Raw genomic sequence first — 230686 nt, forward strand, 5'->3', positions numbered from 1 at the left:
CATGTAAATCACTGACAAAATGTTCAGTCCCCTTTGGTAGATTTAGTATAGCTTCGAGATTAATAATTTCTGTTACTACTTTTTCTGCACTATCATATTTTTGGGCCAATAAATCTAGATATTTTGCGTTCAAAGATATGTATCCCCTTTCAAAATTGACTGTGTATTCTCCTTTTAACCAATTTCATTCATCTATTATAAGGGATAAATAAAATTTTTTTATATCTTAATACATATTTTTATAGTCTTTATTTGTAACGAAGTTAACCGTACCTTGCGGAAAACCTATGTCATATGTGCTGTAGTTGTAATTTTTTTTAGGGCTTGCCTCACGAAAATACAGTCACGTTCTCCCTTCATTTCTAGCAAAGAATGCCAGTGATGCGCTGTGGGCTATGATGGTTTATTTTGGATTTCGCTTCCTACTTACAAGGAAACACATCCTTCTTAGCATCTTGTTCAGTTTATTGCTTAGCTTTGGCTAGTTCATTTATTTATTTCAGAACATATCTTTAATTTATTAATTAAGCAGTGTTAATCACTTTCCTTTAATGTGTAAAATGAATTCAAATCCTACCGGTTTCAACCTTTCACCTGCAAAACAAAAAACACTCACAAACGTTGATTAAACGGTGTTATGCGGTTTTATCTAATAACATTTACTGGATGTAAGAAGGAATCGATAACAATAACCTGGAACAAGGTACTCAAACAGTTTTAAAGTTTGCTTGCACCTGTTTTTATAGTATCTTCATGTATCCTCAAGTACTGATAAATCAAGCTTTCTTGCTTCCTAGTGTTTTCTTGTGATTTGTAATTTTTAAAATGTGGGCACCAAGCATGGCACCTTTATAAATGTAAGAAAAATTTGGTAACGGTAGTTCATAAACATAATTATTCGTGATATCAAATGTTTCACCACTACTTTTTTTAATACAAAAAAAATCCCACCTTCCATATAGAAAGTGAGCTTTTTACAATCCTTGATTTTATCATTGTTTCATCATACCTGAACTACTTCAGTTCCCTGGTAAATTCGAAATGCTGGAACAATTGTGTCCGAAACAATTTCTTTTCCTTTTTCGCGAATGAAGTCCAATTTATAATAGGCATCAAATCTTTGGCTAATTTCCGTTTTCACAAGTTCGGGCGGAGTGACGACGATGAATTGGAACTTCAGTTTTTCGGCAACAGAGAATATCGGGTCGAGGACGTGTGCCGACGCAGCTTGTCCGAACGGATTATCACAGACTAAAGGAACCCAGCTTTGATCTGTTTCGTTTTTAACTGATAATAACATCATCATCATAACCATTCGGGCTGATAGCTTTTGTCCTCCGCTTCCATCGGATTTTGTCTTTGAACCTTGATTAATTGTCTGCCAGGTTGAATAATGTTCTCTTTGCGGTTTCCCGTACATAAAGGCATTATCCGTTCGCATATTATAGACGAGCAACTCAGGATACCGATTTCGTAGCGATACAAACAAAATTTGCTCATCACTAATGAGTTGTTTTATTTCTTGGTCTACGGCTTGATTACTACTATCAATCACATCAAATTGTTTGGTAATTTTGTTAATGGCAGCGACAAAATGCTGCTTCAGCAGCGGCTCGATATCTTCAGCCTTTTTAGGCAAAATGTCTTCTTTTAGCTGGACAAGGGGAAAGTTTCCTCGTTCATTTTTTAGCTTCATTTTTGCAATCATGGAACGAATCGCCTCTGAAATACTCATGACCTTCATGCTGGCACGGCTTGCCCAAAAGTTTTGAGCCTTTTCTGCCCTTTCCTTGTCACGTTCTAATTGTTCCAATCCACTTTGAGAAAAACGCTTCATATTTTGAACGATGCTTTGAATATGCGAATAATGCCTTGTATCCATATGATCTAATGTTGTTAATACTTCATTTTTAAAACGAATCTCCCAATCTTTTCCTTCAATTGTTAGCTTTAAATTACGCAAGCATTGCTCGATTTTTGCATGTTTCTCTTGGCCATCTTCCTGTATCGCTTGATGCTCTTCACACCAGGATAAGATACAAGCTTTTCCTTGACTCTTAACTTTTTCTAAATCCGTATCCGTAAATACTGCCGCTTCCTCCTTAAGGATAACGGATAGTGTTAACAAATCCCCTTCATAACCAGTAATGTTCGATTCTGTTTCTTTTTGGCGCTTTTCAGCCTGCTTTATTTCCTCTATCGTTTTTTTCGTTCGGTCTTTTATTTCGACTTCCTTTACTTCTAAGTCAAAGTCTTCCCATTCTTCAGGCTGTTTTTCATGTTTTGCTACTTTTTTACCTGACTTGTCACGTTGGTCGGTCGCATGCTTTAGTGACGTTTCTGCCACTGTTACAGCCGTTCCTTGTTCCCGTTCTTCTTTTTCCGCTGCTTTCGCTTCCTTCTGTGCCGTTTGCAGCATATTTTCTAATATACTAATTGGTTCATCTGGTACCGGAGCTTTATTCCATTCGTTGTTATGCGTATCAAGTTTTTTCTGTAATTTCCTTTGCTGCTTTTGTTCTGTTTCTTTTCTTGCTTGGATAACCAGTAATTCTCTAGCCTGTTCTTCTTTTGATTTTTGAAGCTGTACTAACTCTATAATGCTTCCATTTATCTCTTCTAATAAATGTGGTGATAAACGTGGTATTTCTTCACATTGCTCCGCTTTTTCATCAGTAGGAAATGCCGCTGTTTCAATAAAGACGGCGATCTCCTTTATATTTTGTTCGTTTGTAAGCTTCCATTCTAAATATGTTTGATTCCATTGGTTTTGTAGTTCAACAATATTTTTGTGCTCTTTTTCTATTTCTAACTGTTTATTGACCAAAGCTTCCTTTTGTTTCTCTTTTTCTAGTTTCACCCGTTTATTCTCTAGATATAGTGTTTTTCCTTGGTCAAATTCCTCTAAGGTTTCCACATCTCTAGTAAGCTTTTCTATCTTTCGAATTGCCTTTTGCCGCTGCTCTTTTAGCTGAAGCTCCAATTCTTTCTCTTTTTCCTGTTGTATGGTGATTTCTTGTAATTCGGTTTTCTTAGAAATAAGAGCCTTCTGTTCCTGAATCAAAGCTTTCTCGAGATCAATACAAAGCTCACTTGATATAAACCGATCAATTTCTTTTAAAATAAGGCGTAAGGAAGTTTCTGTTTTTTCAATTTCAAAAAGAGTATCTTTCTTTTCTTCTATTTGTTTAGCAATCTTTATTTTCCAGTCGGTAAATAGATTTTTATCACTTAATAGCTCTTTCTCCGTTCCATTAATGATTACAAAGGATGGCAATTGATTTTCGCTGTTCATTTCTTCACGCATGAAAATCGGAACAGGACTTTTAAACATTCTTCCTGAAAGAACCTGCTGATTAATTTTTTGCCATTGCTGCCCGCTAACGACCACCCCATATGGGAGAAGTGGATTTGCCATAAGGTGGTTCGCCATTTCCTCTGCACGTAGAGATTGGAGAAATTGAGTTCCATAAAACACATCAATGCCTGTCTTTTCATCGATCCATTGCTTTAATTCTTTCACATCTTTATTAGGAATCCAGAAGTGCTCATCATTTAAGGAATGATCCAGTTGTATTTCCCAAAGGTCTTTTTTAATTTGTTCACCTTGTTCTCTATTACTTACTAGTATCTCTTCAATCTGTATGGCATATTTCGAAAGTAGTGCGTGTGTGAACGGTGCAGTGACATTATCTAATAATCCATGGAGCCTATCTAATAGTTTTGTTTCTTTTGGCTTTTGCTCTTCAATTGCAGCCTTTAACTCTTCGCATTTTTCTTCTGAAAACTGAATCGATTGACCGAGCGTACCATGTGACGTGGCAAGTTGATTTTGCCGACCATTAGATTCTTTCTCTTTTGCTTGAAGCTCTTCAAACAAGGCCTTTTTATCATCAATTTGCTTAGAAAGAAAGTCAATAAAGCCCTTTAAGTCATAGGTTATACGGTCGCCAAACTCTTTGATGAGCGCTTCTTCCTTAGAGTCAAATGTATGGATTTGAGTATATAAAAAATCAATTTCAGTACTAAGCTGAGCAATCTCTTTTGTCTTTTGTTTATCATGTTGCGACAGTTCGTTTCCTTTTTTCTTTAAAAACTTTTGATATCCCAAATACTGCTTTACAGCTTCTTGTATGGATAGATAAGAATGCTCCCATTGCATTTTAGCTTCTTTTTTGATTTCATCCATTCTTTGATTCACTTGCTCTAAGCCACTATTTTGTTCTAATGTCGCTATCTGCTGTGCAAGAGTGTTAATACTTTGTTCGTTTTCACTCCACTCTTTCAATAAAGTCTGAAAGGCTAGCTGTTCTTTTCTTTCCTGTTTCTCCTGAACGATTGCTTGAAAGGAAGTATGCTTATTCCTTTCTTCTACTAATTTCTTCTCCCAATCTAGTACCTCTCTATGAGCTATGGCGTAGTCTAAGTTGTCTTTTTGAAAGCGTAAATCTGCTTGTATAATCTTTAATTTTTCAATGTCTTTCTCTAAAGTAAGCAGCCTTTCCATTTCCGATTGCTTCAAATGCTCTAAAGCTCCAAGCAGTTGTCTTCCAACCTTAATACTGCCATTAACAATTTCTTTATGCTCTATACCTTTTGCTAGATTCTCTTCAAAAGGGACAATGTCTTCTAAAAATTCCTTATGTGCTTGCTCTCTTTTTAAGAGAACAGGCAAATCCTTCGCGATACTTGCCTGACTCTTGAAAATCTCCACAAGATCGTTCTTTTGATGTTCCGTCCGATTCAAGACTTGGCTAACAGTAGGAATGATTCGTTTTTGGAACAGGGAATGATCATCCTCAGCTCCCTCAAAGAATTTCCCAACGCCGCCTTCATCCTTGTTAATGTCCTTCATAATATCCCAGTCTTTACGGTTAATTCCGTATGTATCAAGAATGCGATAGTGCTTCTTCGTATCTCGGTAAACGTCATATCCATTCCATTTTAAATAGTCCTTCAAGCTTTCGGTGTCAGCAACCTCATCATTTTCATAGAGTGGAATATGCTCAAGCGATGCCTCTTCCTTTCGTTCAAACTCTCTTGTATAAAAGGTAATATTAGGGAGAATCTTCGCTTCCTGTTCCAAAGTTTTGCTTTCATTTCCACTTTCTTCACTCATTGAAATTCGCTGTTCGGCTGAAAACATTCCACCAGTCACCAGATGCCGGCGGTCAGAACCGTCCAATTCCCATTGAATGAGAACATGAAAGGTATATGGAATAAATTGCTCTTTATTATTAAAAAAGAACTGCTGATAATAACGATTGTTTTGTTTTCCCCATGAGGTACCAGGTTTAAGTATTTGAAAGATTGTTTGAAGGAATACACCTTTCCCACCCCCATTCATCATCGCAATGAGACCATTTGTTGATGTCTCCTCATTATGGAAGTTAAAAGTGGTATCTTTATATTGCTTTTGCATGCCATCATACTTTAGGCCAACAATTCTAATTCGATGGATTTTCGGCATGCTCATCCTCCTCTGTAGTCATTAATTTTTTAAATAATTCATAACGATCATAATCGTGATACAGGTATTCAATTCGCTCAAAAAGCTCAGTTTTGGGAATCACCTTTGGAATATCATCCCGATCAAGAATAACGATCAAGCCCTCAGTCTCTAATAAGCGCATAGCACTGGCAATTAAACCGATTCTGGTTCGTCTATTGGCTTTTTTAAACCCATAATCTTCCGTGTCTACCTCCATGTATTTCCATGTTGTCACAACTTCCTTCATATCGATTCGTTCTTCTTCTCCGAAGGCGGGTTTAGCTTTAAGTAAGCTATCCCAATTCATCATGAGATCGTTGACTTGCCGTTCTAATGCGTAGTAGCTAATCCCTTCCCGTTTCGTTCGGATTTTTGCAGCCTGGTTGCGGTCTATTGCTGCTAAAAAAGACATAATGACAACGCTAATAAGATGAAAGTGCTTTTTCGTTTCGATTTGCTTATGCTTCTCCTTCAAATGTGTAAAATTTGTAGCAAAGACCGAGCCGGTTGGCTGGACAACTAAATGGATCCGCTTTGGCGATTCAATGATATATGTACCTGATTCGTCTGCTAATAATAGGACAGTCTGTCTTACTTCCGGATCAAAATACGTTTGGAAGTGTTCGCTATTTTCGTCGATTACTTTATCTTTTAATAACGAAAAATAGACAGCTGATGCTTTTTTGATTGATTCTGCATTCATCATTTCTCCTCCTGTACACATATCTTAAAAGGGGTAATTTTCATTTGATACCATAGGAATGGCTCCGCTCGATGATCAAACATGGTAAAGATTTTCAATCCTTCAAACTCTTGAAATTGCGGATATTCCTTCATTAGTTTATAAAGAAGGATTTCCCTCTCGTCACTTAATGTTTCTTCCTTCCGATGCAGCACTTGAACCTTCAGCGGCTTTTTATCAAACATCATCCATAAATCAATCGTTTCAGATTCTTCAAACCATAAATCCTGCACATCTAATGGAAGCGTCGTTAAATCAGCTAACGAAAACTCTCCATATGTTTGTAAATATTGAAAAACATAACTCCATGCCTTAATTACAGAGTCCCAGTTCGTCACTCGCAGACGAGTAATGCTTTCTTCTGCCTCTTCTTCGATTACAGCATCTGTTAGTTGTTTTTCATCAAATTCTTGTTCACCCCAAATCCAATCCAGCGGTAAAATAAATTCATTTTCCGGTGAAAATAAAGGAGAAAGTACTCTTTCTATAGAATCGAAACGATGAAATCCTTCCTTCATTAACCAATTTTCATAAAGATGTTCTCGAAATGAAACCAGGCTGGTTTCCCAAAATAACGAAGGGTTTTCCGCTTTTAATTTCATCTCATATGAGATATTTTGAATAACAAGCTTGGCAAAACGGTCATGCAATTGCCTTGTATGGCCAATTTTTTCTTGGAGAAGAATCAATTCTTTCTGAATATAATCATCTTCTTCATTTCTACGTTTCGTTTTTTCTATCATGCTAGTAATAGTCCGGAAGTGGTTTTTTTCTTCTTCAAATTGCTTTTCAATTTCAACACGATTGTCGGCCCTTTGCCATTCTTCTTCAATTAATAAGATTTTAGGATTGTTAATCATTTCCTTTTGAAAGGTGAATTCTTTTGCCATTAAGCGGTTTACGCGTGAAATGAGGTGATCGAGGTTTCGAGTAGCTTTTCTAAAATTACCATTTTTAATCAGCTGCATACTATAGAGTTGTTCTATCGTTATTGAGAATTCCTCAGCCATTTCCCTGCTCATAAAAATCATTTCCTGAGAGACATCTGTGAGTTTATAAACAATCGATCCACCCATCTCTAAATTCGTATATAATTCATCCATCATGACATATCGGAATGTTTGCGTTTCCCATGATTGTCTTATTTCATCGTAATATAAGGCTTCAAACGGTTTACTATACTCTTCTTTTCCCTGATATAAAAGCCCGCTTGTAATCCGTTCAATTTGCTTATCGTCTGCTAAAAGCTTCATTTGCTTAATGGAATCCTCTACCATATACTTGATATCTGATTTGCGTCTAGTATCATCATCATTTAATTCTCTATAAAAGATTGTCAAGAGCACTTGCATGAGAATCGTTTGGATATGAGGCTTCAGCTCTCCTACTTCCATTCCCCTGCCAAGTTCAAACAATGGATTTAATCTTTGCATTCGCTGGGCGAAACCTTCCCATGATTCGTTCACATCCATCTCCTCCATGTTTCGATTGTTAAGACTTCTTGAGGGATTCGTTTATTTTCCTGCCATAATTGCTCTAATAACGCTTTCTCATCTTCAGTAAACCATTGCAAGAATAAATCACGGTATTTGAGGTTTTGTGTTTGACCCATTTTCTGGTCATTCCTTTGCTCTAGACATTCGAGCATTTTTCGATAAATTTTTAAGGCAGGCTGAATACAGCAATCCGGATATTTTTCTATAAGCCGTATGATGATACCGTATCCTGCGGCATCAATATCTCCTGCGTAGTAGAAAAGATAGGATTTTGGCGGAAACATCCGAAAGAAAAAGGAAAAGCTCCGTTCAATTTTTGTGCCTTCACCATAAATGATTAGTTCAGGTTCATAATCGAGTTTATTCGCTTCCAATAATTTAATGGAAGTATGAAAGAAAGATAGATTTTCGACGATTAGTACTCTCTGAATATCTTTCATTTCTTTCCCTTGTTTCATCCAAAATACAAAAGGCTCCCCATAGTTCACCATTTTTAGTTGGTCTTCTACTATTCCAATTCTAGCTAAAAAGCTTTTTCCATCAGGAAAGCTATCACTATCAATTAAAAATTTTTCATGGCCAAAGAGCTCCAGGCTTCTTTCTTCTATTGATACGATTTCCCGTTCCTGACTGGATTGGAGAAAATTATATAAATTCTGGATTCGATTCCATTCGTCTTTCGTTTGCCATTCGGGATGCCGTTCATAATAGGAAAAATCAAACTGATCACTTAATTTCATCATCTCGAGACGATCCCATTTGTCAGCCTGAACTTTTATATTTACCCAGTAATATAAGGCAAGCGCTGGTGTTCTACCATTGTATTGATTATTTTGAATAGGGATAAGTTGTCCTTCAGCTTGCAATGTTTCTATTGCACGAAAAAACAAAGAATAACCGTCCATTTCAAAATAATCATCCAATAACTTGCGTAACTGAAGTTCTAAATCATTAATATTTATTTTCTTTTTCTGTTTAGGGTGTTGAATATCTCCAATAAAACCTCTCACCCGTGTTTCAATGACATCGATTGTACTCACCTACTTAAATCTTCTTAGTATCATGAATAGACTCCTAATACCCATTTTGGGCATCCTTATATTATAAACTAGTTGTGTTATTGTTGGTAAATGAATTTTTCTTAAAAGAATTGTAGAATGCAAATGAACCAACACGATCGTCACGGAAGTTTGAAATTGCACTATACATAAACAAAAAAACCGCATCAGTGAAAAAATTCACCGTGCGGTAAGTAATGATTACGGTTGGCGGGACTGCGTGGGAATCGAACCCAACAGACCTGGCACGCAGGTCTCAAGCAGTTTTGAAGACTGCGGAACACCACACGTGACTTTTTATTTGAGAATTCCTCTTCACCCACCTATTATCCAATATAAATACTTTAATTTAAAAGCTTAATCAATTATTAAGCTCATGTATTTGCTGTTAGTTATCTAAAAAAGACTGTCAAGAATTTCTCAACAGTCCATTTGTTTATAATTGTTTTGTTTTTCTCATCTATTATCAGTGCTAAAACTAACATTAGTTATTCTTCATTTTTTACAAAAGTATATTTATTTACACCTGAATCCTCTGTTATAAAAAATCCTTTTTTAGATATGTTTAAAGAGTTATTTGTATTATTTGAATTTTTTCCCTGTATTTTTTCGGCATTTCGTCATTTATTTTGAAATGCACTTTCTTTCATTTCTATTAATATAGTATGTCCATTTGTGATTGGCTTACTTCTCTTGTAATCAGCGTTCCTTCTCTAACGCGTTTCGTTTTTTCCTAATCGCCATGGTAGCTATGGTTTGTTGTTTGGAAAACACTTGATGGATGATCAATTTTACCTCCCACCTTCAAAGTGCGATAGTTTCTATAAATTAAGGGAAAAATCCTTTAATAATTTCCACATGAATTGTCTCAATTTGTTCGCGAAGTTTATTCTATATAAAAAAAGTCCCAAGCGGAGTATAATCACTTGGAACCGATGAATTAAAAAGGTAAATCTTCATCATCTAAAAAGGAACGCATATTGTTTTGGTTTTTCAATTGCCTTGTTTTCTCCTCATTTTTCTCTTCCATTTGCTCTCTGGTAATTCCATATGGAAAACCATTTGAAGTATAACCCGCAACAAAATAAAAGGTTCCATCATCATCAAAAATTTCTTCTTGTACTTTTTCGCGTTTTCTTCTTTCTTTTTGTTTTTGCCTAGCTATCAGTGATTGATGCACCTGTTCTTTATAAGACTGTTTAAATTTGTATCCAAGCAGCTCCAACTCATTAATTGCACACTGTAGGTCTACACCAAACCAATTACTATAACCTTTTGCGATATTTTTTCCATTGTACTGCTCGGCCCATTTCTTGGCATTTTGAAGCCGCGCATTCCGATTATATCGTTTTCGTCTAGGTGTACTGCTCGACTTATTCTTACTTTTTGCCATCATTATTCCGCTCTTTTACTCAAATTTGATATTTTCATTCTAAAGTTATTTTACTATTTATTCTAGACCAAAAGCTTATTCATCTTCGTCTTCATCGTGGACCCATTCAATTGTGTAATAAGAATCCACTAACGCTTCATAAAACCCCCAGCCTGTTCCGTCTGCATTGGACAGAACGCTACTTAATCTACTAGAAAACTCTTTGTATAATTCTTCCTTCTTATCACATTCAATGGCTACTTGATCAAACATTTTCACCATACTGGAGTAAAAACCTTCATCTATATCGCCATATGAACAAGTAAATTTGACACCCTGTTCGACGTAGAAAAGCATAAGGTCAACCGTTCGTTTCTCATCATTTGTTGCCTTTTTGAAAGCAGTAATCTCTTTTTTTGCTTCTGCTAATCGAAGCTTCCCGTGTCCCCGATCAGGAAAAAATTCATTTTCTATTTTTTTTCGTGCCTGTTTAAAAAGAACTTCAATGGCTTCGTCACCTAGAAATTTACTGGATAAGTAGTTTTGAACCTCTTTGTTTGCCTTGAACATTTCTACAACCAGCTCGATCAAGTCCTTTTGCTCATATTCCTTTAACTGTTTTTTTAAATCGGTAATTTTGATTTTCACAGGAGTCCTCCTATATTATACTCTTTGAATTTACCATCGAATTTACGGTACAATTGAATTATACAAAATTATTTAGAGGTTATTAAATTGGATTATAATCTATTGTTAAAAGAATTAGAGCTTTTAAAAAAAGAAAATAAGTATTTAAAAAAGCTGTTATCCAATATGATGCATCAGCGAGAGGAAACAACGGAAATCTCCAATGGAGAAAAAATAATTAGTAATAGATCGTTACCTGAAGAAAAAATCAACCTTTTTAGAAGTTTATTTAAAGGTCGAATGGATGTATTTGCTTATCGATGGGAGTCTAAGGATGGGAGAAGCGGTTACACCCCGGCATGTGATTTGGAATGGCAAAAGCCGCTTTGTCAGAAACCATTGATTAAATGTTCCGCTTGCCAACATCGTAAATTATCATCTCTTACCAATCAAGTACTGTTTAATCATCTTAGTGGAGAAAAAACAGTAGGACTATACCCTTTACTTCAGGATGAAACGTGTTTTTTCCTTGCGTTCGATTTCGATAAACAAAACTGGCAACAGGACGTTTTAGCATTTGTCAGTGAATGCAAAAATGTAAAAATACCCGTTTATATTGAACGCTCAAGGTCCGGCAATGGTGCACATGTATGGATATTCTTTTCCGAGAAAATCCCAGCAGCTTTAGCAAGAAAACTCGGGATGCAGCTTCTAACGAAAACGCTTGAAAAACGGCATCAAATTGGGATTGACTCCTTTGATCGAATGTTTCCCAATCAGGATACTCTTCCGAAAGGAGGATTCGGAAACCTAATCGCTTTGCCGCTTCAGCTTCATTCCAAGAACGAAGGAAAAAGTGTATTTGTTGATGAAAACTTTCTTCCATTTGAAGATCAGTGGCTTTACTTATCTTCTATTGAAAAAATAAGTAAACAGGATGTTTTATCAGCTCTAAATAAACTGAAACAAACGAAAGTGAAAGATACTGGAATTACGGAAACTACTCCAAAGAAAATCAAGGTATTTATAAAAAACGGACTATTTATAAAAAAAGACGGAATTCCTTCCTCTATTTTTTCCAAGATGATTTTACTTGCTACGTTTAAAAATCCTGAATTCTATAAAGCACAGTCCAAGAGATTGTCAACCTATGGGATGCAAAGAGTAATTAGTTGCTATGACGAAGATTCTGAACATCTAATACTTCCCCGTGGCTGTTATGAAGAATTAGAAAAGCTATTAAAAGAAAACTTGATTGAACCGGAAATAGTTTGTGATTCATTTGAAGGAGAAACCATCCAAGCAAACTTTAATGGACAATTGACATCCCAGCAAGAAGAAGCTCTTTTAGCGTTATTAAAGTATGAAAATGGTACATTAGCAGCATCTACTGGTTTTGGAAAAACGGTTACAGCATCGGCACTTTTAGCCAAAAGAAAAACAAATACCTTAATTATTGTCGATCGAACCCAACTCCTTCAACAATGGGTGGAAAGTTTATCTGTTTTTCTCCAAAAGCAACCTCAAGAAATAGGACAAATTGGTGGTGGTAAAAAGAAAATAACAGGACAGATTGATGTAGCAACCAGACAAAGTCTAAATTCTAAAGGTGAGTTAAAATCCTTTATCACTCAGTATGGTCAGATAATTGTTGACGAATGTCATCATATCTCTGCTTATAGTTTTGAGAAAGTGTTAAAAAAAGTTCGTGCTAAGTATGTGTATGGCCTTACTGCTACACCTATTCGGAAGGATGGGCTGCATCCAATTATTTTTATGCAGTGCGGGCCAATACGCTATAAAACGGATGCAAAAACCCAAGCGAAAATTCGACCATTTTCGCATAAATTAATACCCAGATATACGAATTTCAGATCCAGTTCACCTGATATTCAAAATGTCTATCAGTCAATCTCTAAAGATGAACAACGAAATCAATTACTGTTTGATGATGTATTGAATGAATTAGAAAAGGGCCGCTCCCCTATTATTTTGACAGAAAGAATTGAACATCTAGATCATCTTCGTAACCAATTTAAAGGTTTTGCAAAAAACATTATTATTCTAACAGGGAATATGAGTAAAAAAGAGCGAAAGTTAGAAATGGAACGTCTGGAAAAAATACCTGATAACGAAGAACGGCTAGTAATTGCTACAGGAAAATACATTGGCGAAGGATTTGACGATCCTCGTTTAGATACCTTGTTTTTAGCCATACCAATATCATGGAAGGGCACCCTTCAGCAATATGTAGGTCGTTTACACCGTATTCATTCAAACAAGGAGGAGGTTAAAGTGTTTGATAATGTTGATGAGCACGTCCCTGTTTTAAAAACAATGTTTGAAAAGCGTCTTAGTGGATATAAGTCAATGGGCTATATCATGGAAGGAAAAAAAGAAAATATCAACAATGAACAAATGAAATTTTTTTAATGAGGGGTGCCTGTCACACCCCTCGATAATTCAAAAAAGCTTGAAACGTTATACATAAACGTTTCAAGCTTTTATTCTTGCTGTTGCCACACCTCGTTTTTGAAAATATGGGAACACTGCTAATCCTAAAACGCTTTGATGACCTCCAGACGCCGGATTTGCTTTTAGATCACTATATAAATCATCTGTAATGAATGCTTTTTCAATATCTGGTCCATTGACTAAACCCACAATCATACTATCCTCTTCTGCTACAAAAAAACTATCCGGAATAAATTGAATCCGTTTTTCAAATGCTTCTCTCGTCGCAGCCTCTTCTTTCGTAACCAGACCCATTCATCTAATTTGTTTTTTCTAATCCACGTTTACATGAAAGCTAATTTTAACCAATAAATATAATTATAACTAAATCATTAAACATTAATCTTTTTATACCAAATCAGATTAAAGTATTCGTTACATGTCATTTTGATGGGAGCAATGAAGAAAAACCTCCATTTCTAGAGGTTTCGGTTTCTCATTTATTAAATATTATAAATAAAATCCTCAGGTATGACCCGTCTTAAGAAATGCTGCGTTCTTTCTTCTTTTGGTCTTGAGAAAATCTCCTTTGGAGAATTCTCTTCTACGATCACACCGCCATCCATAAAGATGACTCGGTTGGCTACATCCTTGGCAAAAGACATTTCATGGGTCACCACTAACATGGTTGTTCCTTCTTTTGCAATATTTTTCATGACGGTTAAGACTTCACCGACTAATTCTGGATCCAGTGCAGACGTTGGTTCATCAAATAAAATAATATCTGGATTTAACGCAATCGCTCTTGCAATGCCAACCCGCTGCTGCTGCCCGCCAGACAGTTCACTAGGGTAGGAATTCAATTTATCTGCCAATCCGACCTTCGCCAAGGCCTGTTGCCCCAGCTCATTGGCTTCTGCTTTCGGAACCTTTCTTCCAATGATAAGACCTTCTGTCACATTCTCTAATACTGTTTTATTCGTAAATAGATTATAATTCTGAAACACAAAAGCAATCTTTTGCCTGATTTGATGTATTTGTTTTTTGGTTGCTGATTTAAGGTTTACATGAATATCACCAAAAATGGCTTTCCCCTGATCGGCTCGTTCAAGAAAGTTAATGCACCGAAGCAATGTGGTCTTACCAGAGCCACTCGGGCCAAGAATGACAACCACATCACCCCTATCAATCTGTAAATCTACTCCTTTTAAAATCTCATTCATACCAAAGGACTTGTGGATATTTTTAATCTCTAACATGACTTTGCCTCCAATCATGATCTTAGGCAGCGGCTGCTTTATACTTCCTTAACCGTTTTTCATACAGCTTAAATAAGGTTTCCACTAAGCTGCATAAAATGAGATAGACAAGAAAGATATCGATGTACGCTTCAATAAAATTGTAGCCAACATTGGCTGCCACTTGAGCTTTTAACGTAATCTCTCTCAATGACAAAGCATAACCCAAAGAGGTAGCTTTAATAAGATTGACCGTTGCTGTACAAATATTGGGCAATGCCACCACTAATATTTGTGGAATGAGTATTCTTCTAAACGCTTGCACATTGTTCAACCCAACGGAATAAGCTGCTTCCAGCTGCCCCTTACTGACCGTGCTAATAGCAGAACGAAATACTTCTATTAAAATAGCCGTTGTATTCAACGAGAAAACAATAAATGCGTACCAAATCGGATTGATATCGTAGATACTCGTTTTAACATGATACTTCTCGAATATGGGAGCCAATAGCAAAGGAACACTTGTAAAAATAATAAAAATTTGAACAATGACAGGAGTCCCTCTCACAAACGAAACATAGACACGTGCCAACTGGCTTATCACTGGAATTCGATTAATCCGCGATAAGGCGAGCAAAAATCCTGAAGGCAGAGCAATGAGTAAGGAGACAATCGTAATGAGTAAGGCTATAGGCACTCCAGATAATGCAACAAAAAAGGTTTTTACTAAAAATGAAACATCCAATCCGACCGACATGCTGTCACCCCCTATGTCGTTTTTATAACCAGTTTACCTTTACTAAAAATCTTTTCTAACTTTGAAAAGAACTGTTCAATCAAAATGGATAAAACCCAGTATATAAGAGATAGGGCAAGATAAATTTCTAACGAATGAGAATTATAGTTATTTGAAATAATAAGGCTTGCTTTCCCCATAATATCAACCAAACCAATGGTATACGCTAATGATCCTTCTTTCATTAATTCAAGGAGGCTGTTGCCGAAATTGGGCAATGCGACAACAAATGCTTGCGGCAACACAATTCTCCGAAATGCCTGGGCAGGACTAAGCCCGACACTAACTGCTGCCTCATATTGTCCCCGGTCGATCGCTTCATAGGCCGTCCTCATTACCTCAGACATGAAGGCCCCAAATTGCAGCGAAAAGGTAATCACAACATAAATCGAAGTGTGAAGATGATTCAGTTCTGTACCAAAGTTACTGGCTATTGCCGGAAGCCCGTAATACACTAAAAATAAAAGAACAATAGAGGGTGTACACCTTAAAATGGTGGTATACCCATTAGCGATTTTTCTGGCAGCCGTACTCGTTCCGAGTTTCATTACGGCTAAGATAAATCCTAGAATCGTACCGAACAAAACCGATAGACCTGCAACCATAAAGGTTACGTGTAAAAACGAAAGAAGTTGTGGCAATGCTCCCCAAATGTAGGTACTATCAAAATACGTTTGCATATTCCACCTCTTTTTAGATGGTTACCTTTTTACAGTATCCAATAGTTTAAATAAATCAGTATTATAGAACTTAACCATCAGTTTGTTTGTCTTCTTTTCCTCTTTTATTTTCTTGATGGCTTGATCATAGGCATCTGCAAATTCTTGTTCTTTTTTGTTGAATAATGGCCACGTTTTGACAACTGCAAACTCATTATAAACAAGGTCATTTGCTAAATTATGGTAAGGGCCATCCTTTGCAAGAACTTGCTTTTCATACGTTGCTCCCAAATAAATGCCTCCATCTACACGTCCTTCATTTACCCATTGAACGACATCCACTGAGAATGCATCTCCGGCTTTCAGTTTAACTTTATTGTCTGGATTGGCTTGGTTATATTCATCCACAATGGTATATTGAGCATTACTTGCCGCAATAGGTGCTAACGAAAGCTTAGCTTTAGCAAAGTCTGATAAGTCTTTTATATTTTCGTTTTTCTTTTTTAACAAAATGCCAACGCCACTGAGTCCGAGGAATTCTTTCGGAAAAATATAACTCTTTGTTCTTTCCTCTGTGAACCAGGCATTTTTTACCCCTACTTGATATTTGCCTTGCTGCACCCCTACCAATAAGTCTTCACTGGATGTTGGCACATATTCGAATTCATATTCTGGCAATGCCTTATCCACTAATTTCATGACTTCAATTTCATATCCGGTTGGGTTGCCCTTTTCATCTAGGTATCCGATTGGTTTACCGCCTTGATCAAACGCTACCTTTACTTTTCTGACTTCTTTCTTAGCAGCTCCCGCATCCGATTTTGCCCCAGTTGTTGCCGTTGAGCCGCAGCCTGCGATGAGGGTTACTAAAGCAATTCCTGAAGCGGCGATTTTAAAAAACTTATTCATTTTCATTGTCTTTTCCTCCCTTAGATTCATATTGTTGAATAGCTGTTTGAGCTAATTTTAAAATAGTTAGATCATCCATTGGCGGATTATGCAGTCCTGCCCGGACATCTCGGTAATAACGCTGCAGTGGATTGGTCAGCTGTAAGCTTTTTGCTCCGACTAATCGCATAGCTTTGTCGACCACGGTAATCGCGGAGTTGGTCACAATATGTTTGGCTACAAGTGCTTCATTTGTGATATCCCGTTGACGATCATCATCAATGTAAGCCTCTGCCGTACCATATAGGGCAAATCTTGCTTTGTATAATTCCAAGTCCATCTCGCCTAATAACGCCTGCACGTTCGGCAGCTGAGCGATTGGCCCCTTAATACTATTGGGCGAATGGGTATTGGCAAATTCGAGTGCATAGTCCCTGGCCGCCTGCGCGATCCCTAAATAGGTGGCAGGAATCAGCAGACCCCAGCCATTCAGTTTAAACCCCGTATGATAACTGGGCATTTCGACTAAGTCCGACTCATCCACTACCACGTTTTCTAATACTAGATCATGGCTGCCGGTACCACGCATCGCGATCACATTCCAATTTTCCTCGATGGTTAGTCCTTCCGCTTCTTTTGGAATCAGCAAAAAACCTACCGTCCCTTTTTCTTCGATCCAAGCAGAAGTTAAAAAATAATCCAGTTCCGGTGAGCAGGTTGTATAGCTCTTCCGCCCATTAATCACCCATTTGCCAGCTACACGCTTAGCACTTGTTTCGGGCCGGCCCCCGCGAATGGGACTGCCTGTAGCCATTTCGCTTACTGCTCGGTTAATGATGGCCCCATCGTTCACTTCTTCAGCAAAAAAGGCTAACTTTTCTGGATTCCAATACCGATTTTCAAATAATTCTCCAACGGTCATTAATGTCCATCCAATCGATAACGCGGTGCTGCCATCATAGCTTCCCAGTTTTTCTTGTAAGAGAATGGTATCGTATAGAGAAAATCCTGCCCCGCCAAATTCCTCTGGTAAGGTCAATTTGGTATAACCGATTTTTCTTAACGCCTGGATATTCTCTCTAGGAAAGCTGCCCTCCTTGTCGATTTGCGAGGCTTGTGCTTTAAAGTCCGCTTCTAATGGGTACAGCCGTTCAAGCCACTTACGCTGCTTGCTATTTTTTACAAATAAGTCCTGCATGCTCTTTGCTCCCTCCTAACACTTAATAAAAAAGACTGCTCCCATTTAGAATGGAAGCAGCCTTCAGTTGACTGATAAGCTAAGCTCAAAAGTTTATATACATTTTTGGAATATTATGTATCTATTACATTATGATAAGCATATTAATCCAATGTGTCAACTAGGAATTTAAATTTGTATTTCCATTAACTAATAAAGATTTTAGAGAAGTATTAGAAGACCTGTTAGAATGGAAAGAAATTTAAATAACTGAATTCAAAGTTCCTTTAATTTAAAATTTCTTAGCTGGTAGACAAAATCCTAACAGGACTATGCCTACCAGCTTTTTTATTAACCAAAAAGATAAAAGGTGAAGATGAAATTCAACTTGCACACTGTAATAAAGCCTGTTTATATTCGTCTAAATAAGTTCCAGCAACTCTATTTTTAACACTGGTAACTTCTACAACTTGCTTTGTATACCAACTGATTGCTTCAATAGTTGTCATTTCATTAATGTTTGGAAATTGGTGTTCCATCCTTTCATTCCCCCTATGCTTTCTTTTTAAACACCCTATCCCACGGTGAAAAGGTGTTATGTTGTCTTTTAACATCTGTATCTGCTACGCTGAATGGCTGGTTGCGGTGCTTTTCCACGTTTAATTTTTGCTGGTTGTGAGGCATCACTTTTGCAATTTTTACATTCATAGGCATGTTCGATATGCTGCACTTTCATCATTTTTGCAGGAATAAATTTAGCCTCCTCACGGACAACCGTACCACCTATCTCAACCATTTGATGTTGGCAACATTCACAGGTTATATTGGCCGGATAATGATGGACTGCTTCTACTGCTATATCATCACGCAATGAATCGTTTCTTTTTTTCTTCTGTATTTTACGAACAACAGTATAAGAAATAGTCTGTTGGCTTTGTTCTACTGTGTGCTCAGAATCGTTAAAAGACGGGTCATCTTCAAATAATGAACCTTGCCCATTGGGCGAATTGTATCTAGATTTCTCCGTTTTAGATCCATATAAAAGTTTCGTTAATTGGCGAACTTGTTGTGATAAAGACTCAATCTGTTTCATCAATTCTTGATTTTGTTGATTTGAGTGAGCCAGTTGTTCTTCGAGTAGTCGAATTAATTTTTCATTTGAAGAAGAATCTTTTCCCACAACATTCACCACTTTCCGTTCGATTTCGCTCTTCCTATGATAACGAGTTCAATCAGTGAGATAAAGAAAAAATGACAAATTTAAAAAGTTCCTTTTGCCGATGGTTGAATCGCCTTTGGCTGCTGAATGGATAATCCTTCAAGTAACCATCGAAGTTCCTGCTGGGACAGATTACGTACTGCTTGTTCATCTTTAGGCCATTGCAGTTTGCCGTTATCCAAACGCTTATAAAGCATGGCGAAGCCATCACCGTCGAAGTGCAAACATTTATAACGATCCTTACTCCATCCAGCAAATAAGAAAATTGAATCGCTATAGGGATCGAGTTCAAAAGAATCCTGAATCAAAGTGGCTAATCCATCAATGCCTTTTCGCATATCGGTCTTTCCACAAATGATGTAGATATTTTTCACGCTAGTATAATCGTGTCTCATAGATGTTTCAACTCCCTTATAACGGTTTGGATAGTGCGTTCATCTACACCATTGAAAAAGGAGATCTCAGCATTTGCCGTTTTGATCATGCAAATACTACTTGAAGGAGAGGTTGGGGAGACTGATGAACCTAAATCTTTATTTTCGACGTGAAGTGTAACGGGGACAATTTTTAGTTTTTGTTTTGGCATAAGAAAGCACCTCCTAAAATTGATACCTTGATCGTACCAGGAGGTGCTGCAGGTTTGTATGCGTTGTTTGAATGGGGGCTTACAAATCACCTCCCGAATCTCTAAGTTTTTGTGTTATTCTTGTCCATGGGTCCTCCTTGTAAAGTCATGGCAGAACAAACGGGGGCATTGTTAGATAGGAATTTTGAATAATTCATCAAGGTTCAAATAGAATTAAAAAACCTGAGTCCATCTATACAGGACTCAGGTTTTTTATCTCGGTCGATTCATATTATCTTAATGCATTGGTTTTTCCCAAGCGCCTCTGACCTCAACACCGGTTTCTTTTGCCGCAGCTTCAAGATCACGGATTTCCTGCGCTGTCAGACTGACCTCGGTCGCTTTTATAGCATCCTCAATATGGGATGTTTTCGTCACGCTGATAATCGGCACCGTGCCTTTCGCAATGGACCAAGCCGTTGCAATTTGTGCAGTGGACGCATTGTATTTTCTGCCGATATCTCTCATTACTTTGATTAAGGCTTCGAGCTTTGAAAGCACATTTGCGTTAAATGCCTCGCCTCTTCTGGTGCCACTTGGGAGAGGATGTTTAGCACTGTATTTGTCGGTTAACGCGCCTTGTTCCAAAAGGTGTACTCTACTGGAACAAACCGAAAAAAACATTCATAGTCTATTTTGACTATAAATGAAATGGGATGATATTTATGTATCACTACATATTTTGGCATCACTACCATCCGTGGCATGGACCAATGATGGTTCCAATCATAATCCCTCCACCACCTGCAGCTGTTACCTATAGGAATTTTTGGTTTACAATGCCCTAAGCAGTGTTGCTAGCGACGTCATACGCGAAATCAGAAACTCTTTCGTGTAATGGAGATATAGTTGTAAATTGCACCTATGCATATCTTTTTTCAAATAAAGCAAAAAAAAAGCTTCTCTCAGTCGAGAGGAGCTTTTTCTAATGCCTTCACATTTTCGGTAATATCTTCACCTTCGCAAATAATCTTTTCAAATTGTAATCGATTGTGAGGGGTATGATAGGAAGTTCAGTAAAGAAATGGGCCTGCCCTGACAACCTCATGTCCCCATCAGATTGCGAAATCCAATTTTTCATTTTCAAAAACCCTTCCTTAATTCATATAATCACCCGACAATTAAGTAAAACTCTTCACATTCTGCATCGTTCCGCTAGAAGTTTTACTATTGCCGATTACAATACCACAAAATATTAAAACAACACCTAACCATTGGTATTTGCTTATATGTTCACCTAAGATTAAGGAAGACAAAATAACTGCAACAGGTAGCTCTGAAGAGGTTAAAATGGTACCAAGCCCTGGTCCGATAAATGGCATTCCAACAGAAAATAAAAGAGGCGGTAAAGCTACCCCAAATAAACCAAGAAACAACCCATACGGTGCCACCCCAATTAAAACAGGTGACTTAAATAGATAAATGGGCGAATAAAGAACCATGACAACAATTAAACCACCAGTAGAAAGAAGCGCACTTTTTAATACTGGTGGGGTACCTTTTTCGACTGTGCTGCTAACAAAGATAAAAGCTGTATAAGACAAAGCCGAAAGCATCCCCCAAATTATCCCCTTCCAGAGTAGGATCTCTCCTCCTTTTAAAAACGTTCCGGCTGCAAGAATCGATCCTATAGCTAGAATTCCAATTGAAGCAACCTTTCCTTTACTAGGTTTATTTTTATAAATGATCCACTCCAAAATCGTGCCCATCCAAACAAATTGAAACAAAAAAACAATGGCCATGGATGCCTGAAGTGTTTGCAGAGATTGATAATAAAACACACCGGTTAAACCAAGAGGTATCCCCGATAATAGTAGTTTAAAAGTTTTAATTAGGTTTAACTTATTATTTTTTGTAAAAACTACGGCAGACCATATCAGTAAGGTGCCAAACAAAAATTGTCCTCCTGTAACTTCACGCGCCGAAAAGCCTGCTCCATACGCTAGCTTTACGAAAGTAGACAATACTCCAAAACAACAACCACCTAAAAATACAGGTAATACATATTTCCAAGATTTCATCATTTTAGCTCCCTTTGATAAAAATAAAAAAGCCACACAACTGTCGATTGACAGTTGTGTGGCGAAAATAGAGAAACCTCTAGAAAAATCCACTTACAAAAAGAATTTTAGCTGTTTTTATTACATTCAGACTAAAATAAATAGTGATATTTGTCAACTAGCCTTTCTAATTTGTCATCATGAAATATTTATCGAATTTTTTATTCACTTTCAAAAAATAATTATATTCAGATAAATTCTTGTCCATATTAGTTTTAAAGAATCATGGAGGTTACATCGAAATCAAAATGAAGAAATTAAAACTAATTAAGGTACTAGCAATTCTTAGTGTTATTGTATTACCGTTCCTCGTTGTTCTTTCTCAAAAGTATCAAATTAAATTCTCAATCAACCAAACTGGATGGATTACCAATGTTAACATTGAACAGACGAAGGTGAAATTTAAAACGAAAACTCACAAACGAGTTACTCCAAATGAAAATATAGAAGCAACCGTAGGAGTTAATGGTTTAAACGTTCGAGAACATCCAAGTTTGTCTAGCTTGGTTGTAGGAAAATTAAATTTGGGAACAAAAGTAACCGTCAATGATGAACAATCCGGATGGGCGAAAGTTGAAAATTCTTCTGGTGTCCATGGGTGGGTTTACGCAAATTACATTTCTAAAGACGCAGCTAGTAATAATATACAACCTGTTACTGGACCCACACTATCAACAGGGAGCATACAAAATTCTCAGGAGTGGCTTAAAGGGAAAACCATTGTGCTTGATCCAGGTCATGGAGGAAGTGATGATGGGACAACAAGCATTGTTGGAACTTACGAAAAGACATTGACGTTAGCGACAGCTAAAATTGTTGACCAAAAGCTTGAAAATGCAGGAGCCAAAGTCATTATGACTCGGACAAACGATACTTATGTTCCGTTACAACACCGTGCAGATGTCTCAAACAAAAATCATGCGGATGCTTTTATTAGTTTTCATTACAATTGGATTAATGATCCAGCGATAAATGGAGTGACTGATTTTTACTATCAAAAATCAAAAAATTACCTTCTAGCTTCGGATATTTTAAATGAGGTTGTTAAAACAACGGGATTAAATAATGATGGAACAAAATTCGATAACTTGGATGTTTTACGAAACAATTCACAACCAAGTACACTCATTGAACTTGGCTTCCTTTCAAATAAACAAGATGATTCGGTTGTGGAAAGCTCTTCTTACAATGATAACGTAGCTCAAGGGGTTTACCTAGGATTACTTGATTATTTTACAACGACAAACCAACAAACAAAGATCAAAGACACGAATCATTAATATAGTGTCTTTGATCCCTTTTGTTTTCTAAAGATTTATTTACTTATTCACTCATGGATGAAGGAAAAAAGTGAATATCTCTAAAATAATTTTAATTTCCCCTGCTAAAATTCCTAGTTGTCGAATAATATAGTGGCTATTAGCCAAAAAAATTATCGAAAAACACAGAAAATTGGGTCATTTAATGTATAATTGATGTAAATGAAATTAAATTGGAGGTACTGTTAATGGATCAAAACGAAAATATCTTCAAAAAAGCTTTTACAGGGGCACTATTATCTGCGGTAGGACTTGTAATAGCCTTATTCATTGTTTATTTTTTTATGAAGGAGTTCTTCCTAACCTATTAATAGTAGGACTCGCAGGTTGAGTGGAATTTTGTTCAATTGCTTTAAGAATATGAACACCTTTTAAAATTTCGATCTCTATATCAATTAATTTCTGATACTTTGGATCTGCTAACATAATGGTTTAAGAATTCCATACCATTTTTTCCGCAAAAATTCCTCTATTTATGATACGGTTCAACGGAACGCATCTAAATGAGGTTTTTTTATTTTATTAACGGATTCTCTTTTGGGGTGCAAAAATCAATTTCACAATACATTTTTAACGTGAATTCACACATGAATTCACGTTTTTTCTTTCCTTAAAATTACTACACTCTTTGATGTTTTTATTAAAATTCAAGCAGGATTTCGCACACCAATTCTCGAATATGGAAATAATTATTGTACAGTGTGAATTTAACTGTGAATTATGAAGGAGGAACAGATATGGAGTTTTTTAAACCCAAGAAAACCCAAAGTAGTGGAAATTCGCAGAAGAAACTATTTGGAAGTTTTGTAGAACAAGTTGTAAATTTAACATTTTAAAGTAAGAGCATTTCTTTATAATGAGAAATGCTTTTTATTTTTGTCAAAATTAAAAGGATATTTAAATAACGATAATAATATAATAAAATACGATATTAATTTATTGAGAAACGATAAATAATATGATAAAATCATGTTATCATTAAATAAGTGAGGTGTTTTAAATGAATGGTAAACGAGGCTCAACCACTTTCTTAAAGGTAATTATTTTTCTGGCTGGAATTGCAGTGCTTGCTTTATGTATATTTTTAGTGCCCCATATGGCGAATTTCGCAGCAAAAATGTATCCAAATATTGCCCCAATGAAATATCTCGTTTTCATCGTGATGTATGGAGCGGCTGTGCCTTTTTACTTTGCTCTCTATCAGGCTATCAATCTTTTACGGTATATTGACGAGAACACAGCGTTCTCGGAATTATCTGTAAAGGCGTTAAAGAACATAAAGTGCTGTGCGATTACAATCAGTGGTTTGTATGTATTAGGTTTGCCACTCTTTCGTTTTATAGCGAAGAAAGTTGACCCTCCTATTGGATTAATAGCACTCATCATCATTTTTTCTTCGTTGGTTATAGCTGTTTTTGCTGCTATCCTCCAACGGCTTCTACAAGAAGCGATTAACATAAAATCAGAAAATGATTTGACGGTCTGAGGTGGAGGAAATGGCAATTATTATTAATATTGATGTGATGTTAGCAAAACGAAAAATGAGCGTAACGGAGCTTTCGGAGAGGGTTGGAATTACTATGGCGAATCTTTCCATTCTGAAAAATGGGAAAGCAAAAGCGGTTCGTTTTTCAACATTAGAAGCGATATGTAAGACTTTGGATTGTCAGCCAGGTGATATTTTGGAGTACAAAAGCGACGAAGATACTCAATAAAAACAGACAACAAATTTATTTAACGGGAGTCGTTAGAGAATTGAAGGGATAGCCATTAAGCTATCCCTTCTTTGCGTTTATTGATGTTATTTACTCAGAGAATTTCATTGAGAATTGCATTGATTTTAGTGACAAAAAATATGATGTGATTTGCAATGTTTGCACCTCAAAAGGGAACCCGTTATTATTTTATACTATTTCTTTTTATTTAAATACGTATTTCCCAAAACTCCAATTAAAATAAGAGCTGCATTTATGAATACAGGTGTAAGGGTAACCTGTTTTCGATTTTTTCTCTGTATAGTTAGTATATTTATCGAAGGATTCGTTTTAGCAGGAGCTTCCTGATTTAGATTATGTGTGACGTTATGAGCTTTTTTGAAAAGGAGATCGTTATACCTCTTTCTTTTTTCAACATTTTTAAGAATTTCATATGCTTCTTTAACTCTTTTAAACTGTTCTGTGTTCCCTTTTTCTTTATCTGGATGTACTTCTTTTACTTTTTTTCGATAAGCTTCTTTAATTTCACTTAAAGTTGCATCATAGGGTACGTCTAAAATACGATAGTAATTTCCAATGGATCCCATGTATTTTCCACCCTCTTTTGGTTAAAATAGCTCCTGCTTTCCCGTTTTAATCCTTCCAAAATAGTATTCTGGATCTTTATAAAATATTCGTGTTTTAAGTATGCATTATATGCATTTTCCATTCATTATAAGTCATATATGTAAAAAAGAAATGAGTTTAATCTACTATATAGATAGAGATAAAAGGTATTGTTTTCTGTATAAAAAAGCCATATGTCACGATCTAATGCCCGTTTAGAATAGAAAAACAAAAAATCTCAAAAACAATCGTTTTTGAGATTTATAACGTATGTAGATTTAGGCGCCGACTACTTCGATAAGCAAAAACATCAATCTATAGTTCGACATTCACTACGAAGACTTGAAAATTTAGGATACACCGTTTTGCTACAAGAACTTGAAGCTTCTTGATCTAGTCAACTTAACTTTAATAGAACAATGAATTTGGCGCTCTCCCCTTTTTTAAAAAATGAATGAGCTGCATCTTCTTTAGTACTGCCATTTTCTTTAAGTTGCAGAATTTTATTTTCATGGTAAGTACATTATTTCACAATCTTCACTTTTATAATAAAAAAAGGTTACCGTAGCTGCATTAGCGATTAAGTTAACGTTAAAAATTACATTAAATTATCTTTGGGTCCCATTTCCGAAAGATTACCTGACCCTTGTCCTTTTTGATACTAGGAAGGTCTCCCATTATAATTAGGTTTAGAAGAAATTTTTATTAACATATAACGAATAATAAACCCAATTAATAATCCAGGAATCAATGACAACATTGGAAGCCAAATGGGACCAAATAATATACCGAAAAATTCATTAGGTGAATACATAAGGCCAATAGTAACAAAATAAGCTCCAAAAGCAAAAGGGACAAATGATAACCGTGGATTTTCCCCTTCCGCAAATTTATATGCATCATACATGGAATACATGTATACACAAGGATAAAACATAAGCCACTGGTAATTAACTACTTCATAAGCCTCCGTAATCTTCCCAAGAAAACTATACATAATAGCTTGGTTAAATGAACTGTTTACATTAATGGTGAATTCTAAAATGATAAAAATCATTCCTTTTAAAAGGTGACCATTTAAAAGTTGGCCAAAACCAGGAAAAGCAACGCTCCAAAGTATTGCTTCCAACTTAGTTGTCTTTTTCATTAAATATCAACCTTTATTATTCGGTTATTTTTTGATTACCCTTTAAATTATCCAATGTTTTTATTAATCCAACAAAACCTCTAATAGTAAACAAAGTAAAACTTACGCTTCCAAAGGTATGGAAGGCTGTCCAATTTTTCCATTTGAATAATCTGGAATTCTTTTCAAAATACCATTGAGCGATACTCATGGGAACACTAAAAATCAAACTTTTCAATAGGATTTTTCTCAAATTATCGTTATACGAAAGTTTAACCCAGATAACACTTAAAATCGGGAAAAACAATATGTCATAAATAATATTAGTTTTGAAAATTTTAGGAAAAGGACGAACTGGATATGCAACTTTTTTAGTTCCAACAACATAAGCATCAATCAAAGTTGCTAAAACTCCTTTTGAGAAAAAAATAACCAGATTTTCTCTCATTTTTGATCCCCTAAATAAGAATGGAAGAGAAGCAACACTCATTGCAAAAACCAAATTTAGCAACTTTTTTTCCATGTATTAACATCCCTTCATATATATAAGTGATACTAATACCATTACCTAAAACTTCTTTTTAATTCCACTTTTGTTTTAGTTAATTTTAATAAATTGAAACTAAGGATTTATCTTTCCACTCTTGGCTTTTTTAAAGGTTTGTAAGATGAGAAAAAACATAAACAATATTGGTATATAAATATATAGAAAGCTGGAGGTTACAAAAGTTAAGAAAGTCCCCATTTCCTCCACATCCATTTTACTTTTGACATTAATAACAATGAAATGAACAATACTAATTGACACCCATAATGACATTCTAGACTTAAATTTAAACGATTCTTTCAAAATTCGAATCCCCCCCCACAATGCCATACAACAAGGGGGTAGGATCACTAAGAGCCATAAAAAAATATAGATATATTCAAATCTTTCGGCAAATGGAAAGCGAATAATTTTTGACATGATAAGGGTTGGCCAGACCGTATGTTGAAGCTGCCCATGACTAAAATAAACAAATGATATGATTGTAATAAATAAATATAAAATGGTTGTATAGGCTTGTGAAATGTGTGCCCATTTCTGAGAAATTTGATTATTTTTAATAAAAGGAAAATAAATAAGTAAAAATTCAGGTCCTGAGTACATAAGGACACAATTTTTAGCTGAAATAAAAAAGTCACTTAAGCTGTGATTAAAAACGGGTAATAAATTCGTCCAGTAAGCATATTGGAATGGGAAATATAATGTGAACAGGAGAAGAGAAGGGATTAGCACCCCCCAAAAACAAATACCAGTAACAACCCTGAAGCCTCCAATAACTAAATATGAAATCACAAAAATCATAATAAGTGATAAAATCCAAACAGGGTTATAAGGAAAAACCCAAGAAACCAGAACTGCTAAATAGGACCTAATTATCGTTGAAACAATTAAAAGCATATATCCATAAAAAAAAATATTTAATACATTTCCTAGCCATTTCCCAAATAATTGTTGATGTAAGGACATAATATCTCCATTATTTGATTTATTTAATAATGAATACATTATCCAAATAATAAGATGAAAACTGATACCAACCAATACAACTGAAACCCATGCATCCTGTTCTGCTCCCTTTATTATTTTACTTTGAAAATTCAACAAGCCTACACCCGTTTGGGTACTGTGAATAAGAAAAAATAAAAAAAAAGGAGACACTGTTAAACTTTCATTTAATTGTTTACCCATTGTCAATCACCTTTTCTTTTTTATTCGCCAATCCCTGCTTGAAATAATTCTATTTTTAGATTTATATCGGATGCAATAAAGGGGTACACCTTTTCATAAAACTCCTTTTCGTTCCATTTTTTTGAATTGGCTCTTGCTAAATCGCCTATTCCTAAAGGATCGACTTGGTGTTTTTTGAATTTTTCCAATAGTTTTTCAAAATCATTTTTCATTTGTTTTTCCAATTGCTTTTTTAATAATGTGTTATTTTGTTCTTTCCTTAAATCTAGCCAATCTGGATAATCCTTTACTATCCCCTTAAGTGTTATGTTAAATGTCACCTTTGATTTCGAATCTTTGTTAATAATTGATTTTTTATTTTTTCCATATAAAATAGTTAATAATGCTGAATCCTCTAACTGCCCCTTATCTATTTTAAATGCTGTTTCCCCTCTAATAACTCTTCCTCTTAATATTTTATATAAAAAGGTTTCTTTTTGATTTAAGATAAGTCCAAGTCTGTCTTTTTTAAACACTGCCAGCCCGTTTACCTCAATGTTACCCTTTTGATTTATCCTTAAATAAGGTATGGATTGGTCTCTTCCCTCTCCATAGTAATCAAATAAAAAACTATGCAAAGTTGGAATTGGTACATTTTGATTTCTATAATTTTGTTCAATCAATTTATAAAGAAAGTCGCTGTTTTTATCTTTTGTTTTAATTAATAATTCTCCTGCTGGTTCTTCTGAAACAGCCAAAAACATATTGCTTCCAATCAAAGGATCCCTGCAAATGGTCTTAACAAAATAAGACACCCCATATTCCGCTAGATCTTTGCCAAATATTAAAAGGTTCAACTTTCCAATTTCTATCGGTTTTGGAGATTGTGAATTTATAGATTGTTTTATCATACGGGCTTCCTTTCCTTTTCCCTGTAAAATAGAGCTCCCACCTTTTTTTTCTTCACCAGTATAATCAGAATAAAGAGCAGTTCCGATATACTCATTATCAGCTTTGTCAAAACCTAATACTGTTTGGAGTTGCACATCATCTATAATTTTTTGCCGTGGAAAAGAGCAACCAGGAATAAACAAAATGAGAGGCAAAAGAGCACAAAAATACCATTTATTTTTTCGCTTTTGACTATTCATTATTAATATCATCCTTATCTTGATTTGGCGTATATCTTTTTAGTGAAAGAGGTCTTAAAAATCTACTTCGTGTACTCGTATACCGATATGATGACCGAATAAAACTGTCTCGAAAGTTCTTTATTCTAAAAGGAAATAGAGGGACCATATATGGATTGCCTAAGGATTTAAGCTTTAATAAATGACCTAACAGAAGAACAAATCCTATTACTATTCCAAAACCGCCTAAAAATGCTGCAAGTAAAATAAGCGGAAACCGTATAAGACGAATTGCATTTGACATTTTAAAGATAGGAGTTGTGAAAGAAGCAAGTGCAGATAATGAAACAATAATAAGTAAAACATTACTTGTTAGAGCAGCTTGGACAGATGCCTGCCCGATAACAATACCACCCACAATTCCCAGGGTTTGTCCAATTTTTGTTGGCAAGCGTGCCCCCGCCTCTCTCAACAATTCAATAGTAATTTCCAAAAAAATAACCTCCCATACCGGAGGAAACGGAACATGAGCTCTTGAGCTTATCAGGGGTTGCAATAAATCATCAGGTACAACTTCATAATGAAAGGTTAAAATTGCTACATAAATAGGCGTGGAAAACAACGAGAATATAACACCAAAAATGCGAATAATTCGAAAAAACGACCCTAGTACCCAATTAAGATAATAATCTTCTGGAGAAATGAAAAAATCTAATATTGTTGTTGGCCCTGTAATGATGTAGGGGGATCCATTCGATAAAATAGCAACTTGCCCTGATACCATCGCATATACAACCCTGTCAATCCGTTCAGTAGATAAAAAAATAGGAAAGGGGGTATTAGAGTCATCTGAAATAAGTTGATCGATTTGAGAATTATCAAAAATAACATCAAAATCAATATTTTTGAATCGCTGTCGAACTGTTTGAACATATTGGGGATTGGTTATTCCATCTAAATAAGCAATAACTACTTCCGTTTTAGACATTGAACCAATTTTTATTTCCTCAAAAACTAATTCTGTAACGGCCATTTGCTTTCTTAATAGATGAAGATTCGTACTAATGTTTTCTACAAAACCAACTTTTGGGCCAATAACACTAAATTCATTCTCTGTATCATTGTTTTCTCGATAACCAAGATTCGTATTTTCAATATTTATGGTCAAAAAATGTTCGTTGAAATCCTTTAATTGGACAATAACATATCCTTTGATTAACCTTTTTTCAACTTCTAAAGGGTTACTTGTAACAAGGACTTCTTCAAACGGAATAAACTTTTTTATATCATTAAATTTACTAATTTCCCTAAAATGTTCTTGAATTGAAGGAAGAAGAAGGTTATTTATTTTCTTTGGGTCCACCATACTTTTATAGTAACTAATAATAATATCCTGTTCATCAAATGGTGAAAATTGATGGAAATCACTTGATTTAGCAGCTTGTTGAAAAATCGTTTTTATTGATTTTGTCCCGTTCTCTGACTTCTGACTATTTTTAAATCTTTCTAAAAACTTGAAAGACATTTACATCACCTAAATGGATTTTTATATATTTTTTAAAATCGTCGTGTGAGAAACCATGAACACTTTAAAAAATAAAATATCACACCTTTTTATGAATTTCACAATAATTAATATGCCCGAGCATTAATATTAAATTCCCTATATTTCTCTCCACCACTATTATTTACCGACAAAAAACTAATCGGAATTTCCGATTAGTCAATTGTTTATTATTGATTTGTTTTCTTAACCAATTCTGCAACTGTAACTGTACGCTTTGCTTGATGTTTAACAGCCGCTTGGACATCTTCAATCATTTTTCCATCTTGACCAACAGTAACGCTTGTTCCATACGGATTACCGCCAGCTCCAAATGTAACTGGGTCAGTATAACCAGGAGCAGCAACGATTGCCCCCCAATGATACATGGTTGTGTATAGCGATAGAATAGTTGCCTCTTGACCACCGTGCGGGTTTTGAGCTGAAGACATGGCACTTACAACTTTATTTACAAGTTTCCCATTAAACCAAAGTCCTCCTGTTGTATCTAGGAATTGTTTCATTTGTGCAGGCATGTTACCAAATCGAGTAGGTACACTGAAAATAATGGCATCGGCCCATTCAAGGTCATCTAATTTTACCTCTGGCACATCTCTAGTAGCTTCAACATGTGCTTTCCATCCTGGATTTCCTTCGATAACTGATTGTGGAGCAAGTTCAGGAACTTTTAGAATCTTTACTTCAGCACCTGCTTCTTTTGCTCCTTCAGCAGCCCATTGTGATAATTGATAATTTGTTCCCCCCATGCTGTAATAAATCACTGCCAGTTTTACATTTGTCATTTTTTCTGTCTCCTTATCAGATGAATTTCCAAATAATTTGGATAAGAAACCCATTTTCACACACCACCTATTTTTTCTTTCAGTAGCACCATATATTCACTTTCTGTAAATCTAATTTTTATTTGATAATTTCCTTACGATACCATTCAGCCGCAGCTTCTACTTCCTCTAGTGTTAAATGGTGGCCACGATTCTCCCAATGAATTTCTACTTTCGCATGAGCATTTTCTAATAATGATTGTAATTCAGCAGATTCCATTGGCGAGCAGATTGGATCATTTGTTCCAGCCGCAATAAATACTGACTTACCAGATAAGTCTGGAAGATCAATTCCTTTTCTGGGCACCATCGGGTGATGAAGTATCGCACCCTTTAAAGCATTTTGATAGTGAAATAATAGACTCGCTGCTATATTCGCCCCATTTGAGTATCCAATGGAGATAATATTATCTCGGTCGAAACCATACTTTTCTGCTGCTTCGTCAAAAAACCCATTTAATTCTTTGGTTCGAAAAATAAGGTCTTCTTCATCAAATACTCCTTCAGCTAATCTTCTGAAGAATCGAGGCATTCCATTTTCTAATACATTTCCACGGACGCTTAAGACAGAAGCTTCATCATCCATTCTTCCCGCAAGAGGTAATAGGTCTAATTCATTGCCACCAGTACCATGAAGCAATAATAATGTTGGTTTTGTAGGATCTTGCCCTTTATTGTATAGATGTTTCATTACTTATCTCCCTCCAGAACACGAACCTCTACAGGAGGCAAGGTTGTTTCCAATTGTTCTCGTTTTGATTCTAACCAAGATGGTAACATAAGTTTTTTTCCAAGTTCTTGAACAGGTTCATCTACCGTAAAACCTGGTGGATCAGTCGCTATTTCGAAGAGGATACCACCTTCTTCATGAAAATAAAGAGCTTTGAAGTAGTTTCGGTCAAGAATCTCTGTCGGAAAATAGTCTTTTTCAAGGAGAAGGGATCTCCACCTTTGATGATCTTCTTCATCCTTAGCTCTCCATGCAATATGGTGAACGGTTCCTGCTCCCATTAGTCCTCGAACTGTAGGGTTAAGCTGAATATCAATGGTGTTTCCAATATTTCCTTCAGATTTAAATCTTAAAAATTCCTTTTCTTTACCAATGCATTCTAATCCCAAAACATTTTCTAGTACGTCCGTTGTTTTGTGTGGTTGTGCAGAAAACAGAACAGCACCACCAAATCCTTTAATGGCATTTTCTCCTTGAACACCTCCAAAGTTCCAAGTATTCATTGGCCCTTCATCACGTTCAATCAGTTCTAGTTGGAGTCCATCAGGATCGTTAAATTTTAAATTTTTTTCACCAAAGCGAACGGATAAAGTAAACTCAACTCCAAAATTTCGCAATCGATTCTCCCAAAAGGGAGCCGAACCCTTCGGTATAACATAACTGGTCACACCAACCTGACCCGTTCCAATTCGACCTTTTAGCTGTTTTGCCCATGGAAAAAAAGTAATAACAGTACCAGGTTGACCTGTTTCATTCCCAAAATAAAGATGGTACACTTCTGGACGATCAAAATTTATTGTTTTTTTGACGAGCCTTAACCCAAGTACACCTGCATAAAAATCAATATTTCTTTGTGCATCGTTTACCATCGCTGAAATATGATGAATACCAGCTGTTTTTTGCATAGTTTCCTCTCCATATCATTAATGGGATTGTGGAATTATTTAGGTCTTTCTATTTCAAAAATCTCACCAATTTTGGCGTAATTATTTCCGGCCAATCGACTTACAGCAGCTAAGCCCCTTGGATCGATTCTTCCATTTTCATAAATGTCGCTTTCGATATGAAATTGAACAACTTTTCCTATTATCAGATCACACCCTGGCGTATCCGAGCCTCCTAATTCCAAGGAATGCTCTAACGAACATTCCATTCTGATTTTTGCTTCTTTAACTCCAGGAACTGAAATTTTGACACTTTCTACTGGAGTTAAGTTAGCTAACTTAATTTCACTTTGATCAGGGGGAAGGTTTACTGCAGTCTTATTTATCTTTTCAACATTTTGTTCATCCACGATATGAACAACAAATTCTTTTGACTCGATGATGTTTCTTTCTGTATCCTTTTGTCTCCCCGATGAACGTTGGATAGATAAAGAAATCATCGGAGGATTGGATGACACGATATTAAAATAGCTAAATGGTGCCCCATTTAAAACGCCGTCATTTGAAATGGTTGTGACAAAAGCAATAGGTCTAGGTATAATGCTACCAATTAGAAATTTATAATTTTCTCTTTCAGACAATGATGCTGGATCGATTGAAAGCAAAGAAACCATTCCTTTCTTCTTGTCAATCTAATTCTCTTACTTCAAACGGTAGCAAAACTTCTACAATCTTCTCTCTATGAGGTTCATACTGTGAAGGCAACATTAACTTATCACCCATTGTCGCTACGGATTCATCATGAGCGAATCCTGGAGGATCAGTAGCAATTTCAAATAGGATTTCTCCATGCTCTCTAAAGTAAATAGCATTAAAGTAGTTTCTATCCTTAACAGGAGTGACACCATATCCATTTCGTTCTACAAACCGCTTCCAATCTAGTTGATCTTCATCATCTTTAGCACGCCATGCAATATGGTGTACAGTACCTACCCCCATTTGTCCACGTCCAATAGGAGTTAATTTAACATCGATAATATTTCCAATATCAGCAGTGGAACGATAACGAGCGAAATCTCCTTCCTTGCCGACAAATTCAAGTCCCATTACTTTTTCTAACAACTCAGCTGTCTTATTAGGCTGGGCTGATAATAGAGTTGCTCCGCCAAAACCTTTGATAGCAACTTCAGATGTTACCTCACCCAAAGTCCACGTATTCTTTTCCCCTTCTTCTCTTTCTACGATTTCAAGGTGGAGCCCATGAGGATCATCAAATTCCAAATATTGCTCTCCAAAGCGTTCCATTTTACTAAAAGGAACATTGAATTTTTCTAACCTTTTTTCCCAGAATTCCCTGGCACCTTTCGGAACTACATAAGAAGTAACCCCTACTTGACCATCTCCAATGATTCCCGAGCGGGCTCCTGCCCATGGAAAGAATGTAATAATGGTTCCTGGTTTTCCACCTTCATTACCGAAATAAAGGTGATAGGTGCCAGGATCATCAAAATTGACTGTTTGCTTAACCAAACGTAATCCCAAAACTCCTGCATAAAAATCTACATTTTCTTGAGGATGTCCTACGATTGCTGTTATATGGTGAATACCCATTATTTTCTTACTCATTTTTACACACTCCTTTTTATTTTGGCTATGTTAAATTTGCCTGTTGATTTCCGCTCCAGGCGCTCGCTTTCCGCGGGCGGTCCGGAAGCCTCCTCGGCGCATGCTGCGCCTGCGGGGTCTCCCTTGACCCGCTTTTCCCGCAGGACTTTGAATATACTTCCACGAATACTCACCGCACGAAGAAAATGCGATAGCATTTTCGAGGAGTCTCGCGCCTTCCACTCCAATCAACATAGTGCCAAAATCAACAATGTGCTTTAACATAGCCTTTATTTTAAAATCCAGTTATATAAAAGAACTCAATACTTTATTTTGTTCTAGTCCATTAATTAAAATCAAACGACGCTACTTTTAATTCGAGAATACTTAATTCGAGATATTTTAGAATAAAAATGAATCTAAAGCATATTGACCAGGACCAATCAAAGCTATACCAATAGCAACAGCAAGCAAAGTTAAGTTATATTCGTATCCATTTGCTGTTGCCCATAATCCGTTTGGAGCATGAACCTTTACAATCGCCATTGCCATAGTCCCTGCAATTAAAATACCTGCAAGTGGTGTTAAAAGTCCAAAAGCAAACAATATTCCGCCAATAAGTTCTGCTAACCCTGCGAAAAGAGCCATAGTTACTCCTGGTTTCATGCCAATGGATTCGAACCATCCACCAGTTCCTTTTAATCCGTAGCCACCGAACCAACCAAACAATTTTTGAGCACCGTGCCCGATAAACAATACTCCAATTACTAAACGAATTATTAATAAACCAATATTTATCATCTTAAAATCCTCCTAAATATTCTTATCTCGAATTCGAGATATTATTTTAAAAAAATGCAAGTTTAAACTTTATTCCTTACTTTTTTCAAAAGCAGCACCAATGTCTTGGTCTCATCGGAATCTAATGAGTCAAACATATGATAAATGAACTCATGATATTTCGGCATGATTTCGTTCATCAATTGATTTCCATCATCAGTTAAGGTCACATGTATCACTCGGCGGTCATCTGGACAGGCATTTCGGCTTAATAAACCTCTTTGTTCTAGCTTATCAATAACATAGGTCATAGAACCACTTGAGATCAATATGCAATTTCCAATTTGTTGAATCGTTTGTTTCCCTTTTTGATAAAGTACCTCTAAAACAGAAAATTCCGTAATACCCAGCTTGTTTTTTGCCATTTCTTCCTTTATTCGTTCATGAATTGCTTTAGATGTTTGCATTAATATTAGAAAGGGCAAATTCGTGCATTTCCTCTCCATTTAGTTCACCCCCTTAAAAAATCTTGAATTAAATTATCTTGAATCTGAGATAATAATAATACTTATAAATTTTTTTGTCAATAACCTTTTTATTTTAGGTTAAATATAAATTTTGTTTCTTTCCTTTTCGAACTCCAGTAAAGTGCAATCCTTCACAATATCCTATCCTTACCAATTTCCGTTAAATGTGTTATTCAACAATGAGGCCCTTTAATGTAATGATTATGGTTTTAAACTGTAAACCACTTAATTTTAAATTTAAGATCTTTATTTTAACTTATCAACAAGTGGTATCTTTCTGAACACAGAAATTTAAATTCATTTAACATCTATCATGCCGTTTTTGGACTTATCTCGGACTACCCCTACTCCCTAAATTCAAATGAATACATCGACAAAGGGCATAATTTGTGAAAGTGTGCAAAATATCTGTTCGGAGGTTATTCATTTGAATGAGTGTAGACAATGATTGATTGGGGAATTAAGTAACGGGCTTCGTGTGGTGCCGCAGCCCGTTACTTCCTCCTTCATACTCCCCATTTTCTTTATACAGACAAAAGCTCAAAAAGGACATGATCTCGAAAAATTTATGTTGTATTTATTTGGAAAGCTGCTCTTCGTTGCATATCGTTATTTCTTAACCCATATTTGACCGCCTAAACAATCTCCCATTTTAGTAGTCTATGAACCACAGTTATCCCTTCAGAATAAAATAACACTCTTTCACCTAGCTCTTTTGAAAAAAACAAAGATGTAAATACATGCTCTCCATTGTTTACAAAGATTTCAATAGATGAAACATCTAAAAAAATATTGAGGCTAATTGGTTTTAATAAATCAATCGTTTGACTTCTTAAGTAGTCATTTTTAGTTCCAAGACTGACAATAGGATAGTCTGAATCTCTACGATTTAAAATTATTTCATTACGATCTTTCATAAAGGTTAATGATAATTTTTCATTTGTACCTTTAAAAAATTCAATAATAAGTTCATTGCTATCTTTCATCTCAAATTCTACTTCAATTTGCTGACATATCCCATAAAGACTCCTATCTTCGTATTTTCCATTTATCTCAAAATAATTAAATTCAACTTTATTTTGTTGATACTTTTCAATTTTTTGATAAGGCTTTTGGACAAGCTTCCCATTTTCTAATGATAATTCTCTAGGAAGAGTCATAGAACCATTCCAGCCATGGCCTAACTCATGCAATGGATAATTTCTTTCCCACATATTCATCCAAGCAATTATGACTCTCTTCCCTTCATTAGTCATAATGGATTGAGGAGCGTAAAAGTCAAATCCCTGGTCAAGTTCTTGCTTATGCTCAATGATAAACTCACCCGTTCCATGATTAAACGAACCAATTAACGCCATTGATGAATGTACATTTTCATAACTATTTCCTACTCGAGGTTTATCCTGAGGTGAAAAAATCAATACATATTTTCCATCGAGTTCAAATAAGTCCGGACATTCCCATACAGTACCATAATCCTTACCCAGAGTGAATTGATTTAAGAATTCCCATTTTATTCCGTCGTTAGATACATAGAATATAATATTTCCAATACCGTCAATACTCCTTGCTCCGACTACAAGATAAAAATTTTTTTTGTACCTCCACACTTTTGGGTCCCTGAAATCTTCCATTCTAATTCCTTTTGGAATCTGCTCGGTTGATATGACTGGATTATTTTCATATTTTATATAATTCAAACCATCCGCTGATTTTGCAAGGCATTGAACTTGTCTAATATAGGAATCCGTTTCCTGACTATCAGAAATTGGTTTCTTTATAAAATCTTTATCATATAATTTGTCAAGAAACAGATCAACATGGCCGGTATAATATAACCAATGTTCATCACCTACTTGAATGGCTGATCCGGAAAAAACGCCATTTCGGTCATATTCCTTATCTGGTTTTAAGGCAATTTCTTTGTGAGTCCATTTAATAAGGTCAGAACTTACCGTATGTGCCCAATGCATAGGTCCCCAAACAGTATCATACGGATAATGTTGATAAAATAGATGGTACTCATTATTAAAAAATGAAAAACCATTTGGATCGTTCATCCAGCCATATTCTGGCATTAGGTGATACTTATGTCTGTATTTTGTGTTTATTTTTTTACCTCCTATTGTCATTACGTTCACTCGCTTCCCCTATTTTTCCAAATTGGTTTTAATTTATAGACTTGAATTGATCTGATAAAGATTGTTTCATCACCAATAAGAGATAAATAATCGCTGTTTTTTAGAGAAGGATAAGATCTGCTAGTAATCATTTTTTTGTTATTCAAGTAACATTCAATAGTAGAATGATCAATATAAATATGTGCGGTTAATCCCTTATCAATATCAAGTGAACCACCTTGTATATCTCCTTTGCATTCTATACAGCTCTTGCTTCGATCCAACCAAACTTGTTTTTGTTCTTTATCAAAGATTAGACTAGTTTTTTCCCGGTTCGTATAATGCTTTTTTAATTCCAAGCCAACTACTTTGTTCGTATCCTCAAATTCCACTATTATTTCGAGCATTTTATGATTTACTTCTTTAAGTATTTCATTGATATCAACTATTAACCTATTTTTTTCATTCACTAACGTTTTATCTCTCAAAGCTGCCAGATTTTCCAATGGTTTCATTCTAAGTTCATTGTTTTCCAGGTAAAGTTCAATGGGAAGTCCCGCATTATGTGCCCATCCGGCATCATGCTCTTCCCTCTCATTCCGATCCCCTTGAAGGATTGAAAAAAGAATAGATTTCTTTGTCTGTGGATCCACAAAACCGCTTGGCCCACTAAATTTAAAGCTGCCATAATCGATCTTTCGTGGTTCTTGGGAATCAGGGATAAATGTAAAGTTGTTTTTATCAAAATTCCCCAGAAAGTAATAGGTATCCACTTGACCTCTTGGTTCTGAATGAAAATGACTCATAAATATAAAAATATATTTTGTATTTCCTTTATCGTCAGACACTGGTAAAAAAACGGGAAGCTCCCAATTCGTTCCGAGTAAAGGGTATTTTTTATTGCCTATCGTGAAAAACTCCCCTTTAAATGTCCATTTTATACAATCATCCGATGAATAGATCCAGGCTGTAGGTCCTTTACCATCTATGCCTCCTCCAATGATTAAATACCATACCTCTTCTTGTTCGTCTTTCCAGACAAAGGGATCTCTAAATTGTGAAGGTATTCCTTGCTTATCCGTTTGAGTTATTGCCGGATGAGGGAACATTTCCCAATCAACCAAGTGTGGATCTTCTAAATTTTTAGGGCGAGCGATGGCTACACCTTGATTACATTCCTTATCCAAATTGGCAAATGTATAAAAAAGATATGGGATATCATCCGGACCAATTGTTGCAGAACCAGACCAGACACCCGAAGGCGTTAGGTCACCCTTTTGTGGGAACAATGCAATTTTATTATTTTCCCAAAAAACTAGATCATCACTTGTCCAATGTCCCCAATGTAAATTTGAGAAATAGGGTCCAGATGCATTTTTTTGATAAAATAAGTGGTATTTCTCCTTGTAGTAAAAGGGGGCATGAGGTTCATTCATCCAATGCTGTGGTGGGATGGCATGGTATTGTGGACGATGTTCGTCGTCCAATAGTTTACATTCATCAAGGTCTATTTCTTTTAAATCAAGTGACAGCTTATCAAACAAACCTTGAAAAACATTTTGGATCGTTTCAGCGGACAAAACTTGATCAAATATTTGGAGATAATCAATCAATCCGGAAAACATCCCACCTTTAAAAATTTCACTTATTTTAAATGGGCTATTATTTAATCCGATCGATAATGGGATGGTTGAAGGTTTCCATCCAGTAATGGAATCACACCTTAATTGAAGTTCTGAATTCAGATATAGTAGCATCTCGGCAGTTTCTTGGTTATATGTAACCGTGATGAGTGATTTTTTATAAAGTTCAATTTGTTTTTCACTTCTTAGCAGGTGTATTTGTTTTCCGTCCCCTATTTCAAATTGTATTTCACCATGTCGATATAGACTCAAAGCAAATCCTTTTTTACCCTTTTTATCCAATTGGTCAATGATCGTGGTTGAAACTTCTCCATGACAAGCTTCGAAACATCGAGGTGCAATTAATGCGGATATCGCAAATGATCCCACCAGCTCCAATGGTTTATCGATGATAAAGGTAGAATACCCATCAAAATCCAGCGCGTACCCCGATATGGGGGACTTAATCCATCTTGGTGAACAGTTTTTTTTATACTTGGCATCATTAAAAACATATTCGATTTTTAATAGATTTCCGCGGATCAGTTCTTTTGTTTGATTACCATTCCCTTCATTAAAATTAATGAAATATAGTAAACTCATACGCCGCCTCCAATCAATCTTATTTAATTCCAGAAGATGTATTTTGTGGCATGATGTATTTTTGTCCGAAAATATAAACCAATAAAATGGGAATCGTTGTTATGGTTAATCCTGCCATTACCAGATTTAAGTATACTGGCTTTGTCTCATTCATAATATTGATTGCAACTGATAATGGATATTTTGAAGTTTCAGTGAAAATCATAAGAGGCCAAACATAATCATTCCAGGATCCCACAAACACTAAAATCCCAATCGTCAGGAAAATTGGTTTGGAGTTTGGAATCGCAATTTTCGTGAATATTTTCCAGTCCGACGCCCCATCGATGTATGCTGATTCTCTTAATTCTTTAGGAATTTTCTTAAAAAATACCATAAATAAATAAATGTTAAATGCACTGCCAATATGGGGTAATGCCAGCCCCCAAACGGTATTCGTCAGATTCATTTCTTTTATGATGATGAATATTTGGATTAGAACGGATTGAAAAGGAAAAATAATTAAAATAAGCAAAGCTCCATTAATATACTTTTTAAATGGCATATCAAATGTCGCTAATGCATACCCCGCTAACGAATTGACAAATAAACTTCCTGCAACAATCACAAAACTATAAAAAACACTGTTAAAAAAATGAAGAGAAAAATTAAACCTATTAAAAATTTCTTTATAAGGTTCGAGCCAACTATTTATATGATTAAAATTAGGGACAAAACTTTTCATTGTACCGATTTCTGCAGAAATTTCGGCAACCGTTTTTGTGCTGCTCACAAACATCCAAACAGTTGGGAATAAAAACAAGAAAGCAAATGTCATTAACACAAAAATTTTTAAAGCTGAAATCACATTATATTTCTTCAATTTCTATTCCTCCTTAAATAATTTTCTTTGTGCAATTACAATGATGATTAATATCAATGCAAATACAACTGTTATGGCACTTGAATAGCCGATTTGACGATATCTTGTTCCCTGATCAAACATGTATAACAGGATACTGGCTGTACTGCCATCCGGTCCTCCATTCGTCAATACTAACGGTTCAATAATAATTTTAAATGTTCCTGTTGTTACAACAATGAGGACAAAAACGAGCTGCCCCTTTATACTGGGCAGTGTAATATATTTAAACTTTTGCCAACCATTTGCACCTTCTATATCCGCTGCTTCGTAAAGTGTTGTTGGAATATCCTGCAGTGCAGCCATTAGGATTAACATTTGGAAACTTATACCTTGCCAAAGAATAATAAAGGAAATTGTTGGGAGTGCCAGATCAGGATCGGTAAAAAAGCCTTGCTTGGAAAAGCCTAAATCAGCCAAGAAGACGTTAAAAATTCCTGCATTTGGATCTAGAATGTTTTTCCATAGTAAAGAAACAACGATAATGGATAATATATATGGTGAAAAGAATGCCGTTCTAAAAAAGGTATTCACTTTTGATTTTTTGGAAATTAAGATGGCCAAAAACAATGATAAAACGACTTGAAGAGGAACGATATAAATGGCATATTTGGCAGAGTTAAAAAAAGCGGAACGTGCATATTTGTCTTTTACTATTTCAATGTAATTATCAAATCCAATCCATGAGACATCATTTGGTTTCAGCAGGTAATAGTCTGTAAATGAATAGCCCACTGCAAGAATTAATGGATAGACGACAAACACAGCTATTAAAGCAAATGCTGGTAGTAAAAATAAAAATTTACTGCTAAAGAAGAAATTTAATACTCCGGATTTATTTATGTTTTTTCTTACTTTATCCATATAAAAAACCCCTTAATAATAGTAAGTATACGACTAGTCGTATACTTACTATTTATCTATCAAAATTATTTTTTCTTAAATCTTGAAGCTTCCCGTTCAGATTTATCTACTGCAGCCTGAACTAAATTCCCGACAGAATCTCTGTTTAAAGTAATCCCTTCCATAATATCTCCAAATACATCTTCAAGTACTGGGAAAATAGGTGATTTAGGTTTAAGATGTGCTGTTTGTACTAATTGATCTAACATTAGTTTTCTAGGATACTCACTATATAATTTTGAGGAAGCTAATAATTCTTTATGACCGGGAATTAGACCAGCAGCATCTTCCATTGCCTTGGCACTATCCTTATTTGTTAAGTGAGCCACTAGCTCCGCTGCAAGTTCAGGGTATTTTGTATGTTTCGTGGCAGCAACATACCAAGTGCCATGCGGTGCTGAGTTATGTCCCTTTTTCCCATATGGATATGGCATTAATGACCAATGCAAATTCGGATAATCTTTTTTAAGTGCGTCAATTAACCAAGGTCCTTCAAAACTTATTGCTGCTTTACCTGTAGCAAAAGCATTCTCCTTGGCAGTTGGTGAAACAATTCCTTCTCTAAATAGAGTATTGATAAAATTAAAAGCTTCTATCGTATTTTTACTATTTAAATAACCGTCTGTGTCTAAGCCATTTTTTCCAACTAATTGCGCATCATTGGAAAAAATGATTGGGGAGTGCGCATACATTTGCCATCCATTTTTGTCAGTGAACATATGCACTGGTGCTTGCCCCATGAACTTTTTAAGAATTCTAGTATTTTTCAAGAAGTCATCATAACTCCAAGCTAAATCTAATGTCCAATTTCCATTTTTATCTGCCGGAATCTCTATACCTGCAGCTTTAAATAAATCTACATTGTAGAATACAGGTGCTGATAATTCAAAGGATTGCAACGCATATAGATTATTTCCAACACTACCGGACTTTACGATTGTATCTAAATAAGAATTAATTACATCTTTTCCTAAATACTTATTTAAAGGTAAAAGAATATCGGAATCAACATATGATGCAGTGTGAACGCTTTCAAGAGTGATTACATCTGGTAAATCACCAGTTGTAATGGCAGCATTAAGTCTATCATTGTAACCACTTCCCTCACCCGTTTTTGCGATGTGTTCAACGGTTACCTTTACATTTTTATGTTGTTGTTCAAATTCTTTAGCCCTTAAATCATAATTTTTACCTTCTGGATCTTCTGCAGGAACATGTACCCATACTGTTAATTCTTTTGGCTTATCATTGCTTGATGAAACTGCACTTTTACTTGTAGAATCAGAACACGCAGTTAAACCCAATATAAGAGCTGGAATCATAAAAAAACTAGATAATTTTTTCAAACGTTTTCCCCCTCCTGTGTTTTGTGGAAATGTTTCCATAAAACTTTAAATTAATAGGGCTAAGCCCCTAATTTAAGATATGGAAACGCTTCCATCTTTACTTTTAATATAGTACAAATATCCATTTTTGTCAATCAGCATTTTATTACTTTTCTTTTTTGCTTACGATAATGTTGTATCACCCTGTAAAAAAACTACCGGGTGAATAGCAGGTTCGACAGGGATCCCATTTATTCTTTTAATGACTAATTCAACCAAACTTCTCCCCATTCGTTCAATTGGTTGTCTAATAGTTGAGAGTCTGGGTCTAAGTGCAGAATAGGTCTCTATTCCATCATATCCAATAATAGAAAGCTGTTCAGGTATATTTATATTAAGTTCAAGGGCAAGCTGTACGAATTTCAGTGCCATGACATCATTCTCCACAAATACCCCATTTACATCCTTATAATTTTTTAAAAAATTGGTTAAAAATGCAATTTCATCTTTAATGGGATCCTCTTCAATATAGAGAGTACATTGGGTTCCATTCTGTTTTGCTGCATCTTCAAAGCCTTTTCTTCTTTTTTCTACTTCCGTAATGATCGTTTTCGAAAAAGTTCCAATATAAGCGACATTTGTGCATCCGGTATCTTTCAACACTTGATAGGCTAATTGACCACCATCATAATTATCACTTGAAACATAAGGTATATTTTCTCCCATATGACGGTCCACTAAAACAATTGGCATAGAATTATTGATTTCATTTTCAATCGAATTATAGGTGATTCCAATAATACCTGATACTTTGTTTTGTTTGAGCATGTTGATATAGTTAAGTTCTTTTTCGATTTGTCCGTTAGAGTTACAAAGCATCATATTGTAACCATTTTTATTTAGCTCATCTTCAATATAAAAGGCAAGCTCTGAGAAAAACGGGTGATGTATTGAAGGTAAAAATAGTGCTACGATCTTACTATCTTGTGTCACAAATGCTCTTGCCGTTTCGTTTGGAACATATCCTAATTGTTCAATTGCTTTAAGTACCTTTTTTTTCGTTACTTCACTAACATATCCGGAATTATTGATTACGCGAGAAGCAGTTCCCAGCCCTACCCCTGCCAACTTTGCGACATCTTTTATGGTTGCCATGCTATCACCTCAGGTACAAGCATATCATATGTGGAAACGTTTCTCTATTTAATTTTATTAAGGATTTATTGGTACTTGACCATTGGTTTTTCTTGTAACTGGAATTTAAGTTTGGCGGGACTGCGGGGGAATCGCACCTAGCAGTGGCTATATGAGCCACTCATATAAAGTGCCAGGCACCATAAAAAGACAAATATGTTAAAATGTCTTTTTATGGTGCCTGGCACTAATATCTTAATGTACCAACTCCAATTCGATCAGCAAAAGATCAAAAAAATCATAATAAAGGTAGAAACCTTTTTTGTGTGAAGACGTCTACCTTTTTTTTCTTCTATTTTAATTATCTATTTAATTGTTTCTCTTTAATAGGCTTCGTTTCCTTGCTTACTTTGATGATTTCTCCGATAATACTGACTGCAATTTCTTGTGTTGTTTCCGAGCCAATTTCCAATCCGATGGGAGAATGAACCTGCTCCAACTGTTCTAGTGAAACGCCTTCACTTTTTAATTTTTCAAATATGGTTATGACCTTGCGCTTGCTGGCGACCATCCCAACATAGGCAATCGGAAATTGCAGTGCCGTTTTTAATACCATATCATCACGATCTTTTGTAACAATCACTACGTAAGACTTTTCATTTAGGTTAGCTGCAAGCATTGCCTTTCCAATATCCTCATTCACAAAAAGGTTGGTTGCATTCGGAAAGCGTTCCTTCGTACAATAACCCACCCGGTCATCTACAACGCAATATGGTATTTCCAGAAAATCGGCGAGCTTTGAGAGCGCATAGCCTAAATGACCGGCTCCGGCCAGAACAAGTTCAGGCCTGCTTGTATAGACTTCAATAAACACCCGCAACGTTCCGCCACAATTCATTTGAATTCCGTCTTTTGCATGTTTATTCAATTTGTATTCAACGATTTTCGATTGTCCCTTTTGAAGCGCCTGTACACTCTCTTCGATGATATAGTGTTCAGCCAATCCCCCGCCGACAGTCCCTTCAATCGTACCATCACGATAGACAATCATTTTTCCAACATGCCTGGGAGTCGAGCCTTTTGATTCAATAATCATGGCTAAAGCAAAGGTTTCGTTTTGACGCGTCAGCATGGCCACTTTTTCCATCAGCAGCATGAATCGCTCCCCCCTTTTTTAAACATTAAATCGGTTGATAGTGCGACGTGCTCAGAAAATAACGTAAAAGATTTAAGGCGACTGTTTTTCTGTATAAAGCAGTGGAGCGCTGATCGTCAATTGGCCGAATGATCTGATCGAAGGCTGCCACAACCTGAGCGATGTCTGCATCTGCTAATGGTATGGTATGCCCAAGCAACTTCTTCTCAATATCAATGGAACGAACCATCGTAGGTCCGACCGCTCCGAATGCAAAGCGAACATCATCGATTAGAGCACCATTTATCCTTATATAGCCTGCAAACGATACTTTGGCAATGGCATCTGCGTTGCGGTTGCCGACTTTCTCAAAAACGACATGAGAACCTTCTTCTACTATGGAGGGCAAGATAATTTCAGCCAAAATTTCATTATGATCCCGCCCGACCCTTCGTGGACCTTGAATAAAATTGCTAATCGCTACTACACGTTCACCATTAACAGAACGCAGCAAAAGCTTTGCGTTGTATACATATAATAATGGCAGTGTGTCACCAGCCGGAGAAGCGTTGCAAATATTTCCTCCCAATGTCCCTCTGTTTCGAATGGCCGGTGCCGCAATCGTTTTGATTGCGTCCTTTAATGGTAGTGGAATGAATGGATCTTCCAGTAATTCGCTATAGGTACAGCAGGCTCCGATGTGGAGATCCTTATGTTTTTGATACACCTGCTTTAGCTCAGAAAGATGATCAATAAAAACAATCGGTTTAGGGAATTTCGGTGGAACTCCCCTTCGACTTTTGTGAAGGACCATGACATCGGTGCCGCCGGCTATGATTGCACAGTCTTCTCTATTCAATTGGCTCAACGTTTGGTCTAAACGATCGAAGCGATAGGAGGTTATTTTCTCTGCCATAAGCCGTCCCCTTTTTTAGCTGCCTGATTTATCGCATCCACAATCATATTGTAGCCCGTACATCGGCACAGATTTCCGGAAATACCTTCACGAATTTCAGCCTCTGAAGGATGAGGATTGTTAGATAACAAAGCTGCACTTGCCATGACCATCCCGGGAATGCAGTAACCGCATTGCACTCCTCCGGCACTGGAATAGCACTCATCTAAAATCTTAAATTGTTCCGTTTCCATGATCCCTTCTATCGTTTGAATATCGGCTACCTCAATCGAGCCAATGGGAATCAGGCAGCTGTTTTGCAGTTGGTTATTCACAAACACACTGCAGGCTCCACATTCTCCTTCACCGCAGCCTTCCTTTGTTCCGATTAATTTAAACTCATCTCTTATTAAATCTAGTAATCTTACAGTGGCAGGGGCATCCGTTTCTACCGTTCTTCCATTAAGCGTAAATTTAATCATCCCTCTTCACCTTCTTTCATCCAAAGACTGTCAATAATGACTTCCGGTGTAATCGGAATTTGCTGAAAAGACGTTTGCAGTGCATCCTCGATCGCAGCTTGGACTGCTGGAGCGCCGCCGATTAACGTCAGTTCACCCGCGCCCTTCGCCCCGTATGGACCATCAGCATAGGGATTATCAAAGACACTGCTTGCAATTGGAACAACGTCCAATGAAGTCGGCGGTCCATAATCCGAGATGCTTTTTTGTTGGATCTTGCCTTGCTTTGACGTCATCTTTTCTAGATAACCGTACGCTAATCCTTGAGCTAAACCACCGTCAATTTGACCTTTCAAAATCCGTTCATCGATGACCTTCCCCACTTCATAATTGCCGTATACTTTTTCTAACTTTACAATCCCTGTTAACGTATCCACTTCTACTTCCACGATATTAACACCCCATGAATAAGCCGGGTAGGCATCGCCAGTGAAGGTCAACTCATTCCATGGAATCATTTCACGGTGAACATAATTCTCTATTACTTCCTGTTCCATCCCTGGTTGCCACTGAGCCTTCAGTTTTTTTGCAGCCCGTTCAAGCAATTTTCCCACAATCATCGTCGTCCTGGAGGCTACGGTCGGACCGGAGTCAGGAACCTCTTTTGTATCGGGATTAGGGTACAAAACTCTGTCAAACGGGAGGTCGAGTTCTTTGGCAACAATTTTACTCAGCGTCGTATAAATTCCTTGTCCCATATCAGAATTTGAGATTTTTAACATTACTTTGCCGTCCTTTGATTTAACCAGCTTCACCGTTGCTTTAATATGATCTCTTTCGCCACTGCCTGTAAAGCCACAACCGTGGAGGAATAGCGAAGTGCCTATGCCTTTTTTATAGCGCTGACTTTGTTGATTGAAACGTTGAATCTCCCCTTTTTTCGATTTGTATTGTGACGCGTTGAGTAAATCCTCAATCATATCTTCCATTAATATTGGGTCGCGGAATATACCTTTTGTGATGGTGGGGTCTCCTTGTCTGACGAGGTATTTTCGTTTATATTCAAGTGAGTCGATGTTTGCCAGTTTACTAAGATGTCCTATATGACTTTCGATTCCGGCAAAGCTTTGTGGAGCACCAAAGCCTCTGAAGGCTCCGTTCGGAACGGTATTGGTTTTTAAAACATAGCCTTTTGCATGAAAATGCGGAATTTTATAAACACCGGCACTGTTTATTAAGGCGCGCTGCAGCACGACAGAACTCAACCCCGCATTCGCTCCGCCATCAAGAAAAACGTCAACACACATGCTCAAAATATTTCCATCCTTATCAAGGGCCGTTCGATAGTTGAGTTTGGCCGGATGCCTTTTCGTCGTAACGACCATATCCTCAGAACGGTCAAACACGAGCATCACCGATTTTTTGACTGCTTTTGCAGCAACCGCTACGTGACACGCCATCATCGAAGGATAATCTTCTTTACCGCCAAAACCTCCGCCGGTAGGGCTTTGAACCACTCTGACTTCATCGTCGCCACAGGCTAAAGCGCTTAGCAACGCATTTTTTATATAATAAAGACATTGCATCGATCCCTGTACGACGATTTCATCATCCTTATAAATGCCGAGCATTCCTTGTGGCTCAAGGTAGACATGCTCCTGATAACCCGTATCATATTCTTCTTCGATTATTTTGTGGGCTCCCTGCTCGATTGCTGAAATGATCTCTAAGCTTTCCCCAAATTCATAGCTTGCCATTACCCCGGATGTGGATTTTTGTTTAATCGCTTCGTCCAAAGTATAGACAGCCTGATGCTCTTCCAATTCAACCTTCACATCATTGAGCAAACTATACAGGGTATCCAGGTCTTCTCCAACGAGCATAAGAATCGGCTCACCAATATAATTGACCCACTCATTGGCAAAAATGGGCTGATCTTCTTTGATAATTTTGACATAATTCGGGCCGGGGATATGCTCTGCTCCAACCGCTTCATAGCCTTCCGGAAGTTTTGGCAATTGAATGGATTTAATTTTTCCATAAGCGATTGGCGACCGAACCAAGACACCATAAACCATATTTTCCACTTTCACGTCACTAATATAGGGCAACTGGCCCGATACTTTACCTTTATGGTCCTTTTTGGGCACTGAGGTGCTTATCTCTTTGAGACTCATTGCTACAACACCCTTCGACTCATTTTTTTAATGGGGACATATTATTAATAGAAACCTCTTCCTACGATTTTATAAATAAGAAAGATATTTTATGAACAATTTTTTATGTTTGAACTGGTTGTTTTTAATTATATTTTTATTTGGGGAAACTTTAGCTATTTATGTAAGAATTTTTGACTATGTATTTTAATTTAACTTGTTTATTTCTGTCGAAGCTCGCGCTACGCGCTTCAATCAACCTGTAAAAAAATAACTACAATAAAAATGCAGCTTGATTCGACCTGGAAAGCTGATCGAATCAAGCTGCGTTGAAAACTATCGAGAAATTTACGTTTTATAATAATCCATGGCTTTTTGATAATCCTCCGGCGTATCAACATCCATTAATACACCCGGATCATCTACATTGATATATTTCTTTTCGAAACCGTTAAGGACCGCACGCAAATTACTTTTTGGATTGGTTTCAAGGATTTTCTGTTTTACTTCGCTTGATAATTTGATGGGGTGACCACCTTTATAATTGAAGCTGGGAATCACTACGTTCCCTTTTTGTTCTGCTAGTAGCTGAACGGTCTCTTTTTTAACAAGCGGACAATCTCCGGGTGTTATAAAGAAGGTTGGGGCATTTACTTCATTGCAGCCCTTTTGAATGGAACTAAACATTCCCTGGTTAAAGTTTTCATTATAAACAAACTTTAGCTGAAATGAATCGGTATTTTTACTGCTGATTTTTGCCATTTCCTCTTGGATGATTTCCGCTTGAAACCCAGCTACGATGATTACCCTTCTGCATAATCCTTCAAATTTAGATATCGTTTGCTCCAACACGGTCATTTGCCCTAATGGCAACGTCATTTTAAATGCATTCGCTCGGCTGGAATATCCTGCTGCTAAGATGATTGCTTCCAAGTTAGTCACCTCCAAGGGTAGATCTTGTCTGCCTTTTACTAATAAGAATACTATTTTACAAATTAAAAATGATGATATAATACAAAAAAAAATGAAAAAGTACAAAAAAACAACTCAAAACCTAAAAGCATTACTCATGTGGCTTGATCGTATATATAATTATCAAATCGATGCCGGCGAACACTACATTGATGAGTCCTGCGAAAAGATTCCCGAACCTTCATAGATTTATTTCCCAAATATAGATCTGCAGAAAGGGATGAGAAAATGATTATTCGTGAACGTGAGCATAGCTTTATTATGATCACTCAACATGATCATGCCAAAATATCAGGGGGAATTGCCCAAAATTGGAAAGATGAATATTTTTTAGGATTGGAAAGAAAAGAAGAAGTGGTTCTTGGCATTTATGAACATGATCGAGCATGGATCGAACCGGATGCCGCTCCTTTATGGAATAGCAACCAGGAAAAACCGTACTCCTTTGTGGATTTTCCCCTTGATTTAAAGGTGGCTTCTTACAAAAAGGGAATCGATGAAGTAGAAAAAATGAGCCACTATGCATGTCTTCTTTGCAGTTCACATTATGCTTCCTTTCTTCAATACGAAGAGAATCCAGTCGGAACGAAATTTGTGGAGGAAGAAATCACAAGAAGGCTGCACCTGTTAAAACAGTGTGGGATATTAGGTAAGATGGGGAAGGAAAAGCAGTTACTGTATCATCAAAGCATATTAAAATTCTGTGACAACCTCTCCCTCTATATTTGCTTAAACGAACCGGGAGTTAAAAAAGAAAAAGAGCATCGCTGGTATCAGGACGGCATCTCCCCCTCATTCACATTTGCCAATCATAAACCAATCCAGGTACAATGGGCTGATCAAGAAACGGTCTCGCTCTCAGTATCTCCTTTGGAGAAAGAAGTCCATGTGCAGTTACGATTTAAGGAAGTTAAAAAAGAGGATATAAAGGCGAACGGGCTAATATCAGCCTATACAAAAACTCCCTGTTCCCATCTAAATGCTACGATTAAATAAAACTAATAGAAGATAGGAAAAAGCGGGTGAACAGGTCTGTTGACATAAGGTTTGTCAACGGATCTATCCCCGCTTATTTATCATTTACTCTTTTTCTTCTCATCCATTGTGTTGCCGCCCACTTATCCCCAAGGATCACTGGTGCACCACCATGTAAAGTTAACTCGTTTAGAGTATGATTATTATAGAAATATTCGAAATAAACCGCCATACCCTTTTGTGGAGAGACTGAAAAATTAAGTTTTGGAAAATAAGTTTCTCCTCCATGCTCTACATCATTTAGGTACATGACGAGTGTGCTAATTCTGGGATTGTTAACTGCATTATTTGAAGGTGAAAAAAAATCAACATGAGCTTTATACTCTTGACCAATTTGATAATGAAGGACTTGAAGCCCTTCTCCATGTTCTACAGGGATATTCATGATAGAGGATATTCTTTTTTCAATTCTAGCAACAAGATCATTTTCGCCTTCTTGAAAAAACGTACTGCTACTTGTCCTGAGTTCATTTACTTCACGTGTATCCCCAATTTTTGAACGCTGAAGTCTATCTTTTGACAACGTAATTAATGCATCACACTCTTCATCACTTAAAACATTTCCTAAAACTACGATTAGTGGTTCTTCTAATCTAGCAATGATGTTAATTTCTCTATCTTCTGTTTTAATTTTATTTCCATTGTGATTAAAAATAGTTTGTTCTTTACTAGTTAATTCTTTAGCATCCATTGTCCACTTCAACCCTTTAATTATTTTAATCTTCAAAATAATTATATGAGGAGTCTATTGCTGAAAGTACCTTGAATTCGTGCATGAGCTTTGTTAGGGATGTTGGCAAAAAGCGTCTGGAGGACGCAATTCAGAAAATTGATCTTCCTGTTGAAGTAGTGTATCGCTGCTGCTTCGGCACTCAGGAGAGAATTGGAGCCTTTCCACTTGGTTTTTTACAACCGAAAACGCTGAACAAACAAAAAACAGTAGACTAATTCCGTTTTTCGGATTGGTCAACTGTTTTTCCTTAAATATTTTCAATCTCTATATTTTTAGAACAGTTATATTTTTACTTAAATACGCCCAATTCTGTGGTGCCGGCAAACTGATTTGCCAAAAAGTTGTCCCAACTAATTTGTAAATATCAATAAGATAATACTTTTCAATATAGCTTCGAATGTCTTCAAACCAGACAATATGCTGGTTTGTGCCGCTCCAATAACGATACCATGGTGATTTAGCTGTATTATCAAATTGAATCGGTGCTCCCTTTACTATTGCTTGATTTTGTACAGCGAGCACTGATAATGCCTGAGTTTCATTCGTCGTGACCACTTTATCATATCCATACAACGCCATAGCCATTAACAGTTTTTGTCGATTAACTTGAGTTAGCGCGTAGTTAATCACTTGTTCTACCCAGCCAATTGGTGAGATCGGATCGGGCGGGCCACCCGGATAGCCATAATCGATCGTCATTACCGCCATAAGATCAACCGCATTTCCAATTGCCGTATAATCATAAGCCCCGACAATCCGATTCGTCGGTAAATCAGCTGCTTTGGCGTGAACGTTAACATGTAATAGGAGTCCGCCTAATTGTTCCTTTAATTTTTCTAAGAACAAACTAAAATCGTTACGGTTTGCCGGAGGAATAAATTCAAGGTCAAGGCTTACACCGCCAAACCCTCCCTGTGTCGTCAGATTGACGATGCTTGCTACTAAATTCTCTTGATAGGTTGAATTTCCCAGAACCTTTCCTGCCAGCTCAGAACTAAACCCTTCGGTCGTAAAGTTTCGGATCATTAATAATGGTGTAATGTTTACTTGTTTGCACTTCGTAATAATGGCGGAATCATCTATTACTCTAAAAGCGTAACCCTTATCAGTAAATGAATAATTTACGATCGCTAAATAGGTTAACTGACTGGATAATGAATCTATTATAGAAAGTGTTGTCGTCTCTTCTGAAGGAACAATAAACCCGAGAGTCGTAATTTCCAACTTAATGGATGATGGAATGTAAATGACCTGGCCAATACGAAGGTGATTGATATCTATTCCCGGATTAGCAGCACTTATCAAGGAAAGATTAGAGTTAAATTGTTGGGCTAATTTCCAAACGTGATCACCCGTTTTTATCCGATAAGCACGGATTGGCAGCGAATTGTCTGGAATATAAAGGGCAAGACCAGGAACAATTGCTGTGGTAGATGATAACCCGTTTACACTAACAATTGAATGAATTGAAACATTATACAGCTTGGATATAGACCACAGATTTTCACCAGTACCAACGACATGAACAGCCATCCCATCACCCCTTTCATAAACATCTTATTGGCTAGTGGTGATAATATTCTTTAGAATGTGAAGTGTATGAAACCAAATCTATTGAAAGAGGGATTGAATATGAGTGAAATCAGAAATATTTATTGTGTTGGCCGAAATTATCTAGCTCATGCAAAAGAATTAAACAATGAGGTTCCAACTACCCCTTTTCTACTTTCGAAGCCTACTCATGCCCTTCCAGAAGGCGTTGGACAGGTTTTTGACGGAGATCATTTGTCATTAAAATGGGATAACAACATTTTTGGTGATTGTTTTATTAAATTGTCTTAATTCAGTTTTATATTTTTTTACTAATCGGCATTAGCTTTAACAGAGCCTTTTGTTTAAATCAAAATAAACTAAAGCACGGTTAATCTAATACCACTACTCCGACCACATCCTCGAAATGAATCCGATCAAATTCACCAGGTCTACCTTCCATTCTCAGCTGGTGCGTAATCGGATCAACGTAGTGAATATGGCCTGTAATTTCATACGTAAAACCATCTTCCCAGACCGTTATCTTTACCGGAAGATGGTACTCCATCGCATAACATATCCGCTGATCAAACTCTTCGAATTCATAAACATCAATTAACGGTTTAGGTTGGCGCTCCTGATCCTTCCAATAATCCCGTATCATCTTTATTTGCTCCGGCATTCCAAAGGCGAACTGCCACTTCTTCATGCCTCGATCACGATTTGCCATAACGATCACCTCGTTATTATTATACACGAACAAATGTTCTGTATGAGTAAAAATATAAAAGAGCGACTTTTTTTAGCCACTCTGATAAACAAATACAACCTGACCGGGTGAATCTTACGATTATTTCTCATTGGTTGCTTTTAACCATTGCTAAAGGCTTCTTTCATCTTATACCAGTTGTGTTCTATTCGCATAAGAACTCCGATAAAAGTTTATACCAATTACACAATAATAGTGTAGATAAAGATCATTAAAAGATATTCCAAAACGGTCTTCATAAAGAAAATACAGTATAAAAAGCATTTTTCTACAAAAAAACCCTATTGTATTAAATTACTTACCAATTTATAGTAATACATATATATGTAAAAATCACCTATAAACTTTCTATAACAGTATTTGAATCGAATTTAAAATAATAATAAATCTATGTTTTAGGTCGTGATAAAAATGAAAAAAGAGGTTCCTGTTAAACTGACACAGGATTTTTATCATCATGATCAATTAATACAATTGGTTCAAGAAGCAAATCGATTCAATAGTTATATCCTCTTTAAATACAAAAATCTTCAAATAAATGTAAAAAGTTCTCTCAGTATTAGGATATTAATGATTTCAAAAGGAGAAAAGCTGAATATTTATGCGGAGGGTAATGATGCTGAACAAGCAATAGATCACATAACTTCTTTATTGGCTTTAAAAAGAATATAATCTCAGGCGAATTCTATGCCTCTATAACTTACGAGTCTACTAATTGATGTAAATTAAAAATGATATATTTGGGTACATGTAGGAACCAGTAGATGTATTAGGGAAAAGGTAGTTTACGTTAAGGAGGTTGATTGAGTTGGGAGAATTTCTAGATTTTTCATATCAGGATTTTAGGTACAAACTTTATGTTCCGAGTGAATATCAAGCAGAAAAAGAGACTCCTTTGATGGTGATGCTTCATGGATGTCAACAAAATCCGGATGATTTTGCTGCTGGAACAAATATGAACGAGCTTGCTGAAAAGGAAAACTTTCTCGTCCTCTATCCTGATATGAATCACCTGTTGAATCCTTTGAATCCGGCTGGTTATAACCCTTTTGGCTGCTGGAACTGGTTTTTAGATAAAAATCAGCACCGTGGAGAGGGACATCCCAAGTTAATTAATGCGATCATTAATGAAGTTAAAAGTAAGCACCGCATTGATTCAAGAAAGGTGTATGCAGCTGGCTTATCTGCAGGTGCGGCACTTGCTTGCATTCTTGGAGTTACTTATCCAGATGTATTCAGTGGTATCGGAGTGTGTTCGGGACTTCCCTATGATGCTGCTAATGTATTTTTTCTAACTGATCCAATGGCTAAAGCAGCTAAAGAAAGCATGCAAAAAGGCGTTTCGGACCCCTATGCATGCGGTAATAGCGCCTTTCAGGAAATGGGAAAGTTCAAGAAGAAAATGCCTGTCATTGTTTTCCATGGTATCTGCGATACAATTGTACATCCCATAAATGGACAGCAAGTGATCATTCAGTGGGCCCAAACTAATTTTCTTATAGAAGGTGGTACAGGAAGAGCTGATATTACACCTCTCCAGGTAAAATCAGATCTTATCAACGGAAAAAGTTGTACTCAATCTGTATACAGTGATGGGGACGGTGAACGTTTAATGGAACTTTGGATAATCGATCAAATGGGACACGCATGGCCTGGTGGGAGTTCGAATGGATCACATACAGATCCATTAGGCCCAAATGCAACAGAAATTATCTGGAATTTCTTAACCAAACATCATCAGCGCCCTGTTGAAAATCTTGAAAATCTGGTCGAAACACCTAAAAAGAACTTTTTTCGTGGACTTATAGCGAAGCTTTTCAAAAGAATAAAACTATTCATCATATAATCTGTGTCAATGAATAAGCCGATATAACCTTTTAACGTGATAATTCGAACTTCTCATTGATTTTTTCCATTAGGTCCCGTATCAACCTAACGTCCGCCACAACATCCACACCATCAGTGAAGGAATTCATCCTTTTAATATGAAAATCTTCCTATTTTCATCATTAGTTTTTTCACGATTGAATGGTCAGCAGCATTCTGACTGAGAACCACTCTATATCAGTCGAAATAGTACGCCCCAATGGTTTGGCATTTTCATAAAAGTTCCCAAAATACATAAAAAAGCCACAATTTGAACAATTTAAATAAAAAGAGCAAGTCTTGACACCTTCACAGAAATTTTACAACTATGACTTGCTCTTTTTATGTTTCAAGGCATAATATGGATTAAATCACCTTCAACCAACATGCTTCTAAAAGACACCTAATGAGTGTCTTTTAATATGGAATGATATGGTTCATTCTCCTCTTATTAACAAAAGAAATTGTTATTATCATTAACTTTCTAAGTGACCCCCTTAGAAAATCATTCCTACATGCAAAGGACTACCAATGGAAGTCCTTTGCATTTTTTTGTCCAAAAAATTGGAAATATCTAGAAAATAAGATGGTGGGGAAGGAAATTGTCGAACATTCAGTTTTATAGAATGCCGTAAAGTCTTGATTTAATGAGTGTAATTCAAATGAAATATTCCTATTATTTATTTGACAAATGATGATGTTATACTTTTGAAAAACAGAACAAATTTCGCATGAAATTTACGGTTCGATGCTAATTCAGCTAGAATACATAAAAGAATGTTAAATAATATTAAATATTATCTTTATAAGATTAGTAGTTTGGCAAGGAGAAAGCAGGGGAAATTTTTGAAAAAGAAGCTTACAATTTTAAGTACGACCATCATGCTAGGCTTAGGTGGCGCAATTTCAATTCCAACGGTAAAAGCTGATACTCAACAAAGTACTTCTCAAGCCGATTTAAATATTTCACAAGCTAAAGTCGGACTTGCTGCTGTTAAACAACAAATGGATCGTGTTAATCAGGCTATTACTGAAAATAATAACAAAATAGCTGCCTCAGAGAAGGAAATAAGTGATAAAAGTAATGAAGCCAACCAGCTTCAGACACAAATTTCCGCTCTTCAAGTAAAAATTGAACAACGAAATGATGTGTTAAAAAAGAGGGCTCGGTCCATACAAGAGACTGGCGGCAATATCAGTTATATTGATGTCTTATTGGGTGCTTCTAGCTTTAGAGATTTTGTTGACCGGGTTGGGGCTGTCGCACAGTTGGTAGAAGCTGATAATAACCTGTTAACCCAACAGGAAACAGATAAACAAGCTTTAGAACAAAAACAGGCATCTGTGCAAAAAGTGCTTGCAGATCTTACTTCGTTGAAAGCAAATTTGGATGGAATGAAGGCAGTGCTTGCTGACCAAAAAGCCCAACAGGAGGCTAAACAGGCAACTCTTCAACAACAGCAACAGGATGGCTATAATCAGCTAGCAAATTTGATGGATCAAGAACAACATTCTGCAGCTGCAGCTTTAAGTTCGTCTACAAGCACTCCATCAAGCGGCAGTATCAGCACTGTAATTCAAGCAGGGTATAAATATATTGGCAGATCTGTCTACGTGTTTGGCGGAGGTAGAACAGCATCCGATATTGCAAACGGCATGTTCGATTGTTCTGGCTTTGTGCATTGGGCTTACTCTCAAGCAGGTATAAATTTAGGTTGGAATACAGGCGCAATGCTTGGAGATGGAGTACGTGTACCTGCAAGTCAAATGAGGCCTGGTGACCTTGTGTTCTTTGATACTTATGCATCAAATAGCCATGTCGGCATTTATATTGGCGGAGGAAACTTCATTGGTTCACAAAGCTCGACAGGTGTAGCAGTTGCAAGCTTGTCCAATGTATATTGGTCGCAGCATTTCAAAGGCGTGGTAGTACGAGTTATAAATTAATAGCTAAACAATTAAAGGACCGAATCTCGGTCCTTTTGTTATCATACTATGACAGTCATGACATACCCAATATGAATAAATTAATCTCTCATTCTGTTTTAATGATCTATGGTACATCCATTAAATCCCCAATTCGAAACATAGCCCTTCCTGCTCCAAATAGTTATTTTACTCCTTTTGGCTAGACTTTCATCTTCCCTATAGATTGTCAGATATTTAAATGGAGGATTGATAATATACGCTACTCGTGCAAGCCCTTCTTTTAACAGCATTTCTTGAACAGATTTTCCATCAACAAATACATAGGCAAGCAACCTGCCGTAGGAATCCCTAACAATTTAGAGCGCTTTTTTTAGGATCAATCAAAATATTAAAATATGGAAAGTCGTACATACATCATTGACAACTGTATTTGGCAGTTAAAATGCTGTTTATGGTGGAATGTTTTTTTGCTCCGTCAGAGAACATGAAAATCAAAATAAAAACGATTACTAGTTGTGATTTTTTCTCTTATTGCTTTTTAATAGGAATGACCACTGCAAATAAACTTTCGGCTGGATCAGATACATTGAATTCAATAATTTTATATCCATCGCCTCCATTTTTGCATTCGTTTTTCCTTGATGTTATTAATTGAGAGTTATTCATTGTTCTTTCTTCCTTCCTAACGAACTTCACAAAAGTAACTATATGACGGATGTTAAAATATGTGCCCGGGCATTTTTTAAAAGTAATCATATATTAAGATTTTAGGTTGGAAAACCAACAAAAAACGACCGGCAACTTGTCGACAGCCCGAAAATATAAGTTGATAGTTCTTTAGTCTTTCTAGGACCCCATTCAGATATCGTTAAATCGACCCCATAATCTTTACAAGCTCTTTTTCAAAATCAGCTGGTTCGTTTGCATAGTTATAGATTCCCAAAAACTTCTCGATTGCTGAAGGATGGACACTGATGAGCTTGTTTACCACATCTTGTTGTTCTGTGATTGGTTCATTCTTGGATAGCTCGCAGCCCATATAGAAACGAACCATAAACTCGGCTTCCATCGATTTTTGATAGTCCTCAGCCATTTTTTCTTGGTTGGTTTGACCATCATTTTTGATTAAGATATCTGCCAATATCTGAGCTCCCCTGATCGCATCATGGATCCCCTGGGCCATGGCAGGGTCCTTAAAGCAAAGTGCATCCCCTACCAAAGCCCAGCCTTTGTCCATCCCCTGGTACCAGTAATTATCATAGCCGATCAGTCCTTTGATTGGTTCAGCCAGTTTCGCATCCTTTAAACGCGCCCCTATCGTGGTGTTTGGAAAATCTACGGTTAAAAGTTGACGCAAACTGGTTTCAGGGTTTTCTTTGAAGCTGGCTAGTAAACTCTTATTTTCTAATGGGAAATTCGCAACCACGACATATAAATCATCATTCGTTGGAAAAAGAATCGCCATCGTATCCTTTCTTTTATACACCTCAAATTTCGGAGCAGAATCCTGAGGAAAACCGGCGAAGTACCCGAAATAGACCGCCACAGTGGAAGGGCTGCTGATTTTGAGTCGACTATTTACTAGTTTACGAATTGTCGAGTTTCTTCCGTCTGCCCCGACTACCAGTCGAGCAAGAAACTCATGTTCCCTTTTATTTCCATCTTCCCCTCTCACTCCCGCCACGGTTTCACCATCATAAACCACATCTGTGACACGAAATCCCTCTATTACGGTAATATTTTTATAGGATTTTGCCTGTTTAAGAAGTATATGATCAAGATAAGTTCTTCTAATGCAATATCCCGTATCCTCACCAACGACCACTGGAATGGGACCTTCAATCACTGTATCCTCAAACTGAAATTTGATTGTGCGAACAGGTGTAACATTTGTCTCAAGTAATTGATCCATAACACCGATTTCCCGAAGTAGGGCCACTGTGTTATTGAAAAACGTATTAGTCGATAACGTGTCGCATGGAAATATTGCCCGGTCCACGAGCAGTACTTGAAAACCTGCTTTGGCAAGATAAATCGCCAAACTTGACCCGGCACACCGCGCTCCTGTAATAATCACATCATACCTCTTATTCATGGCAATCATCACTCCATTTTTCATTATTAAGTAGTGCTTAAGATGTCCCTATACAAAATATGAAAATACAAACATTTTATTCTTAATCCTTATGCCACCACAAACCATGCAAAAAAGGGTCTTATCGTTTGGTTAAACGATAAGACCCTGATCATGCACTTCTCTAATAAAGATATTAAGATTAATCAATACGTTTATCCTAGTCAAGTTCCAAGTTCCAGAGGGACAGGCTTCTACTCATTTCGTTCCATTTTCGCCTCGTTGAACTGTTATAGTAACTTTATAGCTTTCAACGTTAATTTGATTTTTTCCGGGTTAATCATCTGACCTTTCGAGATTTCTCTCATTAACACTTCACAAATACGATCAAGATTATGATGGGAATCGAGTTCGACTTTCAAAAATCGTCCTAGCTCAGCTGCTTCAGATTGACGATTAAATAGAGGAACGTCACCGGATGGGAGTAATGACTGACCACTCTTGTTATCAAATTGTGAGTTGATCTTTAGAACGCTGTGTATAATGAGGGAAACGATTTTCGAGATTTTACCTAGATTCAGTTTTTCAAATGAATCTTCAGGAGTATGCATGTAGGCATAATGACCACAAGTAAAAAATAAGTTAGGAATTTTGCGTCTATCAAAGATGTAATTATCGGATAAATAAAATAATTCTCGGTTTCTCAAGCGATAGACTTGTAGATCCTTTACATTTCTTTGCGCAAATTTAATGGAATTTGAAAGAATTGGGCAAGTATTGGCTCCAATTACAAACAAGGCGTTTTCACGGTCTTTTACAGGGACATTATGACCACATAAATCTAAAATGAATGCTCCAAGAAATTTATCATAGTCCAATATTTTTTGAGACTGATGATAAAATTGAATACTCCCCATGCTATTGGTCATGAAGTATCTTGGCTCTTCCATATCAAAGATGGCTAAAACAATCGTAATAGTTAATTTAGTTGTTTTTAATGAATCAAGTACAGACATTAAAATACCAATGGAAGCGGCGTTATCATTTGCTCCTGGACAGCCCTGTACATGATCATAGTGTGCACCTAAAAGTAACCATTTTTCGCCGATCCCCTTTTTTCCGGCAATCAGGTTTCGGCCAATCTGTCCATTAAAAGCTGTGTAGGTTTGTTCCCATTCCTTATCGACTAATGGTGTTAGCGACAATCTTTCAAATTGTTCTACGATAAGTCTTCGAGCAGCATCATGGCCTTTTGTTCCGGGAACTCTCCCGTTAAGGCTTGGATTGGAAAGCTTCTGTATGAATTGTATATGCTCATTTTTCACCCAATAACCTCCTTATCTCGATTAGCAGCATCCATTATTTATCGATAATCTCATCATTATACTTACGGTACAAACGTACTTTACATACCCTGAACCAAAGTGGTAATCAATGTTTTTAATAAAAGGCTTTTTTCGCAAACTTTGTTGCTCTATCCGTACTAATTTGTCCTCACTAAGAGGCGACTTAGGACAGGCGTGGTGAAATCAATGAAAATCGAGTCCGAACCTGTGGTTACTTCGGACAAGTTTGGCAAATCCAAAGGCACTTTAGTCCGAACCTTCCGTGAATAAGCATGAATGTGAGGAAGTTTCCAAAACGATAAAAAACTTGGTGTTATCAACCAAGTTTTTAAGTACTTCTAAAAATATTTTTCGAAATAACTTACTATATTTCTCTATTTAGGGACGGTAAAACTTTCACTGTAATTTTACTCATGTTATACCAAATGGCTCCACCATGCTTTGAACTTGAAACACCGATGTTGAGGTATCCATGTTTTTCATAGAAGTGAATGAGGTTCTGTTTACAAGTGAGTGTAATCGTTTCACGTTTTTTCTCTCTTGCTTCTTTTTCAAGATGAGCAAGTAACGCTGTTGCCACACCTCGTTTTTGAAAATGTGGAGACACTGCTAATCCTAAAACGCTTTGATGACCTCCAGTCGCCGGGATTTGCTTTTAGATCGCTAAATAAATCATCTGTAATGAATGATTTATCAATAACTGGTCCATTGACTAAACCCACAATCACACCATCTTTTTCTGCTACAAAAAAACTATCCGGAATAAATTTAATTCGCTTTTCAAATGCTTCTCTCGTCGCAGCTTCTTCTTTCGTAAAACAAAGCTGTTCGATGACTACAAGTTCACGTAAATCTTCCATTTTTACATTTCGTATTTTCAACATTTCCATCATTCCTCCAAATTGAACCCTACACCTAAAACTATATAAGTTCATCCTAATTTATTGACATGAATTTGTATAATATCTTGATTTAGGCAATGAATAAGCAAGGTTCATGTCGAAAAATCAAGGGATTATTATAAGATTAGAACCATGAAAATGGTAAGTTACATTTGAATTTTTTTGAAAATGAGGTTAATTTTTCGGATAATTTGATTGGATCATTTTTAAAAGAGACCAAATCCATTGGTTTTGACTCGAACTATTCCCATCGCCAGCTCGACCGTTTATGTATAGAATAGGCATACTCCCTGAGTTTCGGATACGTGTAATACTACGTTAATCTAAGACAACAACTCCGGCTACATCCTCGAATGACACCCGCTCAAACACGCCAGGCTTAACTTCAATACGAAGCTGATGCGTAATAGGATCGATATAGTGTACGTGGCCCGATATATCCAACGTAAACCCATCGTCCCACACTGTTATCTTTACCTCCAGATTACATTCCATCGTACACCATATCCGTTGGTCAAACACCTCCATTTTATATTCGTCAATTAACGGTTTAGGCTGCCGCTCTTCATCCTTCCAATACTCTCGCATCATCTTGAATTGTTCAGGCATAAAAAAGGCGGTCTGCCATTTCTTAACGCCTCGATCGCGATTAGCCATAACGTTCATCTCCTTCGTTCTTATTATACGCGAACGAATGTTCCGTATGAATGAAAATAAAAAAAGAGCGACTTTTCAGCCACTCTCATTACAACTGCATAATTTAAGGGAATTACTGAGTGAATCTTACGGTAGCTGTTCTGACACAGCTTACAAAAGCTTCAATCCCAGGAACATTACAACGAAACGTAACTCTTACATGCAAATCAAAAGTTCCTGTTCCAGCGATTTCTATTCTGTTATCATCTACAATTCTTGGATTTCCTACTATTCTTGGATTTCCCGAAATCGGAGTCAAACTCCATTCATAAATAATATTTCGGTCCCTACCAGTACAGAAAATGGTAGCGCACTGGAGGTCAGCATCAGCAAAATATACTCCGGGAGCGTTTGTTCTTTTTATACCTTCGTCTCTTAGACGTGATCCCGAGCAACATCCTTCATTCGGTTGACCTACTCCATTACAGTTACAAATACGATCTCTTTGATCTGCCCAACCAGGTTCATTTCTTCTATCTAACATTTACATATCACCTCACTTTATAGCTAGTACTATTATTCTGGAATTAATAGAGTTCTTGGACAAACCTTGAAAAATAAAAAAAAGCCACCATGTAAGGTGACGTCATGTCTTTTGGTTCGTATGGTGATCGTATCTATTTCCGGAAGTTAGCAGAATAGCTTTATCGCACTCGTACTGTAAATGCGGATCAGTGCGTTAATTTTCAAATTTGTACTCAATGTCAGAATGCATCAATGCAGACCAAGAAGCGAGTATACCCATTTCTAAATCAAGAAAATGGCGTCTATTATATAAAAACTTGGTTAATTGTTAATTGTTGGTTCATAAAAAAATTTTTCGTGTAAACGATTTGCGCCAACTGATTAAACGACAGCCTGGCATCGTAGTCAAGCTGTTTTTTATCTGATTGGCCGAAAGCTTCCTCACTTCAAGTATCAAAATGGGTTGAATCCGCCCTATTTAGTAAAAAATCTGAAGAGTCTCTTCCATATAAATACAATCGATGCATCGGTCTTGTCATAGAGACGTACAACAATTTGATGTCCAAGTCTACTTCCCCGTATGGTTCTTCCAAGCATACTATCAAAACGGCATCAAACTCTAACCCTTTTGATAAATAAGAAGGTACAATCACCACATGTCCCTTCTTCATATCCTGTTTTTCTTCTACTAATTGAATGGGAAGATGACTTTTTTCTAGGATTTGATGGATTCTTTGACATTCTCTGTCGGTTCGTCCAATGATCGCAATGGAGTGAAGCTCTTCCTCTTTCAGTGAGGCAATATCTTGTTCTAGCTGAAGCTTAATATATTCCAGATTAGCAGGGTCAATCGTTTTAAACAATGGTTTTTGACCATGCCGAATGACGGGTTCGACCTTTGGCAAGTCTTGGTCGATCAGCTTCAGGATATCATTTGCCAAATTCATGATTTCAACGGTTGTTCTGTAGCTTTTTTGCAAGGCTTGATAATTCGCATTTGGGAAAATATCTTTCAATACAGGTCCCCAACTATTCAAGCCGCGATAGGAATGAATGCCTTGTGCTAAATCTCCGACAATGGTAAACAAGTCTGTTTCGCAGCCTTCCTTTAATGCGGCAAATTGAAAATAGCTGTAATCCTGCGCTTCATCAATGAAGATACTACGCATTTTATATTTTTCATCAATGCCTTCTAATTTGGCCTTCATATAAAATAACGGAGCTAAATCCTCCAGCTCGTATGCACCTCTAGCAAAAATCCGCTGACAATACTTACTTAGAACTCTGCATTCCTGATCAGAGAGTGTAGTTGAATGCTCTTTTATCCTTTCAGGAGAGGACATCAATTCCTTGTATAAGGTAAAAACATCTTTCATGACAAACGGTTCCATATATTTTTTTACCGCTGTCTTCGATTCCTTCTCCACCTTCGCTTTTCTTTGTTCTTTCATGTCCATGAGGTCAACCACTTTATGCTGTCTTTTTTCCGGTTGCAGCCTCCTGCTAAAAAGAATCTTTTCTAAAGCATCATCATATTTAGTATTGAGTTTTGATAGCATGATGGATTTCTTCTTTTTCAAATCATCTTCTAATAAGGTTTTTATTTTTCCGATCCTTTTATAGATTGGTAAGTAGGTATATTCTTGTAAAAATAGCTTTTTGAGCTTTTTTCCCTTCATGAGAATAGATTTTTCTACAATAAAATCCTCTTCAGGGGCGAGTTTTAATTCCAATTCTTTTATATAACTATAGATTACTTCCTTAAATTCGAGTGAACCCTTAAAACTTGAGACCCATTTCATCGAATTGGATTTTCCGTTTCCTTCAAGGAGCTTCATTAGCTTAGAATTAGCGGAAAATAGTTTTATTTTCTGCCCTAAGCAAGTTCTCATAAAATCAATAAAGGTGGTTTGATTAATTTTGTTGACCCCTAGTTCAGGTAATACGGCAGATATATAATCAATAAAAAGTCGGTTTGGTGCGAGTATCATTAATTTTTCTGAAGGAAATTTAAACCCTAAGGAATAGAGAAAGTAGGATATTCTATGGAGTGCGATTGTTGTCTTCCCGCTTCCCGCGGCCCCTTGAACGATGATGGGGTGTTTCAGTGATGCTCGGATCACTTCATTTTGCTCATTTTGAATGGTCGCAACGATTTCTGTTAAGCGATTGTCAGCTTTTCCTGACAATGATTTTTGCAAAAGTTCGTCGTGTGTGGTCAAATCGATGTCTCTGATTTCTTTTAATAAGCCATCGACGATTTCATACTGCCTCTTTAACGATAAGAACCCGGTTTGAGTCTCCCCATATGCTTCATAAGAAACATTTCCTAGTCTGCCGTCATAGTACACATTGGCAATCGGTGACCTCCAATCCACGATAATGGGCTGTTGGGTCACACGGTCAAACAGTGATACCTTGCCTATGTACAAAATTTCTTCACTTTTACTACTATCGTTTGTAAAATCGATTCTTGAAAAATATGGTTTGCCAATCACGCTTTCTAACCTTTTCAGTTCACTTTCAGCTAATTCAAGAAAGCTTGCATTCGCGAGGAGATCCGTGTAACTTGCACTACTATCCTGATTGTCTAAGTCAGCAAACGCTTGTTTCATATTTTCAACAAAAAATTCTTTATTCCCCTTAGAAATCTCTAAAACGGTCCGTATATATTCCTTGGTAAACTCTAAACGCTCCACTTCTCGTTGATAATCTTTATGGTCACGGACAGACACTTGATCTTTGGCACTCATCCTTTTAACTAGTCACCTCACTATTCAACTATGGAAACATGGGATATTAAGATTAACGAAAACTTTTATTCTAGTCAAGGTCCATTATTCCTGTTATGCTCTTCACGTTTTCTATTTCACCAGCAATAATTTGGTATGCTTTTTCAAATAATTATGAAGACTGATCCTCATGCGATCAGATCTGTATTCTCGAACCAGAATGAATGCTTTTGCTGCCAACACCTTTTTGTATTTTGTGTTTCATTAGAGATTTATTAATCCCATTTTACATAGAATATAAGAATAGGGACTAACCGTGAATGGTTAGTCCTTTATTAAACTTAATGTTGATTCCTAAATTGGCTGCCTATTTATTATTTTTTATCCATTCTATTAGTTCTGATACTGCATCTTCAAAATCTACTGCTGCCGTTCCGTCTTCTGGAATTTGCCCCATACTGTTTTCGAATTCGGTCAACCGAATTGAAAGCTTCTCCAAGTTTTCATCAGACTCCTGCTTCTTTGATTGATAATTTTTAGCTTTATTCAAAAGGTCGCTGAATTCATTATCTTCTTCTATTTCGTCAATCAGGCTCCAAACCTCTTGCAGTACCGTCTCTAATTTTTGCGCAGAAGTGTGAAGCTTTTGTAATTTTTCAATGGTGGATTGCATTCCTGTACTCCTTTCATACTCGAAATTCATGTTAAAAACGACTGTTTATACAACTTATAAAGTAACATTAGTTCATTTTTGCTAATGTTTCAATCATATTTACTATTGCTTGATTTATAGGATCATTGAACGGCTCTTCCATCTCTTTAAAGTTCAACCAAATTGAAATAAATTTTCTGTGTACCGATTTATTCATTAAATGAACTTGACTATAGGTATTCGTTTTCTAATAAGAGAATTGAATAATCAAAAAAGAAAGCACCATCCAATTTTTATGGATGATAGCTTTCAGTAAATGACCAGGGTTTGTGTTTATCATTATTAAACTTCAGATTCATTAAGGTTATTTTTTTGAATTTTTAATTTTGTAATTTTTATGATTAACAATGGTGATAAGAGGTTCATTTTTATCTTTTGAATAACCATATTGGACCATAACGGAATTTTCCCTTATGGCTGAAACCTCCCCTTCAAAGTTTTTTCCATCACGATTAAAGGAAATAACATCACCAATTTTTGCCGTGGCCATTCTCCATCACCTCGAATTTATAATATCCAAAAACAGGTGAAAAATACGTTTCTTCATCTGTTCAAAATTTAGCTCTCTCCCAAAGTTTTTTCTGCTCTTATTCTGTCCTTTCTTAAATAAAATGTGGTACAACTTGTAATCCGTTTATTAAAAAAGATATTTAATGGGGATAATAATGAAAAGGACTGGATAAATCAATTTGCAGAGATTTGTCTTCTTTCGGCCATTTACTATCAATGAAGGAGTAAAAAAATGAGCAAAAAAATATTAATCGCCATTATGGGAACACTATTAGTACTTATTTCTGCAGGCTGTGGCGATTCACTGAACAACAACAGTCAAAACAATATTCAAGCCCAAAAAATTACGTATGCTTCACGTTCTTTAACAGCACCCTTCTCAGATTTGCTTTATGGATTTGCAGCAATGGAGAAATATGTAGCAAATGGGGATTATAATTCTGCAAAAACTCTTTCACGTAACCTTTATGATGAATTTCACGACGCCATTCTGCCTTCATTAACGGCGAAAAAGGGTAAATCATATGCAGAACAGATTGATCGAAAATACGATGAGCTCGATGAGGCCCTTTCTAACAAGAATAAATCAAAAATTACAGAACTCATCAAGAAAAATCGAAGTAATCTCAAAACCATTGCTCCCATTTTGGGTGTTTCAGTCATTTCATCAGAATAATGATTACTCAGCCTTGAAGCAGTTAAGCAACAAAAATGAGAAAAAAACAGTTCGGGCATACATACTCTGACCCTACTAAAGGAGGAAATCGCATGGGGAGCTTAAGCGTAAAATTGACGATTTTGGAACTGGCCATCGGAGTTCTTATCCTAATTTATGAATTTGTAACAGGACATCCTTGGACAGTTGACGGAGTACCATGGACAATGGATGGAAATTTCCACCTCAACCTTGCCCTTGGATTTTTTACCGGCGCAGGATTCACATTTATAATAGGAGCCATTATTGGGTCCATCCAAAGTAGAGATCATTCCTACAAAAAATGATGTCTTTCCTTAAAGGGGGATAAAAATGGAGGAGTATTATTATACTGTTGTTTATATTGGGTTATTTGCAGCAGCGATGGGAATATCCTCATTTATGTATTATAAAATGATGCATGAATAATAACTCCATTGGGGTAACAACAAAAAAATGACTATCAATATAACAATTTGATAGTCATTTTCCATGTTGGTTATCAGTAACTGAATTATAATTGAAATGTTGATCTATTTTATGTATGATCTCCGCTTAACTGAACCTAGTCTTTCATCGATTTATTAAACATAATGGTCGTTATAATCAAAGTCAAACCAAACAATCCGCATATAAGAAAAAGTCCATAATCCATTTTTTCACCCCTTCATACCAAAATCCTTTATTTGATTCCAATTACCATCGCCGAAAACATTCCTAAAATATAGAACAAAGAGCAAATAAACGTCCGTTTTGCCCAAATAAATAAATGGTCTTCCTCTTTCCACATTCTCCATGTGCAATAAAGAAGAGCACTGTTAAAAATGATGGAACCGGCAAGATAAAAGGTATTAAAATTCCCGCTTATGTATAGGGCTATGGAACATAGAAATAAAAGAGCCATATAAATAAGACTTTGAATTTTTGTCGAACGAGGCCCTTTTACCACAGGCATCATCGGAATCCCTGCCTTTGTGTATTCGTCATTCTTGTATAAGGCAAGGGCCCAGGAATGAGGGGGAGTCCATAGAAAAATCACCATAAATATTAACAATGCCGTAACATTTAAACCATTGGTGACGGAAGCCCATCCAATTAAAACCGGGAACGCGCCGGCCCCTCCACCAATGACAATATTTTGAGGCGTACGGCGTTTTAACCACATCGTATAAACAACAGCATAATAAAAATACCCTGCAGCATTTAAAAAAGCTGTGAGAGGATTTACAAAGAAAAAAGCGATGACAACTGAAAGAACACCTAATAAAATACCAAACCTCAAAACAGATGAGGGATTGATCACCCCCGCTGGAATGGGACGCTTGGCTGTCCGCTCCATCAAAACATCAATATCCCGGTCATACCACATATTTATGGCCGCTGATCCACCGGCCGACAGCGAAGCACTCAAAAGCATGGCGAAAATTACAAACAAAGAGGGTATTCCTCTTTGGGCAACAAATGCAGAACATATGGAAGTAAAACAAAGCATAATTAATATTTTGGGTTTCGTTACTTCTTTATAACTAGAAATTGTTTGAGTCAACCGATTAAACCATGATTGCGTATCCTGATGAATTTCATGAACAACTGCCAAGGACTCCTCACTCCATTATGTTTAGTTTTCATCGCCCCTTGAGTAAACTCCACGCAGGGCGATGAAATTTTTCCTTACATTATTGAACCACATAGTTAAATGACATGATCCAAATCGCTCCGATCACGATCGTAAGAACGAATACGATACCTAAAATTAATGCTACTGCATTGTATCTCGGTCCCTCCCCATCACGAATATGCATGAAGAAAAACAGCTGAATGACAAATTGCAAAACTGCTGCAATCAAAATACTAACTGTAAGTGCAGTTTTTCCCATCATATGATTTAAGACAAAAACAAGCGGGATGATCGTTAAAATAATCGATAAAATAAAACCAATGATGTACGATTTGAAGGATCCGATGTGTTCAGCGTGTTCGTGATTTGACATTTACATCACCCCCATTAAATACACAACGGTAAAGATAAAGATCCAAACGGCATCTAAAAAGTGCCAGTACAAACTAATAATAGAGATTTTCCGTTTGGTAACTGTTGTAATCCCTTTGCGGGAAAGTTGAATCATCAATCCAATCATCCACAGAATACCAAATGAAACGTGCGCCCCGTGTGTACCCACAAGGCAGAAGAAGGAAGTAAGGAAGGCACTTCCGGAAATAGCAGCCCCTTCCCGAACCATACTGGTAAACTCATTGAGCTCAAGCCCAACGAACACTGCACCTAAAAGGGCCGTAACCATTAACCACCCAATCAGGGCTTTTTTGTTCCCTCTGTGCATGGCTAAAACCGCTATTCCACTCGTAAACGAACTAATTAATAAAATGAATGTTTCCATGATAAACCCGGGAACATCAAATTCCTTGGAGGTAAATCCACCATTTGTATGGGTATGCAAAACAGCATAAGCAGAGAAAAATGTAGCAAATAAGAGACAGTCAGTTACAAGGAAAATCCAAAAGCCTAAAACCTTTAATTCCTCCTGGTCTGCATGGCCATGGTCGTGACCATGGCCTGAAAGCTTTGCAGAAACGCTTTGTGACATACCTACATCCTCCCTATCGTTTCACCAATTGGTTTATCAACTGATGGCGCCCGATTCCTTAAAGCTTTTTCCGTCCATTCAATTTCATCAACTGGAATGTAATAATCCGTATCATATTGGAATGATCGTACGAATAAAGTGACAGCTACACCGATTAATCCCGCAAATCCCATCCAATTCCATTCGAATGTAAAGCCAAATCCGGCAACAAAGAAAAAGCATGACATGATAAACGGAATACCTGAATTTTTCGGCATATGAATCGGTTCATATTTTGGCGGTTCTTCTTTGTACCCAGCTTGCCGCATTTCTTCTTTTTTGTACCACCAAGCATCGCGGCCTTTTACTTCAGGTACAATGGCAAAGTTATACAGTGGCGCCGGAGATGGAATGGACCATTCTAAAGTACGACCATCCCAGGCGTCACCTGTTAGATCACGTTTTCCATATTTAATGCTATAAAGAATTTGCCACACCTGAATGATGAATGCGATCCCCATCACGAACGCACCAATCGAAGAAATGAAGTTAAGCGGAGCCCACCCCATATCCCATCCGGCAGATTGGTTGTACGTATAAATGCGCCGGGTCATCCCCATAAAGCCAAGTGCATATTGAGGCATGAAGCAGACATAGAAACCGATTTGCCATAACCAGAAACCCCATTTTCCTAGCGTTTCATTTAATTCAAAACCAAAAATTTTGGGGAACCAATAGTACATTCCTGCCAGATAACCGAACACAACACCACCGATTAACACTTGGTGGAAGTGGGCAATGAGGAAATAACTATTGTGATATTGATAGTCTGCAGGTGCAGCAGCAAGCATGACACCTGTCGCCCCGCCGAGTAGGAACGTGGGAACAAACGCAAACATCCAAAGCATTGGCTGCGAAAACATAACACGGCCGCGGTACATGGTAAACAGCCAGTTGAATACTTTAACACCAGTCGGAATCGCGATAATCATCGTACAAATGGCAAAGACAATATTCACGTCAACACCAGCGCCCATGGTAAAGAAGTGGTGAACCCATGTATAGTAAGAAACTACGGCGATTGCAATCATGGAATATACCATGGAACTGTATCCAAAAATCCGTTTTTTAGAGAATACTGCAACCACCTCAGAGAATACTCCGAAAGCAGGTAAGACAACAATATACACTTCAGGGTGACCCCACATCCAAATTAAGTTGACATACATCATCGGGTTACCGCCCGCAGTCATGCTAAAGAAGTGTCCGCCAAGTAAACGGTCGATTGTTAACATGACTAAAGCTACTGTAAGAATAGGGAATGCACCTAAAATGGCAATCGATGATGATAAAACTGACCATGTAAATAACGGCATATCCCTTAAACGCATGGATGGGGCACGCATTTTTAAAATGGTTACCACAAAATTAAGGCCTGTTGCCAAACTTCCGATACCGGAAATTTGGATACCCCAAATCCAAAAATTTTGCCCCGGACCCGGGCTAAACATTTTTTCCGATAAAGGCGGATAAGATAACCAGCCTGAGGCTGCAGATCCGCCAATAACGAACGAGATATTAAACAGCATGGCCCCAATAAAGAACAGCCAAAAACTGACAGCATTTAAAAATGGATAGGCAACGTCACGTGCTCCGATTTGCAGAGGAACGACGATATTAAATAACGCAAACATAAAAGGCATTGCCATAAATAAAATCATGATCGTTCCGTGCGTTGTAAAAATTTCATTATAGTGGTCAGAAGCCAAAAAATGACTATTTGGCACCGCCAGCTGGATACGCATTAAAATCGCATCCACCCCGCCGCGGAAGAGCATAAGTAATGCAGCTAAAAGGTACATAATCCCGATTTTCTTATGGTCAACTGTTGTAATCCATTCTCTCCAAAGCCATCCCCATTTTTTTAATAAGGTGAGGGACACGATGATAGCCACCGTAGCTAAAACAATGGAAACATCTGCACCATAAATCATGGGATCTCCGGTTACAAAAAAATTCGATGTATTCATGGAATCATTACCTCCTGTTTAATCATTTGCTGTGCATCGACATTGTCGACATGTCTTCACCCATATGGTGCATATGGTGGAAATAGGTTCCGCCATTTTTATTCACGATGTTTTCATATAAATTCTTAGGATAGGAAGAAAAGCTCAATTCCTTCACATTGTTTGGTTTCGACAATTCTTTGTACCCTGCGTCTGTAAGAGCAGGTGAATCTTTCTTCAAAGCAGAGGCCCATCTATTGAATTCAGCCTGGCTGACAGCTCTTACCCTAAATTGCATATGGGCAAATCCTGATCCGGTAAAGTTTGCACCGGAACCGAAATAATTCCCTGGTTTATCTGCCTGTAGCCACAATCCCATTGACATTCCAGGCATCGTATATTCCATGCCCCCAAGCTGCGGAACCCAGAATGAATTCATCGGCGCATCAGAGGTTAAAACGAATTGAATGGGAACCCCTGCAGGAATTTCCGCATAGTTTACCGTCGCGACCTTTTGATCAGGATACGTGAACAACCATTTCCAATCCAATGATGTTACTTGAACAACAACCGGTTTCACATCCTTAACAGGCGGCTTTGATACATTAATGGCGGTTTTAGCAGTATACACTCCAAGAATCGCAACAATCACAACCGGAATGGTCCACCAAACAACTTCCAATACTTTGCTATCATCCCATTCAGGTTGATAGGGTGCAGTGTTTCCAGGCCTATCTCTATACCGAATTAAAATATAAACAAAGATAGCCAAGACAGGAATGATAACAACTGCACATAAAACGGCAGATATAATAATCAAATGTAACTCTTGTTGACCAACAGGTCCTTTTGGGTCAAGAACAATATATTTACTACTGTCACAACCAGCCAAAAGCACGGTGCCCAACAAACCCAAGATAGTAATTTTACTATATCGAATCCATTTTCTCACTTTCATTTCCCCTTCAATCCAAGTTGTAGTTTTTAATAAAAACAATTTGTTAGTAGTAGTAAATATGGTAACCCAACTCCTATGGCATAATACCAAAACATGGAATATGATTTAAATTGTGCCAAAATATTGATCTTTTCCATTTAGTTCTTCCATTTAAAGTGAAAATTAGTAATTAAAGGGGTTCCAAATAAACAATTTAAGTCAAAAATAGCAGTTTCTGCTATGCAAGCGAATTATTATAAACGGAGGACGTTGGACAAAAAAATGCTAAAAAAATAGAAAAAAACCATGAGAACATACCCATGGTTTTCATTCCATTCTCCAATTGACTCGAATTGATTCCAAAGAGAGTATACCTTTTTAAAAACGGACTGAAGAATTTTTTTTTCTTATTTTTTCACGTACTCATAAAGCGTCATTGAAGAATTTCCAAATCCCGTCCAACTCCGGTCTTGACTTGGCTTAGATTGTGAGTCCTGCCACTTGTAAGCGGGTACGACTAGACAGTTGGTTTTGATCCAATTGAGGACTGCTGATTGTTGATTACCAAATGACCTTTCTTGCAGAAGGAAATAGCGGATTTGTCCTTCATTGATCAACTTTTGCAGCTTTTCCACTGTGAGTGCCGGATCATTACCCATAAATCCCCCCATTGCCATAACAGGAAGGCCGGTATCAAGAATAATAGGTGCAGCCGACGTGGCATTTAATGTTGCCACCAGGTAGGTTCCTTCTCGATAATTCGATTTTAAATAGTTTTCAAGTTTAGGATTGGATGTCATTCCATCTCGTCCATGTTGAGTTTTTAGCTCCGGACCTGCAAACGGTTTGGTTACGTTTCCGCCATATTCAATCGGAGTCATCGCCCAGGCTGTTGGAGCAGTTATTAAAGCCAGAACACCAGCCAGCATTACTATGATAGAAATGCCCTTCTTACCAGGAGCATTTATTTTTTTGACAAACATCAAACAAATCAAAGCAATGAATGTCAGAACCCCGATTGTAATCGTAAGCGGGTCCCGTAATGTTGGATATTTCCATACTACGGAAATTTCAAAGACAACGGTGCATACCAATGCAAGAGGTAAAAACCAGCTTTCTTTTTTTTCTTTTGCACACCATTGTTTCCACATCTCTATAAAACCGGCTCCAGCCAAAGCTGCAATCCCCGGAGCCATCATTACCATATAATAACTGCTGAACCTTTTTGCAATACTGAAGAAGACAAGCATGGTTAAAACCCATACTGTCCATAAAACAACCGTTCGGCGCTTACGTTCAAGAGGAACTCGAAATCGTATCCCCCACAAGAGTGAAATAACACTAATTAAGACACCCGGCAAAAGCCAACTAAGTTGACTATCCAATTCGGGAGTTGTAAACAGTCTGAAAATGCCCGAGTTACCTGTTTGTCCAAATCCGGAAAAAAAGTTCCCTTGATTCCGTGATGCATTTCTCATGAACTGAGGGTTATGACTGTTCATAGGCTGCCTCGTTGATGATTGGACATTCGGGCCTGCATTTCGATGTGCCCCTTTACTCCCGTTCCAATTACTGAACTGCCGGCATTGCAGTTGGCTCATATGGAAATTTCCTTGTTGTCCTCGCTGTTGACCAACCAACCGATTGATCCCGTTATAACCAATCGCTAATGTGACCATCGAATTATTTTGTGTACTTCCAACATATGGGCGCTGATCTGATGGCACCGAATCAACAATAATCGACCAAGATAAGGAAACAACCGTAAGAACGATTGTAGCTGCCAATAAGTGAACCAGTTTTTTAGTCCAAGTTAATTTGGGGGAGATCAAATAAAAAAGATAAAAAGCCGGTAGGACGAGGAACGCCTCCATCATCTTAATGTTAAATCCGACTCCAACTAGAATAAAGGCGAGCACCAACCATTTTAAATGACTTTGCTCTACCGCTTTGCTAATCGCCCAAGTCGCAATCAAAGTAACGAACATGAGCATACTATCCACTTCATTCGTCCGGTCCGCCGCCACAACAATCGGGGTTAGTGCCAAAAATAACGCCGCCAAAAGCCCGGCTCCACGTCCAAACACTCGTGCTACAAGATGGTAAAGTAAAGCGACCGAGAACACACCGGCCAATGCTTGAGGCAGAAATAAGCTCCATCCTTTAAATCCGAATATATATGCACTTAATGTTTGAAACCAAAAACCAACTGGTGGTTTATCAATGGTTATAAATCCTTTGGGGTCAAATGAATTATAGAAAAAGTTGTGCCAGCTATTCAGCATACTTTTTACTGCGGCAGAATAATAGGTATTTCCATATCCCTCCTGCCCTAACTTATAAAAATTAAGAATGATAGATAACAATAGAATTGCTGCCAACCCAAGATATTGCCACTTGAATTTTAATTTTCCTTGTTCCATAGAATCCTCATACACTTCATTTATTCATCATTAGTTTAATCTAAACATACGAAAGGAATATTGCGTGAATATGAAGTGAATATGAACAAAATGTGAACTTTCACGGGCATATAAAACTAAATATGATACCATAATACAGGTTAATGGGAAAATCTTTAAAAGCAGACCGTTAAAAAACTTTTAAAAAAATTGGAGCAATACTTCCTATTTACCAGCAAGGAAGAATAGGAAGTATTGCTCCAATTTGTATAATTTTTTTGTTATCCAACGTGCGTTTGGGACATATAGACCTATTGATATATATATAGCTATATTTTTAGGAACGGGTCTAAGTTCCCTTTTTTTTAGTAGGTCCTAAATATTGATAATCACTTGGAATAATCGGTTTAAAACCCTTCGGATGGTAAAAGCGAAGTAAATCTTGATTCACGATCATATCAGACATTTTCAGTTCATTTTTCACTTTGTCGCTAAAGCTATTGCAAGTTTTTTGATCAGTAGCGAGAGCCCCTGTTGCTACACTGTAGCATTTGTCCCCCGATTGAATCACATCCGTTGAGACAAAATCTCCATTTCTAAATGCAACCCAATTCCGGTGCTGTGGCGATAAGAGATCGGAACCAAATTCTATATAATCTTTTGTATCAATTCCCAGAAGATGAAGAAGAGTCGGACGAACGTCAACTTCCCCCCCCACTTGATGCTGCACTCCGCCTTTTACGCCTGGAACATGGATGAACAATGGAACCTGCTGAAGATTAGAGTCCATTACCGGTGTAATTTTGTCCACTCCGAACGCTTTTGCCATAGCAGTATAGTTGTTACTCGAAAGTCCGTAATGGTCTCCATAAAGAATAATCACCGTCTTATCGTACAATCCATCTTTTTTAAGGGCATTAAAGAATTGTTGCAGTGCCTGATCCATATAGTTTGCAGATTGGACATATTGATTCACAGCCCAGTCCCCATAATCTCCTTGTGGAAAATTAGTATCACCCGGATCGATTTCAAAAGGAAAATGGTTTGATAAGGTGATGAATTTCGTATAAAATGGTTGTTTTAAATTTTCGAGCATCGGCATGCTTTCAGCAAAAAATGGCTTGTCCTTCATTCCGAAATTCTTCATATTCGGCGGCGTCATGCTGTAATAGGAAGCGTCAAAAAACTGGTCGTATCCTAATGCCTTATACATGACATTCCGGTTCCAGAAGGTCTTATAGTTTCCATGGAAAACCGCCGAATTGTATCCGTATCCTTTTAAAATCGCAGGAGTCGCCTGATAGGTGTTTTGCGCTTTGTTGATAAACACAGCGCCCTGATTCAAAGGATAAAGCGAATTTTCCATTAAAAACTCCGCGTCGGACGTTTTCCCTTGTCCTGTTTGATGATAAAAATGATCAAAATAAAAGGTATTGCCATCATGAGCCAATGAATCCAAAAAAGGTGTGACAAGTTGTCCGTTCGGCATTTTAAAATCAATCATGAAATTTTGGAATGATTCCATTGAAACAAATATGACGTTCATCCCCTTCGCTTTCCCAAAGAGAGCCTGATTCGGAGGAGTATAGGTTGCTTTTCGGTAATTCTCCACATTTGTAAGATTGCTGCTGGATGCGAAAGCACGCTGGCTGGCTGTTTCAATATTTTGAAAGATGTCAAAGACTGTATAATTGTATGCGCCCAAATATTTAACAATATAATTCCGGTCAAAGGAAAGGGATAAAAGTTGCGGCCGGTCTTTTTCGGCGAGTCCTAAATTTAAGCAAAAAACGGTGATTGAAAACAAAAACACGATTTTGTACGTTTTCCGGTTTTGGACTTTCGCCTGTTTAAAAAAGGTGCAGGCAAGAACGATCAAGAGGATGGTATCAGTAAAATAAAATATATCAGTGAGTGACATCAAACCTGCAGCACTATCCCCTAATTGCCCGGCGTTGGATTTTGCCTGTAACAATACAGGGACAGTAATAAAATCGTTAAAGAAACGATAATAGACAATATTGGCATACAACAAAAAAGACAAGAAAAATTGGCTTCCAATCAGTACATGCTTAAAATACTTTTTGGAAAGAAAAGCTGTACCTAAAAAGAAAAGAGCAGAGCTTAAAGGATTAATAAATAATAAAAACTTTTGAAGATTATTGTCGGTTCCCAGTCTAAAATCAAGTTTATATGCAATATACGTTTTTATCCAGAACAACACAACAGCAATGACAAAAAAAACGAGATGGTTATGAGCTGTTTTTTTCATATTTTTCTCCTCTCTTGCTGACACCGTAACCACATCATGGTAGTTTTCAAAAAAATACGATTATCATTCGATATCTTCTTTTATCAAGGCTATTTTCGCATAGATTGTTGTTTTTCGTATAAGTTTATCACCCCGTATTATTAGAAGCTTCGTGGCATCTTTTCGTAAGAACATTTGCGAAAATTGCCTAGAAACTTAGTAAATGAACTTTATTAAGCTTAAAAGCAACAAAGTTTACGAAAAGAGCCTTTATCAAAAAATGATAGCTTGGCTTAAATGAAAATTAATAATCATTCATTCGAAATGAACCGCTATCCATAAGTCCTGAAATAATAGTTTCCTGGTAACCTACAAAAAAAACGAAGAGCAGTCTACTCTCCGTCAGCAAAAATTCCATATCCGAATGGCTTTAGTCGTCCTTGATGTAAAAAGTTGTATCGGCGACTTTAATTCATGCATTATCGGAAATCATCAACAGATTTAACTACTGTATGAGCAATTGGTTTCCATTCAATTTCCTTAAACAGGGCTACCAAAGAAATAGGTACGTAAGTAAACATAAAAAACGGAAAAGTGATGGTAAAAGCGATTTTTTTCCATCCGGAACAATGAATTTTTTTCCATTCCGTCAAGGTTGTAAGGAAGCCAAGTATAAACTGTAAAACATACGACCACCCAATCGAAGTTAACACTCCTGTAGTGATTGTTTGTTTAATCCAATTTTCATCAAATAATTCAAATGAACCTATTAAGTAAAATATTCCATTCCCTATAAAGCTAATACTAGAAACTAGTATGGCAGGCATAATCGTCATGGTCATATCGTAACATGAAAAGCTGTTATGCTTTCCTTGGAAAATACCACTAATCAATTCCCTGCCATAATTAGCAAAGACCTGGTAAAAACCCTTTGCCCAACGTAATCTTTGATGCCAGGACTGGCTGAAGGTGATTGGCTGCTCGTCATAGAATATCGCATTTCTGCAGTATCCAATCTTTTCACCTTTAAGGACCTGAGAAACGGAAAACTCGATGTCTTCAGTAAGAAGATGGTAATTCCAGCCACCATTCTCTTTGATCAAATCGGCATGTACCAGAAATCCTGTCCCGGAAATGGCACAACTGGAGTTTAGGATCATTCTTGGACGGTTGATATATTCAGCTTCATGCAGGAACCAGAGTGCATACCCTGCCGAAATCCAATTCTGGTCATAGTTCTTGGAGTTTCGATAACTTGTAATGACCCTGTATCCTTGATTGAAGGTTTTGTTCATCTCTGCAATATAATTCTCGTCAAGGAGATTGTCGGCATCAAACACAAAGTATCCATCATACTTTCCGGATGAATATTCCCTTTCGATGGTTTTTATCATATAGTCGAGTGCATACCCCTTTCCAACCTGCTCCCTATTGAAGCGCTCCTTAACAAAAGCCCCTGCTTCCTCTGCAATCCGGGCAGTATTGTCGGTACAGTTGTCAGCTATAACGAAAATATCAATCAATTCCTCGGGATATTTCTGGTTTTTTATGCTTTTGATCAGCTGCCCGATGACGAGTTCTTCATTTCGAGCTGCGATGATGACTGCGTATTTGCGAGGATGATCATTCTGCCCACCAGGATGATTGTCCTTTTTTGCCTTAAATGCAACAAACATGTATACAAACTTATACGAATACATCAATGCAAATAATAAAAAAATGAAAAAATTAAAATCCTTAATTAAAGTTGATATAGTTGAGCCCATTTAACACCTCGACCGATGAAAGTATTTAAACGTCAAATCCATGCAGCTTGGCCTAGCGAATCGAATGAAATTTAAAAAGTTGCTTCATCTATTTTTATCCTCTAAATAATAACTATATAATTTATATTTAAATCATAGATTAAAAAAAAGTTAAATCTAGGTTAAATTTTTTTAACATATTAAAATAATTGTACTCCAACCTGTTTTTTAAAATTTCACTTCTACAGCCTTGAATAGGAAAAAGTATTACCTATTCTCGCATTTAACATACTGACAAGAAGGATATATCGTAATCACTGTAAAATAATATAAAAACGAGTAACTGATAAAAGTTTCTCGTTATTGGTGAGTAATATAACTTATTTACTTAAAGATTCTTTAATTTTAACCGGGCATTTTACTCTTGGAACTAAATTTTGTTCCTCCTTCCATTTATACAATTAAACAAATTATGAGTCCTTAACCTATAAAAACAATATCAATATAAAAATATGTGTGCCCTTATCTAATAATGACCAACATTTTTATAAGCTATATAATAAATTTTAAAAGAAACCAAACATAAGAGTTTTGGGAAAAGTAAGTTCAAAGAACAAAAGGCGCAAGCGCCCGGTTAGCGGCGTATGGACTGGAGCGCTTCGACTGAGATAAAGGAAACACGGAGAGCGTTAGCGATCCGATGTTGACTTATCGTAGGGAGAAGCGCGAAGTCCACTGGGCGCTGGAGCTGGATTCAGATAACTTTTTCAAGTTATCCACACCAAATTATTTTATAATTTCCTAAACAATTAAAAAGGGAAACCAGTCACATCGGTTTCCCTTTTTATTCATATGTTTAAGTGTTATTAAAATGAACAAGTCGGTCTAAATCTGCAACCACTCTACGACATGTAACATAATCCTTTTCACGGCGTCTTTCAATACTCGTTCTCACTGAATGATGTCTTCTGTATACTTCATAACCTACACCATGGGCTCTAAGCATTGCTTTTTCCATTTCGCTTGTGTAACTTAATTGTAAATGATTGATAACGAATCATTCCTTTCGGTTCTTTTCACAGGGCGAATGTTCTTTTACACAGTTTTCATCTTAACATTGAATTCCAGGTCAGACAAAGTCGAAAAAACGCCATATTTCACTATATTAGGGAATATCATCCAAACTCATGAATATACCTCCGACATCCTTACTATTTTGGCGATATCCCTCCATATAGTACATAACCTATACTTATACAAGAGATATTTTATAGAATGATAGAAAAAAAGAGTGTCCCAAAAGTTATTTTTGGGACACTCTTTTTTAAACAGCGCTTACATATAATAGATACTGTTTTTTTATTTTACAATGACCGGAAGCTCTTTATATCCGTACACAAACGTACTTGGAATAATACGAAGCTTTTGGGTTGTATCCAATTTCATATCCGGTAACGCCTTTAGCATTTCTGTAATGCCTATTTTCGCTTCTAATTTTGCTAGCTGTGATCCAAGACAAAAGTGAACACCGGCTCCAAAAGATAGATGATTGTTTGGAGTGCGATGGATGTCAAAAACATCCGGTTCGTCAAAAACGCTTTCGTCCCGATTTGCAGAACCGATCCAGGCCATAACTTCTTGGCCTTTTTTCAGATTCATCCCTTTTAAATTCAGATCCTCAGTAACGAAGCGATTCATGCTGTGAACAGGAGAACGATAGCGCAGGGCTTCTTCAATGGCTACGGGGATTAGGGAATGGTCTTTATATAATTGGTTAAGTATATCCGGATGTTCAAACAGAGTAAGCATTGTATTTGTAATCAGATTTGTAGTTGTTTCATTCCCTGCAACAAGAAGAAGAAAGCAAAAGCTTAATAACTCATCCAAACTTAATTTCTCGCCATCCACTTCTGCAGTAATTAAAGTGGATATGATATCGTTTTTGGGCTCCAGCCGCCGTTTTGTAACGATTTGCTGAAAATATGTTTGTAGGTCAAGTATTGCTTTTCCTTGGTTAGCAAGTAACTTGTTCATTACATTTGGAGATAGGGATCGTGTTCCCAATACGACAATATTAGACCATTTTTTAAACATGTCCCGGTCTTGGCTCGGTACTCCGAGCATTTCTGCAATCACGATAACTGGAAGGGGATTAGCGATATCCGTGACAATATCGATCTTGCGTTTTCCTTGTAGCGATGCTAATAATTCCTTTGTAAGAGCCTGAATCCTCGGTGCAAGTTCTTGAATGGCTCTTGGGGTAAATGCCTGACTTACAATATTGCGGTATCTTCTGTGGGTTGGAGGATCCAAATCCAGCAAGGTTTGAACATTTCCATTTCGTTTTGAACTAAATTGCTTGTAATTTTGTAAGACCTTTTGGACATCCTCATAGCAAAATACGTCCCAGCAATTCCGTTCCGGATCAAAAGAAACCGGAGCGTTTTTACGCATCTTTTTAAACCAATCGTGTGGTGAGTTTGTTTCATCCAGCCCTCTTGGGCGTACTAGCAGACCATAGCTCGTTCGTTGTTCCTCCATCTTCATTCGCTCCTTTAAGTGTAACTCCCTGGCCATTCATCCAGTCAATGAATCGTTGTGTTTTTATGTAACCATATAATTTATTCGGTTTCTATTGTTCTTATGATTTTTTAACAAAGTACAAATCTCTAGAGGATCCTTGGTACTCTGAAGCCAATTTCGTGAGAATCACATTCCATCATCATAATTAATACGTTCTAACCCCCTCCTTGGCCTATAGCAAATGAATTCCGCCTTCTGTTTTAGGTTCAAATTTAAAATGGTTTAAGAGATCCAAGTTTCGTTCAATATTATTGGATTCTCGAAGCCGAATCGCCCATAACCCAGCCTTTAACAACCAATTCCCAGGGTGAGCTACCATGTTTCCAATTGTTGCAATCTCTTTGTCCCTGTCTTTAATTAGCTGCTCCCAATCCGTTTTTACAGCAGTAGCAAGCGTTTGCGCAAAGTTCCATGCATAATTGCGGGCTTTCTCCAAACTGAAGTTTATGATCGCTTTAGAAGCATTCGGATCTATTCGGTCTAAAAAACCGATCCATGGCGAAATCTGATCCAGTTCACTTCGTACTTCATCAACTAGCGAAGCCAAAATACTGTTTATTTTCATGAAATCATTGTGCAAGGATAAAATATCGCAATTTTTGCAGATCTTTGCAGCAGCAATGCCTAAATCATGATTGATATGTACATTCATGCCAAGTAATAAATGCTGTAGAACAATAGGTCTACGTCTTCGAGTACAACGAAAGGCGACTTGCCAGCTAAGGCTAGTCGGTTTACCGTTTAAATAGTCGTTTAGCGCATTCAGATAGAAATTGGCAAAACATACATCCAGACGTTCCATTCTGTCTCCGTTATCAAATTGGTTATTCAAAATACCTTCTTTCACTCTTACTGTCACCATTCGATACAGTGAAGCAAAATAGCCGAGTTTGCTTTTAATATTGATGCTCATGTCAATAATTTCGTCCAATTGCCAAATGACTTCATCTATCGTACTCGCATTCCCTATCCTACCTGACAGACGATTCATTTCTCATTCTCCTAACTTCAAATAGTAAACTACAAATTTCATAATTAAAGGGACGGACTTCCTTCCTTTATTTATTAATTAATATGCTATTAGTATAAGTAAAATGATGCCAATTTTCAGTTAAAAGAACCAATTATTTTAAGTCTGCTTCTAAAAGGAACCAGTTACTAAATGGAGACTCTATCGAAAATGGATAAAAAAGGATTATAGTAAAAAAATTTTTTTCAATATACAATAAAATAATAGTAGTTTGCCATGTTGAGTAAGGATTGATTCTCCAACTATAGAAAGAGTTTGGTGAGTTCTATTCCCATCCTCTGCAAAATGCCTCGCTATTGGTTTCCTTGGATCAGTTTACACTCGGATTATGAGTTTTACTATCGGTTGGGCCTCGCCTACTCTCGGATAGGCCTCGCTCATTCTCGGATAAGCCTCGCTTTCTCTCGGATAAGTCCGGCTTACTCTCGGATAGGTCTCGCTTACTCTCGGATATGCCTTGCTCACTCTCGGATAAGCTTCACTTACTCTCGGATAAGCTTCACTTACTCTCGGATAAGCCTCGCTCACTCTCGGATAAGCCTCGATTCTTCTCGGATAGGCCTCGCTTACTCTCTGATAAGTTCCAGTCCGGCTTACTCTCGAATAAAAACTAGTCAGCCATTAATTAAATCCTTTTTCACCTTAACACCAATTATTTATGTAAGCGCCATTATTCTATTTTGCAAAAAATCAGATTTTTAGGGAGATGTTTATGCTTAAAAAAATATCCTCATCTTTGTTATCGACCACACTCGCACTTTCAGGGCTATTTTCTATTTCTTTATTACCTCCAGAAGAATCAAAAACGATTAAAAACAATCATTTGGCCCAACTTCCATTTATGGGCTGGAGCAGCTGGAGTTCCATTCGCCAGAACCCCACAGAGCAAAACATCGAAGCTGCCGCCGATGTGCTGGCAGAGAAATTTAAATCACACGGGTACAAGTATGTAAATATCGATGATTTTTATCAACTGGATTGGACTACTACCGTTGATCAATACGGCAGGTGGGCGGTAGATCCAGCTAAATTCCCACACGGTATGAAAGCTGTTGGGGACTATATCCACAGCAAAGGATTGAAGTTTGGTCTGTACGTCACTCCGGGTATTCCTAAGGGTGCGGTGAATCAAAACACGCCGATTGAAGGGACCCCCTATCACGCACAAGATATCGCGGACTTAAGCAAGGGCCAGGAAAAGAATTACAATTTCAAAAATATGCATTATATCGACTATTCTCAGCCAGGTGCACAGGAGTTTATCGATTCTTGGGCAAAATTGTTTGCTTCCTATGGCGTGGATTACATTAAAATTGACGGTGTTGGCAAATGGGATGTTCCGGATATTAAGGCTTGGGCAAAGGCGCTGAAGAAAACAGGCAGACCGATTCATTTGGAGTTATCCAACAACCTGGATATCAAATCCGTATCTACCTGGAAGAATTTATCCAACGGCTGGCGGACAGGCTACGACGTTGAAAACTATAGCGAGGTGATTACCGACTGGAACCATGTATCTAAAAGGTTTGCTCAAGCAGCGAGTTGGGCTCCTTTTGCGGGACCGGGGGGTTGGAATGACTACGACTCACTGGATGTTGCAAACGGAAGGTTGGACGGACTCACAGATGATGAAAAACGATCGTATGTAACCCTTTGGGCGATCGCGGCATCCCATTTTGTCATTGGAAGCGATCTGACAAAACTGGATGATTACGGGATCAACCTTCTTACGAATGACGAAATCATTGGCGCAGACCAAAGCGGAGTCGCAGGTTTACGATTATCCAGTACACCCACCTCTCAGGTATTCTATCAAAAACTACCGGACAGTTCATACAACGTAGCTCTTTTTAATACTGGCTCATCCACACAAAACGTGAGTGTGAATTGGGAGGATTTAGGCATTCATGGTTCAGCATTGGTGCACGATATGTGGAGCCATCAAGATTTAGGAAGCAGGGATAACGGATTCAATGCACGTCTTGCAAAACATGCGTGTCGGATGATTCATGTGGTTCCGCTTTATCCAACCAAATTCCCGGAAGAGGAAAAAATCTCCTTTCCGGCATGGTTACATCAGCCGCCCTTTCATAATGATGTTAAATTGTAAAAAAATCGACATTATCTGTTTACTCTTTCTTTTACATTAATAGTGAATAAAAATAGCTGTTAGTTCAAATGGAAACTAACAGCTATTTTTTTGCATCCCTGAAAAGTCGATCATTATGGTGAGTAATTAATCAGCTCCAGCAAATACGTTTTTACCAAATCCCTCAATTCATATTCTAAGATTTCCACTCAGTACCGGCAACCTGACTTTTAACGATGAGTATTTTTTATGGAAATTGTCCAAAATGTTGATAAAAAGCATTATTTTGGGGCTGAAGCATAGACTTTTAAAGTTAATTCTAAAAGCATTAGCAAGATTGATCCAGCTGCAAGAGCGGATGATTTCTTTGATATGCAGGAGGGTAAACCATGGACATAGAGCAGTTAAATGAACTTACTATTGATAAGTTAAAAGAACTTAATATTGAGGTTTTAAATAAAATTATTTCGAATAAACAAAGGGATCTTGAAGAATGTGAACAGGAGCTTAAAAGCTCCTGGAACCACAATGGAATTATCGAAAAGGCCTTATTTTCTTTTAAAGCAAACCTACAGGAAGACCTGAAACGGTATAACGAAAAATTAAACCACGCTTTGAAGGATTCGAACTCAGTTGCATTTGATTGGTAACTTCATACATGTTGGAGTAGCAGTTTTAGTGAAATAGCCCTTCCCTTTAAAATTTCTAAACATATGATATAAAGAATATGTATAAAGGAGGGCTATGAAATGTTTGGATATGGTGGATTTGGTGGTTATGGTTGTGGTGGATTTGGCTACGGAGGCATCGGTTACGGCGGCGGTTTTGCTTTAATCGTAGTATTATTTATCTTGTTAATTATTGTTGGAGCAGTTATCTGCTTTTAAGTAAAAATACAAAAAAGCCCACTAGGGGCTTTTTTGTGTGTTTGAGACTCTTTTTGTGAATGTGTTGCCTGAGTCTATGGAGGTTAGCAAGGCTGTGGGTTTTCGGCTACACATTAGCTTATGCGGCATTTCAAGTGAAAAACCAATGGGTTAAGCCTTATTTTTTAAAATTTTTAAATCAGCCCTTGGACGTTTTGGATTAAAAAATCAGAAACGATCATTTAACCACATTGAAAGGTATGCATAGGATTGGTGAGGCTGTTTTTGAAACTCTTTTACAATCTTGTTTAACTCTTCCTCCCAATTCTGATAGCTTCATCCAACTCACTCCAAAGGTAAAGATAACCTTATTTTATCATCAAATCTATGAGTGCACTTCCACTTCAAGCTGATTTTTTCCAGTCCTAAAAATAAAGAAAAAGAGTTCGGAAACGTGTGCGAACTCTTTTAAAACTGATCAATAGTTAAGTAGTAATTCAACGATTTGAACCTTTTTATCCACAGCCTGGCACAATCCAAGGTATACAATGTTTGCCATTATACAATATCTTTCCATTCTCCACTTTTTTGAAAATCATAATACGCTTTACTAAGGTTTTCAACCTCTTTTATTTCAATGCCACGATTATATAAGGTATCAGGGGCAATATGAAGATCTTCAGGCCATGCAACAGTACCTGCCTCTTCATCAATATATACCTTTCGAAATTCTTCAGGATTATGCAAGATCTCTAGAATCCCTTTCATGGAAGGCTTAATATCTACAAGTCGCATTTCACCGTTATCAAATTCGCAAACAAGCCAACCATAAAGAATTGGGTGCGGTCTTGCCTTAATAATTTCACGCAATATCGTACACCTCCTAATAAAGCGGTGGGATGTTTTGAGGCATAATTCCCTTTCTACAATCATCCCATGCCTTCTTAATATCATTTCTATTCTTCTCAAGCCAAATTTGTATCGTACGTTCTTTATTATTTGAAAGAGGGTTATCCCCTTTAAGATACTCACCCGTTATGATGTGAATTCTAGTTTTTTCCTGACCTTTTACATGAAAATGCGGAGGTTCACGATCATCGAAATAAATATAAATTGTCATCCCTCCGAATTGGCAAATACATGGCATTCAGGACCCTCCTTTTCAACAAAAAATGAATGGAAATTCTTTTTTACATTAATAAAATGGACATAACATATTCCTAATTGGAGATTAAGATTTTGCTCTAAATAAAAAAGGGATTTTGTAAGTAGTAAGTTAAAGGTTAAGGTTAGCAGGGGCTTTACCACGAATATTGGTACACTAAATGGCGGGTTTCAAAATTAAAGTGCTCACTGTTTAATGTGCGGTTTTATCCTTTCATAAATTTCATCCTGTTCAGCTTGATACTTACTTAATCGTGCATTGGCTAATGAGATTTCTTCTAAGTCCATCCCTTCAATTTTTGGTGCAGAAAATAAATACATATCCAGTCACAACTTTTAACTCCTTTTCAAATTATTTTAGCTGCTGCTAATTAGCAAATCAGCCATTTTTATCCTATCATACAGAAATTCAATAATCGCCATTACAATTGAACAAATTTTGAATTTTTTTAGTGGTACCGGATCTTCCCGCATTGAGGAGTGAGGACTGAAATCTATCATTCTTAAAAAGGTTCAAAGAAAAAAATTTTTTGAATATTGACATTTGTTAGAAAAATAGAGACAATGAACGCGTGTACATTTTTCTTCTTGGAGGTGAACATCTTGGCTAACAGGAAAGATGTTGCCAAATTAGCGGGTGTATCTGAAGCCACAATTTCACGTGTTTTTAATAATATTGGTCCGTTGCGTGAAGAAACAAAGCAGAAGGTTTTGCAGGCAGCCGATCAACTGGGCTACCACCCGAATGCGATAGCGCAAAGCTTTGCCCGGGGTAAAAGTAATAATATTGGCGTCATTGTTCCTTATTTCCTAAGGGTAAATTTGCTGACCACACATTATTTCTCGGAGCTTTTAAGTGGTATTGGTTCAAAGCTTGGTGAATTGGGATACGGTTTGCTCCTTTTATTTCAATCGCCAGATGAGCCGAAAGATTATCTGCAGCTTTTTCGTACGCAGCGGGTAGATGGCTGTATTATTCTCGGTTCAAAGGATATTCCCGGTGAAGTGGAAGCTCTTGAACAACTGCATCACTTAAATCTCCCCTACTGCCTGGTGAACCAAACTTTTTCAGGCCATTCCTTCCACTCCATTGATGCCGATCATGTAAATGGCAGTTTTCAGGCAGTTTCCTCCCTGTTAAGGAAAGGATATGAACAAATTATCTTTTTAAATGGACCGGTGGAATTTTCAAATAGTGCTGAACGGTTAAAGGGGTATGAAACTGCGCTTAACAACGCAGGCATTCCTTATAATTCCAAATTGGTTTTTCAAGGGAATTACAGCCGTAAAAGCGGCTATCAGGCAGCTGCCGAAATCGCACCTTTACTGCCGGAGATAAATGCTATTTTTGCCGCAAATGATCGGATGGCGATTGGTCTTATGCAGGGTTTAAGTGACCATGGCTATCAGGTAGGCTGCGATTACGTACTCATTGGTTATGATGACTCTGAAATTTCAAGAATGACAAATCCACCACTTAGCACAGTTAAAGTACCTCTTTTTGAGATGGGACAGTTGGCAGCTGAAAAGGTGCTCCAATTTATCTCACAAGATATCAAAGAAGAAATCAATGAACGATTGCCAGTTACCTTTATTGAACGGGCATCTTCACAGCTAAAGTCTACTTACACCCAACCATCTAAGTTTTAGCATTAGCCACACTCTCCTGTAGTGGCTAATGCCAGAAATACCGGGAGTCTGTTCTAAATCTATTACCTTTAAATTCTCTTAAACTAAAAATAGGCAAAGGAGATAAGCTATGGAAACAGTTAAAATCGGAATGGTCGGCTATAAATTTATGGGAAAAGCCCACAGTCATGCTTATCGCGATCTTCCGCTTTTCTTCCCAAAATCGATTCATCCTGAAATGAAGGTTATTTGTGGCCGTGATCTTAATGCGGTTACTTCTGCAGCTAAGCAGTTCGGTTGGGAGGAATATACAACGGACTGGAAAAGTCTTTTACAACGGGAGGATATTGATTTAATCGATATCAATGCACCTAGCGACGTACATAAAGAAATAACAATTGCTGCTGCACAAGCAGGCAAACATGTTTTTTGCGAAAAACCAATAGCGCTTACATTAAAGGATTCCAGAGAAATGCTTGAAGCCGTTGAGGCTGCCGGGGTTAAGCATATGGTTGGTTTTAATTACCGATTCGCCCCTGCAGTGATGCTGGCTAAAAAGCTTATCGACGAAGGCAGGTTAGGGAAAATCTATCATTTCCGTGCCTGGTTTTTACAGGATTGGCTTGTTGATCCGAACTTCCCGCGTGTCTGGAGACTTCAGAAAGATATTGCAGGCTCTGGGTCACATGGAGATCTCGGGGCCCATCTAATCGATCTGGCTCACTATTTAATTGGGGATATGACTGAGGTTATCGGCATGAACGATACGTTTATTAAAGAAAGACCGCTTCCATCTCAAATGACAGGGTTAACTGCAACCGTCAGCAATCATGCTGAGAAAGGCAAGGTTACCGTTGATGATGCTACCCTATTTTTAGCGCGATTTGCTAACGGCGCTTTAGGAAGCTTTGAAGCTACCCGTTATGCTACAGGTCATCGCTGCACGAATTCCTTTGAAATCAATGGCAGTAAAGGCAGCGTTATTTTCGACTTTGAACGGATGAATGAGCTTCTGGCCTATTTTGCAGATGATCGCGAGGATGTACAAGGTTTTCGCCGCGTATTGGCAACTGACCCTGCACATGCGTTTGCTCAAAACTGGTGGCCCCCGGGACATACGATCGGGTATGAGCATACGTTTATTCATGAAATGGTTGAACTAATGCAGGCCTTCCGTGAGGATCGTCAGCCTGTTCCGAATTTCCGTGATGGTGTTAAGTGTCAAGAAGTATTGGAAGCTGTTGATTTATCGATTGAAAAACGCCAATGGATCCGAATCTCTGAAATATAAATTTTTTAAAAAAAGGAGTGCTTGAACCATGAAAAAAAGTGCAATGATCGTTTGGGGCGGATGGGATGGCCATCAACCGGAGCAAGTAGCAGAAATCTTTAAAGGAATCCTTGAGGAAGAAAACTTCCAGGTAGAGGTTTTAAATACACTTGAGGCTTATGCAGATACGGAAAAGCTGAAATCCTTAGATTTAATTATCCCCCACTGGACCATGGGTGAGATCGAGCATAAATATGTACTCAATATCTCTGAAGCTGTGATGCAAGGTGTGGGGTTAGCCGGCTGTCACGGAGGAATGTGTGACTCTTTCCGTACCAATGTGGACTGGCAATTTATGACTGGCGGTAATTGGGTCGCGCATCCCGGTAATGATGGAGTGGAATACATGGTCAACATCAAGTCTACCACAAGTCCATTAGTAGAAGGCCTCTCTGATTTTAAAGTCGTCAGCGAGCAATATTATCTACATTACGATCCGGCGGTTGAAGTGTTAGCCACCACCCGCTTCCCGGTGGCTAATGGTCCGCATGCAGCCAATAAAGCCGTTGATATGCCTGTCGTATGGACAAAACGATGGGGCCTGGGAAATGTTTTTTATAATTCCTTAGGCCATCAAGCGAATATCATCGCGATGCCGGAAGTTTCTCTTATTATGCGGCGCGGATTTTTGTGGGCCGCTGAAGGAAAAAAACGTGCTGAAGGATTGGACCCATCCTCTTGTAATAGAAATGGCCGTGTCTATACCGGTATGGGTGACAGCCAATAAGAAAAGCGCAGGCGCCCCGTTTGTCGGTGACTAAAAATACAGAACTTGGAGGACTCAAGTATGAGAAAACTTAAAATCGGTATCATTGGATGCGGAAATATTAGTTCTATTTATCTGAAAAATTGCCAAAAGTTCCCCCACCTCGAACTTGTTGCCTGTGCGGACTTAGATGAACAACGTGCACAATCTCAAGCCGACAAATTCGGTGTTCCTAAAGCTTGCTCCGTCCAAGAGCTGTTATCAGACCCTGAAATTGAACTCGTTATTAATTTAACGATTCCAAAAGCCCATGCAGCTGTTTGTATCCAGGTACTTGAGGCAGGGAAGCATGTTTATACGGAAAAACCACTTGCTGTTACACTTGATGAAGGAAGACAAATTTTAGAAACAGCCAAGAAACGTAATCTCCTTGTTGGAAGTGCACCCGACACCTTCTTGGGTGCAGGCATTCAAACAGCCATCCATTTAATTGAACAGGGTGAAATCGGTGTACCTGTTGGAGCATCAGCTTTCATGATTTGCCGAGGGCATGAACATTGGCATCCGGATCCTTCCTTCTATTATGATCACGGTGGAGGACCAATGTTTGACATGGGACCGTATTATTTAACGGCCATGGTAGCTCTTTTAGGACCGATTAAACGAATTTCCGGTTCAACCCGTATCAGCTATCCCGAAAGAACGGTAGAGAGTAAACCAAAAGCAGGCACTAAAATTCAAGTCACTACCCCGACACATATATCCGGTGTCCTTGATTTTGAAACGGGTGTGATCGGAACCATTACTACAAGCTTTGATGCTTTTGGCGGGACTTCGCTTCCTCCTATTGAAATATACGGCAGTGAAGGTACTTTACTAGTGCCTGATCCAAATACGTTCGGCGGTCCTGTTCAGATCAGAAAACGTGACGAAAATGATTTTACTGAGGTCCCTTTAGCATATGGCTACGCCCAAAATAGCAGAGGACTTGGTGTTGCAGATATGGCCACTGCTATCCTCGAAGGAGGAAACTATCGGGCAAAGGGCGAATTAGGGTATCATGTTCTAGAAGCGATGCACGGCTTCCATGATTCCTCGGATCGTGGAAAACACTATATAATGGAAAGTACTTGTGAGCGACCTGAATCTTTGTCTGCGGCATTGCAGTCTTCTAGGTAAAAGCAGATTACTTTCTTCCCTTCTTTGATAATCAATTCATAGAATAAATTGGCTCATTTCTCAAGGATTGTTGCTTTTTTTAATTTGCTGATAAACTCTTAAAATTCGCTGATAAATAGCTGGATTCGCTGATAAATCATTTGAATCCGCCGATAAAAGCTGAGTATTCGCTGATAAATCGTTTTAAATCAATGGTAAAGTGGAATTGTATACTTTAAAATGACTCATTTGTGAGTTATATACAACAATGTTTACGAAAACAGATATTAAATTAGAGTCTCCCTGTGTATGGGGAGACTCTTTCACATTTCTCTCTGGCAATGGTTCTAAACTCTTGGAGTTTCAACCGCTAATACAACCTTATAAGGCGATAACGCATCAATAATTTTCCAAATAAGTTCATTTTCCGCAGCAATTTTTATATTTTTTCCGCTTCCACATGAACAGGGATCATTTCCGCCTACTGCTTTATTTGGCTAATTGATAAAATTGATAGACATCGGGCTCATAAAGTTTGATAAAGTTGCCTATTGTTCCTCTTTCAATTGCCTCTTTTGCCGCTTCATGGGTTAAGGCTTTATCAAGGAACTTTGTTTTGAAGGTTTTAATACCTCCGGCAAATGTCTCGGTCATTTTGTTAAAATAGTGTAAATATATTATGTGGTTGTCCATTTCGGATCGTTATCATTTTGCATTTAATATATTAATGCAAAATCATTTATAGAAGAGTTCCTTAAATAGGATAGTGGTCAAATCGGGATAAATTGATCCCAAGGAGGTTGTATGAAGTTGGGATACATTGAAGAATTACGCTCTCTGGTGGGAACAAGACCTTTGGTTCTCACAGGGGTCGCCGTATTGGTTATCGATAAGCATGACCGCTTTTTGCTCGTACAAGCTGATGAAATGTGGAAACTGCCGGGCGGCTTTATCGAATTGGGGGAATCCGCGGAAGAGGCCGCCAGACGTGAAATATGGGAAGAAACGGGACTAAACATCGAGAAGCTTCATTTAATTGGAGTGATTTCAGGGAAAAACTTTTTTACGAAGCTGCCTAATGGGGATGAATACTATCATGTTACCATTGCTTACGTGACTAAAGACATACGCAGCGGAGAATTAAGGCCTGATGGTATCGAAACACAAAAGGTCCAATTTTTTAAACCGTCGGTTCTTCCGATGGGATTAAGTGCTAGAGATCAAGAAATACTAGAATATTTTCATGCAAAGAGAATGAAATAGTAAAAAAGATTCCAGTGAGCGGGTGAAGTGAAGGAGATTCTGAAAACCATCGATTTTTACATCGGTGAACCTTAAAGTCTAATGGTTTAATAGAAAAGAGTTTGGAGGTAATTGGCATTTGGAACATGCTGCAAAAATATCCAAAAAATACAAATTCGGTTCCCGATGCCGATATCTGTTTATTTATTGAAAACAGGATTGTATTCAGGTATTGGACAATACTCTCCGTTTCGGGTTCTATAAAAAGAGGCCTCCCTTAAATAGAAGTATACCTTCAACTTAAGGGAGGCCTCCTTTTTTGGTTATAAGGATAATGATTATATAAAGGGGATTGTCATTTATATCAGTCCTCATTATCATTGGAACTAAACGGACTCAAGCGTAAGAGATCCTCGCGTTTTTTTGGCAATTCCGAAAGCGGGATCCGATAGGCCATTTCGAGAATTTTGCTAGCCACCTCAGCGCCATTGGTAGGGATTTGAAAAAATTTTTTTTGAAATACATGTTTATTTTCTAAAGCTTGCTCGATCTTTGTTACGATCTCTTCCGGTTCATTTATCGTTCCCATATCACTATTTAATATTTGTCTAAGCATATTTATTTTTTGCTCGCGTTCCGCATCATCAGCTGGAAGGAAAAGTAATGGGGTTCCAGTAGACATACAATCTCCTAGGATGCCCATGCCCGGTTTACTAATGACCAGACTGGCAGCTTGTACAAGATTTTTGCCGTTTGGAAATAGAGGGGCTTTGATGATCCTTTTATCGAATTGATAATCTTCTTCTTGTAATTGCCCTGCCACAACAAATCGATAGCGGCCTGCAAGAGTGTTTATTTGTTCATACCATTTCACGATTTGTTGATACCGGTGTATACCGAGCCCGCCCCCCATGTGAACCAGAATAAACGACTCGTCAGCCCGAAGACCTAGCATGCGCTTAACTTCTTCAGGTGACTGGCTGACATCTCTGGTGATTAAAGGAATAGGGATATAAATGCAGTTTAATCTTGGATTGGACTGCTTAGGTGGGAGAAGATTCATGTGCAGAAAGATATCGGATTGATTGGCGATATCCCGGATGCGATTTTTATATTCCCGCATTGGAGTGGAATCATTTTCACGCATGGAAAAGTCACTGTGATAGATTGTAATGAGCTTCGTGTTTAAATCAACCTTCCCCTCATTGCGAAATCCCGCCACTTCGGAGCGCCAATCATTTATTAATAGTTCGGTTTGTTTTCCATCCTCGAATTGTCTGGATAAATAGGTTTTCAAAGGGACCTGGTTCTGTAGATTTTCCATTAAATAACCATGTGTTTCTTGAAAGGCATACACTTGAATCGGGATATGTTGCTGATGTAATTTTTTCGATATGTTAATGCATCTGCCGAGATGCCCCATACCTCTTCCAACCACATATGAGATCATATTTCACCATCCTTTTGTGGAGTTATAATGAGATTTGTAAATAACTGTTCCAATTTCAGTATTTGTTTCCGAATGTCATGTTCCTGTTGTACCTTCCTGCGACCATTCTCAGCTAGTTGACTCCATTCACTCTGATGCTCAATAGCATGGATTAACATTGCGGATAGCGCGCCAACATCTTTTTCCGGAACCAAATATCCTGTTTCGCCGTGGCGAATCAGTTCCGGGATACCCGCGTGTGCGGTACTTACAACAACCCTTCCAATTGCCAGAGCTTCCATAATCACGTTTGGGATCCCTTCTTCATTCCCGTCCGACGCAGTAAGGGAAGCGAGACAGAACATATCACTGTTCATTAATTGTTCCCTCACTTCCGGATGGCTCCTTTTTCCTTTTAGCTCTACTCGTCCATCTAAATGAAGTTTTTCGATTAAGCTCTCAAGGTATTCCCTTTCTTTTCCTTCCCCAATAATTGTCAGCTTTGGCCTTGGATATTTCTCTGCAATTTGGGCAAATGCTTGAATGAGTATGTCCATTCCTTTCTTTTCAGTTAAACGCCCGACACTTAAGAGGCGAAGCTCATCTTTATTTGCGGATACTTTGGGATGTAAGGGGAATTTGTCCAAATCGATACCCGATTTAAGCACCGTAATTTTATGGTCGGGGCAGCCAAGGTTGATTAACCTGTCTCTCATGTACTCACAAACTACGGTAAACATATCGCCTTTCTGGAAGAGTTCCGGTAACTTCGCTGCATAGTATTTGTTTTTTACTAACTGTTTGGAAACATCGGAACCATGGAACGAGGTAAGCATCGGCAGATTCGTCTCTTGTTTCAATGGAAGCATTTGCACCCCGCCGGTGCCGAACCGCGCATAAATCAATCTGATGTTATGATTATGGAAATGCTCAATCGTTGTTTTAAGATCCTGATATGGATAGAGATTTGAAAACGGAAATAAAGTAGACTCAGCGAGGAGTTCACGATAAAAAACATGCGGGAAATATTGGGCCAAATTACGAATTTGCTCATAAATAAACGTTTCGCTTATGGGCAAATAACGTTCGCGGTACATAAATATATTTTTAACAGGTGTTAACATAAAAAATCTTTCCATTCCAGATAAGATTGCGGATCGAACTTTTTTACCTGTTCCAAAAACGACGATAATAAGCCCAACTTTTTTAGATTCGCCAAGAGTAACTGAGGTATTTCGTACTTTTTTGTAAAATGGCTCACAAGGTCTACCATTTTAAGTTCACCTTGTTTGGTTACGATAATCTCCTTTAACCTTGAATCTAACCGGGTAAATTTTATCCGCTTCATTTCTTCTATCAAGAATAGTATTTTTTTTGTAACATCTTCTGTAATATTTCCTTTTGATTTAAGATATTCCTTTAAAGAAGGACCCTCAATAAACTCCATAATGATATAGTTTTCTCCAACCTCATAAAGTTTTGCAACAATGGGCGATCCCTGTGCTGCTTTTAAAGCTTCGCTTTCGCTCTGAGCGTGCATGGGTTTGGGGAAAATTTTTACGCATTGATCCGAGGAGATTTTAAAAACGGCGCCTTGATTCCCCCTTCCGATTAGCGGATATGAGGTCGGATTATGAACAACTTCTACTTTATCCCCCTTCCTACGAGAAACAACTCTAATAGATTCAAAATCCTCCAATTTTCTTCAACTCCTTGAGTGTATATTTATTACCTTTTGGGAGTGGGTTGATAGCTTTATATATTTTATGATGAAGGATTGAAAATGCTCTAGTCGTATAACCGTTTCCCCATCGGCCGCTGAATAAAGTTGCTAAATGGTCGGACAAATATATCTACCACACAGCATTTTAATTCATATCATATTAATATCTGATAAACAAAGGAGAATTGCTATGTCTAAAGTGCCCTTATATATTGTTACAGGTGCGAAAGGTACGGGTAAAACAACGATTATTAAGGAACTGAGGAAACTAATGCCGGAATATGCAGTTTTTGATTATGATGATATTATTGAGTTTATAAATGACGACCTTCGCAAATTTGACAAACACAAATTGTTGAATATTTGGCTGCGCGTCGCACGAAATATTGCCGAAAGCGGCCGAAAAACCATCATATGCGGCATCATAAGGCCGGACGATGTTGAAAAATGTATCGACTTCGATAATTTTAAGCACGTTTACTACCTGGCTTTACATTGCGATGACCAAACCCGAGAGATACGATTGCAAAAAAGAAAAAGGATGACTGAAAAAAAGCTTCAAAGGAATAATGACTTTGCAAAATGGCTTATTGAGATTGCTGATAAATATAACCCGCCGATGCCAATTATTGATACTTCCAAAACCGATGTAACGAAAGTAGCTCAACAAATAAGAGAATGGATACATGGACACGAATAAAACATAACTCCCTTTAAGCAGGGAGTTTATTTTCTTTTCGAATCTTTCCATTCCAGATAGGATTGCTGATCGAACTTTTTTACTTGTTCCAAAAACTCCGATAGTAAACCTAATTTTCTCATGCATTTTAAGAGTCTAACGGGCCGGGTGGACTGTTTTTCCAATGAAAATGAGTTCACATGATCAATTACCTTAAGTTCTCCTTGTTTGGTTACGATGAGGTGGTCAAACCTCACGTCCAACCGGGTAAATTTTAATCGCTTCATTTCTTGTAGCAAGGATAGGATTTTTTTTGTGAAATCTTCTGTTAGATTGCCTTTTGTTTCAAGATATTCCTTTTTTGTAGAACCCTCAATGTACTCCATAATGATATAGTTTTCTCCAACCTCATAAAGTTTGGGAGCAAACCCCGCCTGTGCAATCTTTAAAACTTGGCTCTCTTTCAAGACGTTCGCTTGATTTGCGTAAACTTTTACGCATTGATCTGAAGAGAGTTTAAAAACGGCACCTTGCTTCCCTTTTCCAATCAACGGTAATGATGTTGGATTATGAACAATTTCTACTTCATTATCCCCTTTCCTGAAAACACGAATGGATTTAAAATCCTCCACTTTCTTCAACTCCTAAGTTCACAGCTTTGGCTGCTTTACCTAATCTTTCTTTTTTTCAAAGAATTGAAATCTTTCCATCGGTCATAGGATTGCTGATCGAACTTTTTTACCTGTTCCAAAAATGACGGTAATAAACCTAATCTGTTTAGACCTCTCATGAGCGACTCTGGCCGGTTAGACTGATCATCGCTTAATTTGAATGCATCCACAAGATCTATTACTTTTAGTACCTCATGCTCGGATATAATAATATTACTTAACCTCGAATCCAACTGGGCAAATTTTAATCGCTTCATTTCTTCCAGCATGATTAGGATTTTTTGGGTGATATCTTCTGTTATGTTACCTTTTGATTTAAGATATTGCTTTAAAGTAGAACCCTCAATGTACTTCAAAACAATATAGTTTTCTCCAACCTCATAGAGTTTTGGAATAATTGGTGATCCCTGTGTTGCTTTATAAGCTTTACTCTCTTTGAAGACGTTGTTTGGGTTTGCGTAAATTTTTACGCATCGATCCGAAGAAATTTTAAAAACAGCCCCTTGCTTCCCCGTTCCGATTAGCGGATACGAGGTTGGATTATGAACAACTTCTACTTTATTTTCGCCTTTCTTGGAAACACGAATAGATTTAAAATCCTCCATTTTTCTTTAACTCCTTGAAATATTGTTATTTGACTCTATGACCCGTGGTTCATAGCTTTATATATTTTATGTAAAGGATTTGAACTTGCTCTAGTTACACGCAGTTCCTTATATCCTCTTGTCCCTATATAATGAATTATCTTAATTTACTAAACTATTAAAGAAAAGGAAAAGAACGGCATGAATGACTTTAGTTCCATTACAGTCACACGTATAGGAAAACAAAAAGAATTGGTTGTCCATAATCCGACTTCATACCTGTTTATAGGGAAAGGGGTTCAGGGGGCAGTATTCAAGCTCTCAGAAGATCGCTGTGTAAAAATATTTTTAAAACCGAAAACGATGAAAAAGGAAAAAAAAGCGATGCTAAAAGGGCAAGGTTTACCTTTCATGCCGAAGTTTTTCGAATCTTGTCCCAACTATATCATTATGGAAGGTACTCCTTCCATTCGGTATAAAGCTTCTTGTCCATACCTTTGACCTGCTGCAAAAAGCGTTCAATTAATCCTAGTTCGGATAAGGTATCTAACAGCCGAATCGGTATGGGTTTCCGATCATAAGAACTCGCATGATCTACGGCTTTCAGTACCTGATTTTTATCAACAAAAATGTGACGAATGACACAGCGGTCCAAATTGGTAAATCCCAAACGCTTCATTTCTCTTTTCATAAGGCTATGTTAAAGGTAAAGGTTGATTTAAAGACAATATAAAAACCTGTTATTGGATATTTATGTTAAAATAAATATTAAATAGTGAAGATTTCTACTTAAACTAATGAAGCAGGTTCTGAAATAAGGAATTCAATTTATAGATGGATTTTACCGTTTAAAAAGAATAGTTAATTATTGAATTAAAAATAGGGAGAGATAAAATGTTTCCAATATTAGAGACAGAAAGACTAATACTAAGAGAATTAACAAAAGAGGATGCAGAAGGTATTTTTGCTTATTTTTCTAATGACAATGTAACACGTTATTATGGTCAAGAAACATTACAGAGTATAGAACAAGCAGATAAGTTCGTTGATTTCTTTTCAAAAAACTACGATGAAAAAAGAGGCATACGCTGGGGGATTGAAAGAAAAGAGACCAAAGGTATAATTGGAACAATTGGCTTTAATGCTTGGTTGCCTAAACATAAAAGAGCAGAAATAGGGTACGAAATCCATCCAGAGCAGTGGAGAAAAGGATATACTTCAGAAGCTATATATAAAGTTCTTTCATATGGCTTTGATGTTATGGATTTAACTCGTATAGGTGCTGTTGTATTTATTGACAATGAAGCATCTAATAATTTACTAACTAAAATTGGTTTTCAAAATGAGGGAATTTTGAAGAAATATATGTATCAAAATGGTGAAGCACACGATACCTATGTCTATTCATTACTTAAAAAATAAGTTATTCAGCTAACGGGTAATTTAGCGAAAAATGAGCTTGGAGATAAATTTCTTAGCTCATTTTAATGTGAAACCATTGGTGAATATTTGTAATTTCCTTTTAGAGATAATCTGTAATTTTAGAAGGCGGTGTTTCTAAATCTTAATGTATCTGAGGTTTCCCAGGTTCCGAGAATACTTGATAAAATAAGCATCAGCTTTTTCTTGCTTAAATCGCTTTCCATTTTCCTAATGTCCAGGAACTGAAACCAAACTAAATATAACTGTAAATACTTCGTAGAAACGCCATTAAATCTACTTATCCATTTCTTTAATCGGGAATGGTAATTATTAATATTGTTAAGATGATAGATGCCTTTCTTTACATATTCTTTCTTACTGCCATTTATGATAATGTGTTCCACGTTGTTATTAGCCGAATAAGATTTATAAGAATTATGAGCATCTGAAATAAGCACCGTATCACGTTGGAAATGTGATGTAAGGGTTGTATCAATTTGTTCGGTTAGAATTCTACCTGAACCGACACGCTTTGAAAGGGTTGTTTTGTTTCGGTCTCTTGCGACCAATACACAAACTTGTTCATTTGAGATGCCTCTCTTTGAAGCCGAACCACCACGTTTTCTTGATTTACGAGTTGTGATAACTTTTCAACCTTTATAACTTTCTAAGAAATAGGTTTCATCTACTTCTACTATTCCTTCAAGTGTACCGACACTTTCTTTCGCAAGAGCAGACAACACTTTATGTCTCCAGTAAAAAGCAGTTACGTGAGTGATGCCAACTATTTCGGCTGTCTTACGAAGAGATAACCCTTTCAACATACATTCAATAAAGGAAATCCATTTGTCTGCCTTTTTTGAACGATACATAGGGGTATTCGTTAAATCGCAGCTCAATTTAAGACAATTTTTGCACTTATAACGCTGGCGACCATCTCGCTTACCATAGCGAACAACCGACATACTTCCACAATGACGACAATGAAAACCGTGAGAAAATTTCCACTCCCTTAATTCACCGATTAAAACTCCTTGTTGAGAAGCAGAAGGAGTGAAATGGCGGGTAAGGAAATCTAAGATATTTTCTTTGTCCTTGTCGCTTAATGAAGCAATGTCAGCTAATATGTTCGCCACAGTCATTTGAATTACCCCTTTTGTCATTAATTACAATCAGGATACCACAAATGATTACGATTTATTCGAAATCAACCAAGAACTTTAACATAGCCTTTCATAATAACAATCTGCCGGGTAATCGATTCGGCTATCGTTCCTTGTTCCTGAAGATAATCCCGTAAAGAAGGGCCATCAATGTAACAGAGCCAAAAGAAAAAGCAGGAAATCATTAACAATTCCCTGCTTACAGCTATTTTAGAAGAACGCATTGCGAAAGTGAATATATTGCTTTACCTCAATAAACAATAACGGGTTCATACGTACTGAGATTATCATATACAGATTTCATCACATTTGGCGGAGTGTTGACACATCCTCCTGAACCTTGCGTAAGGTAGGCATTATTAGCCCAGTTTGTCCGCCAACTTGCATCATGAAACCCTTCTCCATCATTTGTAAAAGGTGCCCAATAATTTACTGGAACTCTATAGTGTGCCATTCCAACTTCGCTGCCCACAAGTATGGCAGGTGATCGTTTATACAAAATATACCATACTCCCGGATGTGTATCTTCATTAACGTCATGTCTACCTGTCACTACATTGGTTGTGAGTACTAATTGTCCATTTTTATAAAGCCAAATCCGTTGTTCTTGAATGGAAACTTCCGCATATGTGTTGCCGATTCCATTGTTCGTCGTGTTGTTAAAGCCGATGGCATCATGGTCCCAGCCATTCCCATAAACGCTGGAAGCAACGACTGAATTTTCTCCTTTTTCAAAGGCTTCCTGAATCCGATTTGTTTCTTTACTCGCATCAAGAGCCCATCCATAGGTTTGCCCTTTTACCGTTATGACCGAACCGGAATGCGTCTTAAATAGGAAATTTTTATTTAAAGTTGATTGTGTAGCATTGATCTTAGCAATCTCGTTTTTAATATCGCTTGGATCAACAGTATACTGCCCATCCTTCGACAAGGAGGCATTTTTAATTAAATCACTGGCTTTTAAGGAATACACTTGGTTCTGTACCGAATAACTAACGGTTCGTTGAAGGAGTTCTTGCAGTGTTTTCTTTTCTTTTTGTACAATCGGACTGTTTTCCTTGACAGGCTGTATGTATTCGGCATTCAGATAAATAACACTTTTATATGCCTGTTTTTGATAATCTTTTAACATTCCAGGGATATCATATTGATTTCCATTAATGCTTTTAGAAACCACCATATTGCCCTGTTCCAAATGGGCCTCTGCATCTTGGGGTGCTTTTAAATTCTTATTCATAAGTTGGAGTTTTTTTTCTATTTCATTTTTCATTTCGCTTCGATATGTATCCACTTTGCTTGGTGCCAACGAATAATTTCTTGCCTTTGAGGAAGGCCAAAACGTTTCTTGGCTTTTTAATACTTTCTTGATGCTAGACAAATCATTATTTGTAAATCCCGTTTTTGTATCTTTTCCATCGAAAATTTTGTCTTGACCAATATAGATTTCGTTTTTTAATACAGATGATCCTAACATTTGTAATGCTTGGTTAGCCATCATTCCACCTACGTCCGTGCCATTAATTGTGATATGAGAATTGAATCGGGTTGATTGATAATAGGAGATGCCTGACAATACGAGTGCACCTGCCACAATTGCACCGCCAATTCCAATTTTCCATTTTACCGGCCATTTGTTTAGGTCAGTCCTTTTATTCCCCATTTCTTCGACTACTTCTCGTGTTGCATTTTCCATAACCTTTCCCCCGTTTACCTGGTAACCTAGGCTTGTTTTCGACGTTACCTCTGGTTTGTTTTTCAAATTTGGATTTTTTTGTCTTTTTTAAAATTAACATTATTATAGTAGAATGGTAAGCATGAAATTTGTCATAATTTGTATAAAAATTAAAATTATCTCAATCTATGTTTTTATTTAACCCATTTAAAACCTCACAAAACACCATTCTTTAATGTTTAACCTCTCATTACACATCCCCTTTTGTTTTTAAATATTAACTATCACCCAAATTCATTTTCAAAACCGGAATAATTATAAGAATTAACAGCATTATTTTAAACTACCAATATTAATTTATTCTTAAATTAAAAAGACACCTGAATTAACAAGTATCTTATCCACTCAACACTTTATATCAGTATCCACCCACTTTACTTAAAAAAAGAGGCAGTTCCAAAAAGGATCGTGAATAAAGCCCTTTTACGACTGCTTCTGTTAAACTTTTCTTTCCAACAAAGTGAAGCCCTATCCACAAAGTATTTTTGATACAGTGGTCCTATTTTTAACTATACTTTCTTGTTAACTAAGATTCTAAAATTTGATTATAGAACATCGATTGAGTCATCAGTTGGGTTTGTAAATTAAATTTAGTTTCAATTGTATTACGGGCATTCTCACTATATTTTTTCCAATTCTCTCTTTTTTCAAGCATGTATTCTAATGCTTGAGCCAATTCATCGACATTGTTTTCTTGAACTAGTAGGCCATTGTGTTCATTCGTTACCAATTCAGGTATCCCGGCATGGTAAGTCGAGATAACCGGGCGACCAGTCGCCATTGCCTCTTTAAGTGTATTTGGAATTCCTTCAACGTCTCCATCTTTACCAGTTAAACTTGCCGCAACAAAAAGATCTGCTTTTTTCATGTGTTCTGCAACTTGGTCATACTGTATATGATTATATAATGTGAAAGAATTTCCTAACTTTAACTGTTGAGCAAGATTCTCTAAATATTCTCTATAAATTCCTCCTCCGATAACAGTTATAGATGTATTTGGATATTTTTCTCTAATCTTTGCGTAAGCTTGAAGCAAGATATCATGCCCCTTTTTTTCTACTAAACGTCCTATTGATAAAATATTAATATGCTCTTTGGATTCTTGCGGTGCTATATATTGGAATTTCCCTAAATCGATCCCGCCATATAAAACCTTTACTTTTTCAGGTGGACACCCTAAATCAACAATTTTATCAGCTAAGTACTTACAAACGGGAAAGAAGTTTGTCCCACCTTCAAATAATTTTAATAAATCATTTTTATGTGCCTCTTTGGATTGCACAACTGTATCTTTTCCACGAAAACTACACACAAGCGGTACACTAGCCTCTTGAGCAAATGGAAGTAATAATACTCCGAGATTTCCATGATGGGCATGGAGAATTTTAATATTTTGAGACATTACAAAGCTTTTAGGGTCTTTAATAGACTGTAAAAAATGTACATCTTCATTTAAAAGGGAATCATCACGAACATTTCTCATTGAACGAAGTAGCTGAATATTTCGGTAACCTGGTACAATTTGTGTGTGAGGAGTGGAATGACTGTATTCTAATTTATATTTAAGGTGTGCAATTGTATTAATTTTTATCAATCCTTTCTATTAGTTATTTAAGCTATATTCCATTAAACATATTTCTCAACTTATTTTAAACTTTATAAATTGTATTTATCTTCAAGCATTTTTAGCTTTTGATCATCCCAACCATATAACTGAAGTATCGATTCTATAATTTCCGGATGATAGATAGTTACTTTGAGACTGCTACGATTGTCACCGTGACCACTATAATATTCTGCTAAAGGATCTTCAATACAATAGCCATAATAGGAATTTGCGAGACGTAACCACATATCCCAGTCTTGCGAATATAAGTATTTTTCATTAAAAAGGAGCCCATTTGTAAAGCATTCTTTTGCAACAAGTACTGTGGATGTTCTGATTGTAAACTGACGTTTATACAAAGCAAATTGAAAATGTTCCAGGTTATTACATGTCAAAGCGGTCCGTATTATTTTCTTTTTTTTTACAACTTTAATTTGGTTGTACCAGCTATATTGGAATTTACAATCTGGATGCTCGTCAATAAATGCTAGTTGCCTTTCTAACTTATGAGGAAGAAAACAATCATCTGAATCAAGGAAAGCGATATATTCTCCTTGAGATAGTTGAATTCCTTTATTTCTTGCAGCCGACGGGCCTTGATTTTCTTGGTAAATATAATGAATAGAATCACCATATTCTAGGACCTTTTGCTTTGTCCGGTCTGTTGAGCCATCATCTACAACAAGAATCTCATAATCCGAATATGTTTGATTTAACACACTTTCAATCGCTCGGCCTATAAAGTTTTCACGATTAAACGTAGGAATAACAACACTTACCCTTACCATACTATTCACTCCTTGCGTTTATTGTTTATCCGACAGGATTCACATTTAAAAATATGTTTTTGTTATTTGTTGGATTTGTTCCTTTAATAGCTTTCTTCTTTGTAAAAGAAAAACGATTAAATATTCTTGTTCTGATTCTTTAAGATTCCATTCCCCGGGAATCGAATAGACTGCCTCCCTAATTTGAGCTATCGTTAAAGATTGAATTAACTGGAGAGTGTTTTGAAATAAATCTTTATTTTTTAAATGTTTCATAAAATAGATTTGATTTTTACTCCATTTTGGATTTATTTTCTTGCTAAATCTGATCAAATCGCTTTCTTCCCAAGTTCGTCCACAAAAAGCTTTTTCATGGTCAATAAATAGCAATTTAGGTTGAGGGTCATTTACTATTATCATGTTGTTCTTGTTTCGGTCTCTGTTATGAATCCACATATCGAATATGAGCATATCTGCTAAATTATTAATATTTTTACAATAAGCTAGGCTTATATCATTAACACTGATATTTTTTTTGAAGAAACTCCCAAAGGCAAGTCCCGGTGAAACACCTGTTTTTAAGCTTTCAGTAGATTGAATAAGGGCGTCGGGGATACTAATTAATTCGCAATCGGGCATAGGGAAATTAATTAATTTTCCTAATTGATAGGCCATCCACTCATTTATAATAGACCTTTTAAATTCTGCATTCATAAATTTAACAACATATATATTCCCATCATTACATTTAATTAATTTCGGATTTGTTCTACCCCTTCCAATCTCCCCAATATATTTAGTTGCCTGTAGTGTCAAATAAAATCACCTCTTTCATATATTAACTTTGGGTCATTTTCTAAAATATGCATTTTAGAATAACTTTGGAACGGCTTGTATTAGTTAATTCATGGAAAAATCATATTCATTTTTTTATGTAGACTGACGTCTAGTCAGTTTTTGTTATTTTCAAATCATATGGATGAACTTTTGTGAAAGGATGAATTTAATGGATGACTTTAAATCGATTTTTATTACTCAGAATTATCTAACAATTTTATTTGAGATCGTTATTCAATGATCTGGCCCTAAACATAAAGAAAAAGCACAATTCTTTCTGCAGAATTGCGCCCGATTATTGCATTAGAAAATTATCAACTAATTAAAATAAAAAAAGAGTAGCTTCTCAGCCACTCTTATCTGTTACTATATTTCAAGCAGTATTTTTTTCCAATCCAATTAAATTAGGAGATTCACAAATTATATGTTACACTGTTTATACCATTTGATTTACTGTTTCATGTTCGCTGTTTCCTCTACCCTACTCATTCGTGAGTGGGGTTTTTGTTTTAGACAAATAAAAAACAGACTCTAAATTAGAGCCTGCCTATATTCGTTCTTAGAATTAAGCTTTACGAACGTTAGTAGCTTGGGGTCCACGTTGACCTTGTTCTACATCAAAAGTAACTGCTTGACCTTCGTCTAAAGATTTGAAACCTTCGCTTTGGATAGCTGAGAAATGTACGAATACGTCGTCTCCTGCTTCACGTTCGATGAATCCAAAACCTTTTTCTGCATTAAACCATTTCACTTTACCTTGTTCCATTTGTATTTCCTCCTGTTGTGTGCAGTGCACACAATGTGTTACTATCCTTGCTCAAATCTTCAAGACGAAAAGTCAGTACTTATACTATCCTTAACACCGAACAAAAATAATTCCTCTTTAGAATAGCATTGTTTGAAAGTTTTTGCAAGGTTACTAAAAATAAATCGAATTAAGCCTTAAATAATCGTTGTTGGGAATCAAGGAGAAAAGCATCTCCAACCTATTTTTTGCAGACTCAATCAACCCTTCAATAAAGTCTGGTTTTTGATAATCCGTCTAAAGTGACAAACATGGTTTTGTATCATATGTTACGTTTTACATTTTCCCTAAACTTTTTCAACCAGTTTAGCTTTGTTTAGTCAATTAAGCGTTGACATCCACTTTTTTTGAGTGATACGATTGTAAATAATAAGAATTTTCTAAACTTTTTGTAAACAATTTTAGTAAACAAACCGAAACCGCCATGAAAAAATTAAAACTGGTTTACGCACCCACACGACGTTTCGTTTTCAGTACCGAAGATTGGTTTTGGTAATGTTCTTTGATTAAGTGATTTTACAAAAGGAGATATAAAAATGAATCGTTCTTATATGACTGTGACTGAAGTAACTGACTATGGCCCCTACATAACGAAAATCATTCTTCCGCTTTCCCAATCTGTTAAATCAGAGGTGCTATCGGAACATACTTTCAACGTTTATGTTGAGAGACGAAGCAAAAAAACCGGCGAAGTGCTTCAACTCAGAAAAGAATGGAATTCGAAAGAGACCCGTCCGTCAAAAGGATATTGTCGTGTCACAAAAGCGTATACATCAGACGGATATGGGAACAAAACCGAAATCGGCCGTAATGGCACGCTGGAACTCGAATGTGAACCGAACAACCGTTTAAACTCAGAAACTGCGTTTCTGGAACAGAGACATAATGTATATGTTTTCTGCGATTTTCGCATAACGCAGGTGAAAGAAATACAAACCGATAATGATCCCATTTCAGGGCTTGTCTATGATCATTTCAGCGGCGGCAGCATGGAGCAAGTCAAAGGCTGGGTAAACAGCAAATCATCATATGCTGAAATGCCCCTGCGTTTCGGCTATTATTCACCCAATATGAGCATTGGAAAACTTCCTTTGATTATTTGGCTGCATGGTGCAGGCGAAGGCGGATATGACACTGCGATCGCTTATACCGGAAATAAGGTTGTAAACTTGTCGAGCGATAAAGTACAGAGAATATTCGGCGGCGCTTATGTCCTTGCTCCCCAAGTACCCACAATGTGGATGGACGACGGTAGCGGCGAGTATACTCAGAACGGAAAATCAAAGTACGTGACGGCATTGAAAGCGCTCATTGATGAGCTTGTTGATATTCATTCAGACATAGATACAAATCGCATCTACATCGGTGGCTGTTCCAACGGCGGCTTCATGACGATGCGCATGATAATCGATTACCCCGGTTTCTTCGCTGCTGCATATCCTGTATGCGAAGCCCTCTATGACACGGAGATCACAGATCAAACTATTGAAGCTATCAAGAATACTCCTATCTGGTTCACACATGCCAAAAATGATACAATTGTAAATCCTGAGATCACAGTAATTCCAACATACGAGCGTCTACTCAGAGTCGGTGCACCCAATGTTCACTTTTCATTCTTTGATAAGGTCGTAGATACCTCAGGCATTTTCATGGATACTGAAGGCAACCCCTTTGAATTCTTCGGCCATGGTACCTGGATCTACATGCTCAAAGACGAATGTATACTTGATTACGATGGTTCTCCCGTAAAAGTAAACGGCAAAGATGTAACGCTTCTCCAATGGTTGGCGCTGCAGTCAAAACAATAACAAACCGGATTCGCCGATCCTATATGTAAAGTGCAGTTATTAAACACATTCATGCAAGAAAATATTCTTTCTGAAAACATCGCTTATTGATGGCGGTGTTTTCTCTTAATTCTTTTCGGTCAATTGGTTTTCCGAAAGTAAAGGCATATAACAAATTCATGAAAGAAAAGTATGCTGCTAAATCTGCCATAAGAAAAGAAAATTGGAGTTTTTCAGAAGGCTATTGGACTTTGGATATGAGACACAATTTTATAAAGCTCACCTTTCCACTTGGATCGCCAAACCGGTATCGAAAAAAGGACACTATTTAATAGTAGAAACTCGTCACGAAGAGGCACAGACCCGCACAAGTGAGGGACTTGAATCAAAAGGATGCTAAATTTCCTTTTTTCCTAAAATTGTGAAAAGCAAAAAGGAATCGTGAACAATTGGAGTAAAGAAATTTGCAAATTGGCTATCTACTATATACGACAGGTCCTCAGCAAGTGAACTTTTGAGCTAAGATTGGGGGAGGTTTCGATTTAATCGTAAGAGCTATCTATATGCAGATGTTATTTAAAGTTAAGTTATAAAGGAAAACTATATGGTTAAAGAAGTAATCAATTAGATAAATTAGTCTTTAAAACAAAAAAACAATAAACCGATTGATAACGTCATTCAGTTTATTGTTTTTCAAACATTTTATTTTTTAAAAAATCCATAAAAACAGATTTAGGTTTACCTTTTAAATAAATAAAGTCAATACTAATATTCGTTTTTACTGGAGGAGTCATTTCTACTCTAAATAACTCTTCATTTTCTAGTTCTTTTCTTACACAATGCTCAGGTAAAAAGCTAATGCCTAGACCTTGCAATACTAAATTTTTAGCAGTTTCCATATTATCAACTTCTAAATATATATTCGGATTTACACCATTACTTATAAAGAGACGATGAATAATAAGCCAATCGATAGATCCATAATCAAAAAAGATAAGAGGCTGTTTAGCTACATCCTCTACTGTTACTCCTTCTTCTTTTAAAAAAGAATGATTTGCAGGGACAAAGAGGCTAATAGGATCATTGTAAAGACGAATTGATTCTACTTGAGGGTGAGTTTCTGTTCGTATAATACCAAAGTCCACCTCTTTGTTAATGACCTTGTGCAAAATGTCTTTAGAATGCCCCGTTATAATTTTTATTCTAACGTCATTAAACTTTGATTTAAAAGCCGGCAAAATATCAGGGAGAACGTTATTTGAAATAGACAAAGCACTCCCAAGGACTAGCTCATAAGGTACAGTTACCTGTTGTAATCCGTACTTTGCTTCCTGATAAGATTGAAGAATTTTTTGTGCATGTGGAAAGAAATATTCTCCCTTTTCAGTTAAAGAAATTTTGTTCCCATTTCGATGAAAAAGCTTTAAATTAATTTCACGTTCAAGGGATTGAATACGAGCTGTTACAGAAGGTTGAGTTAAATAAAGAGCCTCTGCTGCTTTATTGAAACTACCTAATTGACAAACATAGATGAAGGCTTCAATATTTTCAATATTCATTTCTTACTGCTCCTTATTTTAGTTCACCATTTCATTTATCTACTATAACAAATCAATAAATTTAACTTTATTAAAAAGAAAAAAATATCGCTACCTCATTACATCTTCTTTCATTTATTAATTTACACCAATTGCATTTGCTGATACTTTCCCAATAGCTGTTTTAATTACGGTTTTGGCTAAAATTTCTGTTGGGTCAATAACACATATATCTTGCGAAGATTTAAGTACAAGAGGAATCTCTGTACAACCCGCTATTATAGCTTCTACCCCTCGATTTATTAATGTATTAGCTACTGTTGAAAGGTATAAAAGCCCTTTCTCTAAATCACTCCCTTTAATAGCATATATTCCTTCCATCACTTCTTTCTGCATTTGTAAATCAGGTTCAATGACATTAATATCATAGGCTTGACAACTATGTTGATACAGTTTTGTATTTATTGTTCCATCAGTAGCTAACAATCCAACTCTTCTAAAGCTTTTTTCATGTAAAAAGCGAGCTGTTTCTAATGGCATATTTAATACTGGGATACTGACGGAATTTTCTATTGAATTAAAGTAAAAGTGAGCGGTATTGCATGCAATTACAAGAAAATCCGCACCGGCACTTTCTAGTCTTTGTGCTGATTGTATAATAAATGGGGCAGGATCTGTACCTTTTTCCAAAATAGCTGTTGTTCGATCAGGTATTTGTGAATAATTGTCCACGATAATATGGATATGATCCTGGTCCTTCTTTGCAGGTGTATAGAAAATAATTTTATTCATTAAATCGACAGTTGCTAATGGTCCCATTCCACCAATAATCCCAACTACTTTTTGCATTTTCTTCACCACTTAATAATAAATTTTTAACCTTATAGTTTTTGGAAAGCTTTCCTATATTATAATTTTTATACTAATTGATGAATTATAGAAATAATCTATACACTTATAGAAACAATATATCGATAGCCTTGATTATGATAAAGCCTCGTTTGTACCAAATTATTACCAACATTCCATTGAAAAACATTTCCGTTAAAACCCTCGGAGCATTGTTGTGTAGCCTTCCTCCTGCAGGTCATCCGAATTGTTCCCTTACGTAAAGTTATTACAGGAGATAGAAAAAAGCCAATTTCACCTAAGTAAAATTGGCTTTTTTCTATCACTTTATGAAGTTTGCACTTGAACTAACCTCCCACGTTTCTTTAAGTACAAAACTTCACAATCTAGCTTTTATAATATCTCCTGTTCCATACTTAATTAAAACAGTAGTTACTGTAAACACTAAGAAAAAGCTACCAATAGAATGGCAGCTGAGAAAATTTTTATAAGATATCATATTGACTTTTAAAATTGAAAATCTCATCAACAGCTTTGCGATACCCACCTGAGCTTTGAAATGATTTGCTAATAATTGAAACAGCTTCAAGGAAATTTGGATGGTTCAGCACGTGATCTGCGGCTTCACGTAGTTGATTTGCAGTCAAGCTTTGCATTTGTAATTTGATACCGGCTCCAATATTGGCAACTTGTTGAGCAACCATCGGCTGATCCGCACTTTGTGGAATGACAATTAGCGGTACCCCGTAATAGAGACCCTCATTGGTACTATTCATTCCACCATGTGTGATAAATAATTTAGTGTATTTAAGCACTTCGGTTTGTGGAACATAATTTTTCACAATGAAATTTGGGGGGATCGCTCCCAAATCATCTAGTCGGGTTTGTTTCCCGATCGCCATGACAACGGTGTGATTGCTGTCGGCAAATGCTTCAAAACAAAGCTTATAAAAATCAACAGCACGATTAAAAACTGTACCGAGCGAAATGTAAATGGGGTTTTTTCCTTTGATGGCAGCAAGATCAAAGTTATTCTGCTTTAATCGTGAAGAGATGGATGGACCTACAAATTTGTAAGTTTGGTCAAATGCTTCTCCAAAAGGTTGAAACTCCTTAGTTGTATAGACGATTGTCAATGGTGCAGGGTTACAAAAAACTTCATAAGGAGAACTGATTTCAACATGATATTTTTCCTTAATTATTGTTATTAGGTTTTGAAAATCATCATTTATCCTTTTAACAATTTCCGTTGGGATATTTTGTGAAAGATGTTCTAATATTCTATCGAATGATATTTTAGTCTGGGCAAAAGATGTACATGAACTGATTGCGGGAAGCTTAAGGATTTGGGCAAGTAAACGTCCACAGCCAAACATAGAATCGTGGATGATGTAATCAAAGTGCTCTCCTTTGATCTGTTCAAGAACGCTAGGTATAACGATATCAGCCGTACGTAAAAGTCCGTTGATTCTTTCGTGTAAATAATTTCTTCCACCTGAGATAAAGGCGTTTAAAAATTTTTGACCGTCAAATGTTCGTACGGTAGCTCCCGTCTTCTCAATACTCTCTCGAAAATCTTCTATCGTAAAGTAGACGATCTCGTCTCCGCGGGAAATAAGCTCTTGCACAACGCCAATAGTTGGATTAATATGTCCTTCTGATCCAGCATTAATAAATAAAACACGTGCCATTACTACCACTCCTTAGGTAAAGATATTCTCTAAATTGTGTAAGAGTATGGGTCACTGTCCCATACCATTGTCCAACTCAAATAATGGAATTAAATTTATCATAGTACAATACTTGAAAATCTCAAACTTTTAATCACCCTTGTAATCTAAAATTAATATCACATCAAACGAAATCATTAAAAAGTAATGCCATTTTCAATAAACGAACCCGTTGGCTGAAGATCTTATCAGACCAAATTATCCCGGCAAGTATTAATCTTTCTACCACCCTAGCAATAATTGTACAGAACTTCCCAAAAAACACTAAGAGAACCGTTTTCTTATTTTTTATGCAAAAAAAAAGAGGGTGTCCCCAAAAAGCTTAGGATTTTGGGAAACCCTATTCATCATTTTTTCACTCTTATTTTCTCGGGTATGGCCGTCCAGAATTTAGGGTCTTCTAAACCGAGCCGCCAAATCCCGATTCCTTGTAAATTATATTTTTCCATAAGGTTTAGTTTAAACCTCAGACTGTAGCTATTTTCAAACCAGACCTGGTGGCTATGATGTTTTTCGTCTACATAACCGAAATGTGGTGTTTGCGTACGGGTGTCCCAGATAATTTTAGCTTGATATTTTGTTTTCAGCTCCATTATCTGTGCATAGGAGCTATAAATGGCTTTGTTTGCTGTTGTGTCCCAGTCCCATCCATAACCGGCGATACCGAGTAAAATTTTTGAAGGTGGAACACCATGTTTCAAAGCATAACGGATCGTTGCTTCTGTCCAATCGACTGATGCCGTTGACCCGGGTGTTGTTCTTGGGTTGTGTTCATCGTATGTCATAATCATTAACCTATCTGCAAATCGGCCAATTTTTGCGTAATCAAACCACGCTGACCAGGGATTAGCACGGGAATCACCTGTATTTGCCGGGACTGAAACCGTCACTGCTTTTCCATCTCGATGCAGCATATCAGACAATTTTTTTATCATCAGACTAAAGGAATTCCGGTCAGTCAAATACAAATTTTCCATGTCAATATTAACTCCGTCATAGTTGAACTGATTCATTTCATTTCGTAAGTTCTGAATGAAAACATTGCGGTTTTTATCGTTATCGAGTACATTACTTGCTACTTGCTTACCTTTCTCAACGGTTTCATATAAAAGGTTGTGTACAAGCAAATATACCTTCAGGCGTTTTTCATGAGCACTCTGAATAACCTTTCTCTTATGGTCGTCTGTAACGGAATCAATAAGACTGCCGGGATGTTTATCATCAAGCTTGTACCAAAAGGGTGCAATGATACTTAAATTGGTGAATTGCTCGTTAACTGTAAATTGAGACCCCGGTAACGTACCTTCCTGTTCTGTGTAGAAACCTAAAACTTCACGAGGCGTTTTATTTTGCGATGGCTTTCCAATACCGTATTTATTTTCCTGATTAATTTTAGGGCCGGATTCCTTCCTTTGTGACTGACTGCAGGATGATATAAGTAAAAAAGCGATGCTTAATGAAATGATGGTGAATGCCCGATAAAGTTTCGCGATATAATACACCTACTTCTCTAATTTTGTATATTTCTTAAGTTGATGAGAAAAGTTGAAACTTATTCAGGAAATCATATCTATGTTTTACCCACTTCATATTTCTTTTAAATGGTTGAATTTAGGCAATACTAATTGAAAGAATTCTTAGGATTACGTTATCAGTTTTAGGGGGGAGATACTTTGCAACATACTTGGCTTTCATTGTTACCTTTTATTATTGTGATTTCCATGTCCATCTGGCTAAAAAACATCTTACCCGGTCTTGTCCTGGGATTGCTGGTGGGTTCTTTGATTTTTAAAGCCAATTTATTAAATGGGACCTATCAAACGGTATCCTATATCGTGACAACCTTGTCCACCGGTAACAATATTAAAATCATCGGGTTTCTTTATTTATTTGGCGGTCTGGTTGGGATGATGAACATTTCAGGAGGGATTAAAGGCTTTTCCGAATGGGTTGGGAATAGGATTCGAACAGAGCGCGGTCTGCTTGGGCTTATTTGGCTTACTCTCCCTTTTACGTTTATGATGCCCATGTTTCGGATCATGATGATTGGCCCAATTGTTAAATCCCTGATTAAAAAAATGGACTTGTCGAAGCAAAGAGTCGGGCTAACGATGGATGTTTCAACAGAGTCAGTCATAGTTCTTTTACCAGTAGCTACCGCATTTGTAGGATTCATGGTCTCTTTAGTGGAAGGAAACATTCGAAAGCTTCATTTAGGGATGTCAGCCTACCATGTTTTTTTGCTGAGTATTTTGTTTGATTTTTTTGCCATTGTGATGTTGGTGATTGGGATTGTCCAAACCTTTTGGAACCCTGCTAATAAGAAATCCATCCTAAAACAAGATCAAAAACAGGAAGAGGAGGAAGTAAATGAATTTCACCGGGCTGGAATTACAAAAGAATTGTCATTGGTTAGAGCCCAACCGTGGAATTTGATTTTCCCTGTTTTCTTGCTGCTGGGATTATCCTTATTTCTTTTGTGGCAAGATGGTACAGCTAAAGGAGCACATAGCATATTCGAGGCATTTTCGATGGCGGATGCCACCTTTGTCATGCTATTGGCTGTTTTTATAACCCTTGTATTATCCTTTGTTTTTTACATTATAAGACGGCAGAAATTAGCTGAAATCCTGTACCATTTTTTTGATGGAGGAAACCAAATGATGGAGGCCATCATACTGCTTGTCCTCATCTGGTCCTTGACCCTATCGGCAGAGGATCTCGGTTTTTCAAAATTTATTAGTTCCACCTTAGGTTCCTTCTTACCTGCCTTTCTGACCCCGGTAACTATCTTCGTGCTCGGTTCCGTTATCGGCTATTTTATTGGTTCCTCTTGGGGAACATGGGGATTGTTCATGCCCTTAGGAATGTCATTGGCTGTTTCTACCGGGGCATCCATCCCGATAACCGTTGGGGCAGTATTTGCAAGTGGAGCATTTGGCGCATTATGTTCACCATTGGGCGATACTACCATTACCACAGCATCCATACTCGATATGACTCTTGTCGATTATGCCCGTTATAAATTGAAGATTGCTTCGATTGGCGGTGCGATTGCCGTCGTTTTATATATTGTAGGGGCTTTGTTTATTTCTTAAATATGTTATCCTTAAAAAATTGCGGCTTCGCCATATATAAAGACATCGTTAACTGTCTGTAGCTTGTTGCTCCTGGCTTTCTTTCATTTTGGACCAGGTATTTACGTCTTCGTTTAAAATATGTTGAAGTTTGTTTTTATAATGTGTAAGTAGTTCTGGTGAAATTGGTTCTTCGGGCTCTCCCGCTATGCTGAATTCAACCTCTCTTTTTAATGCCTTTAAATCAGATAATGTTTTTACATCCTTAAACCACAACTCCTTATGATTATAGAAACCTTCAATCCCATTAAAAATAGTAATTAGTGCTGCAAAAAATAAGGCAATATTTGAGAACAGGTTTACATTAACACCTCTGAACCCTAATAATAGAGTAACCAGTGCAGATGATGTTATCGAAGCTAACTTTAGCTTATACGCCCTTTTTTTATTTTTATCTTTCCTTTTTTCAAAAAAGGAAAGATTACTATGTATGTCATTCATTAAAACCTCAATTTTAGTCTTGGAACTCAAATTATGCTCCTCCTATCGAAAAACCATATCATTATATAAAAGTATATGTTTCATTATCTGATCATGACCTCCATTTCTTTATTTACGAAAAAAAGACATCATCCAGTATTTGGATGATGCCTTTTTTACATATTAAACCGGTACCTTTGGGCTGCTTTAAATACATTCTCTGAATTAAAGCTTAACCATTTATGTGTAAAGATCCTTCTTCCCCTTTTCGATTATGAAAATCATAACTTGAAGAAAGATTATTCCTCAATTGACCTTCCTCTAGAATATGTTTATGAATGGCATCAGGTACTTCATTTAGTGAATTTAAGGTAAAAAAAGCCCCTTTTGGCTCCACCTTAACTTCAACAACATTATATTTCCATTCTGTTTCTGCAGGTATGTAAATGGTATTGATGTTCATCTCCAGCGCCGGCACTATATCTGTTCTTAATGAATCTCCAATCATCCACGTTATTTTAGGATCCGCATCTATTGTTTTTAATATATCCGATAAAGCTGTTGTATCTTTATGCTCTGATATAAAGATTCGATGTTCAAAAAAGGTCGTTAGTTCTAACTGAGTGATTTTCCTGCGTTGATTAGCCTCATCACCACCCGTGTGCAAATACAATTCGTGCCCTGCTTCTTTTAATTGTTGCAATGTTTCATTCATAAATGGGATCGGCTCGACAGGAATTTTAAATACCTTAAACCCCAACTCCCTTAAAAATTCAATATCGGACTTTTCCTTTTCTTTTCCCGTTAAGTCACAAAGATAATTATATGTACCAACAAAGGACTCAGGAAATCGGGTTGATGTTAAACCGTATTTATTAATCGATTCTAAATCAATTTCTAGTTGTTTCAGTTTTATTTCCTCTTTGGTTAGAGTGGCAAACCATTTGGTCATTTGACCGGCAAACATTTCGATAACTTGGTTAAAATATCGATTACAATATACTAGCGTATCGTCAAGATTAAATATGATGTTTTGTTTCTGCATTTTTACTCCTTCTCTCGCTATCTTTAGACTCTGCTTATTTTTCCACGGACGCTAATCAATAATACTCTATATTCAAAAATAACCTTTTAATAGAGTATAGCAATTTGGAGCGGAAGGTGCGGGAATCCTGCGGGAGGACGGGGCAACTTAGTATCAACTCAACATGAGCATGCCTGCGAATTTTCAGAATATTTTCTAAAAAAAAAGAGGGATTCGCTGCGTTATAGAGAAGTGTTATAGCGGAGGTGTTATGTTATGACGGTAATACATTCACCTAGGGACGTACAGGAATTGCTTGGAATAGATAGCAATACATTACGAAAGTATGCCACTCTCTTGGAGGGGCATGGGTATGACGTTCACCGAAATAATAGAGGACACAGAGGCTATTTTGAAAAAGATGTTATCGTGCTCCGCAAATTAATCGAATTCAGTAAGCAAGATGGAATGACGATGGAACGTTCAGCCGAAGCAGTGTTGACGTGGTTTTCTGAAGAATATAAAACGGTCACCGTTACGGAAGTAGAGCCGATACAGACTACTAATGATCGGAATAGTGAGCATGATACCAACTATGATAAACTATTGGAACGTATAGAACATTTGGAGCAAATAAACTTAGAGTTGATCAAACATTTAAAGGAAAAGGCTGTACGGGAAGCTAAGCAAGAAGAGAAGATTAATCAAATCTTGAAATATGTAGAACGTACGGAGCAATTGGAGGCTGAACGAAGTAAGATTGAGCAAGAAACAAGAATGCAGATTGCAGCCGCCAATCAAAAGAAATGGTGGAAATGGTGGAAATGGTGGAAATGAGCAAAGCTATAATTCGATTATAAAAAAGGCTGATTCGGAATTAACTCCAATCAGCCTTTTTCGTTATCGGATATTCGCAAAACAAGCCGGACTGAGCACGGATAGTTTTCCTGTGCTTAGTTTTTCTCATTATTTCTTATTTGATAATATAATTAATTTATCAAGGTTTTTAATCGCGATTTCTTTTTTCGATGGAGGCAAATCCGAAATGTTTGAAATGATTTCCCTTCTTTTTAGTTCCATTTGCTTCAAAATATCCTTATCAATTCCATCTATTTTACAACTACTTTTTTCGCCCATCTCTATCCCCCATTCTTTTAACAATATATATCAGCGTTACTACTCTTAAACAATCTTAAGGTTATGCATTTAGGAAATACCTTAGCGTAACTACCATATCATAGCTTGTTTACAGTTTAGTTAATAAAGAATAACAGTTTTATATCAGAGATTTAAATAATTAAACTACCTATATTTTTTATTGAATTGACTTTCGTTCATTCGGATTATGTCAACATCCATTCTTGGCGGAAATCCTCTCTATAAAACAGATTTCTTTACAATACTTTTTCTATTTGCTAGACTTTGTGGAAACATGGGTGCGACAAATATGCATCAATGTTCCTAGTTTTAATTGGTAAGCCAATGGGAAAGATGGTAACGATAACTTGGAAAGGGAGGAATGAATATTGGATGTCAAATTTACATCAAAGGAAGTCATTACTCAGATCCAGAAGTTACAGCACGAAGGTAAATCTCTACGTAAAAAAGAGGTAAAACAACTTTATCCTGATTTAATGCGGAGTGCTTTGTATTACTACCCAAGTTGGCAACATGCTCTCGAAGAAAGTAACGTAGGTTAGATACAACATATACATCAAGACATTAGAATAACATGAACGCTGTTAAACAAAAGGCTTCCCTCTTAGGGAAGCCTTTTGTCATGTTTTAGATGCCCGTTATGATGTGTGATTTAATAGGAACGTCCGTAAAGTTGTATTAACATCAAAACATAAACATATGTCTATTGGTTACTTTTTAAATCAATACGACGAACTTCTCCCACTATAAAGGTGTAAGCAATCACTCCCAGAAGAGCCACTGCACCAACGAACCATAAAGCTCCATTAAATGAATTAGTTGAATTGACAATGAATCCGATTACAATGGGGGTTATGATCCCTGATAAATTGGCAGCAAAGTTAAATACGCCGCCCGCTAAGCCAACTAATTCCCGAGGGGCAATATCTGAAACGAGAGTCCAACCGATCGCTGACATCCCTTGCCCGAAAAAAGCAACCGACATAATAAGGATAACCAAACTTGTTGATGAGGTATAGTTTGCCAATATAATAAGACAGGCCAAAGATAACCCTGTTATGATCGGAATTTTACGCGCTGCTCCAGTGGACCTGCCGCTTTTCACCATTCTGTCGGACCAAAAACCACCGAAAAGGACTCCAATAAATGCAGCAATGTAAGGAACAGATGCAACAAATCCAGCTTTTAGCATGGTCATATGTTTTGCCGTGACAAGATAGGAAGGGAACCATGTTAAGAAAAAGTAAAGTGTGGACGCGATGGCAAACTGACCGATATAAATTCCCCAGAATTGTCTAAACTTAAACAAATGACCTAAGTGGGACCAATTCAATTTTATCTTTTCGCCAGCCTTCTCTGCCAATCCCCCACCTTCTCGAATATAATCCATCTCCAGCTGATTAACCCGCTTACTTTCCTTAGGATCACGGTAAAGTTTAAACCACATGATGGACCAAACTAATCCTATTAAACCTGTAACGAAAAAGATGGAAGACCAACCAAACTTGTCCAGAATCCAAAATAGAAAAGGGGTAAGAAAAGCTAAGCCAATATACTCTCCTGCCGTATAAACCCCTGTCGCAAAAGCACGTTCTTGCTGTGGAAACCATGCGGCAACAACCCGGCTATTCGTCGGAAAGGCTGGAGCCTCAGAAAGACCCAAACCGACGCGTAAACCAAATAATAGACCGAAATTTCTGGCAAATCCTTGGAAGAGTGTAAACAAAGACCATAAAATGAGCGAGGTACCATAGGCCAACCTTGGTCCAAAACGATCTAAAAACCACCCGCCCGGAATTTGCATGAAAGCATAGGACCAACCAAATGCTGAAAAAATCAAACCTAACATAGCTGGATTTAAGTGAAGGTCTGTCTTAATAAATGGGGCTGCTACTGAAATATTGGTACGGTCAAGATAATTAATAGCTGTACCGATAAATAGTAAAAATAAAATAAGATAACGAGCACGTGATGGTTTAGTGTTTAATGGTTTTGATATAGGTTGACCAACAGTTTTTTGCAGTGGTTGATTTGCCACTGAATAACCCCCTTTTCAAAAATAAAGAATAATTTTTTCTTAGATTTTAAAAATCTGTTTATCCTTAAAATTCAGAAAATTCCTTCCAAAGCCTGTTATAGGCGTATCGTACATCGAAAGCGGTTTCATTCGCTCCCGAATAATAGGCCAATGCTGCAGGTAACATCCCTTTATTTCCGCCTTCTGAGGTCCTACTACCCTAATCCATTTAACCTTGTTCTTACTATTTTAAACAAAATAGTAAGAACAGGTCTAATATAAAAACAGAACAAGAGAAGCCTTTTTTATTCTTCCATTATTTTTCTAATTCAGGGTCGTAGAATTCTCCAAAAAGTTCCTCATCTGACGGTTTATCTTCAGGAATCGGATAGGATACCCAAGTTGTGTTCAAATAATGTTTAAGATGCACATTCTCTGAAACCACATTTCCTCCCCAAGTACCGCAGCCAAGACTTGAGGTCATTGGCATTCCATTGTTAAAAGCTCCTGCGTTTGCTTTTGACTGAGGCTGACGAACCATGATCCGGCTAACAGGTGCTGCTAAGCCAAGACGATGGATATGATCGTCGTTAAAAGAATAGATTCCGCAAGAATGGCCCTTTCCTCCCACTTCGTAGATTGCACGCATCATGTCCAGTGCATTCTCAAATTCGCCCTCATATTTGTAAACCGCAAGAAGAGTAGTTAATTTCTCGCCGGAAAATGGATAGTTTTTACCTATCCCATCTCCTTTAACGATCAAAAACTTACGGTCGTCCGGGATCTGAAATCCGGCAATTTCAGCTAATTTTTGTGGAGCAATGGCTACAGTTGTAGGTAAACGATGCCCTTCTTCGTCCCACATAACTGCACGCAGCATTGCTTTTTCTTTATCGTTCGCCAAATAGCCGCCCTCTAAAACTAGTTTTTCTACCATTTCATCGTATACCTTTTCGCTAATGATTAGGTTTCCATCGGCTGAACAGCCTGATCCAAAGTCAGATGTTTTACTCAACATTGTGTTACGGGCAGCTTCTGCTGTATTGGCCGTTTCATCAATAATCATGGTCGAGTTACCCGCTCCTACACCATAAGCTGGGGTTCCGGAGCTATACGCACTTTTTACCATGTCTTTGCCACCTGTTGCTAAGACAAGATCTGCACGCTCCATAAGTCCTTTGGTCATAGGGATATTGACATTCTGTAAACATTGTAAAATATCAGCAGGTGCTCCTTCTCGCTCAAGTGCTTCTCTCATTAACTGAACCGTCTCAAAAGAAGTCTTTTTGGAACGTGGATGGGGAGAAAAAATCACTACATCCCTTGCTTTGATCGCATAAATGGCAGTACCGGCCGGCGTTAGATCGGGATTGGTTGTTGGTACGATAGATGCGATAATCCCAACAGGTTTTGCAAATTTCACAATTCCTTTTTCTTGATTTTCCTCAATAATTCCAACACTTTTTTGGCGCAGCGCATCTCTAAGGATCCCACGGATTTTTAAACGTTTACCCATCCGGCTTACCGGATCGCCAAGACCACTTTCTTCGATCCCCATCTTAACCAACCGTGTAAATGTTTTTTTGTTTGATACTGCCCAAGCGACAGCCTGACATAGACGATCCACCTTTTCCTGATCGTAAGTGGCAATAATCGCCAATGCTTTTTTTGCACGTTCAAACGCTAATTCTAATTCTTCCTGCTGTTCGTATGTTAGTTCCTTTTGCTTTGTAACAGTATTTGACATATGGTTACCTCCAATATGAATTAGATCGATCTAATTTTAATTGCTAAATAGTCCCTAATTTTTCTTGAGATTTTGGTTTTTCATGTATTTGCGAAAATGGGCCAGCCTGGAGCATATAACTTCCCCCATCATGTCCAATTCGTTGCTTTACCTCTTTTGCTGTATGAATAAGCAAATCTAAATTGATTCCTGTCTCCATACCCATTTCATGCAATGCATGAACAAGATCCTCTGATGCAATATTTCCGGATGCACCTGGTAAATATGGACAACCGCCTAATCCTGCTATCGAACTATCAAAATGAGTAATGCCCTGTTGCAAAGCGGCAAAAACGTTTGCAAGTGCCAACCCCCTCGTGTTATGAAGATGCATCGAAAAAATAATAGTAGGAAAAAGGTTTTTTAGATGACCTAATGTTTCATACACTTGTCTAGGATTTGCCATTCCGGTTGAATCAGCTAAGGATATTTCTTCAATCCCCATTGATATATAGCGTTCCACAATTTGACCTATACGCTCCAATGGAACGATCCCCTCAAACGGGCACCCGAAAGCCACCGAAATCGAACCTCCCACTTTGACTCCATGTTTTCCTGCTAATTCAATAATAGGCCCAAAGCCATTCATCGCTTCCTCTGTTAAACAATTAGCATTAGAAATACTGTGGGAATCTGTCGCAGAAAGCATTAGTTTTAACTTTTTAATTCCTGCATCAATCGCACGTTGTGCCCCTCTTACATTCGGCACAAGTGCCCGGAATTTAATACCTGTGAATTCTTGTGCCTGTCTCACAACATCCTCTGCATCTTTCAATTGCGGGATTGCTTTTGGATGGACGAATGAAGTAATTTCCATCGATTGAATCCCTGTTTGAGCTAAATTTTTAATTAGTGCCATTTTAACTTCTGTTGGAATCCATACTTTCTCCGCTTGGAATCCATCACGTGGAGCTACCTCACAAATTACAACCTTTGTTGGCAGATTCATACTCGATAATGTACTCATCCGATCCCTCTTCCTTGTCAAATTACTTTTTAATAACATCCATTTAAATTAATCTATTAAACTGATGCATGATGAACCTTTTTATTTGGGGAATAAATATCCATGATATTCCAATGGCCATCTGTTGGAACCGGATTATTGAGCATGGCAACATCAATGACTACAGGCTTATTCATTCTAATTGCTCTTTCTAATGCCGGTTTGAATTCTTCGGCCGCTTGTATTTTTATTCCTTCAATACCATATGCTCTGGCAATTGCAGCAAAATCAGGGGAATATGGCTCCCCATCCTTCTCGAAAACAGTACCGAGAGTTGTGCCGAAATGAGCCTTTTGTAATCCTGCGATTGTACCAAAAGCAAAGTTATTCATGATGATCCATACAACTGGGATATTCTCTTCGCAAGCAGTTGCAAGCACTGCCGGATTTTGACCAAACCCTCCATCTCCAACTAAAGAGACAACCACTCGATCCGGTTTAGCAATCTTGGCTCCTAAAGCGGCTGGTGCGCCAAATCCCATCGTGCAGTAACCCCCTGGAGTAAGTATAGATCCGGCTTCATAGATAGGGAATTGCTGTCCAACCCCATTTTTATTCCAACCTACATCTGTTGTGATAAGTGCATCTTTCGGAAGCACCTGACGAACTTCTTCTAAAATTCGTTGTGGCATCATCGGAAAACAATTGTCTTGAATAAACGGTTTATTGCTTTCTTTAAAAACTTTACGATTTCTAGCAATCTCTTCTTTTAGCGAGTTTAAAGAAACAGGTTGTAAACCATTTGGCAGCATTTCCTCAGCAACATCATTTAAAACGGTCAAGGCTTGTTTTAAATCAGCCACAACTCCGATTTCTACCGGGTAATTTCGACCTATTTCAATTGGATCAATATCGATTTGGATCAATTTCGTTGGTGGAAAATTGAATGTATATTCTGACTCCCAAGAACTGCTATCTGCTTCGCCAAATCGTGTACCTAATGCTAAAATGTAATCTGCTTTCTTACATTTATCGTTAATAAACTTTGTTCCCCAAAACCCCGTCATCCCCAGTGTAAGCGGATGTTCATCAGAAACAGCCCCTTTCCCCATCAGAGAATAAGCAACTGGTATATTTAAGTGATCAACAAGCTGTCTTAGCTCTTGTGCAGCATCGGCTAGCATAATCCCCCCTCCCACATAGAATAGAGGGTTTTTCGCACTTGTTAATGTCTGCATAATTTTTTGTGCAGTCTCTTTATCAATAGAAGGTTTATGCAATTTTTTTGTATTGTGCGTAACTCGTTCAAAATGACTTGTATCCATTTCAATTGAAAAAATATCCATAGGAACGGAAATTAGAACCGGACCGGGATTTCCGCTTTCCGCTAAGCGAAATGCTTTCTCTAAAATCTCTGGGAATAGATGTGGGCTGTCAACTCTCCAAGCCCGTTTAACAAATGGCCGGTAAATTTCATATTGAGTTGCATCAGCATGTAAATTAACCTCTTGATGTGGATGCTTTCCATAGTAATGTGTTGGTACATCACCGGCAATCACGACCATGGGAATCGAATCCAACGCTGCATTGGCAACCCCTGTCGCAGCATTGGTTAAACCGGGACCTAGATGGCTGAGTAAAACCGCTGCTTGTTTTTTTACTCTTGCATAGCCATCAGCCATATGAGCAGCAATCTGTTCATGGCGAACATTGACAAATTTGATTGTACTCGTTTCCAATGCAGTTAAAACTGCTATGTTCGTATGTCCGCATAATCCAAAGATATGTTCAATTCCTCGTTCTTCCAGATAGTTAACCAACTGGTGTGATACTAATTTTTTCATTCACATTATCCTCCTTAAAATTTAAAATTATTTTTCCGTATTGACCTGAAACCGCGTCATCATAAGCTTTTTGGTAATCGATAAAGTTGTATACTTTCGAGATAATCGGCTCTACATTGAAATCGTCTTGTAGCAACAAATCCACGCATCTTAAAAAATCCTCAGGAAAATTATAAATAATCGAACCGTGTAAATTTAATTCATTTCGTACAATTTTGATAACTGGAAAATTTGCTTCCGGTGTTATCCCTATCAGCACCATTGAGCCCCCCGGTTTAAGAAGATTAACCCCTTGTTCAACTGAGGAAATGGAACCGGCAGCTTCGATTACGACATCAAAATCCATGTTAGTCATATCTTGAGGAAGTGCTGTTGTAATTCCTTGAAAACTATTACGTACCTTTTCCAGTTTTTTCGGATTAATGTCGATTGCCGTAATTTTTGCCCCTAAATATTTAGCTAAAGTTAAAGCCAACATCCCTTCAGTACCGCAACCAATAACTGCAATCGTTGTATCTTTAGTAATGCTGACTTTTTTAAAGGCATGAACAATAACAGCAAAAGGTTCAATTAATACAGCTTTTTCATCTGACAATTTGTCAGGTATTGGTAAGACATATTTGGATGAAATCGTAAATTCTTTTGAAAACCCTCCATCAACATTTACACCTAATGATTGCTTATGTTTACAAATATTTGTTTTTCCTTTTAAACAGTACTCGCATTCACCACAGAAAGAGTTAGGGGCAACTACTACTCTGCTGCCAACCTCAAGGTTTACATTCCTACCGACTTCCGTAATTTCTCCAACAATTTCATGTCCTGGAATAACCGGATATTTGGCATGAGTCAATTTCCCTTTAAATACACTAATGTCTGATCCACAAATCCCTCCATAGATTAATTTGATTTTAACTTCGTTCTCCTTTAGAGAAGATTTTGAAATAAATTCTTTTAATTCTAATTCTCCCGGGTTTTTAATATATAGTCCCAACATTTTCTTCGCCGCCATTTCTTCTAACCTCTTTTTTCTTAGGAAAATCTAACAAGTTCACTCCCTTCAATAATTAGTTAGATCGATCTAATTTTTTTGAATACTCCTTCGATAACTAATTGGACAAATGAATTAGATCGATCTAATAGGAAAGCGTTATCATTATATTAAACTATTTCTTTTGAAACCGCAATCATATTTTTAAATTTTCTTAATAATTAATGAATTCTCGATAATAATCAAGAAAAAAATAATCATATCCTAAAGGAGAAGGATATGTCCCCTCTCCTTTGACACTTGACACTTTTCCTATGAAGATTTTCGAATAACAAGCTCGGGTTGTAAAATAATTCGCTGCTGTTTCCGATCGTGATCTAATATCCTTTGATGTAAAAGACTACCCGCTTGAGAGCCGATTAATCTCGCAAACGAGGAGACAGTTGTTAACGGAGGATTATATAGCGAGGCTTCGGGAACATTATCAAACCCCACAATGGCCATTTCTTGTCCGGGAGTAATTCCTGCATCGTTTAAACCAAGCATCACTCCGTGAGCAACTAAATCATTAAAACATAAAGCGGCTGTTGGGGGTTTACGATGAAGAAGGAGTTTGCGAATGGCAGCCTCTCCCCCTTCTCTAGTAACAGGGCTTTCTATAATAAATGCTTCATCTACTTCTATGCCAGCCTGAATTAAAGCCTTGCAATATCCTTGCTTCCTTTTTTTCCACGCAGATGATCCGCCAGCCCCCCCAAGAAATGCAATCCTCCGATGCCCTTTTTGGATTAAGTAGTTTATAGCCATCTGTGCTCCAGCCGTATAATCAATCCCAACATAATCAGAATTTATATCCTCTATTTCCCTTACGGCTTGAACTAGCGGAACCTCCAGTTTTTTGATTCGCTCTATGGTTTCATTTGAACTATCAGAGACGGGACACAAAATGATTCCCCCCACTCTATGTTCAAGCATTCTTGAAATCAGTTGTTCCTGCTTGGTATCTGAATCATACGTTGTTCCAAGAAAAATTGTATATCCGGCATCTTCCAATGTATTATGGACACCTCTAAGTAACTCTGAATAAAACGGATTTCCAATATCGGTTATAATAAGCCCTACGGTAGAAGAGCTTTGAGAACGCATATTTGCCGCAACCCGATCATAAACGTATCCAAGTTCACGCATAGATTCCAGTACTTTTTTTCGTGTTTTTTCAGCAATATTAGGACTTCCACGCACAATTAATGAAGCTGTCGCACGAGATACACCGGCATGCTTGGCAACATCTAATAAAGTGACACGCTTTTGTTTGGCCACATTTTCACCATCTTTAATTAATTGTTATTATTAAAAGAGGTAACGATCCATGCACTAGGAAAATACATTATTCGTACCTACTAATTCCATTTATAATACTAAACATTTTATCATAAAAAAACATCCTGTAATCCCCCCTGAGTAAATGAATAAGAAGATATTTTTCCAATTAAGCTTCTTCTGAAATTAGATCGATCTAATTTTTAGTTAATAAAAAAGTAGTTTCTTTCATTACGCTGGTGTAATTCAAAATAGTTCTTCGCTGATTGCAAGCAGCGACGTGCATGCTCTTCAAACCCGTATTCCTTAACACGCTTGATATTTGGCAATTCAATTGAATATGGGATTTCAGGAATTCGATTAACAATACTTGCAATATCAATGCCGCCCTCGCCTATATACAAGCGTTTTTCCCGAAGGGTTCTAGTCATTTCTTCCATCGAACTAGGTATTTCTTTCATCGTATCGCAAAGATGTAAAAAGCGAAACCATTCACGTGGTACTGCATCCAAATCTTCCACTTTATCCCCTGAACGGTGAAAATGATGAATATCGATCATCAAACCAGCATTATCCTGCTTTGCATTACGAAGAACATCTAGTGCGCCTTCAAGGTTTTTGACGCTGGCAATCGGAACAAACTCTAATTCCACTGTAAGGCCGAATGGTTTAGCCAGCTCACCAAGTTCCGAAAAACATTCGATAGCAAAATTACGATCGTCGGTCCAAATACTGCTGAGAACATGTTTTCCACCAAGCTCGGCAGCCGATTCCATAGCAGATAAATAGTTTTTCGGATCGAGGCCATCAAAGATCTTTGCCAGTTCAATGTCCAGAAGCCTGACGCCGGTCTCAGAAAGTGCCGTTTTCGTTTGCCGCATCAGCTCCTTGTTTTTGGCAAATGAAAAGTCCGGCTCCCCTGGTAGCCCCATGTAGATTGGCCTCAAGCTGACAAAATCATAGCCTGCCCGTGCAGCGATGTATGTCATCTCCGGGGGCGGACAACCAAGTACTGTAAGATTCGCTAAAGAAAATTGTTTTTTCATTATTTATCCTCCTTGTAATTTTAGGTTTAAATCAATCTTACTTTTTATTAGATCGATCTAAAAATGATGTCCAGAAAAGAACTAAAAGGGTGAAATTTAATTTTATTTTATTATATGATGTATGCGTTTTCAATAAATTCCTACTAAATAAAAAGTTTTTTATATTCCTACAGTTTTTATTACCAATTCAGAATTTATTAGTTTTGACTAACCTGTTGTCTCTCTTCAAACCAATTTCCTCCAATCACCCATTCATCTGACTATATAGACTAATTACATACTAACGGAAATCGCAGACAGTTTGCTTTGTTCATAGAAAATTAATATTTTCAATGTATACTTTTATTATGTGTACAGAAATTCCCCATTGATTCGTTAATTCGTGTAGGAAAAAGAATGCAAGAAATCTAGGAAAATGAGGTAAATTAATGCGTTCTATTCTTAAACTATTAGAAACTAAAAAGCTTCAAATTAGTACCATCTTATGTTTTTTATTACCACCTGTCGGAATCCTTTTCTTGTTCATATTTAGTTTTGTTACATTTCAGAAAACTTGGAGGGATAATAAAGATTTATTCTTTTCCTTAATCTCTCTTTTTTTCCTCTGCCTTTTTATATCAACGGTTGGTGCAGTAATTCAAATGAGGAATGTTTTTCTGTTAGTTGCAAGCATCATGATTCTCGGCTATTGGGGACTTTATATTAGCATTATGTCAAATGGCTCAAAAGATAATTTTCGAGATTATAAATGGATAATGATATTTGGTGGAATTTATAACTGTTTGATTGGATGGGCTCCGAAATGGACTTCAATGAATCCCGCGTTGGGAATAGTAACGGGAACAAAGCTATTGGGTGATACAGATTATACACGTCTATTTGGAAGTTCATATAATTCTAACTTTGCGATGTATCTGCTCTTATTAGCTATAGCTTTTATTTTTGCTGAAATGCATTCTACCATTCGTAAGAAAAAATTTGTTTTTCTTAGTTGGCAAATCCCACTATTACTGATTTTAAGTAATGGAGTAATTGCTACTGGTTCTCGTGCAGGTTTTATGACAATGGTTTTTATTTATTTGTTATTCTTTTTACGCTTAAATAAAATCTTCTTTTTTACCATTTTAATATTTTTCCTTGTTCAAATGAAAAAGGTGTTTGAACTCATGCCGAGAAAGGAATTAATCAATTACTCCACTCAAGTTAGAGAAAAAATTTGGACAAATTCTATTGAATTGTGGAAACAACATCCCATTTTTGGTATGACTCCACTAGGATTTAGAGATCAATATATAAAGTTTTTTAATATAGAAATTGTACACTCTCACAATATATTTATTGGATTTTTCGCAGAATACGGTATATTAGGCGGAATGGCATTTTTAATTCTTCTTTTCACAACTATGTATAAATCAGTAAGCTTATTCTTTTATAAAGAAAATAAAAACGGATTACTGGATTATTTCCTCCTCAGTTTGCCAATAATTGTTTTTACAGGAATTTTAGATGAACCGATTTTTTCACCACAAATTGCCTTACTAACAATTATATTACTGGCTTATTGGGACAAATACACAAAAAATTTCTCTTTCTCATTTCTGGATCTTCCAAAAACAAAGCTAAGGAAAATACAAAAAAGATACTCGGCATTTATTATTAGGTTACGATACAATGAACAAAAACTAAAATAATAGTTAAAAAGGATGACTAAACCACAAAGTTTTAGTCATCCTTTTTGTAAATAAAATTGTACAGAAGTAACCTGCCTTAGCTTTTTGGTATCACCAGTAAATCCCATTTAAGTAACCATTATTAGAATCTCAAACGAATTAAGTCAAAATTAAAAGGCTTGAGTCAGGTACAATACCGATCTCAAGCCCTAGAAGCTGTCTAATAATAAAATAAATTTCTAACTTTTGTGGTTCACTTCATATCCAAGCGTTTTTTCATACCTTTCTTTTCTTCACCATATCAAAAAAAGAAGGACAATCATTTAAGCTCACAAAATTGTTAAGCTTTAGAACCCAATTTTTTCATCTGATTCGCTACATAACGCGGATTTTGTAACAAGGTTTTGGGCTGTCCTCATAAAATTCTAGTGAAAGAGCCCTTCCCTCCTTAATTTTTCAGCATATTTTGTAAGGAATAAGTAAAAGGAGGGCTATAAAATGGATGGATATGGTTTTGGTGGATTTGGTGGCTACGGTTGCGGTGGCTTTGGCTACGGCGGTTTTGGCTACGGCGGTGGTTTTGCTTTAATCGTTGTATTATTTATCTTGTTAATCATCGTCGGAGCAGTTATCTGTTTCTAAGCAAAAAACAATTACGCTTATCTTAAGAATAAAAAAAGCCCTGAGAGTTATATTTAGGTCGAAGAGGTTAAACGTTTAAAAATAAAGTAATCTACGTATATTCATGATTATTAGTTAAAATCGCAATCAATATAAATAAACATAAGAAAAGGGAGCAATGCAAAGTTTTAAGGCATTGATCCCTTTTCTTATCGACATCCACTATTAACTTTCCTAGCTGATTGACTGCTATGACTAAGCGTCGTTTTTTCATTGGTTTCCTCCCACCCAGTTACACAATTACCATCAAAATCATGATCAAAATTACCACATTAGCCGAATGAACGATGGAAGTGGTTTGTAACTTAATCGGAAGTGAGTATTGTGGTTCAAGTAATTGTTTAAGTCGATAATCCACTGTCCCATCCGCAAAAGGTACAAACAAAGGTGTAGTTTTACTATTCAAGTTAGATTTAATCAGCTTTAACAATGCACTGCCTAATCCGAGTTCAGTTCCCATTCTCATAATCGCGTATTCATCTGCGACTAATTCAATTATAATTTTATAATTCTTATAAGCCCACTTGGTGAGAGGAATATACCACATTACCTCCGAAATTGTTTGTAAAACAAAGACCTTTAAAGGATCATAATAATTTTGATGAGCTGTCTCATGATGAATGACTGCTTCCAGCTCCGTAGTGTCTAATATATCTATTATTTTCGAAGAAAGGACAATAATAGGTTTCCTAAGTCCCAAAGTGAGCGCAACTGGGTTCATACTATTAATGACGACAATATCCTCATTACTTCGATTAAACCTCTTATTCATTTCATCAGTTAACTTCTTATCGGTAATAAATTCAATTTTTTTCTTCAATCTACTGGTATATACACCTTGCTGAATTACCTTTCTACAGATAAATAATAGAGTATAGGCAACATAGCTATTTACCAGTAGTAATACAGTAAAGTATTCAATGGTATTTTTTTTAAAGATCCTAATACAAAACTGAAAAATATTATCAAATACAGCAGGACCAAAGAAAATATTGACAAGATACAAACCCATTTGGATACACAAAATCAATGCAAAGCATAGACCCCATCCAAAAACCACCATCGCCTTATTTTTCCACATTTTACTTCCTTCCTTTTTTTAATTGATCAAGTTTTTCTTCAAGTCTCTCGAGCAGGTCTTGATCAATATCTTGCAGGGAATCAAGCATGTGATTTACAACCACTCCCCCAAACTCGTCTAAAAGGTTTTCCGTAAGTTTCTTGGACTGTTCATCAATAAATTCCTCTTTTGTTTTGATAGGCTTAAAAAGTGAAGTTCTTCCTTCCACTCTCTTTTCAAGTATTTTTTTTTCTACTAGACGATTCATGACTGTCATTACTGTATTAAAGTTAATGGATTTCTCATTTTCTATTATTTGTTGAACCTCTTTGATACTCTTTTCATTTCCATTCCATAAAATCTCCATGATTTTCGATTCCAACGGTCCAAAGAAACGGTTCAGACCAACCTGATCGTAACGAAAGTTATTAATACTCATATTTCTTCACCTCCATTACCCATTGTAGTGTAAAAATAAATGATTGAAAAGAATTAGCAAAAATGGTTCAAAATAAATGGCAGACGCAGTTGCCGCTATTTTAATGACACTAACTATAAATTAATTAATTTATCCGACACCTTCTGTTACTATATGAATAATGCGAAACTAATCAATATGCTGTAGGAGTGGTACACAATGAAAATATTGGTTTTCGGGGCAACAGGACCTACCGGTCAACAAATTGTTGGTCAGGGTCTCGAATTGGGATATGAAATCACTGCGTTCGTACGAAATTCAGGGAGGTTAGCAATAAGGCATCCTAATTTAACTGTAATCACAGGTAATGTATTATATCCGACAACGGTATTAGATGCAGTACAAGGGCATGACGTGATTATGAGTGCTCTTGGTAATGGAAAATCGCTCAAAGGAAATGTCTTTTCCGTGGGCACGAAAAACATTGTGGATGCAATGAAAAAGAGCGATAGCAAACGAATTATTATTATGTCTGCATTTGGTGTTGGTAGCAGTTCAAAAGATGTACCCATATTACTTAAACTAATCTATAACACACTTTTGAAGAATACGTTCGATGATAAAACTATAGGGGAAAAGTACATAAAACAGAGTGATTTAGATTGGACTTTGGTGCAACCAGTAACTCTCACAAATGGACCAAAGTCGGGTAACTACAAAACCGGGGAACTTATTGACGTAGGTGTCATACCAAAGATTTCCCGTGCAGATGTAGCTGACTTTATGTTAAAGCTGATTTCAGATCAAACGTCAATAAGGCATTCCTTAGGGATTAGTTATTGACAAAAAGGAATTGTTATATATGCATTTGAAATTGATTACCGATCAAGTTGTAGCAAGAATTAAAAAAGATTGGCATGCTGAAATATTTGCTTATGATGCTGGTGAAGACCATATTATTAAATTGGCAGACACACTAACTAAAGGTATAATTAAACAATTTCCAAAAAAGTTTAAACACTGATAACTGTTCAACTTTAACCTAACTGTATAGGTTCCTAAGCTTTATTTAAGCTATTAACGTTATATAAATAAAACCCCCTAATGGGGGCTATATATCCGAATAGACTTGTCAACACAAGGATTATGTGAAAATCCGCACATCGAATGTGTTAGTAGCATACATTTACCATCCCACTGCGTATTTTCCAAGAAATTTTTGAGTAGAGATCGCTGGGTAAACTGCATCATTGTTACAAATCAATAATATGTAATCACCGAATTTAAACTCCTGTAAATTTTTCATCATGGATAGAGCATGAGACAACTAAAAGCTAGTCCAATAATCCAATTTCATAAAATTAAATAACCCGTTTTACCTTTTGATCTTTTACAATTTTATCGGTACCTTTTGACTTGGAAATAATCCAATCTATTGACAAAAACCGGCTACCACTTAGTGCTAAATTAAGAGCTACAATCATTAATAATAACTCAAATTCATAACCTGCCATCTTTCCATTACCTGAAAAACCCGCGGGTAATTTTACAAACAATATAGCACCCGCCATATTAAACACAAGTAATGCCGATATGACTCTTGTACCCAACCCCAATATTAGTGCGATTCCCCCAACTAATTCTAAAGTTCCAACTAGATAAGCCATGAAACTAGGAATACCTAAAGTATGGAACCATCCTGCAACATTATTAATACCACCTTGGAATTTTGACAGACCATGTACAAAGAAAATAATCCCTAATACAATCCTTAATAATGTTGAACCAATTTCTTTACTATTTCTCATTAATATTTCTCCTTTCAATATCACACACTACATATTGTAGTGTAATTTACATCTAATTTCAAGCCTGAGCCTAAGAAATAGAGCAGCATTAAACTGTTAAAAGTATAGGTTCCATTTGTTTCAAATCCTTCACTGTAATATCCGCTTTAGTAATTGGTATTGAACTCGCTTGAAATCTTTTCCACTTTGTTTGTCCACCGCCAGCACATATTTACAAAGTTAAGGATATTCCAATATTAAAAATCCCAATTTCTCAGCGATATAAATGAGAAATTGGGATTAAATTACTTAACAATTACGCGTTTGATATTCGGGTCACAGATGACTTAACAATTATCACTATTTTCTCAAGTTTTTTAATGCACCACTCCAGGCTATAACTTGGTCAAGCATTAAATTGACATTATTAAGATGCAATTGAGCTGGTTTAAATGTAGTAAAGTTTTCAAAATCTGTAAATAAAGATAATGTAGGATGAGTCTTCACATCCGCTATTAGTAATTCTGCACAGATTCCACGTAAATGCTCAGCTGCACGAGCGCCACCGGTTGAACCATAACTTACGATACCTGCAGCCTTGTTGTTCCATGCCACACGAGCTAAATCGAGTGCATTTTTCAAGGCCCCTGTGATACTGTGATTGTATTCTTGAACAATGAATACGAATCCATCCAAGTTGGAAAGCTTTTCATTCCAAGCTGCAATTGCTGGGTCTGTCGCATCAGTTGTCCCAAAAAACGGCAAATGGTAACCAGCAATATCTACAATTTCGTAATTAGCATCTCCACGTTTGTCAGCAACCCCTTTTACCCATTCCCCTACTTGAGGACTGACTCGACCTTGACGAGTGCTTCCTAAGATAATCCCAATGTTTAATTTTTCAATTGTCATTATTTCTGCCTCCTTATTTAAATACTTCACAAATATATTCTGAATCCCCTGAAATTTTCCTTTTTATTCACAAAAAAATTAAGTTCAAAACAATCATATATTAGCTACCTCTTGTTGAACTAACCTCCTATTTCTTGAATAAGAAAAAGTATTACCGTTATTCCAGTAATCTGCCCAATTCAGGAAGGACGCCCAAGTTATCAATCATCATTATGTAATTAATTATAAAAATAAAAAGGATAGTTAGCTCTCATATTGGACTACCTATCCCATGTTTTAATATCTAAATTTAATGAGTGGGGCTTTTTTGTGTTTGAGACTATTCCCATTAGGGTTTATGTGGAATGGAAAGCTATGGTGGTTCGACTGGGCTATGGGTTTTCGGCTACTTTAGCTTATGCATCAGTTCAAGAGAATAACCATTGGGGTTAAGCCTTATTTTAAGAAAATTTTTATTTTTAATTCAGCACTTGTCCATTCAATTTATTATCTTGTACATATATTATTACTACACCAAAGCCATTAACATCTGCATAAACATTTCCTTCTAAAGAACGTTTGCTTGAACAGCAGACGTTTCTTGCATTTTTAGGAAAAACAGGTTTTTCTCTGCGTAATAATTTAAACGACGGGGTTTAGGCGAGTAAAGTCATTAAATAATAAATGCTGTAATCCACTTAGTTTTGTTCATAAAAAAAGCACCAGTTGAGTTGGATCTGCTTATCCGAGAGTTGATGGTTGTTAAATAATAAATATAATTAACTTTGCATATTTATTGATTTTGTAAGCGATTTCATATATAATTTAAATTGGGTCGGATGGCAACAGTGGCCATCAAGGTATTCAGCGTAGGTGGGGCTGATACTAAGCTAAGAGCAATTAGCTCTTTTTTTTTGCATATTTTATCCATCTATTTAAACATTTGAATTATTTTAAAAAGGATAATCCATAATAATCCACTTACGTATTCATCATCTTTCCTCCTTTCAATTCTTGACTAATCACATTACTTTCAATTGAACCTCTAAAACACTTTTTGATATCTTGCTGTTATATTTAACTTTTGGTTTTTCTACGAAATTATCAGTTTAAATGAAGGCGTTATAGGTGACAAAGCATAATTCATAAAATCATTTCCAACTATTGGATTAAACAAGATGTTAATAGAGAAAACTTAAATGCTCTCACTTCTTTCTTATAGCCCTTGGTTCGTTAATCAACAGAATTTTTTGTAATTTTTTAAGGGGTTTTGTCAGATGTATTCCATTTATATAAAATTTTTCGCATAATAATAATTGCGCGGAAAATTAATTTATCGAATTAAACAGTTAAAGAGAATCAGGGGAATGTATGATGGTTAACGAGATCGAGGAACTAGAGAACCGGATCAATCAGATGAGAAAGAATTTGATCCTAATTGCTGACAAAACCGGATTAAATAGTGCTGACACCCTTTGTTGCAGTCGGAAATTAGACGAGCTTATTACAATGTATCAAAAAAGTAAAAATCAACAAAATACAGAAGTTTGATTAAAAGTCCCGTATTATCCCATTATGAATATGGGGATTTTTTGATTTTCTTTTGATGGTACATAGGTGAAGTCCAAAGATTGTTGTGAAACATCCTTTTTTACGTTATATTTTGTGCTAATTGAATGAAATCATCGAGATTCTTTTGATCGACTATCTGTTCAAAGTCGTATGGTTGCTCTAATGTAATACCCCTATGACGAGCAACTGAAATGATTAGACCTAACTCATAATACATTTTTTTCGTTAATAATCCTTTTTCAATGTTTTTCATCATTTCGTCATAAAAAGCAATTAAAAAATCAGTAGGTAACTTTTCATAAAAATCCATTACTTACATCTCTCCTTATGGAAAAACCTTTTTTTGGTCAAAAGAATCACCTTAACACCATTATAAATAAGCGATTATAAAATGTCTCTATATTTAACTGAATATTTATAATACTCAAACAAATGTTTTAACTTTCATTAGTTTTAGGAAAATAATTTACCGCACATTTTTGGATTTTTTCTATTAAGACTCATTTAAAATTCTTGATAAGATTCGGGAAGAATTGATTTGCGTAGGTAAATAAAAAAAGACCCTTTACCAGAGCCTTTTTCCTAATCCATTTCATATTACCCTCTATAGTTAATAGAACATGAAAGAAGCTCCGATGATGATAAGAAGAATGAACAATACAACGACTAACGCAAATGAACTACCTGATCCGTGGCTCATATACAACACCTCCAGCACTTGTTAGTTAATGAGTTTACTGGCCCAAATCCTACCGTTTGTTATAGGTAGAATTAACACCAACTGGAAAGTACAATAATTAAAAGGATGAACAATACTACGATTAAAACAAAAGTACTACCTCCATAGAAGGCACCGCCGTAGCCATAACCACCATAGCCCCAACCGTATCCAAAACCCATAATTTTCACCACCTATTGGATTCAAAGATAAACACTGTTACTATTTATTTATATTTTTTTAGACAAGATTTGATTGGACAATCATCATATAGTTGGATAAAAACATCGATTTTCCTACAAATGCAAAGAAACGTCTGCTATTATAGCAAACGCTCATTAGAGGTAATGTATTAATGCTGATGATACTGCTTTTGGTGGTAGTAATATCATATTCACTTGAAAAAAAACTGAGTGGACAAGTGCTGATTTATGAAAATTAAATATAAAAACCCTAATTTTCTCATAAATGACTTCGTTATGCTCCTTTTCCATTTACTTTATAAAATAATGACCCATTTTCCCTTACTCCGAACTATAACCTTTTCAACATTTTTTACAGCAGATTGATTCATAATTTTTCCAAACGTGGAAATGTTAAATACAAAATGGTTGACGGCGATGAGAAGACAGGATGGGCTGGTTTAAATTTTACCCATCGTGGCACTAGCTGTGCTTACATCCTTACCACGCCGGTTTATAAAATGGACAACTCCATTCGTTTACTCTTTCCATTTTTTTTGGACCTTAAGATTCTCTTAGCATGCTCCCGTTCAGCAAACAATCAAAACGGATACAAGCTTTAAGGACACTACCCCCTATTCGTTTTACCCCATGTAAGAACAGAAAAAAAGAGATATTGACGAATAGGAACCGGAGGAAGCGCTATGGAACAATTAGTGCCTGAAAAAGCAAAAATATCACCTTTTTTAGTTTTTTTTATAGTCCATGCAATGCAGTTTGCCGTAGGAGTCCTTGGCTTCCAGCGCAAAATCGCCCAAACCGCAGGATATGATGCATGGATAGCAGTTATTATTGCCGGTTTAAGTATCCATGTCATTCTAGGGATGATTTACAAAATTGCAGAAACGGCTAATGGGGATATAATGACAGCTCATACTTTCGTATTTGGAAAGAAAATGGGCAAATTGATGTCTCTGCCATTCGTTATCTATTTTACCCTTATCGCTATCACAACTCTTAGGACTTATATTGAGGTCATTCAATCATGGATGTTTCAGGATATGGGTACCTTTTGGTATTCCCTGGGTTTTTGTGGTTTAGCCATCTACATTATTTTCGGAGGGTTTAGAACCGTAACAGGTGTGGCATTCTTTGGATCTGTTCTTCCGGCCTATTTAATATTCACTTTTTTGTTTACCATACCTTATGCCGATGTCAGAAACTTACTTCCGATCTTTGACCACTCGATCATGGATTTGATAAGGGCATCTTATCAAATGTCATTCACTTATCTTGGCTACGAGGTACTATTAATTGTTTATCCGTTTATCAAAGAACCGCAAAAATCTAAGAAATGGGCCCATCTGAGTGTCCTTTCTACTACTATTCTCTATACGATTCTTACTATTGTAACCTTTGCTTATTTTTCAGAGGGACAGCTGCAAAAGAACATCTGGGCAACTTTGACGATGTGGAAAATAGTGAAAATGCCTTTTGTCGAGAGATTTGAATACATCGGTATCGCTAATTGGAATCTCATTGTTCTACCCACTTTTTGTATTGACCTATGGTGTGCCAGCCGCATTGTAAGAAGGGTGGCCAATCTACAGCAAAAATATGGTATCCTTTTATTATCAATGGTCGTAATAATCACCACTAATTTTCTTAAGACACGTCAGCAAATTCACTCACTGATGGATTATGCGGGGAAAATAGCCATTTTCATAAATTATGGGTACATTCCTTTACTTTTTTTTCTGATATTGATTGTGAAGAAGGTAAAGAAAAAATTATGAACATCTTGATAACCCTTCTTCCACAGTTAAGAAAAATAGGAGGAGCAGATTGAAATAAATGGAATCATTTTTTTTTCGGAATGGCCCTGTCGTGACACGGTTCCAGCTGTGAAAATGTTATCGAATTACGATCAAAAAACCCCTTAAAATGCTTTTATTAAGTAGCACTACAATTTGGGAATCGAACAAATGAAGTAACGATATTAAATATAAACTTTGTAATCATTTTGTTACTCTACTAAATTTTAAATATTTGAATAGTCCGAAAATATTTAGTATAATAGAAAAAAGGTCAAGGAGCTGATTTCTTATGGAAAAGAATTTGCTAAATTCTCCACAACCGGAAGTTAATATCATGGATTCTCTACTTGCTGAAATGGTGTTAGACAAAGCCCTGCGTGATTTTCGAAAAGAGAAAATTCAAAAGAAAATCGACCTGTCCTTACGAGACAATAATAAAGCAGAATTCCTACGATTAACAGAGGAATTAAAGAAAGTTTCTTAATATTGTATGTAATCGTTCTTATAAACAGTATAAAAGGATCTTCGACTGGAAGATCCTTTTATACTGCTTATAATCGAAGTACCTATATACTATCCCCCCTATATAAACTGTACTTTTTAAGGCTTAATCTCCTTCTGTTTTATAGAGTGTTAGGTTCATAAATTTGGGACATCGACTCTCACATCCGCAATCTTCTTCCATTCACCATTACCTTTATGCCCTCCGACTTAATACCAATTTCTGTTGATGATGTTTTCCATCAATGACTTCGTTAAAAATTTCTTAAATAAGTATGTGTTTTTACATGTTAAGAAATTCCCGATTGAAACATCGCCTAATTTTTTATGTATGAAAATTGTCCTGATAGCATCTCGAAACTTCAACTGTTTTGAAACCGGTTACCCCTACTAACGATAAGGAAAAAACCGTTTTTTTATGTTAGTCCTATATCTTTTCCAATCCGCTTCCATTTCGAAAAAGCATCAATATAAAGGAGAATGAAGTTAGTTCATAAGACATTATTTCTATTTTAGAAAGTGGTGTATATTCAAATGGTAAAAAAATACAAAGGAGGAATTTTATGTCTAAATTTAGCAAGTATGTTCTATCCATCGTCTTTACCATTTTCCTGACGATGGGAATTTTAACTCCAGCTCAAGCTCAATCCAATCCACAGGGCGGCGGTTATTGGCTCCAGGACGCTAATGTTAAGCAGGCTACCCAGTTTCTGGAACAAGGGAAATCAGTAGAAGAAGCAGGTATAAAACCTGCACAGCCACAAGCCAGTCAAGGACTTAAGACGTTAAAAGAAATGAGACAAGCAGATCAAAAGAGTTCTGCATCGTACCAATCACAGCCAGGTGTACCACAGCTGACAGCAGAGGGATGGCTCCCGCCAAAATTCGAGTATGATTATATTACTACTTCCGATGAGTGCCGCCAAAATAATACTAGCGGATCTGAAAAAGGATGGATAAAAAACCATTATGCATTCTGCTGGTCTCATGTCGCCACCTATCAAGTACCGAGGAAATGCCAGTTCGGCTTTTGTTTCTACGATGGAGTTCAATTCCAATTTACCGAAATCGGATATGGTTCCAATCATGACCGAAAAATGCGCGTCGTCTACTACATTGACGACATTATGGTCACTAACCCGGCATTAAATGGAGCTAAGCTAAAAATCGATTTTAGCTGTGATCCCAAAATTAGTGCGGGCGACTGCAAATCAGATCCGGAAACGCCGGCTGTTGAACGAACGATTGCGCAATGGAAAAATAACAACTATGGTGTAAAGAACTTTCTTTCAGATGCACCCCCGGCAGATGATATCAATCCTGATCAAATTGGATATATGGAATTCTGGCCAAAACTCACCGTTACGCATGCACCAAGAAAATTCATGAAAACAATCGATGGCATTAAACAAACAGTCCGATTCGATTCAGCTAAATACATGTTTGCCTTTCCTGACCAGTATTTTCGCAATGGAGCGATATTCAGCAGAACAGATGCTGTATTAGATGTTCCCATTACGAATCCAGATTTTTCGATTCTGCAGGAAGCAGGTGAGCATTGGAAGTTTGCGATGGAGCATCCGGAACAAACGATACCTACTGTTCTTGGGAAAAAAATTCCCGGTGCTTTAGGTGACAGGCCGCTGACACGCATGTATCCGAGAAGACATCCTGAAGAGTATGCGAAAAACAGGAATAAAACAAGGGCTACGTGCGATCGGGAGTTTAAGAATGAAGACCGGACAGGCAAGCAATGCGATGAATTTCCTTTTGCTTCAACATGGGAAGGATCAGCGATGAGTGGACAGGACTGGTTCTCGATTCGTCTCATTTCCTCACAATCCAATCAGGCAGCAGGATCTTGGCTGGGATCATGGTATGCCTACGACCGGATTCTCGATGAAGATCCGTTCTACGTTCAAGTTGAAGCACCGGCTGAAGTTGCATCGATTCGTTCAGAAGGAGCACCTCAAGAGGGCCAAGACCATCGTTCAAGCGGCAACTTTAAAATCGACAATATTCCGCCCTATGCAACCAAGCTAAAATGGACCATTACAGATGGACCGGCGGATGCCCATTTTGATGTCATGCATGACGACAGCTTCGGAATCGATGAAACGATTTTTTCAGACCTTCATGACGGATCAATTACCGATCTTAAAAAGAGTGATGGTTTATACATCGCCAACCCAACCAATACCGGAGGAAAAAGCTTCACCGTACATGTGACCGCAATCCCTTAAGTGCGTTCGAGGCGAAAACGCAGATAACCTGCTGCGTTTTTTTATAATTTAACAAAAAAACAGCACGCATTAGCGTGCTCAGATTGTCGAGAAAGGGTATTTTTCTCGGCAATTTTTTATTATGTCAGAATCCAAATACCAAATTTATTGATTGTCCATGCAAATGGGCCTGTTGATTTTCGCTCTGGGCACTCGCTTTCCGCGCGGGGAGGTCCTGAAGCCTCCTCGGCGCTTTGGCGGAGGCCACTGAAAAAGTCCTTTTTTATTATTAGACAGTTAAAGGTTTGATTTAATCAAACCTTTAACTGTCTTTTTGCCTTATAATAATGACATTAAATTATGTAGGTGGTATCAAAATGATTTCCAATCAAGACTCTCTCAATTTTAGTCCATATATTGCTATTTATGATCTTGTTGTTCCAAAAGATAATATGCTTCGCCAAATCAATGAACTAGTGGACTTTTCTTTCATTATCGAGGAATTAAAAGCGAAATATTGCCTTAATAACGGCCGAAATGCAGTGTCACCAATTCGTATGTTTAAATATCTATTGCTCAAATCGATTCATGATTTGTCAGATGTAGATGTAGTCGAACGTTCTAAATATGATATGTCGTTTAAGTATTTCCTCGACATGGCACCGGAAGATCCTGTAATTGACCCTAGCTCTTTAACGAAATTCCGTAGGCTCCGTCTCCAAGATGTGGGTTTATTAGATATGCTTATTGGAAAAACAGTTGAGATTGCACTTGAAAAAGAAATCATTAAAAGTAAAACAATTATTATGGATGCCACACATACAAAAGCGCGTTATAACCAAAAGGCACCGAAGGAATTTCTACAAGAGAAATCAAAAAATGTTAGAAAAGCCGTCTATCAAATTGATGAATCAATGAAAGAGAAATTTCCACCGAAAACAACTTCTAACGAAGTAACAGATGAACTAAATTATTGTCGTGAAGTAATTTCTGTGGTTGAATCAGAACCTCAAATCGCTACAATTCCAGTCGTTAAGGAAAAATTAAATGTGCTAAAAGAAGTAGTGGAAGATTATACAGAACAACTAAACTTTTCAGCTGATCCAGATGCACGTGTAGGACATAAAACAGCAGACTCCTCCTTTTTTGGCTATAAAACACATATCGCAATGAGTGACGAACGGATAATAACTGCAGCTGTTGTGACAACAGGTGAAAAAAGTGATGGAAAAAACATGCAGGAGTTAATTGAAAAAAGCCAAGCCACTGGAATGGAAATTGATACGATCATTGGGGATACAGCCTACTCCGAGAAAAATAATATTCTCTATACAAAAGAGCATGAGCTAACACTGGTTTCAAAATTACATCCGCATATTACACATGGTACTCGCGCAAAAGAGGATAAGTTTGAATTTAACAAAAATGCAGGAATGTATGTTTGTAAAGCAGGACATATGGCGATTCGAAAAAAATTTGAAGCAAGAAAGGGTCAAGATAAAAACCCTAGGATTAAGTACCTTTTTGACATTAAAAAATGTCAAGTTTGTCCTTTCAGTGAAGGATGTTATAAAGATGGAGCGAAAAGTAAGACCTATTCAGTAACCATCAAATCAACAGAACATCTAGATCAAGAAGAGTTCCAAAATACGGAAGCATTTAAAGAACTAGCGAAAACTCGCTATAAAATTGAAGCAAAAAATAGTGAACTGAAACACAGACACGGGTATGATATAGCGTCATCCGCGGGTCTATTAGGTATGGAGATTCAAGGAGCAACAGCGATATTCGCAGTCAATATTAAGCGGATTCTGAAGCTCCTTCAGGAGAAAAAATAAGGACAAATTAACAAGGAAAAAGGCAGTTTGTTGTCTGAATCTGGACAACAAACTGCCTTTTTTGTACCAACTTCCAATATTAAAAATAAAAAACGTAAGATTTTCAGTGGCCTCGCTTTGGCGCCTGCGGGGTCTCCAGTGACCTCTCTATCCCGCAGGAGTCGAGTGCCCTCCGCTCCAATCAACAGGGAGGGAAATCAACCTAAAGTATTGCAACACACTTTTTCTAATTTTCACGCGACATAAAACCACATTCAGGGTCTGTTGTACTTACTCTAATTTCCTTAGTCTCTTTCACTTCCTCCTTTTCTTTTAATGGCTTTTTTCCGTGTTTAATTCTATCCTCTTCTATCGCCTTGTTTAAGTCATAAAAATATTCTCGAGTATCCACTTCCACTTCTTGTTTTGTAAACTTGTGTTTATTAGCATTTGCCTTTAAATGAGTTGAATCTGTAAATAAAACACGACCGCCGACCATCTTGTGATTCATTGCAAGAAGAACAATCTCATCAAAAGTCTCCTGAAAAATATTTGTATCCTTAAACCGGTGTTGACGATTCCAGCTAATCGTAGAGTGATGATGTACTGGGTCCTTGAATTTCAGACCTAAAAACCAGCGGTAGGCAACGTTTGTTCTTATTTCCCTTTCTAGTTGACGTTCAGAACGAATGCCGTAAATATAACCAATAAACATCATTTTAAAAAGAATAAAGGGATCAGTAGGGCGTCCATTATCATCGCTGTAATAAGGACGGATCTTTTCAAGAAGAAACGAAAAATCAATATATTTATCAATCAAACGAGGAAGATGGTCATCATGTACCAATTCATCAATAGATACAAATTCAAATTCACTTTGGCTAGACTCTTTTGGCTTAAACATTGATTTCACCACTTATTTTAATTATTTATTAGTTTAGTTGGAGGTCTTTATTGAAAACACTCTGTTGATTGGCGCGGAAGGCACGAAGACTCCTGCGGGAGTACGGGGCAGGGGAGACCCCGCAGGAGCGAAGCGACGAGGAGGCTCCCCTGCACGCCCGCGGAAAGCGAAGTGCCTGGAGCGCCAATCAACAGACCTGTTTAAAAGCCTATATACCAATAATATTATAACAAATTAACGCGGTGAATTGTTAAAGCAAATAAATAAACAAGAGGCTGCCGAAGGTTTTTCGACAGCCCGAGCACGCATTAGCGTGCTATTTTTTATAATCATACCTCTTTTTTACCATAACTGGGATTTTAGAATTATAATTACAGTTGACTTGTTATAAGCAAAAATATATAGTGATTATTATTCTAACTACTAATAAAAGAATTACCAAAGGAGTCAAAATGGATGAGATTATTAAAGAACTACAAAAATTAGGTTTCTCGCAATATGAATGTAAGGCATATATAAATTTGTTGAAAAATTCACCTGTGACAGGGTATGAGGTTAGTAAGCGATCGGGTGTACCACGTTCAATGATCTATGAAGTTCTAGGGAAACTTTTGGATAAAGGAGCCATTTATACAGTCCCTTCTGAACCCGCGAAATACGTTCCTCTTCCTGCAGAAGAGTTAATCCAGCGATTACGTAAAAATTTCGATGAATCCTTTCATTTTTTAGAGAATAGCTTAAAGAAATTAGAAAATGAAAGGGATACCGATGTAATTTGGCGTTTAAAAAGCGACGAGCATGTAATGACTGAAATCCTGGATATAATTAATAAGGCAAAAGAAGAAGTGTGGATGTCAATTTGGAACCCACAGTCATCCTCAGTTAAGGATTTAATCGAAAAACGAGTTCAAGAGGGAATCAAAGTTTTTTCCATGCTTTTTTCAGAACCTGACATGCAACTTGGGGTTACCTTTCATCACAATTACATGGCACCGGATATCACTGAAAAACGTATGGGTGGTCGTTTAACAATAGTTGTTAGGGATAATGAAGAAGTTTTAATTGCTCAATTTGCCCCTCATACAACAGCTTGGGCAGTCAAGACCAAAGACCCCGCTCTCGTTTTAGTAGCCATTGAATATATTCGACATGATATTGCTTTTGGGGAGCTAACTAAGATAGTAGGAGAAGATAAAGTTCAATCATTTTGGAAAAATAATCCAGATTTGTATTATGTGGTTACAGGAAAACGGTTCGAATAAGGAGCTGTATTTTCTTTCATTATTTTATAGTAGTTAGAGAAATAATTCCTATAAAACAGGAGAAAAATTGTGATTATTACAACTAGAAGGAGCAATTTATATGCAACAAAAAATATCGTTTTCAACCTATGTAGTCATCGGAACAATGCTTTTCGGAATGTACTTTGGTGCTGGAAATTTGATTTTTCCTATCCAATTAGGACAACTTGCCGGAACAAACTTTTGGCCAGCATTAATAGGCTTTTTAGTAACAGCCATTGGTCTACCTTTTTTGGGTATATTAGCGATTGGACTTTCCGGAAGTAACGGTCTTCGTGATTTAGCCAGTAGAGTACATCCGCTGTTTAGTGTGGTCTTTGCCATTGCACTTTACTTAACAATTGGACCCTTTTTCGCCATTCCACGAACAGCAACCGTACCATTTGTAGTCGGTTTTGAACCGTACATAAATCATGGAAATGCTAGCTTATGGCTCGGTCTCTTTAGCCTCGTATTCTTTGCCATTGTTTACTATTTCTCACTTAATCCTGCAAAAGTTATGGACTATATTGGAAAATATTTAACACCTGCATTTCTAGTCTTTTTATTTGTTTTAATTGTTACTGCCATCGTCAAGCCAATGGGTCATTTCGGAAAACCTTCAGGGGACTATATTAAGCTGGCTTTCATAACAGGTTTTAAAGAGGGCTATAATACAATGGATGCCCTCGCATCACTCGCATTTGGTATTGTTGTCATCAATGCCATTAAGGGACAAGGCATCACTAACACGAAGGATATAGCCAAAGCAACATGGAAATCCGGCATTTTCGCGATGGCTTTAATGATGCTGATTTACGGACTTATTACGTATATGGGGGCATCGAGCATATTCGCTATTGGATCATTTGAGAATGGCGGTCAGATTTTTGCAGCAGTTGCTCAGCACTATTATGGATCGTTCGGCACGATTTTACTGGCAATTATTATTGTACTTGCTTGTCTAAAAACAAGCATTGGACTAATTACATCCTGTAGTGAATTTTTCCATAATGTATTTCCTAAAGTTAGTTATAGAAGGTTTGTACTAATACTATGTATCGTTTCATTTATAATCGCAAACTTCGGCTTAAACAATATCATTCAATTCGCGGTGCCGGTATTAATGATCCTTTATCCGCTAGCTATTGTTCTTATTCTATTGACCCTAAGCTCGCCATTATTTAGTAATAAACAAAGCGTTTATGCAGCCTCCATGTTACTAACTTTCTTTGTCAGTTTTTTCGACGGCTACAGCACATTAGTCGCTAATTTACCAAATGCGACCGTCTCATTATTTGATTCAATTAAAGCATTCTACATGGATTACCTGCCACTTTACGGCATTGGTCTTGGCTGGATTATACCCGCTTTAATTGGAACTATCATCGGCTATTTTTGGCCAAATGGTGATAGGAAGAACTATTAGGAGTCACTATCAAAAAGAACTGTTGCGTTTTTCCTACAGTTCTTTTTGATAAAATACTGAGTAGTCCTAAGAAAAGTAAAAGAATCACTAATTTATTTATTCATAAATTCTTCAATTTCTTCAACAGACCGGAATATATCTTTTGAAAGAACCTCATGACCTTCTACCGTCACTAAAACATCATCTTCAATCCGTATACCGATTCCTTCTTCTTCGATATATAGACCAGGCTCAACAGTAATCACCATTCCCGGCTGTAAGACCATATCTTTATAATCACCAACATCATGAGTATCCAGCCCAAGAAAATGACTTACACCATGATAGTAATATTTGCTTATTTCACTTTCTTCCTTAATCAATCCGACATTTATGCACTCTTCAGCTAGGATTTTCTTCGTATGCTCATTCAGTTTGGCAAAAGGGACACCAGGCTTAATTAGTTCTGTGGTTTCTCTCAACGCTTTTAAAACAATATTGTAAAACGTTTTTTGTTTTTCGGTAAACTTGCCATTCACTGGAAAGGTGTAACTTAAATCGGCATTGTAATAGTGATATTGTGCCCCTAAATCAAGAAGGACCAGGCTTCCCTCTTCAATGGTTGTATTATTTTTTTCATAATGAAGAACCGTCCCATTTTTACCGGCTGCTACAATCGTAGGAAAAGCATAATGTTTTACCCCATTTGACTTAAGCGTAAAATCTAAATAAGCTTCAAGCTGATATTCCTTTATTCCCGCTTTGGCATGGCTCAATACGTTTTTAATTCCTTCATACGTAATCGCAATGGCCTTCTTGATTTCCTCGATTTCTTCAGGTGTTTTCAAGACGCGTAACTCACAAATTTCCGGATACACATTTTTAATTTGCAGGAAAGGATAATTTGTCTGTAGTTTAGCTGCGAATTGTTGTGATTTTGTCGTTACTGTATCTAACTCTCTTCTTTCCAAATCCAGATATACATTCGTTAGTGGGTTTGTAAAGAGCGTCCGGGTCAATAGAGATTCAAATTGTTCGATAAATAGTATATTCTTTATTCTGGAGACTTCCTCTGCTTCTTCTTTTGAGATCGTCTTTCCTACCCATTTTTCCAGTATTGGATCTGATTTTTCAATAAATAGATATTCTTCTACTTTTTTATTTAATTTAAGGGCGATAAAGATAATATTCGGTTCGTCAATACCTGTTACGTAATAAAAGTTACGGTTTGGCACAAACGGGTAGGACTCATCGGCAGATTTCTGCGGTGCTTTTCCGGCAAACAAAACAAGCAATGAACCGTCTTCCAGCTTCTCATATAAACGATTACGATTTTCCACATAAAAATCCTTTAGCATTTCAATACCCCTCTTCAAAAATATGTAGTTACATACTTTAATTCTACTATACTGTGATTAAATTCATACTAAAGTTTGGTTTTGAACTTTTATAAAATAACCATTCATCTTCTTCAATCTAAATGAGTTAACAATTTTGTGGAATGGAACATCTCTCTGCCTTTTAACATAAAAATCCACAGCAAATACAGGGCAGGCATTCGAACGAATATCATTTTCCCCCATACCATATAAGGTATAACTTTTTTAATAAAAAGTGAGGTGATTAAAATGAAACTTTATTTAGATCCAGGTCATGGCGGCAATGATCCGGGTGCCCAAGGTAATGGATTAGTTGAAAAAGATATTACCCTGGATATTGCATTGAAAATACGTACGATCCTATTAACTAGTTATGAAAATATTGAAGTTATGATGAGCCGGACAAGCGATATCACAAAAGACCTAAGCCAGCGGACAAATGAAGCTAATTCCTGGGGCGCCAACTTTTTTATGGCTATACACATCAATGCCTCCGATGGCACTGCCCAAGGATACGAGGACTATATCTACAGCAACTTATCAGACACTTCTACGACCGCAAAATATCAGGATATTATTCATGCTGAGGTAATCAAATTGAATCAGCTAAATGACCGCGGAAAGAAAAAGGCCGATTTCCATGTTCTCCGTGAATCGTCCATGCCAGCCTTACTATCCGAAAACGGTTTTATCGATAATGAACACGATGCCGCCCTAATGAAACAAACATCCTGGCGCCAAAATGTTGCCCAGGGACATGCAAATGGTATTGCAAAAGCATTTAACCTAAAGCCTAAATCAGATGCTGCCGGAACCATTTACAAAGTAATTGCCGGATCATTCAAGCAAAAAGAAAATGCGGACAAGCGTGTCGCGTTTCTTCACTCAAAGAGTATCGAAGCTATTGTAGTGACGACGACAATTTCCGGTGAAACTTGGTACCGCGCACAAGCCGGCGCTTTTTCAAGCCTTACTAATGCCGAAGCTCGTTTGCAAGAACTTCAAAACATTGGAATGACGGACGCCTTCATTGTTGCGGAAGCTCCCAACCCAAGTCCTGTCCCGCCGCCGCCAGAACCCACACCAACCGGATATTCTATCCTCGGGCCGACTTATTTGTCCCCGGAACACATGAATCTTTTTGTCAAAACAGTCAATCCAAACGCCATCGAATTAGGTAGCTATTATTTAACCTTCGGGGAATATTATGGAATCCGAGGCGACATCGCCTTTGCACAGGCCTTGATAGAAACCGACTATTTCCGTTTTACCGGAGTCGCTAAGCCTGAGCAAAATAATTATGCCGGGTTAGGAGCAACAGGACCTAACAATCCAAGTGCAAGCTTTAAAACTCCGGCGGAAGGGGTAATTGCTCACCTTCAGCACCTGTATGGTTATGCTTCCACCCAGCCATTACCAAATCAATATCCGCTGATTGATCCCCGATTTGATCTAGTTAAAAGAGGATCTGCTCCAACGTGGACCGCCTTAAACGGAAAATGGGCCCTTCCAGGTACAAGCTACGGGCAAACCATTTTGAGCCTCTACGGAAAAATGATCAATTTCACTAAGCAGAATCTGGATACGATTCTTAATGAAATGAATAAATAACCAAATGGCCGGATTCATACACTGAATCCGGCCCTCTTTCTGACAGCTCCGAAATTATGAAAATAAGGTAAGCTATATTCCTATGATATAGCTTACCTATTTAAAGCCTATTAGATTAGATGGATTATATAACCTTTTTATTACATCATTTGACATTAAACCAGAATAATATGCAATTTATTCTATTATCCTTTTAATTACTATATATAACTTACCAAAATATGCTATATTGTTTTTATAAGGAGGTGACAACTTTGAAGAAATACTTAATTGGATTCTTATTATCTGTATTATTAGTAGCAAATGTAGGGATCAATAATGCTTCTGCTCATAGTGGAAGAACTGACAGACTTGGTGGACATTTTTACCGGGCAAATTGCACTTATATGTTTCATCATCCAACTTCTGCTGTAACGGGTAAGACTAAGGCTCAAATAGTTTCATTGATTAAAAAGTATAACAGTGATTATAAATGTACGAAAACTCTAACAATAAATAAAATTGACTGGAATACAGTAAGACATAAATAATTTAATTTTTTTGAAAGAGACAATCATACTGTCTCTTTCTTTAATTAAATTTAAAATCTTATTCAACTAGAGTTAACATACCGAATATCTTACATACCCGGAATCTTCGAGCTGCTTTTAATAAATTCTGCGAACAAATTATTCATTGATTCGTCTATACTTGCCATTGATTCAGGATGCCACTGAACACCAATCGTTAAGGTAGTTGGGTGTGAATACTCTACAGCTTCGATGATTCCATCAGAGGCTTTGGCGACTACACGCAAATCGTTCGCCACCCTATCAATTGCTTGATGATGAAGACTATTTACTCTTACTCTATCAGAACCGATTATTTGAAATACCTTACTGTCTTTGGAGATGGTCACCCAATGGGTATCCCGACTTCTATCAATCCTCTGTGAGTGTTGAATCGGTTCCTTGACTTGACTCGGGATATCCTGTATTAATGTTCCGCCAAGTGCGACATTCAAAATTTGTACCCCTCTGCAAATCGCAAGAAGTGGAATATTTTTCTCAATAGCGTATTTCACAATTGCGATCTCTGCCAAATCCCGCTCTGCTATCGTAGGCCCTAAATTATGATGTGGATCCTGACCATAAAATTTTGGGTCAACGTCCTCTCCCCCACTGAGGATAATTCCGTCACATAGAGGTAGCGTTTCAAGTGCTATCTCAGCGTTAATAAAAGGAAGAATTATCGGTATTCCTCCATTGGCGGCAACACTTTTATGATAATCATGATGTATATAGACACCTTCCATGAATTCGTTATGATGGACATAGGCACCCGTTATCCCAATAATTGGTTTTTCACTCATCTTTGATCCCCCTGTAAACGTTTCTTTCATAACAATAGTAATATTTTCAAATGATTGCATTATTCAAAAATATAGCATAAAAAAATAGTAAGAAGAACGAAAGCTATTAAAATCTTAATAACCATTTATTAATGAGTTGGGTCTAAATCTGAGTTTTAAACAATATTTATAAAAAGATGATGAATGTCTTTATAATAAAATATCTTATTCTCTTTTTTGTAACTAACTTTGAATAAAGGGAGTGACTAAATATGGTTGTCGTTCATTTTTTGGAAAAAAAGACGATTGTATTAACTCAGCTGCTAAACCAAATTCCTTCTGTCGATGAAGCTATAAAAATTAAAGGTCGCAAAGGAAAAGTTTTAAATGTTAAGAACATTGAGGAAAACGTCATTCATGTAGAGGTAATGTTTGAACAAGTAAATAAAAATCAACCGGCAGCAAAAGCAGCAATAGATACCAAAAAGAAAAAAAGATAATTGTATCTGTTTTGTAAATTATTACTTCTTCATATATATAAATTCTTTTTTAAACCTTCACCAAAACCGCGTCCAGGGTTTAAAATTACAATTTATAAAATCAAGAGCCTTTCCTTATGGAATAGGCTCTTTACTTTTATTGTTTATTTTCCTTATAAAGTATTGAACAGCACTCATCATGTCCTGAAGGTATGTCTTTACCATGGTTACTCTTCTATTAATCTTCTCTGTAATGTTTACGTTTAAACGAGCTTATGAGCATACCACTTCTTCCCTTTGAATCTCCATCCAAAAATAATACCTCGAACGCCCCACTCAACAGTCATGGCCGCCCAAACACCTATAATTCCAAATCCTAAGGTAATTCCTAAAATATAACCAAGTACTACCCGCAAAAGCCACATAGACAATAAAGATGCGATCGAAGTAAAGTTCGAATCTCCGGCTGCCCGTAATGCGGATGGCATAATAAAGCTAGGTGACCAAAAAATCGGTTGTGTAATGGCAGATATCAAAATCATCGTAAAGACGGTTGGAATTATTTTATCAGATGGATGGAACATTTTTATCATGAACGGAAAAAGTGGCAAAAACAGTACATCTGCAAGTACAAACAGGATCGAGGCAAGGCCAATCAACGAAATAATAAATTTCCTTGCGTCCTCAACGTTCCTTCGACCGATACACTGACCCACTACTGTTACGGCAGAAATACCGAGAGCATTGGGACCAATTTGATATAACACGGCAATTGAATTACCGATGGCATAGGATGTCATCGCCAGTGTCCCTAATTGGACGATAAATGTTTGTGTCAACAGCTTTCCGCCATTGAAAAATATTTGTTCTGCAGCAAAGGGAAGACCGATAAACATAACCTTCTTTAGAATGGAAAAATCAAAGTGCAAGGCCTTTTTAAGTTGGAAACGAAAGGCCTTATTGTACTTTATAATATAGAGCAATGAAACAGCCATTCCCAAAATTCTGGCTAGAATGATAGACATCACGAGCCCTTTAATACCCATATGAAACATCGTAATGAACAAAACATTAAGACAAGTGTTCGTTACATTCATTATTAAAGATAATTTTAAGCATGGTTTCGTTTCTCCCACACCTCTCAATGAGCCACATACAGCTTCAAATATGGCAATGAACGGATAGGAAATACAGCTGCCGATGAGATACATTTTTGCGTTTTGAAAGACATCAGCTTCCGCTTTTCCAAAGAGGAGGTTCAAGGTTGGCATATGAAAAAGGATGACGAGTGCACTGATGAATAACGAAAATATTGTCACTGCAGTTATTGCTTGTGTGGCAGTTTTGGATACCATCGCTGTGTTTCCGTTGCCTTTATATTGCGCAACAATAACGGTCCCGCCTGTTGCCACAGCAATAAAAACATTGACCAGGAAAATATTCAATGAATCTACCATACTTACCGCACTGACGGCAGCAACTCCTGCAGAACTGATCATCGCGGTATTTAAAAAACTCATTAATACTAAAAATGCCTGGTCGACAAATATGGGAATGATGATCGCAATCATTTGCTTATAGTCGATCGATTCTCCCGTAAAATATTTATCTAAGAAAAAAACGGTTTTATGCTTTATTTTCAGTTCTGCTTTATTCACTACTCATCACTTCTTCGTCGAATGTATTGTAATTCAAATTGACAAAATAATATGGGTTATTATATCACGGATACCGAAATAAATCTGTATTTTTTTGTAATTCTTACTCTTCAAAGGTTTGAGCCCGGTTCTTTCATGCCATAAATAAAAAAGCTGATTGATTCGAATTGAATCAATCAGCTTTCAATTTTGATATTATGAAAAATGGTATACGCAAGTTTTTGATTGGCCTGTCCGAATTAGCCTCACATTCGGACTATCACAGGCTATTTTTGCTCGGTCTGTCCGAATACCACCCGCATTCGGACTATCACAGGCAAATTTCTGCTCGGACTGTCCGAATACCAGCCTCATTCGGATTATCAAAGGCTATTTTCTGCTCGGACTGTCCGAATACCACCCTCATTCGGACTATCACAGGCTATTTTCCGCTTGGTCTGTCCGAATACCACCCGCATTCGGACTGTCACAGTCTATTTTCCGCTTGGTCTGTCCGAATACCACCCGCATTCGGACTATCACAGGCAAGTTTCTGCTCGGACTGTCCGAATACCACCCGTATTCGGACTATCACAGGCAAATTTCTGCTCGGTCTGTCCGAATACCACCCGCATTCGGACTGTTACAGGCAAATTTCTACTCGGACTGTCCGAATACCACCCGTATTCGGACTATCACAGGCAAATTTCTGCTCGGTCTGTCCGAATACCACCCGCATTCAGACTATCACAGGCTATTTTCCGCTTGGTCTGTCCGAATACCACCCGCATTGGACTATCACAGGCAAATTTCTGCTCGGTCTGTCCGAATACCACCCGCATTCGGACTATCACAGGCTATTTTCCGCTTGGTCTGTCCGAATACCACCCTCATTCGGACAATCACAGGCTATTTTCTGCTCGGACTGTCCGAATACCACCCGCTTTCGGACTATCACAGGCAAATTTCTGCTCGGACTGTCCGAATACCACCCTCATTCGGACTGTCATAAGCGATTTCCTTATTGCCCTGTCCGAATTAACCTGGCATTCAGACCACCCGCTTTCGCATTGTAAATATCAGCTATATGTTCAAATACTCGCTTGAATTATCACCTTAAATCACGCCAAATTCACATCTTGTCCAATTATTTTGGAATTACACTATGAATTCATATGCGAAAAGGGTGTATAAGTGTATAGAAACCTTGCTATAACAACAAAAAACACACGAAATTTACCGTGTGTTTCTCTTTCTGATTTTAATGTTTCCACCTCTGACGTGAACCTGATAGTTTTAGATGCTGCTGTTAATTACTTTTATGACGAGGTTTAAATTTAGAGCCCCGAACCTATAAAATAGAAAAATCTATTGATTTTTTAATGCCATACCAGTCTGTTTTTTTGATCGAAAGCTTACGAATCCAAAACAAAGAACCAATAATACAAAAATAATGATGCCTAGCATTTCGAAATCCAGTTCAGCCCAAGGGAAGAAAAACGTAAATGCTTCATAAAAGGAAACCCCATATGCCAAAGCGACAATTACCCATCCCATAACTCTTGAGGCTGATTGTCCTAATCGATTCGATTGGTTAATCATGCGAAATGCAACCAATGAATCAAACGTATCTGTTAAAATCATCCCAAACATGAAGATGATTCCCAAAATGAATGGCATATAACTTTTCGAATTTCCTGCTGCGATTGCCCACATTGACGTTTGACTAACCGTATCAGCAGCCATTGCGAATAATCCGCCAATCAGAATGACTAAAAAGGGATTCGTAGTTTCTTGAACAATACGTGGTAGAAACTTTCCTTTGATTCCACTAATCTGGAAATTTTCGTTCGATGCTGATTTTGTCCGCAAAAGATTATAGATATTTAATGTACCGATACTAAAAAGTGATAAAACAGATATCCAGGTTACAAGTGTATCAACGTAAAGAGGGATCTTAAAGTCCTTAATAAAAACACCGAGAATAATCGCTATACTTGCTACAACCAATCCGTGTCCAAAGGAAAATAGCGTGCCCACCCAGCGGGCGATTGGACTATTCATACGCGAATTATAACGTGTTAAACCATCGATACATGCCAGATGGTCAGCATCCAATCCATGCCGAAGCCCCAACACAAATACGAGTAAAATTAAAGAAATCGATTCCAATAATGTTTTCCCCTCTCTCCAAAAAACTGTTATTCTTCTTTCTCAAGGATGTTCCAAACATGATCATCAGCCGTGCTGTCAATCTTGTTCCTGTTTCATTGATTGCCCCATGTCTCATAGAATAGTAAATTTTGAAGAGATCTTCTTTTTTCCCAATTAACTTGCTCCAGTATCGGGGATGAGGGATATTCAGCTGTATATCCGATAGAAATTAAGGCAACAGGATCAATATGTGGAGGAATTTGTAATATATCTCGTACATCATTTTTCTTATAAAAACTGACCCAGCCCATAGCTAATCCTTCCGCGCATGTCGCCAGCCACATATTTTGTATTGCACACGCTACCGAAAGAATATCCGTTTCGGGAATGGAATTCCTTCCTAATACATGAGAGCCTCCGCGTGTAGGATCACATGTAACACAAATGGTTAATGGGGCTTGTTTTATCCCCTCGACTTTTAAACTTAAAAAACGTGCAGCACGGTCTTCCTCATAATGAATGGCCAATGCTTTTTGTTCTTTTTCTGCTGCCCAGGCAAGACGTTCCTTCATTTCAGTTGAGCTTACTAAGATAAAATTCCATGGCTGCATAAATCCTACTGATGGGGCATGATGTGCCGCTTGAAGGACCCGATCAATGATCTCTTGAGAAATAGGGGCAGGAAGAAAACTGCGAACATCCCTCCTGTTATAAATCACCTTGTAAATCGCTTCTTTTTCTTCATTACTAAACATTTATAATCCTCCCCTCCGTTATTTTTTGACCATTCATTTTTTCATTGCTTACAAAATAAAAAGGTTTTATTGCAGGGTTTTTTATCAAAATAGACATTTGTTTTGATAAATGTAAAACAACCTCGTTTCGATTAGGAATATTCCAATCTATTAAAATTCCCATCACAGTTCCACTGTGGGCGACAACAATACCGCCCTGACATGCATGAGCTAATTTTTCAAATTCATTAAAAAATGGTCTGGGTACTATTTTTTGATTTATTCGTGCACTAATCGTTGCCGCCTTAATGATGAAGGATATATTCTTTTTCCGGAACCCTGCTCTGACCCATTCATATGCTTCTAAAAAATGATTTTGATCGTGCCGATCATAAGCTTTTTCAAATTGATTAAATTCAATCGTATCTACTGTTCCGCCAAGATCGATTCCAACTAAGATAAACGGAGGGAAAGTCCCAAAGCTTTCAATAAGTTCGCCGTGAATATAATCATAAGCAACAACCTCATCGTACATCACTCCATCTGTCGGCTCGATTTTTGCTGCTATTGTCGAGATCATTTCTTTCGTTAAAGGGAGTGAGTAACTTTGAGCAATGGCCTTCATAGCCGCTGTAATATCAGCGGAACTGCTTGCCATCCCCTTGCCAACCGGAATATTGGTACGAATGTCAAGAAGGCCGCCACCATTCAAACCAAACTGTTGAACTAACAATTCTCCGGCTTCCAATGCTTTTACCTTTGAATTCAAAACCGTCATTTCAGAGACGGTTGGATCAGGGATAAAGATGGCCTCACTTCTCAAACTTGCGATTGGCAACGTGATTAAAAAAGGCCGTTCACCTATAACCCCTTGCACCAGTTCTCCAAATGTACCATTACAACTTCCTGTGCCTAGTCTCATCGTGAAAGCTCCCATTCCACTATTTCATACATTGTTCAACCTTGACGTTCACCAAATTTGCACACTATCCTACTATTGAATTCCTCGATTAAAATTCAATTCCCTTTACTGCAGAAATTCCTTCATTATAGTAATGCTTCACCGGCTTCATTTCCGTCACTAAATCAGCGCAGGCCATTAGCTCTTCCTTTGCGGACCGTCCCGTAATCACAAGATGAATCCGATCGGGACGATTTTGTATTAAATCGAGAACCTCCTTCAGAGGAAGGACATCATCAATCGGAAACGTTTCTATCGCCAGGGCATTATTAAGTTCATCCAAAATGACTACATCATATCCGCCCAAAAGCACCTTTTCTTTCGTAAAAGCCCATGCTGTTTTTAATGCCTCCCGATGCTCCTCAGGTGTTTTTGTCCAGGTAAAACCGACGCCCATTTGGAAGATTTCAATACCCAATTTTTCAAACGTGATTTTTTCCCCATATGTTCTTTCGGGAGATTTAATATATTGGATCACCAGTACCCGTTTCCCTCGTCCGGCGGCACGGATGGCAAGACCAAGGGCGGCAGTTGTTTTCCCTTTTCCATCGCCTGTATAGACTAACGTTAGTCCGCGTTGTTTTTTGTTTTCCACTAACTGTTCCATTCCATTACCTCCTTCTTATAGCCAGACTGTTTTTTCTTCAAATGGTGTTCGAGCCGGCGCTTTGATTTTTTTTAATGCTTCATTATCCGGATAACCGATAAAAAGATTTCCGATTATTTTTTTGTTTTCCGGTGAACCGATAAACTCATACATCCGCGCATCACCAACAAGTCCCACACCCCTTGTCCGCCAAACCAGCCCTATGCCCAATTCTTTTGCGGCAAGCCACATCGAATGGATCGCACAACAGACAGCGTATTCATTATCCCGAGAAGCCTCGTCATCACCGGGGACGATGTCGGCTGTTACAACAATGTGAACCGGTGTGGTTTTTAGTACCTTTAGTGAGCTCTCTACCAGATGGGGTTTCGTTGGAAAACGCTCCTGCAAATAGTCAAATGCCAAAATCTCGTAGCGCTTTTTGGCTTCACCTTTTATCACATAAAAGCCCCATGGTTCCCTCATTCGATCATTTGGTGCCCATGTCGCGGCTTCTAATAATGTTTTAATTTTTTCATCCTCAACATCTCTTTCGGCATAATCCCGAATCGCTCTCCGATTTTTGATTTCAGCTATAATCGACATTTACTCTCTCCCTATGCTCACTGCTTTTTTTTCTTCTTCTTCTTGAAACCACCTGATTTTTTCCCGTACCCCGACGACATCACCAACGAGGACAATGGCAGGATGGGTAATACCGGCGTTGGCAGCAAGATCTTCTATCGTTAATAAGGTTCCTGTAACGGTCTTCTGCCTTTCTGTTGTTCCCCATTGAATGATAGCTGCTTTCGTATTGGGGTTTTTTCCATGCTCTATTAACCTGGTACATATATGGTTTAAATTCCCAATCCCCATATAAAACGCAATCGTGTCAATTCCCTGCGCCAGCGCTGACCAATTTATATGATCTTCTTCCTTTTCAGCTCGGCCATGGCCGGTTACGATCGCGAAGGAAGAAGCATAATCGCGATGGGTAACAGGGATTCCCGCATAAGCAGGCGCAGCAATTCCGGATGTAATACCCGGTACGATTTCATATGGTATGCCGTACTCAGCCAAGACTTCCGCTTCCTCACCAACACGTCCGAATATACAAGGATCGCCCCCTTTTAATCTGGTAACGGTCTTCCCCATGGATGCTTTTTCGATTAAGAGCTCATGAATTTGATCCTGAATAATTTGATGTTTTCCCGGGAGCTTCCCGCAAAAAATCAGCTCCGCATCGTCCTTTGCATGCTCCAGTAACGCATCATTCACTAAACGGTCATATAAAATAACATCCGCTTTTTGGATGCACTCCATCCCATAAACGGTAATTAGCTTTGGATCTCCGGGTCCCGCTCCGACAAGATACACTCTTCCTTTTGTCATCATCTATCTCCTTTTACCGTTACTCTTTTGAAACACCCGCAGATGTAAAAGTTGCCATTTCCTTTAACATTAAAGTGGCTGATTGTAAAATTGGAAAGGCAACTGCCGCACCGCTTCCTTCACCTAAACGCAAATCTAAATCAAGGATCGGCTTTTTTCCTAATAGCTGAAGGGCAATCTCGTGGCCCGGTTCAACTGAACGATGGCAGGCGATCATATAATCACTTACCGAGCTGCAAATTTCCTTTGCCAGTAGAGCAGCTATTGTACAAATAAAGCCGTCAACAAGAATTGGAACCCGATTCGCAGCTCCTGCTAACATCGCTCCGGTCATTCCTGCAATTTCCAATCCGCCCACTTTCGCCAAGATATCAATTGGATCGTTTCGATCAGGCTTTCTTTCCTTTAGTGCACGTACGATGACCTCTTGTTTATGAATTATTTTTTCAGTAGCAATCCCTGTTCCCCGACCGACAAGAGCACTGACATCACGGCCGCTTAATACAGCTAGTATGGCACTGCTGGAAGTGGTATTGCCAATTCCCATTTCGCCAAGAATAAGGCATTTGCTTCCATTAAGGATCATATTTTCTCCACGCTCATATCCAACCGCAATCGCTTTTTCCACTTCTTCTTTTGTTAATGCATCTTGTTTACAAAAATTGGCCGTGCCATAGCGAATTTTTCGTTTTACCACGCCGGCAGCTTCAATATCAGCCGCAACACCGATATCAACCACCTCAAACGCCGCACCAATTTGCCTGCTGAAGACATTAATGGCTGCACCACCGTTTAAAAAATTCAAAACCATTTGCACCGTAACTTCCTGCGGGAAAGCCGATACACCCTCTTCGACCGCACCATGGTCAGCGGCAAACACAATAACCCCCGGCGGTGTTACGACCGGAAATGTTTCTGAAGTTATTTCAGCCAGCTGAATGGCCATTTCCTCTAATCTTCCTAAGCTCCCGGGAGGTTTCGTTAATGTATCGATATACTCTCTTGCCTTTTGACCTATTTGTTGATCTAACGGCTGAATCTCAGCTACTTGATAACTCATTATGCATCCTCCTATTTTGAAATTCCTTCATTTTATCTTCAATGAAATCGAGGTTCACATTTCCTCTAACATGGTCTGCTAAACGATCAAAGGCGTCTTCACGCAATTGGTTAAACGAAACACGATTGTTAATCGGAGCCAATCCCTTTGTTTGCCGAATCTGATTAAGCAGTTCCTCGCGAAATGGATCATTATGAAAAATTCCATGAAAATAGGTGCCTATTACGCTATTATCTTCCGTTTTGTAGCCGTCTGTTCGGCCGTTTGTTTTAATAAGTCCTTGAAAATCTCCTGTCGTCTCTGTTTCTCCCATATGTATCTCATAACCTGTCACGCTAAAGCTTTTACCGTAAAGCACTAGAATCCCGTTTGATAACACTGTCGTCTTTTCGTTTGTGATGGTCGAACGGATTGGCAGCAAGCAAAGCCCGTCGGTTGCTTGATGAGGGGACTCAATTGCATGCGGATCCCGAATTTCTTCACCGAGCATTTGATACCCGCCGCATATCCCGAATATCACTGACTTTTTCTTTCGTTGTAATTCCATTATTCTTTGCCCTATACCGCTTTTTCTTAAAAAAAGGAAATCTTCGATTGTATTCTTGCTCCCGGGCAGAATAACTAAATCGGGTTCCTGCAATTGTTCAGCACTCGTGATAAAACGGACATGACAATCAGGCTCGGCAAAAAATGGATCGACATCCGTAAAATTGGAGATTTTCGGATACTGGATGACCGCAATATCCAGTTCTTTTTCTGTATTAGTAATAGCTGTATATTGATTTAAACAAACAGAATCCTCAGCATCTATATTTAACTGGTTTATATATGGGATCACACCGAGTACCGGTTTTCCTGTATATTCTTCAAACCACGTCAATCCTGATTCCAGTAGACGAACATCTCCCCGGAATTTGTTGATGATGACACCAATCACCCGATCCCTGTCCTCCGGTTCCATTAGCTGAAGTGTCCCTACTAAACTGGCAAAAACCCCACCTTTTTCAATATCCCCAATCAAAATGACGGGTGCATTGGCCATTCTGGCAACGCGCATATTGACTAATTCGCGATCATTCAGATTAATCTCGGCAGGACTGCCTGCCCCTTCAATGACAATCCGTTCATAGTTTTCTGAGAGAACGGTAAGGGATTCTTTAATAAGCTCTAAACCTGTTTGAAAAAATTCCTTCCTATAAACACCGGCTTCCATATTTTTATACGGTTTACCATGTACAACAATTTGAGCTTCGTTATCACGGTTCGGCTTGATTAAAATCGGATTCATATCGGTGGTTGCCTGAATGCCGGCTGCCTCCGCCTGTACTCCTTGGGCTCTTCCTATTTCTTTTCCGTCCACTGTGATATAAGAATTCAAAGCCATATTTTGTGATTTAAATGGAGCCGTTTTATGTCCATCCTGCACGAAAATACGGCAAAATGCCGTTACAAGGACACTTTTGCCGACATCAGAATTAGTACCTTGAAACATGATTGGGAGCACCTTAGTCATTTGCTTGGTACTCCTTACATTTGTTAATCCAATTTTCAACCATTCCAGGGCACGAACCAAAGTGAAAATGAGTATAACCTGCTATTAAATTTCCTTTTCTATAACCCTCTTGCTTGAACCCGCGCATGCCTTTTGTTTGATAGGCGTGCTGAATTTCTGTATTTGGATGAAAGGTAGAATAATGGAATTCATGGCCCCTTGCATTCAGATCCCCATTTAATAAGAAATTCCCTTCCTCTGCGGTTATTTCGCGATATCCTAATGCAGCCAGCTTGGTTTGCATTTTAACCTTACCGGGAATGATCCCGACCATTTCATAGTTTCTTTCGTCTGTGGTTTCAAGAAATTCGGTTAAAAACATAAACCCACCGCATTCTGCCAATGTTGGCAGCCCTTTTTCAATCGCCGCCCGAATCGAGCGTTTTACTTCTTTCTGCTCTGCAAGCTCTTCTGCAAATTCTTCCGGGAATCCCCCGCCGATATAGAAACCATCCACATCATCAGGTAATCTTTCACCCTTTAATGGGGAGAACTCGATGAGCTCAGCGCCGGACGCTTCTAACATTTCCAGATTTTCCTGATAATAAAAGTTAAAGGCAGCATCTCTTGCAACCGCAATTCGCACCGCTTCCTTTTCCTTTCTCTTAAACTGGGATTCTTTTATCTCCAGCGGAGCAGCTTTCGCCAGCTCATATAAGGCTTCCACATCTACCGTTTCAAGCACTAACTCACCGAGAGATTCAAAAAATGGATTAAGTTCTCCCCGTTCTACGGATGGAATCAACCCTAAGTGCCGTTCCGGGATGGCAATTTCATGGTCCTTTTTCAAATACCCAAGAACAGGAATACCGCACTCTTGTTCAATGGCTTTTTTAACGATTTTAAAATGTCCTTCACTGCCAACCCGGTTTGCGATCACACCGACAATATTTGTTTCTTTTAGAAACGCTTGAAATCCCATTACAATCGCGGCTGCACTCCGTGCCATACTGGCACAATTCACGACAAGAACCACCGGACTTTTCGTGATGATACTGATTTCTGCTGTTGAGCCATTGTTATTCGTCGGATTTTTTCCGTCAAAGAATCCCATTACACCTTCAATGATGGAAATATCGGCTCCTTCACTGCCACGGTTTACAATCTCTTTGACCATCTCGTGATTCAGCATCCAGCTGTCAATATTTCTGGAAATCCTGCCGGTAACCGCTGTATGGTATGTCGGGTCAATATAATCCGGACCGCATTTAAATCCCTGAACGGTATATCCCTTTTTCTTTAAGGCAGACATTAGCCCGATCGTCAAGGTTGTTTTTCCTACACCGCTTCCGGTTCCTGCAATTACAAGTCTGCGAACTGACATGCTATTTCCCCCTCTATATTCCATCAATATGGAATAATCGCAACTGAAATGGTCACATTTCCTGATTTTTTTTTGATCAGCTCCATTTTTTCCGCACCGCTGTACAACCTAGCAGCAGGCTCACTGACGCCGTATGCGCCTGTAAAGTTAAAAACCGTCTCCGAAGGCTCTTCGATTTTTATGGAATTCAGTTCATCCGATGTAAAATAGATAAACTCCCAAGCGTGTTTATTGGCAACTTCAATCAATCCGGCTTCGTCCTTTTTTAACTCAATCGTGCACAGCGCCTTAACACTTTTGCGGGAAAAATGTAACTCCTCCAGCGTTTCGTTTATAACCGCTTCAATTTCCTCGGAGGATGTTCCGCGGTTGCAGCCCATTCCAAGCACAATGACCTTCGGCCTGTATAAAACCCCATTTTCTAAAATCCGATTTTCTTCTTCCGTTAAATTCCGATGAGTAATCACAAGAGCTGCGGCCGGCTTTTCTGAAAGTGCTTCTGCAACCGATTGGTATACCTTAATATTTTCCGGAAGCGGACGTCCAAAATGCCACCATTCCTTTTCCCCTGACTCCTGTACGACAGCAATCTTTTCTTCATTCACAACAGCTGCGCTAACAGGTGTCAGCTTTTCTGCGGAGTCCCATACCCAGCCAAACCGCTTGCCAAATAAATCAACAGGAATGGTTTCCTGTACATCCGAAGCGGTTGTAATAATTGGACGTGCCTTAAGGGCGGCAGCTACTTCTTTCGTTAATTCATTGGCTCCCCCGATATGCCCTGACAATACGCTGATTACATGTTCCCCTTTATCATCGATGACAACAACGGCGGGATCTGTTTTTTTATCCTTTAACAATGGCGCAATCATTCGAACAACAGCTCCAAGGGAAATAATAATGATAAGACCCTTGTACGCTTCGAATAGCGATGGCAGAAGAAGGCGGACGCTGCCGGTGAACAGCTGAATGTCCTTCAGCCCTTCATCACCTTTTTCAAATTTACTCATATAGTACACATCTGCATGTTGAAAAGAATGGCCCAGCTTTCGTGCAAGTTCTACGCCATGTTTTGTAATCGCAACAATTGCGTAGTCACCTTGCTTCCGGATAACCGCCTTTTGCTCCTCCTTAAGCTCGATCATCAAGCCTCCTCCCCCCGGCGGAATCCGTGCGTAAAGGTTTTATCGTACAGCTTTGAGCGGTACTGTTGATTGTGGATGTTTTCATCGAGTGCCCATCCCGCCAAAATCATCGCTTGTTTCCGAATGCCGTTTACGCGCATATCTTCGTCTAACCGTTCTAATGTTGTCCGGACAATTTTTTGATCCGGCCACGATGCTTTATAGACGACTGCAACCGGAGTATCTTTGCTCCAACCTGCCCCGGTCAATTCCTTGACAAGCTTTTTCGTTAACGTCGCACTTAAGAACAGAGCAATCGTACATTGATGTTTCGCTAAATCCGATAGCTTTTCAAATTCCGGTACCGGCGTTCTGCCCTCGGCTCTTGTGAGAATAACGGTTTGCGTTAAATCGGGAATTGTCAGCTCAGCTTGTGCCGCCGCTGCTGCTGCAAACACGGAGCTGACTCCCGGTACAATCTCCACGTCAATTTCTTTCTGTTTTAAAAGAACGATTTGCTCCATGATGGCACCATATACAGCCGGATCTCCGGTGTGGACACGAACAACCTTTTTGCCTTGCCGGATTCGGTCAACCATAATGTCAACCATCTCCTCTAAATGCATGCCTGCTGTCTTCATTACTTCCGCTGACGGCTTTGCCTTTGCAATTAATTCTTCATTGACAAGAGAATCGGCATAAAGGACAACGTCTGCTTCCCGCAAATGTTTAAGTCCTTTTACTGTGATTAAATCCGGATCTCCGGGACCTGCACCGATAATGTATAGCTTCATTTTCGCACCACCATTAAAGTTAAGTATTCAAGCTCAGCTCCTTCAAGCTCGTCAGCCCTCCAAATAATCTCCTCATCCGATGTTACCTTTGTGACGACGGAGGCCTTATGAAGCAAATCCAACTCACGTAAAACGTCCAGCATCAAATCAATCACTTTCGCTACTTTGATAAAAATGACGCAATCATTGTCTTCCAATACTTTTTTCATTGTTTCATAGTCATCCCGCGCCGGAACAATCGCCACATGCTCATTACCGTCTGCCAGAGGAATCCCGAGCCTTGAAGCTGCTCCATTGATAGAAGAAATGCCTGGGACGACTTCAATCGGTACATCCGGGTGTTTCTCTTGCATTAAGCGCATCATATGAATAAAGGTACTGTAAAGAAGCGGATCTCCTTCTGTTACAAAGGCAACATCCTTCCCTTCCTGCAGCTTCCCCCAGACACTTTCTACTGTTTCACTCCATTTTCTTTCCAATGTAGCGGGATCTTTTGTCATCGGAAACACAAGTCCAAGCATTTCCTTTTCGTTCGGCTGAATATAAACATCAATAATTCGCTGTGCATAGCTTTTACTGCCTTTTTGTTTCTTTGGATAGGCAATTACCGGTGACTCTTTTAATTTTCGAAATGCCTTCACCGTTATAAGCTCCGGGTCTCCCGGGCCAACCCCTAAGCCGTATAATGTACCAAACATACTTACTCCCCTTCCTGACGCCATGCTTCAATTATGTAAATAGGATTTAATGCATCAAATCTTGTTAGATTCAAGATTGGTTTACTTCTTGAAATTTGGGCAAGTGTAATCTTCGTATGAAATCCCCGTTCCTTAAAGGCCGTCATCGCTTCTGACAGATTTTCGATTGTCACGGCATTTAAAACGATTCGACCTCCAGCATTCAAGCGGCTGCAACAGATATCCAAAATTTCTCCCATCCCGCCGGCCGTTCCCCCGATAAAAACAGCATCCGGATCCGGGAACGTTTCTAATCCTTCCGGTGCTTTCCCGTGAATGAGCGTCGCATCGACACGGAACTTTGCTAAATTTTGTTTGCAGTTTTCCAGATCTCCCTCGTTCTTCTCAATCGCAAAGACCTGCCCTTCCCGGGCCAATTTTGCGGCTTCAATCGCTACTGAACCTGTACAGGTACCGATATCCCAAACGATGCTGTCTTCTTTTAAACGCATTGCACTGATGCTTAATGTTCGAATTTCCTTTTTCGTGATTAAACCTTTATCGGGCTTTCGCTGAAAAAACTCCTCATCTTCAATTCCGATGGACCATGAAGGATTTTCTCCTACTCTCTTCAAAATCACGACATTAAGCGGTGAAAACTCAGCATCCTTCATTTCATCAAGGCGAAACCGGCGGCATCTTTCGTTTTCATTGCCAAGGTTCTCGCCGACAAACGCCTGATATTCGGTTATACCAAAGCTGAGCAAATACTGAGCAATTTTGTTCGGCGAATTTTCCATATCTGTTAAAATCGCGACTTTCTCTTTCCCATCAATACGCTGTGCCAGCCCTTTCATACTTCTTCCATGAACGCTTGTAAAGTAAGCATCCTGCCATCGTTCTCCCATTTTGGCAAATGCCAGCTGGATAGAGCTTAAATAAGGATAAATGTCCAAATCAATTTTAGAAGATAAGTAGCCGCCAATTCCAAAAAACAACGGGTCTCCGGATGCCAAAATCACAACGTTTTTCGTTTCCGTCCGCAAGCGGTCAACAAGCGAAGAAAGACCGCCCTCAATGACGATTTTTTCTCCCTGGTATTCAGGAAAAAAGGAAAGGTGACGCTTTCCTCCTATTAATAATTCACTTTCATCGATCCACTTTTCATACATGGGAAGCAGGCTTACTTTCCCTTCATCCCCGATGCCAATCATTTTAATCGATGCCATTATCCCGCACCGCCTTTCCTAAAAATTCCCCCTTCATCGTATATAAAGAGGTGTCTACCGCGATACCGCCATCCACTTCCTTTAACGCAGCGAGGCAGCAATAATCGCATAGCCGTTCAAAAAATGGGAGGTGGCCGTGCGCGACCATCATGTCACCAACCTGCGAAGCGGTATTGGCATTTTTAATTTCCTCGATAAGGGCAAAATCTGCACCGGAATCTCCGGCAACATCGGCTAAAAACTGAAAATCAACAGGGGCGCTTTTCGAGTGAACCATCATAATCCCCATGGCAACTTTTGAAAATTTCCCCATCATTCCAACCATTGAAACTCTTTTTACCCCTTGCTTCTTGCATTGTTTAAGCGTAAAACCGACAAAGTCTCCCATCTCCACAAACGCATCCTCAGAGAGCTCCGGAAATTGCTTCATCGCGCATTTTTCACTTCGTCCGCCAGTGGTAATGACAAGATGCTCGCACCCGCTTGCCCGTGCCACACTGATGGCCTGAATAATACTGGCCTTATAGGCAGCTGTGGAAAACGGAACGACGATCCCGCGGGTACCCAGGATCGAAATTCCCCCAATAATCCCTAAACGTCCGTTTAGCGTTTTTTTCGCTATTTCCTCCCCATCGGGTACCGAAATCACGATCTTTATTCCTTTTTCGATCCGGTATTCTTTTAAGACCCCTTCTGCAGTCTCGCGGATCATCCTGCGAGGCACGGGGTTGATTGCCGCTTCCCCGACGGGCACCGGCAATCCTTCCTTGGTTACGCGGCCAACCCCGACACCCCCGTCAAGGATAATCCCTGGTTCATCCGACCAGGAAACCGTTGAAACAATCAATGCCCTGTGGGTCGCGTCCGGATCGTCTCCTGCGTCTTTAATGGTACTTGCTATCGCCATCTCTTCCGTAATCTCGCAGCTTTCGATATGAAAGGTAGCAAACCTTTTTACTGGTAAATAAATGGTAGATTCTGTTTGCGATTCACCGGTAATTAACGCCGTCAGCGCGGCCTTTGTCGTTGCCGTAGCACAGGCCCCTGTCGTATATCCTTCACGCAGCTTTCCTTTTGGTACTTCCTGCATGTCCTACACCCGGTCTGCAAGAATGGAAATGGCATTTAATGCCGCAACGGTAACGGTACTGCCGCCTTTTCTGCCAATATTTGTGATAAACGGAATATCGAGCTTGGCTAATTCTTCTTTTGATTCAGCCGCTGAAACAAAACCTACCGGCAGGCCGATTACAAGGCCCGGTTTGGCCTCACCTTCTTTAATCAGACGGATGAGTTCGAGTAACGCAGTCGGGGCATTCCCAATAGCAAAAATACCGCCGTCCGCTTCCTTTACCGCTTTTCTCATCGAGATGATGGCCCTGGTTGTATTTAATCGTTTTGCCTCCTGCATCACATCCGGATCCGAAATGTAAACGCTAATTTCTCCCCCGTATTTTTCAATTCGTGCCTTATTTGCGCCAACCTGAACCATTTGTACATCCGCTACTACTTTTTTTCCGCTGCGAATGGCACGAATTCCTGCCTGGACTGCATCAGGATGAAAGAGTACGCTTTTTCCCAATTCAAAGTCAGCTGATGCATGAATGATCCGCTGTACAATGGGATATTGCTCATCCGTATAGGAATGCTCACCAATTTCTTCATTTATCATTTCAAAGCTTTTTCCTTCAATTTGTTCGGGCTGAACCGTTAACGGTTTAAACTCAGTACGAAAATCCATTTTCCTCACTCCTTATTTAACTATATGTTCTTTTTCAAAATGGTCAAATGTGGAAGGTACATTATTATGTAATTCACGAAGCACGTCGTTAAAATTTGAATATACCGTTCCATAATTTATTTTTGGACGTCCAATCATGATGATCTCAATGCCAAGTTCCTTCGCTGCTTCAACTTTTTCATCAACAGAACCGGCCTTACCGCTCTCTTTTGTGATCATTAATGTCACACCGTATTGCTTATAAAGAGCTTGGTCGAACTCCTTTGTAAAAGGGCCTTGAATCGCGACAATATTTTTTTGCGGAAAACCAAGCTGTTCGCATTTTTCCATATTATCGGTGCGAGGCAGCATACGAGCGATCAGCCGGATGTCCGGGTTCCCTACTAATTTCTCGGTAAATACCTGAAGTGTTTTGCTGCCTGTTGTCAGCATCACAACCCCTTTTTTCGCTGCCGCAATCTCCGCTGCTTCCTCGTAGCTTTCTGCCGCGATCATCTTTTCATATTGGAAGGATTGGGACTCCCGCTCGTAACGAATATAGGGAACCTTCGCTGTTTTTGCAGCACTTATCGCATTTTTAGATGCTTCTTCCGCAAATGGATGACTCGCATCCACAATCGCTTGAATTCCCTTTGTTTCGATCAAACTCACCATTTCTTCATTCGTTAATCTTCCTGCACGTACATTAATACCTGCCAGCTTCATTTCATCCGCGGCATTTTCCGTTACAACGGTAGCCAAAATACTGTAGCCGGCTTTCTTGATATCTAAAGCCAGTGCCCGGGCATCGCTTGTTCCGGCTAATACTAAAATCATCTTCCATCCCCTACCTTCTGCCCTTCGTGTTCATGATGATGATGATGATGGTAGTCATGGTCATGGTCATGGTCATGGTCATGGTCGTGATGATCATGATCGTGGTGGTGATGATGAACATGTTCCATTACATTCAGACGATATTGACAAGTATCACAATTCATCTTTACCTCATCACGAAACGCTTCTTCCACACGTTCTTTTAAAATCGATTGCAATTTAGGATGATAGCCAAAATAGCCGGCCAATTTAAATTCCATGTTAGTAAATTGATTTTGGAATTGAACCATCATCTTTTCTAACCGTTTCATCAAAATTCCGGTGAACAAGAAATAAGGTAAGATAATGACCTTCTTTGCTCCGAGCTTTAAACATCGCTCGATTCCTTCGTTCACAAGGGGATTGGTTACCCCCATAAAAGCAGGTTCTACTATTTGGTAGTTTGTTTTTTCCCAAAGTAATCTTGCAATCTTATATAAATCACTATTAGCATCCGGATCGCTTCCGCCGCGCCCTAACAGAAGGACCGCAGTATCGGGATCCGGATGCTCTATGTTCTCCTCGATTTCTGCTAATCTCGTTTTTAGGATTTCAAACGTTTCCTCATGAACGCCAATCGGTCTGCCATAGGTAAACTGTACAAGCGGATATTTTTTCTTTGCCTCATCGATGGCTCCGGGAATATGAATTTTTGAATGTCCGGCTTGCAGGAGCATAATTGGAATAACAACAATATGATCGGCCCCCTTCTCAACACATACATCAATTCCTTGATTTACGGTTGGTCTTTCAAATTCTAAAAAACACGTCTCAACTAGTACGTTATCGTCCCAATTACTGCTCATAGATTTTATAAATTGACGGACTTGATCATTACCTTCCCGATCTTTACTTCCATGTCCAACAAATAAAATTGCTTTCAAAATGATTCCTCCCCTTTGTTTTTAAGCACCAATCTTGTTTATAGATTGGCCTTTATCATTCTCCTGTTTCCCTGCAAACTTAATCCCCGCACACCGCTTCTTCCATTTTTATAGTCGGTGTAATATCTTGATACTTAAATCCTTGAACCTGCTTTACACGTTTAAAGAATTTGTAGAAGCGCTCATTAGGATAGGCCTTCTTTTTATATTCTAGGACAATCTGCTCCACAACCCCGATAATTTGATCAGGTGCAATTCCTTCAGCAACGATTTGACCCGGATGTGCATTTCTTCCGGCTGTCTTTGCCCCTAAAAATAAATCAAACGCTCCTTTTCGGTACACGATGCCAATATCTTCTTTTACCGCTCCGTAGCAGGCCATGCCGCAGCCATTAACGCCCAGCTTTAATTCCTTAGGAAGTTCCATTCCTCCAAGACTTTCTTGCAGCTCCTCTGCATAGGAAATGGCATCCTTCTTCTCTCCATCACAAAAATCGCAGGCTTTTACCGTTAAGACATCTCCAATCGGAGAAATCAAAAAGTTTGCATCTTCTAATTTTTTTACTATTTCACTTGGATTAGAGGTTAAAATCTGCAGTTTAATATAATGATCCTGTGTGTATTCAATAGCTCCTTCTTCTCCTACTATTTCCGAAAGAGTAACCATTTGTTTTGGTGTAAATTTTTTATTCGCGACACCGGGACTTACCGCAAGTTCAAAAATAGATTCAATAGGCTGGTTAACAATCAAATTTTGAGAGAATCCTTCACTTTCACCAAGAATTAGTTGTAATGCTTCCTCTGCCAGTTCTCTCGGAGATTCCTTTTCTGCTGCTCCTGATGCGTTCACTGGTGCCGCAACTGCATTATTCTTCATTGGCTTTAATTCGTATGTTTGCTCCAACGCCCATGGTTCAGCTTCCTTTTGTAAACGCTGATGCGGTTTTAATGGCTGTAAATCCTGATTTAATGTATACTTCCGTTGATAGCCGCGCGGTGTAATCATCAAGTCATCATAGAAAAATGTCGAAGAGTTTCCAATTAAAACGGTCGTTAACATCCCAATTTCATGATCAAGCATGTCTTGTAAATTGGTTATGACTACATTTTGGCTATCACGGTACGCACTTTTCACTAATCCTACAGGAGTTTCGGGCGACCGATATTTTAACAGTATTTTTTGCGCTTCCAGAATTTGTCTTGTTCTTCTCCCGCTTTTTGGATTGTATAGAGCAATAACAAAATCAGCCTGAGCTGCTGCTTCAATTCTTTTCTCGATTAATTTCCACGGTGTTAAATGGTCACTTAAACTAATCGTACATGCATCATGCATGACCGGCGCTCCCAATAATGCTGCACAGGAGTTGATCGCGGAAATTCCCGGTATAACCTCGACTTCCACCCCTGAATCTTTTTTCCACCCTTTTTCAATTAAAACCTCGTAAACGAGGCCTGCCATTCCGTACACACCGGCATCACCGCTTGAAATCACTGCTACCTTCTTACCCAGTTCGGCCTGCTTCACAGCCTCTTGGGCCCGGCTCACTTCTTCTGTCATTCCCGTGCTGATAATTTGCTTCCCAGTGATTAATCCCTCAACCAAATCAACATATGTTTTATACCCAATGATCAGGTCGCTTTCCTGTATTGCTTCTCTAGCTCTTTCGGTAATATGTTTGTATCCTCCCGGACCAAAACCGATAACCAACAGTTTACCTTTTATCATTTTGCTGCTCCTTTCCAAAACCCAATTACAAAGAAACCTATTAATCTAGCTAACCATACATACGAAAAAGCCCGATGTTAAACACTCCTTGTTACAGTCTTTGAAACCCCTTCAATACATTCAGTTTTCTCCGGCGGGATAAAGCCTTCATGATCATATTTGTAAATGACATGATCTTGTAGAAAAGACCCGCCTTTTAGATGTTGTCGAACAATATTACATCCCACATCAGGGGTAACGTTCTTGTACCAGGTTCCATCCGGATAAACAATGGCGACAGGAGCATCCTTACATCTTCCATTACATCGGGTTCTTGTTGTATGTATGACTGAATCTAAATCCAGATTAGCGATCTCATTTCGAATTGCCTGCGTCGCCTCTTCCCCTCCTTTTCTCATACAGCTGCTTCCGTTACAAATTAACACATGGTGTTTCGTCCCTTTTAAATTCCAAGTAGTCATAAAAACACTCTCCCATTCTGTTTATGCAAAAAAAACACCCCTACAAAATAGGGGTGCAGTGTAAATACACACAATAATGCTATGATTGCATGCTTTAGCACTTCTACCTATAGTCCCGTAGGTTAAATGAAGTATTTAGGTCAAGGCAGGTCTCCTGACTAAGGTTCATCGTTTCATTGCGTCTTCCCGAAAAAATTCAGTGACATTTGCAATGAAACTCCCCAATACAGTGGCGGGTACCGTGACGGATTCTAACCGTCTTCCCTTTTAAGCGCAATTTTTTAATGCGCACCTTTTCCTAAACGATATTAAATTATAATGACAAGCTTTATTTCCTTAACCATGTTATATTCTAAAAAAATCATTTAGAATCTTAAAAATCTTTTTAATGCATATCCATTGAATGACACATTTTAATCTAAAATAAAAATCCGTTCAACGAGAGTTGAACGGATAAAACGTTAGCGTAATGAAAAGTAAAAGAAGCCCTACTTTTTGCCGCAAACGTTCCATCTTCTCAACCCCCGAAGAAATCGAAACTTTAAAAATTAAGACAGGTCTCCTGACTTGTGCATCTTCCTACTTTAGACCCTTCCCGTATTCGTACATCGTTTAAAGATATACAGATACAGTGGTTTGCCTATTTCGTCCACACTTACAGTTGCGGGGGCAGTTCCGGTCTTTCACCGGATTCCCTATTAAGCCCATGGGCATCTTAACAATTTTGTTAACAAAAACCGATTAAATTTTTAATACACCTTTTAATTTAAATACTAATCTAACAATAATAATTTATCAAGAATTTTTTGAGGCCCTTTTATGACAGCTAGCTTCAAATGCCTATAAATTTATGATTTTAAAAAATCTAAATATTCAGTTATAATTATTTATAAGTTCGTATGTATAAAAAAACGAGGTGGTAAGGAATATGAACAAGAAAAATAACATAGTTAAATTAAAAACCTATAAAAAATTTAAAAAAAGAAAAAACAAACGTGGGTTTGGCTTACTATCCGTCTATTTATCTATTGCTTCGGTCTTGTATGCTTATTTATATTTTAATGTTACATCACATACCACCTTAGATATTAAAACATTTTCTGAAACTCACGCTTTTCTGTATAAGTAATGATGGTGAATAAAAAAAGAAAAGGAGAGATTCGACTCTTCTTTTCTTTTGGCTCTGTTAAACTTGCCTGTTGATTTCCGCTCCAGGCACTCGCTTTCCGCGGGCGGTCGGGAGCCTCCTCGGTGCTTTGCGCCTGCGGGGTCTCCCTTGACCTGCTTTTCCCGCAGGAGTCTCGCGCCTTCCGCTCCAATCAACATAGTGAGCTAAATCAACAATGAGCTTTAACATAGACTTTCTTTTAAAAATGAGACCATCATTCAGTCTATTTTTTCTTATTCTTTTGGTTAGCAGTTTTCGAATTATTGTTTTTGTTATTCTTCGAGGCTGCAGTGTTTTGCTTTTTGTTGTTGTTTGATTTTTTTGCCATATTCATCACCCTCTTGTTAATAGAATGTATTGCACTTGTATCTTAATATAGCTTATTCACAATAGGTTAAAATTCACAAAATAAGACGTCAAAAAGGCGGTACTAAACCGCCTTTTTTTGTATGGTGAGAAGGTCTTGTAAAAAAGGTTAAATTGAGAAATACCCGCTACTTGGGATAATATCTTTATTTATGTAATAACCCGTTAAATAATCTTATATCTTAAAATAATTGAACAGAAAATCAAGAAACTCCAATTACTGGAAGCTTCAAATAGTATAAACCGATAATTATCTTAATCCATTATACAGGGGTAACACCACAAAGTGATTGTGGTAACCGGAGAGGAGAAAATCATGTCCATTTATAGATTTCCACAGTTATCAACAGAACAAATGCTGTCGACGATTCGAAATGGACTTGGATTATCGCAGATTCCAAAAAAAATTATCATTGTCGGAGCAGGTATGTCGGGATTAGTTGCCGCATCACTGCTGAAGGACGCAGGACACGAAGTGACCATTTTGGAAGCAACCCAAAGAGTAGGAGGCCGCATTTATACATTAAGAGCCCCCTTTATGGACGATCTGTACCTTGATGTTGGTGCCATGCGTATTCCTAATAATCATTACTTAGCATTAGAATACATTAAAAAATTCCATTTGCGTACGAATGCATTTTTGAACACTACACCCAATGATCTCATTTATGCAAACGGTATTAAAACGAACCTCTCCACTTATATACGTAATCCCGATATGTTAAACTACCCCGTAGCACCTCATGAAAAGGGAAAAACGGCTTTAGAGCTGCTCACATTAGCCATTAAACCAGTTGCTGATTTTATCAATCAAAATCCCGGACGGAATTGGAACATCGTCGTAAAAGAATTTGATAGATACCCAATGAGTTTTTTTTTAAGGTACAATCCTGTTGGGATGAGTTTATCACCCGGTGCAATTGAATACATTGAAGTATTACTGGGTTTAGAGGGATTCCCTGAGCTTTCTTTTCCTTCCATCCTACGGGAGTTAATACCACTATTTAGCCGGGACATTCATTTTTACGAAGTAGAAGGTGGTAATGACCGGCTGCCCAAAGCTTTTCTTCCGAAATTGAGGGAAAACCTCAATTTCGGATATCAAATGACAAAAATAGTCCAGCACAATCATCAAGTTACCATTCATTCCAGAAATACACAGAGCCATAGACCGCTAATCGTTACCGGTGACCTCGCCATTATAACCATTCCTTTTTCCCTGCTGACATTTGTGGATATTGAACCCCGCGATTCTTTTTCCCATCACAAAAGGCAAGCCATTCGTGAACTTCACTATGTCGCCTCTACCAAAATTGGTCTTCAATTTAAAAGCAGATTTTGGGAAAAGGAAGGGCTTCGCGGCGGTAAAATGATGACCGATTTACCCATCAGATTTGCTTACTACCCAAGCCATTTAATTAGCTCAACGGGGTTCGGGATTATTTTGGCCAGTTATACTTGGGAAGATGATACCTTGTCATGGGATAATTTACCTGAAGGAGATCGTATTCGAAATGCACTTGATAACATGGCAACTGTCCATGGGAAACAAGTTTATGATGATTTTCTAACAGGTGCCTCTCATAGCTGGTCCCAGGATCCCTTTTCCGGCGGGGCTTTCTCGATGTATAAGCCCAGTCAGGAAACAGAATTATCTCCTTTTATCCCTGTTCCGGAGGGAAGAGTACATTTTGCCGGGGAGCATACCTCCACAATCCCTGCTTGGATTGAAGGTGCCATCCAATCCGGCATAAGGGTTGCCCATGAAGTGACTAACCTGCCGAAAACACTTTAGGGGATAATACGGCGTTTTGAACGTGCTGCTTTGACGCTTTCGATGTTAGTCAATAAAATTGTCGCCTAACAAATAAAAAGCAATGCTTATAACCCAATAAGGGTATAAGCATTGCTTTTATATCATTTTGAATACATCCTCTTCTTTAGAGCATTTTTTTAAAAGGTTTCCATCCGAATTTACGAGACTATGTTTTGTCCGCTTCTTTATCTTGATGAGATCACCTTTAGATAAGGTTTTTGTTAAATCCCTTTATATGCCAGACGATAAATTTCCGCTAGTTCTGTGACTAATGGAAGCTTAGGATTGGCTGTTGTACATTGATCTTCAAATGCCCGCTCAGCGAGATAATCCACTTTGCTTTCGAATAGGGATTTCTCTATTTGATTGGCTTCAATGCTCATCGGAATATCAAGCTCTGTAGCCAGCCTAATAATGGCTTGAACAAGGCTTTCCACGCCTTCTTCCGTTGTACGTGCAGGCAGTCCCAGTGTTCTCGCGATCTCCGCATAGCGCTTGTCAGCGACGAAGTGATCATATTTCGGGAACGCCGTAAACTTTTTCGGTTTGGTTGCATTATAGCGAATGACATGTGGCAAAAGAATAGTATTGGCACGTCCGTGGGCAATATGGAATTCAGCCCCAAGCTTATGTGCAAGACTATGGTTAATACCAAGGAATGCATTGGCAAAGGCCATACCGGCAATCGTTGAAGCATTATGCACTTTTTCACGAGCCACTTCGTCACTGCCATTTCTGTAAGCTCTTGGCAGATACTCAAATACCAACTGGATCGCTTTCATTGCCAGACCATCAGTAAAGTCGTTCGCCATGCAGGAAACAAATGCTTCAATCGCATGAGTCAAAACGTCCATACCAGTATCAGCTGTGATATGTTTTGGCACCGTCATAACAAACTGCGGGTCAATAATCGCTACATCCGGTGTCAATTCATAATCAGCGAGCGGATATTTTTCATTTGCTTCTTTATCGGTAATAACAGAGAATGACGTTACTTCAGATCCTGTTCCGGAAGTTGTTGGAATCGCCACAAATTGTGCTCTTTCACCTAAATGAGGATATTTCACAATTCGCTTACGAATATCCAGGAATTTCTGCTTCAGGCCGAAGAACTCCGCATCCGGATGTTCATAGAACATCCACATTCCTTTGGCTGCATCCATTGCAGAGCCACCGCCAAGAGCAATGATTACATCCGGTTGGAATTTCGCCATCATTTCTGCGCCTTTCATAACAGTTTCGATTGATGGATCAGGTTCCACTTCGGAGAAAATTTCGCAATGGACATAATCAGGACGCTTTCTCAAATAGTAAAGCACCTTATCGACATAGCCCAATTTCACCATACCGGGGTCGGTTACAATGAATGCTTTAGAGATATTCGGCATTTTTGCTAAATATTGAGTTGAATTCTTTTCAAAATATATTTTTGAAGGGACTTTGAACCATTGCATATTTACGTTCCTCTTCGCTACTTTTTTAATATTAATCAAGTTAATAGCACCAACGTTAGTAGAAACAGAGTTTCCTCCATACGTACCGCAGCCAAGTGTCAAAGATGGCATATAGGCATTATAAATGTCTCCAATCGCACCTTGAGAAGTTGGAGCATTTACAATGATCCTTCCTGCTTTCATTCGCAAGCCAAATTCTTTTATAGCAGCTTGGTTCGTTGTGTGAATGGCTGCAGAGTGACCCAAACCGCCAAACTCAAGCATTTCTTCTGCTCTTTTTAATCCTTCTTCTAGGCTGCTCACCTTGAAGCAAGCTAACACCGGACTTAATTTTTCTCTTGATAGCGGATATTGCGGTCCGACACCTTTTAATTCTGCAACAAGAATTTTGGTTCCTTCCGGAACAGCTACTCCGGCCATTTCAGCAATTTTGTATGCGGGCATACCCACAATATCTGCATTAACAGCACAGGATTGTTCATTAATGACTAATTTTTCGACCTTTTGTTTTTCTTCTTCATTTAAGAAATAGCAATTGTTGGCAATCATCTCTTTCTTAACTTCATTATAAATTTCTTTATCGATGATGACAGCCTGTTCAGATGCACAAATCATACCGTTGTCAAACGTTTTTGATAAAATCAAATCATTAACCGCTTGATGTAAATTAGCTGTTTTCTCAATATAACAAGGAACGTTACCTGCACCAACACCAAGAGCCGGTTTACCGGAGCTATATGCGGATTTAACCATGCCAGGGCCGCCGGTTGCAAGAATCACCGAGATTTTCGGATGTTTCATCAAGGTTTGGGTTGCTTCAATAGATGGGGTTTCAATCCATTGAATACAATTTTCAGGAGCCCCTGCTTTAATTGCTGCATCTCTAAGGACTCGTGCAGCTTCACTGCTACATTTTTGCGCAGATGGATGGAAAGCAAATACAATTGGATTTCTTGTTTTAATTGAAATTAAAGATTTAAACATTGTAGTTGAAGTTGGATTTGTAACCGGGGTTACACCTGCAACCACACCCACTGGTTCAGCAATTTCAATCATACCCTCATGTTCGTTTTCATTAATGATGCCTACTGTTTTATCGTATTTAATATTGTGATAGACGTATTCAGTAGCAAACATGTTTTTGATGATTTTATCTTCGTAAACGCCTCTTTTTGTTTCTTCTACTGCTAGTTTTGCAAGCGGCATATGTTGATCCAGACCTGCTAAAGCCATTTCCTTTACAATTTCGTCAATTTGCTCTTGATTAAATTCCCGGAACTCCTGTAATGCTTTCAAACCATTTTCTACTAACCTATCAATGGTTTCTGTTACATTTTGTTTAACTTGAACTGTCATTTTTAAGCCCTCCATCGGATTCAATATTAGTAAAGCGAATAACTAATTTGTGGTATTCCAATTATTCACAAACAGGATTTCTAGGAATCTTTTCAAATGTAATATCGGTAAGGATCCTCGAAGACTTTTTAACCATAACGACAAAATTCACTGTCCAAATATAGGAAGGAATGTCCTCATTTTCCTTAAACATCATCGCTTCAAATTCATCTCCAACCGTTTCTTCAAAGACTTCTAAGGTAAAAGTCTCAGCATCTGTTGAGAAGTCCTGCCATTCACAAACCATCATCTCGTTTCACTCCTTGCTTCGTTGTGATTAAAATAATATCACGGAAAAAACGAATGAAACTGACCAAAAAGTGTCAAAAATATGATGAAATTATATACAATTTGTTAATAGTGGTAATATTAACCTCGATTCACGAATAAAAAGTCCTAGCTTTTTGAGGAACAATTTTATGTAAAAAGAAAAAGTTATTAACATTGAAACAGTCAGGATGTTGGTTTTATTAGCTTTTTAATCAAACATGGTATACTGTATTAAGGATTTTTGAACAATTTAAGAAGATTAGTCATTGTTAGGAGATTATTAAATGAATTACAAGATTGTCATTTTAGATATAGACGGGACCATCCTCCCGCATGGAAAAACACTTAGTCATGCCACAAAGGATGCGATCCTACAGTTAAGAGAGAACAATATGGAAGTTGTAATTGCTACGGGGAGAGCTCCTTATTTTTCAGATTCCATTATAGAGGAAACAGGGGTTGACTCTATGGTCTTTTTTAATGGTTCATCTGTCTATCATGAAGGAAAAGAAATATACCGGAATGCGATTGAGAAAAATATATTAAAGCAAGTTCATCTCTTGTCTAATGATTATCAACATCCTCTTACTTTTTTAGGAGGTACGAGCTTTAAAGCTACCGATATAAGCCATCCATTCGTAGTGGAAGCGTACCGGCATGATCCGTGGAAGCCTGAACTTGCGCCTCCTCAATTTTGGATGGACCAGGATATTTATCAATTGTTCCTTCACTGTGATATGGAGGAAGAGTTATCCTATCAAACAAAGGTTCCGGAATTAGATTTCAGAAGGTGGACTTCAGGAGCAAGAACATGTGATGTGAATTTGTCCAATTCAAACAAAGCCGTGGGTCTATCGAAATTGTTAGAAAAGCTCGGTATTGCTCCCGATGAAGCAGTCGCCTTTGGGGATGGATTAAATGATATTGAAATGCTTTCATTGGTCGGAATGGGAGTCGCCATGGGGTCTGCGCGTGATGAAGTGAAGCAAGCTGCCAATATGGTAACACTCTCGGCGGAAGAAGACGGGGTACGATACGGTTTAGAGCGCCTCGGTTTAATCTAATCGTTTTGTCCGCCCCTAACGGTCATTTTCCAAGTATCTCTATCTTGAAGTGGAATATACTGCGTATAGTCGATAAATAGCAATAATTTTGGCACTCATTGATTTTTGAGTGCCATTTTCTTTATTTTTTTCTCTTGTTATAGATGGCTAAAGATGGTCTCGCAAGTTGAGTTAGTGTTGGTATATTCGGACTACTATAGACAATTTCCTGTTTAGTCTGTCCGAATTAACTTCGGATTTGGACTATCCTAAGCGATTTTCTGATGGTCCTGTCCGAATTACCCTCGCATTCGGACTATCCTAAGCGATTTTCTGATGGTCCTGTCCGAATTACCCTCGCATTCGGACTATCCTAAGCGATTTTTTGCTTGGCCTGTCCGAATACCACCCGCATTCGGACTACACTATTCGATTTTCTCTTGGCCTGTCCGAATTACGCTCGCATTCGGACTATCCTAAGCGATTTTTTGCTTGGCCTGTCCGAATTCCCCTCGCATTCGGACTATTCTAAGCGATTTTTTGCTTGGCCTGTCCGAATACCACCCGCATTCGGACTACTTTAAGCGATTTTCTGCTTGGCCTGTGCGAATACCCCCCTCATTCGGACTACTCTAAGCGATTTTTTGCTTGGCCTGTCCGAATACCACCCGCATTCGGACTACACTATTCGATTTTCTGCTTGGCCTGTCCGAATACCACCCTCATTCGGACTACTTTAAGCGATTTTCTGCTTGGCCTGTCCGAATACCACCCGCATTCGGACTACACTATTCGATTTTCTGCTTGGCCTGTCCGAAATACTATCGCATTCGGACTATCCTAAGCGATTTTCTGCTTGGCCTGTCCGAATACCACCCTCATTCGGACTACTTTAAGCGATTTTCTGCTTGGCCTGTCCGAATACCACCCTCATTCGGACTACTTTAAGCGATTTTCTGCTTGACCTGTCCGAATACCACCCGCATTCGGACTACTCTAAGCGATTTTCTGCTTGACCTGTCCGAATAACCCCCGCATTCGGACTATCCTAAGCGATTTTCTGCTTGACCTGTCCGAATACCACCCGCATTCGGACTTTCCTAAGCAATTTTTTGCTTGACCTGTCCGAATACCACCCTCATTCGGACTACTTTAAGCGATTTTCTGCTTGACCTGTCCGAATACCACCCTCATTCGGACTTTCCTAAGCGATTTTCTGCTTGACCTGTCCGAATACCACCCCCGCATTCGGACTATCATAAGGAATTTTCCTGTAGGTCCCGTCCGACTTTCCCCCTCATTCGGACTGACATAGACATTTTCTTGTTTCTCCTGGCCCTACCACAAGAAGCATCGCAACCAAATCAATTTTGACCCTCGAAACGCCCACAAAATAAAACCCCATGTTTACTGCATTGTTTCCCATTTGTAAATTTCGTCCCGAACCCGAGGAGCCACCTCTTTACCCAACAGCTCAATGGCTTTCATTACCTCTTCATGAGGCATAGTGCCAACCGGTACGTGCAGCATAAAGCGTGTGATTCCTACGTGTTTTCGGAGATGAATAATCTTTTTGGCGACTGTTTCCGGATCACCTACGTAAAGCGCTCCTTCAAAGCTTCGTGCCGCATCAAAGCTAGATCTGTCATAACTCCCCCAACCTCGTTCCCGCCCAAGCACATTCATGGCTTGCTGGGTGGGAGGGAAAAATTTGTCGGCCGCAGCCTCGGTGTCCTCCGCAACAAAACCGTGAGAATGTGATGCAACGGGCAGCTTTGATATATCATGACCTGCCTGAGCTGCCGCTCTTTTATAGAGCTGGACAAGAGGTGCAAACCGCATCGGACTTCCACCTATGATTGCTAGAACCAGCGGCAGTCCTAGTAGGCCTGCGCGAATAACAGATTCCGTATTACCACCGCTGCCAATCCACACCGGCAAAGGATTCTGCACAGGTCTTGGGTACACACCCAGCTACTGGATCGGCTGATGATAGTACCGTAACAGCACTTGTCAGCCGTATTCGCTTCGTCTGTGACGCTGCAGCAGCCAGAACGACCACAGGAGAAGACGACGCATAATCTTTGCGATGATGCTCCCCGACACCAAAAACATCCAACCCTACCTGATCGGCAAGGACAATTTCCTCCACCACTTCACGCAATCGCTGTGCATGACTAATCAATTCACCTGTTTGAACGTCCGGTGTTGTTTCTACAAATGTGCTTACCCCTATCTCCATTGCCAATTCCTCCAAATATAACTTCCGTTTTTTCTGACCACTGAGAATATTTTTATTTTGAGTCTTCGTTCTGTAAGACATTCACGCACCACAACTGATTCTTCAATATGGTTGATTCCTATTACCATGTAACTATTAGGATAGATATATGAATGAAAGGTGGAAATCCCATGCCGGATATAAGCAAAAAAAAAGCCAGCATTAAATGCGGACTTTTACTGAAGAAGGGGGAATGGTTTGTCCTACAGGTATTTCACTTAAGTAAATTTTTATGGAAGTCTAATCGCTCCTTCGCATTCTCTTTAATGATGATATCTACACCCGTATCAACGAATTTTTCAACATGTTCTCCCTTTATAACTTTCAATGCTGTTTCAACGCTTATATATCCCATATCATAAGGATTTTGTGCGACTGTATCAGATATCGTTCCATCCACAATTAACTTCACCATATCCGGTATTCCGTCTGCTCCTATGACTGGTATCGTAAGACCTTGTTCCTCCAATACTTTTATAACAGGTATAGCAACAAGGTCATGGGTTGTAATGATCCCTTTAATGTCAGGATGATCATTCAAAATTTTTTCCGTTTCTTTTTTTACAGTTTTAGTATCATTGTCCGGTATCCCAACTTTTTCTGCCGCAATGATGATCCCTGCATTTTTTAAAGCTATTTTAGCTCCATTTATCCGTTCTCTGAAAACGGAGATTGACAAATCGCCACCAATAATGGCGACCTTATTTCCAGGTTGTAGCTGCGAGGCTAAAAGTGAGCCTGCCTTTTTGCCTAAATCCAGATTATTGGTACCGATATAAGAAGTTTTATTTGGCCAAGGCTCATTTTGATCGACTAACAATACAGGAATTTTCTTTTTTGTAAACTTATCTAATAATGGGATAACAGATGAATCAACCGGTGCGACAATTAATACATCCGGTTTTTCTTTATAGGTAATCGCTAATAATTTAGCTTGTTCTTTAGCTGTATCTTCAGCCGGTGCGATCACTTTCCCATCGATACCAAGGTCTTTAAACCCCTTTTCAGCACCTGCTTTCACAATTTTCCAATATTGTGAGTCTAATCCTTTTAAAACAATGACCACTTTCGGCTTTCCATCTGCAAATGATTTCGAAATAAAACCTATCATAATGAAAGAAATAATTGCTACCACAAGAATAACGAATTTTCTTTTTTTTAACACTACATCCTCCCCTCTCTCCAGGTTTAAAAATAAAACCTATGTGTTCGTTAGACAGGATTTAACTGGAAGCGAATCGAGAAAATGGTCCCCGTATCCCCGGTTGCTATATCAATTTCAGCTTGGTGCCGTTTTGCTACACTGTAGCAGATCGCTAACCCTAATCCGGTTCCCTTTTCCTTTGTAGTAAAAAAAGGTGTCCCTAATTTTTTTAAAACTTCCGGGCTAATGCCTTGACCTTGATCTTTTATTTCCAAAATAACTTGCTGTTCTTCTGTGTATGTTCTTATCGTAAGTTTTCCATTCGCCGACATAGCATCAAGTCCGTTTAGGGCAATATTTAAAATAAGCTGACGAATTTCTTTCTGATCCAGGAATATATCAGGACACTTATTTAAATCAAGCTTTACATGTTTACTGGAACGTAATGCTTCCGCTTGAATTAGTGGCGATAATGCTTTAAGTATCGTATTTAAATTTTGTTTTTTCTTTAAACTGATTTTATTTTTGGCTAAATTAAGAAATTCTGTAATGATCGAGTTGGCCCTACTCAGTTCTTCTAACATTAAATCAATAATATCTGTTGATAAATTATCTCTGTTATTCCTTGATAATTGTAAAAATCCTTGAACCGTCGTCATTGGGTTTCTGATTTCATGGGCAATACCAGCTGCCATCTCACCGATTAAATTCAAACGATCTAATCGTGATAATTCCTTTTCTAAGTGGACCCTTTCCGTAATATCTGTTAAAACCATTAGCGTACATGGTTCAGGATCGATATAAATCATTTCAGTAGATAATAATCCATCGCGTATATCCCCGTTCTTTGTCATATAGCTAATTTTCTTATTACGAATCGTCTGATCTAGAGAAATAGGTTTCCTTGTTGTTTCATCAACAAAATTTTTCAAATTAATTTTTTGTTTTTTCAACTCATCATAGCTATAACCGGTAACGTCTAACCAACTAGTATTGACTTCAACAAATGTAAAATCCTTCTGAGAAAAAATCGCCATTAAACAAGGACTGGATTCAAAGATTTTTCGAAATCTTTCTTGGGAACGGTACAGATGCTCGGCTATTCTTTTTCGTTCCTCTATCTCTTTTTGCAGTTTCTCATTTGCCCTTATAAGTTCCTGCGTTCGTTCCTCAACTATATGTTCCAAATTATTAAATTTTAGCTTTTTAACTTCCTCAATCTGCTTTCTTTCTGTGACATCACGAATCGTACAAACAAAAATCGGTTGATTTTCAACGGTTGTTTCACCAACTAGAATGTCAGTATGGAAGTAACTTCCATCTTTCCTAAAGGCAACTGATTCTATCACTTTTCCTACCGATTGTTTAATAGTGGGTAAGAAAGATAATGAAGAGTCCTTTACATTCTCTCCCATCCATTTTAAAAAAAGCATCACAACATGTTGTCCGATTATTTCCTCAGCCTTGTAACCAAACATGCTTTTTATTGCAGGATTCGCCGATAAAATAAAACCTTGATCGTCAAAAGTAAGAATCGTGTCGATTATAGTTTCACCTATGACTTTCGATAATGCCTCTGTCCGACGTAAATTTAACGTAGTTCTATCTAACTTTTTATTCACCTCATCAAGTTCAACTTTACGTTTTCGATCTGTCTGAACCATATTTTCTTTATGGATTTGGTGAATTTTTACAAATTGTTCAATCTTTTGTTTCAATGTTTCCGGATGGAACGGTTTAAAGATATAATCAATCGCCCCTGCTTCGTATCCTTGATGAACATGTTCCATATCTTGACTAATTGCCGTGATAAAAATGATCGGAACATGTCTTGTTTTTTCTCTCGCCTTAATGAGCTTCGCGGTTTCAAATCCATTTAGTCCAGGCATCTGTACGTCCAGCAAAATAACCGCAAAATCCTGTTTTAGCATACATTTTAACGCTTCTTTACCAGAGTTGGCACTAACCAAGTGATAATTGGGAGATATAAGTACTGCTTCTAGTGCTAATAGATTTTCCGGATGATCATCGACCATTAAAATATTTACCTTTTTAGAAGGGGGACTATTTAACTTTTCGATAGAGTTTTTCTGAGGCATCAAATTCTCCGTAACAGTTTTCATAACTAGTAAACTTTATCCCCTCTCTTTTACCCAGCCCAAGAAAACCTGATTGGCTAAGGCTATTATGTAATAATTTATGGACATGATTTTGAAGAACCTTATTAAAATAGATTAAGACATTTCGGCAGATAATTATATCAAACTCGTTAAAGGACTGATCAGTTACTAAATTATGGTGTGCAAACACAACATTTTTTCTTAGGAAGGGATGGAAAAAAACCTTATCATCCACAGCCTTATAATATTCTGAAAAGGCCCTTTTCCCGCCTGCCTCAAAGTAATTTTTGGTGTAGAGCTGCATCACATCTAAAGGAAAGGTACCTTGCTTCGCCCTTTCTAGAATACCTTTGTTTAAATCGGTTGCATAGATTCTCGTTTTTTCGTAAATCCCTTCTTCATGCAAGAGAATGGCCATAGAATAAACTTCTTCACCGGAAGAGCAGCCAACATGCCAAATTCGAATCTCAGGATAATCTTTTACTAAAGGTATAACCTTGGTTCGGAATGACTGAAAGAATGTAGGATCACGGAACATTTCTGTCACATTTATCGAAAAGTCAGTAAGAAAGGCACCCATAACATCAGGATCACGTAGTACCTTTTCCTGTAAAGCCGAAATACTTGTAAGCTTCTCCTTATTCACACGATGACTAATTCTCCTTTGGATAAAAGGAAAGGCATAATTTCTAAAATCATAACCATAATAACGAAAAACGGCCTCAAGAAGTAATTCTATTTCAATTTTTTCAATCTCTTCTACCTGTAATTTATTATGGGTTTCTATCAATTTTTCGGTAGTTATTTTCTAGCCCTCCTTGCTATACAGCCATACTTGCATTAACGAGAATAACTGATCTAAGTTAATCGGTTTACAGATATAATCCGTTGCCCCGGCATCTAAACATTCTTCTCTGCTCCGTTTCATCGCCTTTGCTGTCAGGGCAATGATTGGCAATGTTTTAAATTCCAGCAGTTGACGAATTTGTCGCATTGCCTCGAACCCATCCATCTCAGGCATCATTATATCCATTAATATCAGGTCCGTATCAGGGTTGTTCTGTAATACCTCAATTCCTTCACGGCCATTTTCTGCTACAATAATATCCATTTCATATTTTTCAAGCGCGACTGTTAAGGCATATACATTCCGGATATCATCATCTACGATGAGAATTTTCTTGTTTTTCAAAATAGATTTTCCGTTTTGATTGATTTGATCTATTTCATCGTTTAGTGGATCATTCTCATAAAGACTGATGGCCACTTCTTCCATAGCAATATTTTCCACTATTTTGCTACTCGTTTGAAAGTATGGCAAATATAAAGTAAAGGTGCTTCCTCTTCCTTTCTTACTCGATACCTCTATAAATCCACCTAATAAGTGTGCCATTTCCCGGCTAATGGAAAGTCCTAAACCAGTGCCTCCATATTGACGGCTTGTGGTTCCGTCTGCTTGTTTAAAGGCGTCAAAAATCGTCTCTTGTTTATCTTGATCAATACCAATTCCCGTATCGATAACAGAGAAAGCAAGCATCAATTTCAGTTGAGCGCCTCCTTCTAAACCTTTGTCACTGAGGTCTTTTATAACCTTCTGAACAACCAATGACACACTCCCGCTTTCAGTAAACTTAAAAGCATTGGAAAGGAGATTTTTTAAAATTTGCTGCAAACGTTGTTCATCTGTAAAGAAAGTCTCCGATATACTTGCTTCCATATCAATAGTAAACTGCACATTTTTCCGGCTCGCAAGAGGATAAAATTGACGATCGATAAAATCCAGCACATCATGAAGGTCCACCTCTTTAGGATAAACATCTAATTTACCTGACTCAACCTTCGCTAAATCTAAAACATCGTTTATTAAATGAAGTAAATCATTACCGGATGAGTAGATCGTCCGAATATACTCCTCCTGTTTAGCAGTAAGATTACCTTCCCCGTTTTCAGAAAGTATTTGTGCTAAAATTAGCAAACTATTAAGCGGCGTTCTTAGCTCATGGGACATATTAGCCAGGAACTCAGATTTATAATGAGAGCTAAGCTCCAGTTGTTGAGCTTTCTCTTCAAGCGCCTCTCTAACCTTTTCTATTTCATTGTTCTTTTGTTCAGATGCTTCATACTGCTCCTCCAGTTTTTCATTGGTTGTACGTAACTCCTCTTGTTGTACCTGCAATTCTTCTGATTGGGCTTGGAGTTCTTCTGTCAATGCTTGTGATTCCTGCAATAATCTTTCTGCGTTCATATGGCTAATAATACTATTTATCTTGATTCCAATATTATTATTTACTGCCTCAAGGAGCTTTACCTGTAAAGGGCTAAATGATTCAAAGGAGGCAATTTCAATGACAGCAAGAACTTCATCTTCAAATTGTACCGGTAAAATAATGATATTTTTCGGTGAACCCTCACCTATGCCTGAACCTATTTTTATGTAGTGTTCAGGAACATCGTTTAGTAAAATGGAACGCTTTTCAAGTGCGCATTGTCCGACGAGGCTTTCTCCAAAACGAAAACGCATATAATCCTTATTACCATCTAAAGAGGCATAGGCAGAAATCTTTTTTAAATACTGTTGACACTCTTCTACTTCCTTAACATAGAAAACACCGAAACTTGCTCCTACCATCGGTACAAGCTTCGTAATTAACATTTCTGCCAGCATAGAAACATTTTCAACTTCAGGGTAAATGGTCACGATTTCGGCAATTTTTGTATTTAGCCAGCTTTGCTCTTCCGCTTCTTCTTTTAATTGTTTCTCTCGCTTACTATGCTTCTCCAGTGAATTTGCCATTTTATTAAATGCAACAGCTATTTCACCCAGCTCACCTCTAGAAGAAATCTCAATACGAGGCAATGTATCAAAATCACTGGTGGTCGCACTTTTCATGACAGCCGTTACCTTGTTAAGATTATTTGTCATGCTTCTAATAATCCATACCGTGAAACCAATTCCAATACATAAGGCAATGGCAAGATACATGTAAATGATTGAGACTGCCCAAGTGTAGGTATCTTTTGACCGTAAAAGTTCATTATTCAACTCTTGTTTTTGCAATCCATAGAGAAGATCGGCTATTTGCATCATTCTTTGCCTAATAAGCTCAGAATCAGTCCAAAAGGATGCAGGAATTTCCATTTCATTATTTAGTTTTTTAGATGCCAAAGCATTCTGACCCATATTTAGATAGGAGTCATGCAATGTTTTAAACTTTGCCATTAGTTCTTTAGATTTTTCTTCTGGATCCGTTTTTTCAAGTGACTCGACTGCAGCCTGTAAATTTGTTTGGGATTCTTCCCAAGAGTTTGATGCCATTAATTCCATTGCTTCTCTAGGACTAGTTACAATTGAGCTTAATTCTAGACCTAATCTAGAAGTCTCATATTTTATTTCGGAAGCCATTTCAATTCTCTCATTTAAATCATTCACCACAACGTTCATATTCACTGTCGTTTGTTGGAGCATATTCATTAAAATGACAGCGATAATAAAAAATAACAGCAGTAATGACCCAATGCTTGTGTAGAGCTTTGTTTTAAATTTCATAGAACCTCCATAGTACCTGTCTGCTTTTTAGCTGTTTAAAGTATTAAAGTTAAATTCCATTTATCTCAAAAGCCTGAATATTCAAAACATAAATCTTTCAATTTGTCAGGCATTCTTACATATATTTTTATTTCTTATCATACTTTAATTTCATTATTATCGTCTACAAAATATTTCTTTTGAAGAAGAAAGAAGCCAGGAGTAGTATATTTCACTTACTACCACTCGATGATAAGTTGATTTTACCAAAGGGTCAAGTTGAAAACGCCTTCATTTCTAAAGGTAATGGGGTATTAATTAAAATAAGAGCGCTTTACTCGAATAAAACAATAATTTATTTTAATATAATAAAATAGCGAGGTCACACTCTAAAGTAATCACTCAATCTATAAATAGAATAAAGATAAATATCTCTATTATTTTTTTAGGATAATTCTCCTATAAAAAATATTCTGAATACTAGTAATTAGTTACAAAGGAAAAAAAGAAACCTGCATTTTTTACAGGCTCCTCACAATTTTCTGATCCGGTTAATTAAATATTTTCATACCAATTAACGGATGGTGCCCTTTTTCAAATCCTTAATAAATGCTGCTACCTCGTCCTCTTTTGTTGCCCAGGAGGTTACGAGGCGGATGGCAGAGTGATCCGAATCAATCTTTTCCCAAATATGAAAAGAATACTTACTTTGAAGTTCAGAAATGAGTCCATTAGGTAGAATCGGAAAGATTTGATTTGATGGAGACTGAGTCAGAAACGTAATATTTGCTTTGCCAATTTCAGCTCTAAGTATTTCTGCCATCTTATTTGCATGTAGGGCCAAATCAAAGAATAAATTGTCCCGGAAAAGTTCAAGAAACTGTATACCTAAAAGTCTCCCTTTTGCAAGCAGCGCGCCTCTTTGCTTCAAATGGTAGCGAAAATCCTCTTTAAGAGAATCACGGCAAATAACCAAAGCCTCTCCTAAGAGTGCTCCATTTTTAGTTCCGCCAATATAAAAAGCATCAACAAGTGCAGGGAGATCGCTTAACTGTAGATCATTTTCTACAGAACATAATGCTGAACCCAGTCTCGCACCATCCATATACAAAATAAGATTGTTCTCGTGGCAATACTCTTTTAATTGCACCAATTCGTTCTTCTTATAAATAGAACCTATTTCTGTTGAATTAGATATGTAAACCAGCTTAGGCTTGACCATGTGCTCATCCGGATGCCCGTCGAGTACTGCCCTCAGGTGCGAAGGGGTTAGTTTCCCATCTTCAGCCTCAACGGAGATGATTTTATGACCTGTAGCTTCGATGGCACCCGTTTCATGGGTAGAAATATGGCCGGTGCTGGCAGCGATTGCGGCCTCATGCGGTCTTAAGAAAGCTCCAAGGGCGGTAAGATTCGTTTGTGTTCCGCCTGATAACAGATGAATATCAACGTCAGTCCGCCCCATTCTTTCTTTTAACAAATCAATCGCTTTTCGGGAATATAGATCCTCCCCATACCCCTCCTCCTGCTCGAAGTTGGACTCTACTAAAGCAGTCAATATTCTAGGATGTGCTCCTTCGCTGTAATCGTTCTTAAAGCTGTACATTTGTTAGCCCCCGTTTCATTTTTTTACCATTGTATCATCATTTTTATCGTAACATATCATTTCACTTTCCAAAAAAAAGTGAAGTATTTCTCATTCATAGGGGGTTTGGTTCTCTCGTTGAAAATTATATACAAAGTATGTATCGATTGGTAATAAGAGGAAAAAATAACGGTGAAGTTGGATTAACACATCATGTATGTAAAGGATTTCATTATGAAAGCGAAAACCATTCAAGATTTACTCAATAAAAAGATTCAAAAACAGACTGCATTCCATTCTCCACAACAAACCGATCGTCAAGAACAAAATGGAAAAACAACCCCTTTAAGCAAAGATATTGCCGAAAATATACGTGTAATAAAACTAAAGGAGAATTTTAGGAAAAGTTCCAAAAGTAATTGAACCAATGTTGATTTCATTTTTTATACGATCGTAACCAGCCTCAACTTTTACAAAAAACCCCTATCTTCAATAATAAAGCTGCATTTAAACCAGGTTATATAAAACAAAAAAGTGCCGGGACTATCCAAATCGGATCGTTCCCGGCACTTTTTTGATTTTAAGAACTTTCTTGTATTACATTGACGTCTTCCTTACGGCAATAAGTTATTTGTCAGATTAATTACCGGTGGTTCCCGCTTGTCCATTACCTGTCCACGGTTTTTGCACTCTTATTTTCCCGATTGTTTTTCCATCGCTATTATAATAGATTGATAACGTACTTCCTGTTGTTAAGTCATTCAAGCTAATAGTACTTTCACTCATTCCATTTGTTCCCCTCGTCATTGTCACAAGAGAGACACCATTAGGGATTTCAATGGTTTTTACTTCACCGGTATATTTTTTTACTCTCATTCCGCCTCTTCCGGCACCGCCATTACCGCGACCGGTATACCCTCCATTACTGCCGTTGTTTCCTGTACCATTTCCTGAACCATTGCTTCCGTTCTGCCCATTTTGCCCATTCCGTCTAGTCATTTGTGGCATTTCCAGAAGTTTTAAGGTAACTTTGTTTCCATCAATGGCAGAGACCTCACCGTATAAATCTGGTTTTTGAAAACCAGGCCGATTCGTGTTTCCTGTGTTTCCATTTCCATTGGACGCTGCAGAAGTTTGGTTAGAATCTCCAGAATTTGAACAACCCGCAATAACGAAAATCATCAAGATTGAGACTAAAGTTGTAAATAAACGTTTCTTTTTCATTTTCATTACTCCTCTTATTTTTGGTTTTTCAGAAACCCATTATCGGCTACGTTTCTTAACTTTTGCTTAAAATTAAAAGCGGAAGGACAACTTTGTCCTTCCGCTTAAATAGTTCTTTCGGAATTTTTTTTAAATAAGTGAACGATGAAGGTTCCAAAGAAGATCGCGATTATTACACTAAAGAATACCATTTCATCCATATGAAAACCGAATGCGGAAACAATCATTTTTACTCCAATAATGGCAATTAGGACAAATGCAGTGGTTTCGAATTCCGGCACTTTTTCAATCAGTGCCAGAAATAATTGTGCCACCCCTCGCATCATTAAAATCCCTAGTATTCCTCCTAAAAATAAGACCCATTCTTGATTAGAAACACCAAATGCCGCCATTACACTGTCAAAGCTAAACGAAATGTCCATTAGCTCCACGGTTAAGACTGTCCTCCAGAAACCCATCTTTTTATTTTGAACTTCATCTTCTTCATTCTTTTTCTGAAATAAGTTTTGAAAGACAATCAAAAGCAGATAGTGACCGCAGACGATTTTTATCCATGCAATATGAATTAACGAAACTCCTAAACCAATTACGATCAAACGAAAAAAATAGGCACCAAAAATCCCGTAAAATAGTGCTTTCTTTCGTTGATCCTTTGGCAGATGCTTCACCATCACTGCTAAAACCAAGGCGTTATCAGCCGATAATAATCCTTCAAGAATAATAAGCGTACCAATGACTCCCCAGCTAGCAGGATCAAAAACGACATTTTTAAAAGACTCTAGTGAAAAAAAAGTACTATAACTATTCATGATTCCTTGTAGGAACTCCATTTGGATTTATATCCCCTTTTTCGTTGGTTGTAATGCACGTTAAAGATTGTCCATTGTCTCTTTATCTAAATGTATGAAAAGCTCTGTAATATATGTGCTAAAAATATTTTTAGCACATTAACAAAATCTTCACTTTTTTACGAATTAAAACGAAGCGAATTATTTTTGGTTTCAGTAAGAGGAAATAAATGCGCATGTGAGAATTGTGAACATGAAGAATATTGTTGGGGTTCGTCATTATGCCTTTTACATGTGAAAAGAATAATGCTCGTAATTAAACTTTGACTTTTTGCTCCCTTCTTCAAGTGGTTTATTGTGAGGACGAAAAATTGAGCTCTTATGCTATAGTTTGTCCTTCAAACCAATTTTCAAGGACTGCTTCTCTCTTGAGGTTTGTTCTTGAAATCCATTTTGAAGGACAGTTTTTCTCTCAACCATTATCTGTAAGCTCTTGGACTACTTTTTCAGGTTATATTGCTCGAATTGTCAAATTCTCTTTTTTACATCTTCTCGAATTGATTCAATCAAATCATCTGATAAAGCTGCCGGAAAAGATGTGCCATCTTCGAAAACCCAGCTATTCATTATTTCAAGGTCTGCTTTTTTAAAGGTAATACTATACACTTTATGATCATGGGTAAAATCAACCGTTACATATTCTTCACTAGCAAAATCATCATCGATAATCATGTTATTAATTTCATATAATTTCACAGTATTTCTCCTTCAGTCATTCATTTTTTATGTATAGCGTATACCTTTTACCGTGGTTTATACCTTTATAGAGCATATCTACTTGGGTTTCAATATTTTGCATCTATTCATGGAATAATAATTTATTATTCCTCGTTTTTATTTTCCTTGTAACTTAAGTTGCTCAGATGTCCATCATGGAGAGTCAACATTTTAAGTTTACATAATATAATTATGTAAACTCTCTTAATACCACCAGTCCCAAATGAAGCCCCAATTATAGCCATATGCCTCAACACATAAGTCTTGAAATTTTCCTTTTGAAACGGCTTTCTTTACCCTAACAATTAATCACTAATTTAACATTTTTTAAAAATTCAAAAAAAATTCACTTCTTTTTCTTCTATTTAAAATTACCGGGCTTATAATAAAATTAAAGGGAGGAAGTAATATTCTGAATCCCTTAACAATCTGAGGGGAGGTCGATATCCATGTCACTCGCTGATTTTGATGATATCTATCGGATATGTTGTGATTTTGACAAAGCTGGGCGATCTGAAGATATGTTAAAATTAGGAATTGATTCCTTATCAAGGGATTCGGTTACGAATTCGCTTTTAACACATTCGAATCATTGGTGGGAGCTTGCCGAGAAAGAAATTTTACAAGAAAATAGAGAAAATGTCCTAACTTAACTAACCTTTAGAAATGGCAGGTAAATCGAATGAGTCTTTATCTTCTTTAATCATCCCTTGTTTGTTCCGTTGTTGGAGGAAACAAGGGATTTTAATTTATTTCTGTGGGATAAAATCATGGATTAAATTTTCCAAAAAACTCCAACTTTAAAATAAAATCAAACGTTTTAATTGAGGATAAAGTAATAAGCTCCAAACCATTTAAAAAAGGTTTGGAGCTTATTATTTTTCGAGCAATATTTTGGTTAGCGTCATTTCGAAAAATTGACATTGATTAATATACGCTCGGAACGATGAAAATGGTAAAATTAAAAAATCCGGAGAAAGGAGTCATAAGAATATGAACAAAATTGAAATTATAGCCCGTAGAATACTAGGTTGGAAATTAAATAGATGGGATCGATGGTATGATGATGAAAAGGGTATTTTTATATATGAGTTTCAACCCGAGCAAAATCTTGACCATGCTATGCTAATCGTTGAAAGATTAGAAAAGTTCGGGTTTACATATGCAACAAATGGGGTTTCCGAGGTTTGCTTTAATGATGTAAGTGAAACTGGCGATACGATAGCACAGGCAATCACAAATGCAGCCTACTCAATCGCCGATAATAGCTCAATACCTGATGAGTGGCTATAGAAAATGGCATTTATTATACCAAAACTCACGACAACCTTTGGATAAGGTGCTGTGGGTTTTTTGTCTTTATTAGGCGAACTCTTTTCTAATCATACTTTCAAATCCATTCCATTTTAATTATCCATTCAACTTGCCCTCCGGACCAAACCAAAACTGCTTCCTTAACAATTTTTTGGACATGGGTTAATCTGTGGTTGTGATAGAACTTCTATCGCCTTTTTGGTATCAGATACATCAAGAAATAATCGATTCTCTTCGCCTGCATAGATGGCATAAACTTTTAATTCACACCAGAGTGCACCAAAAATAGTGTTTATTTGACCGGAAACCCCGGGGATTAGCTCAATTTGAAGGACCATTTTATGATGAAATTCAACTTCTAAGGTTCTCAGAATTTCTTTTACTGCCATAAGATCTTTTTTACTCTCTGAATTAACACTCCCCACTATAAGCCTTACCATATTTTTGTACTTATGATTATTTTTGAATTTGTTTTGTTGGAAAGCATCAATATTTAGTCCTTGATTCGCCATTTCATTTAAAATACAGCTCAGGGTAAGATCATCAACATTAAAACTAAACTGGCTTCTTATCATAATTTTAAATTGAGTATTAGTCATTGTCGGATTTTCTCCTTTAAGATTAATTTTCGATGTCAAAAATCATAAGATCAAAGGAATTAGAAGCTTTTACAACAATTAACCGAATTGAAAATTAGATTTCATCGGTCATAAATTGGGTTTTTCGTATTAATTTAATCATCACGATAATCCCATATTATCCTATTTGAGAGCATGTCCCTTTGCTTGGGCAGGTTATCTAAATTCACAAAATAAATCCAGGCAAATGCAGTGGTCTTGTTTTCAGGTTACTATTCAGATGGAAATTTTACTGCATCCCCCCTTATCAACTGCCCTCCTTCAAGTCATTTTTAATTCTAGTTCTATAGTCACTTCTATCTCTTAAATTTTTTTTAATAATACTTAAATAGCAAACTTTTGTTCCTTTCGTGTTAAGATTTAACCGAATATACTAGTATTCTAAGTAAAGCAAGGAGGATGAAAAAATGGAAAATAAAAATCGTTCGTTAAACAGCAAAGAACAATCCGGTTTCGTGCAGGTATCCGGAAGTGAACGAAACCGGATACCCGGTGCCATTAAATCAGCTCCGGTCCATCCCGATGAGGAAATATCGGTAACAATACTCGTTCGGCGTCCGTCTGTTACCAATTTGCTAGAAAAAGCAAGTACCTCCCCCTCTTCTATCGTCCAACATCTTAGCCGTAAAGAATTTGCTGCCTCACATAGTGCCCTTCAAGAAGACCTGGAAAAAGTGAAGGAATTCGCCCATATCCATGGCCTATCCATTAAGGAAGTTAACGCAGCGGCCGGAACTATACAGCTTACAGGCCCTGCACCAGCTTTTAGTCATGCCTTTAAAGTGCAGCTTTCAAACTACGAGCATCCAAGCTTTAACTATCGAGGTCGTTCCGGACATATTTGTATCCCATGTGAACTTGCCGAAATTGTTGAAGCGGTGCTAGGTTTGGACAACCGGCCGCAGCTTCGACCGCATTTTCAGATTTTTGAGGAAAAGATCGAGTCCCATAGTGCTCAAACTTCAAGAAGCTCCTACACTCCATCTCAAATTGCACGTCTTTATCATTTTCCACAGAATACTAATGTCAGAGAACAGTGTATTGGCATTATTGAGTTAGGCGGCGGTTATAACCCTGCTGAGATAAAGCAATACTTCTCCTCTCTTGGAGTTACAGAACCACTAATCACAGATGTATCGGTTAATGGAGCAACCAATCAGCCGACAGGGGACCCAAGCGGTCCTGACGGTGAAGTAGCGCTAGATATTGAAGTGGCGGGTGCTGTTGCACCGGGAGTGAAAATTGCCGTTTACTTTGCCCCGAACACTGATGCGGGATTTCTTAACGCCATTACAACTGCTATCCACGACACCCAAAACAATCCTTCTGTTCTTTCCATTAGCTGGGGTGCCCCGGAGAATCAATGGACCCGCCAGGCAATGTTAGCGATGGATCGCGCTTTTCAAGATGCTGCCGCACTTGGTGTAACCATCTGTTGTGCTGCAGGTGACCGTGGTTCCGCCGATGGGGTTAATGACGGACTCGTTCATGCAGATTTCCCTGCTTCCAGCCCCCATGTCCTTGGATGCGGAGGAACAAAGCTTACTAGTTCCGGTGATAAAATAACACGAGAGGTTGTTTGGAACGAGGGAACTGACAGCAGCACCGGCGGCGGAGTAAGTGCCATTTTTAAACTGCCAACCTGGCAGACCTCTGCCCATGTCCCTCCTTCAGCAAATCCGGGAGGCAAAAAGGGCCGCGGAGTTCCCGACGTTGCAGGAGACGCTGACCCCGCTTCCGGTTATCAAGTTCTAGTGGATGGACAGCAAGCTGTTATTGGCGGGACAAGCGCAGTAGCCCCTCTCTGGGCAGGATTGATTGCTCTACTAAATCAACAGCTCGGTAAGCCTGTCGGATTTATAAACCCGACTCTTTATCATTTATCTTCTACTAGCAAAGCCTTTCAAGATATTACAATTGGAAACAATGTATCAAGTAGTGAAAGAGGCGCTTATATTGCTCATAAAGGATGGGATCCATGTACGGGTCTTGGTAGTCCAAATGGGACCAATTTGCTAAACGCAATTAAGAGCTTACATTCCTCATGAGAATTCACGCTCCTATATGTGAACAACCCAATGGTGAATGCCATTGGGTTGTTGGTTTTTGGGGTTTGATGGCCTTTAACCATTATCGTCCGATGGCTCATAATACCACAAATGATAGAAAATATTTCCAACCCCAAACCTAACGGCCGTATGTTTGAAAAAATTGTAGTGAATAAAATTAAAAAGGTAAATCAAACTAACAAAAGGTAAATAATGGACATATTCCGAATTAGCCTGCAAATGCGTTGACTTCGAATAGAAAGTAACACGAGAAAAGAAGGGTTGTTCCAGATGATGCAAATTGAACTGTATGGTACTATTTTTTATGAACCGGCAACAAACAAATGGGCCGGTTCGGGTACGGGTTGGTGGATCGAAAAAACGGAGGATCATTTGGCCAAGATTACATTTGAGGAACCGATTACGTTTGATCCGCGGCAACCATCCAAAACAAAAAACTATAGTCTTTCCATCAGTAACATCAACCAAAACGGTCATGTAGATACCTATAACGTAGACAAAGACGGCTTTATAATCAGCTGGAAGGATTACGCGAATGAAACGTGTATGGCTTCCTTTCATGTCGTAGGGACTAAAGTTTGTTTCGTACCCAATGACAGGGCTCTCGGTACGGAAGAAAGCGTGGCAGATATCTATGCGGCAGAGCTTTTATTTAGTTATGAAGCAAAGTATGGAGTTATTTCCCTGATGGGTTCGGGCACGATTTCGTGCAAAGAAATCGCAGAGGAAAAGGTAGAGATTCTGGATACCCAAGCAAAGAAAATGAAGGCCGATATTGAGAAAGAAAAGGACCCCTTCTGCAGGAATTTGCTTCAGGACAAATTGGAAATGATAAAGATCAAGATGGATCGCCAAAAAAAAATCATCGAAAAAAGTGCAAAGTATTGGGATTCAGCCTTAAAGTTCGGGGAGTTGTGGGGACATTATTCTGCAAATGAACAGGAAAAGGCACTAGGTGGCTGTTATGTACCTCTTTGCACCGGTGGAGGTCCCGGGATCATGCGGGCAGCGGCACAAGGGGCAAGAAGCCGGCATGCCCATGTAATTGGGATTGACTGTCAATTTGGCGTCGATAATTTTTTCAATCTGAAGGACACTTACTCTACCTACTCAAATCAGCGGTTACGGATGAATAATTTCTCGATCCGGGAGGGGGTTCTCATTAATTATTCTCATGTCATCCTGTTCTGGCCGGGAGGATTTGGTACAGCCTGGGAAGTTTACGAAACCCTTTCGAAAATTCAAACCAACCACTTGCGTAGACATCGGACCAAGGCCATCTTTGTCCATCCTGAATATTGGGAGCCTTTTTTTAAATGTATCGACAATATGTGTGAGCATGGTGCGATTAATTGCTATGGCGACCGTATTAAAATACCCGGTGTAGATGATCAATTACCGGATGAAGCATATATTGCCGAAGTGGCAGATGGTCCGCAAGAGGCATTTGAAAAAACACGTGCCTTTGTAGAAGAGCTTTACCGGAAAAATCAACTGTCCTTAAAGGCATAAATTAGGTAAATTATGAAGCAAAAATAAAGACGATCAAAATATGATCGTCTTCATTTAATTTATTCATCGCAAAATGATTTAAAAAATGAAACTTAGGTTGTAATTAACATTTAATCCGTTCATTATTTGACTGTTAAGGATGAGTCGATTTGAATGGGATGCCCGATAGTTGTCACCATATTATTAACTGCACTAAATAGCGCTTTTACAGATGAATTCATAATATCCGCGTCAATTCCGCAGCCCCAATGTACCGTACCATTGCTATCGGTTACGCCAATATAAGAGACCGCGTTCGATCTTGACCCTATTTCCAGTGCGTGCTCCTTATAAACCAAATCTGTATAACGGATATCTAGTTTTGTTTGAAGAGCATTACTGATGGCGTCAAGTCTTCCGTTTCCTGCACCTGTAATTTCTTGAACGTCATTATTGATCTGAATCGTTAGGACCGTTTGGAAGTCATCATGCTTGGTAAATTTATAGTCGATAAATTCAATAGGATTTTTAATATTTACATATCCATTAATAAATATCTCATATATTTCTTGAGGCATAAGCTCTTTATTTAGCTGATCCGATACATTTTTCACATTGTATCCGAAGCTTTCACGCATTTTTGGCGGCAGATCAAGGCTATATTGCTGTTCAAGCAGATAACCGATTCCTCCCTTACCTGATTGGCTATTAATACGAATAATGTCCCCTTCATATTCTCTGCCAATATCTTTAGGATCAATGACCAAATAAGGTACCTTCCAGTGCTCATTTTCTCTTTCCTCACGCCATTTGAAGCCCTTCGTAATCGCATCTTGATGTGAACCTGAAAATGCTGTATAAACCAATTTACCTACGTAGGGATGTCTTTCATGAACCTTCATGTTTGTCAGGCGTTCATACATTGCCAATATTTCAGGAATATTTTCAAAATTAAGCTGAGGATTTACTCCGTGAGTATACATATTTAGAGCAAGTGTAACAATATCCACGTTACCTGTTCTTTCGCCATTTCCAAATAATGTTCCCTCAATTCTTTGCCCTCCAGCCAACATTGCCAGCTCTGCATCTGCCACACCGGTTCCTCTGTCATTATGAGGGTGTATCGATAAAATCACATTCTCCCGATCGTTTAGATGATCGCTCATGTATTCAATTTGGCTGGCATATACGTGCGGCATTGATAGAGAGACCGTTGCCGGCAGATTAATAATCACCTTATTATCAACGCTCGGCTTCCAAACATCGATCACCCTGTTGCATATTTCAAGTGCAAAATCAATTTCTGTACCTGTAAAACTTTCCGGCGAGTACTGAAAAATAAAATTCCCTTCTGTTTCAGCTGCATATTTTTGAAGCAGTTTTGCGCCGCTTACCGCAATATCGATAATCTCTTCTTTCGATTTCTTAAATACCTGCTCACGCTGTGCCAAGGATGTTGAATTATATAAGTGCACTACTGCTTTGTTTACACCTTTAAGGGATTCAAATGTTTTTTCAATAATATGTTCTCTTGACTGGGTCAACACCTGAATCATCACATCATCCGGTATCAAATCCTGTTCAATCAATGTACGCAAAAACGTATATTCTGTATCCGAAGCGGCAGGAAAACCTACTTCAATTTCCTTAAAACCAATTTTGACAAGCAGCTGAAAATATTCAAGCTTTTCCTCCAAAGTTAGTGGAACAACCAAAGCTTGATTTCCATCCCGAAGATCGACACTGCACCATAAAGGAGCTTCCGTAATATACTCCTTCTCCATCCATTTCATACTTTTGACAGGGGGCATAAAATAACTTCTTGAATATTTTTCGATATTTTTCACTCTGACCTCCACCTTTCATTGGAAATAACGTTTAATAAAATAAAAAAAGCCCGTCATCTCATAAGAGACGACAGGCTTTGCCTACGTGGTACCACTCTTTTTGATTTGTTTGTTCTACGAAACAAACCCGCTTAAGGACTTGATTACGGAAGTCAACCGTTAAGACCTACATTATCAGTCTTACCACTCCTGGGCGAGTTGGGGGATTTATTGTCTGTCTTTCACCAACCGACAGCTCTCTAAAACAATAAATGTTCCTTAATACTCCCAATCATTGTGTCTAACGTATTTTAAGAATTTTCACTTATTATAGGGTGATTTCCCTTCCTAGTCAACCGAAATTTTGCTTTTTATTGTTAAACTTTTCTCCCTTCTAAACAAGACTCTATATGGTTGAAGTAAATATTGTTCTAATTTCGGGCAATTTTTTAAGGCGGGAACCGGATTATTCAAGTAATTCCGCCCCATAAGAATTGTCAATTATACAACGCCAAGTTCCCTTAGAATCTTTTTTGAAGACATAAGTTGCAATTCTTTCCATAGAAAATTCCGAATCAGTCTTTTGATTGGCACTAAGTATTGCATTTGCTATAACTAATACTGTATCACCCGCTTCAATAAATGCCATCTTCTCCTGATTAACCAGTAAACTATGATTAAAATAATCAGCAATAGCCTCAAATGCCCGGCGGATTTCTTCTTTTCCTTTAGCTAACAGTCCCGGTTTTACAACAAGGACAGCATCCTCTGAATAGAAATCCATTAATTTATCAAAATCTTCACGATTTATTGCATTGTCTGCATTTTTTATTAATTGTTTCAGTTCCTCATTTAGCATAACTACCTCCGATTTATAATTATTTTGTAAAACTATTCTTTATTTTCTAATCAAATTATACAACCAAAATATGGGTTTTTGTTGTTTAAAAAAAATAGGCTCTGTTAAATTTGCCTTTTGATTTCCGCTCCAATCAACATAGTGAGCTAAATCAAAAATAACCTTTAACATAGCCAAAAAATAAAAAGCTCCTAGCGTTTTCGTCGCAAAAGGAGCCTATACACCGAATAGCTTTTTAAGAATTTGCTTAACCGATACGAGCACCATATTACAGGATTTCTGCCAATGGGTTGAAAAACGTACAAAACGAACGAGCATTTATTTAAAAATGCGGCAATGGAATTTTATTTGATATGGGGAAAGTAAGCTTTAAATGAAAAATAACTGAAGTAACATTGTAGGTTAACAGACTTTTTTGCAGGAAAGTAAAATTAAACAACGATTTCTTTAATCGATTTAGAAATAGCCGTCCTGAATACCCAGATGATATCTGACAAAATGTCAGTATCAACAATAATTTCTTTCAGATCCCAATAAAGTTCATTTTTTCGATGGTAAAAAAAATTTCCGTCTTGCGACTTCATAATCGTTAGTGTCCCCTTTGGATTTTCAGTTTCCAGGGTAAGATAAAATTTTTCTCCATTCCAATAGGCAAATGTCTCGAAGTTTGTAAGAAAATCCGCTACCTCCCATTTGCTGCTAATCAACGTATTTCCTCCTCTCATTAATAAGTGTATAAAGTGTATGATTGGCTTTTGAAAATCAGTACCTCCAATCGAATATATTAGTATGTTTTTTGATTATGGCAAGAATACCCTTTCCATTCAATCATCTTGTTAGGAAGACAAACATGGTTTCTGATAAATAAACTTTATTAAATTCGTTTTGAAAATCCAAAAAGAGCACTCACCAACGAATGAGTACTCTCTTCTTCATTTTTACAAAAAACAATTTAATAGCCTTTTTTTGTATCCACCTTATTATGAAGGGGCTTATTTTCTTCAATGTTTTTCAGTGTTTCGATAAAACATGCAGCACCCTCATTAGGTGTTGTTACAGCAGAAATATGTGGGGTGATATGTATATTTGGATGATTCCAAAATGGATGATTCTCGGGAAGCGGCTCTTGTGAAAATACATCGAGAACGGCAAATCTGACATGATTATCATTTAAAGCATTTAGTAAGGCTTCCTCATCAAGGGATGCACCCCTTCCCACATTAATAAGTCCTGCATTTGATAAATGTGAAAAGAGATTCTCATCGAATAAATTTGCTGTTTGTTCGGTTAATGGCAAGGTATTAATGATGTAATTCATTTCACTTAATCGTGAAAAATGGGAACAAGCCGGCATAACCTCGTGAAAATAATCTTTTTCCTTCCCGCTTAAAGATACACCGTATACTTCTACTCCAAGTCCAGCCAAAATCTTAGCCGTTTTTTGTCCAATCTCACCGGTTCCATAGATCATGACCTTTTGTTCATTCAATAACTTCGGAGTTATGGGCTGCCATTTATTTTGGCGCTTTATTTCATGAAATTGGTCGTGAAACTGTAAATCTTTCAGGATGTAGCTTAAACAATACTCTGCAATTCTTTGTCCAAAGGAACAAATGGTTCTTGTTAGTAAAACAGCTTCCTTCCAGTCTTTTTTAAATAAAAAACGGTCAACGCCCGCACCCAGGGAGTGTACCCATTTTACATGACTATAATCATAATTAGATTTTAAATTGAAAGAAACTAAAGCGTCGGCCCACCCTAAATCAGCCTGGGTAAGCCCATCCTCAGGCTTATAGCGAAAATTTTGACGGAAGTCTTCCTTTTCTATTAAAGTCTTTAGTTCTTTGTACATTGGGCTAACCACTAGGATATTATTTACTATCATTCTTTTCCCACCTCTATTTTATTTTACACGAGTGACTAATTTCTTCATTATATAAAAACCCAAAAAATAAAGTTAGATAAAAGATATCCAAATACCCTTGTATTAAAAGGAATTTCCTGTTATATTACATACAATTAAATATTTTTCTTACTTCAAACCTTTTGAAGTGAGGATAGAGGCGCAAAGACCATTAGTACGCAATGTGAGGATAATGAGATCCATTGACGATTGTGGAAAGGGGAATTTGCCGAAGCTAAAAGATTCTCATTATTCTTGAAGCTGGTTCAGCTATTGAAGAAATACTGAACTGTCATATAGGAAACTATATGGAGGGCTATCTCACGCATGGGAACTTGTTTTTATTGAATGTTTCTACTGCAACAGCGAACCCTCGTTGTTGCTTTTTTGCGTTGATTTTGAACGGCCTTAACCACCACCTCTAATTTTAAAAATCTATTAAAAGGGTGAGAAATTATGAATTTTGGCCAGATTTTAACTGCAATGGTTACGCCATTTGATCAAAATGGCGAGGTTGATTTTAACGCGACGAGAGCTTTAGTCAATTATTTAATTGCTAATGGAACGGATGGATTAGTTATTGCCGGTACCACCGGCGAGTCCCCTACCTTAACAACAGAAGAAAAAGTAGCGTTGTTTAAATTTGTTGTAGAGGTTGTCGATGGTAGAATTCCGGTTATTGCCGGGACTGGATCAAATAACACGAAAGCCTCCATCAGCTTAACAAGTCTTGCTGAGGAAGCAGGAGTGGATGGGATTATGCTCGTCGTTCCATACTACAACAAACCGTCTCAAGAAGGATTATATCAACATTTTAAAGCGATTGCCGAATCAACACGATTACCGGTTATGCTTTACAATATCCCGGGACGAAGCGTTGTTAACATGTCTGTAGAGACCATTGTCCGTCTTTCGAAGATTGACAATATTGTTTCCATAAAAGAAGCAAGCGGTAACTTGGATGCCATGTCAGACATCATTAGCCAAACCCCAAATGACTTTACATTGTACAGTGGTGATGATGGTTTAACTTTACCGGTATTAGCGATCGGCGGAACCGGAATTATTTCCGTTGCTTCCCATATCATTGGGAATGAAATGCAAGAAATGATTAGTAATTTTAAAAACGGCAATCTCCAGGATGCTGCTTCAGCGCATCGCAGACTGCTTCCAATAATGAAAGCATTATTTTCCGCACCAAATCCAACACCTGTAAAAGCAGCATTAAATATGACCGGAATCAATGTTGGCGGTGTCCGCTTACCATTGGTTCCAATAAATGATGCAGAAAAAAAGGCGCTGGAAAGTATTCTTGCAGCTGACAAAACAGAAGTACTTATCTAATTCGATTAAAATTGCTTTTTGTATTCCTTAAGGAATACAAGAAAAAATAGGCTGCATCACTCCAAAATGATTTGGAATGAAGGCAGCCTATTTTTTGCTATCTATAATTCACATTTCGCCAGGTAAGTCAAAAGCACCATGTGTTTTTAAATAGTATTTTGCTCAACTCTGATTAAATTCCTATCAGAAAGTTTCATTGCGGACAGTCCGCTAAACGAATTCCTTTAAAGCATTTTCGTCCCATGGATAATTCGTTGTTAAAAACTCTGCCAGTTCTTTACTTTTTTGTTTTCTTTCTTTACGCATTTTTGCTCGGTCAGGTGCTGTTTCATGTAATTTTTTCTCTTCCGCTGTTTCCGGAATGACTTGTGGAACACGCGCCGGGCGTTTATTTTCATCAAGTGCGACAAATGTTAATAGAGCAGTTGCTGCCACCTTACGTTCACCGCTTTTTAAATTTTCAGCAATAATCTTTACGAACACTTCCATTGATGACGTACCTGTCCATGTTACATAGGAATCAAAATGGACGGAATCAGTTGTTCGAATAGGATGTAAAAAGTCAACAGAATCAGTTGAAGCTGTTACACATTCACTCCGGCTATGGCGTGCAGCAGAAGTTGAAGCAACTTGATCCAGATGATCCATTAACCGGCCGCCAAATAACGTATTATGATTATTAACATCGTTCGGGAATACACGACTTGTTCGTACTACGCGTGATTCTTTGCAAAATTTTGCCTCCATAAAAACATCTCCTCAAAACAAATGAATCCGTTCTATTTTTATTTCCATCCGGGTAATGCTAATTAGCCTTCCAATAATAAGGTTTCAGGGTCTTCTAGAAGTTCTTTTACTGTAGCCAGAAAGCTTACTGCCTCTTTTCCATCAACGATTCGATGGTCATAAGACAAAGCGATATACATCATTGGACGGTTTTCCATTCGTTCTTGATCAATGGCTATTGGTCTTGTTTGAATTTTATGCATACCAAGTATACCAACTTGAGGACCATTCAGGATTGGCGTTGACATAAGAGAACCAAAGACACCGCCGTTTGTAATTGTAAATGTTCCACCTTGAAGTTCATTTAGCGTAAGGGCATTGTCACGTGCTTTTTTGCCTAGGTCGCTTATTTCCCCTTCAATTTCAGCAAAACTCTTCTGATTCGCATCGCGCACAACCGGTACAACTAACCCGCCTGGAGCCGCAACCGCGATTCCGATATCATAAAACTTTTTAACAAGCACTTCATCATTTTGAATTTCCGCATTTAACAGCGGGAATTGTTTTAAAGCTGCTACCACTGCTTTTGTAAAGAAGGACATAAACCCAAGACGAACCTCATGTTTTTCAAAAAACGCATCTTTCCGTTTTTTCCGTAAGTTCATAACAGCTGACATATCAACCTCATTAAACGTCGTTAACATAGCCGCTGTTTGCTGGACTTCCACAAGGCGTTTTGCAATGGTTTGACGGCGTCTGGACAATTTTACGCGTTCTACAGGCTTGTCGAACTCTGATTGAACTTGAGCTGAAGCCGTACTTGAAACCGCCTTTTCAATTTTTGGCTCTTCCTTTTTCGCAGGTGCCTGAGTGTGTGCTATTACATCATGTGGTCTAATTCTACCAAGCGGATCGCTGCTGCCTACTTGTTGTAAATCGATTCCCAGTTCTCTTGCTAGTTTTCTTGCTGCAGGAGAGGCAATCGGACGTTCGGCTTTTGGAAGCTCTGATGCTGATTGGATGTTTAGTTCATTAGACGTTTCTTCTGCCTTTCTTTCGGGAACTTCTGTTGAAACAGCTGTGGCTGTAGCCGCTGTCTCATTTTCTTCCAGTATAGCGATTACTTCACCTACTTCGACCGTATCACCCGGTTCTTTTAAAACCTTTGTTAACACACCTGTGTATTCAGCACCAACCTCTAAGTTAACCTTATCTGTTTCTAGTTCAACTACGCCTTCACCTTTGTTTACTTTATCACCAATATTTACGAGCCATTGTAAAACAGTTCCTTCTGAAATTGATTCTGCCAGTTCCGGTACTTTAAGTTCAATCATGATTGATATCCTCCCTAATCTATTAAAACTTTCTATTAAATAGTTTTTGTCTTAACGGTATGATTTTGACTTTGAGAATTGTCCAGTTTAAGCGCCCAGCGCTAACCGGGCGCTTGCACTTTTATTAGTTATGCACTAAAACTTTCTCATATTTTTCTTTATCTAGTAATTGATTAAAATTCAACGCTTGTTGAACAATTAGTTCCTGTTCTTTCTTATGAACAGCAGGTTCACCGCCTGCGGGACTGGAACGATCCGGACGCCCAATATAGGAGACTTTTAGACTTCCGGCTGTGAGTTCAGAAAGGATAGGCAAGACAAAATGCCATGCTCCCATATTCTTCGGTTCTTCTTGTACCCAAACAATCTCTTCTAAGTTCGGATATCGCTGAACAATCACTTCTACTTTTTCCTTCGGGAATGGATACAATTGTTCAATGCGAATAACATGTATCTCATCTAAGTTTTGATGTTCTTTTCTTGATTCAATTTCTGTTGCAATATCAATTGCCATTTTACCTGTGGTTAAGACTAAACGCTTCACTTTGTCTGCTGCTTTTCTGACCATTGGCTGTTCCACAACTGTATGGAAATGACCCTCGCTTAAATCTTGGCTATTAGAAGCGGTCAACGGATGACGTAACAGACTTTTTGGCGTCATAATGACTAAAGGCCGTATAAACTCTGTTCCCAGAGCGGCAGCTTGACGGCGTAATATATGAAAATATTGGGCTGCACTTGTTAAGTTTGCCACCGTCCAATTGTTTTCTGCTGCCAATTGTAAAAAGCGTTCAGGTCGGGCACTTGAGTGCTCAGGACCTTGTCCTTCATAGCCGTGAGGCAATAGGAGTACAAGCCCGGACTTTTGCCCCCATTTAGCTCTTCCGGCTGAAACAAATTGATCAAAAAGCGCTTGAGCGGTATTGGCAAAGTCACCGTATTGCGCTTCCCATATCACAAGTGATTCAGGAGCAAAGACATTATAGCCGTATTCAAAACCGACTACCGCTGCTTCTGAAAGCGGGCTATTATGAACCGCAAACGAAGCACGGGCTTGTGGAAGCGATTGCAAAGGTGAAAAGGTATCATTCGTTTCCGCATCATGAAGAACAATGTGACGATGCGCAAACGTTCCACGCTCCGAATCTTGGCCTGTAAGCCGAATCGGTGTGCCTTCTTTTAACAGCGTGGCGAAGGCTAAACTTTCAGCTAACGCCCATTCTACTTTTCCGTTTTCATCCAATGCATTTTTCCGGCGTTCAAGAATGCGCTTTAATTTTGGATAGACATGAAAACCTTCCGGCCATTTAAGTAATTCGTCGTTTATTTCACGAAGTGTATCTAGTGCTACGCTTGTGTCTATAGTCGGAATACCTTTGGCAATAACTTCCGGTACTTCTACCTCATGGGCCGGAGCATCCTTCTTATTGGATACACTGTCATACTCGGATTGTAATGTCATTTGGACACTATCAGAGATTTGTTCGATTTCTTCTTGACTAAGAATACCTCTCACTTGTAAATGATCCGCATACAGAGCTCTCACAGTTGGATGCTGTGCCACCTTTTTATACATTTTTGGCTGAGTTACCGCAGGATCATCCATTTCATTATGTCCAAAGCGTCTGTAACCGACTAAGTCAATTAAAAAATCCTTTTGGAAACGAACCCGGTATTGGTAAGCAAGGTTAACAGCTGCCAGGCAGGCTTCCGGATCGTCTGCATTCACGTGAATAATCGGTATTTCGTATCCTTTCGCCAAGTCACTCGCATATCTCGTGGAACGGGAATCATGACTGTCCGTTGTAAAACCGACCATATTATTTGTAATAATATGAATCGTTCCCCCTGTTTGGTATCCTTTTAATCCCCCTAAATTCAAGGTTTCGGAGACAATGCCTTGGCCGGGAAATGCAGCATCACCATGGATTAAAATCGCAAACGCTTTCGAAGCATCTCTTTCAGGGAAACCGGGTTTATTTCGATTTTCCTGAGCGGCTCTTGTAAATCCTTCAACTACCGGGTCCACAAATTCAAGATGGCTTGGGTTATTTGCCAGGGTTATACGTGTACGATGTTTCCCGGAGGTTTCCATGAACCGATCGTAGCCTAAGTGATATTTCACATCTCCTGACCAGCCTTCAGCTAAATCTACCTGATCACGGGGTATACCCGGCTGTTTAGTAGAAGCGTGTAGAAACTCAGAGAAAATCTTGTAATATGGTTTTTCTAAAACATGTGCCAGCACACTTAAGCGCCCTCGATGGGCCATTCCAATCACTACATTGTGTGCACCGTCCCGGGCACTTTCACGGACTGCTTCATCGAGCATTGGGACAAGCATATCGACTCCTTCAATGGAGAACCGTTTTTGACCAACAAATGTTTTATGCAAAAACTGTTCAAACCCTTCGACCTCTGTCAACCTTTTTAAAAGAGTGGACCGCTCTTCCTTTGAAAGGACACGATGTAAAGAACCCGTTTCTACCATCTGACGTAACCATGATCGTTCCTCATTATGATGAACATGGTCAAATTCATAGGCTAAAGAAGAGGTATACATTGCATTTAATTGATTTACCGCATCCCATGCAGTTTGGATTTCTGTTGGTGCCCCTTCCCAAACTAGCTTAGCGGGAATTTCTTTTAAATCATCCTCGTTTAATCCATATTTCTCTAAGTTTAGTAAATCGTAATCTTTTTCATTCTCCGCTAAAGGAGTGATTTTAGCTGATAAGTGTCCGTATGAGCGCAAGTCGCCCAGCAGTTCAGCTGTTTTAAGGACTTTTTCCATATTTAGCATATTAATAGGAACCGTTTGTGACGAATCACTCGTTTCTTCCGAGTGATTGATTTCGAACGAAAGTGGTGAGCCCCATTTTACAAAAAGCTCTTTTAATTCTAAATCAATTGGATCTATACCATTCAAGTACCGTTCATATTGTTCCATCACATAGCCAAGGTTTGGACCAATGAAATTTTCCCAAGGCTTTTGTCGGTTATTTTGATTTCCCATTCACAATACCTCCATGATTGTGTTTCATCCTATGTCTTGTGTTTCTTTTATAAGCTCATTGTTGATTTTGCTCACTATGATGATTGGAGCGGAAATCAGCAGGCAGTTTAACAGAACCTTTTATAAATTTATAGGTTGCTTACGGATAAGGATAATGTAATAATTGAAATAAATAAAATGCTAAAAAGTTATATTTACTTATAAGAAATTTTTATATGGAAAAAATAGGGAGAAAATAATGGATTACCGTGATTGGGAAATATTAAAAGTCCTTCATAGTCAAAAAAATTTAACAAAAGCAGCTAAGCTTTTGTTTATTACACAACCCGCATTAACCAATCGGATAAAGCATATACAAGAGGAATTAGGTGCAGCAATTGTTACCCGTGAAAGCCGGGGAATCCATTTTACCCCGCAAGGAGAATATCTTGTCCATTGTGCGGAAGAGGCCCTTGCGCATTATCAAAAAATAAAAGAGAATATTTTCAATATGAGTCATAACAAAGATAATGAAGTGGTTGGTACATTGAAGTTGGGCGTATCCAATTTTTTCGCGAATTATAAACTTGCTCCAATTTTAAAATTATTTAAAATGCAGTATCCTCATGTCGAATTCAAAGTGATCACAGGATGGAGCAAAGATGTTTCGCAGCTTATTCACAACAAAGATGTTCATATCAGCTTTGTTCGGGGAGATTATAGTTGGCGGGGATTATTGAAACATCTCTTATTTGAAGAAACCATATGTGTCACGTCCAAAAAAGAAATTGACATCACTGATCTTCCTCATCTTCCAAGAATCGACTATAGAGGGGATTACTTATTAAAATCTGTAATCGATGGTTGGTGGACCGAAAACTATACACAACCACCTTTTATCAGTATAGAAGTCGATCAAGTTGATACGTGTAAGGAAATGGTTAAAAATGGTTTAGGCTATGGTATCTTGTCCAGCAGGACACTTACAGGAATTGAGGATTTATATAAAATTGATTTAATTGATGACCAAGGGAACCCAATATTACGAAAAACGTGGATTTATTATCATGAGGAATCTTTGGAATTGAATGTCGTGAGAGCATTCGTACAATTTATCAAAAGTTTGAATTGGAAAGACATTTAAATAATAGTTTAAGGACAAAGCGCTTAAGCCTTGTCCTTTTTTGTGCCGAAAGAAGGAAACCTATAATAAAGGCTCCTCCTCGGTATTTATTGGTCAATTATTTTCCCTTTTTAACTTGATAAATTTTTCTTTTCATTTCTTTTTCCACTGTTTCAAAAAATTTCTCCAAACTTTTGTTTGCCCCACCCTCTAATAAACGCTTGCCGACCAAAGCAATTTTACCGGTTACCTCCACCTCACCTAAAAAATTTACCTCGGAAGTTCCCTGTACATCATTTATATACAGGTCTGCTTTACCGGACATCTCACCAAACTTTCCTTTTCCCTTCATCACCAAGCGATAATAGGAGGGCGGCTTCTCTATTTCCCGTTGCACTTCAAGTACAATCAAATCTTTTATTGGACCTAGACTCATTTCGATTTCGGCTTGGTAAATTCCATTTAGACTTTCAATGAATGTCCTGCAACCGGGGAGTGAGTTTTTAAGGATCTTTTCATCCTTTATGTATCTCCAAACAATGTTCCTTGGTAAACCGAAAGTATAGTTATATTCGATTTTCAACGCTGTCCCTCCTCTGGTTTCCCTTTATAGAAAATGGTTTTATGACATATTCATATTCATTTTTACAAATAATGGTGCCCACTTATTATTCAGAAATTTTCAAAATCACTACCTGGGTAAACCCTGATCGTAAAGCAGCGTACTATTTATTTAATGTAAATTTCAGTTTATAGAGTCTTATTCAATTGATTTCTTGTATATGTATGGTTTATCTTGGAATTATTACCATCAAAAAAGGCAAAAGGGGATGTTTATGGAACAAGTAAAAAGAAAACAAGGATTTGTAGTTGCAGGATTGCTGCTTTCCATCTTGATGGCTTCAATGGATAATACGATTGTGGCGACGGCGATGGGGACGATAATCGGAGATCTTGGCGGACTTGATAAGTTTATTTGGGTAACATCTGCTTACATGGTGGCAGAAATGGCCGGGATGCCTATTTTTGGGAAGCTCTCTGATATGTTTGGACGGAAACGTTTTTTTATTTTTGGCATCATCCTTTTCATGTTCGGCTCCATATTATGCGGAACGGCGCAAAGCATCGAACAGCTTAGTGTATATAGGGCGATACAGGGAATTGGCGGTGGCGCACTCGTACCGATAACGTTCACCATCATATTTGATAGCTTTTCGCCGGAAAAGCGCGGTAAAATGACCGGATTGTTTGGAGCTGTTTTCGGGTTATCCAGCATCTTCGGACCGCTGCTCGGCGCCTACATCACTGATAATATCAGCTGGCACTGGATCTTCTATATCAATCTTCCATTAGGGATTATCTCTCTTATTCTCATTGCACTCTTTTACAAAGAGTCCCTTGAACATCGGAAGCAGAAAATCGATTGGCTCGGGGCTGTAACACTGGTGGGAGCAGTTGTCTGCCTGATGTTCGCTCTTGAGCTGGGGGGAAATAAATACAATTGGAATTCCGGGATCATCCTTAGTTTGTTCGCCGGATTTGCCGTCTTATTTTTAGCGTTTATTTTTGCGGAAAGAAAAGCAAAGGATCCTGTTATTTCGTTTCCGATGTTTAAAGACCGTTTGTTCGCTTCGAGCACGATAGTAGGTCTGCTTTACGGAATTGCCTTTATTGTCGGTTCCGTTTATATTCCGATTTTCATTCAGGGAGTTACGGGCGGAACGGCAACTAACTCGGGAATGATTTTGCTCCCGATGATGCTCGGTGTCGTGGTATCGGCGCAGACGGGTGCCATAAGCGCTTCCAAGTTGGGCTACCGAAAGGTTATGCTTGTGTTTGCCGTTATTTTCCTGATTGGGATTTACTTGTTAAGTACCATCACAGCAGAAACAACCAGGACTACTGTTACGTTGTATATGATTATTGTCGGTTTAGGTACCGGCGCCTCATTTTCAGTTCTCAATATGTCTGCCATTCACAACATTGGACCGGAACGCCGGGGATCCGCCAATTCAACTGTTTCGTTCGTTCGCCAGCTTGGTATGACCATCGGGATCACGATTTACGGAATCATTCAGCGCAATGTTTTTTCCGATAAATTAAAGGAAACCTTTAAAGGTGCCGGTCAAATGTTTCATGGCGGCCCCCAAAGTGACCCGCGTGCACTGTTGTCCGAACAGGCGCGGGCCCATATACCAAAGCCTATTCTTGATAGAATTATTGATGACCTTGCGAGTTCCATTGGCTATACCTTTACATGGGCTCTCATTCCGGCCACACTCGTTCTTATTTTTGTATTCGGTTTAACAAATGACCGGCTATCAGGAGGAGAACAAGGGAAAAGAAAAGTACCAAGGAAATCGCTAAATCCTCAATAAATATGATGAAAATTTTTAAAGTAAGGATCCCAACTAATCCCTCATGAAACGCTTCATGAGGCCCTTTTTTGTCTTTTCGATTAGATTTCGGGATCCATGAGCGCTTCATGATGACCGTTTTGGTCTTTCCTTTTGGATTTTGGATTTCATGAGCGCTTCATGATGACCGTTTTGGTCTTTCCTTTTGGATTTTGGACTTCATGAGCTCTTCATGATGACCGTTTTGGTCTTTCCTTTTGGATTTTGGGCTCCATGAGCGCTTCATGATGACCGTTTTGGTCTTTCCTTTTGGATTTTGGGCTCCATGAGCGCTTCATGATGACCGTTTTGGTCTTTCCTATTATATTTTGGGCTCCATAAGCTTTTCATGATGACCGTTTTTGTCTTTCCTATTGGACTTTGGGCTCCATGAGCTCTTCAAGGACTACCTTCTTCGCTAAAAAAAGCTTGTAGATTTATCCTTGACGGACTTCTTCTACAAGCTTTTTCATATTGCTATTTTAATGCCGGTATTAAGACATCCGCTTTCGGGGAACCGATACCGGTGACTAAATCATAACCTGCTTGCGAGAAAAATCCCCCGTTGTTTCCTGTAATAATATCGTGATAATTATTGACGTATCCGCTTGAGTTTGTTGTTCCTGCAATCGTGAACAGCTGGGCAATTGTATTATAGCTCGTCAAAGGAGTCGTACGCCCTTGATCTGCCAGGGCTATTAAAGCCGCCCAGCATGGAGACCCAAAGCTCGTTCCGCCCACTTGAAACCAACCTTTTTGTCCGCTTTCGAGTGTGCTGTCATAAACGGCTACTCCGGTATTTGGATCAGCATTCCACGCTACATCAGGTGCACCGAGATGTGTACCCACAACACTTTGCCAAATATCTTCGTAAATTGGTCTCGATTCATAGGAGCTTGTGCCGCCGCCCGAACCTGACCAGGCACTCTCGCCAAGGTAGGTCCCCGTCGAATCAAGCTGGAGATTTGTTCCGCCTACAGACAACACATATGGAGACGATGCCGGCCAGGACATTCCGGCACCATTATCTCCGGAGGAAGCGACGTATACGATACCGTTATGTTGAAAATGTGAATCATAACTAGCCTCGCTAGAGAACTCAGACCCGCCCCAGCTGTTTGAAATGACCTGGGCTCCATGAGAGGTTGCGTAATCTTCCGCTGCAAGCAAATTGGAAATCGATGCTGATTTTGCGACAACCAGCAGGATTTTTGCCTGCGGTGCAACCGCATGTGCCCACTCCACATCCAGCGCAGTCTCGAGCGCCCAGCCGCCATCCGTTCTGCCAGGTTTGCCGTTCGGATAGGCGACCGTTAAGCTTGCCGCAGGTAGACCGAACTGATTATTAAACACTTGGAGATCGTTGGCAATTGTCGGGCTTCCATAGGCATCGACAATCGCAATTGTTTGTCCGGAGCCGGTGGCAGCCAATCGATCCAACCCGTATGCTTTTTTAATCATTGATGGTGTGTAACCGTTTTGATAGGTTGGTGTGGCGCCGTTATTCTTAATATGAATAGGTGGATTTGCATCTTTAAGCTTTTCCTGCGGTGAAAAACCAGCCGTAGGTAAAAGGCAGAGAACAGCAGAACACATTATTGAAAGATTACGCACAATTTTTTTCATATAAGACCCCTTTCTTAAAAATTTACTATTATAATTCTATTCACTCAATAGTAAAAAATCACTTTCATAAACCAAAATTGAATTTCGCTATCTTATTATGGAAACTAGTATTTAACCTCTAATTTTTCCGTTTCAATCATTCTTTTTATATATTTATATTCTTTCTGATCAAGAATATCTATTTCATTGTTTGTTGCAAGTAAAATTTGATCTCTGCACTTGGAGATTCTTTGGATCATCGGATGGATAGTGAGGCTTGATAGATTTACAAAGTCATACAAGTCTGTTAAACAAGCAGGTAATTTATAGCCCTTATTGCTGCTTGCAATTAATAACCCCTGATCACGCAGCTTGGAAACAATCGTGGATCGAAAATAATGTTGATTGATTTTGATATCGCGAATAGCATTAAGATTATCTAAAATTTCTTGCGTGTAAACATATTCATCCGGATTTTCTTTCAGATTAAATAAAAGAAACTTTAGAAAATCAATTCGAATTTTGTCTTCATCATCTTCACTTTTTCTGTTTTTATCAATATATTGATAGGTCAAATTTACAGCTTGTTTGATAATAATCCCGTCGTACTTAGAGTCAGACTTCTCTGATTTGTATTCATATAAAAATTGTTTATAGTCATATGGCCATTGATGGATGCCGATTATTTTATCTTTTATGATTTGATAAAAAGAGCGATAATGTTCCGAATAAAATGTTCGATCATAACCTTGAGCAATTGTACCGGCCATAAGCTCAGCCAATTGGAGAATGATAGTGGATTGACTTTGATTGAATCCAAATAATGAATAATTAAATAAATCCGGTATACTCGTTGTCATTACATAATTTTTAAATTCGTGCATAAACTCTTTTGTTTCATGTTCGTCTGCGACTAGATCAAGTTGATCAAATGTACGGTATAAATCATCATAGACTAATCGATTTACATATTTAAAAAATGTTTTTTTAAACGTTATGCCGCTATCTTCTCTTATTTTTCTTTTATCAATGACATACGCGTATACCGTAAAAGGTAAATCCTTAAGCTCATTTAATAGTTGTATTTTCAGATGATGATTATTTTCGATTTCTCTGGATTTCATTTCTTCGGTGTGAAAGAATTTTTCTCTAATGATTTCTAATTTTTGCTCTAAAAACTCTTTATTCGACTCTTTTACGAGAATAGAAACGATTATAAAGTGGGTTGATACATCCTGTTTGTCAAAATCAAAACCATAATTCCCATACTCATCAATAAAAGCATATTGTATTTCGTTCAATACTCCCACCTCACCCAAAGAAATAAGTTTTATCTTTATATACTTATTTCAACAAATTTTTTTCCATACCTTTAAAAAAGTTATTTTTTACCTAATAAATTAAAGAAGTGAAAGGATTTTGGTGAAGTAATAGAGGAATCAAAATAGTTATTTGCATAATTTAGCCCTGTTGTTGAACTTTGTTGTTCCTAATTACATATGATATTTCAACGATTGTAAGGAAAGGAGTGCTAGAAAATTAATAAAATTGCTAGTTGTATTTTCGTAACCGGCTGTGCAGGCTTTATCGGATTCCATCTTTCCCGGCGTTTGTTAGATGAAGGCATCCAAGTACTTGGCATTGATAATATCAATGACTACTATGATAAGAACTTAAAATTTGATAGATTAAGTATTCTAAAGAAGTACCCGAATTTTAGTTTTGTAAGAGGTTCTATCGACAACCTTGAATTAGTAGAAAGTCTCTTTGAACAATTTACGATAGACATTGTTGTTAATTTAGCAGCTCAGCCCGGTGTACGATACAGTTTGAAGAATCCCCAAACGTATATAAAATCAAATCTTGTTGGATTTGCAAATATTTTAGAGTGTTGTAAAAAACATCAAATCAAACACCTTCTATATGCCTCATCCAGTTCAGTTTATGGAAATAATGAACAAATTCCATCTTCAGTTAATGACCGGGTAGATCATCCGATTAGTTTATATGCTGCTACAAAAAAAGCCAATGAGTTAATGGCGTATACGTATAGCCACATATATGAACTGCCTACAACCGGTTTGCGATTTTTTACCGTTTACGGCCCATGGGGCAGACCGGATATGGCAATGATGAAATTCTCAAATGCCCTTTTAAATCAGCAGCCTATAGAGATATATAATTATGGAAATATGAAAAGGGACTTTACTTATATTGATGATGTAATCGAATCCGTTTTTCGGTTAATAAAAAAAGGGCCGCCTGAAGAATCAGTTTCTTTTTATAAAATCTATAATATAGGTAATCATTACCCTGTTGACTTACATTATTTCATCCAGCTGCTCGAAAAGGAATTTGGTAAAAAGGCTGTGTTGAAATTATTACCATTGCAGCCCGGGGAAGTTCTGGAAACCTATGCGGATATAGGAGAATTAGTAAATGATATTAACTATAAACCTATTACATCCATTGAAGAAGGGATCTCAAAGTTTGTTAAATGGTTTAAAGATTACAAAAATATTCAGTAAAATCCTCAAGTTTCAAAAATCAATTGACCGTAAAATAAAAACCACCAACCATTTAGTTACGGAAATGGTTAGTGGTTTGTTTTTTTATCAGGTTCTTTTCTAAAATTGAAAATCATCATGATCATTCAGGTTGATTTTGGCCATACAGCTGTTCATAAATTTCTTCAATCTCCTCGCCTGTTAGATCGCCCCGCTTCAACAATTCCTTCGCAATTGAGTGGACGAAGTCTGCGTTGTCGAGTACAAGCTTCTTTACTTTCGTCATCTCATCCTTTAGCAGGACGTTAATCTTTGAACGGAGTGATCTGAGTCCTTCAGATTGAGAGCCAACTGAAAGCCAGCTAAATAGCTCATCACCCATTCCGACCGCACCAAGGTAAGCACCTGCTAACAGCGTTGCCTGCCTCAGGTCAGAAGTGACCCCGTTTAATTTCTTCCCAAGGAACTCTTCCTCCACTGCCCGGGCAGCCAGACAGACTTGAATCTCCGCCAAAATTTCACTGTCGCTCCGATTGTATCTCTCGTGTGTTGGCTTTGTGGCAGCGAGACCAAGAGCACCTCCCCGGCGAATAATTGTTACCTTCCAAACACGTTCGTGCGGCTTCAACAGGTACTGTGCCACCGCATGGCCGGCTTCATGGTATGCGACGTTCCGCTTCTCATCCTCACTCATGGAGCGAAGCGGCTGTTTAAGTCCCCACTCATAGGTTTCCATAGCGGCTCGGAAGTCCTCGTAGTTGGAAACCTGAGCGCCCCGCTGATGAGCAATGACAACCGACTCATTTACGATATGTTTAATCTGCGCAGGACTGTAGCCAATCGTGTCGAGTGCCGCTTTCTCGGGAGTTAAAGTTGCATCCCGCTTCACTTTCTTAAGGTAGTATTGGAAAACGTCCACCCGGCCATCATAATCCGGCGTATCAACCCATAGCTTGCGGTCGAAACGGCCGGGTCGGAGCAGAGCCTGATCAAGTACGTCCGGAAGGTTGGTCGCGCCAATTGTCAGGACAGCAGGCCGCTCTGCCTTCTTTTTCCGCAGTCCGAGCGATCGTAGCAGCTTGGCAAACCAGTTGTTGTCAATGTTCGGCGGATCCATTTGCAGGAGCAGCTCGTTGAGGAGACCTGAGCCGCCCATGCCCATTAAGCCCCCCATCATACCTCCTCCTGCGCCTCCTGCCTGCCGACTCATACCGATGGCATCGATTTCGTCAATGAAAATGATGCAGGCGCCGTACACTTTCGCCAGCTTCCTTGCCTTCTTATAGATACCCATCACTTTAAGATTGCCGACACCGAAGAACATGTTTTGAAAGCTTGGTGCAGAGGCATATGCAAAGGGCACCTGTGCTTCATTGGCAATTACCTGGGCCAGATAGGACTTGCCGGTGCCGGGAGGTCCACAGAGTAACAATCCCCGTATTGCCTCGCCCCCCATCTCCTTAAACTCTTTAACGCCCTTAAGTAGGATGACGATTCGTTCGGCATTTTCAACGATCTCGGGATTCCCCCTGTAATCATCCCAGGTGGAGCCGGTTTCACCCGGTAAAATCCAATATGTGCGCCCACGGGCCAGGAACCAAAAAAGAGCAACAAATTGAATAATCATGAACAACATGGCGAATAGCAGCTGCAGCAAAAGACTGGCAATACTCAACGCAATATTCCAAGCTGTCGGTCCTCCAGTCCACAACAGCACGCCGATAAAGACGAGGATTGCTGACCAGAGCAGGAATTTACGCCACTTGATCCAATGATATGCCCTCATGGACTCACTCCCTATACAGATTTTGACTATTCGAATGAATTTCACGAATTTAAACATTGTAAGTATTACTCTTTAAATGGAGAGGAAAAGCCTTTTGATAATAAAATAGAAGATTTTTTTCTGACGAAGAGGAGACCAAAAGAGGCAGTGTAAATGATACCGGTTATAATTGAGTCAACTTAGGTACAGACTACCCTTGTTGATGTCATAATCTGTATTTGGCTTTACCTGATTTGCAAATAATTTAGTGCCTTTTCTTATCGAAAAAACGTATAAAATTGCCTTTTCCCAATTTTTATTCCCGGTTTCTTATTTTAGAACTGATGTATAGTAGATCTAACCTATTTTTAATTTAACCTTCGTCAATCAAAACCGAATCAACCTTTTTATCAAAAGGATGAACTTAAAAGAACAAAAGGCGCAAGCGCCCGGTTAGCGGCGTATGGACTGGAGCGCTTCGACTGAGATAAAGAAAACACGGAGAGCGTTAGCGATCCGATGTTGACTTATCGTAGGGAGAAGAGCGAAGTCCACTAGCCGCTGGGCGCTGGAGCTGGATTCAGATAACTTTTTCAAGTTATCCACACCAAATTATTTTATAATTTCCTAAACAACAAAAAAAGAGAGCTTAGGCTCTCCATTTAGTTATGATTCCAACTATATAATTCCAAATTACAGCTAAACCACCAATATAGTAAAATACTAATAATATCCAGCCTGTAGGATCAATTGCCATGATGTTCAATAAGAATAATAATGGGAATACATAATATAATATATCTTTCAGGTAATCTAAGACCATGCTCGGTGAAAATGACTTTGTCACCAGCGATTTAAAGAGACCTACAATAAAATCCAGCATCATGAGCCCCAAAACAGCCCACATCGTGTAGAGAATCCAACCGTCTATGTTGTTCCCCCCCTTTCTTTTTGTACTTTATTTTATGCGGCTGTTGACCATTTTGCTTGTTCTTTTTAATTCAATTTTCATTTTATTTCGAACTTTATAACAAAAAGCAAAATGATAGTTCCAAATAAAGAAAACTCAGATTGTCGAGAGAAAGGGTATTTTTCTCTGCAATTTTTTATTTTGTCAGAATCTAATTTTGTCAGAATCTAAATACCAAATTTATTGATTCTCCCTGCTAATGTGCCTGTTGATTACCGCTCCGGGCACTCGCTTTCCGCGGGGAGGTCCTGGAGCCTCCTCGGCGCTTTTGGCGCCTGTGGGGTCTCCAGTGACCTCTTTATCCCGCAGGAGTCGAGTGCCCTCCGCTCCAATCAACAGGGAGGCAAATCAACCTAAAGTATTGCAACACACTTTTTCTAACCTTGCTAAGTGTATTGCAATCTTTTTTATATTTTGGCAGGCTGCAGTTAGAAGAGCCTGTTCACTTGCATTCTTCAATCCCCGTAACCGGCAGTAGCGAAGCCCGTGCAGCTCTTTTGAGTCTGCGAAGCTTCGCTCAATTTTTTCCTTTCTAAATTTATAAAGCATTTTTCCCGATTTAGATAAGCGATTTAACCTTACCTTTTCCTTGTGCTCCTCCCATTCATGTCGTGTTACCACTTTTACCTTATTTTTTGACCGTGTACATTTCCAGGAGTAACAAATACATCAGTAATAATGTTAAATTTCATATCAGTAGTCCGGTGATCGAGATAACAGAACATTTCCTGCTTATTTTCACGGGACATAAAACCACATTAAGGGTCTGTTGTACTGACTCTAATTTCCTTAATCTCTTTTACTTCCTCCTCTTCTTTTAATGGCTTTTTTCCGTGTTTAATTCTATCCTCTTCTATTGCCTTGTTTAAGTCTTCAAAATATTCCCGAGTATCAGCTTCCACTTCTTGTTTTGTATACTTATTTTTATTTGCATTTGCCTTTAAATGAGTTGAATCCGTAAATAAAACACGACCGACCACCATCTTGTGACTCATTGCAAGAAGAACAATCTCATCAAAAATCTCCTAAAAAATATTTGTATCCTTATAACGGTGTTGACGATTCCAGCTAATCGTAGAGTGATGAGGTACTAGATCCTTGAATTTTACATTGAATTCACCACTAATTTTTTTATTTATTAGTTGAACTGAAGGTCTTTATTGAAAACACTCTGTTGATTGGCGCGGAAGGCACGAAGACTCCTGCGGGAGTACGGGGCAGGGGAGACCCCGCAGGAGCGAAGCGACGAGGAGGCTTCCCGGCACGCCCGCGGAAAGCGAAGTGCCGGGAGCGCCAATCAACAGACAGGTTGAAACCGATATACTAATAATATTGTAACAAATTAACGCAGTGAATCATTAAAGTGATTGAAATAAAATAAGAGGCTGCCGAGGGTTTTTCGACAGACTCGCCGATTGGCGAGCCTCTATTTGCTCAAAAAAGGGTAGAAATCTCAAGAAAAGATTTCTACCCTTTTTCAATTAAATAAAATTTTAGCTTAACCCATACTCTTTAATCTTATTGTATAGTGTTCCTCTTGATATACCGAGTAAATTGGCTGCAGCACTCTTGTTTCCATACGTTTTACGTAAAGCTTCTTCAATCATCACTAACTCTTCTTTTTTAGGACCCGGTTCCTTTTGTGCGGTTCCGTCTCCGCTTTGGTCTTCGCCAGGATTAAGGGAATAAGCGTCAATTATATTTTTGGGAAGATGATTGAGTGTAATACAAATTTCATTATTAAGAAGGATAAAACGTTCTACGATATTTCGGAGCTCACGGACATTTCCCGGCCAATTATAGTTCATTAATGCATTCATAGCACTCGAATCAATTTTTGGAATCGGTTTCTTATACTTAGAACTGAATTCTTGCACAAATTGTTGAACGAGTTTAATAATATCCTCTGTTCTTTTGTGTAAAGGGGGAATATCGATATTTATTACAGTTATATGGTAATAAAGATTTTCGTTAAATTTCCCTTCCTTAACTAATTCTTCTAATGAACGGGAAGTAGAGGCAATAACACGTACCTGTGTTGTAATCAATTCAGTTCCGCCTACACGATAAAATGAATGGTGTACCAAGAAGTTTAGGAATTTTTCTTGTATATCGAGTGCCATTTTGTCAATTTCTTCGACAAACAACGTTCCATTACACGCCTGTTCAATTTTCCCGGCTTGTCCAATCTTCTTATCGGATGTAAAAACCCCTTCTTGGTATCCGAATAATTCAGCCTCTAAAAGGCCTGAAGGAATTGCTGAACAATTAATAGAGACAAAAGGTCCGGAGTTTTTTGAACCGCCGTAATGGATAGCTTGTGCCAACATCTCTTTTCCTGAACCGGGTTCTCCGGTTAAAAGAACGGGGATATCCGCATAAGCGACTTTTTGTGCAATTTGAACTGCTTGTTGAATTTCTGAATTAACCCCAATGATTGAAGCAAAAGGTTTTTCTTGATGAATAAGCAACGGTACCGATGAGTCAAGTTCTTCATTTAAGCGGACAATCCCGGTAATATCGCGTTCAGTAGCGATACCCCCAATAATTTTATTATCTTTTATAATTGGAGAAGCATTTATCAGTACGTGAGTCTCGTTATTGGGGCGATGATAAGCCCCGCGAACACTGCGTCCCTCATTTAAAATACGGTGCAATAAAACAGAGTCCGCATGAAAATGCTCACCAATCTTTTGCCCGAGGATATTTTCGCGTGGAATCTTATATGTTCCCTCAGCTACAGTATTCCAGCAAATAACATTACCTTCTTGATCTACAGCTGTGACTGCATCATTAATTGTTTCTGCCAATGTGTAAAAGTAAGCGGATAACTTTTTATTTTCCGTATCAAGCTGCTGAATCCATTGATTAGCTGTTATAATCCCGATAATTTCTTCTTTTTCTATACCCTTAATCAAGACCGGCCGAATCCAATCTGTTTTTATTGCAGTGAGTTCAACAATTGTAGAAACAGTTGAAGGTAGCCAATTTACTTTTTTAATCCAATTGATTACAGGTAGTGAACCATCATCTAATGCTGTCAAGTAACATTCACTTTTTGTAATAATATAGTATGCGCTCCCTGAAACAACAACAAAATCATATTCTGTGAGTTTGTTGTTTATATGGATTAAAGGTGTATGTGGGTCAACTAAAATAAAGGAGTTATCCAAATGGATCTGCTCATGTTGAATAAAATAACCCCCTTTCACACTTTTTCTTTATTGTATCATAATTTATACAGTATCCTCTAGTGAAAAGGGGTAATATACAAATGTGTTTAAATAATAAATAAACAGTTTTAATACAATTCAAAAAGTGATTGTTTTCTCCTACATAAAAATGAAATTTCCACCATTCAAAATACTTTCATCATTCACTTCCTGTGATTAACAGGTCATCTTTTACCTTTATCAATAAAGTTTCATTGGTAATACTTTGCTTTTCTATTACTTCTAGTGAAACAACATGGCCACTTACACCTGCTCTGACTTCTACTAAATCGTTATCCGTTGTATGAATTAACATTAACTTTTCCCACTCATACACATAAGAATCCCGGCTAACAAATAGGGTTTCGATTTTTCCGCAACAAGGACTATAAATTGCTTCTATAACTTCTTTCAATATTCAAACCTCTCTTTCAAGCATATAATCAACTGTTTTTAATCCAATAAAATAAAAGAGAAAAAAACAATTTAGCATAGACATTGTCTTTTTCTCTTTTTATTATCGTTCCATCACTTACTTGGAGAAGAGTCCCTTAAGAGCAAAAGCTACATTCTGTGGTCTTTCTGCCAACCGGCGCATAAAATAGCCAAACCAATCATTGCCAAAAGGAATGTAAACGCGCATTTTGTACCCCTCCTGAACCAAACTAAGTTGTATGTCTGTTCTAAATCCATATAACATCTGAAATTCAAATTGATCTCTTGATATATTATTTTTTCGGGTAAATTCTTTTACTCTGGCAATAATATGGTGATCATGGGAAGCAATTGCCGTGTAGCTTCCGCTCAACAGATGCTCTTCAATGATTCTTATATAATTTTCATCTACCTTTTCTTTCTCTTGAAAAGCGACATCAGAAGATTCTTTATAAGCACCTTTGACTAGACGAAGAGGAATCCCTTTTAACTCTTTCACGTCCTGGTGAGCCCGAAATAAATAGGCCTGAATAACGGTTCCTACATTATCATAGGTTTGGCGTAATTCTCTCAGGATATCTAACGTGATTTGACAATGGGCATGATCTTCCATATCGATTCGGACAAAATTATTGTGTTTTTTTGCTGTATCAAGAATTCGACACATGTTTCCCACGCAAAAATCCCGGTCAATATCCAGCCCCAGTTGGGTCATTTTAACAGATAAATTACTATTTACTCCGGCTTTTGCAATGGCTTCTAACGTTTTCACATTATATTCTGTCGCTTCCGTTGCTTCTTCTCTACTTGAAACAAATTCCCCTAAATGATCCAGTGTACAAATCAAACCTTTTTTATTTAATTCTTGAACTTTTTTTACGGCACTCTCGATCGTATCTCCCGCTACAACTTGAGAAGCTCCAAATCGAAGGCCCCATTTTTTCGCAGCCTTATTTAATCCTTTACTTTGGGAAGCGAAAAGAAAAACATTTTTTGAAACCTCTGCTAACATGGATGATCCCCTCCTAGATTTATGTTCTTGAACCTGAATTTAATGGGCAACTTGAAAAAGTTGCCCATTAAATTCTTAAAGTGTTTTGCTAGTTGTTTTCGCTTGCATGTGAAGAATAAGGTAATCAGGCCCTCCTGCCTTCGAGTCCGTTCCTGACATATTAAACCCTCCAAACGGTTGGTACCCAACAATTGCTCCCGTACAACCGCGATTGAAATAAAGATTTCCTACATGGAATTCTTCTTGTGCACGCTCAATATGGTCATTATTGTTTGTAATTAAAGCACCGGTTAAGCCATAATCCGTGTTGTTTGCAATTTCCAGCATATGATCAAAATTACGCGCCTTACAAACAGCGAGAACCGGCCCAAAGATTTCTTCCTGCATGAGACGTGCTTTTTCGTCCACATCAGCAATGATGGTTGGTTGTATAAAGTACCCTTTGGAGTCGTCCCCTTCTCCGCCCGTCATTAATTTGCCTTCTTCTTTACCAATTTCGATATAGTTCATGATTTTATTGAAAGACGACTGGCTAATCACCGGTCCCATATAGGTATTTACATCTTCTGGACTGCCAACGGTTAATGTTTTGGTTAATGCTACTGCCTTTTCTAAAACTTCATCATAAACATCTTGGTGTATCACTGCACGGGAACCGGCCGAACATTTTTGTCCGGAGAATCCAAAAGCAGAGTAAACAATCGAAGATGCCGCTAAATCCAAATCCGCGTCTTTATCGACAACAACTGTATCTTTTCCACCCATTTCGGCGATCACACGCTTTAACCAAATTTGACCCGGATGTACTTTTGCTGCTCTTTCATAAATGCGGCAGCCAATCTCACGGGAACCTGTGAAGGAAATGAAGCGGGTTTTCGGATGGTCAACAAGGTAATCACCTATTTCCGCACCTTCTCCCGGAATATAGTTAAGCACACCTTGAGGAAGACCTGCTTCTTCCATGACTTCCACGAACTTTGCCGCCACTACCGGTGTATTGTCTGATGGTTTAAGAAGGACGGTGTTTCCCGCTACTATAGCTGCCGTTACCGTTCCTGCCATGATGGCTAACGGGAAGTTAAACGGTGAAATAATAACGCCTACGCCAAGTGGTATGTATGAATACTTGTTACTTTCCCCCTCCCGGCTTTTTACCGGTACTCCATCCTTTAATTGCATCATCTGACGGGCATAGAATTCAAGAAAGTCAATGGCTTCTGCTGTATCCGCATCAGCTTCTTTCCAAGGTTTCCCGGCCTCTTTGACAAGGTAACCGGAGAATTCATGTTTGCGACGGCGAATGATTGCCGCTGCACGGAATAAAATGCTTGCCCGTTCTTCCGGATCTTGCTTTTTCCATATTTCGAAGGTAGAAAGTGCGACTTGCATCGCTTTTTCAGCTAATTCTTTATTAGCTTTAGAAACAAAACCAATGACTTCTGCCTTATCACTCGGGTTAATCGAGATAGTCTGTTTATCGGTTTTAATGCGGTCCCCTCCGATAACAAGTGGATACTCTTGGCCTAATTGTGACTGGACTAATTTTAAAGCTTCTTCAAATGCATGTTTATTTTCATCTATTGTAAAATTGGTAAATGGTTCATGTTTGTATGGTTTAATTGTGTTCTTATATTCTGTGATCATGCGATTCTCTCCCTTTTGAAAAATAATAATTTTTTTCTTTGAATAAATTGCGTTCCTAAAATATCTCCCTCTTTTTCTATTATCCGAAAATTTTTAATATATGTAATTTTCGGATTTGCTATAAATGTATTATAAATGATTTTTAACACTTTTGTATATATATATTTAAAAAAATTTTATTTTCTACAACAAATTTGTTCAACGTAATTAATAAATGGACATTTTTGTTCATGAAACAAGTCGATTTTATAATTTTGAGATCTAAAACCCGATGGATCGTTAGAACTTGGTAGGTTCCCTCTTTTTGAGGTGTGCATAAAAAAACCTCGAATTCTATTAAAATTCGAGGTTTTTTTAACAATATACTAGATTTTTTTCACCTTTTCGTTGTAATGAAGATTCATTTGTTTCTTTTTCTCTGGAAATACATTAGTTGATCTTTTATTCCTGAAAGCAAAGAATGAACCAACAACAAACACAGCAATGAGTACCGTTAAATAGAATTGTGAACGTAGTGAATCAATAAATGCCATCATAATAAAAACAGTAGTGATTGCAAGTATAGTAGCGTATGTCAAATAAGGAAATAACCACATTTTTATTTTCAGTGCTTCAGGTTTTTCTTTTTCATATTTTCTTCTCAGACGCAGTTGGGAGAAGGCAATCACTAGATAAACAAGAAGTGCTACACCTCCGGAAGCATTAACTAAAAAGAGAAATATCTTATCAGGAGATAGGTAATTAAAACCAACACTAATATAAGAAATAACCGTACATCCTAAGATAGCATAAATTGGTACTCCCTTCTTGCTTACCTTTAAAAACAAACGGGGAGCGTCACCACTTTGGGACATAGCGAACAACATACGCGAGCTCGTATAAAGACCTGAATTCAAGCAGGAAAGGACAGCTGTCAGAACAATAAAGTTCATGATTTGAGCCGCAGCCGGTATTTTAACAAGCTCAAGTACGGAAACAAAGGGATTTTTCAATAGAGTATGAGAATCCCATGGGAGAATTGTAACTAGCACTAAAATGGAACCTATATAAAAAAGTAGGATTCGATAAATAACGCTGTTTGTTGCAATAGTAATGGCTTTTTCAGGATGTGGTGTTTCTCCTGCTGCAGTTGCTACAATTTCACTCCCCATAAATGAGAACATAACGAGAGCAATTCCCAAAAATATAGAACTTATTCCATTGGGCATGAATCCTCCCCTATGTAAAAGATTTGAAGTCCCTGGTGAGTGTATCCCCGGTATCAAGCCGAATATTATGGCCCCGCCAAGAATCAAAAATAGGACAATACTTACTACTTTGATAAGAGAGAACCAATACTCGAACTCGCCAAAAGATTTAACAGAATACAAGTTAGTTAGAGTTAATAAAAAGGTAAGGATAAGGCTGACCGACCAAGAAGGCAAAGAAGGGAACCAGAATTGAATAATGTTCGAACCTGCAATTGCTTCAACAGCAATAACTATTACCCAAAAAAACCAGTATAGCCAGCCGATTGTGTATCCGGCCCATGGACCAAGGGCTTCCCGGGCATACGTGGCAAAAGAACCGCTTGATGGATTGACGATTGACATTTCTCCCAGCATCCGCATGACCAAAACCACAAGTAGACCCGCCATCACATAGGCGAAGACCGAAGCCGGTCCTGCAGTGTTAATTAGGGAACCGCTCCCAATAAATAATCCTGCGCCAATGATTCCTCCCAGAGAAATCATGGTAATATGACGAATTTTCAATTCTTTCTTTAACTCCGTTGGATGATGATTCAAATCCTACTCCTCCTCTTAAAATACATAGAATCCAGAAATAACTTTAAAATTTTTTTACCTTTAGAACATAACATATGAAAACGTTTTCAATTACAACTAGAAAATGAAAGTCTATCACTTCCTTTATCTGATTGATTTTTTGGAAATGCAGCGTTACCAAACAATAATTCTAAAAATTTAATATATATACAAAATTCATAATAGTATATACATAGTTTACTCATTTTTGTTCACGTTTGTCAATTAGATAAATTTATATTTAATCATTTAAACAACTTTGTTCAATTTGTAATGTAGTATTTTTAAAAGAATCATTCCGATTCAATTTAATTCTTCATTTCCGGTGACTTGATGGAAAGCCCTGTCCGAACGATGGAAACATGAGGGTTAACGCTGACCTCGAGTTTAGGAAATACCTCAGCCCACTGTTTTTTGTACTGTTCTTTCCATACTTTCGGATTGGTGCGGTATAGGGCATTGCCAAATCCAAATATATCAGAATGAAACTGTTTTTGTGCCCTATTGAGAGCCAATACAATCCTTTTCTTCACATCTAATTCCACCAGTGTTTGTATATATTTTAAAACTTTAGGGTTACCCAAATCTAAATTCGTACCATTTTCAAAGAGATCAACATCCGAATGAATATTCACTTTCATCTTTACCTTGCCTTGCTCCAGAACAGGTATAACCTTTGTCCGTCCTTTCATTAACTTGACGCTGATTTTCCCCCCTCCTTTTTCCTTCGGGACCGTAACTGTAATGTTCCCTTGCTC

At 37.9% G+C, this 230686-nt stretch carries 204 protein-coding genes, 9 pseudogenes, 3 riboswitches and 1 other annotated feature (2 of these 217 running past the window's edge); of the genes and pseudogenes, 53 read left to right on the top strand and 160 right to left on the bottom strand.

Going from position 1 to position 230686, the window contains the following annotated elements; genetic code table 11:
* On the bottom strand, positions 1-133 hold the 5' end (the start) of the coding sequence (locus tag AC3ANV_RS16235) for a fructose-1,6-bisphosphatase (RefSeq protein WP_488309734.1). 1799 nt of this gene lie to the left of the window's left edge; 133 of the gene's 1932 nt are visible here — the first part of the coding sequence; its start codon is at positions 131-133; its stop codon lies off the left edge, out of view.
* A 265-nt stretch (positions 134-398) separates the two neighbouring features.
* On the opposite strand from AC3ANV_RS16235, the gene AC3ANV_RS16240 reads away from it, so the two are divergent.
* Positions 399-485 (top strand): hypothetical protein, encoded by an 87-nt coding sequence (locus AC3ANV_RS16240; RefSeq protein ID WP_488314255.1) that lies wholly within the window; start codon positions 399-401, stop codon positions 483-485.
* Between the two features lie 518 nt (positions 486-1003).
* On the opposite strand, the gene AC3ANV_RS16245 is transcribed toward AC3ANV_RS16240, so the two are convergent.
* The 6 genes from AC3ANV_RS16245 to AC3ANV_RS16270 all read right to left on the bottom strand — a co-directional run bounded on the left by AC3ANV_RS16245 (position 1004) and on the right by AC3ANV_RS16270 (position 10807).
* Positions 1004-5470, bottom strand: coding sequence for a hypothetical protein (locus AC3ANV_RS16245; protein ID WP_488309735.1), 4467 nt, complete (start codon positions 5468-5470; stop codon positions 1004-1006).
* On the bottom strand, positions 5448-6197 hold the full coding sequence (locus AC3ANV_RS16250; RefSeq protein WP_488309736.1) for a DUF6063 family protein: 750 nt from the start codon (positions 6195-6197) through the stop codon (positions 5448-5450). The genes AC3ANV_RS16245 and AC3ANV_RS16250 overlap by 23 nt, the downstream gene beginning before the upstream one ends.
* The gene (locus AC3ANV_RS16255) at positions 6194-7705 is read right to left on the bottom strand and encodes a hypothetical protein (RefSeq protein ID WP_488309737.1); all 1512 of its coding nucleotides are present in this window, start codon (positions 7703-7705) and stop codon (positions 6194-6196) included. Before AC3ANV_RS16255 ends, AC3ANV_RS16250 begins: the two co-directional genes overlap by 4 nt.
* Positions 7696-8769, bottom strand: coding sequence for a Wadjet anti-phage system protein JetD domain-containing protein (locus tag AC3ANV_RS16260; RefSeq protein ID WP_488309738.1), 1074 nt, complete (start codon positions 8767-8769; stop codon positions 7696-7698). Before AC3ANV_RS16260 ends, AC3ANV_RS16255 begins: the two co-directional genes overlap by 10 nt.
* A 958-nt stretch (positions 8770-9727) precedes the next feature.
* Positions 9728-10183, bottom strand: a complete 456-nt coding sequence (locus AC3ANV_RS16265) for a hypothetical protein (protein ID WP_488309739.1) — start codon at positions 10181-10183, stop codon at positions 9728-9730.
* 72 nt (positions 10184-10255) lie between these two features.
* Positions 10256-10807 carry a DUF6155 family protein gene (locus AC3ANV_RS16270; RefSeq protein WP_488309740.1) on the bottom strand — a complete coding sequence of 184 codons (552 nt, stop codon included), beginning with the start codon at positions 10805-10807 and terminating at the stop codon, positions 10256-10258.
* 87 nt (positions 10808-10894) lie between these two features.
* Between AC3ANV_RS16270 and AC3ANV_RS16275 the strand changes: the two genes are divergently transcribed.
* On the top strand, positions 10895-13219 hold the full coding sequence (locus AC3ANV_RS16275; protein ID WP_488309741.1) for a TOTE conflict system archaeo-eukaryotic primase domain-containing protein: 2325 nt from the start codon (positions 10895-10897) through the stop codon (positions 13217-13219).
* 81 nt (positions 13220-13300) lie between these two features.
* On the opposite strand, the pseudogene AC3ANV_RS16280 reads toward AC3ANV_RS16275, so the two are convergent.
* The 12 genes and pseudogenes from AC3ANV_RS16280 to AC3ANV_RS16335 form a co-directional block, all read right to left on the bottom strand.
* Positions 13301-13540 (bottom strand): annotated as a pseudogene (locus AC3ANV_RS16280) (GNAT family N-acetyltransferase); the annotation flags it as partial.
* Positions 13541-13743: 203 nt separating this feature from the next.
* Positions 13744-14499 (bottom strand): amino acid ABC transporter ATP-binding protein, encoded by a 756-nt coding sequence (locus tag AC3ANV_RS16285; RefSeq protein WP_488309742.1) that lies wholly within the window; start codon positions 14497-14499, stop codon positions 13744-13746.
* A 22-nt stretch (positions 14500-14521) separates the two neighbouring features.
* Positions 14522-15235, bottom strand: coding sequence for an amino acid ABC transporter permease (locus AC3ANV_RS16290; protein ID WP_255286639.1), 714 nt, complete (start codon positions 15233-15235; stop codon positions 14522-14524).
* 11 nt (positions 15236-15246) lie between these two features.
* The gene (locus tag AC3ANV_RS16295) at positions 15247-15954 is read right to left on the bottom strand and encodes an amino acid ABC transporter permease (RefSeq protein ID WP_488309743.1); all 708 of its coding nucleotides are present in this window, start codon (positions 15952-15954) and stop codon (positions 15247-15249) included.
* Between the two features lie 21 nt (positions 15955-15975).
* A complete protein-coding gene (locus tag AC3ANV_RS16300) occupies positions 15976-16848 on the bottom strand; it encodes a transporter substrate-binding domain-containing protein (protein WP_488309744.1) in 873 nt (290 codons plus the stop codon).
* Positions 16835-18019, bottom strand: a complete 1185-nt coding sequence (locus tag AC3ANV_RS16305) for an acyl-CoA dehydrogenase family protein (RefSeq protein ID WP_488309745.1) — start codon at positions 18017-18019, stop codon at positions 16835-16837. The genes AC3ANV_RS16300 and AC3ANV_RS16305 overlap by 14 nt, the downstream gene beginning before the upstream one ends.
* 362 nt (positions 18020-18381) lie before the next feature.
* A complete protein-coding gene (locus AC3ANV_RS16310; protein WP_488309746.1) occupies positions 18382-18537 on the bottom strand; it encodes a hypothetical protein in 156 nt (51 codons plus the stop codon).
* 83 nt (positions 18538-18620) lie between these two features.
* Positions 18621-19190, bottom strand: a pseudogene (locus AC3ANV_RS16315) (IS66 family transposase zinc-finger binding domain-containing protein); the annotation flags it as partial.
* 68 nt (positions 19191-19258) lie between these two features.
* Positions 19259-19612, bottom strand: a complete 354-nt coding sequence (gene tnpB, locus AC3ANV_RS16320) for an IS66 family insertion sequence element accessory protein TnpB (protein ID WP_488309747.1) — start codon at positions 19610-19612, stop codon at positions 19259-19261.
* Positions 19609-19803, bottom strand: a complete 195-nt coding sequence (locus AC3ANV_RS16325) for a hypothetical protein (RefSeq protein ID WP_488309748.1) — start codon at positions 19801-19803, stop codon at positions 19609-19611. Before AC3ANV_RS16325 ends, tnpB begins: the two co-directional genes overlap by 4 nt.
* Before the next feature lie 276 nt (positions 19804-20079).
* Positions 20080-20430, bottom strand: a complete 351-nt coding sequence (locus AC3ANV_RS16330) for an aldo/keto reductase (protein ID WP_488309749.1) — start codon at positions 20428-20430, stop codon at positions 20080-20082.
* Between the two features lie 533 nt (positions 20431-20963).
* Positions 20964-21863, bottom strand: a complete 900-nt coding sequence (locus AC3ANV_RS16335) for an EamA family transporter (protein ID WP_488314256.1) — start codon at positions 21861-21863, stop codon at positions 20964-20966.
* 287 nt (positions 21864-22150) lie between these two features.
* Here AC3ANV_RS16335 and AC3ANV_RS16340 point away from each other — a divergent pair, with 287 nt between their 5' ends.
* From AC3ANV_RS16340 to AC3ANV_RS16355, 4 genes are all read left to right on the top strand, one after another.
* Positions 22151-23182: an N-acetylmuramoyl-L-alanine amidase family protein gene (locus tag AC3ANV_RS16340; RefSeq protein ID WP_488309750.1), complete on the top strand. Its 1032-nt coding sequence runs from the start codon at positions 22151-22153 to the stop codon at positions 23180-23182.
* A 227-nt stretch (positions 23183-23409) separates the two neighbouring features.
* Complete coding sequence (locus AC3ANV_RS16345; RefSeq protein ID WP_488309751.1) at positions 23410-23532, top strand: hypothetical protein; 123 nt, start codon at positions 23410-23412, stop codon at positions 23530-23532.
* 689 nt (positions 23533-24221) lie between these two features.
* The gene (locus tag AC3ANV_RS16350) at positions 24222-24707 is read left to right on the top strand and encodes a DUF2975 domain-containing protein (protein ID WP_488309752.1); all 486 of its coding nucleotides are present in this window, start codon (positions 24222-24224) and stop codon (positions 24705-24707) included.
* Between the two features lie 10 nt (positions 24708-24717).
* Positions 24718-24936, top strand: a complete 219-nt coding sequence (locus AC3ANV_RS16355; protein ID WP_004434885.1) for a helix-turn-helix domain-containing protein — start codon at positions 24718-24720, stop codon at positions 24934-24936.
* A gap of 194 nt (positions 24937-25130) precedes the next feature.
* Here the strand turns inward: AC3ANV_RS16355 and AC3ANV_RS16360 are convergent, their stop codons facing one another.
* The 24 genes from AC3ANV_RS16360 to AC3ANV_RS16475 form a co-directional block, all read right to left on the bottom strand.
* A complete protein-coding gene (locus AC3ANV_RS16360) occupies positions 25131-25523 on the bottom strand; it encodes a J domain-containing protein (protein WP_488309753.1) in 393 nt (130 codons plus the stop codon).
* Positions 25524-26203: 680 nt separating this feature from the next.
* Positions 26204-26689, bottom strand: coding sequence for a hypothetical protein (locus tag AC3ANV_RS16365; protein WP_488309754.1), 486 nt, complete (start codon positions 26687-26689; stop codon positions 26204-26206).
* A gap of 16 nt (positions 26690-26705) precedes the next feature.
* A complete protein-coding gene (locus AC3ANV_RS16370) occupies positions 26706-27191 on the bottom strand; it encodes a CBO0543 family protein (RefSeq protein WP_488309755.1) in 486 nt (161 codons plus the stop codon).
* A 99-nt stretch (positions 27192-27290) separates the two neighbouring features.
* Entirely contained in the window at positions 27291-28403 is a 1113-nt protein-coding gene (locus AC3ANV_RS16375) for a GerAB/ArcD/ProY family transporter (RefSeq protein ID WP_488309756.1), read from the bottom strand.
* A 20-nt stretch (positions 28404-28423) separates the two neighbouring features.
* On the bottom strand, positions 28424-29533 hold the full coding sequence (locus AC3ANV_RS16380) for a Ger(x)C family spore germination protein (RefSeq protein ID WP_488309757.1): 1110 nt from the start codon (positions 29531-29533) through the stop codon (positions 28424-28426).
* Entirely contained in the window at positions 29526-31037 is a 1512-nt protein-coding gene (locus AC3ANV_RS16385) for a spore germination protein (protein WP_488309758.1), read from the bottom strand. The genes AC3ANV_RS16380 and AC3ANV_RS16385 overlap by 8 nt, the downstream gene beginning before the upstream one ends.
* 209 nt (positions 31038-31246) lie before the next feature.
* The gene (gene wrbA, locus AC3ANV_RS16390; RefSeq protein WP_488309759.1) at positions 31247-31912 is read right to left on the bottom strand and encodes an NAD(P)H:quinone oxidoreductase; all 666 of its coding nucleotides are present in this window, start codon (positions 31910-31912) and stop codon (positions 31247-31249) included.
* A 64-nt stretch (positions 31913-31976) separates the two neighbouring features.
* A complete protein-coding gene (locus AC3ANV_RS16395; RefSeq protein WP_488309760.1) occupies positions 31977-32588 on the bottom strand; it encodes an alpha/beta hydrolase in 612 nt (203 codons plus the stop codon).
* Positions 32588-33532, bottom strand: coding sequence for a ring-cleaving dioxygenase (locus AC3ANV_RS16400; RefSeq protein ID WP_488309761.1), 945 nt, complete (start codon positions 33530-33532; stop codon positions 32588-32590). Before AC3ANV_RS16400 ends, AC3ANV_RS16395 begins: the two co-directional genes overlap by 1 nt.
* A 35-nt stretch (positions 33533-33567) precedes the next feature.
* Entirely contained in the window at positions 33568-34176 is a 609-nt protein-coding gene (locus tag AC3ANV_RS16405; RefSeq protein ID WP_488314257.1) for a flavin reductase family protein, read from the bottom strand.
* 22 nt (positions 34177-34198) lie between these two features.
* Complete coding sequence (locus tag AC3ANV_RS16410; protein ID WP_488309762.1) at positions 34199-35137, bottom strand: ring-cleaving dioxygenase; 939 nt, start codon at positions 35135-35137, stop codon at positions 34199-34201.
* A 381-nt stretch (positions 35138-35518) separates the two neighbouring features.
* Entirely contained in the window at positions 35519-35917 is a 399-nt protein-coding gene (locus AC3ANV_RS16415; RefSeq protein WP_488309763.1) for a DoxX family protein, read from the bottom strand.
* Positions 35918-35979: 62 nt separating this feature from the next.
* Complete coding sequence (locus tag AC3ANV_RS16420; protein WP_488309764.1) at positions 35980-36402, bottom strand: MarR family winged helix-turn-helix transcriptional regulator; 423 nt, start codon at positions 36400-36402, stop codon at positions 35980-35982.
* Between the two features lie 656 nt (positions 36403-37058).
* On the bottom strand, positions 37059-38555 hold the full coding sequence (locus AC3ANV_RS16425) for a glycoside hydrolase family 32 protein (protein ID WP_488314258.1): 1497 nt from the start codon (positions 38553-38555) through the stop codon (positions 37059-37061).
* A 5-nt stretch (positions 38556-38560) separates the two neighbouring features.
* Positions 38561-40768 (bottom strand): glycoside hydrolase family 32 protein, encoded by a 2208-nt coding sequence (locus AC3ANV_RS16430; RefSeq protein WP_488309765.1) that lies wholly within the window; start codon positions 40766-40768, stop codon positions 38561-38563.
* Positions 40769-40787: 19 nt separating this feature from the next.
* Positions 40788-41630: a carbohydrate ABC transporter permease gene (locus tag AC3ANV_RS16435; protein ID WP_488309766.1), complete on the bottom strand. Its 843-nt coding sequence runs from the start codon at positions 41628-41630 to the stop codon at positions 40788-40790.
* Between the two features lie 3 nt (positions 41631-41633).
* The gene (locus AC3ANV_RS16440; RefSeq protein WP_488309767.1) at positions 41634-42533 is read right to left on the bottom strand and encodes a carbohydrate ABC transporter permease; all 900 of its coding nucleotides are present in this window, start codon (positions 42531-42533) and stop codon (positions 41634-41636) included.
* A gap of 65 nt (positions 42534-42598) precedes the next feature.
* A complete protein-coding gene (locus tag AC3ANV_RS16445) occupies positions 42599-43918 on the bottom strand; it encodes an ABC transporter substrate-binding protein (protein ID WP_488309768.1) in 1320 nt (439 codons plus the stop codon).
* Positions 43919-44080: 162 nt separating this feature from the next.
* Positions 44081-45052 (bottom strand): LacI family DNA-binding transcriptional regulator, encoded by a 972-nt coding sequence (locus AC3ANV_RS16450; protein WP_488309769.1) that lies wholly within the window; start codon positions 45050-45052, stop codon positions 44081-44083.
* A gap of 340 nt (positions 45053-45392) precedes the next feature.
* Complete coding sequence (locus AC3ANV_RS16455) at positions 45393-46187, bottom strand: XdhC family protein (RefSeq protein WP_488309770.1); 795 nt, start codon at positions 46185-46187, stop codon at positions 45393-45395.
* Positions 46188-46212: 25 nt separating this feature from the next.
* Positions 46213-47082 (bottom strand): FAD binding domain-containing protein, encoded by an 870-nt coding sequence (locus AC3ANV_RS16460; protein WP_488309771.1) that lies wholly within the window; start codon positions 47080-47082, stop codon positions 46213-46215.
* Positions 47067-47543 carry a (2Fe-2S)-binding protein gene (locus tag AC3ANV_RS16465; protein WP_488309772.1) on the bottom strand — a complete coding sequence of 159 codons (477 nt, stop codon included), beginning with the start codon at positions 47541-47543 and terminating at the stop codon, positions 47067-47069. Before AC3ANV_RS16465 ends, AC3ANV_RS16460 begins: the two co-directional genes overlap by 16 nt.
* Positions 47540-49699, bottom strand: a complete 2160-nt coding sequence (locus tag AC3ANV_RS16470) for a xanthine dehydrogenase family protein molybdopterin-binding subunit (protein WP_488309773.1) — start codon at positions 49697-49699, stop codon at positions 47540-47542. Before AC3ANV_RS16470 ends, AC3ANV_RS16465 begins: the two co-directional genes overlap by 4 nt.
* A 327-nt stretch (positions 49700-50026) precedes the next feature.
* Complete coding sequence (locus AC3ANV_RS16475) at positions 50027-50611, bottom strand: nucleotidyltransferase family protein (protein WP_488309774.1); 585 nt, start codon at positions 50609-50611, stop codon at positions 50027-50029.
* A gap of 267 nt (positions 50612-50878) precedes the next feature.
* Here AC3ANV_RS16475 and AC3ANV_RS16480 point away from each other — a divergent pair, with 267 nt between their 5' ends.
* Positions 50879-51646, top strand: a complete 768-nt coding sequence (locus AC3ANV_RS16480; protein ID WP_488309775.1) for a DUF3891 family protein — start codon at positions 50879-50881, stop codon at positions 51644-51646.
* Between the two features lie 73 nt (positions 51647-51719).
* Here the strand turns inward: AC3ANV_RS16480 and AC3ANV_RS16485 are convergent, their stop codons facing one another.
* Positions 51720-52376 carry a 2OG-Fe(II) oxygenase gene (locus tag AC3ANV_RS16485; RefSeq protein ID WP_488309776.1) on the bottom strand — a complete coding sequence of 219 codons (657 nt, stop codon included), beginning with the start codon at positions 52374-52376 and terminating at the stop codon, positions 51720-51722.
* A 306-nt stretch (positions 52377-52682) separates the two neighbouring features.
* Positions 52683-53951, bottom strand: a complete 1269-nt coding sequence (locus tag AC3ANV_RS16490) for a glycosyl hydrolase family 18 protein (RefSeq protein WP_488309777.1) — start codon at positions 53949-53951, stop codon at positions 52683-52685.
* 99 nt (positions 53952-54050) lie between these two features.
* On the opposite strand from AC3ANV_RS16490, the pseudogene AC3ANV_RS16495 reads away from it, so the two are divergent.
* A pseudogene (locus AC3ANV_RS16495) lies at positions 54051-54185 on the top strand (fumarylacetoacetate hydrolase family protein); the annotation flags it as partial.
* 154 nt (positions 54186-54339) lie between these two features.
* Here AC3ANV_RS16495 and AC3ANV_RS16500 read toward each other — a convergent pair.
* Positions 54340-54678, bottom strand: a complete 339-nt coding sequence (locus AC3ANV_RS16500) for a YolD-like family protein (protein ID WP_488309778.1) — start codon at positions 54676-54678, stop codon at positions 54340-54342.
* 450 nt (positions 54679-55128) lie between these two features.
* Between AC3ANV_RS16500 and AC3ANV_RS16505 the strand changes: the two genes are divergently transcribed.
* From AC3ANV_RS16505 to AC3ANV_RS16515, 3 genes are all read left to right on the top strand, one after another.
* The gene (locus tag AC3ANV_RS16505) at positions 55129-55389 is read left to right on the top strand and encodes an HPr family phosphocarrier protein (RefSeq protein ID WP_488309779.1); all 261 of its coding nucleotides are present in this window, start codon (positions 55129-55131) and stop codon (positions 55387-55389) included.
* Between the two features lie 136 nt (positions 55390-55525).
* The gene (locus AC3ANV_RS16510) at positions 55526-56563 is read left to right on the top strand and encodes an extracellular catalytic domain type 1 short-chain-length polyhydroxyalkanoate depolymerase (protein ID WP_488309780.1); all 1038 of its coding nucleotides are present in this window, start codon (positions 55526-55528) and stop codon (positions 56561-56563) included.
* Positions 56564-57402: 839 nt separating this feature from the next.
* Positions 57403-58530 (top strand): coiled-coil domain-containing protein, encoded by a 1128-nt coding sequence (locus AC3ANV_RS16515; RefSeq protein ID WP_488309781.1) that lies wholly within the window; start codon positions 57403-57405, stop codon positions 58528-58530.
* A 98-nt stretch (positions 58531-58628) separates the two neighbouring features.
* Here the strand turns inward: AC3ANV_RS16515 and AC3ANV_RS16520 are convergent.
* From AC3ANV_RS16520 to AC3ANV_RS16565, 10 genes and pseudogenes are all read right to left on the bottom strand, one after another.
* Positions 58629-58862: pseudogene (locus AC3ANV_RS16520) on the bottom strand (thermonuclease family protein); the annotation flags it as partial.
* 178 nt (positions 58863-59040) lie between these two features.
* On the bottom strand, positions 59041-59178 hold the full coding sequence (locus AC3ANV_RS16525; RefSeq protein WP_488309782.1) for a hypothetical protein: 138 nt from the start codon (positions 59176-59178) through the stop codon (positions 59041-59043).
* 202 nt (positions 59179-59380) lie between these two features.
* Entirely contained in the window at positions 59381-60607 is a 1227-nt protein-coding gene (locus tag AC3ANV_RS16530) for an NAD(P)/FAD-dependent oxidoreductase (protein WP_488309783.1), read from the bottom strand.
* Positions 60608-60876: 269 nt separating this feature from the next.
* Positions 60877-61911, bottom strand: a complete 1035-nt coding sequence (locus tag AC3ANV_RS16535; protein WP_488309784.1) for a M28 family peptidase — start codon at positions 61909-61911, stop codon at positions 60877-60879.
* Positions 61912-62296: 385 nt separating this feature from the next.
* Positions 62297-62816: pseudogene (locus tag AC3ANV_RS16540) on the bottom strand (GNAT family N-acetyltransferase).
* 336 nt (positions 62817-63152) lie between these two features.
* Positions 63153-63491 carry a YolD-like family protein gene (locus tag AC3ANV_RS16545; RefSeq protein ID WP_488309785.1) on the bottom strand — a complete coding sequence of 113 codons (339 nt, stop codon included), beginning with the start codon at positions 63489-63491 and terminating at the stop codon, positions 63153-63155.
* A gap of 112 nt (positions 63492-63603) precedes the next feature.
* Positions 63604-64014 carry a hypothetical protein gene (locus tag AC3ANV_RS16550; RefSeq protein WP_488309786.1) on the bottom strand — a complete coding sequence of 137 codons (411 nt, stop codon included), beginning with the start codon at positions 64012-64014 and terminating at the stop codon, positions 63604-63606.
* Between the two features lie 427 nt (positions 64015-64441).
* A complete protein-coding gene (gene helD, locus AC3ANV_RS16555) occupies positions 64442-66748 on the bottom strand; it encodes an RNA polymerase recycling motor HelD (protein WP_488309787.1) in 2307 nt (768 codons plus the stop codon).
* A 346-nt stretch (positions 66749-67094) separates the two neighbouring features.
* Entirely contained in the window at positions 67095-67400 is a 306-nt protein-coding gene (locus AC3ANV_RS16560) for a hypothetical protein (RefSeq protein WP_488309788.1), read from the bottom strand.
* A gap of 343 nt (positions 67401-67743) precedes the next feature.
* A complete protein-coding gene (locus AC3ANV_RS16565; RefSeq protein ID WP_488309789.1) occupies positions 67744-67929 on the bottom strand; it encodes a DUF2187 family protein in 186 nt (61 codons plus the stop codon).
* A 252-nt stretch (positions 67930-68181) separates the two neighbouring features.
* Between AC3ANV_RS16565 and AC3ANV_RS16570 the strand changes: the two genes are divergently transcribed.
* Together AC3ANV_RS16570 and AC3ANV_RS16575 are read left to right on the top strand one after the other, a co-directional pair.
* Positions 68182-68625, top strand: coding sequence for a hypothetical protein (locus AC3ANV_RS16570; RefSeq protein WP_488309790.1), 444 nt, complete (start codon positions 68182-68184; stop codon positions 68623-68625).
* A gap of 92 nt (positions 68626-68717) precedes the next feature.
* Entirely contained in the window at positions 68718-68951 is a 234-nt protein-coding gene (locus AC3ANV_RS16575) for a hypothetical protein (RefSeq protein WP_488309791.1), read from the top strand.
* Between the two features lie 374 nt (positions 68952-69325).
* Here the strand turns inward: AC3ANV_RS16575 and AC3ANV_RS16580 are convergent, their stop codons facing one another.
* The 11 genes from AC3ANV_RS16580 to AC3ANV_RS16630 all read right to left on the bottom strand — a co-directional run bounded on the left by AC3ANV_RS16580 (position 69326) and on the right by AC3ANV_RS16630 (position 84143).
* The gene (locus AC3ANV_RS16580; protein ID WP_488309792.1) at positions 69326-70240 is read right to left on the bottom strand and encodes a heme o synthase; all 915 of its coding nucleotides are present in this window, start codon (positions 70238-70240) and stop codon (positions 69326-69328) included.
* Between the two features lie 79 nt (positions 70241-70319).
* Positions 70320-70634 carry a cytochrome o ubiquinol oxidase subunit IV gene (locus tag AC3ANV_RS16585; RefSeq protein WP_488309793.1) on the bottom strand — a complete coding sequence of 105 codons (315 nt, stop codon included), beginning with the start codon at positions 70632-70634 and terminating at the stop codon, positions 70320-70322.
* A complete protein-coding gene (locus AC3ANV_RS16590) occupies positions 70635-71246 on the bottom strand; it encodes a cytochrome (ubi)quinol oxidase subunit III (RefSeq protein ID WP_488309794.1) in 612 nt (203 codons plus the stop codon).
* A 2-nt stretch (positions 71247-71248) separates the two neighbouring features.
* The gene (locus AC3ANV_RS16595; protein ID WP_488309795.1) at positions 71249-73255 is read right to left on the bottom strand and encodes a cbb3-type cytochrome c oxidase subunit I; all 2007 of its coding nucleotides are present in this window, start codon (positions 73253-73255) and stop codon (positions 71249-71251) included.
* Positions 73256-73277: 22 nt separating this feature from the next.
* Entirely contained in the window at positions 73278-74192 is a 915-nt protein-coding gene (locus tag AC3ANV_RS16600) for a ubiquinol oxidase subunit II (RefSeq protein ID WP_488309796.1), read from the bottom strand.
* A gap of 386 nt (positions 74193-74578) precedes the next feature.
* On the bottom strand, positions 74579-76594 hold the full coding sequence (locus AC3ANV_RS16605; RefSeq protein ID WP_488309797.1) for a glycosyltransferase family 39 protein: 2016 nt from the start codon (positions 76592-76594) through the stop codon (positions 74579-74581).
* Between the two features lie 328 nt (positions 76595-76922).
* Positions 76923-78845: an LTA synthase family protein gene (locus tag AC3ANV_RS16610; protein WP_488309798.1), complete on the bottom strand. Its 1923-nt coding sequence runs from the start codon at positions 78843-78845 to the stop codon at positions 76923-76925.
* A 458-nt stretch (positions 78846-79303) separates the two neighbouring features.
* On the bottom strand, positions 79304-80500 hold the full coding sequence (locus AC3ANV_RS16615; RefSeq protein ID WP_488309799.1) for a glycosyltransferase family 2 protein: 1197 nt from the start codon (positions 80498-80500) through the stop codon (positions 79304-79306).
* Positions 80501-81425: 925 nt separating this feature from the next.
* Positions 81426-81587 (bottom strand): YuzK family famiily protein, encoded by a 162-nt coding sequence (locus AC3ANV_RS16620; RefSeq protein WP_488309800.1) that lies wholly within the window; start codon positions 81585-81587, stop codon positions 81426-81428.
* 341 nt (positions 81588-81928) lie between these two features.
* Complete coding sequence (locus tag AC3ANV_RS16625; protein WP_488309801.1) at positions 81929-83110, bottom strand: cytochrome P450; 1182 nt, start codon at positions 83108-83110, stop codon at positions 81929-81931.
* A 214-nt stretch (positions 83111-83324) separates the two neighbouring features.
* Positions 83325-84143: a DUF5995 family protein gene (locus AC3ANV_RS16630; protein ID WP_488309802.1), complete on the bottom strand. Its 819-nt coding sequence runs from the start codon at positions 84141-84143 to the stop codon at positions 83325-83327.
* A 751-nt stretch (positions 84144-84894) separates the two neighbouring features.
* On the opposite strand from AC3ANV_RS16630, the gene AC3ANV_RS16635 reads away from it, so the two are divergent.
* The 3 genes from AC3ANV_RS16635 to AC3ANV_RS16645 all read left to right on the top strand — a co-directional run bounded on the left by AC3ANV_RS16635 (position 84895) and on the right by AC3ANV_RS16645 (position 87158).
* The gene (locus AC3ANV_RS16635; protein WP_488309803.1) at positions 84895-86292 is read left to right on the top strand and encodes a glycoside hydrolase family 27 protein; all 1398 of its coding nucleotides are present in this window, start codon (positions 84895-84897) and stop codon (positions 86290-86292) included.
* A gap of 368 nt (positions 86293-86660) precedes the next feature.
* The gene (locus AC3ANV_RS16640; protein ID WP_488309804.1) at positions 86661-86921 is read left to right on the top strand and encodes a hypothetical protein; all 261 of its coding nucleotides are present in this window, start codon (positions 86661-86663) and stop codon (positions 86919-86921) included.
* Positions 86922-87020: 99 nt separating this feature from the next.
* The gene (locus tag AC3ANV_RS16645) at positions 87021-87158 is read left to right on the top strand and encodes a YjcZ family sporulation protein (protein ID WP_488309805.1); all 138 of its coding nucleotides are present in this window, start codon (positions 87021-87023) and stop codon (positions 87156-87158) included.
* Between the two features lie 537 nt (positions 87159-87695).
* On the opposite strand, the gene AC3ANV_RS16650 is transcribed toward AC3ANV_RS16645, so the two are convergent.
* The 3 genes from AC3ANV_RS16650 to AC3ANV_RS16660 form a co-directional block, all read right to left on the bottom strand.
* Positions 87696-88007: a DUF2442 domain-containing protein gene (locus AC3ANV_RS16650; RefSeq protein ID WP_488309806.1), complete on the bottom strand. Its 312-nt coding sequence runs from the start codon at positions 88005-88007 to the stop codon at positions 87696-87698.
* Between the two features lie 13 nt (positions 88008-88020).
* Entirely contained in the window at positions 88021-88284 is a 264-nt protein-coding gene (locus tag AC3ANV_RS16655; RefSeq protein WP_488309807.1) for a DUF4160 domain-containing protein, read from the bottom strand.
* A 203-nt stretch (positions 88285-88487) separates the two neighbouring features.
* Positions 88488-88622, bottom strand: a complete 135-nt coding sequence (locus AC3ANV_RS16660) for a hypothetical protein (protein WP_488309808.1) — start codon at positions 88620-88622, stop codon at positions 88488-88490.
* Between the two features lie 243 nt (positions 88623-88865).
* Here AC3ANV_RS16660 and AC3ANV_RS16665 point away from each other — a divergent pair, with 243 nt between their 5' ends.
* The 4 genes from AC3ANV_RS16665 to AC3ANV_RS16680 all read left to right on the top strand — a co-directional run bounded on the left by AC3ANV_RS16665 (position 88866) and on the right by AC3ANV_RS16680 (position 93145).
* On the top strand, positions 88866-89951 hold the full coding sequence (locus tag AC3ANV_RS16665; protein ID WP_488309809.1) for a LacI family DNA-binding transcriptional regulator: 1086 nt from the start codon (positions 88866-88868) through the stop codon (positions 89949-89951).
* A gap of 109 nt (positions 89952-90060) precedes the next feature.
* Positions 90061-91221, top strand: a complete 1161-nt coding sequence (locus AC3ANV_RS16670) for a Gfo/Idh/MocA family protein (protein ID WP_488309810.1) — start codon at positions 90061-90063, stop codon at positions 91219-91221.
* A gap of 28 nt (positions 91222-91249) precedes the next feature.
* The gene (locus AC3ANV_RS16675) at positions 91250-91987 is read left to right on the top strand and encodes a ThuA domain-containing protein (RefSeq protein WP_488309811.1); all 738 of its coding nucleotides are present in this window, start codon (positions 91250-91252) and stop codon (positions 91985-91987) included.
* A 60-nt stretch (positions 91988-92047) separates the two neighbouring features.
* The gene (locus AC3ANV_RS16680) at positions 92048-93145 is read left to right on the top strand and encodes a Gfo/Idh/MocA family protein (protein ID WP_488309812.1); all 1098 of its coding nucleotides are present in this window, start codon (positions 92048-92050) and stop codon (positions 93143-93145) included.
* Positions 93146-93613: 468 nt separating this feature from the next.
* On the opposite strand, the gene AC3ANV_RS16685 is transcribed toward AC3ANV_RS16680, so the two are convergent.
* On the bottom strand, positions 93614-93817 hold the full coding sequence (locus tag AC3ANV_RS16685; protein WP_488309813.1) for a hypothetical protein: 204 nt from the start codon (positions 93815-93817) through the stop codon (positions 93614-93616).
* A 117-nt stretch (positions 93818-93934) separates the two neighbouring features.
* Between AC3ANV_RS16685 and AC3ANV_RS16690 the strand changes: the two genes are divergently transcribed.
* Entirely contained in the window at positions 93935-94387 is a 453-nt protein-coding gene (locus AC3ANV_RS16690) for an NUDIX hydrolase (RefSeq protein ID WP_488314259.1), read from the top strand.
* Between the two features lie 343 nt (positions 94388-94730).
* Here the strand turns inward: AC3ANV_RS16690 and AC3ANV_RS16695 are convergent, their stop codons facing one another.
* From AC3ANV_RS16695 to AC3ANV_RS16705, 3 genes are read right to left on the bottom strand one after another with little or no spacing between them, the layout of a single operon-like run.
* Positions 94731-95816, bottom strand: a complete 1086-nt coding sequence (locus tag AC3ANV_RS16695) for a glycosyltransferase (RefSeq protein WP_488309814.1) — start codon at positions 95814-95816, stop codon at positions 94731-94733.
* Positions 95813-96919, bottom strand: coding sequence for a glycosyltransferase (locus AC3ANV_RS16700; protein WP_488309815.1), 1107 nt, complete (start codon positions 96917-96919; stop codon positions 95813-95815). The genes AC3ANV_RS16695 and AC3ANV_RS16700 overlap by 4 nt, the downstream gene beginning before the upstream one ends.
* Positions 96913-97494, bottom strand: a complete 582-nt coding sequence (locus tag AC3ANV_RS16705; RefSeq protein ID WP_488309816.1) for an RIO2 family protein — start codon at positions 97492-97494, stop codon at positions 96913-96915. The genes AC3ANV_RS16700 and AC3ANV_RS16705 overlap by 7 nt, the downstream gene beginning before the upstream one ends.
* A gap of 214 nt (positions 97495-97708) precedes the next feature.
* Between AC3ANV_RS16705 and AC3ANV_RS16710 the strand changes: the two genes are divergently transcribed.
* Complete coding sequence (locus AC3ANV_RS16710; RefSeq protein WP_488309817.1) at positions 97709-98218, top strand: AAA family ATPase; 510 nt, start codon at positions 97709-97711, stop codon at positions 98216-98218.
* A gap of 26 nt (positions 98219-98244) precedes the next feature.
* Here the strand turns inward: AC3ANV_RS16710 and AC3ANV_RS16715 are convergent, their stop codons facing one another.
* From AC3ANV_RS16715 to AC3ANV_RS16725, 3 genes are all read right to left on the bottom strand, one after another.
* Entirely contained in the window at positions 98245-98829 is a 585-nt protein-coding gene (locus AC3ANV_RS16715) for a hypothetical protein (RefSeq protein WP_488309818.1), read from the bottom strand.
* 35 nt (positions 98830-98864) lie between these two features.
* Positions 98865-99473, bottom strand: coding sequence for a kinase (locus tag AC3ANV_RS16720; protein WP_488309819.1), 609 nt, complete (start codon positions 99471-99473; stop codon positions 98865-98867).
* 427 nt (positions 99474-99900) lie between these two features.
* Positions 99901-100122, bottom strand: a complete 222-nt coding sequence (locus AC3ANV_RS16725) for a hypothetical protein (RefSeq protein WP_488309820.1) — start codon at positions 100120-100122, stop codon at positions 99901-99903.
* A gap of 224 nt (positions 100123-100346) precedes the next feature.
* Between AC3ANV_RS16725 and AC3ANV_RS16730 the strand changes: the two genes are divergently transcribed.
* A complete protein-coding gene (locus AC3ANV_RS16730) occupies positions 100347-100874 on the top strand; it encodes a GNAT family N-acetyltransferase (RefSeq protein ID WP_488309821.1) in 528 nt (175 codons plus the stop codon).
* A 119-nt stretch (positions 100875-100993) separates the two neighbouring features.
* Here the strand turns inward: AC3ANV_RS16730 and AC3ANV_RS16735 are convergent.
* From AC3ANV_RS16735 to AC3ANV_RS16765, 7 genes and pseudogenes are all read right to left on the bottom strand, one after another.
* Positions 100994-102016: pseudogene (locus AC3ANV_RS16735) on the bottom strand (IS1595 family transposase).
* Between the two features lie 65 nt (positions 102017-102081).
* The gene (locus AC3ANV_RS16740; protein WP_488309822.1) at positions 102082-102222 is read right to left on the bottom strand and encodes a hypothetical protein; all 141 of its coding nucleotides are present in this window, start codon (positions 102220-102222) and stop codon (positions 102082-102084) included.
* 65 nt (positions 102223-102287) lie between these two features.
* A complete protein-coding gene (locus tag AC3ANV_RS16745) occupies positions 102288-103730 on the bottom strand; it encodes a L,D-transpeptidase (RefSeq protein ID WP_488309823.1) in 1443 nt (480 codons plus the stop codon).
* A gap of 565 nt (positions 103731-104295) precedes the next feature.
* Entirely contained in the window at positions 104296-105363 is a 1068-nt protein-coding gene (locus tag AC3ANV_RS16750; protein ID WP_488309824.1) for a glycosyltransferase, read from the bottom strand.
* 62 nt (positions 105364-105425) lie between these two features.
* Positions 105426-106163, bottom strand: coding sequence for a glycosyltransferase family 2 protein (locus AC3ANV_RS16755; RefSeq protein ID WP_488309825.1), 738 nt, complete (start codon positions 106161-106163; stop codon positions 105426-105428).
* A 45-nt stretch (positions 106164-106208) separates the two neighbouring features.
* Positions 106209-106958: a HipA family kinase gene (locus AC3ANV_RS16760; protein ID WP_488309826.1), complete on the bottom strand. Its 750-nt coding sequence runs from the start codon at positions 106956-106958 to the stop codon at positions 106209-106211.
* 586 nt (positions 106959-107544) lie between these two features.
* Positions 107545-107745, bottom strand: coding sequence for a cold-shock protein (locus AC3ANV_RS16765; protein WP_488309827.1), 201 nt, complete (start codon positions 107743-107745; stop codon positions 107545-107547).
* 575 nt (positions 107746-108320) lie between these two features.
* Here AC3ANV_RS16765 and AC3ANV_RS16770 point away from each other — a divergent pair.
* Positions 108321-109595, top strand: coding sequence for a prolyl oligopeptidase family serine peptidase (locus AC3ANV_RS16770; protein WP_488309828.1), 1275 nt, complete (start codon positions 108321-108323; stop codon positions 109593-109595).
* A gap of 662 nt (positions 109596-110257) precedes the next feature.
* On the opposite strand, the gene AC3ANV_RS16775 is transcribed toward AC3ANV_RS16770, so the two are convergent.
* The 4 genes from AC3ANV_RS16775 to AC3ANV_RS16790 form a co-directional block, all read right to left on the bottom strand.
* Positions 110258-111133 (bottom strand): LysR family transcriptional regulator, encoded by an 876-nt coding sequence (locus AC3ANV_RS16775; RefSeq protein ID WP_488309829.1) that lies wholly within the window; start codon positions 111131-111133, stop codon positions 110258-110260.
* Between the two features lie 117 nt (positions 111134-111250).
* The gene (gene cuyB, locus AC3ANV_RS16780) at positions 111251-111961 is read right to left on the bottom strand and encodes a cysteate racemase (RefSeq protein WP_488309830.1); all 711 of its coding nucleotides are present in this window, start codon (positions 111959-111961) and stop codon (positions 111251-111253) included.
* A 485-nt stretch (positions 111962-112446) separates the two neighbouring features.
* Positions 112447-113652, bottom strand: coding sequence for a macrolide family glycosyltransferase (locus AC3ANV_RS16785; protein ID WP_488309831.1), 1206 nt, complete (start codon positions 113650-113652; stop codon positions 112447-112449).
* Between the two features lie 386 nt (positions 113653-114038).
* The gene (locus AC3ANV_RS16790; protein ID WP_488309832.1) at positions 114039-115193 is read right to left on the bottom strand and encodes a glycosyl hydrolase family 18 protein; all 1155 of its coding nucleotides are present in this window, start codon (positions 115191-115193) and stop codon (positions 114039-114041) included.
* Between the two features lie 171 nt (positions 115194-115364).
* On the opposite strand from AC3ANV_RS16790, the gene AC3ANV_RS16795 reads away from it, so the two are divergent.
* The gene (locus AC3ANV_RS16795) at positions 115365-116789 is read left to right on the top strand and encodes a Na+/H+ antiporter NhaC family protein (RefSeq protein ID WP_488309833.1); all 1425 of its coding nucleotides are present in this window, start codon (positions 115365-115367) and stop codon (positions 116787-116789) included.
* Between the two features lie 48 nt (positions 116790-116837).
* Here AC3ANV_RS16795 and AC3ANV_RS16800 read toward each other — a convergent pair whose 3' ends face one another.
* Together AC3ANV_RS16800 and AC3ANV_RS16805 are read right to left on the bottom strand one after the other, a co-directional pair.
* Positions 116838-117299, bottom strand: coding sequence for a DUF4231 domain-containing protein (locus AC3ANV_RS16800; protein ID WP_488309834.1), 462 nt, complete (start codon positions 117297-117299; stop codon positions 116838-116840).
* A gap of 181 nt (positions 117300-117480) precedes the next feature.
* On the bottom strand, positions 117481-118293 hold the full coding sequence (locus AC3ANV_RS16805; protein ID WP_488309835.1) for an HAD family hydrolase: 813 nt from the start codon (positions 118291-118293) through the stop codon (positions 117481-117483).
* 255 nt (positions 118294-118548) lie between these two features.
* Between AC3ANV_RS16805 and AC3ANV_RS16810 the strand changes: the two genes are divergently transcribed.
* The gene (locus AC3ANV_RS16810; protein WP_488309836.1) at positions 118549-119109 is read left to right on the top strand and encodes a hypothetical protein; all 561 of its coding nucleotides are present in this window, start codon (positions 118549-118551) and stop codon (positions 119107-119109) included.
* 129 nt (positions 119110-119238) lie between these two features.
* Here the strand turns inward: AC3ANV_RS16810 and AC3ANV_RS16815 are convergent, their stop codons facing one another.
* Positions 119239-119409, bottom strand: coding sequence for a hypothetical protein (locus AC3ANV_RS16815; RefSeq protein ID WP_488309837.1), 171 nt, complete (start codon positions 119407-119409; stop codon positions 119239-119241).
* A 389-nt stretch (positions 119410-119798) separates the two neighbouring features.
* Between AC3ANV_RS16815 and AC3ANV_RS16820 the strand changes: the two genes are divergently transcribed.
* The gene (locus AC3ANV_RS16820) at positions 119799-119972 is read left to right on the top strand and encodes a hypothetical protein (RefSeq protein WP_488309838.1); all 174 of its coding nucleotides are present in this window, start codon (positions 119799-119801) and stop codon (positions 119970-119972) included.
* A 161-nt stretch (positions 119973-120133) separates the two neighbouring features.
* Here the strand turns inward: AC3ANV_RS16820 and AC3ANV_RS16825 are convergent, their stop codons facing one another.
* The 7 genes from AC3ANV_RS16825 to AC3ANV_RS16855 all read right to left on the bottom strand — a co-directional run bounded on the left by AC3ANV_RS16825 (position 120134) and on the right by AC3ANV_RS16855 (position 129380).
* Positions 120134-121453, bottom strand: a complete 1320-nt coding sequence (locus tag AC3ANV_RS16825) for an MFS transporter (RefSeq protein ID WP_488314260.1) — start codon at positions 121451-121453, stop codon at positions 120134-120136.
* A gap of 310 nt (positions 121454-121763) precedes the next feature.
* Positions 121764-123194 carry an aldehyde dehydrogenase family protein gene (locus AC3ANV_RS16830; protein ID WP_488309839.1) on the bottom strand — a complete coding sequence of 477 codons (1431 nt, stop codon included), beginning with the start codon at positions 123192-123194 and terminating at the stop codon, positions 121764-121766.
* Between the two features lie 43 nt (positions 123195-123237).
* Positions 123238-124200, bottom strand: coding sequence for a hydroxymethylglutaryl-CoA lyase (locus AC3ANV_RS16835; protein WP_488309840.1), 963 nt, complete (start codon positions 124198-124200; stop codon positions 123238-123240).
* A gap of 56 nt (positions 124201-124256) precedes the next feature.
* Positions 124257-126023, bottom strand: coding sequence for a thiamine pyrophosphate-binding protein (locus AC3ANV_RS16840; RefSeq protein ID WP_488309841.1), 1767 nt, complete (start codon positions 126021-126023; stop codon positions 124257-124259).
* A complete protein-coding gene (locus AC3ANV_RS16845) occupies positions 125992-127035 on the bottom strand; it encodes a zinc-dependent alcohol dehydrogenase (protein ID WP_488309842.1) in 1044 nt (347 codons plus the stop codon). The genes AC3ANV_RS16840 and AC3ANV_RS16845 overlap by 32 nt, the downstream gene beginning before the upstream one ends.
* 291 nt (positions 127036-127326) lie before the next feature.
* Positions 127327-128334: a LacI family DNA-binding transcriptional regulator gene (locus tag AC3ANV_RS16850; RefSeq protein WP_488309843.1), complete on the bottom strand. Its 1008-nt coding sequence runs from the start codon at positions 128332-128334 to the stop codon at positions 127327-127329.
* A 203-nt stretch (positions 128335-128537) separates the two neighbouring features.
* Positions 128538-129380 (bottom strand): sugar phosphate isomerase/epimerase family protein, encoded by an 843-nt coding sequence (locus AC3ANV_RS16855; RefSeq protein ID WP_488309844.1) that lies wholly within the window; start codon positions 129378-129380, stop codon positions 128538-128540.
* A 428-nt stretch (positions 129381-129808) separates the two neighbouring features.
* On the opposite strand from AC3ANV_RS16855, the gene AC3ANV_RS16860 reads away from it, so the two are divergent.
* Both AC3ANV_RS16860 and AC3ANV_RS16865 read left to right on the top strand, forming a co-directional pair.
* Complete coding sequence (locus AC3ANV_RS16860; RefSeq protein WP_488309845.1) at positions 129809-131071, top strand: O-antigen ligase family protein; 1263 nt, start codon at positions 129809-129811, stop codon at positions 131069-131071.
* A 477-nt stretch (positions 131072-131548) separates the two neighbouring features.
* Complete coding sequence (locus AC3ANV_RS16865; RefSeq protein WP_488309846.1) at positions 131549-131692, top strand: YjcZ family sporulation protein; 144 nt, start codon at positions 131549-131551, stop codon at positions 131690-131692.
* A gap of 91 nt (positions 131693-131783) precedes the next feature.
* Here the strand turns inward: AC3ANV_RS16865 and AC3ANV_RS16870 are convergent, their stop codons facing one another.
* From AC3ANV_RS16870 to AC3ANV_RS16880, 3 genes are read right to left on the bottom strand one after another with little or no spacing between them, the layout of a single operon-like run.
* Positions 131784-131945: a hypothetical protein gene (locus AC3ANV_RS16870; protein ID WP_488309847.1), complete on the bottom strand. Its 162-nt coding sequence runs from the start codon at positions 131943-131945 to the stop codon at positions 131784-131786.
* A gap of 18 nt (positions 131946-131963) precedes the next feature.
* Positions 131964-132812 carry a M56 family metallopeptidase gene (locus AC3ANV_RS16875; protein ID WP_488309848.1) on the bottom strand — a complete coding sequence of 283 codons (849 nt, stop codon included), beginning with the start codon at positions 132810-132812 and terminating at the stop codon, positions 131964-131966.
* A 1-nt stretch (position 132813) separates the two neighbouring features.
* Positions 132814-133230: a BlaI/MecI/CopY family transcriptional regulator gene (locus tag AC3ANV_RS16880; protein WP_488309849.1), complete on the bottom strand. Its 417-nt coding sequence runs from the start codon at positions 133228-133230 to the stop codon at positions 132814-132816.
* Positions 133231-133428: 198 nt separating this feature from the next.
* On the opposite strand from AC3ANV_RS16880, the gene AC3ANV_RS16885 reads away from it, so the two are divergent.
* Together AC3ANV_RS16885 and AC3ANV_RS16890 are read left to right on the top strand one after the other, a co-directional pair.
* Positions 133429-134052 carry an NAD(P)-dependent oxidoreductase gene (locus AC3ANV_RS16885; RefSeq protein WP_488309850.1) on the top strand — a complete coding sequence of 208 codons (624 nt, stop codon included), beginning with the start codon at positions 133429-133431 and terminating at the stop codon, positions 134050-134052.
* 19 nt (positions 134053-134071) lie between these two features.
* Entirely contained in the window at positions 134072-134233 is a 162-nt protein-coding gene (locus AC3ANV_RS16890; RefSeq protein WP_488309851.1) for a hypothetical protein, read from the top strand.
* A 337-nt stretch (positions 134234-134570) separates the two neighbouring features.
* Here the strand turns inward: AC3ANV_RS16890 and AC3ANV_RS16895 are convergent, their stop codons facing one another.
* Both AC3ANV_RS16895 and AC3ANV_RS16900 read right to left on the bottom strand, forming a co-directional pair.
* The gene (locus tag AC3ANV_RS16895) at positions 134571-135017 is read right to left on the bottom strand and encodes a DoxX family protein (protein WP_488309852.1); all 447 of its coding nucleotides are present in this window, start codon (positions 135015-135017) and stop codon (positions 134571-134573) included.
* A gap of 339 nt (positions 135018-135356) precedes the next feature.
* The gene (locus AC3ANV_RS16900) at positions 135357-135908 is read right to left on the bottom strand and encodes an NADPH-dependent FMN reductase (protein ID WP_488309853.1); all 552 of its coding nucleotides are present in this window, start codon (positions 135906-135908) and stop codon (positions 135357-135359) included.
* Between the two features lie 1350 nt (positions 135909-137258).
* Between AC3ANV_RS16900 and AC3ANV_RS16905 the strand changes: the two genes are divergently transcribed.
* On the top strand, positions 137259-137438 hold the full coding sequence (locus AC3ANV_RS16905) for a Spo0E family sporulation regulatory protein-aspartic acid phosphatase (RefSeq protein ID WP_488309854.1): 180 nt from the start codon (positions 137259-137261) through the stop codon (positions 137436-137438).
* Between the two features lie 100 nt (positions 137439-137538).
* On the opposite strand, the gene AC3ANV_RS16910 is transcribed toward AC3ANV_RS16905, so the two are convergent.
* The 3 genes from AC3ANV_RS16910 to AC3ANV_RS16920 all read right to left on the bottom strand — a co-directional run bounded on the left by AC3ANV_RS16910 (position 137539) and on the right by AC3ANV_RS16920 (position 138359).
* Positions 137539-137769 (bottom strand): hypothetical protein, encoded by a 231-nt coding sequence (locus AC3ANV_RS16910; RefSeq protein WP_488309855.1) that lies wholly within the window; start codon positions 137767-137769, stop codon positions 137539-137541.
* 300 nt (positions 137770-138069) lie between these two features.
* Complete coding sequence (locus AC3ANV_RS16915) at positions 138070-138159, bottom strand: YjcZ family sporulation protein (RefSeq protein ID WP_488309856.1); 90 nt, start codon at positions 138157-138159, stop codon at positions 138070-138072.
* 71 nt (positions 138160-138230) lie between these two features.
* The gene (locus AC3ANV_RS16920) at positions 138231-138359 is read right to left on the bottom strand and encodes a YjcZ family sporulation protein (RefSeq protein WP_488309857.1); all 129 of its coding nucleotides are present in this window, start codon (positions 138357-138359) and stop codon (positions 138231-138233) included.
* 704 nt (positions 138360-139063) lie between these two features.
* On the opposite strand from AC3ANV_RS16920, the gene AC3ANV_RS16925 reads away from it, so the two are divergent.
* The 4 genes from AC3ANV_RS16925 to AC3ANV_RS16940 all read left to right on the top strand — a co-directional run bounded on the left by AC3ANV_RS16925 (position 139064) and on the right by AC3ANV_RS16940 (position 144737).
* Positions 139064-140155 carry a GerAB/ArcD/ProY family transporter gene (locus tag AC3ANV_RS16925; RefSeq protein WP_488309858.1) on the top strand — a complete coding sequence of 364 codons (1092 nt, stop codon included), beginning with the start codon at positions 139064-139066 and terminating at the stop codon, positions 140153-140155.
* 310 nt (positions 140156-140465) lie between these two features.
* The gene (locus AC3ANV_RS16930; protein WP_488309859.1) at positions 140466-140660 is read left to right on the top strand and encodes an IDEAL domain-containing protein; all 195 of its coding nucleotides are present in this window, start codon (positions 140466-140468) and stop codon (positions 140658-140660) included.
* Between the two features lie 580 nt (positions 140661-141240).
* Entirely contained in the window at positions 141241-142920 is a 1680-nt protein-coding gene (locus AC3ANV_RS16935; RefSeq protein WP_488309860.1) for a NucA/NucB deoxyribonuclease domain-containing protein, read from the top strand.
* A gap of 356 nt (positions 142921-143276) precedes the next feature.
* The gene (locus AC3ANV_RS16940; RefSeq protein ID WP_488309861.1) at positions 143277-144737 is read left to right on the top strand and encodes an IS1182 family transposase; all 1461 of its coding nucleotides are present in this window, start codon (positions 143277-143279) and stop codon (positions 144735-144737) included.
* Between the two features lie 229 nt (positions 144738-144966).
* On the opposite strand, the pseudogene AC3ANV_RS16945 reads toward AC3ANV_RS16940, so the two are convergent.
* Positions 144967-145620: pseudogene (locus tag AC3ANV_RS16945) on the bottom strand (transposase); the annotation flags it as partial.
* Between the two features lie 452 nt (positions 145621-146072).
* Here AC3ANV_RS16945 and AC3ANV_RS16950 point away from each other — a divergent pair.
* Together AC3ANV_RS16950 and brnQ are read left to right on the top strand one after the other, a co-directional pair.
* Positions 146073-146882 (top strand): TrmB family transcriptional regulator, encoded by an 810-nt coding sequence (locus tag AC3ANV_RS16950; RefSeq protein WP_488309862.1) that lies wholly within the window; start codon positions 146073-146075, stop codon positions 146880-146882.
* A 100-nt stretch (positions 146883-146982) separates the two neighbouring features.
* Complete coding sequence (gene brnQ, locus AC3ANV_RS16955) at positions 146983-148329, top strand: branched-chain amino acid transport system II carrier protein (protein ID WP_488309863.1); 1347 nt, start codon at positions 146983-146985, stop codon at positions 148327-148329.
* Between the two features lie 92 nt (positions 148330-148421).
* Here the strand turns inward: brnQ and AC3ANV_RS16960 are convergent, their stop codons facing one another.
* Entirely contained in the window at positions 148422-149666 is a 1245-nt protein-coding gene (locus AC3ANV_RS16960) for an aminopeptidase P family protein (RefSeq protein WP_488309864.1), read from the bottom strand.
* Positions 149667-149936: 270 nt separating this feature from the next.
* Here AC3ANV_RS16960 and AC3ANV_RS16965 point away from each other — a divergent pair, with 270 nt between their 5' ends.
* Positions 149937-151298 carry an N-acetylmuramoyl-L-alanine amidase gene (locus tag AC3ANV_RS16965; RefSeq protein ID WP_488309865.1) on the top strand — a complete coding sequence of 454 codons (1362 nt, stop codon included), beginning with the start codon at positions 149937-149939 and terminating at the stop codon, positions 151296-151298.
* 254 nt (positions 151299-151552) lie between these two features.
* Complete coding sequence (locus AC3ANV_RS16970; RefSeq protein WP_488309866.1) at positions 151553-151828, top strand: hypothetical protein; 276 nt, start codon at positions 151553-151555, stop codon at positions 151826-151828.
* 89 nt (positions 151829-151917) lie between these two features.
* Here the strand turns inward: AC3ANV_RS16970 and AC3ANV_RS16975 are convergent, their stop codons facing one another.
* Positions 151918-152649: a gamma-glutamyl-gamma-aminobutyrate hydrolase family protein gene (locus AC3ANV_RS16975; RefSeq protein WP_488309867.1), complete on the bottom strand. Its 732-nt coding sequence runs from the start codon at positions 152647-152649 to the stop codon at positions 151918-151920.
* Between the two features lie 251 nt (positions 152650-152900).
* On the opposite strand from AC3ANV_RS16975, the gene AC3ANV_RS16980 reads away from it, so the two are divergent.
* Positions 152901-153128 (top strand): hypothetical protein, encoded by a 228-nt coding sequence (locus tag AC3ANV_RS16980; RefSeq protein WP_488309868.1) that lies wholly within the window; start codon positions 152901-152903, stop codon positions 153126-153128.
* A 242-nt stretch (positions 153129-153370) separates the two neighbouring features.
* Here AC3ANV_RS16980 and AC3ANV_RS16985 read toward each other — a convergent pair whose 3' ends face one another.
* From AC3ANV_RS16985 to AC3ANV_RS17080, 20 genes are all read right to left on the bottom strand, one after another.
* The gene (locus AC3ANV_RS16985; RefSeq protein WP_488309869.1) at positions 153371-154765 is read right to left on the bottom strand and encodes an MATE family efflux transporter; all 1395 of its coding nucleotides are present in this window, start codon (positions 154763-154765) and stop codon (positions 153371-153373) included.
* A 1347-nt stretch (positions 154766-156112) separates the two neighbouring features.
* Entirely contained in the window at positions 156113-156916 is an 804-nt protein-coding gene (locus AC3ANV_RS16990; RefSeq protein ID WP_488309870.1) for a HoxN/HupN/NixA family nickel/cobalt transporter, read from the bottom strand.
* A gap of 95 nt (positions 156917-157011) precedes the next feature.
* Positions 157012-157653 (bottom strand): 5,6-dimethylbenzimidazole synthase, encoded by a 642-nt coding sequence (gene bluB / locus AC3ANV_RS16995; RefSeq protein WP_488309871.1) that lies wholly within the window; start codon positions 157651-157653, stop codon positions 157012-157014.
* Positions 157646-158554, bottom strand: coding sequence for a GHMP family kinase ATP-binding protein (locus AC3ANV_RS17000; protein ID WP_488309872.1), 909 nt, complete (start codon positions 158552-158554; stop codon positions 157646-157648). The genes bluB and AC3ANV_RS17000 overlap by 8 nt, the downstream gene beginning before the upstream one ends.
* Positions 158555-158642: 88 nt before the next feature.
* On the bottom strand, positions 158643-159200 hold the full coding sequence (cobO, locus tag AC3ANV_RS17005) for a cob(I)yrinic acid a,c-diamide adenosyltransferase (protein ID WP_488309873.1): 558 nt from the start codon (positions 159198-159200) through the stop codon (positions 158643-158645).
* A 15-nt stretch (positions 159201-159215) separates the two neighbouring features.
* A complete protein-coding gene (locus AC3ANV_RS17010; RefSeq protein ID WP_488309874.1) occupies positions 159216-159785 on the bottom strand; it encodes a nitroreductase family protein in 570 nt (189 codons plus the stop codon).
* A complete protein-coding gene (gene cobA / locus AC3ANV_RS17015; protein ID WP_488314261.1) occupies positions 159786-160571 on the bottom strand; it encodes a uroporphyrinogen-III C-methyltransferase in 786 nt (261 codons plus the stop codon).
* A gap of 19 nt (positions 160572-160590) precedes the next feature.
* Positions 160591-161631 (bottom strand): nicotinate-nucleotide--dimethylbenzimidazole phosphoribosyltransferase, encoded by a 1041-nt coding sequence (cobT, locus tag AC3ANV_RS17020; RefSeq protein WP_488309875.1) that lies wholly within the window; start codon positions 161629-161631, stop codon positions 160591-160593.
* Positions 161612-163144, bottom strand: a complete 1533-nt coding sequence (locus AC3ANV_RS17025) for a cobyric acid synthase (protein ID WP_488309876.1) — start codon at positions 163142-163144, stop codon at positions 161612-161614. The genes cobT and AC3ANV_RS17025 overlap by 20 nt, the downstream gene beginning before the upstream one ends.
* Positions 163137-164507, bottom strand: a complete 1371-nt coding sequence (locus AC3ANV_RS17030) for a cobyrinic acid a,c-diamide synthase CobB (RefSeq protein ID WP_488309877.1) — start codon at positions 164505-164507, stop codon at positions 163137-163139. Before AC3ANV_RS17030 ends, AC3ANV_RS17025 begins: the two co-directional genes overlap by 8 nt.
* A 23-nt stretch (positions 164508-164530) precedes the next feature.
* Positions 164531-165652: a cobalt-precorrin 5A hydrolase gene (locus tag AC3ANV_RS17035; protein ID WP_488309878.1), complete on the bottom strand. Its 1122-nt coding sequence runs from the start codon at positions 165650-165652 to the stop codon at positions 164531-164533.
* Positions 165652-166425: a precorrin-4 C(11)-methyltransferase gene (gene cobM / locus AC3ANV_RS17040; RefSeq protein WP_488309879.1), complete on the bottom strand. Its 774-nt coding sequence runs from the start codon at positions 166423-166425 to the stop codon at positions 165652-165654. Before cobM ends, AC3ANV_RS17035 begins: the two co-directional genes overlap by 1 nt.
* Entirely contained in the window at positions 166422-167123 is a 702-nt protein-coding gene (cobI, locus tag AC3ANV_RS17045) for a precorrin-2 C(20)-methyltransferase (RefSeq protein WP_488309880.1), read from the bottom strand. Before cobI ends, cobM begins: the two co-directional genes overlap by 4 nt.
* Before the next feature lie 2 nt (positions 167124-167125).
* A complete protein-coding gene (gene cbiE, locus AC3ANV_RS17050) occupies positions 167126-168331 on the bottom strand; it encodes a precorrin-6y C5,15-methyltransferase (decarboxylating) subunit CbiE (RefSeq protein ID WP_488309881.1) in 1206 nt (401 codons plus the stop codon).
* A complete protein-coding gene (locus AC3ANV_RS17055; RefSeq protein WP_488309882.1) occupies positions 168318-169421 on the bottom strand; it encodes a cobalt-precorrin-5B (C(1))-methyltransferase in 1104 nt (367 codons plus the stop codon). The genes cbiE and AC3ANV_RS17055 overlap by 14 nt, the downstream gene beginning before the upstream one ends.
* A 3-nt stretch (positions 169422-169424) precedes the next feature.
* On the bottom strand, positions 169425-170072 hold the full coding sequence (locus AC3ANV_RS17060; protein WP_488309883.1) for a precorrin-8X methylmutase: 648 nt from the start codon (positions 170070-170072) through the stop codon (positions 169425-169427).
* A gap of 12 nt (positions 170073-170084) precedes the next feature.
* Positions 170085-170888: a precorrin-6A reductase gene (gene cobK, locus AC3ANV_RS17065; protein ID WP_488309884.1), complete on the bottom strand. Its 804-nt coding sequence runs from the start codon at positions 170886-170888 to the stop codon at positions 170085-170087.
* Positions 170885-171811 carry a sirohydrochlorin chelatase gene (locus tag AC3ANV_RS17070; protein WP_488309885.1) on the bottom strand — a complete coding sequence of 309 codons (927 nt, stop codon included), beginning with the start codon at positions 171809-171811 and terminating at the stop codon, positions 170885-170887. The genes cobK and AC3ANV_RS17070 overlap by 4 nt, the downstream gene beginning before the upstream one ends.
* A 79-nt stretch (positions 171812-171890) precedes the next feature.
* On the bottom strand, positions 171891-173534 hold the full coding sequence (gene cobJ, locus AC3ANV_RS17075) for a precorrin-3B C(17)-methyltransferase (protein ID WP_488314262.1): 1644 nt from the start codon (positions 173532-173534) through the stop codon (positions 171891-171893).
* Positions 173535-173614: 80 nt separating this feature from the next.
* Complete coding sequence (locus AC3ANV_RS17080) at positions 173615-173998, bottom strand: (2Fe-2S) ferredoxin domain-containing protein (RefSeq protein ID WP_488309886.1); 384 nt, start codon at positions 173996-173998, stop codon at positions 173615-173617.
* Between the two features lie 127 nt (positions 173999-174125).
* A riboswitch (cobalamin riboswitch) is annotated at positions 174126-174309 on the bottom strand.
* Between the two features lie 224 nt (positions 174310-174533).
* Positions 174534-174731, bottom strand: a riboswitch (cobalamin riboswitch).
* 195 nt (positions 174732-174926) lie between these two features.
* Here AC3ANV_RS17080 and AC3ANV_RS17085 point away from each other — a divergent pair.
* Both AC3ANV_RS17085 and AC3ANV_RS17090 read left to right on the top strand, forming a co-directional pair.
* Positions 174927-175127, top strand: coding sequence for a hypothetical protein (locus AC3ANV_RS17085; RefSeq protein ID WP_488309887.1), 201 nt, complete (start codon positions 174927-174929; stop codon positions 175125-175127).
* A 721-nt stretch (positions 175128-175848) separates the two neighbouring features.
* Positions 175849-177327, top strand: coding sequence for a flavin monoamine oxidase family protein (locus AC3ANV_RS17090; RefSeq protein ID WP_488309888.1), 1479 nt, complete (start codon positions 175849-175851; stop codon positions 177325-177327).
* A gap of 242 nt (positions 177328-177569) precedes the next feature.
* Here AC3ANV_RS17090 and adhE read toward each other — a convergent pair whose 3' ends face one another.
* Both adhE and AC3ANV_RS17100 read right to left on the bottom strand, forming a co-directional pair.
* Positions 177570-180158 carry a bifunctional acetaldehyde-CoA/alcohol dehydrogenase gene (gene adhE / locus AC3ANV_RS17095; RefSeq protein ID WP_488309889.1) on the bottom strand — a complete coding sequence of 863 codons (2589 nt, stop codon included), beginning with the start codon at positions 180156-180158 and terminating at the stop codon, positions 177570-177572.
* Positions 180159-180219: 61 nt separating this feature from the next.
* On the bottom strand, positions 180220-180447 hold the full coding sequence (locus AC3ANV_RS17100; RefSeq protein ID WP_488309890.1) for a hypothetical protein: 228 nt from the start codon (positions 180445-180447) through the stop codon (positions 180220-180222).
* A gap of 304 nt (positions 180448-180751) precedes the next feature.
* On the opposite strand from AC3ANV_RS17100, the gene AC3ANV_RS17105 reads away from it, so the two are divergent.
* Positions 180752-181531, top strand: coding sequence for a Cof-type HAD-IIB family hydrolase (locus AC3ANV_RS17105; RefSeq protein WP_488309891.1), 780 nt, complete (start codon positions 180752-180754; stop codon positions 181529-181531).
* 1386 nt (positions 181532-182917) lie between these two features.
* Here the strand turns inward: AC3ANV_RS17105 and AC3ANV_RS17110 are convergent.
* From AC3ANV_RS17110 to AC3ANV_RS17135, 6 genes and pseudogenes are all read right to left on the bottom strand, one after another.
* Positions 182918-183752, bottom strand: a pseudogene (locus AC3ANV_RS17110) (LLM class flavin-dependent oxidoreductase).
* A gap of 253 nt (positions 183753-184005) precedes the next feature.
* Positions 184006-184956 (bottom strand): sugar ABC transporter substrate-binding protein, encoded by a 951-nt coding sequence (locus AC3ANV_RS17115; RefSeq protein WP_488309892.1) that lies wholly within the window; start codon positions 184954-184956, stop codon positions 184006-184008.
* Between the two features lie 47 nt (positions 184957-185003).
* Positions 185004-187034 (bottom strand): PAS domain S-box protein, encoded by a 2031-nt coding sequence (locus tag AC3ANV_RS17120; RefSeq protein WP_488309893.1) that lies wholly within the window; start codon positions 187032-187034, stop codon positions 185004-185006.
* Complete coding sequence (locus AC3ANV_RS17125) at positions 187000-187860, bottom strand: CheR family methyltransferase (protein ID WP_488314263.1); 861 nt, start codon at positions 187858-187860, stop codon at positions 187000-187002. Before AC3ANV_RS17125 ends, AC3ANV_RS17120 begins: the two co-directional genes overlap by 35 nt.
* A 3-nt stretch (positions 187861-187863) precedes the next feature.
* On the bottom strand, positions 187864-190602 hold the full coding sequence (locus AC3ANV_RS17130; protein WP_488309894.1) for a response regulator: 2739 nt from the start codon (positions 190600-190602) through the stop codon (positions 187864-187866).
* A gap of 553 nt (positions 190603-191155) precedes the next feature.
* Positions 191156-192187 (bottom strand): threonine aldolase family protein, encoded by a 1032-nt coding sequence (locus AC3ANV_RS17135; RefSeq protein ID WP_488309895.1) that lies wholly within the window; start codon positions 192185-192187, stop codon positions 191156-191158.
* A 213-nt stretch (positions 192188-192400) separates the two neighbouring features.
* Between AC3ANV_RS17135 and AC3ANV_RS17140 the strand changes: the two genes are divergently transcribed.
* A complete protein-coding gene (locus tag AC3ANV_RS17140) occupies positions 192401-192589 on the top strand; it encodes a hypothetical protein (RefSeq protein WP_488309896.1) in 189 nt (62 codons plus the stop codon).
* Positions 192590-192805: 216 nt separating this feature from the next.
* On the opposite strand, the gene AC3ANV_RS17145 is transcribed toward AC3ANV_RS17140, so the two are convergent.
* The 3 genes from AC3ANV_RS17145 to AC3ANV_RS17155 all read right to left on the bottom strand — a co-directional run bounded on the left by AC3ANV_RS17145 (position 192806) and on the right by AC3ANV_RS17155 (position 194934).
* Positions 192806-193390: a hypothetical protein gene (locus AC3ANV_RS17145; protein WP_488309897.1), complete on the bottom strand. Its 585-nt coding sequence runs from the start codon at positions 193388-193390 to the stop codon at positions 192806-192808.
* A 104-nt stretch (positions 193391-193494) separates the two neighbouring features.
* Complete coding sequence (locus AC3ANV_RS17150; RefSeq protein ID WP_488309898.1) at positions 193495-194220, bottom strand: TerC family protein; 726 nt, start codon at positions 194218-194220, stop codon at positions 193495-193497.
* Between the two features lie 486 nt (positions 194221-194706).
* Positions 194707-194934, bottom strand: a complete 228-nt coding sequence (locus AC3ANV_RS17155) for a hypothetical protein (protein WP_488309899.1) — start codon at positions 194932-194934, stop codon at positions 194707-194709.
* A 470-nt stretch (positions 194935-195404) separates the two neighbouring features.
* On the opposite strand from AC3ANV_RS17155, the gene AC3ANV_RS17160 reads away from it, so the two are divergent.
* Together AC3ANV_RS17160 and AC3ANV_RS17165 are read left to right on the top strand one after the other, a co-directional pair.
* A complete protein-coding gene (locus AC3ANV_RS17160; protein ID WP_488309900.1) occupies positions 195405-195608 on the top strand; it encodes a hypothetical protein in 204 nt (67 codons plus the stop codon).
* Between the two features lie 340 nt (positions 195609-195948).
* On the top strand, positions 195949-196248 hold the full coding sequence (locus AC3ANV_RS17165; RefSeq protein WP_488309901.1) for a BC1872 family protein: 300 nt from the start codon (positions 195949-195951) through the stop codon (positions 196246-196248).
* A gap of 161 nt (positions 196249-196409) precedes the next feature.
* Here the strand turns inward: AC3ANV_RS17165 and AC3ANV_RS17170 are convergent, their stop codons facing one another.
* Complete coding sequence (locus tag AC3ANV_RS17170; protein WP_488309902.1) at positions 196410-196868, bottom strand: hypothetical protein; 459 nt, start codon at positions 196866-196868, stop codon at positions 196410-196412.
* Positions 196869-197314: 446 nt separating this feature from the next.
* Between AC3ANV_RS17170 and AC3ANV_RS17175 the strand changes: the two genes are divergently transcribed.
* Entirely contained in the window at positions 197315-198955 is a 1641-nt protein-coding gene (locus tag AC3ANV_RS17175; RefSeq protein WP_488309903.1) for a S53 family peptidase, read from the top strand.
* A gap of 291 nt (positions 198956-199246) precedes the next feature.
* Positions 199247-200488 (top strand): LOG family protein, encoded by a 1242-nt coding sequence (locus tag AC3ANV_RS17180; protein ID WP_488309904.1) that lies wholly within the window; start codon positions 199247-199249, stop codon positions 200486-200488.
* A 122-nt stretch (positions 200489-200610) separates the two neighbouring features.
* On the opposite strand, the gene AC3ANV_RS17185 is transcribed toward AC3ANV_RS17180, so the two are convergent.
* The 4 genes from AC3ANV_RS17185 to AC3ANV_RS17200 all read right to left on the bottom strand — a co-directional run bounded on the left by AC3ANV_RS17185 (position 200611) and on the right by AC3ANV_RS17200 (position 205037).
* On the bottom strand, positions 200611-202314 hold the full coding sequence (locus tag AC3ANV_RS17185) for a 2-isopropylmalate synthase (RefSeq protein ID WP_488309905.1): 1704 nt from the start codon (positions 202312-202314) through the stop codon (positions 200611-200613).
* 60 nt (positions 202315-202374) lie between these two features.
* Positions 202375-202598, bottom strand: a binding site (T-box leader).
* A 161-nt stretch (positions 202599-202759) separates the two neighbouring features.
* Positions 202760-203152: a YybH family protein gene (locus AC3ANV_RS17190; RefSeq protein WP_488309906.1), complete on the bottom strand. Its 393-nt coding sequence runs from the start codon at positions 203150-203152 to the stop codon at positions 202760-202762.
* A 431-nt stretch (positions 203153-203583) separates the two neighbouring features.
* Positions 203584-203859: a hypothetical protein gene (locus AC3ANV_RS17195; RefSeq protein WP_488309907.1), complete on the bottom strand. Its 276-nt coding sequence runs from the start codon at positions 203857-203859 to the stop codon at positions 203584-203586.
* A gap of 245 nt (positions 203860-204104) precedes the next feature.
* Positions 204105-205037 (bottom strand): D-2-hydroxyacid dehydrogenase, encoded by a 933-nt coding sequence (locus AC3ANV_RS17200; RefSeq protein ID WP_488309908.1) that lies wholly within the window; start codon positions 205035-205037, stop codon positions 204105-204107.
* Positions 205038-205202: 165 nt separating this feature from the next.
* Positions 205203-205382, top strand: a riboswitch (Lysine riboswitch).
* Positions 205383-205511: 129 nt separating this feature from the next.
* Here AC3ANV_RS17200 and dapA point away from each other — a divergent pair.
* Positions 205512-206399: a 4-hydroxy-tetrahydrodipicolinate synthase gene (gene dapA / locus AC3ANV_RS17205; RefSeq protein ID WP_488309909.1), complete on the top strand. Its 888-nt coding sequence runs from the start codon at positions 205512-205514 to the stop codon at positions 206397-206399.
* 210 nt (positions 206400-206609) lie between these two features.
* Here the strand turns inward: dapA and AC3ANV_RS17210 are convergent, their stop codons facing one another.
* The 3 genes from AC3ANV_RS17210 to AC3ANV_RS17220 all read right to left on the bottom strand — a co-directional run bounded on the left by AC3ANV_RS17210 (position 206610) and on the right by AC3ANV_RS17220 (position 211475).
* Positions 206610-207146 (bottom strand): acyl-CoA thioesterase, encoded by a 537-nt coding sequence (locus AC3ANV_RS17210; protein ID WP_488309910.1) that lies wholly within the window; start codon positions 207144-207146, stop codon positions 206610-206612.
* 62 nt (positions 207147-207208) lie between these two features.
* Positions 207209-208459 (bottom strand): 2-oxoglutarate dehydrogenase complex dihydrolipoyllysine-residue succinyltransferase, encoded by a 1251-nt coding sequence (odhB, locus tag AC3ANV_RS17215; protein WP_488309911.1) that lies wholly within the window; start codon positions 208457-208459, stop codon positions 207209-207211.
* 124 nt (positions 208460-208583) lie between these two features.
* Positions 208584-211475: a 2-oxoglutarate dehydrogenase E1 component gene (locus AC3ANV_RS17220; RefSeq protein WP_488309912.1), complete on the bottom strand. Its 2892-nt coding sequence runs from the start codon at positions 211473-211475 to the stop codon at positions 208584-208586.
* A gap of 238 nt (positions 211476-211713) precedes the next feature.
* Between AC3ANV_RS17220 and AC3ANV_RS17225 the strand changes: the two genes are divergently transcribed.
* Positions 211714-212598, top strand: coding sequence for a LysR family transcriptional regulator (locus AC3ANV_RS17225; RefSeq protein ID WP_488309913.1), 885 nt, complete (start codon positions 211714-211716; stop codon positions 212596-212598).
* A gap of 97 nt (positions 212599-212695) precedes the next feature.
* Here AC3ANV_RS17225 and AC3ANV_RS17230 read toward each other — a convergent pair whose 3' ends face one another.
* A complete protein-coding gene (locus AC3ANV_RS17230; protein ID WP_488309914.1) occupies positions 212696-213160 on the bottom strand; it encodes an SRPBCC family protein in 465 nt (154 codons plus the stop codon).
* Positions 213161-213413: 253 nt separating this feature from the next.
* On the opposite strand from AC3ANV_RS17230, the gene AC3ANV_RS17235 reads away from it, so the two are divergent.
* Positions 213414-214955, top strand: a complete 1542-nt coding sequence (locus tag AC3ANV_RS17235) for an MDR family MFS transporter (protein ID WP_488309915.1) — start codon at positions 213414-213416, stop codon at positions 214953-214955.
* A gap of 495 nt (positions 214956-215450) precedes the next feature.
* On the opposite strand, the gene AC3ANV_RS17240 is transcribed toward AC3ANV_RS17235, so the two are convergent.
* Positions 215451-216599 carry a S53 family peptidase gene (locus tag AC3ANV_RS17240; protein ID WP_488309916.1) on the bottom strand — a complete coding sequence of 383 codons (1149 nt, stop codon included), beginning with the start codon at positions 216597-216599 and terminating at the stop codon, positions 215451-215453.
* 104 nt (positions 216600-216703) lie between these two features.
* On the bottom strand, positions 216704-217879 hold the full coding sequence (locus AC3ANV_RS17245) for a DUF3800 domain-containing protein (protein ID WP_488309917.1): 1176 nt from the start codon (positions 217877-217879) through the stop codon (positions 216704-216706).
* A 309-nt stretch (positions 217880-218188) separates the two neighbouring features.
* On the opposite strand from AC3ANV_RS17245, the gene AC3ANV_RS17250 reads away from it, so the two are divergent.
* Positions 218189-219106 (top strand): NAD-dependent epimerase/dehydratase family protein, encoded by a 918-nt coding sequence (locus tag AC3ANV_RS17250; RefSeq protein ID WP_488309918.1) that lies wholly within the window; start codon positions 218189-218191, stop codon positions 219104-219106.
* Positions 219107-219227: 121 nt separating this feature from the next.
* On the opposite strand, the gene AC3ANV_RS17255 is transcribed toward AC3ANV_RS17250, so the two are convergent.
* The 9 genes and pseudogenes from AC3ANV_RS17255 to AC3ANV_RS17295 form a co-directional block, all read right to left on the bottom strand.
* Complete coding sequence (locus tag AC3ANV_RS17255; RefSeq protein WP_488309919.1) at positions 219228-220871, bottom strand: AAA family ATPase; 1644 nt, start codon at positions 220869-220871, stop codon at positions 219228-219230.
* Between the two features lie 628 nt (positions 220872-221499).
* Complete coding sequence (locus AC3ANV_RS17260; protein WP_488309920.1) at positions 221500-221757, bottom strand: hypothetical protein; 258 nt, start codon at positions 221755-221757, stop codon at positions 221500-221502.
* Positions 221758-222168: 411 nt separating this feature from the next.
* A pseudogene (locus AC3ANV_RS17265) lies at positions 222169-222929 on the bottom strand (transposase); the annotation flags it as partial.
* 384 nt (positions 222930-223313) lie between these two features.
* The gene (locus AC3ANV_RS17270; RefSeq protein WP_488309921.1) at positions 223314-224993 is read right to left on the bottom strand and encodes a sigma-54 interaction domain-containing protein; all 1680 of its coding nucleotides are present in this window, start codon (positions 224991-224993) and stop codon (positions 223314-223316) included.
* A 199-nt stretch (positions 224994-225192) separates the two neighbouring features.
* A complete protein-coding gene (locus tag AC3ANV_RS17275) occupies positions 225193-225447 on the bottom strand; it encodes a biotin/lipoyl attachment domain-containing protein (protein ID WP_488309922.1) in 255 nt (84 codons plus the stop codon).
* 117 nt (positions 225448-225564) lie between these two features.
* Positions 225565-226479, bottom strand: coding sequence for a proline dehydrogenase family protein (locus tag AC3ANV_RS17280; RefSeq protein ID WP_488309923.1), 915 nt, complete (start codon positions 226477-226479; stop codon positions 225565-225567).
* Between the two features lie 75 nt (positions 226480-226554).
* Positions 226555-228123, bottom strand: coding sequence for an L-glutamate gamma-semialdehyde dehydrogenase (gene pruA, locus AC3ANV_RS17285; RefSeq protein ID WP_488309924.1), 1569 nt, complete (start codon positions 228121-228123; stop codon positions 226555-226557).
* A gap of 365 nt (positions 228124-228488) precedes the next feature.
* On the bottom strand, positions 228489-229910 hold the full coding sequence (locus tag AC3ANV_RS17290; RefSeq protein ID WP_488309925.1) for an amino acid permease: 1422 nt from the start codon (positions 229908-229910) through the stop codon (positions 228489-228491).
* A gap of 326 nt (positions 229911-230236) precedes the next feature.
* Positions 230237-230686 carry the 3' portion of a Ger(x)C family spore germination protein gene (locus AC3ANV_RS17295; protein ID WP_488309926.1) on the bottom strand. It continues 723 nt past the right edge of the window, so 450 of the gene's 1173 nt are visible here — the last part of the coding sequence; its start codon lies off the right edge, out of view — the gene reads right to left on this strand; its stop codon occupies positions 230237-230239.

The organism is Neobacillus sp. DFD-2R (assembly GCF_057747865.1).

Bases quoted from the DNA above. Each gene is read 5' to 3' on its own strand.
- cobM (WP_488309879.1), bottom strand. From the start codon at position 166,425: ATGAAGCTATACATTATCGGTGCAGGTCCCGGAGATCCGGATTTAATC.
- AC3ANV_RS16890 (WP_488309851.1), top strand. From the start codon at position 134,072: ATGCATTTGAAATTGATTACCGATCAAGTTGTAGCAAGAATTAAAAAA.
- AC3ANV_RS16920 (WP_488309857.1), bottom strand. From the start codon at position 138,359: ATGGGTTTTGGATACGGTTGGGGCTATGGTGGTTATGGCTACGGCGGT.
- AC3ANV_RS16900 (WP_488309853.1), bottom strand. From the start codon at position 135,908: ATGACAATTGAAAAATTAAACATTGGGATTATCTTAGGAAGCACTCGT.
- AC3ANV_RS16785 (WP_488309831.1), bottom strand. From the start codon at position 113,652: ATGGCACGTGTTTTATTTATTAATGCTGGATCAGAAGGACATATTAAT.
- AC3ANV_RS16665 (WP_488309809.1), top strand. From the start codon at position 88,866: ATGAACGCGTGTACATTTTTCTTCTTGGAGGTGAACATCTTGGCTAAC.
- AC3ANV_RS16835 (WP_488309840.1), bottom strand. From the start codon at position 124,200: ATGAGTACATTATCGAGTATGAATCTGCCAACAAAGGTTGTAATTTGT.
- AC3ANV_RS16300 (WP_488309744.1), bottom strand. From the start codon at position 16,848: ATGAAAATGAATAAGTTTTTTAAAATCGCCGCTTCAGGAATTGCTTTA.
- AC3ANV_RS16285 (WP_488309742.1), bottom strand. From the start codon at position 14,499: ATGTTAGAGATTAAAAATATCCACAAGTCCTTTGGTATGAATGAGATT.
- AC3ANV_RS17100 (WP_488309890.1), bottom strand. From the start codon at position 180,447: ATGATGGTTTGTGAATGGCAGGACTTCTCAACAGATGCTGAGACTTTT.
- AC3ANV_RS16500 (WP_488309778.1), bottom strand. From the start codon at position 54,678: ATGGCAAATCGTGATCGAGGCATGAAGAAGTGGCAGTTCGCCTTTGGA.
- AC3ANV_RS16675 (WP_488309811.1), top strand. From the start codon at position 91,250: ATGAAAAAAAGTGCAATGATCGTTTGGGGCGGATGGGATGGCCATCAA.
- AC3ANV_RS16595 (WP_488309795.1), bottom strand. From the start codon at position 73,255: ATGAATACATCGAATTTTTTTGTAACCGGAGATCCCATGATTTATGGT.
- AC3ANV_RS16670 (WP_488309810.1), top strand. From the start codon at position 90,061: ATGGAAACAGTTAAAATCGGAATGGTCGGCTATAAATTTATGGGAAAA.
- AC3ANV_RS16625 (WP_488309801.1), bottom strand. From the start codon at position 83,110: ATGGAGGAACAACGAACGAGCTATGGTCTGCTAGTACGCCCAAGAGGG.
- AC3ANV_RS16575 (WP_488309791.1), top strand. From the start codon at position 68,718: ATGGGGAGCTTAAGCGTAAAATTGACGATTTTGGAACTGGCCATCGGA.
- brnQ (WP_488309863.1), top strand. From the start codon at position 146,983: ATGCAACAAAAAATATCGTTTTCAACCTATGTAGTCATCGGAACAATG.
- AC3ANV_RS16550 (WP_488309786.1), bottom strand. From the start codon at position 64,014: ATGTTAGATAGAAGAAATGAACCTGGTTGGGCAGATCAAAGAGATCGT.
- AC3ANV_RS16400 (WP_488309761.1), bottom strand. From the start codon at position 33,532: ATGCAAAAAACAGCTGGTATTCATCATATTTCAGCGATGGTAAACGAT.
- AC3ANV_RS16425 (WP_488314258.1), bottom strand. From the start codon at position 38,555: ATGACAATAGGAGGTAAAAAAATAAACACAAAATACAGACATAAGTAT.
- AC3ANV_RS17255 (WP_488309919.1), bottom strand. From the start codon at position 220,871: ATGAGGGCATATCATTGGATCAAGTGGCGTAAATTCCTGCTCTGGTCA.
- wrbA (WP_488309759.1), bottom strand. From the start codon at position 31,912: ATGGGTTTCTTATCCAAATTATTTGGAAATTCATCTGATAAGGAGACA.
- dapA (WP_488309909.1), top strand. From the start codon at position 205,512: ATGAATTTTGGCCAGATTTTAACTGCAATGGTTACGCCATTTGATCAA.
- AC3ANV_RS16940 (WP_488309861.1), top strand. From the start codon at position 143,277: ATGATTTCCAATCAAGACTCTCTCAATTTTAGTCCATATATTGCTATT.
- AC3ANV_RS17120 (WP_488309893.1), bottom strand. From the start codon at position 187,034: ATGCCTCAGAAAAACTCTATCGAAAAGTTAAATAGTCCCCCTTCTAAA.
- AC3ANV_RS16605 (WP_488309797.1), bottom strand. From the start codon at position 76,594: ATGGAACAAGGAAAATTAAAATTCAAGTGGCAATATCTTGGGTTGGCA.
- cobK (WP_488309884.1), bottom strand. From the start codon at position 170,888: ATGATTTTAGTATTAGCCGGAACAAGCGATGCCCGGGCACTGGCTTTA.
- AC3ANV_RS17130 (WP_488309894.1), bottom strand. From the start codon at position 190,602: ATGAAATTTAAAACAAAGCTCTACACAAGCATTGGGTCATTACTGCTG.
- AC3ANV_RS16620 (WP_488309800.1), bottom strand. From the start codon at position 81,587: ATGGAAAAAGCAATGCTTAGAGCCCATGGTGTAGGTTATGAAGTATAC.
- AC3ANV_RS16430 (WP_488309765.1), bottom strand. From the start codon at position 40,768: ATGAGTTTACTATATTTCATTAATTTTAATGAAGGGAATGGTAATCAA.
- AC3ANV_RS16840 (WP_488309841.1), bottom strand. From the start codon at position 126,023: ATGAAAAAATTAGTATCACACCAGTTGGTTAACTATCTGGAAGAACGA.
- AC3ANV_RS16350 (WP_488309752.1), top strand. From the start codon at position 24,222: ATGAATGGTAAACGAGGCTCAACCACTTTCTTAAAGGTAATTATTTTT.
- AC3ANV_RS16755 (WP_488309825.1), bottom strand. From the start codon at position 106,163: ATGGTAAGGGTAAGTGTTGTTATTCCTACGTTTAATCGTGAAAACTTT.
- AC3ANV_RS17000 (WP_488309872.1), bottom strand. From the start codon at position 158,554: ATGAGACTAGGCACAGGAAGTTGTAATGGTACATTTGGAGAACTGGTG.
- AC3ANV_RS16470 (WP_488309773.1), bottom strand. From the start codon at position 49,699: ATGAGTCTCAAAGAGATAAGCACCTCAGTGCCCAAAAAGGACCATAAA.
- AC3ANV_RS16870 (WP_488309847.1), bottom strand. From the start codon at position 131,945: ATGAAAAAACGACGCTTAGTCATAGCAGTCAATCAGCTAGGAAAGTTA.
- AC3ANV_RS16585 (WP_488309793.1), bottom strand. From the start codon at position 70,634: ATGTCAAATCACGAACACGCTGAACACATCGGATCCTTCAAATCGTAC.
- AC3ANV_RS16815 (WP_488309837.1), bottom strand. From the start codon at position 119,409: ATGGGCGAAAAAAGTAGTTGTAAAATAGATGGAATTGATAAGGATATT.
- pruA (WP_488309924.1), bottom strand. From the start codon at position 228,123: ATGATCACAGAATATAAGAACACAATTAAACCATACAAACATGAACCA.
- AC3ANV_RS16560 (WP_488309788.1), bottom strand. From the start codon at position 67,400: ATGCAATCCACCATTGAAAAATTACAAAAGCTTCACACTTCTGCGCAA.
- AC3ANV_RS16375 (WP_488309756.1), bottom strand. From the start codon at position 28,403: ATGGGTAAACAATTAAATGAAAGTTTAACAGTGTCTCCTTTTTTTTTA.
- AC3ANV_RS17025 (WP_488309876.1), bottom strand. From the start codon at position 163,144: ATGACTAAGGTGCTCCCAATCATGTTTCAAGGTACTAATTCTGATGTC.
- AC3ANV_RS16480 (WP_488309775.1), top strand. From the start codon at position 50,879: ATGATTATTCGTGAACGTGAGCATAGCTTTATTATGATCACTCAACAT.
- helD (WP_488309787.1), bottom strand. From the start codon at position 66,748: ATGAGTGCCAAAGATCAAGTGTCTGTCCGTGACCATAAAGATTATCAA.
- AC3ANV_RS16325 (WP_488309748.1), bottom strand. From the start codon at position 19,803: ATGCCAAAACAAAAACTAAAAATTGTCCCCGTTACACTTCACGTCGAA.
- AC3ANV_RS16910 (WP_488309855.1), bottom strand. From the start codon at position 137,769: ATGGATTTTTATGAAAAGTTACCTACTGATTTTTTAATTGCTTTTTAT.
- AC3ANV_RS16295 (WP_488309743.1), bottom strand. From the start codon at position 15,954: ATGCAAACGTATTTTGATAGTACCTACATTTGGGGAGCATTGCCACAA.
- cuyB (WP_488309830.1), bottom strand. From the start codon at position 111,961: ATGCAAAAAGTAGTTGGGATTATTGGTGGAATGGGACCATTAGCAACT.
- AC3ANV_RS16360 (WP_488309753.1), bottom strand. From the start codon at position 25,523: ATGGGATCCATTGGAAATTACTATCGTATTTTAGACGTACCCTATGAT.
- AC3ANV_RS16600 (WP_488309796.1), bottom strand. From the start codon at position 74,192: ATGAAAGTGAGAAAATGGATTCGATATAGTAAAATTACTATCTTGGGT.
- AC3ANV_RS16565 (WP_488309789.1), bottom strand. From the start codon at position 67,929: ATGGCCACGGCAAAAATTGGTGATGTTATTTCCTTTAATCGTGATGGA.
- AC3ANV_RS16305 (WP_488309745.1), bottom strand. From the start codon at position 18,019: ATGCAGGACTTATTTGTAAAAAATAGCAAGCAGCGTAAGTGGCTTGAA.
- AC3ANV_RS16365 (WP_488309754.1), bottom strand. From the start codon at position 26,689: ATGAAAAAGACAACTAAGTTGGAAGCAATACTTTGGAGCGTTGCTTTT.
- AC3ANV_RS16860 (WP_488309845.1), top strand. From the start codon at position 129,809: ATGCGTTCTATTCTTAAACTATTAGAAACTAAAAAGCTTCAAATTAGT.
- cobT (WP_488309875.1), bottom strand. From the start codon at position 161,631: ATGAGTTATCAAGTAGCTGAGATTCAGCCGTTAGATCAACAAATAGGT.
- AC3ANV_RS16935 (WP_488309860.1), top strand. From the start codon at position 141,241: ATGTCTAAATTTAGCAAGTATGTTCTATCCATCGTCTTTACCATTTTC.
- AC3ANV_RS16410 (WP_488309762.1), bottom strand. From the start codon at position 35,137: ATGAGTAAGAAAATAATGGGTATTCACCATATAACAGCAATCGTAGGA.
- AC3ANV_RS17280 (WP_488309923.1), bottom strand. From the start codon at position 226,479: ATGTTAGCAGAGGTTTCAAAAAATGTTTTTCTTTTCGCTTCCCAAAGT.
- AC3ANV_RS16645 (WP_488309805.1), top strand. From the start codon at position 87,021: ATGTTTGGATATGGTGGATTTGGTGGTTATGGTTGTGGTGGATTTGGC.
- AC3ANV_RS16490 (WP_488309777.1), bottom strand. From the start codon at position 53,951: ATGGCTGTTCATGTCGTTGGTACTGGTGAAAATCTGTGGTCTATATCC.
- AC3ANV_RS17080 (WP_488309886.1), bottom strand. From the start codon at position 173,998: ATGACTACTTGGAATTTAAAAGGGACGAAACACCATGTGTTAATTTGT.
- AC3ANV_RS17090 (WP_488309888.1), top strand. From the start codon at position 175,849: ATGTCCATTTATAGATTTCCACAGTTATCAACAGAACAAATGCTGTCG.
- cobA (WP_488314261.1), bottom strand. From the start codon at position 160,571: ATGACAAAAGGAAGAGTGTATCTTGTCGGAGCGGGACCCGGAGATCCA.
- AC3ANV_RS16720 (WP_488309819.1), bottom strand. From the start codon at position 99,473: ATGGAGGATTTTAAATCTATTCGTGTTTCCAAGAAAGGCGAAAATAAA.
- AC3ANV_RS16370 (WP_488309755.1), bottom strand. From the start codon at position 27,191: ATGGAAAAAAAGTTGCTAAATTTGGTTTTTGCAATGAGTGTTGCTTCT.
- AC3ANV_RS16710 (WP_488309817.1), top strand. From the start codon at position 97,709: ATGTCTAAAGTGCCCTTATATATTGTTACAGGTGCGAAAGGTACGGGT.
- AC3ANV_RS16415 (WP_488309763.1), bottom strand. From the start codon at position 35,917: ATGATAAATATTGGTTTATTAATAATTCGTTTAGTAATTGGAGTATTG.
- AC3ANV_RS16345 (WP_488309751.1), top strand. From the start codon at position 23,410: ATGGATCAAAACGAAAATATCTTCAAAAAAGCTTTTACAGGGGCACTA.
- AC3ANV_RS16450 (WP_488309769.1), bottom strand. From the start codon at position 45,052: ATGGCAACCATAAAAGATGTCGCAAAGTTGGCAGGGGTAGGGCTGGGA.
- AC3ANV_RS16865 (WP_488309846.1), top strand. From the start codon at position 131,549: ATGGATGGATATGGTTTTGGTGGATTTGGTGGCTACGGTTGCGGTGGC.
- AC3ANV_RS16485 (WP_488309776.1), bottom strand. From the start codon at position 52,376: ATGGATGCTAAAGAATTAACTAGTAAAGAACAAACTATTTTTAATCAC.
- AC3ANV_RS16730 (WP_488309821.1), top strand. From the start codon at position 100,347: ATGTTTCCAATATTAGAGACAGAAAGACTAATACTAAGAGAATTAACA.
- AC3ANV_RS16255 (WP_488309737.1), bottom strand. From the start codon at position 7,705: ATGGATGTGAACGAATCATGGGAAGGTTTCGCCCAGCGAATGCAAAGA.
- AC3ANV_RS17035 (WP_488309878.1), bottom strand. From the start codon at position 165,652: ATGATCGAGCTTAAGGAGGAGCAAAAGGCGGTTATCCGGAAGCAAGGT.
- AC3ANV_RS17170 (WP_488309902.1), bottom strand. From the start codon at position 196,868: ATGACTAATACTCAATTTAAAATTATGATAAGAAGCCAGTTTAGTTTT.
- AC3ANV_RS16395 (WP_488309760.1), bottom strand. From the start codon at position 32,588: ATGAAACATCTATACAATAAAGGGCAAGATCCTACAAAACCAACATTA.
- AC3ANV_RS16265 (WP_488309739.1), bottom strand. From the start codon at position 10,183: ATGATGGCAAAAAGTAAGAATAAGTCGAGCAGTACACCTAGACGAAAA.
- AC3ANV_RS16640 (WP_488309804.1), top strand. From the start codon at position 86,661: ATGGACATAGAGCAGTTAAATGAACTTACTATTGATAAGTTAAAAGAA.
- AC3ANV_RS17180 (WP_488309904.1), top strand. From the start codon at position 199,247: ATGATGCAAATTGAACTGTATGGTACTATTTTTTATGAACCGGCAACA.
- AC3ANV_RS16685 (WP_488309813.1), bottom strand. From the start codon at position 93,817: ATGGACAACCACATAATATATTTACACTATTTTAACAAAATGACCGAG.
- AC3ANV_RS17160 (WP_488309900.1), top strand. From the start codon at position 195,405: ATGTCACTCGCTGATTTTGATGATATCTATCGGATATGTTGTGATTTT.
- AC3ANV_RS17060 (WP_488309883.1), bottom strand. From the start codon at position 170,072: ATGGATTTTCGTACTGAGTTTAAACCGTTAACGGTTCAGCCCGAACAA.
- AC3ANV_RS17220 (WP_488309912.1), bottom strand. From the start codon at position 211,475: ATGGGAAATCAAAATAACCGACAAAAGCCTTGGGAAAATTTCATTGGT.
- cobO (WP_488309873.1), bottom strand. From the start codon at position 159,200: ATGGAACAGTTAGTGGAAAACAAAAAACAACGCGGACTAACGTTAGTC.
- AC3ANV_RS16810 (WP_488309836.1), top strand. From the start codon at position 118,549: ATGACGGTAATACATTCACCTAGGGACGTACAGGAATTGCTTGGAATA.
- bluB (WP_488309871.1), bottom strand. From the start codon at position 157,653: ATGTTTAGTAATGAAGAAAAAGAAGCGATTTACAAGGTGATTTATAAC.
- AC3ANV_RS16845 (WP_488309842.1), bottom strand. From the start codon at position 127,035: ATGGCGGCGAAGAAAATGTTGGGACTATATATTAAAAACCCGGGAGAA.
- AC3ANV_RS17200 (WP_488309908.1), bottom strand. From the start codon at position 205,037: ATGATAGTAAATAATATCCTAGTGGTTAGCCCAATGTACAAAGAACTA.
- AC3ANV_RS16245 (WP_488309735.1), bottom strand. From the start codon at position 5,470: ATGCCGAAAATCCATCGAATTAGAATTGTTGGCCTAAAGTATGATGGC.
- AC3ANV_RS16770 (WP_488309828.1), top strand. From the start codon at position 108,321: ATGAATCGTTCTTATATGACTGTGACTGAAGTAACTGACTATGGCCCC.
- AC3ANV_RS17240 (WP_488309916.1), bottom strand. From the start codon at position 216,599: ATGAAAAAAATTGTGCGTAATCTTTCAATAATGTGTTCTGCTGTTCTC.
- AC3ANV_RS16545 (WP_488309785.1), bottom strand. From the start codon at position 63,491: ATGGCTAATCGCGATCGAGGCGTTAAGAAATGGCAGACCGCCTTTTTT.
- AC3ANV_RS16905 (WP_488309854.1), top strand. From the start codon at position 137,259: ATGATGGTTAACGAGATCGAGGAACTAGAGAACCGGATCAATCAGATG.
- AC3ANV_RS17190 (WP_488309906.1), bottom strand. From the start codon at position 203,152: ATGCTAAATGAGGAACTGAAACAATTAATAAAAAATGCAGACAATGCA.
- tnpB (WP_488309747.1), bottom strand. From the start codon at position 19,612: ATGAGACACGATTATACTAGCGTGAAAAATATCTACATCATTTGTGGA.
- AC3ANV_RS16775 (WP_488309829.1), bottom strand. From the start codon at position 111,133: ATGAATATTGAAAATATTGAAGCCTTCATCTATGTTTGTCAATTAGGT.
- AC3ANV_RS16975 (WP_488309867.1), bottom strand. From the start codon at position 152,649: ATGAGTGAAAAACCAATTATTGGGATAACGGGTGCCTATGTCCATCAT.
- AC3ANV_RS16340 (WP_488309750.1), top strand. From the start codon at position 22,151: ATGAAGAAATTAAAACTAATTAAGGTACTAGCAATTCTTAGTGTTATT.
- AC3ANV_RS16980 (WP_488309868.1), top strand. From the start codon at position 152,901: ATGGTTGTCGTTCATTTTTTGGAAAAAAAGACGATTGTATTAACTCAG.
- cbiE (WP_488309881.1), bottom strand. From the start codon at position 168,331: ATGGCATCGATTAAAATGATTGGCATCGGGGATGAAGGGAAAGTAAGC.
- AC3ANV_RS16855 (WP_488309844.1), bottom strand. From the start codon at position 129,380: ATGAAAAAACAATTTTCTTTAGCGAATCTTACAGTACTTGGTTGTCCG.
- AC3ANV_RS16525 (WP_488309782.1), bottom strand. From the start codon at position 59,178: ATGAATAACTCTCAATTAATAACATCAAGGAAAAACGAATGCAAAAAT.
- AC3ANV_RS16880 (WP_488309849.1), bottom strand. From the start codon at position 133,230: ATGAGTATTAATAACTTTCGTTACGATCAGGTTGGTCTGAACCGTTTC.
- AC3ANV_RS16805 (WP_488309835.1), bottom strand. From the start codon at position 118,293: ATGCAGAAACAAAACATCATATTTAATCTTGACGATACGCTAGTATAT.
- AC3ANV_RS17140 (WP_488309896.1), top strand. From the start codon at position 192,401: ATGAAAGCGAAAACCATTCAAGATTTACTCAATAAAAAGATTCAAAAA.
- AC3ANV_RS16290 (WP_255286639.1), bottom strand. From the start codon at position 15,235: ATGTCGGTCGGATTGGATGTTTCATTTTTAGTAAAAACCTTTTTTGTT.
- AC3ANV_RS17105 (WP_488309891.1), top strand. From the start codon at position 180,752: ATGAATTACAAGATTGTCATTTTAGATATAGACGGGACCATCCTCCCG.
- AC3ANV_RS16635 (WP_488309803.1), top strand. From the start codon at position 84,895: ATGCTTAAAAAAATATCCTCATCTTTGTTATCGACCACACTCGCACTT.
- AC3ANV_RS16250 (WP_488309736.1), bottom strand. From the start codon at position 6,197: ATGATGAATGCAGAATCAATCAAAAAAGCATCAGCTGTCTATTTTTCG.
- AC3ANV_RS17030 (WP_488309877.1), bottom strand. From the start codon at position 164,507: ATGTCAGTTCGCAGACTTGTAATTGCAGGAACCGGAAGCGGTGTAGGA.
- AC3ANV_RS16925 (WP_488309858.1), top strand. From the start codon at position 139,064: ATGGAACAATTAGTGCCTGAAAAAGCAAAAATATCACCTTTTTTAGTT.
- AC3ANV_RS16680 (WP_488309812.1), top strand. From the start codon at position 92,048: ATGAGAAAACTTAAAATCGGTATCATTGGATGCGGAAATATTAGTTCT.
- AC3ANV_RS16745 (WP_488309823.1), bottom strand. From the start codon at position 103,730: ATGGAAAATGCAACACGAGAAGTAGTCGAAGAAATGGGGAATAAAAGG.
- AC3ANV_RS16570 (WP_488309790.1), top strand. From the start codon at position 68,182: ATGAGCAAAAAAATATTAATCGCCATTATGGGAACACTATTAGTACTT.
- AC3ANV_RS17235 (WP_488309915.1), top strand. From the start codon at position 213,414: ATGGAACAAGTAAAAAGAAAACAAGGATTTGTAGTTGCAGGATTGCTG.
- AC3ANV_RS16965 (WP_488309865.1), top strand. From the start codon at position 149,937: ATGAAACTTTATTTAGATCCAGGTCATGGCGGCAATGATCCGGGTGCC.
- AC3ANV_RS16695 (WP_488309814.1), bottom strand. From the start codon at position 95,816: ATGATCTCATATGTGGTTGGAAGAGGTATGGGGCATCTCGGCAGATGC.
- adhE (WP_488309889.1), bottom strand. From the start codon at position 180,158: ATGACAGTTCAAGTTAAACAAAATGTAACAGAAACCATTGATAGGTTA.
- AC3ANV_RS17085 (WP_488309887.1), top strand. From the start codon at position 174,927: ATGAACAAGAAAAATAACATAGTTAAATTAAAAACCTATAAAAAATTT.
- AC3ANV_RS16915 (WP_488309856.1), bottom strand. From the start codon at position 138,159: ATGAGCCACGGATCAGGTAGTTCATTTGCGTTAGTCGTTGTATTGTTC.
- AC3ANV_RS16240 (WP_488314255.1), top strand. From the start codon at position 399: ATGGTTTATTTTGGATTTCGCTTCCTACTTACAAGGAAACACATCCTT.
- AC3ANV_RS16895 (WP_488309852.1), bottom strand. From the start codon at position 135,017: ATGAGAAATAGTAAAGAAATTGGTTCAACATTATTAAGGATTGTATTA.
- AC3ANV_RS16885 (WP_488309850.1), top strand. From the start codon at position 133,429: ATGAAAATATTGGTTTTCGGGGCAACAGGACCTACCGGTCAACAAATT.
- AC3ANV_RS16380 (WP_488309757.1), bottom strand. From the start codon at position 29,533: ATGAATAGTCAAAAGCGAAAAAATAAATGGTATTTTTGTGCTCTTTTG.
- AC3ANV_RS16875 (WP_488309848.1), bottom strand. From the start codon at position 132,812: ATGTGGAAAAATAAGGCGATGGTGGTTTTTGGATGGGGTCTATGCTTT.
- AC3ANV_RS16630 (WP_488309802.1), bottom strand. From the start codon at position 84,143: ATGAATCGTCTGTCAGGTAGGATAGGGAATGCGAGTACGATAGATGAA.
- AC3ANV_RS16440 (WP_488309767.1), bottom strand. From the start codon at position 42,533: ATGGATAAAGTAAGAAAAAACATAAATAAATCCGGAGTATTAAATTTC.
- AC3ANV_RS16700 (WP_488309815.1), bottom strand. From the start codon at position 96,919: ATGTTAACACCTGTTAAAAATATATTTATGTACCGCGAACGTTATTTG.
- AC3ANV_RS16355 (WP_004434885.1), top strand. From the start codon at position 24,718: ATGGCAATTATTATTAATATTGATGTGATGTTAGCAAAACGAAAAATG.
- AC3ANV_RS16830 (WP_488309839.1), bottom strand. From the start codon at position 123,194: ATGTCAAATACTGTTACAAAGCAAAAGGAACTAACATACGAACAGCAG.
- AC3ANV_RS17135 (WP_488309895.1), bottom strand. From the start codon at position 192,187: ATGTACAGCTTTAAGAACGATTACAGCGAAGGAGCACATCCTAGAATA.
- AC3ANV_RS16310 (WP_488309746.1), bottom strand. From the start codon at position 18,537: ATGGAACACCAATTTCCAAACATTAATGAAATGACAACTATTGAAGCA.
- AC3ANV_RS17175 (WP_488309903.1), top strand. From the start codon at position 197,315: ATGGAAAATAAAAATCGTTCGTTAAACAGCAAAGAACAATCCGGTTTC.
- AC3ANV_RS16590 (WP_488309794.1), bottom strand. From the start codon at position 71,246: ATGTCACAAAGCGTTTCTGCAAAGCTTTCAGGCCATGGTCACGACCAT.
- AC3ANV_RS16530 (WP_488309783.1), bottom strand. From the start codon at position 60,607: ATGAATAAGAGGTATGATGTGATTATTACAGGAGCGCGGTGTGCCGGG.
- AC3ANV_RS17010 (WP_488309874.1), bottom strand. From the start codon at position 159,785: ATGTCGATTATAGCTGAAATCAAAAATCGGAGAGCGATTCGGGATTAT.
- AC3ANV_RS16950 (WP_488309862.1), top strand. From the start codon at position 146,073: ATGGATGAGATTATTAAAGAACTACAAAAATTAGGTTTCTCGCAATAT.
- AC3ANV_RS16385 (WP_488309758.1), bottom strand. From the start codon at position 31,037: ATGTCTTTCAAGTTTTTAGAAAGATTTAAAAATAGTCAGAAGTCAGAG.
- AC3ANV_RS16615 (WP_488309799.1), bottom strand. From the start codon at position 80,500: ATGTTTGTTGCATTTAAGGCAAAAAAGGACAATCATCCTGGTGGGCAG.
- AC3ANV_RS17260 (WP_488309920.1), bottom strand. From the start codon at position 221,757: ATGTGGGCTGTTTTGGGGCTCATGATGCTGGATTTTATTGTAGGTCTC.
- AC3ANV_RS16740 (WP_488309822.1), bottom strand. From the start codon at position 102,222: ATGATTTCCTGCTTTTTCTTTTGGCTCTGTTACATTGATGGCCCTTCT.
- AC3ANV_RS16660 (WP_488309808.1), bottom strand. From the start codon at position 88,622: ATGTATTTATTTTCTGCACCAAAAATTGAAGGGATGGACTTAGAAGAA.
- AC3ANV_RS16455 (WP_488309770.1), bottom strand. From the start codon at position 46,187: ATGCTGCTGATGGAAAAAGTGGCCATGCTGACGCGTCAAAACGAAACC.
- cobI (WP_488309880.1), bottom strand. From the start codon at position 167,123: ATGTTTGGTACATTATACGGCTTAGGGGTTGGCCCGGGAGACCCGGAG.
- AC3ANV_RS16610 (WP_488309798.1), bottom strand. From the start codon at position 78,845: ATGAAAAAAACAGCTCATAACCATCTCGTTTTTTTTGTCATTGCTGTT.
- AC3ANV_RS17165 (WP_488309901.1), top strand. From the start codon at position 195,949: ATGAACAAAATTGAAATTATAGCCCGTAGAATACTAGGTTGGAAATTA.
- odhB (WP_488309911.1), bottom strand. From the start codon at position 208,459: ATGATTGAACTTAAAGTACCGGAACTGGCAGAATCAATTTCAGAAGGA.
- AC3ANV_RS16460 (WP_488309771.1), bottom strand. From the start codon at position 47,082: ATGGCAGAGAAAATAACCTCCTATCGCTTCGATCGTTTAGACCAAACG.
- AC3ANV_RS17225 (WP_488309913.1), top strand. From the start codon at position 211,714: ATGGATTACCGTGATTGGGAAATATTAAAAGTCCTTCATAGTCAAAAA.
- AC3ANV_RS16465 (WP_488309772.1), bottom strand. From the start codon at position 47,543: ATGATTAAATTTACGCTTAATGGAAGAACGGTAGAAACGGATGCCCCT.
- AC3ANV_RS16960 (WP_488309864.1), bottom strand. From the start codon at position 149,666: ATGCTAAAGGATTTTTATGTGGAAAATCGTAATCGTTTATATGAGAAG.
- AC3ANV_RS16505 (WP_488309779.1), top strand. From the start codon at position 55,129: ATGAAAAAAGAGGTTCCTGTTAAACTGACACAGGATTTTTATCATCAT.
- AC3ANV_RS16765 (WP_488309827.1), bottom strand. From the start codon at position 107,745: ATGGAACAAGGTAAAGTGAAATGGTTTAATGCAGAAAAAGGTTTTGGA.
- AC3ANV_RS16655 (WP_488309807.1), bottom strand. From the start codon at position 88,284: ATGCCATGTATTTGCCAATTCGGAGGGATGACAATTTATATTTATTTC.
- AC3ANV_RS17055 (WP_488309882.1), bottom strand. From the start codon at position 169,421: ATGCAGGAAGTACCAAAAGGAAAGCTGCGTGAAGGATATACGACAGGG.
- AC3ANV_RS16420 (WP_488309764.1), bottom strand. From the start codon at position 36,402: ATGGAGAGGAAATGCACGAATTTGCCCTTTCTAATATTAATGCAAACA.
- AC3ANV_RS17150 (WP_488309898.1), bottom strand. From the start codon at position 194,220: ATGGAGTTCCTACAAGGAATCATGAATAGTTATAGTACTTTTTTTTCA.
- AC3ANV_RS17145 (WP_488309897.1), bottom strand. From the start codon at position 193,390: ATGAAAAAGAAACGTTTATTTACAACTTTAGTCTCAATCTTGATGATT.
- AC3ANV_RS16930 (WP_488309859.1), top strand. From the start codon at position 140,466: ATGGAAAAGAATTTGCTAAATTCTCCACAACCGGAAGTTAATATCATG.
- AC3ANV_RS16335 (WP_488314256.1), bottom strand. From the start codon at position 21,863: ATGAAATCTTGGAAATATGTATTACCTGTATTTTTAGGTGGTTGTTGT.
- AC3ANV_RS17210 (WP_488309910.1), bottom strand. From the start codon at position 207,146: ATGGAGGCAAAATTTTGCAAAGAATCACGCGTAGTACGAACAAGTCGT.